Raw genomic sequence first — 207,145 nt, 5'->3', positions numbered from 1 at the left:
TCCCATAGGGGATTCGAACCCCTGTTACCGCCGTGAAAGGGCGGTGTCCTAGGCCTCTAGACGAATGGGACACTGTTGATACGTTATACTCCGTATCGAGTGAATACTCGTCGAAGCCAGTAGGCTATTGCTTCAACGCTATCGAATCGTCAACTTATGCAGTCAACCACTCAAGAAAGTGGTATCCCATAGGGGATTCGAACCCCTGTTACCGCCGTGAAAGGGCGGTGTCCTAGGCCTCTAGACGAATGGGACACTGGTGATACGTTATACTCCGTATCGAGTGAATACTCATTGAAGCCAGTAGGCTATTGCTTCAACGCTTTCAAATTAGATGGTGGAGCCTAGCGGGATCGAACCGCTGACCTCAACACTGCCAGTGTTGCGCTCTCCCAGCTGAGCTAAGGCCCCTTACCTAACTTGTCACCTTTGAGTGCACCGCGAGCATCTGCCGGCTGTGTCTCAACTGCGAGGCGCATTCTATGCAGCACACCCAAAAGTGTCAACTCGTTTTTTAGGAATTTATTCTATTTGCTACAAATTCAATCGCTTTGGAGATTCTTTGCTCACAACGGGCCTTTCCAACGAGGAAAGCGGTTAAATCTACAGCAGGCGACATACCGGCACCAGTTACGGCAACACGCAGTGGCATACCCACCTTACCCATGCCAAGCTCCAATTCGGCGGCAGTGGCTTCGATCGCCTGGTGAATTACTTCAACATTCCACTCTTCTAGCTCGGCAAATTTCTTCTGTATCAGTTGTAGCGGCTCTAACGCCACGCCACGCAGATGTTTCTTCGCTGCAGTTTCATCAAACTCGGCAAAGTCTTCATAGAAGTAGCGGCTAGAGGCGGCCAACTCTTTTAGCGTCTTGGCACGCTCGGCCAGGGCGGTGACCACTTCGGCCAATGCAGGGCCATTTGAGGTGTCTATGTTTTGATCTTGCATGTGCCACTCGAGATGCTTGGCCACATATTCAGGCGCCAGCTCCTTCATATAGTGCTGGTTCAACCAAATAAGCTTCTCGGTATTAAAGGCAGACGCCGCCTTATTGATATCATCCAGGCTAAAGAGCTGCTTCATCTCATCGATAGAGAAGACCTCTTGATCGCCATGAGACCAGCCCAGGCGTACCAGATAGTTAAGTAGCGCCTCTGGCAGGTAACCATCGTCGCGATACTGCATCACACCGACAGCGCCATGACGCTTAGACAGCTTGGCACCATCATCACCTAAGATCATCGCCACATGAGCGTACTCAGGCACAGGCGCATTAAGCGCCTTAAGAATGTTAATTTGACGCGGCGTGTTGTTGATATGATCTTCACCACGTACCACACAGGTGATGCCCATATCCCAATCGTCGACCACCACGCAGAAGTTATAGGTCGGTGTGCCGTCAGTACGGGCAATGATCAAGTCATCGAGTAGGTCGTTTGAGATCTCGATACGACCACGCACGTGATCGTCAAACACCACACTACCCTCGGTTGGGTTTTTAAAACGAACCACAAAAGGCTCATCGGTATCGCGCGGCGCCTTATCACGGCAGCAACCATCATACTTTTGCTGCTCACCCTTGGCGGCCTGCTCTTCACGCATCGTCTCGATACGTTCGCGGCTACAGTAACACTTATAGGCGGTGCCCTGCTCTAGCATCTGGGCGATGATCTCGTTGTAACGATCGAAGCGCTTAGTCTGATAGTACGGACCCTCATCCCAGTTCAGTCCAAGCCACTCCATACCTTCTAAGATTGCTGCGCAGGCTTCAGGTGTTGAACGTTCGAGATCTGTATCTTCGATACGTAATACAAACTCACCTTGGTTAGCGCGGGCATAGAGCCATGAATAAAGTGCAGTACGAGCACCACCTACGTGAAGAAAACCGGTAGGACTTGGAGCAAAACGCGTCTTAATCGTCATAATGGGACAGTAACCTGTTATCGAAATGTCTAAATATAGACTGAGCTATTTAATGTGGTCGCTATTCTAACAGCCAAATGGGATAAGAGAAAATAGCCAGACCAATAGCACCCGGCCCGAGACCAAAAAAGGTGACCGCCCCGTCACAACGCACAAGCTCGTCTCGGTCACTTACCGCATAGAAATGCCGAGCTCTCATTAGTCACGCCAAACTGCCACCTAACTAACCCGCCCCTTGTCACTAAGAGGCGACAGGCTTCATCCATATCAATAGGCACGACGAAAGATAAAAGCGGTAAAGATAGAAAGCTATAAAGATAGAAAGCAGTAGGGATGGAAGATGCGTAGAAAAAGAAGTATAGATAAAAGAGATGACTATGCGCCTATGGGCCCTCCCCAGATTCAAGACACTAGTGAGCCTCCCTTATATTAAGTAAGTTTTTGCAAATCCTATTTACATGGGCTGTTAGCAAGTACTTATTAGCAATCATCCTAATCACCCCCGTATAAAGCTCATGTACCAGCAGTAGAGAATCCGCGAGCGGCAAATGACTCGCTCCCCTTATGGCCTGTATCGACTTATAGATAATGCAGACGTCGAGTTATCTCTACATATAAAGCCAGCTTACTTGTACTAATGCCAAGTTATCTTGCCCAGCCAAACTAAGAAGTAGGCAGTAAAGACGAGCAACTTCTCTTTTGTTCGTCCCTTTACACGACAGTTTTTATCCCTCATGCCTATTTTCCTTACTCACCCCTGCTGATTATTGACTCGAACCAGCGAGCGAAAGCCCCCTTCTGTACAGGCTTTCGCCAAGGCGCCATCAGAAATCATCCTGATTTGTTTAACATTAAGACGATCCGAACAAATTTGAACCGGACTCATTATTTTCTCGAAAAAAGCGTTGACAGTAGATCGTTCCCCCCTATAATACGGCCCCACACAGCGAGGTCGATTAGCTCAGCTGGGAGAGCACCTCCCTTACAAGGAGGGGGTCACTGGTTCGAGCCCAGTATCGACCACCATACACTGTATGGTAATAAAATTTGATGTGTCCCAGGTCGATTAGCTCAGCTGGGAGAGCACCTCCCTTACAAGGAGGGGGTCACTGGTTCGAGCCCAGTATCGACCACCATATTTTATCTTTGATTGAATATGTGGTGCATCGAGTTTAATGTTGTGAGATATTCCCAGGTCGATTAGCTCAGCTGGGAGAGCACCTCCCTTACAAGGAGGGGGTCACTGGTTCGAGCCCAGTATCGACCACCATCTCTTCATGAGAGAATATCGAATATAATAATGTCCCAGGTCGATTAGCTCAGCTGGGAGAGCACCTCCCTTACAAGGAGGGGGTCACTGGTTCGAGCCCAGTATCGACCACCATAGCATAGCTATGAAATGATAAATCACACACAGTCCCAGGTCGATTAGCTCAGCTGGGAGAGCACCTCCCTTACAAGGAGGGGGTCACTGGTTCGAGCCCAGTATCGACCACCATATTTCCGCTTCTTTGCTTCACTCCCCTATTTATAATCAAACAGCCTAGCAGCAAGCCTTTGCCGCCGCTTATCGCTATTGCGAATCCCTTAGCCTCAACTATTCTTCATTAAGACTTTGCTCAAACCAAGTACTACTCAAGGTGGTTGAACATGGCCGATGTCACTCAATCTGCGTCGCTGGCAAGCATTGCCGCGTACCTTAAACTCACCCATGAATGCGATGAGCAGGAAGCGATGATCGAAGCCAAGGAGGTGATGCAAAATCTGGTTACCATGCGACAGAAAGGCTTTATCACGGGTTGGTATTTCGATGCCCAGGGTCACCTGGAACTGCTGCCCAGTGAGGCTATTCTTAAGCGTATCAATCCGCCCAAATAAGATGACTCTAACGTTAATTCAATAAAATAAATAAGTTAACAAAGCTCCAATTCCCTCCACTCAATTAAATAAACAAAATACTTTACTTAAAAGACTGCTGATGTAGAGTAGTGCTATCTATTCATTCTTTTAAAAGCTGTCATGAACGCCACCGACTCAGTACAAACCGCTCCCGAACAGACGGCCCAGCGCATTCTCGGCGTCACCTTAATCGTAACCCTGATCAGTGTGGCAGGCATTGCACTGCCTTATCCAGTACTGGCACCACTTTTTCATGACAACAGCTCTCCCCTCACCCAATTTATGGGGCTGCCCAGCGCATTCTTGATGGGCATAGTCTTAGGCATCTATCCCTTGGGGATCATCATAGGCGGCAGCTTCATCGGTAGCCTGTCTGACACCTATGGGCGCAAGCGTATGCTCAGCCTTACGCTACTCGGCAGCGTCATGGGCTATGGGCTCACTGCCTTCGCCGCCCATTCTGAGCAGTTTGTCCTCTTCTGTCTCGCTCGCTTACTCACGGGGATATGCGAGGGCAATATCGCCATTGCCAGGGCGATAGCGGCCGATCTGCACCCACAAATCGATAAGACGCGCAGTTTCTCGCTAATCAGCGCCATGGGTTACGGCGGTTATCTGCTTGGGCCCTTGGCGGGCGGCTACCTCATTGAGTGGGGAATGGAGATGGTATTCGGCGCCGCGGCCATTGCCTGCATCCTCTGTGCCCTGCTGAGTCACTGGCTGCTGCCACGTCAGCTCGACGAAACCAAGGCCAACGCAGAGAAAGGCTCTAGCCTGGTACTGCTCAGAGAGCCGGCTCTGAGACGTTTCTTTCTGCTCTATCTGCTACTGACCATGGGGGTTAACTTCTACTATGAATTCTATCCGCTGCATCTGGTTCAGCAGGCGGCCTTTACGCCGGCGCAGATCAGCTGGGTCACTGTGCTACTCACCGGCTGCATGATCGCCACCAGCATCTGGTTTACCCCTGTGTTACAGCGCAGATTCACCCACGCCGGCGCGAGTCTGGTAGGCATCTCGCTGTTTGGCGCCTCTCTGGCCTGCTTTCCTTATCTCACCAATGCCAGCTATCTGCTCACCTTCATGACCATAGGTGCGGGCATCGCCATCTATAACAGTTTCCTGCCAAGTTACCTGTCCCATGCCTATCAGGACAGGCCGCAGGGGCAGCTGATGGGCATGCTGGTGACCATCTTCTGTGTCGGTAACCTGCTGGCAGCGCTTCTCGGCGGACTGTTAGCCATGTTCGATGTTAAAATCGTCCTGTTGATCGGCGCCCTGTGCGCGGCGGGTGCCGGAGCCGTCCTATATCACGGTCACTTCAGACGACAATACTGGCCAGCGCACAGTTAACCATAGCGCGTGACACGCATCACAACTCGGCCAGCCTAAATGGGTGAGTTTCCACCCATCCGACTACAACCAATGGGCGACATTCTCCCCAAGTCGTCCTGTTTACCATTTAACCAACACGCAGCAACACATTGATATAAAGCCATTTACATAATTTAAACATTTTTGGCCTAGTCCTTGCCTATAATTTCTTTGAGTTAAGCACATAGTGAACCGTCAGTCGCCCTAAGGCACTGAAGGATTAACAATTATAGGGATAACAAAATGACCAGACTCAACACCTGTACCTTTATCAAACAGATCGTCAAGATGGCCTCAATCGCCGCAATTTTGGGAACCAGCTTGAACAGCTGGGCGGCACCAACGGAAATTAAGTTTTCCCATGTGGTTGCCGAAAACACCCCTAAAGGCCAAATGGCACTGAAGTTCAAGCAACTCGTAGAAGAGCGTCTACCCGGAGAGTATCAGGTAAACGTGTTCCCAAATTCTCAGCTGTTTGGTGACAACAACGAGCTCTCCGCCCTGTTGCTTAACGATGTGCAATTTGTGGCACCATCGCTGTCCAAGTTCGAGCGCTACACCAAGAAGCTGCAGATATTCGATCTGCCCTTCCTGTTCAAAGACATGGACGCCGTTAACCGCTTCCAACAGAGCGATGCCGGCCAACTGCTGCTGAATTCGATGAAACGTAAAGGTGTCGTCGGCCTGGGTTATCTGCACAATGGCATGAAGCAATTTTCGGCCAGTAGCCCGCTGATCTTGCCGGAAGATGCCCAAGGTAAGAAGTTCCGCATAATGGCCTCAGACGTTTTGGCTGCGCAGTTCCAGGCGGTCGATGCCATTCCGGTGAAGAAGCCCTTCTCGGAAGTCTTTACTCTGCTACAGACCCGTGCCATCGATGGGCAGGAAAATACCTGGTCTAACATCTATTCGAAGAAGTTCTACGAAGTACAGAGCAATATCACGGAGAGTAACCACGGCGTACTCGACTACATGGTGGTCACCTCAAACACCTTCTGGAAGTCGCTACCCGCCGACAAGCGCAAGGTGATCAAGGCATCACTGGATGAAGCGATTGCCTACGGTAACGATATCGCCGCCGCCAAGGTTAACAAAGACAAGCAGGCCATCATCGACTCTAAGCGCTCTGAGATCACCTACCTGAGCCCAGATCAACGCGCCGCCTGGGTCAACGCCATGAAACCTGTATGGGCACAGTTCGAAGATAAGATAGGTAAAGATCTTATCGATGCCGCCGTTGCCGCAAACGAATAATCAGCGCTAACCCCCTAATTTAATAGGAATGCATTGAGGCCGTTTCCACGGCATTCGGCCTCTTTCCTATTTGAGGAGTCCTAGAGATGATGTCTCGCTTTTTTTCTCATATCGAAGAGGTGGTACTTAACGCCTTGATCACCGCAATGACCCTGTTGGTCTTTGTCGAGGTGATCGCTCGTTTCTTCTTTAACACAGGTTTCTTGTGGATCCAGGAGCTGACGCTCACCATCTGCGGCTGGTTCGTGCTATTTGGCATGTCCTATGGCGTCAAGGTCGGCGCCCACATAGGGGTCGATGCCTTTGTCAAAAAACTGCCTAGAAGGGGACGTAAGTATACCGCCATCTTGGCCGTCACTATCTGCTTAGTCTACTGCGGCATGTTCTTATTCGGCAGCTGGGAATACCTGGCAAAGATGTATCAGATCGGTGTGCCGATGGAAGATATTGACCTGCCCCACTTTCTCATCGGCGGATTAGACGGTGACTTTGCCTGGGAATACCTGCGCATCGACGTCGAGGAGCCGGCCGTCCCCCTGTGGATCTCCCAAAGCATACTGCTTATCGGCTTTATTCTGCTTACCTGGCGCTTTTTGCAACTTGCTCTGGCCATCATCACCGACAAGACAGATGGCTTCGCCTTCGCCGATGAGGCCAAGGAGAGCATGCACCTTATCGATCAAGAGGCTCAGGCCGACGACAAACAGCCTGGAGATGAAAAATAATGACTATAGCAACCCTCTTTCTCAGCCTGTTTATCTGTATGCTGCTGGGCATGCCCATCGCCATCGCGCTTGGTTTTTCCAGCATGCTGACCATATTGCTCTTCTCCGATGATTCATTAGCCTCGGTGGCATTGAAACTCTATGAATCCACCTCGGAGCATTACACCCTGCTGGCGATCCCCTTCTTCATTCTGTCGTCGGCCTTCCTGTCTACCGGCGGCGTCGCCCGGCGCATCATCGACTTCGCCATGGACAGCGTGGGCCACATCCGCGGTGGCCTAGCCATGGCCTCTGTGATGGCCTGCATGTTGTTTGCCGCGGTATCGGGCTCATCGCCCGCCACGGTCGCCGCCATCGGCTCTATCGTCATCGTCGGCATGGTGCGGGCCGGCTACCCAGAGAAATTTGCCGCTGGGGTGATCACCACCTCGGGCACCCTGGGGATCCTGATCCCGCCCTCTATCGTCATGCTGGTGTATGCGGCAGCAACCGAAGTTTCTGCGGCGCGCATGTTCATGGCGGGGCTTATCCCCGGTCTGATGATGGGCCTCTTGTTGATGCTCGCCATCTATATCGTGGCCCGCATCAAGAAGCTGCCTTCAAGGCCCTTCCCCGGTTTTCGCCCCCTGGCCATATCGAGCGCGAAGGCGATGGGTGGCCTTGCACTGATCCTCATCGTACTGGGCTCCATCTACGGCGGTATCGCCAGCCCGACCGAGGCGGCAGCCGTCGCCTGCGTCTACGCCTATTTCATCGCGGTATTTGGTTATCGCGACATAGGCCCACTGAAAAACGTCAGCTGGCGCGATAGCGGCGAGTCGCTGCCAAGAGCCGTGCTGCGTAACCTGGGCTTTATGGTGCTCGCTGTGTTCAAGACCCCGGCCGACAAGGAGATACGCCACGTGGTGCGCGATGGCGCCAAGGTCAGCATCATGCTGCTGTTCATCATCGCCAACGCAATGCTGTTCGCCCATGTGCTGACCACAGAGCGTATTCCGCATCTGATCGCCGAGACCATAGTGGGCATGGGACTACCCGTTTGGGGTTTCCTCATCATAGTCAACTTGCTGCTACTGGCCGCGGGAAACTTCATGGAGCCATCGGCCATCTTGCTGATCATGGCGCCTATCTTGTTCCCCATAGCCACCCAGCTGGGGATAGATCCTATCCATCTTGGCATCATCATGGTGGTCAACATGGAAATCGGCATGCTAACGCCGCCCGTAGGCCTCAACCTGTTTGTCACCGCGGGGATAACCGGCCGCAGCATGGGATGGGTGATCCAATCTTGTGTCCCTTGGCTGGCACTGCTGCTCTTCTTCCTGGTGCTGATCACATATATTCCGCAGATCTCCCTGTTCCTGCCTGAATACATTGATAAGTTAAACGGTTATTAAAACACTTGATTTTGCTTAACAATTGGGCGAGTCTGAAACGGGTTATTAACAACTCCCTTTCAGGCTCGCTTTTTCAATTGGACATGCCTTTTATGTCGAAAATGATAACAAGAAGAAAATACCTCGGCGTCGGCTTCATCATACTACTTGGCCTCGCCTTTACCCTGCGCGTCGCCTACTGGTTCCATCTGGAACATGGCTATGAGATGACGCGGCAACAATCCAACGCTCAGATGAAAGAGCTGCTCAGCTTCCTCTCTGGCTCCCTCAGTCGTTATGAGAGCATTCCCCATGTACTCTCGACCAACCCACTGCTGGCAAGCGCGCTGTTACAGCAAGACGATCCCGATACCATCACGCAGCTCAATCGCTATCTGGAAGAGATCCAGAGCATCACAGAGGCGCTGGACATCTATCTGGTGAATGTAAACGGCGACGCCATCGCCGCCAGTAACTGGCAGCAGAGCTACTCCTTTATCGGCAAGAACTATGCCTTCAGGCCCTACTTCAAGGACGCCATCGAAGGCAAGATGGGACGCTATTTCGCGGTCGGTACCAGCTCAAACAAACGCGGTTACTACTTCTCCTATCCCATCTATAGCCATGGTTATCCAGTGACACCCAGCCAGGACGAGGCCAAGGTGTTAGGCGCTATCGTGGTGAAGGTCGATGTCACCGAGATAGAGCAGCAGAGTACGGGCATGGCCAGAGGCAGCAACTACGAGTTCGCTATCAGCGACCCGGACCATATCATCTTCCTCTCCAGCCGACCGGAATGGCGCCTCACCGCGCTAACACCAGTGACTCATCAGCTCAAACAGCGTATCGAGACATCGAGACGCTACGCCAATCGTGACATCAGGCCGCTGGCGATCGAGCCGCCCTTTGCCGCCTCACTGGCAGCAGACTACCGGATTTACCAGATTGGCAAGGATAAGCAAGGCGCCGAATTTATGGATAACGCCGCCTTCATGAGCGATGCCGACTGGCAGGTGCATATCCTCTCGCCGATGGCGCCCATCTACCGCTCGCTGCCGCCGCTGCTCCTGCTCTATGGCGCCCTCTACCTGCTGTGCGCGCTGGCGCTCTTGTTCGCCATAGAGAAGCGTAAGAATACCCGCCGCATGCGCCAGGCCCACGAGCAGCTAGAGCAGAGGGTCAAGGAGCGCACCCAGGCGCTAGAAACTAGCCATCAGCAGCTGAAGGAAGCCCAGGATGAGTTGATCCAGGCCGCCAAGCTCACAGTGATCGGCAGCCTGTCGGCCAGCATCAACCATGAGATCAACCAGCCGCTGGCGGCGATTCGTAGCTATGCACAGAACACCCAGACACTGCTCTCCCGCGCCAAGTGGGATGATGTCTCCAGCAACATAATGACCATCATAGAGCTGACCGATCGGCTGGCGGCCATAGTGTCGCAATTTAAGAGCTTTACCCGCAAGAGCAAGGGCAATGACAAGGCGATTAGCGTGGCACAATGCATCAAGGATGCCCTGACAATCATCCAGCCAGAGGTGGACAAACAGGGGATCGATCTCGTGCTGAACAATACAGAGTGTGAGACGCTCATCTGGGGTGACCCGATTAGGCTGCAGCAGGTGTTGATCAACCTGATGAGCAATGCCATGGTCGCCATGCGCGCCTGCAGCCCGAAACAGCTGATCATCAGCGTCGTGGTGAGCAATCGTCTGGAGATCACCATAGAAGATACGGGCACAGGCATAGACGAGAGCCAGATGCAGAAGATTTTCGACCCCTACTACACCAGCTCGCGCCAGGGGCTGGGCCTGGGGCTATCTATCTCCAGGCGCATCGTCGAGGCGATGCAGGGTAAGATAAGCGTTGCCAATCGAGAGCAAGGCGGCGCCATCTTCCAGATCACACTGCCCATACATGCGTCAGGAAACTAACTATGCAGAATCAAGTTTTTAATCAATACGATATCTTAATCGTCGATGACGAGCCTCTGATTGGCTCGGCGCTGGTGCAGCTGTTTGAACTAGAATCCTACCGCGCCCTAGCCCTCACCGACGCCAAACAGATTGGCCTTGGCCTGCCCGACAACTGGCCCGGCATAGTGATCTCCGACGTCAACATGCCGGATATCGACGGCCTCTCCTTGATGCGCACCCTGCTGGCCCAGGACAAGGATATTCCCATCATACTGCTGACTGGACACGGCGATATCGCCATGGCGGTGCAGGCGCTGAAACAGGGTGCCTATGATTTTATCGAGAAACCCTTTAACAACGAGCATATGCTGGATATCGCCAAGCGCGCGCTGGATAAACGTGCGCTGACCCTGGAAAACCGCAGCCTAAAACGCGAGCTGGAATCCCAGAGCACGCCGGGGCCGCGTATCTTGGGCCACAGCCCGGGGATCAAGCAGATGCGCCACATCATCCATCAGGTGATCGATATGCCTGCCGATGTATTGATCGAAGGCGAGACGGGCACGGGCAAGGAGCTGGTCGCCCGCTACCTGCACGACCACAGCCCTAGAGCCGAGGCCAACTTCGTCGCCATCAACTGCGGCGCTATCCCCGAGACCATCATAGAGAGCGAGCTGTTTGGCGCCGAATCTGGCGCCTTCACCGGCGCCGATAAGACACGTATCGGTAAGTTCGAGTATGCCAATGGCGGCACCCTGTTTCTCGATGAGATCGAGAGCACGCCACTCTCCCTGCAGGTGAAACTGCTAAGGGTGCTGGAAGATAGGAAGGTGGAGCGCCTCGGCTCCAACAAGAGCATAAACCTGGATATTCGCATCATTGCCGCCACTAAGGTGGATCTCAAGAGCCTGTGCGACACAGGTGAATTTCGCCAGGATCTCCTCTATCGTCTCAATCTGGTGACTGTGCCTATTCCGGCCCTGAGAGAGCGCCGCGAAGATATTGGCCTGCTGTTCCTGCATTTTGCCCGGGTCGCCTCGGCCCGCTATCACAAGGCGCTAATCCCTCTGACGGCGGAATATACGGCCCAGCTGGTCTCCCACGACTGGCCCGGCAATGTCAGGGAGCTGCGTAATCTGGCCGAGCGCTACGTGCTCCTAGGCCCTGAGGCGGCCTTTGCCACCTCTCTGGGACAGAGCAGTCAACTCAATGCCAACATGTCGCTGCAGCAGCGGGTGGAGTTTTTCGAGCGCCTGCTGATCGAAGAGGCGCTGAGTAACAACAAGGGCAGCATCAAGCTCACCATGGAGCAGTTGGAGCTGCCACGTAAGACCCTCTATGACAAGATGCAGAAGTTCGGCCTCAACCGAAAGACCTTTATCAACTAAGTCCGCAAACACATTAGCCCTTTAGCCCGCCGCATCCAATAGCGGCGTGCGCGGCCTGTGGGTGCGTTGCAGCATCACTACGATAAAAATCACGCCGCTAAGCAGGGTCAGGCTGCCGCCGACCACACCGCTCCAGCCCCAATGCTGCCAGAACGGCAACAAGTAAGGCCCACCGAGCGCCGCCCCCAGATAGTAGCTACACAGGTAGAGCGCCGTGGCCTTGGCCCTGTGCTGCTGGGCGCGCTGCGCCACCCAGGCGTTGCAGACGCTGTGGAAGGTAAAGAAGCCGAAGCTCGATAGCAGGAAACCGATAACGATGGCGCTGCTGGTATCCCCTAAGGTGACCAGGCTGCCGACACACATCATCACCGCCGAGAGGATAAACAGCGGCTGGCGTCCCAGGCGCGTCACCCACTTGGCCGAGCGAAACGAGGCATAGGTGCCGCTCAGATAACAGAGGAAGATCAGCGTCACCTGAAACTTGCCCCAGTGAAACGGTGCCTGCATCAGGTGCAGCTGAATATAGCTAAACTGATTGACCATCACCATGAAGGCCAGCGCGCCGAGAAGATAGAGCTTCACCAGGGTGGCATCGCCAAGGTGCAGGCCAAACCCCTTAAGATCGGCAAGCCCGAAGCCACTCTTGTGTTGACGGCGACGGATCCGCACCCGGTCGAGGCGCGGCAATAACAGTAACACGCCCACCACGCCAGCAAGGGTCAAAACACTCACCAACCCCATGGCCTCTACCCAGCTCAGATACTTAGTCATCAGGCCGCCAATCAGGCGCCCCGCGATGCCGCCTAAGCTATTGGCCCCGATATAGATGGCTCCGGCCTTGAGCAGCACGCTGGTATCGAGCAGATCCTTAAAATAGGCCATGGCGATGGCGGGCACAGCCGCCAGCAGTATCCCCTGAAAAAGCCTTACCGCCACCAGCGCCGAGAAATCCTGCACCCAGATCAACATGATATCCGCCACCACCAACAGGGCCAGGCTCCACAGCAGCGGCTTACGCCTGCCGAACTTGTCCGACAGAGTGGCATAGAAGAGCAGCGCAAAGGCCATGGAGAAGCTGGTCACCGACAGCAACAGGGTGGCATGGGCCGGCGACACGTGAAAACTGGTTGCGATCAGCGGCAACATTCCCTGCACCATATACAGGTTGATGTAGATCACCACAGAGGCCAGCGACAGGCCCCAGATCAGACGAAGTTGTAATGCACGGCTGGCGGTCATGATTTCGCGCTCAAAAGGAGAGATAGACACAGGCTAGCACCGGCGCTAACATAACAAAAATAGATTATATATATGATGTCAATAATATTTTGTTATCGACGATTCAAGGTTCAAACCGATAGCAATGCGCCTTTAAGCGACAAGGCTTCACCCGGGGTGGTAAAACATGGATATCAAACAGCTTAGGCAGTTAGAGGCGCTCGCGACTCGGGGCAGTTTTACCCTGGCGGCCAAGCAGCTCAACATCGCCCAGCCCGCCCTGAGTCAGGGGATAAAACGTCTCGAAGAGTCCCTCGGGGTCACGCTTATCAATCGCAACAAGCACTACCGCGGCCAGGACGGCAGCCGTCTCACTCTCACCGCCGAGGGCGAGGCACTGGCGCAACACGCCAGGCTGATCCTCAAGCAGGTCAAACAGGCCGAGGCCCATATTAAGTCGATGGCCAACCTCACCAAGGGCGAGGTGCGCATCGCAGTGCCGGGCATGCTGGGGTCCTACTACCTGCCCTCGCGCCTGATGGCCTTCAGGCACAGGTATCCGGATCTTAAGCTGTCACTGTTTGAAGGCGGCACCCGCGACAGCCTGCGGATGTTGCAAAACGAAGAGGTGGATATCGCCATCATCACGGGGCAAGACCTGCAGCCTAACTTCGACAGCCATCTGCTGCTCAGGGAGCAGATGGTGGTGGCCGTGGGTGAGGATCACCCGTTGGCGGAGCACTCGGGGATCACCCTGGAGCAGTTCTTCGAGCAGGAACTGGTGATGTTTAAGCCCGGCTATTTCCACCGCGAATGGATGTTGTCTCAAGCCAAGGCGCTGGATCTCGAGGTCAATATCGCCTTCGAGACCAACCTTATCAACCTGATTAAACAGGTGGTCGCCCAGGGCTTTGCCATCACAAGTGTGCTAGAGATGGTGATCGAGGCAAGAGATCCCATCCGCGCCATCCCCTTCTCACCTGCGGTGCATCTGGACCTGCATATTGCCTGGAATAGAGAACGCCCCATCGGGCTGGCCGACAGGGCGTTCGTCGAGTTTTTGATGAATAACCCTTAGCGGCATGCTAAGGGCCTAGTCACCTAGATGGCATCCGCCTGGCGCTCGGGCGCCGCCAACAGGAAGGCCTCTAGCTTATGGCAGTTGTCCCAGATACGGCGAATGTTGGGATAAGCGCCTAAGTCGACCTTGAAACGATTGGCGTTATAGACCTGAGGGATCAAGCAGAGATCCGCCAGGGTCACCTCATCGCCATAGCAGTAGGTGCCGGCATGCTTTTCCAGCTGCTTCTCGAACGCGCTAAAGCCCTGGTGGATCCAGTGATGGTACCAGGCATTCTTAGCGTCCTCGTCCAGCGCCAGGGTATTGGTCAGATACTGCAACACCTTGAGGTTATTCAGAGGGTGGACCTCACAGGCGATAGAGAGCGCCATGGCGCGCACCTCGGCCCTCGCCTTGGGCGTCTTTGGCAACATCAAGGTGCCGCCATACTGCTCGTCGAGATATTCGATGATCGCCAGCGACTGAGACAAGACAAATTCGTTGTCGCCCTCGATCAGGGTTGGCACCAGCTCCTGGGGATTGAGCGCAGCGTACTCAGGCAGGTGCTGCTCGCCGCCATTCTTCACCAGATGCACGGATTCGAGCTCTGCATCCAGTCCCTTCAAATTCAATGCGATACGCACCCGATAAGCGGCGCTGGAGCGCCAGTAGCCCAATAATTTCATCACACAGCTCCTCTGTTTCCTTGGCACTAACCTGCCTTTACTTACGGCGGTTACAAAAACGGGGCAACCTTGGCTGCCCCGATATCGGTAATAAAGCCGATAATTACCCTTTGTACTCGACCACCTGCTGGTCGATGGCACCGAAGATGGAATTATCGTTCTCATCCAGCATCTCGATACGCACGCGATCGCCGAAACGCATAAATGAAGTCGATGGCTTACCGTCGCTAATGGTCTCCAACATACGGGTCTCGGCCAGACAGCTAGAGCCAGCACTGCGATCATAGTTAGAGATGGTGCCCGAGCCTATGATGGCGCCGGCGCCCAGTGGGCGAGTCTTGGTGAAATGGGCGATCAACTGACTGAAGTTAAAGGTCATGTCGACGCCACAGTTTGGCTTGCCGAACAGCTCGTTGTTCAGGTGAGTGATCAGCGGTAGGTGCACCTTAGACTCATGCCACTTGTCACCCAGTTCATCCGGGGTCACGGCCACAGGCGAGAAGCTGCTCGATGGCTTAGACTGGAAGAAACCAAAGCCCTTGGCCAACTCGGCAGGGATCAGGTTGCGCAGCGACACGTCATTCACCAGCATCAGAAGCTTGATATGCTTCTCTGCCGACGCCTCATCTATGCCCATAGGCACGTCATCGGTGATCACCGCTACTTCAGATTCGAAGTCTATGCCCCACTCTTCGCTGGCCAGCTCGATATCCGCCTTAGGGGCGATAAAGCTGTCAGACCCGCCTTGGTAAACCAGAGGATCTGTCCAAAAAGACTCTGGCATCTCGGCGCCGCGGGCCTTACGCACCAACTCAACGTGGTTAACATAAGCACTACCGTCGGCCCACTGGTAGGCACGTGGTAGCGGCGACAGACACTTGCTCTCGTCGAAGTCGACCGCGTTGTCGAGCACGCCTTGGTTTAGCGCCTCATAAAGCTCTTGCAGTTGCGGCTGAAGCAGATCCCAGGCGTCGAGCAGCTGCTGCATGGTGTGCGCTATGGCTGGTACGGCAACAGCCTTGGTTAGATCCTTACTCACAAGCATCAGCTGACCGTCGCGACGGCCGTTGTTATAACTTGCTAACTTCATACCCACTCCTATCGAATTCTTCTCTTGTCAGACCCAAGGGGCAACCCGTTGGGTCTGGGACTATCAATTTGGCATAGAAATACCCTATGCGCCTCAAGATAGGAATAGCGTGATACAAATCACACTCCTTCCCTCAACAATCAATTTTGTAAATAATTCATTACAGACAGAAATTGCCCCAAATCCATGGGGTTTCGGCCTTGTCTCCGCCTAGAAAACCGCCAGCCAACTGGCAATAAGGTTTTACATCCCTTTTTGCTTGCTGATCTTATATTCCCTCAGCTTGTTAGCGATGGCCGTATGGGACACCCCGAGCTTCTTCGCCAGCTGACGGGTGCTCGGATAAGCCGGATAGAGGCGTCTTAGCAGACTCGCCTCAAACTGCTTCATCGCCTGATCCAGACTGCCCTCAAACTGATGATCGAAATAGCCAAAGCCCTCGGCATATGACGGTAGCTTGAGCTGATCCACCGTCAGCTCCGCCGAGCCATCCCACATGGATACCGCACGGAAGATGGCGTTTTTCAGCTGGCGCACGTTACCCGGCCAGGCGTAGCCCAGCAGATGCTCACGGCATGGGGCCGAGATACGGCGAATCGGGATCGACAGCTGCTGGCTATAATGCTCGAGGAACATCTCGGTCAGGGGGATCACATCCACCTTGCGCTCGCGGAGCGAGGGCATATGGAAGCTCAGCACATGGATACGATAGTAGAGATCTTCGCGGAACTCCCCAGTCTGGCACAGCTCGGCCAGGTTCTTCTGGGTCGAACAGATGATGCGCACATCCGAGCGCACCTCCACATCGCCGCCCACACGGCGGAAGGTGCCATCCTGCAGCAGACGCAGTAGCTTGACCTGGGCCGCCTTCGACATCTCGGCGATCTCGTCTAGGAAGACTGTGCCGCCCTTAGCCTCCTCGAAGAAGCCGCGCTTGACCACCTCGCCGCCGCTGACGTAACCAAAGAGCTCCTCTTCGGCGGCGCTATCTGGCATGGCGGCGCAGTTAATGGCAATAAAGGGATGCTCGCGGCGCATGCTGGCATCGTGACAAGCTCTGGCCATCAGCTCCTTGCCCGTGCCGGTTTCGCCGGTGATCAGCAGAGGCGCATCGAGCTGCGCCATGCGTCTGGCCTGCACCAGCACCTCTTTCATCTTGTCGCTGACCGCCAGCACATTCTCAAAGCCTGTGGTCTGATTCTGTAGGGCGTTAAATTGCTTGCCGACCCGCGCAGGCGACTTGAGCGACACCACGGCGCCGGCCAAGATGGTCTTGTCGTTCTCGTCGGGCAGATAGATGGGGAGCATCTCGGCCAGGTATTCGCTCTGACCAATGTTGACCCGGGTGGCCTGGGCCAGCACCAAAGGCTCGCTGAGCCAACGATTGAAGTTAAAGCCTTGTACCCAATGGTTCAGCGGTTCGTCGAGCACCTCGTGCTCGCCCATGTTAACCGTCATCAGCGCCGACTCGTTGACGATGCGAATTCGCCCCTTGACGTCGATGGAGAAGACAGAATCCGGCAGCGTCTTCAACAAGGTCTTGAGCGCGTAATGCTCCTGCTCGGAGGGCATGAATGACACGGTGCGCACGTCGTGCACCCCTTCCACCTTCCTGATTAACGGCAGCAGCTCGCTGAGCACATCGAAGTTAACTTCAGCAAACTGCAGATAGAGAAATCCCTGATTACTGGCGTCGATGGCTATCAGGTTAATGCCATAGCCTTCGAGGATCACCAGAATGTCTTTTGCTAGACCCACGCGGTCGATGCAACTTACTTCTAAGCGCATACCCTTTCGTCCCTTTTTATATTTATTACTTCACGGTTTTTGGGATTATCGCGAGCATGGTTGCGTCTCATGCCAGAAAAAGTGTGACACGCCACGCATAAATGCCGATAAAACGCCTATACGTTAGTGTGTAATGAGATTTGTGGCAAGAGTTGTTTACACCAGATTCGAGAAGCGACCAAAAAAACAGCGCCATAGCTAGGCTATGACGCTGTTTTTAAGCCAATTTTAACTTAATCCAATAACTGGTCTGTCTTGGCCGCCATGATGAAATCGTTGCGGTGCAGCCCCTTGATCGAATGAGACCACCAGGTCACGGTGACCTTGCCCCATTCGGTTAGAATGCCAGGATGATGGAACTCTTTCTCGGCTAAGTCTGCTAATTTATTGGTAAATTCCATCGCCAGCTTAAAGTTTTTAAACTTATAGACACGCTCAAGCTGCATGATGCCGTCACGTACCTCGACGCCCCAGTCTGGGATCATGCGGATCAGCTCGGCCAACTCGGCATCGGTCACCTTAGGTGCGTCGGCCTGACAGGCTTCGCATTTCATTTGGGCTAATTCAGTCATACTTCTTCCTTCTTGTTTTCTTAACTGGCTTTAACTGGCTTTCGATTTTGGCTCAAACATAGGGGCATGAAGGCCGAGCTGGCGTGCCTTAGTCACGGCGCCCATGATGTCCATTTTGACGATTTCGTCTAAATAATCAATTGAATCAATAGCATAATAAATAGGCTGCATGATATCGATGCGATAAGGTGTCCTTAAGATATCAATGAGATCAAAAGGCTTCACCACAGGCGTATCGCTCATGGCGTAAAGGGTCTCACCGGGCGAGCTCAATATGCCACCGCCATAGATCTTCAGCTCATCGTTGGCCTGACGGATCAAACCAAACTCCACGGTGAACCAGTAGAGTCTGGCGAGAAAGACACGCTCCTCTTTCGAGGCGGCCAGACCCAACTTACCATATTCGTGAGAGAAACGGGCAAATGAGGGATTGGTCAGCAGCGGGCAGTGACCAAAGATCTCGTGAAAGATATCGGGCTCCTGCAGGTAGTCGAACTCCTCCTTGCTGCGGATAAAGGTGGCGACCGGAAACTCCTGGTTCGCCAGCAGCTGGAAAAACTTCTCGAACGAGATCAGCGCCGGCACGGCGGCCGTCTTCCAACCTGTGGCCTGTTGCAGCACAGCGTCTATTTCGCCGAGCTGCGGGATGCGATCTGCAGGCAAGGCAAGATCTTCGAGCCCTTTCAGATAGGCATCACAGGCATAGTGGGGCAAATTGCCCTTCTGTCTGTCGTACAGCGCTTGCCAGATCTCATTTTCATTGTCAGGGTATTGGATGAACCCTTGGCTATCAGGCAGTCTGGCCTGATACTTGGTTTGTTTACTCATGATAAATACAACACAAATGACTGCTCCTGCCTCCATATTTGACTAAACGCCAGAGTTTGTTAACAGGATCACACTTTATAATTTGGCTGCCGCGCCGCCCGAGATGTAACCTAAAATTTACACCAGCTTCACACTTGAAAATTAAATCCAGTTAAATAAATAGGTTACCTTAAATTCGCCATGTAACACTCTCGACACAAATGCCGACTTTAACATCAATTTCATCTGTTTAGCCCGCTGGGACAATATTGTGTAAAGGTCTTTTTCATCACCTATTGCATCCCAAACTAGCAAACATCAGCATCACCTTTGCTCATCACCAGATCGCTAACGCCATAATCTTTGGGCAAGAGCCAAGAACACACCGGTCAAAGCGCCTAAATCTCCTGACTTTTCATATCCTTTTTATTAGAATAAAAGAGCATTTGCGCAGCCAAAGTTGAATTCGCGCTACGCCATCACGGGGTTGGCAGGGATTTTGCCGACGACCTCAAAATATTAGTATCAGATTTACAACGGGATAAAGATTAATGACGATTTTAGTCACGGGTGGCGCAGGCTACATAGGTAGCCATACTGTCGTTGAGCTACTTAATGATGATCAACAGGTAGTCATCATAGACAATTTAAGCAACTCCAGCGTCGAAGCCCTAGTAAGGGTCGAGCAGATCACAGGCAAGGCGGTCACCTTCTATCAGGGCGACGTGCTCAACAAGGCCTTCCTGCAGAAGGTGTTTACCGACCATGATATAGACGCAGTGATCCATTTTGCCGGTCTTAAGGCGGTTGGCGAGTCAGTGGCCCAACCGCTACGCTATTATGAAAACAATGTCACCGGTACCTTAGTGCTATGTGAGGTAATGGCCGAGTTTAATGTGAAAAACCTGGTGTTTAGCTCATCGGCTACTGTCTATGGCGACCCGGCCTCGCTGCCCATTACGGAAGACTTCCCCACAGGCGCCACCAATCCCTACGGCCAGTCTAAGTTGATGGTCGAACATATCCTCAAGGATCTGCACCACTCAGACAGCAGCTGGAACATCGCCAGACTGCGTTACTTCAACCCTGTGGGCGCCCACGAGAGCGGACTCATCGGCGAAGATCCCAACGATATTCCCAACAACCTGATGCCATTTATCGCACAGGTCGCCGTGGGTAAGCGTGAGAAGCTCAGCGTCTTCGGCGACGACTACGACACCCATGACGGCACAGGAGTACGCGACTATATCCATGTGGTCGATCTGGCCAAGGGCCACTTAAAAGCGCTTGAAAAACTCAACACAGCACCTGGACTGGTCACCTATAACCTGGGCACAGGCCAGGGCTATAGCGTACTGGATATGGTCAAGGCGTTCGAGAAGGCCTGCGGCCATACCATCGCCTACCAGATATCACCCCGTCGCCCCGGCGATATCGCCGCCTGCTACGCCGACCCGTACAAGGCGCAGACAGAGCTAAACTGGCAAGCCACCCACACCATAGAAGATATGGCCAACAGCAGCTGGCACTGGCAGTCCTCTAACCCGAATGGCTACAAGGCCTAAATCAACCTCAGGGGGCTTAGCCCCCTATTTGATAGCAAGTGAATCTATGAGCAATCGTATCAACCAAAGCCGCCGTAACCTCTTCAGTCGCCGCAAGAGCCAAGTGATCCGCCCCCCTTGGAGCCGCACAGATGTAGAGTTTACCGATATCTGTACCCGCTGCGATAAGTGTATCGATGCCTGTGAGACGAAAATCCTCTCCCGGGGCGATGGTGGTTTTCCCGAGGTCAGCTTCAGTCAGGACGAGTGCACCTTCTGTGGCGACTGCGTCAAGGCCTGTCCCGAGCCGCTATTTACCGATATCGAAGACACCCCGTGGGAGATAAAAGCCAGTATCGATCAGAGCTGCCTGGCCAACAGCGGCATCTGGTGCCAGACCTGCAAAGATGCCTGCGACCCCAGGGCCATCAGCTTTACCGCCAGCATAGGCCAGGCCCCCAAGCCTGTGGTCGACACCGAACTGTGCAACGGCTGCGGCGCCTGTGTCGCGCCCTGCCCCAACCAATCGATCAAACTCAGCTAACCACTAGAGTCAAGATTGCCAAAAAACTGACAGGCTGTGCCAAATATTAGTGGTTTTGTTGCACAAAGTTTAAGGGTAATATTGGGCAAAACAGGCAAAAAAGTTAATCATTATGTTTGGAAAGAAAAATAACAAAGCAGGTCTCACCTTCATTGCGCAAGGGACTAAATTATCAGGGGAAACTCATTTTGCCGGAGAGGCTCTTATCGGCGGCGAGCTTCAGGGAAAGATCAGCGCTACCGGTAAGCTAACTATCGAAGTCGATGGCTATATCGAAGGCGAGCTGCAGTGTAAGGAGATTAAGGTCTCTGGTGCATTTAAGGGCAAGATGAAGTGTGAAAAGCTGAACATCACCAGCACGGGCAGCGTCGAGGGCGAGATCGCCTGTAACTCGATGGAGATCTTCGAAGGCGGTCAGTTTATCGGTATGCGCGTTCGAGAAGAGGTCGCCCTGCTTGCCAGCGAACCAGATACCCAAGTGATTAACACTAGTACCAAACCTGCCACCAAATCTGAAACCGAAACCAATGCCGAGCCTGAGGCCGAGTCTCAGCTCGACAATTATTTTAAAGAGCTAACTAAATCAGCCTAATACGAGCCGGATGAGTAAAGCCCCATCTGATTACAGTAACATCTAATTTCGGTAAAAGTTAAGCTAACAAGGCCACACTATTGTGTGGCCTTGTTTTTATATTCCCGAACCAGCGCAATAAACTCCCGCGGCGATCTGTCTAAACAATCTTCCGGCAGGTAAACATGGTAACCAAGCTGGGCGTTGAGCTGCATGCAGCGCCGGGCGAACATTGCCTGTACCCCACTCAAGTCACAGCCTTCTAGGGTGATCGGCGTGAACTCTGAGTTAAGATAGTGCTCAAGGTCCGCAAGCTCACCATCTAGGTTCAGGGAGGAGATCAGCAGCGGACGCTGCTCGCTCAATAGCCCGGTCGCCAGCCTGGGCGGAATATCGTCGATAAGCGGCAACAGGGATTTCAGCCTGACACCTATGTAGGGCAGGTCATGGCTATCAAACGACTGAATGCTGCGGGGGATATCGACCCGTTGAATGTTATCCCACTCAAGATAGATACTCCCCCTATGATGGTGATACACCAATCCCCTGGGCCTCAACTCTATGCTCACCTCGGGTTGCATCCATTTGGCTATCCCGAGAACGGTAAAGATCATGCCGAAGATGAAGCTGACCATCCCTGGTCCCATCAGGGCTCTGGAGGCGACAAACATCATCAGGGCACACACCAAGGCGATGGCACCAATCAGGGTAAAGGTGCGCGCGTTACGCTTGGTTACCGCGCGAATAACGATAGATTCTTGCTCCATACGCTCCAAGTACTTCTCCAGGCGCCCTTAGCGCCTCTGTGCTGATGCCTCGCTAAGCTAGGCAACTCAATCAGACAGCGAAAATTTAATCTTTAGCCAGGTCTGACCCAAATATTCATGGATAGAACGCTGGGAGGCTAACAGATTACGGGCATCCAGTTGCCACCAGTAGCCGCCCCGAGCGATAAAGTCTGCCGGCGCCCCCTGAGGATTCATGCCTGCCAGATGGAAGATCATCATGGCTCTTGGCAGATGAGTGGCCGAGGTGACCAGCCTAAAAGGCCTCTCACCTATCTCCCACTTGAGAAACTCCGCCTCTTCCAGGGTATCCTTGGCCAGCGGAAACTGGATAATCTGCTCTGGCTTCACCCCGAGTTCCATCGCCGCATTAGCCATCACCTGGGCCTGCGGCACTTCGTCGCTACCGCCCCAGCCGCTGACCACTAGCTGACAGTCCTGGCCTAGGCTGAGTTGTCTCACGCCTTCGGTGAGACGAGCCAGCGCCGTGGCAGAGAGTTGCAAGGTGGCGCGATCGGCAATAGTCGAGTCATGACCACTGCCCAGCACCATCACCACGCAGGCGTTTTCAATCGGGTCGTTATTGACTGGGTATTGCCCTTCGAGCGATGCGGTCAATTGATAACTGCCCCATTGACTGCTCAGCAGCAACAAGAGGGTAAAAGAGAGAGTGATCAGCGCCTTAACAAACTTTCTGCGCCGCAGGATCAGAATCGAGATAAACAGACAAAATACCGACAGAGGGATCGGCATTAAGAGTTGTGAAATCAGTTTTTTTACCCAGAACATGGCTATCCTTGCCCCTATGCTTTGCCCCCAATGAAAAGTGGGGGCAAGTGTAACCTAGGGTTGCAAGGAAGTCATTAGCAGAGAAAGTCATTACCAGAGCCAGGCTGCGCCGCGAACCCCGGATGAGCCCCCATACATGTTTTTCACCACGGGGGTGCGGCATTCACCGCCCAGCACGTACTTTGACAAGACTTCGGGCAATCTCGGGTAGATGGCGTCAATATTTGAGACGCCGCCGCCCAGAACAATAATGTCAGGGTCGAGCATGTTGATCATGTGGGCCAGCGAGCGCGCCAAACGGTCGATAAAGCGCTCAAATGCCGCAGTTGCCAATGCTTCGCCCTCCTCCATACGACGGGCGATTTCGATACCGCTCGGAGCATCGCCACCGGCGGCCTTATAGTCGCGCACAAAGCCGGTGCCGGAGATAAAGGTTTCGATGCAGTCTTTGTTGCCGCAGAAGCATTCGGTCGAGTTAAACTCGTCGGGCGTCATCCAGGGCAGCGGATTATGGCCCCACTCACCACCGATGCCATTGCCACCACCATGTACCTTGCCGTTGATGGCGATACCGCCGCCGCAGCCAGTGCCTATGATCACCCCAAACACCAACCCCTTACCTGCGGCTGCTCCATCTGTCGCCTCGGAAACGGCGAAACAGTTGGCATCATTGGCCACCCGCACCTCGCGCTCAAGGCGTGCACCGAGATCCAGATCCAGGGGGTGACCGTTGATCCAGGTAGAGTTGGCATTCTTAACTAAGCCTGAGAAGGGGGAAATCACGCCGGGAATACCTACGCCCACACTGCCTGTCTGCCCCAGGCTAGTTTCCGCCTCATTGACGAGCGATTCGATGGCATCCAGGGTCGCATTATATTCACGCGGTGTGGGGATCCGCTTCCTAAACAGCTCCTTACCGGCTTCACTCAGGGCCACCAGCTCAATCTTAGTGCCCCCCAGGTCTACACCCATTCTCATCATACTCTGCTCCAATCTTCTTCTCGTTATCTAATACCAATCCGAGTAAATAGCTGACCATCCTAGCTTGTTAAAACGTCCGATAACTGCGTTAGTATTTTTGATTGTAGAATAACTACTTATCGAAAAAACCTGCCTTGTTTTCAAACGTTCTTGTTACGCTATTGTTGCTCACTTACTGTGAATGCTATTGCTTATCGCCCCAATGCTTTGCGGTGGCGATAAAATAGGGATTTAAAATCGCTTCTTTCTGGTTATAGTCCAGCACCTGGCCGTTATCGGCGTTCACCACCTTGCCACCGACACTCTCCAATACCGCCTGCGCGGCCGCCGTGTCCCACTCACTGGTGAGCCCGAGACGCGGATAGATATCCGCCTTACCCTCGGCCAATAGGCAAAACTTTAACGAACTGCCGATGCTGGTCATTTCATGCTCGCCTAAAGTCTCAAGGTAAGCTGCAAGGCCTGGGCTCACATGGGAACGACTGCCGACAACCCTGGGAACGCTCGGCGCCGCGCTAACCAGTTGGTTCAAATCGGTTAACCCATCGGCACTGGCCAGCCAGGCACCGAGATGCAGGGCGCCGTAATAACACTTGTCCAGCACGGGGGCATAGACCACACCAGCCATGGCGCGCCCCTTGTCGATAAAGGCGATGTTAACGGTAAATTCGCCGTTACGCTTGATGAACTCCTTGGTGCCATCCAGCGGATCGATCAGCCAATATTGCTGCCACTGTTTGCGGGTCTCCCAGGGAATATCGGCGGCCTCTTCGGACATCACGGGGATCTCCGGAGTCAAACGAACCAGCGCCTCGACAATCACCTTGTGGCTGGCCAGATCGGCAGCAGTCACTGGGCTATCATCGGCCTTGGCCTGAACATCCATCTGTTCGCTGGCATAAACCTGCATGATGGCCTCGCCCGCGGCCTTGGCAATCTCGACCAACTCACCTAACCATTCTTGCTTAAATATATGACTCACAATATAAATTCTCTTCGCCCTAGATTGCCTTAGTATGCCATCTCTGGGCCTAAGAATTTAATAACAATTTGATCATACTTTTCGTAAAAGATACTAAGCTAGCGGCGCGGCGGTGAAAAGCCTTTCCCCTCGCCTTGCATTCGTATTCAACTTTCCTCCAAGCTTGTTAGCTAGCCGAAAAGCGAGTTACAAACCGATAACCTTTCACCCTCATACTCATGCAAATCCATCACCCTGAACTCACCCTTAGGTTACCTAAAAGTCACCTCAGCAACACAAAGAAACCAATCAACTTGATTTACTTAGCACATATCGATATTTCCCTTGTTAATTAGCCGATTAATCATAATATTCGCGCAAAAGTTCAACCGATAAAGATGACCTGATGAAGCGATACCTAACCGTTCCCCTCCTACTGATTAGCTGCCATTCGGCCTATGCCGCCTGGTGGATAGAACCGACAGACCTGCCCCTGCGCGCCGACATTCAACTGCTCGCCGATACTGGGGTGATTAAGCAGCCGGTAACCACCTATCCCCTGATGTGGGCGGGGCTCAAACAAGATCTCGATAACGCCCAGTTGCCCGACCTCTCCCCTGCTCAAGGGGCGGCCTACGACAGAGTCATGAGCGCCTATGCCAGAGACCATCGAGGTGTCAGTACCCGTATCGGCCTGGGCGCTGCCACAGACAGCGCACGCTTCTTGGGCTTTGGTCATGATTATCGAGATAAGGCTGAAGCCAAGGTGGATCTGGAGGTCACAAAGGAGTGGTTTAGCGGACGCCTCTCGGCCAGCTACCATCAAGACCCCATAGATGGTAACAGCAGCCGACTGGATAACAGCTTCGCCGCCATCAGCCTGGGCAACTGGATCATCAGCGCCGGTGCGCAGCAAAAATATTGGGGGCCGGGCTGGGACACGGGCCTGCTTCAGACCACCAACGCCCGACCTATGCCGGGCATTACCTTGAGCCGTAACAACAGCGCCGCCTTCGAATCACCTTGGCTAAGCTGGGTAGGCCCCTGGACCTTCACCACCAGCTTCAGCCAGATGGAGAGCGACCGCTTCGTACCCGATGCCAAACATTGGGGCGCCCGTGGCACACTTAGACCCATCTCAAAACTGGAGGTCGGCTTCTCTTGGACCATGCAGTGGGGCGGCGAGGGTTATGGCAACAGCCTAAGTGACTGGTGGGATGGTCTGTTTAACGGCGGGAAATCAGAAAACGAGATAGATAACGGCCAGGAAAATATGCTCGCGGGTTATGACTTTCGCTGGTCCGACACCGCCTTCGGCATTCCCTATGGCATCTACTTCGAGCGAACCCATGAAGACTATCACCATGACAAGAACAAGCTGATCAATGCGGCCAATTTGGGGGGCATAGACTTCATGCTTCAAGGACTTAACACACGAGTCTTTATCGAATATGCAGATACCAAGGTGGCCTGTGGCATCGACCCTAATGCCTATAACTGTCTTTACGAGCATGGCTTCTACCAGAGTGGCTATCGCTACTACGGCAGGAGTCTGGGCAGCACCTATGATAACGATTCAGAGACCTTGGTCCTCGGCGGTATCACCCAGCTGGGCGACGGCCACAGCATCACCAATAAGCTGCGCTGGCTAAGGCTCAACACCGATGGTATCGACACTGGCAATGACACCGGCGGCAACCCCGTCTCCCCCGGTGAATATGAGCGTGTCTATCAGTTCGATACCAGCTACCACAGACCCTGGCAACAGGGCACGCTCAAGCTCGGCGGCACTGTGAGTTATCGCCAGTTTGTCCATAACGGCGGTCACGACTGGGACACCAGCCTGTATGCCCTGTGGGAGAGGCGCTTCTAAACCGAAAATTATGTTAATGCAAGGGCTTGGATAGGGGAAAAGAGTCGATGATTATGGCGCCGAGTAGCTTCGGCGCCATATAAGATTGGATGACACAAGCGCCAGGCTTATTGCATCGCCGCCCCAAAGACTTAGGCGATAGACAATATCCCCTGCTGAGCGAGATAGTCCACCACCTGCTGCGCGCACTGCTCCACAGACTGCTCGGCGGTCTTGACGTGCACCTCTGGGCTCATTGGCGCCTCATAGGCCGAATCTATGCCGGTGAAATGTTTTATCTCTCCGGCGCGCGCCTTCTTGTAGAGCCCCTTGGGATCGCGCTGCTCGCACACCGCCAGCGGCGTATCGATAAAAACCTCGACAAACTGATGAGCTGACAAGAGATCTCTCACCAGCTGACGATCGGCGGCAAATGGCGAGATGAAGGCGGTCGACACCAGAGTCCCGGCATCGACAAACAACTTGGCCACCTCGCCGATACGGCGAATGTTCTCTACCCTGTCCTCATCGGAAAACCCGAGATCGCCATTGAGCCCATGGCGCACATTATCGCCATCGAGCACATAGGTCTTACAGCCCTTGTCATGCAGCAGACGATCGACCGCATTAGCCACAGTCGACTTGCCTGAACCACTCAGGCCGGTAAACCAGAGCACGGCCCCCTGATGGCCGTTGGCCTGCTCACGCTCCTCATGAGATACGCTGGCCTGATGCCACTGAACATCGCTAGATTTAACATGAACATCGACAGTATTATAGGGGGACATCGGCTTTCCTTAACAGGTTAACAGCAAAACAATTGGCATAGATGAGGTATCTCATCTATCGCCTAAAACGGGAAGAACACAGGTACGGCCAGCAAGACGATGGCACCATAGGTCAGGCTCACGGGCACGCCCACCTTAACAAAATCCATCAGGCGATAGCGACCTGCGTTATACACCATGAGGTTGGTCTGATAGCCATAGGGGCTGATGAAGCTGCCACTGGCGGCAAAAGCAACCGTCATCACAAATGGCAGGAAATCGACCCCGAAGCCCAGGGCAATGCTGTAGGCGATGGGAAACATCAGCGCCGCGGCGGCGTTATTGGTAATAAGCTCCGTCATCAGCCAAGTCGCCAAATAAACCAGCAGCAGGGCCAACATCAGATGCTGTTTGTCCGCAGTGCCCTCCACCCAATTGGCAACCATCTCTGCCACCCCGCTATTGACCAGGGCATGAGAGAGTAAGATGGCCGAGGCGACCACCAGCCAGATATCCACCGGGAAACGGCGCACCACCTCGTTAACATTGAGGCACTGGCTGAAGATCAACACACCCAGTAATAGCAGCATCCCCTGCAGCATCTCCACCACACCGGTGGCGGCCAGGACGAGTGTGAGCACGAAACCGCCGATGGAGATCCAGGCCTTCTTGCCGTTGATACGTGTCTCGGGCTCAACACCACTGATCACGATAAAGTTCTTGCTGATGTTGTGGCGGGTAAGGAAGTCCTTACCGACCGCCAGCACTAAAAAGTCACCGGCTTTAATCTGCACCTCACCGAGCTTACCGGAGATCTCTTCGCCATCACGGCGAATGGCCACCGCAGCGGCGTCAAACAGGGCGCGAAAGCCTGCCTTCTTCATGGTCTTGCCCACCAGCACACTTTCCTGTTTCACCACCACTTCGGTGAGGTTAGTGTCGAGCAGACCATTTTTTTCGGCAAACATCTCAAGGCCTGAGAACTGGCTGAGCTGCATCACCTTAGTGATATCGCCGCTGAAGATTAGTCTGTCGTCGAGTTGCAGTACCTCGGTGGGCGTGACCGGACTGATAAGGCGCCCGTTTCGCACCACCTCAACTAAGAACAGCGATTCGAGATGTCTCAGGCCATTATCTTCTACCGAGCGGCCGATGAGCTCTGAGCCCTCGACCACCTTGGCATCGATGAAATAACCTTTAGAGCAGGTCTCCTGGTGGGCGATATCGGGCAGCCAGCGTGACACCAAACGCAGTACCAGGCCGCAGCCCACAACCAGCAAGGCTCCTATGGCTGTAAAAGAGAAGAAAGAGAGCGACTGACCTGATGCATCAATCACCATACTGTTGACGATTAAGTTGGTCGAGGTACCGACCAGGGTCAGTGTGCCCCCCAGAATTGCCGCATAAGAAAGCGGTAGTAATAACTTACTTGCTACATGATGGGGGTTATTACGGATCGGCGACAACAAGGTGGCCACCACAGCTGTATTGTTGAGCAAGGCAGAGCTCAGCGCCGTCATGCCAAACAGACGCAGCCAGGTGGTGCGATAACCGCTCACAATCACCTTAGAGGCGATGACCCGCAATAGCCGGGTCTTCTCCAGCGCAAAAGAGCAGAGGATCAAGAGCACCAAGGTGACCAAACCCGGATTCGACATGCTGGAGAGTAGCTGCTCTTTAGTCACCAGGTTAAACGCCACCAACACCAGCAGGGTCACGCCAAATACCAGCGCCGGCCGGTTTTGAAAACGCACCAAGCCCGCGATAGTCGCGACAAAGATGGCAATGGTGAGATAAGCGTTAAATGTCATAGTATCCTATCTTGATCCGGCATCATGCTGCTGCGCTAATGCGAGCAGCATCGGTTTAGATTCGCTTATGCCTTGGAGATATCCTTAACACCCCAGTGCGGGAAATGCTTACGCACTAAGGCGTTCATCTCAAGCTCGAAGGCGGAGATCTCACGTTGCTTGCCCTTGCCTGCATCGATCGCCTTGCGGATCATCCCCGCGCCCACAGTCACATTGGTGAGCCTGTCGATGATGATAAAGGCGCCCGTTGCACGATTGTCGTCGTAGGCATCAAACTGCACAGGCTCGGTGACCGAGAAGTGACAGTTACCCATCTCGTTCAGCGCCAGTTGCTGGGTACTATGCTGGGTCAGGTGATTGATATCCACCTTGTAATTGATGGCATCGGCATAACCGTATACCGCCTTGCTGCCTAACTTGAGCGCATACTCTCGGTCGACACACAAGGGTTCTTCAGTCATCCACACCACATCGGCCTCAAAATGAGTGGTCGAATTGGGTTTATCGTGAGGACGCACCAACATGTCACCGCGGCTGATATCTATCTCATCGGTGAGCGTAAGGGTTACTGCCTGCCCCGCCACCGCTTTTTCAAGCTCACCATCGAAGGTGACGATAGACTTGATGCGGCTCTCTTTACCTGATGGCAAGGCGGCAATCGTATCGCCGACACGGATCTCACCCGACGCAACCGTGCCGCAGAAGCCTCTAAAGTCGAGGTTTGGACGATTGACATATTGCACCTGGAAACGGAATGACTCGCTTCTGTCCTGCTCCACAGAAACTGTATTGAGCAGTTTGATCAGCGTTGAGCCCGGGTACCAGGTCATGTTCTCGCTTTCGTTCACCACGTTGTCGCCCTTAAGCGCCGAGATCGGCACAAAGCGCACGTCGGTAAAGGCGAGATCTTTGGCAAACTCACGATAAGCCTTCTTGATCCCCTGATAGATACCCTGGTCATAGCCGACGGCGTCCATCTTATTGATGGCAATGATCACATGCTTAATGCCAAGCTGTGAGCAGATATAGCTGTGACGACGGGTCTGTACCTGCACCCCGTGACGGGCGTCGATCAGAATAATCGCCAGATCAGAGGTTGAGGCGCCTGTAGCCATGTTGCGGGTATACTGCTCGTGGCCTGGGGTGTCGGCAATGATGAATTTACGCTGCTCGGTGGCAAAATAGCGGTAGGCCACATCGATAGTGATCCCCTGCTCTCGTTCTGACTGCAAACCATCAACCAGCAAGGCCAAGTCAAAAGCCTCATCTGTGGTGTTAAAACGCTTAGAATCTTTCTCAATGGCCGCCATCTGATCTTCGAAGATCATCTTGCTATCGAACAACAAGCGTCCGATCAGGGTCGACTTACCATCGTCCACGCTGCCACAGGTCAAGATACGCAACATATCTTTGTTTTCGTGAAGCTTTAGGTAACCTTCAATGTCAGTCTGCAATAATGTGTTTTCAGTAGTCATGGTGTTTCTCGTATTCGTTATCTGCTGCGTACCTGGCCTATGGGCCGTGGGTGCTTAAAACCTCAAAGCCTTGAGTTAGAAGTAACCTTCCATCTTCTTCTTTTCCATCGAGCCGGCGGAGTCGTTATCGATCACCCGCCCCTGTCGCTCTGAGGTGGTACAAAGCAGCATCTCTTGAATAATTTCCGGCAGGGTTGTCGCCTGAGATTCGACGGCGCCGGTCAGCGGATAACAGCCCAAGGTTCTAAAACGCACCATCTTATGTTCTGCGGTTTCACCGGGTTCAAGCTCCATGCGATCATCGTCGACCATGATTAACGTCCCATCGCGCTTCACCACAGGACGCGGCTCGGCAAGATAAAGCGATGGGATCTCAATATTCTCCAAATAGATATATTGCCAGATGTCCAGCTCGGTCCAGTTAGACAGCGGGAATACACGGATACTCTCGCCCTTGTCGACCTTACCGTTGTAGATATTCCACAGCTCCGGGCGCTGGTTCTTAGGATTCCAGCGGTGCTTGCTGTCACGAAACGAGTAGACCCGCTCCTTAGCACGAGATTTCTCTTCATCGCGGCGCGCGCCACCAAAAGCGGCATCGAAGCCGTGCATATCGAGGGCTTGCTTAAGCCCTTCGGTCTTCATGATATCCGTATGTTTGGCACTGCCGTGGGTAAAGGGCGAGATATTCATCTCCAGGCCACGGGGGTTTTTATGCACTATGAGATCAAAACCGTACTGCTTTGCCATGCGATCGCGAAATTCAATCATCTCCCTGAACTTCCAGTTGGTATCGACATGCAGTAAAGGAAACGGAATTTTGCCAGGATAAAAGGCCTTGCGCGCCAGGTGTAGCAACACAGAAGAGTCTTTACCCACGGAATAGAGCATCACAGGGTTTTCAAACTCTGCGGCAACTTCCCGCATGATCTGAATCGATTCAGCCTCGAGTTGTTTAAGATGGGTTTGCTGTGTAGACATAGGGTTTTCCGTTTTATTCCAATGTTATCAAATTGCTATTAACCAACACGCCAACCTACTCTACATTTCATTCAACATAAAATCTAAGCATGGTTAACCAAAAATCGGCCTAAACAGGATAATACCAGCACGGAGTCGTTTTAGAAGTTATAAATATTAATTTATTTATATCAAAAAGAAATAACAAGTAATCGAAGAGAAGATGGAATAGAAGTCGAGATGCTTGGAGATTGAAAATTAAGGAATGAGGGTCGAGGGTCGAGGGTCGAGGGTCGAGGGTCGGCAGCCTCACTTAAACATGAGCAATCGTTCAACTGCTGTTTTACTCATTCGAGACTTTTCCTCATGATTGAAACATCGCCCCTTAAACAATGCTCGCATACTCATCCAACCCTTTATGGCCCCTTGACGTTAAGAACTCCAGCAGGGCTTTGGGACTATGATTCAGGATCCGCTCAATAGGGAATTCAACCTCTTGAATTAACTCAATCGCTTTATCAAAGCCGCCTAGGCTAAAGGCAACGTGTGAGTCTGATCCCAAGACCAAATAGCCTCCAGCCTCTTTTACTGCACGAGCAATTGCCGTACAGTTTTTCAGGCTGCCTTGCCGCGAGGTCAAAAATGAGGAGTTATTTATCTCAAGGGCAACATTATGGGCTGCGGCCGCTTCTGCGACACGCTTAATGTCGATGGGATAAGCAGGATTGCCAGGATGACTGATGATATCGACATTGCCACTTTCAATGCAATTAACGAGAGCCTCAGTATGCGCAGCTTGAGTCGATGGCGGAAAAACAGGCTCATGAAAACCAGCCAACACGATATCCAGCGTCTGCAGATAATCGCCGAAGAAATCAATATCGCCATTCTCATTCTTGATATTGGCTTCTATGCCTCTAAGTACACCGACACCATTAACGATCCGAGGCAAGACGCACATGTTAACGAAATGCCAAAAATGAGGTGCGTCGGCCATGTCTGGTCCATGATCGGTAATGGCAAACAGCTTAATGCCCTTCTCTCTCGCAATGGCAAGGTAATCATGAACCGTACTATAGGCATGAGTAGAAGCTATGGTATGAGCATGAACATCAACAAAAAACTTCATTGGCGAGTTCCACTAGACTAGACATAACACAGGCCAACCAGTCTACTCCCTTACCCGAGTTTTCTCCATCACTCTATGAAGCTAGTGATTTGTTCTTAATCTCTTAGAATGCTAGTCACGCATACCACTCGCCCAAAACCAAGCGTGTTAATCCTTGTCCCAATCAGCCGTTGCACTTACTTTTTGTAATAATCCTTAAACCAAGCGGCAAAGGCTTTGACCCCTTGGCGTATATTCACTTGTGGCTTGTACCCCACAGCGTTAAAGAGATCCTCGGTATCTGCCCAGGTAGCTTGAACATCACCCTCTTGCATGGGCAACATCATCTTATCCGCTTTTTGCCCAAGCGCGATTTCCAGCTCGCTGATAAAATCGAGCAGACGCACAGGATTACCGTTGCCTATATTATAAATCTGATAGGGGGCACTACTGGTCGCGGGTGAGCCTTGCTCGACACTCCAATCAATCCGCTTCTGTGGCACTTTATCTGCCACTCTTATGATGCCTTCGACAATATCGTCAATAAAGGTAAAATCCCGACTCATGTCCCCTTGGTTAAACACCTTGATAGACTTACCCGAGGTAATAGCGTCGGCAAATAGCATGGGGGCCATATCCGGACGCCCCCAAGGCCCGTACACAGTGAAGAATCTCAGTCCTGTTGTTGGTAGTCCGTAAAGATGAGCATAACTATGCGCCATCATTTCATTAGCTTTTTTAGTCGCTGCATAGAAAGAGACGGGATGATCGACAGAATCCGATGTTGCAAAGGGCATCTTCTTGTTAAGGCCATATACCGAACTGGAAGAGGCAAAAACCAGATGTTCTATACCATGTAACCGACAGCCCTCCAGCACAGCAAGTGTACCGATAAGGTTACTGTCCGCGTACGCATATGGATTTTCAATCGAATAACGAACACCGGCCTGAGCACCTAAATGAATCACCCGGTCAAAATCACCTTTAGCAAAGAGCTCAGCCATGGTATCCCTGTCAGCCAGATCAATACGCTTAAATGCAAAATGTTGATAACCAGCCAACCTATCTAATCTAGCGCGCTTTAACTTCACATCGTAATAATCATTGAGGTTATCTATGCCCTGAACGTCAACTCCAGCCTCACATAAACGTTCACATACTCTAGCGCCGATAAAACCGGCCGCACCAGTAACCAAGTACTTCATATTATTGTTCTCACACAGCTCAAAGACGGTACGCGACATGCTTAATCGTTGCCAAAAAGATCTCGGGTATAAACCTTATCACTCACATCCGCGAGTTCTTCAACCGTACGATTGGACAGAATAATATCGGAAACGGCCTTAAACTCAGTTAAATCACGTATCACCCGTGAGTGGAAAAACGACTCCTCTTCAAGTACAGGTTCATAAACCACCACTTCGATCCCTTTAGCCTTTATCCGCTTCATCACCCCCTGTACGGCAGAGGCTCGGAAATTATCGGAACCAACCTTCATAATCAAGCGATACACACCAACTACCCTTGGTTTCCTGGCGATGATGGCATCGGCAATAAAGTCTTTGCGAGTACGATTGGCATCTACGATGGCAGCGATAAGATTATTGGGAACCTGATCATAATTAGCGAGGAGTTGTTTCGTATCTTTGGGTAAACAATATCCACCGTAACCAAATGAAGGATTGTTGTAGTGGCCTCCGATTCTGGGGTCAAGGCACACGCCATCTATTATCTGCCGAGGATCTAATCCATGACTTTCGGCATAGGTATCTAGCTCATTGAAATAAGCTACTCTCATCGCCAGATAAGTATTAGCAAATAACTTAATCGCTTCGGCTTCTGTACTCCCGGTAAAGAGTAATGGAATGTCAGGCTTTAACGCCGCTTGGGCAAACAGTTCAGCAAATCGCTGCGCTCGTTCGGAGCGCTCGCCAACGACAATTCTGGAAGGATAAAGGTTATCGTATAAGGCTTTTCCCTCCCTTAAAAATTCGGGCGAGAACATGATATTCGCAGAGTTATATTTCTTCCTTAAGGCTCGGGTAAAGCCAACAGGCACGGTTGATTTGATAACAATACAGGCAGATGGATTTAAGGTAATAATGTCTTGTACCACCTCATCAACCGTACTCGTATCAAAGTAATTGGTCTTGGGGTCATAGTCGGTTGGCGTCGCAATAATGACGTAATCCGCACCAACAGAAACAGCTTTATCGGTTGTGGCCGTTAGCTGTAACTTTTTACTCTCTAGGTACTCTTCAATAAGCTCATCGGCGATAGGCGAACGTCTTGCATTAACCATTGCCACCCTTTGTGAAGATATATCAAGCGCCCAAACCTGATTGTGCTGCGCCAGCAAGACAGCATTCGATAAGCCAACATACCCAGTCCCAACAACCACTATCTTCATTCATCTTCCTAAAAGTATTACGGCTAGATACAACACCAGGTTAATCTAGCGCCTAAAACCGCGCAAAAACATTATAACCTAGTGATTAATAGCCAGTATAAATAGTATGCAACTTAAACTTATTCAAACTTCACGTCATAGAGAAAATTAGCTATCGAAAAACATCAGGCGTGAAATTAGTACAGGTCAATACCGATAATCAATAGTCTCTGTGTGGTAAATAGCTGACATACACCTAAAGAGAATAGTTATACGCACTAAGCTCATTTAAACTTTGAATACCACCTAGCCATTTTCAACAACTACTCACCAATTTAATTCAGTATAATTTTTACCTATACTCTTCACTTACTAGCCAACAAAGACATGAGATACTGGCCATAGCTATTGTTAAGCATCTGCCTGGCAAGGCGCTGAATATCTACTTCACTTAACCAGCCATTACGCCAGGCGATTTCTTCAAGACAAGCCACTTTTAGACCTTGTACCGTCTCTATCGTCTGCACAAAGGCAGATGCCTGTTGTAGGCTATCGAATGTGCCGGTATCGAGCCAGGCGAAACCGCGTCCCAGTAATTCCACCTTAAGCTGACCTTGCCTGAGATAGACTTGGTTAATCTCAGTGATCTCAAGCTCACCTCGCTTTGACGGAGTTAACTGCTTAGCAAAGTCGACGACCTGATCATCATAGAAGTAGAGCCCAGTTACCGCCCAATTTGATTTGGGGCTACTCGGTTTCTCTTCTATCGAGACCGCCGTAAAGTCTGCATCAAATGCAACCACACCGAAACGCTCGGCCTGCTCCACTTGATAGGCAAAAATAGTCGCCCCCGCTTGATTCTCTGAGTTAAATGCCGACATAGTCCGCTTTAAGGTTTCGCTAAAGCCCTGGCCATAAAACACATTGTCGCCAAGTATCAGACAAACAGAATCATCACCAATAAAATCTTCAGCGATAATAAATGCCTGCGCTATTCCTTCAGGCTTTGGTTGTTCTGCGTAAGATAAAGCAATGCCCAAATCACTGCGTCACCCAACAAACGCTGGAATAGTAGCCTTTCTTCAGGCGTAGTGATAACAAGAATATCGCGGATCCCCGCCAGCATCAGCACAGACAATGGATAGTAGATCATTGGCTTATCATACACGGGCAGCAACTGCTTAGAGACACCTCGGGTGATTGGATAAAGACGGGTTCCAGTGCCACCAGCCAGTACGATGCCCTTCATAGTTGATTCCTGTTAAATAATGAAAATAGAGAAAACAAAAATGCCCACCTTAGTATACTAAGATGGGCATTTTTATTTTAGCAGAGACTACTGGCTTAGCAGATTTTGCAATTGTGCGCGGAAGGCGCTACCCAGTTTTTCGTTACGCAATCCATACTCCACAAACGCCGTCATATAACCAAGTTTGTCACCACAATCATGAGAGCGACCAGTCATGTTAAATGCTTCTACTTGGTCTGACTCAATCAGCATATCAATTGCATCAGTAAGCTGGATCTCATCTCCCGCACCTGCAGGCGTTTTGGCTAGTAATTCCCATATTTTTTCAGACAAAACGTAACGCCCTACAACCGCTAAATTAGACGGCGCCTCATCGACCGCAGGCTTTTCGACCATAGCTTTTATCGTAGCAGACTCACCAGGAGCTATTACCGATCCATTGCAATCGGCTATACCGTATTTATTCACCTCATTTTCCGGTACTGGTGCTACCATGATCTGGCTAACATGAGTGCCTTTGTAGCGCTTGATCATTGCCGCCAAATTTTCAGTTTTTTGATTAGCCGTATATTCGTCCAAGATCACATCGGGCAACACTACCGCAAAGGGGTTATTACCAATACATGGCTTTGCGCACAATACAGCATGCCCAAGTCCCTTAGCCTCGCCTTGGCGCACGTGCATGATGGTCACATCTTTGGGGCAAATTGATTGCACCTCGTCCAGTAGCTGACGCTTTACACGCTTCTCAAGCGTAGACTCAAGCTCATAGGAAGTATCAAAATGGTTCTCGATAGCATTCTTACTCGCATGAGTTACCAATACAATCTCTTTCACACCAGCTGATACGCACTCATTAACAATATATTGAATGAGTGGCTTATCAACTAGTGGCAACATCTCTTTCGGTATGGCTTTGGTTGCAGGCAACATGCGCGTACCAAGACCTGCAACAGGAATAACAACTTTCATAAAAAATCCAATATGATAAAACAGACAACCCCCCATAAGAGGATTTTTACAATGCCACAATAAACTAAGCTTTACGAAGCCAAGTCAATATTTGCCAAATATGTGCTAAGGCCCAGTTATAAGCAACAAAAATCACGATAAACCCCAAAAACATAACCCATTCTGGTACATGCAACCATTCTCCCGAAATACCTATTGAGGCTAGCACTATGGAAGCCAGTGAAATCCGAACTAGGGTTTGTTTTCGACTATAGCCCGCTCTTTCAAATATGTGATGGAGGTGATCCCGGTCAGGCTTAAAAGGAGACATCCCTTTTTTGACACGGCGGTACATGATAGCAGCCATATCCATCAACGGAATACCAATCAGATACAGCGCGGTAACGGGAGCAAATACCCGAACATCAGCTTCAACACCCAACACGAGTAACCATACGATCGTCAATCCAATCAGCATACTTCCAGCATCGCCCATAAAAATTTTTTGAACGGTTTCAAAAGGCCATCTTAAATTAAATATCAAGTATCCAATTATTGCGCCAATGAAAAGTAGTGGAAGAATAAACCAATGATTACCGGCCGTGTAAAACAGTAATGCCAGAGAGGTAAAAGTGACTAGGCTCAACATACCGGCTAAACCATCGATGCCATCCACCATATTGAAAGCATTAATGGCACCGATAACAGCCAATATAGTGACAAAGACACCTACGTAGCCAAGCTTCAACTCAAAGAAATAAGTAATGTGGCCTAATGAAGTAAGGTAAAATCCTGCACCAAAGACAAGAATTGAAGCGGTGATCACTTGCGCAACAATCCTCACTCGAACAGACAAATCATATTTGTCATCCAACACCCCCAAAAACAATATGAGCGCAGCAGAAATCAAGTAAAGATTGAACACCTGATTTTGTTCAAACACAATACTAGAAACAAGCAAAACACTACAATATATTGCGATGCCACCAATTAACGGTATTGCGCCAACATGTGTTTTCCTTTCATTAGGTAAATCAACTAAGCCCACTTTCTCTGCGATTGGGTGGAACAATTTAATCGCAACACACGTTAAGCAAAACACCGTAACAAACGGTATAAAGTATTCCATAAACTCTCTTCCCTAAGTCAATACAGAATGACGAGGAACCATACTGTTCTCTACCGCCAACAACTACCAGCCATATAGTATAGCCTCCATATGACAAGGTAAAAACGGTTCAACATAAAACGCTATAACTTTGGACCTGAAGTCAAATCTACTTTATGTTGGTCGTGTAAACTTAAACCATCGATGCATAAATGCAGTTATTCGCCAGACATAACTAATCGCGAGATAGTACAAAGCAAATACCAGCAAAAATGTGACAAACATCACAGTTTCACTAATCTCGAGATACTCAGCCCAAACCCCAACTGCCGCCATCAAGGTCGCTATCAAACAGATGACCAATAACGACATTCTCGGCGACATCCCAACGCGTTGGCAGATATGGTGCAAATGCTCTCTATCGGGCTTAAACGGTGATTGACCTTTTTTGATGCGGCGCGACATGATGCACACCATATCCATTAACGGCAACCCGATAAACCACAAAGCCGTCACAGGACGAATGACCGCCTCTTGCTGATCCTGACTCGCTTCAATCAATAACCAAATGACGGTAAAGCCAATAAACATACTACCGGCATCACCCATAAACACTTTAAAACGACGCCCAAAAGGAAAGCCTAAATTAAGCATGATATAAGGCAGCATAGCCACCATGAACAGTAAACAAAATTGGGCTAACTCGATATGTCCTGCTACATAAAACATGTAACCAAGCGCTGCAAAGGTCACCGAGGCTAAACCGCCTAACAAACCGTCAATGCCATCGACCATATTAAAGGCGTTAATGGCCCCAATGACGGCTAAAATGGTCACGACATAGCTTATAAAGGTGGGTAACACTAACGCCTCATCACCAGTGATAAAACCTAAATAATAAAGGCTCTTATAACCGATCAAAATCATCGCGAGCGAGATCACAGTTTGCACCATCAATCGGGTTTTAAAGCTGAGATCAAAACGATCATCCAGCACACCTAATACGATTAGCACGGTAGAGCAAATCATGTAAAGCATCGCACTACTATCGACATCAACCACCAAACAGATGTTGAACATAGTCGCGAGATAGATTGCAATACCACCAATTAACGGCACTTGGCCAACATGTAATTTGCGCTCATTAGGCTTGTCGACCAAGCCTACTTTTTTGGCTAACTTTCGGCATACAAATAAAAAAATAAACGAACTAAAAAAAACACTGACTAATGAAAAGCTGGTCGACATACTAGACTCGATGGTTTACGAAACCAAAATGATAATTAAAATCGGGATTCAACTGGCTCCTTAACGGAGCATGATCTTACCCAGTACAAACGAGTACTGACACGACGTCCATGTATTTAATTCCAATCAGTTAATCGATACTGGGACAGATTGACCACGCCACTAAAAGACGTTCAAACACTATCCCAATAGTTAACAAGGGGCATTATAACGTAAAAAATCAGCCAAAATAATCAATTAACCGCAATAATGACTAAAAATGAGACTGTCGAGAGCGTGTGCCTCAAAACCGTCTCATTAACTCACCTAGGTCATTGATTTATAGTTATACAATAAACGACACCCAATATGTTTGACATTTACAACAGAAAACCCTAACCAATAAAAAAACTATACATAAGTTGTTTCATACATTTGATTAATAACCTTCCATGTATAACGCTTTTCTGCAATCAGTTTCATATTTTGTGAAATAGTCGCCAAATCATCATTAGTTGTACATGTGAGTATTTCACTTAGTTCATTTGGGGAGCTAAAGTACAATGCTTTGTCTTCGGTACTGTATCGATTAAAGTTACAGTCAAAAGCAAAGATAGGCTTACCAAAATGCATAGCCTCTACTAATGATGGATTTGTACCACCAGCTGAATGCCCATGCACGTAACCTCTACACTCACTTCTTAGCTTAAACAATTGATCCAAATCGTAGATGGGATCCACGATATCTATATTCGGCTTACCCGAAAATCGATTCTTCAACTCTCGTCCAAACTCACTGGAATTCCAATTACCGATAAACTTTAATTTGTGTTCACTCTCAACAAAAGCCTGCAAAATCATTTCAACATTATTTTCAGGTTCAATACGGCATAATGATAGATAGTAATCCTTTTCAGGTTCAACTTTGGCGTGTTCAATGATCGCATGATCTCCACCATAGGCAATAACAACATTATCTTTTGCATATTCAGTATCAACATAATCACCAATAGCTTTATTATCCGTTATGATTACATCAGAATACTTCACAGCCATTGACTCTGAAAACTTCAAAAATTTCTTTGCCCATTTACTCCACTTGTCACGTTTCCACTCCAACCCATCTATATTTGTAACGACTTTAGAACTAGACAACAGTCGATATATTGGTAGAAATAAGCAACCAGAGACACCTAGAATTAACGTAACATCGGGCTTTTTAAAAATACATTTAATCAGCGAAATGACGTCATAAAAGATGCTTTGAACACCATTAGCGCTTAATGGTACATAAGTTAATCTTGCTCCGTTATAATGAGAAAGCTTCTTAGGGTAAGACTTACTCGAACAAAAAATATCATATTGAATGTTATTACTTGAATACTTAGTTAGATTTTCAACTAAAGATTCGAATCCACCATAACACGCAGGTATCCCAACCGTTCCTACGACAGCAACTTTTGTCATTATAAACCTACTGTATCTATGAATTTTTCCCCAAGCTTATCTTTTTCAGACAATAGAGGTGCTTCGTTAAGCGGCCAATCGATGCCGATATCACTATCGTTCCAGACAATAGAATGTTCAGCCTTAGGGTTATAATAATCTGTACATTTATATACGAACTCTGCTTCGTCACTCGTAACATGGAAACCATGAGCGAAACCTTCTGGAACCCATAACTGGCGTTTGTTTTCTGCTGAAAGGTACACCCCCACCCATTGACCAAAGGTAGGTGAACCTTTGCGAATGTCCACCGCCACATCAAACACTTCACCAGAAATCACACGCACCAATTTGCCTTGGGTGTTTTCAGTTTGGTAATGCAACCCTCGCAAAATGCCCTTTTTCGATTTTGAATGGTTGTCTTGCACAAATTGAGTTGGCTTACCTGTCACTAACTCTTCAAAACGCTTTTGGTTCCATGTTTCCATAAAGAAACCACGTTCGTCACCAAACACAGTTGGCTCAATAATTTTTACGTCAGGAATTTTAGTATCAATAACTTTCATAATTTTAATTACTTATAAGCATGAATATTGTTTAATGCGGCATTCCAATCACTTGGCTTAATACCAAACTGATTTTCTATTCTTCTGCAATCTAGGCGAGAATTTGCAGGACGTTTGGCCGGGGTTGGGTAGGCTGAAGTTGGAATTGCCGAAAGCTTAGGTTGTCCGGTGAGCAACTCACGCCGCTCTGCGACTTGAAATATTGCGCTGGCAAAATCAAACCAACTGGCGTAAGGCATACCAGAAAAGTGATAAACCCCCCACTTGGCTTGCTTACCTTGCTCTAGATGTTGCACCATTGTAATCAATGCATCGGCAATATCACCCGCATAGGTTGGGCCACCGAACTGGTCGCCTACAATGCTCAGTTCATCACGGCATTGTGCTAAGCGCAGCATGGTTTTTACAAAGTTATTGCCGTGTTCACCAAATACCCAAGCGGTACGTAAAATCAAATGCTCAGGGCAGCTTTCTGCGACGGCTTGCTCACCCGCCAGTTTGCTTTGCCCATAAATACCTTGAGGTTCGGTACTGTCGCTTTCTTGATAAGGCTTATCGCCCATACCATCAAACACATAGTCGGTAGAAATGTGCAGCATCACCGCGCCACACTCTTTTGCCGCTTTTGCTAAATAACTTGGCCCATCGCGGTTAATCGCATACGAAAGCTCAACTTCTTGTTCAGCACGGTCAACTGCTGTGTGTGCAGCAGCATTAATAATATAATTGGGTTGAAACTCCGCCACAGTATTTAACACCGCGTCATGATCAGTAATGTCTAATCCTTCATAATCTAACGCCAGTACTTCTGCTTGCTTGGTTAAACGCTCTGTCAAGCAGTGACCCACTTGGCCGTTACACCCGGTAATTAATACTTTCATCACGTACCCTGCTACTTAATTAACGACTGTAAATAATGACCATAAGCGTTTTTCAGCATCGGCTTGGCAATAGTCATTAGCTCGTCATTTGATAGCCAGCCATTGCGCCATGCAATTTCTTCTAAACAAGCAATTTTTAGGCCTTGCACATTTTCAATGGTCTGCACAAACGAAGATGCCTCATGTAAACTCTCGTGAGTACCGGTATCCAGCCATGCAAAACCACGACCTAATAGCTCCACATTCAGCGAGCCGTCATTGAGATACATTTCATTAAGAGTAGTGATCTCAAGTTCTCCGCGATCAGAAGGTTTAACTTGCTTTGCCATATCCACTACTCGGTTATCGTAAAAATACAAACCGGTGACTGCATAGTTGGATTTTGGCTCAAGTGGTTTCTCTTCTATAGATACCGCCACCATGCTTTCATCAAATTCCACCACACCAAAACGCTCTGGGTCTTTCACTTGATAGCCAAATACTGTTGCCGCCCCTTGGGTACTAAGTTCGCAGGCACGCTTTAATTGTTGGCTAAATGACTGGCCGTAGAAAATATTGTCACCCAGCACTAAGCAAACGCTGTCGTCCCCAATAAAATCTTCACCAATTAAAAAAGCTTGCGCTAAACCATCAGGACTTGGCTGCACAGCATATTGCAAATTAATGCCAAAATCTTGGCCATTACCTAACAAACGTTTGAAGCTATCGTTATCTTCAGCAGTTGTAATAATCAAAATATCACGAATACCTGCCAACATCAGTGTTGACAGCGGGTAATAGATCATCGGTTTGTCGTATACAGGTAGAAGTTGTTTAGAAACACCACGCGTAATTGGATATAAGCGCGTACCAGAACCACCAGCCAGAATAATCCCTTTCATTCCTTACTCTCCAGCCCCTAGACGTTCTTTGCTGTATGATCCATCTAATACGCGGCTCCACCATGAAGTGTTATTCAAGTACCATTCCACGGTTTTACGAATACCACTTTCAAACGTTTCCTGCGGCTTCCAACCTAGCTCACGTTCAATTTTCGCCGCATCAATCGCGTAGCGCACATCGTGTCCTGGGCGGTCTTTTACGTAAGTGATCAAGTCTCGATATTGAGCAACCCCTAGTGGCTTATTCGGCACCAGTTCTTCAAGCAATGAACAAATGGTTTTCACCACCTCAATGTTGGATTTTTCGTTATGGCCACCAATGTTATAGGTTTCGCCGACCACACCTTCGGTTACAACTTTATACAGTGCGCGAGCATGGTCTTCAACAAACAGCCAATCTCGAATCTGCATACCATCACCATACACTGGCAGCGGTTTACCATCTAACGCATTGAGAATCATCAGAGGGATGAGCTTTTCAGGGAAATGATAAGGACCGTAATTGTTTGAGCAATTAGTTACAATGGTTGGTAAACCGTATGTACGATGCCATGCACGGACTAAGTGATCACTTGACGCTTTAGAAGCAGAATACGGACTAGATGGTTCATAAGACGTTTTTTCGGTGAACAAATCATCAGTGCCTTCCAAATCACCGTAGACTTCGTCGGTAGAAATGTGGTGAAAGCGAAATGCCTTCTTGGCAACAGGCTCAAGAGAATTCCAATAAGAACGGCTAGCTTCAAGTAGGGTGTATGTCCCTACGATATTGGTTTCAATAAATGTTGCAGGTCCATCTATTGATCTGTCTACGTGTGACTCTGCAGCCAAATGCATCACTGCGTCAGGCTTGTACTCAGAGAATATTCGTTCTAACTCGCATGAGTCACAGATATTTACCCGCTCAAAAAAATAGCGTTCACAATCATCAACTAAAGACAAAGACTCTAAGTTACCAGCATAAGTCAATGCATCAATATTAATAACACTATGCTCTGTATTCTGTATTATATGTCGAATAACAGCTGACCCAATAAAACCAGCCCCACCCGTAATTAAAAATAACATTAAAACCGTCTCATCTATAATTAGTTATTTAAACAAGCCATAATAATCTACTCTTTCGAAAACTTCTAAATTGCCACCTACAGTAGCATTATAAATTTTCCGTCCTTGAGATTCATATGCAAGTTTAAAGTAAGAGTATGTTCTCTCAACTCTATCTAAATGTGGATCATGCCACTTTTTCCCTTTTCCAAAATATTCAGGATGAAAGTGATTGGGATCATCCGAATTAGAAGTTATTTCTTCTCCTGCAACATCAGCATCACTTGGAATATGATAAGAATGGTCCATTCCAATCAAATAAATCTCACTAAAACCTAAATAATAAGCTATTTGCAGATTAATCATTGTAACACTTTGGCCACAATATAGTTTATCATTCATATCAGCAGAAAACCTAGGTATTGCAAAATAAGGACTTGTTTTATTATAATAGCCCTTATCCATACGGAAAAACCAACAGTTTTTCTTGTTTTTTAACTGACTCTTGTAATCAACAGGAAAAAATTTATATCGAGCTTCAAAGGCATTTATTTTATCTACGTTATCAAGCATAACGTGACGGTCTTCGACAACATAAAAAGTTGGTCTATACCCTTCACTTTCTGTCTTGTAAAAAATACCATTTACAGCAAAGGAATACTCATTTTTTAATAGTGATAAATCATGTTTATTTAATGACGGGCCATTACCTACAATAAACGCCCGTTCCCCTTTGAATTTATCTTTTAATTTACTAAAATCACTACAGCCAAAAGAAAAACCCTTATCATAACGACTATAAAGAGCTTTATTATTGTAGATAATTTTCTTAATACGTTCTTTCATTATATCAGAATTCACTTAAAAAACCTTCTAATTACTGCCATAGGCTTGAAAATTGAAGCAATGACCAAAAATAAATATCGTTTAACACCGGTGCAAAAGAGATATTTACGATAATAATTCCTAACAATATATTCTTTTAAAACTATAAAGCGATTAGTTTTACACCCCCAAATCAAATACCTCAATTTGAAAGTCTTTTCAATTGTTGAGTATGGCATATCATTAGATACACTTCCGGAGTGAATCCTAACTCGAGTAAAAGCCTCCTCTAAATTACTAAATTTAAAACCTCTTTTTAACAATCGCGAGAAAATATCATATTCTTCCGCAGGTACATACTCTTGTCTATACTGTTCGACCTTTAAGCACATACTTCTGAATATGACTGCACCATGACATACTCCATGGCTACCTTCTTGATACCTAGAAGAGATCTCCGAGTGAGTTAACGGAAACTTAGAGTTAGTAATATCTTGCGCTTCTCCGTCTAAAAAATAGCTAACATTACTACCTAAAACATCAACGTCATGATTAGAAATAAAATCATACTGCTTTTCAAGTCTATCAACACCCATAATGTCATCAGGATCAATTCTAACAACATACTCAGAAGCAATATGCTTACAGCCTTCATTTAGGGCATTGGCAAAACCAACATTTTCACTTAGCTCTACGACGAAAATTTGCGGAAGCTTAAGTAACCAACGGCCAACAGTAGCTAAAGAATTATCTGTAGATTTATCATCTACAAATATAATACGGTGAGGTAAAACAGATGATTGATAGATACTATTAAAAAAATCATCTAAATAGTTATTGTTGTTAAAATTAGCAGTGAGTATATCAACTGGCACAGTTCTCTTATCCAATTGCATCAGCAAACCTTTTTTCTATATAAGAAACTCTTCTCACATATGTAGCGAGAACTAAAAAAACGAACAAAACAAAAGCATCGAATTTAATTACATCTTCGATCATGAAATTATGAAAACAAAAATACAACAATAAATACAACGCAAACTTCCGTTTGGCATCAGTAATCCTTTTAATATGAACAAAAGAAACAACAAAAAGAAAAATAAATATGTAAAATGCTGGATAAGCTATACGATTTCCTATAGACAAAAAGGTGTTATGATAATTTAACAATGGCATTTTGGGATCTGTATATAGCAAAGAATTCCCCCAAGGCTCAGATGTCATATGTTCCCAACCCTTTGCAAAAAATATTAGTCTAGAAACATCTGTCATTCCTTCAGCAGAGAACCTTGACGAAGAAAAAACATCCGAAAACAAAAATAATGGTGATAGAATTAAAGCCAAAGACAAAAAAACAAAAACAGTGAATATTAGATATGTAGTCTTTTTATTTGTGACTTGAAACAGATATATTAAATAGCCAAAAAGTATAATTATGAAAAATAATGCAGGAGACCTTGACTGTGTTAACAACCCCAAAGTTAATAGGAGCAACAGCCCCAACACATATATTTTTTTAACCCCAACGTTAATCATTGTCGCAAAAATTATTACTACACAAAAGTTTATATAAAGATTTAAATGAGTAACACCCAAAGAAAAATCAAAAAAGCGCCCAAACAATAGGTACTCTCTTGCCATATAACCTCTTCTTTCTCCAATAAACAAAGCCAAATCTGAAGGAATAGAAACCAAAAAAGTATATATGACAACAAGCAACGATGATAAGAAAAAACAAACTGCTATAGGCCTTATATTACATTCAGCCTTAGCCAACCAATCACCCAATATATAAGAAACAATAACCAAAGGAACAAACAATATATTTCTAGCCCACTCTATATATATCGTTTGATGCTGTAAAGTATAAACGATTAACAGTAACAAAATAACGTAAGATAGGAATATATGATTAATCAGCTTAATCCTAATAGCAGCAAATGCAACCATAGAAAATATAGGTATGCTGAACAGTGCAATAGGAGTCCAAGAATAACTGACTACAACAACAAAAATAAACAATTGAAAAGCAAATAATTCTAAGTTCGAAATTTTCAAAATAAACTCTACTCAATGTGTCAAAACAACCGACCGTAAGTCACAATAGTCATTTCTCGCTTAGATTTAATGACAATTAGAGTAAACACAATAAGGTTGGCGACTAAGGAAGTAATAATCATACCTGCTACACCAAAAACTCCAACAAAAGTAAAATTAATCATGATTTGGACTGTAAAAGCAATCAGTATGATTTTTGCCATATATGCTCCCTTAGAAAAGTAATAAAGAACATTACCAAAAACGAGAATCAATGATTGAACTAAGAAAGGAAACATCAACAATTTTAAATAGAATAAGCTACCAATATAATCATTACCATAGATGTTTTCAATTATTTCACTTGCAACAAAATAAATCAAAAAAGATAAAAACAACAAGAATAAAACAGCAGGAAATAATAAAAATCTAACCCTATTGAAATTGCCACTTTTTAGGCTCAAGTTAATTTCTGGCACTAAAACCAAATTGATCACTGTTGCAGCTATAAGTAACGCTGAAGAAAATTGAAATGCTAACGAGTACTCCCCAAGAATTGCAGTACCGACTTTACCATCAATAATCCACCGGTCCGCCCCAAGTTTTAACCACCATCCCAAGGCTTGTGGCAGAAAAAGAAACGCCACTATAAATGTAGATTTAAATGAACTAAAGCTAATTTTCAATCTACAGAAAGACAAATATAACAAAGTTCTAGACAAACCAAACAAATAACAACTAATCAATAACTGTGTAAAGCTAGCAAATATCAGTCCATATAGCCAACTTAAGTAGCCATAATTCAAATAAACAAACATTAAAGTAAAAAAAGACAAACTTATAGTAAATGACAAATTTGATATTACGTATTTAGATGCTTTTTTTTCACATTGATATATTGCTAATTGAAATACAGAAATACATCTCATTAAAGATGAAAAAATCAATATAGACAATACATAAAGATACTCAAAGGCCACAAAGATTGAGAGTACAAGCAATAATAAAGCTAAGAAAAAACATATAATAAGATGTTCACGCTTAGTCCTTAAAAACTTTACTTTAGACACTTTAAAGAAATCTATTCTTGTTGTTGCTTGTATATTAAATGAAATCAATATAAAAAATAATTCATAAACAACAAAAATTAAGCTATATCGACCAAAATCTTCTACTGAAAGAAATTTTGCAACGTAAAGTGTTGTGAAAAAAGGGGCCAATTTTGCAACCCCTTCGCTAACAGCATATTTTATTAAATTAGCTAGCATATATTTAGAACATTAATCTTTAAAGTACTTCAATCATGAACATATCCTTCATTTTTGCATCTCAAGCCAAAAATACTTATGTCATATTTATTATTTTTCTATTTACCTTACCAATAACCCTTTTCAAAGCAGCCCAAGATCTACCTGATGGTTTCAATGTACTATCCGCGCTTAAGGTACATATCTCTTTGGCAATTTGGGAGTATACCGGTTTAATATAATGCCTAATATTATCTGTTACCTGAGATTCGCTCAATACAAACTTTCTTACATCAATTAATTGTACGTTATTGTAAGTCTCGTTTAACTTCTCCAGCATAAGATTCATCTCTTTATGCCTTATGTGCATATCAATCTCCCAATCTTTAACCTTATGATTCAAATTAACTTCTGCACCCGTTAAAAACATAAAGCACTTGTTAGGAAACATGGATATCAATATTTCTAGATTATCAAAAAACTCTGAAGGTGTTATAGCTCCTTCATAAATGAAGTTTTCTCTAAAATAATCAAAGAAACCAGCGCTAACTCCGATCAAGTGAGCCGGAATACTTTTGGTACTGTCGGGGTTTGTCCAATCTATCGCAAAAGCATCAAACGGCACTAATAAATTTGATGATTTTGACCTATATATTCCCCGACTATAATCGTTTAACGGACTATATATAAGAACATCCCAGTTATTTTCATATATCTTATCGTTACCATTAAACCCTTCATAAATGTCTAGTGAATTCAGTTCATTTAAATTTTCTTCTGTTAACTTGTTTTTCAAAAAAACTGTATGCTCACCGTGAACACTTATGTTTTTGCTATTAACGAAATTGAATTGGGTATCAACCTTCTTACCAGGCAAATAGTGAACTACTTGGTCTAAATCGCATCCTCCAATCATCAAATACTTCAAACCATCTCGATCTATTTTCTTATTTTTCGATTTACCATGTTCTAAGGAAATATAACTTACGTCGCAATTTTCATCAATCTGAGAAGCAACATCGCCTACCACATTCAATTTAGGGCAGCCTAAATATTTATACACCCAATTTTCAATTCCCATATTCATTGTTCTACAGGAAAATAAAAAATGTACTAGCTCATTGCCTTTTAACAAATAGAATCCAGATATTCCATAATCACCGTACTTATCGGTAACATTGATTACTCCAGAAACTACATCGGTACCTTTTAATTGATTCAAAAATTCATACTTTGTGACTCTATTTTTTGTATAATTTAACTGATTTGTTCGCTCTATGAGTTCAAGAACTCTATCTAAATTGCTCTCAACATCATTAATAACATTAACTTTAATTTCTGAATCAACAAGAAATTCATAATTAGACAAGTTTCTATCATTTAAAACTTTTCTTTTACTCTCCAAAATTTTATATTGAGATAATCGACTTAAATTACTATCATCCTTTCCCTTCAAATATTCATGACTTAAAATCTGTTCGATAATATTTGGTTCACAAGCTGAAATATTAGGATTTTCAAATATTACTTCGTTAATATTCCCTATATTATCATCTATAAACAACACATTTTCTGCTCGCAAAGCCATATCATTAATGATCGACTTCACAGCTTTACCTTTTGGATTCCAGCCTATTTCTGAAAAAACAAAGTACTCCCAAAGTCCTTTCTCAGTTAGAAACTGTTCAATTTCAATACGATCATTTTTAGAACATATGCTATTAACAATTCCGCGTTTACTTAACTCAATTATTAGTTCGTGATTAGCTTGTGAGTATGTTATTCCTTCTTCAGAAAAAGTACCTTTCCAAAAAGTTTCATCTAAGTCCCAAATAACAAGCTTTATTTTATCTTTTATAATATTCATTTACATTGGATCACTTAAACAGCCCTGTATTCCACCACTTGCACTGATGCAAGCCCCTTGCACAAAACCAGCATTCTCCGAACTTAAAAATACAGCAAGTTTCGCCACTTCATTAGGTGTCCCCACTCTTCCAAGTGGATGAAACATTTCTAAACGCTGGTAAAGCTCTTCTTTCCCAATGAAACCTGCTTTAAGCATATCAGTGGCAATAGCTGCAGGCTCAATTGCATTAACTCTTACTCTGCTGCCAATATCCAACACCATATTACGAGTCATAGCACTTAAGGCTGCTTTGGTTGTTGCGTAAGCTACGAATTGCTTTTTAGTTTGTGTCGCGTGAATACTACTAATATTCACTATTGAACCAGAATTACTTTCTAAATCATTAATAAACATTTGCGACAAGAAAAAAGGAGCAGATAAATTAACGTTAAAACTAGTACTCCACTGTTTTCTTGTAATAACTCTTGTGTTGGCCAGAATTTGAACTGCTGCGTTATTTACTAAAGTTGAAATACCTGTGCCATGAGTAATTTTATTGACCTTATAATAAAATTCATTTGCATACACTTCATCTATAACAAGTTTCTCTAGATCAAGCTGAACAAAATGAATATTTTCAGGCATATCAAAATCATCATTTATATCTGTTGCAACAATTTTGTAACCAGCATTGGTAAACTCATTAACGAGAGCCCGACCAATTCCTCCAAGAGCACCGGTAATCAACGCCCACCTATTCTTTGAACATAGAGTCTGCATTAGAGTTCTCTCTTAATATCTATAGAAAAAACAACTATTTACTATTTAAAAAATCGGCAATATGCGAGAGCGCTTTGTAAGTAGCACGCCTAACCCCTTCTTTGGTGTTACTTCCGTTATGAGAGCCAAAAATACATTGCGGCATATCACGTAAGGGGGAAGATTCAGGTAGAGGTTCTACTTCAAATACATCTAAACCAGCTGCAGCAACATGACCAGATTTCAATGCGCTAATTAATGCAACTTCATCGATAAGTGGACCTCTTGCAACATTGACGATCATCACACCTGATTTAAGCTTATTGATAACTTCAGCATTAAGCATATGATGATTTTTACTATTTAAAGCACAAGTAAACACAAGAAAATCGAGTTCTTCTACTGCTTTAGGAAACTCTTCTCTAGTTACATATTGATAACCTTTGTCACCTTGAACGCCAGGATCATAGACTGTTACGTCAACATCAAAACCTCCTAAGCGCTTAACTAGGCTTTCACCAATATCACCAAAGCCTACTACACCAACTTTCTTACCACTGATACTCATGCCCGCAGGCTTTGGCCAACCATGATTATTTCTTATTTCACGGTCTATATAATAAGTTTGTCTAGCTAACCCTAATAACAAAGCCATTCCTACATCAGCCACTTCACCACCAAACATATTGGGGGTATTTGTAATAGGAATGCCAAGACGCTCACACGCTTGAAAATCTACATTATCGACTCCAATCCCCCACTTAACAGCAGCAGTAAGGTTACCGTTTACAGCCGCTTCAAATACCTGTTCGGTTGCAGGGTCATCGCCAATGATCCAACCATCATACTCAGGCAATAACGCCATTAACTCGGCTTCTGACAGGACCTGGGTTGTATTTGCTGCAACCAGCTCCAAACCCAAAGTTCGCGCAGGCTCAACAAACTCTTCAAACATGCCTAACATCGGCGGACATGTTACTAGTACTTTCTTCATATTCATGCCTTTATAGTGTTACCAAGCCTTTCTCTAGCATGTAATGAGTCATCACTACAGCTCTATCCCAATCATCTGGTGTATCAATATCTGAGCACTCCATCGCAGGGGAAACCATCATGCTAGGCTTTGCTCCAATACGTGCTTTGGTTTTTGAAAAGCTCTCACGATTAAACAAATACAAATTAGAGTTCTCTTCAAACCATGGCTCTAAATCTTGTGTTGGGATTAAATTATCTGGATCATGGTTAATAGCTTCACACTTCTCCGTATAAAAGCGAGTTTGTATTTTATTAACGGTAAACAAAGAATCCGCTGAAGCAGATGATAGTTCATCGCTATATTGCTTAAGTGCTCTTCTAATCGTGTCTGAAGATAGCAAAGGATTTGTAGTATGAGTCATTAAATAAATATCGGCTTCTACATTATCGACATCATCCGCTAACACTCGATTCATAGACACTTCATCTCCACAAATCTCGCTCTTTCGGTCCCTAATCAATATTCGGTCTGTAGAAATTAATCCGTTCTCAGCCAAAATGTCTTTAGCATCGGTATTTATAACAATCTGATCTATTTCCTCGACAGCCAAAAGACTGTCTAAAATCCAACGAAAAAGAGGCTTCCCACAAAAGTCCCTAAAATTTTTCCCCTTGACTCGAGTGCTATTTGCCTTCATTGGTAAAAGCGCAACTATTTTTTTACTCATTCAATTTATATCCTTCTTACTGATAGTAGACGTAATACTCATATCTGTTACCCGTGGATAAAAGTATTTCATCTTCATTTCTTTTGATAGTTTTCTATGAATATGGTTACCACGATAGGCGCCTGAATATTGACAATATCTAAACATTAAAATCGAATATATCTCTTTAAAGAAAACCTTATCCCTTAATGCCACACGAATGTCTTTCAAAATACCAGCAAATATATATGAAAGAGTATCGAATATACTCAAATGAATTTCAGGCATAATTTTTTGGAGAGCGAGAGCCTCTCTCTCATATCGAACCTTGACTTTATTCCATGTTTCATCATGAATATGAAAAACGCATGCCTCAGCAACATAACCCAATTGATAACCATTCACCACTAACTCTTTTGCTAAAAACATATCTTCGCAGCCAGTAAGAGTTTCATCAAAGTTGTACTTTTCCCAAACATCTTTTCTTAATGCAGAGTTTGCATTATTACAAAATATACCCTTTTGCGGCAACTGGCTTTCTATCGGAAAGTATTTACTAAATAACTGACGCTCGCTAAACTTTGTCCCATCTCGACCAACTTGCCTACCATAAGTATAAGCAATATTCATATCAGCTAAAGGGCTTACCAGTTTTTCAATCCAGTCCACACTAGTAGGAATGCAATGGCCACTTACAAAAACCAAATACTGCCCGTTTGCAAATTCACAACCAAAATTCAAAGAGCGACCGAAAGTGAACTCACTTTTATCTATATAGGTTATTCTACAGTTATATTTTTTAGCTATGAGCAACGTATTATCAGAGGAACCAGAGTCTACAATCACAACCTCAATTCTGAATTTTTCTGAAACTTGTTTACCAATAATAGTTAACAATTCTTCTAAATGCTTCTCTTCATTTAAAGTCCTGATAACGACACTAACTAATTCCCGCATAATGCTCTACAACTCTATATAAAATAATTTACCACTATCTACTGATTGTTCTCTAGCACTTGTTACTATCAAGTTATTAGTATTGTAAGCTTTACAATTAGTAGGTCTTTTTATAGGAAGGTTAATTTCCAAAACAAAGTTACCTTGCAAATCATATTTATGAATAAATCCACCATCCCACATCGCTATATAAATAAAACCATCAACAATACAACCACCGTCGGGTGTATAACTCTTATCAGACAAATCTAACCAAGTTCTTACATCTTTCACTTTTGAAAATGAAACATCAAATTCAAACCTATAAACTAATTTAAGTAGCGAATCCGATATTAAGTAAACACAATCACTGATCTTAATAAATGAGTTTGGAATACCTAAGCTTTCATAGACTTTAACTGATTCATGTTCATTTGTAATCCAAAGAGCACCATCTTGCCCTGGATTTTCCTTTTTCATTGTACCGAACAAATATTTGTTTCTACTTATTTTTACGCCATCATTTGCTCGGTAATCAGACTTCTTAAAAGCTAAAGGGATTTTATATTTTACAGACCAAATTGAATTTTCTATATCAAAGACACAAACACCGCTTTCACTTGCCAAAACCACTTGACTTTCTAAAACTTCTAGTACAGCGCTAGCTTGCTCTGGTAATTCATACTGAGAAATAGAATTTTGAGCTTTAATAAAAAGTTTTTTACTGAGGATATCTAGCCAATAAATTTTATCACCAGAGATGTACAATCCCTCGCCCAATTCACTTCTAATTGATTCAATCACCCTAATCATTTTAACTCTCACATATAAAAAACTAGCAGTATCAACTACGCTTGCGATTAAAATGTAACGCCAGTAAAAATAAAACTGATATTGCTCCCCCAAAAAATGTGCCGAGAATACTTATAACTGCTCTTTTGGGTTTAAACTTTTCTTCAGGAACAAAAGCAGGATCAATAGTTTTGAACACATATTCATCTCTGACCTCTGCAAACATGATAGTCTTAGCTTGTTCTTCTATGAGCTTATATAAAATTGAACGGATATCAGCGACATTTGTCAAAGAAATTTGTTTATTCAAAAACTTACTGCTACGAACGGCCTCCGCAACATCTCGTTCTTTCATTTCTTTATTTATATCTTCAACTAACCATTCAAGCCATGTTTTAGCTAGCTTCGGAGAAAAATGCTCAAATGAAATTGTTACGATACCAGTTTCCTTCGCAACAGAGATATTCATTAGCTCTGAAAATGCTTCATATGCTTCTAATGGAGATGGTTTAGGTTTATAAGGTAGGTCTACATTACGAACCCACTTCTGCGCAATCGGATCATAATCGTCTGTCTTATAAATAACAGAATCTTGTTCCATGTCCCAATATTCTACAGCCATCAAATCAACGAGAATGTCATGTTTTTCAATAAAATTTGTTATGAAGTCTCTAGATTTAATTACTTCTATCGCTAATTGCGCATCCTCTAAGGAACTATTACCAATATTAATTCCGGCCATACTGGCTAGGCCACCAAACTGTGAGGCTAAAGCACTTAGGCCCCCCCCCTGTTCATCGCTAGCCGGAGCTAGTACAACTTCACTTTTATATACATTCGGTTGCATCAAAGCGAAGAGAACCGAACCTAAAGCAAAAACTGCTGTTATAGCAATGATTAACCACTTTCCTTGCCAGATAACGCTAAACAATTCACCTACATCAATTTCATCATTTACTTGGTTTACTTGAGTTTGCATTTCAGGAAATTTCACATCGCCGTAGTTTTTAATCTCTGTAGACATAGAAAGTTTGTCTCGGTATTTCATGATCCAAAAAGTAACAAAGCACCTTAATGAGTTATCCATTAAAGTGCTCACATGAAGTGCTATAAATTGGCAATTGTCGCTAACGCCACGGCGCTGTTATAGATAATGCCCGTCACTTGCGTCCAAAGCGTTAGATTATCTTTATACTCAGTATCCAATGGTACGATAATGGTGTCGCCAGGTGTAAGCTCAGTATTGCTACTAAACCACATAGAACGATTCGGCAGTATCACCGAACCATTTGCCTTGACAATGTAGGTTCTATCTTCGTCAGCTCGCTCTCTAGCTCCACCCGACATTTCAAGATACTGATCTAGCGTTAGACCTTCCTTAAACCTGTGGGTAGCGGCATGTTGAACTTCACCCATTACTGCAATCGTCTGCTTAACTGACGGGACATAAAGAATATCTTGATCTTCTAATTGAAGATCTGCCTGTTCGATACCTATCGATATAGCAGACAAATCAACAACCAAACGACCTACCGCCTTGATGTTTTCAAGATCGGTTAGCATCATCTGAGCGTCACTGTAATTAACTACGTTACCGTCTTTGGAAACGCCACGGGTGGCTATATCACGACGCAGTTGATCGGCAAGCTTTTTGATCTCAAGCTGCTCTTGCTGACGTACCGACTCACGAACAAACACAGAAGACGGTAAGTAGGCGTACTGCGTAAAGCCCCCTGCCCGGTCAATAACATCGGCAAGCGTCTCACCGCGACGAATGTTATACACGCCGGGGAATTTTACTTCTCCACGAATCTCAACCGCTTTATTTTCCTGCCAATCAGGTGTTGTCATCACGGTGAGAATATCTCTTGGATTAAGCAGTGAGTTAGCATCATTGTTACCTGCCAGCGCTTGCGCCAAATTGATGCTTGAGTGATCAACGCTAGACTCCTCGCTGTCAATAATCGTAGATGTTAGTTCAGCTCTAGCCGTATACGCACCTTCGACTAATCCACCCGCTGCAGTCACTAAATCCTTAACCTTGGCTCCTTGAGTCAGCGGGTACACGCCGGGATGACGAACCTTGCCACTGATTGCAACAACTTGTGTGCCGTTATCCGAGTTACCTTGGGCAGCAAGCTCAGCTACAACGGGATAAAGTAGCTCACTGCGATTCATCGAACCACTGAGTTTAATAAGTTCCTTATCATCAAACAGGTTAGCCAGCATCTTGCTAACTTCGCCCTTAATAAGTTGCTCTTTATCATCAAGCGCTTCTTTAGCGATGACTACACCACCAAGTTGGCTGCGCTGTGAAAGTTGCATCTTATCAAGCTGTGAGAAGCCAGCCTTAAACAGATCGTTACCGACAAGGCTATCACCCGTTAGTAAGGTAACTTTCTCTACGCGCTGTTTTACCAGCTTATTTAACTCATAGCGATTCTGAGTATCATCGCTATAGTTGAAAATCATCACCTTATCACGAGGTTGCAATGTCAAATCTTGCGCCAAATCCTTCTCGGCAATAGCAAGGCTGGGTGAGAATTGTAATACCTTAACCTTACCGTAACGATTGACCTCACGAACGATAATGGCGTAGTTGAGATCGGCGGACATCGACAGGTCGCCCCAAAGTGATGGCAGAAGATCACTAATCCTTTGGCCATCAAACCATTGGTACTTTCCTGGACGCACGACAGCCCCCACCACGGTAATGGCATCTTCAAACTGACCGGAAGCGTTTTTAACGCGAATGAAATCACCAGGTTGAGCCTTAGTCGACTTTCCTTTAGAAGAAGTAAGATCCACATTAACAATAGAGCGAAGGCCGTTGCTGTTATAGCGTTCGATACTACTGCTCTTAGGGTAGGCTCCTGGTTTGACACCTGCCGCCATGGCAACGATATCGGCAACCGTTTCGTTTCGCTTAAGCTCGTAAATGGCTGGGCGACGCACTTCACCGGTAATGCTAACTAACCCACCTACAGGCGGAATAAACACTACATCGCCGGAGCGCAGACGAATATCCCCCGATGCGTCACCGCGCATCAGTAAGTCGTACAGATCCATACTACCGACTAACTTACCGTTACGTTTGACTTGGATATTACGTAGCGAACCAATCTCATTTACCCCCCCGGCAACAAACAAAGCCTGGGTAATAGTCGACAAACTAGACACTGTGTATGAACCAGGCTTATAGGCATCGCCTGCAACAAAGATGCGAATCGAGCGCAGTTCACCCATGGTGATATTAGATTCGATACCTATCATCTGCTGAGAGATACGATGACTTAAAGACTCTCTCAGCTCGGCAAAGCTTAACCCTGCTACCGAGATAGGACCAAGTTCAGGAAATTGGATGCTGCCTTCACGGTTAATGACAAGATCATACTCTTTATTTTCTTTACCAAAGAGTTGCACCTTAATTCTGTCACCCGGCCCCACCAAGTACTCACTAGGCACTGGCACGTCTGAGACAGGCGCAAAGGTCGTTGGCTCGCCCTGAAACAACTCGTACCCGAAGCGCACTAACTGATTTTTCTGTTCATCTTGCGAGAAGTTAAGCTCGTTTGCCGCATCACGCGAATGATCGACGACCTCATTAGTGGCACGAGGCTCAACGACTTGCGGATTATCAAGCTTCTGCTGTGATGGGTTTGTACCGCCAAGCATTGCTGGATCGATACCGTATTGACGCGCAAGTCTTTGCTGCTCAGATGCTGGCAGATTCTTAAATTGCTCTATCATTTGCGGCGAAGGCGTGATCGCCTGAGCCTGCGTCCCCACTAAAAACAGTGCGGCAACCGCTGTTAGAATGACTTTTTTGGTTCGTTGTAACACCGATACTCTCCATTGATAAAGGCAAGGTCTAAAAAATGTTCTGTCTTAAACACTATTGATTGGCATTCAGGCACACTACCGCCCCGCGTGGCAGCGACCTGACTCAATACATCCGGTACTTCACTCTTCGAGCCAGCTAAAGCTGTTAATGATTGTTCCTGACAATCATTTTCGGCGTCCACTAAAAGACAGAACAGTTTCTGTCTTTTGCCTTTCAGGCACGCTACCGATCCGCGTGGCGGCCAGAGGCCTTCGGCTATCGCTTAACGAATGAAACTTTTCATTCGATGCCCTACGGGCACGCTACCGCCCATAGGTTACGGCTCCCAACATGCCCTTCGCCACGCGAAAATCAGCTTGTAAATTAACTTTTGCTAAAACACTTTGCTTAAGACGCCTTACAAAATGACACATTAAACAAAGTACTTTTGCGTTATCTTGAAGAAAAACGATTCATTGTACTGGAACAAAAAGACAATTACTGCTCACATAGCCATCAATTGTTCAATACAATCGAATGCGATCGGTGCCATCGGCTTAAAACAGCTTGATCCGGGCACGAAACAACCAAAATCTATGTCCAAATAGCCCAAACACCGACGCAACGACTAGAGAGTAATGACAATGAATGATCCGCTATGGCAGATCTCTTACATACATTAGCGCCAACAACCTACTTCTTATCACCTATCCATGCGTAACTGTGTCTTCGAAGCCCTGCTTAAATAAGCCAGTGGCACCTCACATGTCTTCCTTAAACCCCCTTGACGCTAGCTCGTGAAACAGACACCCTCTTTTGCTGCCCCATGATCTCAAACAAGATGTGGCAACGCTTATCGCCACTCTCCTCTTCAAAGATCCCTTCAAGTTCCTTAAATGGTCCATCGACGAACTTCACCTTGTCACCGACAACCAAAGCCTGCTCACCATTTTCCGCTAGCATAGTGTCGCTTGGTAGTTGCAGGGCATTTAGCATCTTAGCCTCACGCATTTTGATGGAATGCACTATGGCATCGTCTATCGCCGTCATCTCCTCACGACAACCTATGATTCGCGACACGCCTCGCGTCGAATGTATCTTACTAACGCTAATCTCAAGCGGGTCGAAATAGATAAACAGGTAACAGGGAAATAGCGGCAGACGCTTAACACTGGTCTTGCCGGCCTTGGTGATCTGTTGTGGGAGAGTGGGCAGGTAAGTCTCTATCTGTTGCAATGCAAGATTTTGCTGCGCGCGCGTTTCGCCGCGAGGTTTGCAATACACAAGATACCAAGACTTCATAATTTCCTTAAGAACCTATTTTTATCGTTAGCTAACACTTAATCACCGCTATGGCTGACACCAATGCGGCCTTACTATCACAACTACTGTGTTTGCAAGACGCTTAGAATAACGCGCAATGCAAAGATAACGAGATAATTCAGGTGACATCCAATTCACGGCCGAAATCATAGCAAATACTCTAGGGCAAAGAAAAGAGCGTTTTTCCTCTATTTCACCTACCCACTGCGTCATCATCAGTTAAATCTTTGGATCATCGCGAAGAGGCGCAATCAGTCATCCCTAAGCCCCTCCAACCAGTGATGATTTGTTGGTCAGTTAGCCCAGGTAAATTGACTTTTAGGCGATGAAAAGGGTATATAAGGTGGGTTTGATAAAATTTAATACCCTAAATATTAAAATATAATAAATTCTCGCAACAAACTTAGAACGCGGCAAGGACGATTGGTCAACATTTTCATTGAGTTAGACTAATCAAGCGCCTCTATTCAACAAGCGAGCTATATTAGCAACAACCATTTTTCTACATAGTTTTTGTTATGTAGGCAATCACAAGCTGAAGGTGGAAGACTTACATGAGTGCAGCAAAACCCCAAGGTACGATGCTCGGCCATCCTAAGGGACTGTTCCTGTTGTTTACAACTGAGTTATGGGAACGTTTCAGTTACTATGCGATGCGAGCCATCCTGGTACTATATCTCGTCGATGCAGTCCAATCACAAGGTGGTCATGGTCTAGGTTGGACCCAGGCCGACGCCCTAAATCTTTACGGTACATTCACAGGTCTTGTTTACCTAACGCCCCTCATCGGTGGTTGGCTCGCCGATACCTTCTTAGGTCAACGTAAAGCCATCATCATAGGTGGCGCCCTAATGGCCGCAGGTCAATTTATTTTAGGTACCCCTCATGCGTGGGTACAGGGCATGGAAACCGAAGTATTCTATGTCGGCCTAGGTGTCCTCATCTTAGGTAACGGTCTGTTCAAGCCAAACATCTCTACCATGGTAGGTGACCTATACGAAGAAGGCGATCATCGCCGTGACGGTGCCTTCACCATCTTCTATATGGGTATTAACGTTGGTGCCTTCCTTTCAGGCATTATTGTTGGTTCGGTCGTCGCTTACTTCGATGGCAACTTCCAGGCAGGCTTCATCTGTGCCGGTATCGGTATGGTCATCTCACTGATCATCCAATTCCTGTTCGCACAAAAGCTTCTTGGCGATATTGGTCGTACTCCAGCGGCTCAACTTGAAAAGCAAAGAGCAGCAGAAAAAGGTGAAGTTCGTAAAGAGCCACTAACCAAAGTTGAGCGCGATCGCATCAAGGTGATCATGATCATGGGTCTGTTTACCATCATCTTCTGGGCTGGTTTCGAGCAAGCTGGCGGCCTGATGAACCTGTTCACCAACGACTTCACCGACCGTATGATCGGTACCTGGGAAGTCCCTACTACTTGGTTCCAGTCATTGAACGCCATGTTCATCGTGATCTTCGCCCCTGTAGTGGCTTCTATTTGGGTTCGTCTTGGCGACAGAGAGCCTAACTCACCGGTAAAATTCGCATTAGGTCTGGTATTACTCGCAACGGGCTTCCTGTTTATGATCGGTGCGGTACTGGAAATGGGTGGTGACGCTAGCGCCAAGTCAAGCATGTGGTGGTTGGTAGGCGCTTATTTCTTCCACACCATGGGTGAATTGTGTCTCTCTCCAATTGGTCTCTCTATGGTGACCAAGCTGGCTCCGCTGCGTATCGCATCACTAATGATGGGTGCCTGGTTCCTGTTTGTTGCCGCAGCAAACAAGATTGGCGGTATTATCGGTTCATTCATCGGCCATGGTGGCGAGAAAGAAGAGCAGCTAGCCAACGCTATGTCTATCTTCGCTGGTATCGCTATCACCGCCGCGCTGTCAGGCGTTATCCTCTACTTCATGGCGGATAAACTGGTTGACTGGATGCATGGCGCCGAAGATAGCCACCACACTGAAGAAGAAGCCTTAGAGGAAGAGATTGCTATTACTGCAGAGCATGAAGCAATCAAGCGCTAATGGTTTATCACCTGAAAAGAATGCTAATGGCTTATCACTAGCAAGTTAACATCATAAAAAACGCCACATTAAGTGGCGTTTTTTATGTCTAGGGTTAAATAAAAATAAAACGATTCTTGAGAAAAAATTAGAAGCTCATCTGCACATAGCCGCCAGGGGCTACCTTGGGGCTGTAACTCAAACCAACAAACTCATCATTGAGCAGCATCTCCCTATGTTCGGCGCTGCTTGAAACCACACACAAGCTCTCTCCCGGCATTAAATTTCTAAACTGAGTGCTGGGCTGACCCCACTCTAAAATCCCCAATTGTAGCGCGTCAGGCATTGCCAGCGGCATTAACCCCTCTTCGTTGCGGATATAACACCTTAGGCCCTTACCTGCCTGCGCAATAGAAGCCCGGTAATGGGTCAATTCAACGACCGCATAGACGATATCGACATAGATATCCAAACCCGACTTGCTCATCCGCTCATTAAGGTAACTCAGCATATTGAACGGCTCGATAACGGTTTCGGTATTGTCATTACGAAAACGCTTAAGCTTCTGATTGACGAAACTCTTTAGCAGCACGCTGGCAAATGCGCAGCGATTGTCTTGCGGCTGGAAATGCGCCATATACATGATGAGGTAACGCTCACCCACATTCACGCTATCGATAAAGTAGGCGCTAACCTCATCATGTTTAAACAGGCTATAGTCAATTTTTGCCTTGGGGTAGTCGATCACAGAAGGGGGGAATAGCTGTTGCTGCACGCTCTTGGCGGCCTCGGCGTTTTGCTCGAGCAGGCTAAGATGCTCTTCTAGCTCTTGGTATGACAACTCGTCGAGATCCTCCAGCTGCACATCTTGCTGACTCGAGCCACCAACGCACTGACGAATCGCATTCTCGATAAGGCAGAGGTCGTTAACCGGTTTAACCAGATAGTCATTGGCGCCGACTCTGAGCGCCTCGACCACATCGGCCATTACCTGATTGCCGGAGATCACGATTGAGAGGGTATCGGGCTTACGTTTGATCATCTGCTTGAGCATATCCAGCCCACCCAGAATAGGCATGCTGAGGTCGGCCAGCACGATATCGAAATCATGCTGACTAAATCTTTCTAATCCCTGCTGACCGTCATCGGCTTCGATAACGGTCGCACCACGATTAGTCAGGAAGGCGGCCACAATGCTGCGAAATACCGGGTCATCTTCCACTAACAGTATCACTAGATCTTCTAACGCCATTTAGCTTCCCCAGGCTCGCACTCTGGCTAAGCCGAAAAATCTAGTACATCCATATACGCCTAAATAAGCAACATCTTATCGCTGATTCCTTCGCCTATTATGAAACAATGGGTTATGCGGGACACTGATGTTAATCAAGCTCTGTCATGTATTCGTCGAGCAATTCGTCATCATCAGTCGACACGGGTATGTCGCCATCATACACTTTATAGTCAAGATGCTGAAAATACGCTTCCTTAACAAAAGTGTAGGGGTCAAGTGCATTATCGACAAGTCTTTCTTGGTCAATTGCCGATGCACGCCTATGGAGGTTTTTCAGCCCCCACTTTGCCAAGGATTGCCACATGGTGAGCTCAGATAGCGGAAAATAAAGCCCGTCCACCCAATCTGAGGCGATTTCACGGGTGACATAGGGGCCTAAGAAAGGCGCCATGAAATAAGGACCGTTAGGCACGCCGTAGTAACCGAGCACCTCGTTAAACTGATCCTGTTTTCGCGCCAGGCCCATCATGTCGGCAACATCGATCACCCCAAGCAAACCTATGGTGGTATTTATGGTAAATCGCCCACCGGCATTGGCTGCCCAGCCCCACTTTCCCTGCAGAGCGTTGTTCACCATGGAGCTGGGTTCTTCGAAGTTAAGCACGAAATTGTTAACCCCCGTCTTTACCGGACGAGGCAAGATGTCGTTGTAACCGTGGGCCACTGGGCGATAGAAATACTTATCGAGAAACTGATAGTTGAAATCCCACATGGCGCGGTTAAAACCTTCCAGAGGATCACGCTCATCATTATAGATAATGGTCACTTCTGCGGCTGTGCTATCCGTTGCACTCTCATCGCTTGTGTCTGTCTGTGCCATCACCTGGGCACCAACCAATAGCAGACTCAACGCAATCCATTTACACTTCATATAAATTAGTTTCCTAATTAGTATTGAACACGGCTAAAGTCACCAGCTATTGTTGACGATAAAGTGTTAATACTAGACTACACAGTTTGGTTTTCCTTTTCAGATCGCTAAGGATACTCAGCAAAAGCGATAGGTCAAATTGAATTTTGTAATAAGACATTCATGGCGCATCAATTTGAGGTTCACATTTGAGTAATTCCCGTATCGACATGCCCGCCCCAGCTCTTTCTGGCGGTGATGCTCTCGCCCAAACAGACAAGAGCGCTCAGGCTAAAAATATTCCGGTGGAGATTGTATCGACTCCTCAGGGCGATAAGCTCAAGTTCAACCATCGCGAGCTGGCCATCACCTACCTTGACGCTAAAGATCAGCAAAACCTAAAACAAGATGCCATCCGTCTTACAGTATTGACCCAATTTAGCGCCGCCGCTAATTCAACTTCTATGATGAATGCCAGCGTGCAGGCTCAGGGGCAGCCAACTTCCCTCCCCTTACCCAAGGGGCTGGTTGCTTATATCAATGCTAATCAGATAAGTCTGGAACAGCTCACCAACTTCGCCAGTCGTCCCCAGGGCTATCCCCTCGGGGAGGTAAAAATAACGGCAAATCAGCTGTTTTTTAATGAATCGCAACTTGTGAGATTGCCAAGCCCCTCCATTGCCGATGGTCAATACCTTGCAAAAATTGCCATAGAAAATGGACGATTGACCCTAACACTCACCCCCAAATTGGCTGAGGTCAAACTACTACTGACCCCCACAGGTAAAGATGCGCTGATGAGCAATGCCAGCTCACCCGCGCTCTATCTATCACCACCGTCATCCCAAGCGCTTATCAGCAAACCCGAGTTAGCCAGTGCTTACCATCAGTTAATAAATACCTTGGCAAAGATCCCCTTAACACCTGAATCGTTAAAAGGGATCATCATAGAGCTCACCACACCAACTCGCCCGGTTGATTCCTCATCGATTCTCATGCCAGGCAAGGCATCGGCAAACGCTGCTTTGCCTAAAGACCTAATGGTTCAGATACCGCTTCGCAGTGCGCAATCGCCTAACAAGACACCCGATAAGACAGCGGCGATTTTCGGCTCTCAGATCGGTAAAGCACTTATCTCAACGCCAACGTCAGATAATGCCTTACTGGCCAGTGAGTCGAAAAATCCCCAAGGGCCGCTGTTGAAAGAAATAGCACAAATAGCCCAGAGCCGACTCTATCAAAACGTCAGCGCCATGCTGTCAAATATCAGGCTCGCAGATATCAGGCTAACAGATAACAGGCTAACGGGAATTAGGCTCGAGGCGACGCCCCTTGAACAGGGAATGGCGAAAACTACGGCTCAGTTACACCAGCTCAGCCCTGCCGCACTGGCTAAGCTGACAGCCCTGGAGAAACAAACAGGGCAAATTTCGGCTACAGGCACTTCGCCAGCAGCAAGAGATATAGGCCAAACGCAATCATCCCCAATAGGCTTTCCCCCGAATGGACTCCAATCCAGTGATGTAGGGCTTAGAGAGGCAGGACATAGAGGCCTCAACCTCGCACTGGGTCAGCTCGCAGATAAAGCCCTACAGGCACAAAAAGCCACTGCTCAGGGGCGAAACTTGCTGCAGTTAGTGCAACAACTTCTGCCACTAGCCTTTCCCAGGCCCCTTAGCGAGTTAGCGAGTCCTAGCTCATTGAGACAGGAGCTTATCGATAGCCTCGCCGGCATCGCTGCGCCCCCAGCGCCTGTCGCTAGCCTCGGCAGTATCACTAGTCACGCCGGCACCATAGGTGTGCTGTTTCAGCTACTCCTTGGCAGACAGGTAAAAACGCAAACGAGCGGCAAAGCATCTAGCCAGGTCCAAGGACTGCAACAGCTCGCCTCGGGTAGTCAGCTACTGGGATTGCTCGAAAAAAGTGGCGGCCTAGAGTCGCTGGGCAAGTTAATATCGAATCTTTCCCTCTATCAGCAGGCGAGCAGCGACTCGCCACAATCGACGAATTGGTACTTTACCCTGCCCTACATGATTGAGCACAGACACGAAGAGCTTGAGGGGCATTTCAGCCAGGACGAGCAAGAGAAAAACAGCTCCCCTCATTGGCGGCTGCAGCTTAAGTTTAATCTCAGTCAGGCGGGGCTTTTGATCAATGCTGACGTGAAAGATGGTCGACTGAACCTGGGTTTTACCTCAGAAGATCAGAACCTGCTCGACCGTATCGAACAAAGACTCATGGGACTCGAACAGAAGATTCAGGCCATCGGCATAACCCCAAACAAGATCCGCACTCAAGTCTCACAGGTGCCCGCCTCCTTACTTCCGGGTGAGCACTATTTGGTAAAGATAAAGGCCTAATGATGAGCTCAACAGACGATTTAGAAGACAAGTTACACGGTAATTCAGGCCATAACTCAAGTAGTAACTCAAACAGTAAGTCATACAATAACCCACACAGGCCCACTCAGGCGGCCGCCCTGCGCTACGACGGTAAATCGGCGCCGCAGATCACCGCCAAGGGTGAAGACTTAGTTGCCGAGGAGATCATTGCCATCGCCAAGGAGGCTGGCATCTATATCCATCAAGATGCCAACTTGAGTAACTTTCTGCAAAAACTGGAGTTAGGTGAGGAGATCCCCAAAGAGCTATACCTACTCATCGCAGAACTCATCGCCTTCGTCTATATGCTTGACGGTAAGTTTCCAGAACGCTGGGACAATATGCATAAGAGGATCATGCAAGAGGTGTAAGGACCAAATAATTAGCTTAAAAAACAGACCTAACGTTTACCGTGTAGACGTAGCAAAAGCTCGGCCTCGGCCTTAGGTAGCTCACACTCCTTCACTAGTTCGTCGATATCGGCGCCGAGTTCGACCATCTTCATCGCTCGGGTATAGAGCCTGGCCTGAGGTTCATCCGCAACCGTCTCATCGATGCGGGCCTCCTGCTTGGTCACACGCTTTTCGAGCTCAAGCATGCGTCGACCAACCCCTATGGTGCCGGATCTCAGCTCCTGCAGCTCCTGCTTTACCGCCTCACGCTGTCGATCGTTCTCTTTAACCAGCAAGGTCAGGGCATCTATCTTGGCTCTGAGTTTGTTGGTCAATTTCTGCTGATACAGCACCAAACCAAGACAGGCAACCACATACAGTAACGCCGCGATTAAGATCTCATCGCCTATCATAAATGCCGACTCCATTATTTTTTACGCCTACACTCATCTAACTCTTTTCCACCACGAAAAAAGCCATCGAACGAGGCGACGGCTTTTTATCGTCAATGGCTAAGGGTTTAAAGCTGAGCCAGTTCCATCCACTCTTCATCTGAGAGTAACTTATCGAGATCCACCAGAATGAGCAATTCATTATCGCGATTACTCACCCCTTGAATAAACTTGGCACTCTCTTCTGTGCCCACGTTCGGCGCATTGTCGATCTCCGAGCCACGCAGATAGACCACCTCGGCGACGCTGTCGACCAGAATACCGATCACTTGCTTCTCCGCTTCGATGATCACGATACGGGTAGAATCATCCACCTCGGCAGAAGGCAGACCGAAACGCGAACGGGTATCGATCACTGTCACCACATTGCCACGAAGGTTAATGATCCCCAACACATAATGAGGAGCCCCCGGCACAGGCGCGATTTCGGTGTAACGCAACACCTCTTGCACCTGCATGACATTGATACCATAGGTTTCATTGTCTAAACGGAAGGTTACCCACTGCAACACTTCATCATCTTTACCTGCAGCAACTGCCGCGACGTTTTTTGCATCTGCCATATCAACCTCAGCCAATAGAGTCCTGACTACCTAAACCCAAATTTAATAATTCAATCAGTGCCTGCACATGTAAGATGCCGCACATCTGTTCTTTTACAACGCCAGCCAGCCAGGGGCGTTTACCCGCTTTGCTACGCCAATTAACTTCTGACTTTAAAATTTTGACGGAATTCACCAGAGACTCACAGGCCAAGCCCCAATTACTGTTCTCTAGGAGTACAATATATTGGTAATCAACAGATTGCGCCAGCTTCTCGTCGTATTTTTCCGGCATCACCCAGGCGCCGGAATCGACAACATTGAGCTGCGAGTCCCTATGAGTTTGAACGCCCAGATACCAGTCTGGTCGTCCCATAATATGGTTAATTCGCTCCACCTTAACGATACCGCCTAGGCTTACCAGGGGCACGGCCAATGTAAGCCCTGCCACCTTGAAAAACAGCACCTGAAACTCTTCGTCGAGCTGCTCAATCAACTGCTCAGTCACCCCGGGCGGTGTCGCCCCGGTTTGAGTCTGCAGCGTAGTGGCCAGTTCGACCTTTTCGGCAACGGCTTCCTCTTGCTTAATACTAGCCGAAGTTTCTAATTTTTCTTCTATTTTTTCCTTAACTTGCGACAAAGGTTTCGCTTGAGTGGCGATTTCAACCTGTGCAGGCTTGGCCTCAACAATGACCGACTTAACCTGCTCGAGCGTTTTGAGCTCCTGCTTTGTTACAGTCTCGGTTGCTGTCTCAGTTTCTGTCTCAGTTTCTATCTCGGTCACCGGCGCCAGCAGTTGCTCGAGCGCGAGCTTATTCAGCGGCGGGGCGGCTTGGGTTATCACTGGGCGTGACAGCGCTTGCTGAGCCTGAATCTGGGTCTGAGTCTGGCGCTGTACAGCGGGCGCTTGGCGAGTCGTTCGCCCATCTTGGTTAGCCGTCGCTTTGCCGTGCTTTTCTTCATGCTCATCTGACGAAGCACTCTCTTTCTGAAGCTCCTCTTGCTCAGGTTCCTCTCGCTCAGGTTCCGAGAGCAGCAGCGAAAAATAATCGAAAACCGCATCGTCAGCCGAGTTTGACATGAGCAAACTCCTTGGTCAGCAGATGATCCAGCAATCTTTCATAGGCCTTTACACCGCGAGAATGGCTGGCGTAATGCGAGGCCGGCAGGTGCGCCAGGCTGGCATCACGAAACTTGGTGTCGACCGGGATAACATCAGGCCAAAGCACATCACCGTACTCCTCCCCCAGCCGCTGTAAGGCGGCTGGCGACGCCTTGGTGCGTCTGTCATACATGGTCGGAATAATGGTGTAACTGTAGTCGGTATTCTTAGAGCGTCCCATGAGTGTCATGGTTTTGACCATACGATCTAGCCCCTTGATGGCCAAGAACTCTGTCTGTACCGGAATGATAATGTGTTCGCTGGCGGCAAGCGCATTGACCATCAGCACCCCTAATACCGGCGGGCAATCGATGAGGGCGACGTCATAATGCTCATCGACTAAACTAAGCAGGCGCTTAAGGATCAAGCCCATCCCTTCCTGATGGCCGAGTGAGCGATCCAGCGTCGCTAGGGCCATGGTGGCGGGCAGCAAATCGATACCTTCAACCTTGGTAGGCACAATATGGGCAAGCACCTGCTCTTGTGTCAGGCTCTTGTGCTTCAAAAACAGATCATAGAGTGAGGCGGGCACCTCTTCGGAATCTATCCCCAGATAGTAGCCCAGGGATGCATGGGGGTCTGTGTCTATCATCAAGACTCGCTTGCCCCGCTTAGCCATGGCGCCTGCCAGGCTCGCCACTGTGGTCGTCTTGCCTACGCCCCCTTTTTGATTTGCTATGGTCCAGATCTTCAAGTAAAACCCCTTAAATCGCCGCGCGTATCGCCATCAGGCTATTGTTTTAATTATCTTCGCGAGTCGTGACTCGAATGCCGCCATGGGGCAGGCTTATTACTTTAACACCATCTTTATCTTCTGACAGCTTAACCGCTTGAGATGACGCTTGGCCACTCTGTTGCGCCTTATCTGTGGCGCTTGCCACCTTTTGATCGGTCTGGGAAGTCGCCGATTCTTCCACCTCAGGTAACAGGGGTGTTAACTCGTCTTGGCCATCAAGCGGTATGCTTTTTGCCTCATGTCTGGCAATAGACTCGGGCACCTCTGGGCCAATCTCCACCCTCACCTGGCTGCCAGGTTCCGCCTGCTTGATGATAGATTGAGTAAATTCAGGATTATTCTCCATCCAATCGGCCAAGGCCTCGGCCTGCTCGTCGGGCACCATCAAGAGCACCTGGGTCTTCTCGAGCTGAGCTATCTTATCTTCGAGCTGCCCATTCTTATGCCTTAGGTCGAGATAGAGTGAGCCAGTGACTAGACTGCTGACCAACAGGAGAAAAAACAGCAACAGCACAGTGGTGCTGACGCCCTGGCGCTGCCTAGCCACGTCCACTCTCGCGTATGATGGCCTCGGCCATATCATCGAGCGCTATCGATTGACTCGAGATCCCGGCGGCGGTTACCGCCTGAGGCATACCGTAGACCACGCAGCTTGCTTCATCCTGGGCCCAGATGGTTGCACCGACGTTTTTAAGCATCCGCGCCCCTTCGCGACCGTCGGCGCCCATGCCGGTCAATACCACGGCCAGTGTCTCGCCACCGCTCAACTTAGAGGCCGAGGCAAAGGTAATATCGACACAGGGCTTGTAGTTCATATCCGCACTGCCGGCCACGATCTTAATGCGTCCATAGGTGCCGCCGCGTTCAAGCATCATCTGCATCCCGCCGGGCGCCAAATAAGCGCAGCCCGCCCTGAGTTGATCGCCATTCTGCGCCTCTTTCACTTCGATGGCACACAGGCCATTTAAACGTGCGGCGAAGGCTGGCGTAAAGGCCGCTGGCATATGCTGGATCAACAAGATGGGATGAGGATAGTTGGCCGGTAGCTTAGTCAAGATACGCTGCAGCGCAACCGGGCCACCGGTCGAGGTACCGATCAGCAACAATTTATATTTCTTACCACTGGCTCTGGGAAGCGGCGCACTCGGACGTGAAGCCGGACGTTGTGGCTGCACACTCTCTCTAGACGGTGCAGTCCCTGTCGTGGTGGCAGGCTTTGGCGGTACACTTCGAGGCAGTATAGGACGAAACACCCGGCGACGGCCCAATGCCTTGATACGCTGCTGCAATAAAGAGATCGCCTCATCTTTATTGGTGGCGATATCTTCAAATCGTTTAGGAAGAAAATCTAATGCACCGGCCTCCAAGGCATCCAGCGTCGCCTTGGCACCATCATGGGTGAGAGATGAGAACATCAAAATGGGCGTCGGACACTTCGCCATGATCTCACGCACGGCACTGATACCATCCATCACAGGCATCTCGATATCCATGGTGATCACCTGTGGCTTTAACTGCTGCGCCAGCTTAACCGCTTCGGCGCCATTGGAAGCAGTACCTATGACCTCTAAATCCGCATCCTTGGTGACAATCTCACTGACTCGACGACGAAAAAAGCTTGAATCATCGACAACTAATACTTTTATGGCCATTCAATTTCCTATCTACAGCAGGATCCTTGCCGAAACAAGGCGTGACGCCTTAGGCATCACGCCGATCCGCTAGCTCGCTGTACCACTAACTGCTATTTCTTATTCTTGGCGTAATGTTTCAATAAGCCGGGTACATCTAATATCAATGCGATGCCACCATCTGAGGTAATCGTGGCGCCGGCCATGCCTGGGGTGCCATGTAGCAGGGTGCCCAGCGGCTTGATCACCACTTCTTCCTGACCAATCAAGGAGTCAACCACGAAACCTATCTGCATGGTACCAAGCTGTACGATCACCACGTGACCATGCTGCTTATCGCCATGCTTGAAGCTCGCGGCCTTACGGCTCAGCCAATGCTCCAGATAGAAGAGCGGTACGGCCTTTTCCCTCACAATCACAGTTAGCTGGCCATCGACAATATTGGTCTTGGTCAGATCCAGATGGAAGATCTCGCTGACACTGGACAGCGGCAGGGCAAACACCTGCTGTGCAACTTCCACCATCAGGGTCGGCATAATCGCCAGGGTGAGCGGCACCTTGATCTCCAGGCAAGTCCCCTTACCTTTCAATGAATCGATATGCACTGTACCGTTTAGCTGAGTAATGCGCGTCTTCACCACGTCCATGCCAACGCCACGGCCTGAGATATCGGAGATCTCTACCTTGGTAGAGAAGCCCGGGGCGAAGATCAGGTTATAGGCCTCTTCGTCAGACATGCGCGCCGCGGCATCTTCATCGAGCACACCACGCGTGATGGCGATCTGCTTGAGCTTATCTGGATCCATCCCCGCGCCATCATCTTCAATCTTGAGCAGGATATGATCCCCTTCCTGACTGGCAGAAAGGGTGATGGTACCTGTGCGTGACTTGCCGTTGGCTTCACGCTCGTCGGGCATCTCGATACCATGATCGACCGAGTTACGCACCAGGTGAACCAAGGGATCCGCAAGGGCTTCGACCAGGTTCTTATCCAGATCCGTATCTTCACCTATCATGCGAAGATCAATCTCTTTATTCAGGCTGCGCGCCAGATCCCGCACCACGCGAGGGAAGCGGCCAAACACCTTCTTGATTGGCTGCATGCGGGTCTTCATCACTGCGCCCTGGAGATCGGCAGTTACCAGATCTAGGTTGGCCAGGGCCTTAGACATATCCTCGTCATCGCGGGAGATCCCCAGGCTAAGCAGACGATTACGCACCAGTACCAGCTCACCGACCATGTTCATGATCTGATCGAGACGCGCGGTATCGACACGTACTGTGGTTTCCGCCTGCGGCATGTTAGCGGCTGGCGCCTTGGCCGCGGCCTTTTCCTTCACCACAGGTTTAGGCGCAGGCGCCTCGACGGGCTGTGCCTTAACACTCGATTGCGCAGGAGTTGCCACTTTAGGTGTGGAAACCTCTGGCGCCTTAGGGGCCGCCGGAGTCGCAGGCTTGCTGGTCTCGCTGCTAGGACCGGCACCGGCCCCATGCAGCTCATCTAGCAGCTTTTCAAATTCATCGTCGGTGATCTCATCGGCATCCACCGGCGGCGAGCTAGGCTCTGGCACCTTGGCAATTGGTGCTGAGGGCGCCTGGAATTTACCCGAACCGTGAAGTTCATCGAGGAGTGACTCGAACTCATCGTCGGTGATGTCGTCACTGTCGTTGGCCTGAACCGGCGCGCTAGCCGCAGCGCTGGCACCCGAAGGCCCTTTTCCGCTGCCGTGAAGCGCATCGAGCAGGGCTTCGAATTCAGACTCATCTATCTCATCGATATCGCCTTCACCGGCAATGGAGGTCACGGGATCATTGCTTACCGGCTCGTCAAACAACTCGACATTGTCATCGAGCGGTGTATCAAACAGCTCGATACCGTCATCGACCTGTGCATCTGCAGGCGCTTCATCTGGCTGTTCAGAGGCAAGTGTCTCGCCAGCGCCGCCCATTTCCGACGGTAATAAGCCACCAGAGCTCAATAATTTAAGGTTAGCCAACAGGGCATCATCGGCAGGGCTTTGCTCGATACCCGCCTGGGTCTCGGCAAACATAGAATTGATGGTGTCGACGGCCTGTAAAATGATATCCATCAGCTCGGCGGAGACACTGCGTTTCCCTGTGCGTAGCAGGTCGAAGGTATTTTCCGCTTCATGACAGACATCCACCATGGGCGTCAGACTCAAGAAGCCTGCGCCACCTTTAACTGTGTGGAATCCACGGAAGATGGCATTGAGTAGTTCGGTGTCGTCGGGGTTATTCTCTAACGCCACCAGCTGTTCAGAGAGAAGCTCAAGGATCTCACCCGCTTCAATCAAAAAGTCCTGCAGTATCTCTTCATCAACATCAAAGGACATTCATATGACTCCTACTTAGAAACCTAGACTCGACAGCAAGTCATCGACTTCATCTTGCCCTGTCACGACATCATCACGCTGATCAGCGTTCATAATAGGACCTTCAGCTTCGACGCACTTCTCTGATGCTTGGGGTTTATCCGTTGCGGGCTGCTCGCCAAATACGGTCAACATGGAGACCAAGTTACTCTCCACTTCTCGTACCAGCTCGATCACCCGGCGGATCATCTGCCCGGTCAGATCTTGGAAGTCCTGGGCCAGCAATATGTTATTGAGTAACTCTTTCAAACGATTGGAATCGGACTCACTGCGCTCGATAAACTGCTGAACGTCATGGCATAGCGCCTTAAATTCGTGCAGCTGAATATCGCGTCTCATCAGACGATCCCAGGAAGGCTTTACGGCCTGTACGTTTGTGGTTAGCGCATCTGCAAGCGGCAGAGATTCTTCGACGGCGTCCATGGTCTTGTTTGCCGCCTGCTCCGTCATGTCGATGACATAATTGAGGCGCTCTTTGGCATCGGGAATTTCGCTATTGGCCAGCTCCACGAGGCGACCGTCCACCTGAAAATCCACTATCGCACTGTGAAGCTGACGGGTAAGGCGACCCACCTCGTCAAACAGCTCTTTCTGAATCGGGCTGGCGATGTCGCGAATTAGCTCATCGGCCTGCTCTTGTTGGCCAGCCTCGAGTAGATCAACGAGTTGCTTGGCCTGTGCTAAATTGATCAGCCCTGAAGTTTCTGCCTGCATAGCTCAACCTTGATTAACCGAGTCGTTCGAAAATTTTGTCTAACTTCTCTTTCAATGTCGCCGCAGTAAAAGGTTTCACCACATAGCCATTCACGCCGGCCTGGGCCGCTGCGATGATCTGTTCCCTTTTCGCTTCCGCAGTCACCATCAACACAGGAATGTGTTTCAGGTTGTCATCGGCACGGATAGCCTTTAATAGGTCGATACCCTGCATCCCAGGCATATTCCAATCGGTCACGACAAAATCAAAATCGCCTTTTTGCAACATAGGCAAGGCTGTCGAACCGTCATCTGCTTCCTGAGTGTTATTAAAACCCAAGTCTCTCAACAAGTTCTTGATGATGCGTCTCATTGTTGAGAAATCGTCAACAACGAGAATCTTCATATTCTTGTCCAAGGTTTCCTCCGCGGAGCTGTTTTTATATTGCTCATGTAATCGTTATATTTTGGTCCAATGCTTGAGTTTCGCTTTGAGTCTGAGCATCGCCTGGCTGTGTATCTGGCTTACTCGGGATTCGCTGACATCAAGTACGGCACCGATCTCTTTTAAATTTAATGCTTCGTCATAATATAACGACAAAACTAATCCATCTCTTTCTGGCAGTAATTTAATCGCTTCCACGAGGGCCTCATGAAACTGTGTCTCTGCCAGAGATTCAAATGCGTCGTCCTGGTGATCATCTTCCTGTCTTACTACATCGACCGATACACCAAGATCTTCAATTCCAACTACTTTCCCGACTGAAACATCATTAAGAATATGATGGTACTCATCGAGCGGCATATCAAGTCGATCCGCAATTTCATTGTCTTTTGCGTCACGTCCAAGTTCTTGTTCTAGCTCGTCAATCACCTGTGCTATGCGGCGTTGATTGCGGTGAACCGACCTGGGTACCCAGTCGCCACGGCGGATTTCGTCGAGCATAGAACCGCGAATACGTATTCCGGCAAAGGTTTCAAACTTAGCCCCCTTGCTGCCGTCGAACTTGGCCGAGGCTTCGAGCAGGCCCATCATACCTGCTTGCAACAGATCATCCAATTGCACCGAGGCGGGCAGACGAGCAAGTAAATGGTGAGCAATCCTTTTAACCAACGGTGCATACTGTTCGACAATAGAAGCTTTGTTATCTAAACAAGTATACGCAGCGGCTTTACTCACTCGTACGATCCTCTTGATATTCTGGGCGTTGTACCAAACGTTCCACAAAGAACTCTAGGTGGCCGCCTGGCTGTTGTGGCACTGGCCAGCTAATAATCTTATTCGCTAGGCCATGATAAGCAATCGACGCCGGCGACTTAGGAAACGCCTCGACGATCAGCTTTTGTTTACGAACTGACTTGCGAAGGTTTTCATCGAAGGGGATAGTCGCAACCAGCTCCAGGGCCACGTCGAGAAAACGGTCGGTTACCTTGCTAAGTTTAGCAAACAACTCCATCCCTTCTCGCAAACTTCTGACCATGTTGGCCACAATCTTAAATCTGAACACGCCATGCTCGCGGCTCAGAATCTTAATTAAAGCATAGGCATCGGTAATAGAGGTCGGCTCATCACAGACCACGACCAAGACATCTTGCGAGGCGCGAGAGAAGCTGAGTACCATGTCCGAGATACCGGCAGCGGTATCCACGACCAGGATATCAAACTGGGTCTTCATCTCACTAAAGGCCCGGATTAGGCCGGCATGCTGCGCAGGTGTCAGCTCCACCATGGCCTGGGTACCGGAAGTGGCAGGAATAATGCCTATACCCTTTGGACCACGAACGATGATCTCGTCAAGGTCGGCCTCACCGGATAATACGTGGGACAGATTGCGCTCGGCCCTTAGGCCCAACATGACATCGACGTTGGCTAGACCCAAGTCGGCATCGAGCACAAGCACTCGCTTGCCCTTCTCGGCCAGGGAGACGGCGGTGTTGATCGATACGCTGGTTTTACCTACGCCACCTTTACCACCGGTTACGGCAATTACTTTTACTTTTTCGTTATATGGTTGATTCATCATACGTAAACCGCTTGCTTGATCCCGACTCATTATATTACTCAAATGCGTAGGCCTGTTCATATGACCTTTCGTTATTCTGTATTGGTTGCACTTTCTTTTCGAGTACCGACAGGGCCTTGTTGGCTAAGGCTAAGGTGTCGGCTACTTGCATATCTTCTGGCACTCGCTGGCCATCGGTGACATAACTCAAGGGTAATCCACTTTGAATCAACACACTCAATGCCGGCGCCAAGGCCACCGATTCATCTAATTTGGTCAAAATCGCACCGGATAATGGAATCCGAGTAAACTGCGCGACGGCATCTTCAAGCACTCTTCTTTGACTTGTAGATGACAGTACCAGATAACTGCGAATAGGTAATCTGCTATTTGCAGTTAAATTATCAAGTTGCTGGAACAATCTCACATCTCTCTGTCCCATGCCCGCCGTATCTATCAATACTAGCTTGCGATTGCGGAACTGATAAAGAATTTGTTCCAACTCATTGAGATCATGAGCTTGCTTGACCGGACACCCCATTATTTTGCCATAGGTTGCCAGCTGCTCATAGGCTCCAATGCGATAATGATCGGTTGTAATTAATGCAACTTGATCTGAACCATGTTGCGCGGCGAATCGAGCGGCTAATTTTGCGACACTCGTCGTCTTGCCGACACCGGTCGGACCGACAAAGGCAACCACTCCGCCCTGACGGACAATATCATCCCCCTGGTTGTCGAGCATGTTCGCTAGGCTGCGCGGCAGCGCCTTCACCAGATCCGCTGGCACATAGTGTTCGCTCAAGGCCGACAACTTGGCGGCAACCTCAGGGCTAAACTCGGCGTCGAGCAGACGGCTCTCTAACATGGCACCGACAGGATCCAGGCGGCTCTTCTGCTCTGTCAGCAGTGAAGTCACCTGATGGGTCAGCAGGTTACGCAGGGAGGCTAGCTCCTCACGCATGGATTCAATCTCGCTGCTGGCCGCGCCGCTCTTTTCACGCTTGGGACGATTGAGAACAGGGCTCTCCTGCTGACTGATTGCAGGGGCCTCCTCTTTAGGCGCCTTCAATCCTTGGGCCCAGGCGGGCATCTCGAGTGCTTCATTGGACTGACTTAACTGCTGACTGACGCGATTTTGTTGACGCTCAAGCAGGGCCTGTAGCGAATCGGCCACGGGTGATGGTTGTTTTTTTGACTCTGCCTTGATGGGTTGGCGACCGATAGACACCTTCTCTTCGGCAAGGTCTAGAAAGCTGGGTGACAGGGGCGCGGCATCGCTTGATTTGGCCACGCTTGGCTTAGGCTCGTCGTAGTCGACCGCGGCCACAATCTCTATGCCGCCGGTGACTTTTTTATTGGACATGATCACCGCATCCGAGCCTAAAGTCTCTTTTACCTGGGCCAATGCAGAGCGCATATCTTTTGCCAAAAAACGTTTAATTTTCAATTAAATACCCTCTACTGGCCGACCGCCGATACAATGCGAATTTGTTTCTCATCGGGTACCTCTTGGTAAGAGATCACCCTTAGATTTGGAATCGTATGTTTAACAAAACGCGACAGCGTCGAACGTAACATACCCGAAGTCAGTAGGATGGCTGGCTGACCCACCATCTCCTGACGCTGGGATGCGTCGAGTAACGACTTTTGCATCCTCTCGGCAAGGCTAGGTTCGATATTCGGCCCCTCGCCTCCCGTTGCCTGCATAGACTGATGCAACATCTGTTCCAATTCCGGCGCCAAAGTAATGACAGGAATTTCCGGCTCAGGCCCGCTTATTTCTTGTACAATCATGCGTTTAAGCGCAATACGTACGGCGGCGGTGAGCACCTCGGTATCGTTACTCTTAGGCCCGTACTCGAGCAGCGTCTGAACGATTGTCTTAAGATCGCGAATGGAGACGCCTTCATTAAGCAGGTTCTGCATTACCTTGACCACTGTGCCCAGCGGCAATACATCGGGAATGAAGCCGCTAACCAGCTTAGGCGAATGCTTGGCTAGCATATCCATCAGCTGCTGCACCTCTTCGTAACCCAGCAGCTTAGAGGCGTTGTTGGTCAATAGCTGACTCAGGTGAGTGGCCACTACAGTGGCGGCGTCAACGACCGTATAGCCTAAGGTCTGAGCGTGTTCTCTTAGCTCAGGTGCTATCCACACTGCCTCAAGTCCGAAGGCCGGATCTGTGGTCTCGACGCCATCCAGCTTGCCGTAGACCTGGCCGGGATTGATGGCCAGTTCACAATCGTGACGAATATCCGCTTCACCGGAGGCTACTCCCATCAGCGAGATACGATAGGTGTTTGGCGCAAGGTCTAAGTTATCGCGAATATGCACCGCGGGCACCAGGAAGCCCAGCTCCTGAGACAGCTTCTTACGCACGCCCTTGATGCGGCCGAGCAGCTCACCACCCTGGCCCTTGTCCACCAGAGGGATCAGGCGATAGCCCACCTCCAGGCCAATGGTATCGACCTGCTGCACATCATCCCAGCTAAGCTCTTTGGGCTTGGCATCACCCGGGGTTGCCGGCGAGGTCTTGGCGATCTCCAGGGCACGCTGCCTATCGAGATCTTTCTTGCGATGCAGAAAATAGGCGCCCGTCGCGGTAATGATGCCGAAGGTTAAGAAGGCAAAATGAGGCATGCCGGGCACGATTCCCATGATCAGCAGCACGCCGGCCGCGATGGCCAGTGATTTGGGATTGTCGAACATCTGACTCATCACCATCTGACCCATGTCGCCAGATTCGTTTTGGCGAGTCACCATCAAGGCCGCCGCAATGGAGAGCAAGAGGCCAGGGATCTGCGCCACCAAGCCATCACCTATGGTCAGCAGGGTGTAGATCTCGACCGCAGAGGAGAAGTCCAGGCCGTGCTGCGCCATACCTATGACGAAACCACCCAGAATGTTGATCACCAGAATCATGATACCCGCGATGGCATCCCCTTTTACAAACTTAGAGGCACCGTCCATCGCGCCGTAGAAGTCGGCTTCCTTGGTCACTTCGGCGCGGCGAATACGCGCCTGATCTTGATTGAGGACTCCGGCGTTAAGGTCGGCGTCGATAGCCATCTGCTTACCAGGCATGGCATCCAGGGTAAAGCGGGCACTCACCTCAGAGATACGTCCTGCCCCCTTGGTCACCACGGCGAAATTAATGATGATCAGGATAAGAAACACCACCAGACCCACGGCATAGTTACCACCGATCACCACTGAGCCGAAGGCCTCGATCACCTTACCCGCGGCGTCACCGCCGTTATGACCCTCAAGCAATACGATACGGGTCGAGGCGACGTTAAGCGCCAAACGCAGCAGGGTGGCAACAAGCAGAACCGTTGGGAAAGCGGCAAAGTCCAATGGGCGGTCGGTATAGATGGCGACCAGCAGAACGACCAGCGCCAGGGCGATATTAAAGGAGAACAGGATATCCAGCAGAAAGGCAGGCATGGGCAAGACGATCATCGCCAGCGCCGCAAGTACCAAGATAGGTGTGCCTATCCCTTTGAAGTTGGCGGGTTTTACCTGTTTTATTTGACCGAGCGTTGCTTTCAAATCCATCAATCTAGCGCCTGAACTTTGACATCTAGCAAGGATTCAGCAAAAAGTACGCCAACTTAAGGCTGGCTTAGTTCGCAGCGACTCGAGCGGATAACAAACGAACAAATATCAGACAGTACACACGCAAAATAAGAGTTAACCAACTTAAAGCATTAGTATTTTAGCTCATCGGGGATAGGCTGATTGACAGGGATAGGCGTTGGTCGCTTACCGCCTTTTTGCTGATACTGACGCAGCTGGAAGACATAGGCCAGTACTTGGGCAACTGCAGTAAACAGGCCCTCGGGGATCTCCTGATCTATCTTAGTGGTGTGATAGATGGCCCTGGCCAGTGGCGGCGCAGAGACGATGGCCACGTCATGTTCACGGGCGATCTCACGGATCTTAAAGGCCACATCATCCACCCCTTTGGCAAGCACATAGGGCGCGGCGGCCTTGGTCACATCATATTTTACCGCCACCGCATAGTGCTCTGGGTTGACCACTATCACGTCGGCATTGGGCACCTCGGCCATCATGCGCCGCTGCGCCATCTCACGCTGCATCTGACGCACCCTGCCCTTCACCTCGGGCTGGCCCTCGGTATCTTTATACTCGTCCTTGATCTCCTGCTTGGTCATCCGCAGCTGTTTGTTATGGTTCCAAATCTGAAACGGCACGTCGATCACCACAATAATCACGGTAGAGGAGCAGAGCACGATAAACATCCACACCAGCAGATCCAGCGCGTTATAGACATTGCCCGGCAGGTGCCCCTGGGACAGGGTAAGAATATCGGTGAAGTAATAACTCAGTAGCAGATAGGCCATCAGGGCCACCACGGAGAACTTGGCGATCCCCTTAGTCAGCTCCACCAAAGCCTGCACCCCGAACATGCGCTTAAAGCCACTGATGGGGTTCATCTTGTTGCCTTTAGGCATGAAAGCCTTGGCCGAAAAGGTGATGCCGCCGAGCACGATATTCCCCAGGAAGGCGACAAAGGCAAGAAACAGCACGAAGCTGGCCATAGGGATCGCCAGCTCGCTGAAGACCATCATCCAGATGTTGAACATACTATTGGTGTCGTAGATCTCCGGCCTGCTCATGGTAAACAGGTTCGTCATCACACTCATCAATGACTGCCCCAGGCTCGGCCCTATGACGGCAAAGCCCACCGCCGCCGACATCAACACGGCAGAAGTGCCCAGCTCCTTAGATCGGGCGACCTGCCCCTTCTCTCGCGCCTGTTCGCGTCGCCTGGGGGTCGCCTCTTCGGTCTTCTCCTGACTGGTATCGTTATCGGCCATCAGAAACTCCCAGCCGTACTACATTGCAGCTGCACCAGATCGCACAGCAGCAACTGGGCCGAACGCCAGACCTCGTCGAAATGCGCCATGATAGGCGTCAAGGTCAACCAGAGAATAATCAGACCACTCACCATGGTCACGGGAAAACCGATGGCGAAGATGTTAAGTTGCGGCGAGGCGCGGGTCATCACCCCAAAAGAGAGGTTGATCAGCAAGAGCGCAACGATCGCCGAGATGGACATGGTCAGCGCCGCGCCGAACATATAGGCGCCCCACTCTGCCAAACGCCGATAGCTGGCGATGCTTATTCCTTGCATGGACACGGGAATGGTATCGAAGCTCGCCACCAGCATACGGATCATCACCAGGTGACCATCTACCGCCAGAAAGATCATGGTCGTCAGCAGCAGGAAGAAGTTACCGATAACTGGGGTCTGCTGGCCTGAGCCGGGGTCCACCATGGAGGCGAAACCTAAGCTTGTCTGCATGCCGATGATCTGGCCGGTCAACACGAAGGTCTGCATGATGAGCAGCGTCACAAACCCCATGGCGACGCCGATCAAGATCTGCTGCACGGTAACGAATACCGCACCTAATGAGAACAGCTCTACCTCGGTATTCACCGGCAACATGGGGGCGATGGCGAAGGTGATCGCCACCGAGAGCAGCAGGCGCACACGGGTGGGCGTGGTGTTAGCGCCAAATACGGCCATCACCATCAGCATGCTCGACACTCGAAACAGCGGCCACATATAGGCCGACAGCGTCTGCATTATGGTCGACAGCAAGATCTCCATCTTAACGACGCCGAATAAATTGGCAGACGCGGCAATTCATGCCTAACCCACCACCTGAGGGATAAGGTTCACCATCTGCAGGAAAAACTCCATCATGGTCTGCACCAGCAGATGGCCTAAGATCATCAAGGCAAAGAGTGTGGTCAGCAGACGCGGCAGAAAGCTCAGGGTCTGCTCGTTGATGGAGGTCGCCGCCTGAAACACCGCCACCACTAGGCCGACCACTAGGCCGGGCACGATGATCATCGACACTATGGTCACGATAACCGAGAGTGCTTCACGAAAGATGTCGATGAGGGCTTCGGGTGTCATAGCAGCTCCTAGATCCCAAAACTGTTGGCCAGGGTGCCCATCACCAGGCTCCAGCCATCCACCAGCACGAATAACATGATCTTAAAGGGCAAGGAGACGATCATCGGCGACAGCATCATCATACCCATGGCCATCAGGATACTGGCCACCACCAGATCTAACACTAAGAATGGCACAAACAGCATGAAACCTATCTGAAAGGCGGTCTTGAGCTCGCTGGTGATAAAGGCCGGGATCAGCACGCTCATGGGCGCATCTTCGGGCGATTGAATATTCTGATAGCCAGAGATCTCGACGAAGGTTTCCAAATCGGTAAGACGGGTCTGGGCCAACATGAAGGCCCGCAGCGGCTCCTTACCCTTATCATAGGCCTGCTCTATGGTCATTGCCTCATCCATATAGGGTTTGACCGCCTGATCGTAGATCTTGTCGAACACGGGCGCCATGATGAAGAAACTCATGAACAGGCTCATGCCGATCAGCACCTGATTCGACGGCGTCTGCTGTAGGCCGATGGCCTGGCGCAGAATCGACAGCACCACTATGATGCGAGTGAAAGAGGTGAGCATGATGACCATGGCGGGCAGAAAGCTCAGCGCCGTCATCAGCAGCAATATCTGCATGGTCACCGAGTATTGGGTAGAGCCGTCGGCGCCCGTCGTTACCGTCACCGCCGGGAGTATGCCGTCCTGGGCCAGCGCCAATTGCGGCGCCATCACCGCCAGGAGTAGCAAGAATGAGGTCAAGATCCGTTTCATGATTTTTATTACATTCATGACTGTGAAGACTTTGCCTGACGCAAGCGGCTGGCAAAGGAGTCCTGTTCTATGGTGATTGGGGTATCGAGTTTATCGATAAGCGAAACCTGCTGCGGCGTCACTCCCAGCAAATATTGTTGGCCATCGACCTCGACCAACACCATCTTCTCTCTCTGTCCAAGCGGGGTGACCGCCAGGGTCTTCAGCACGCCGTGGGAGGTGGGCACAAGCTTGAGGCGTTTAACCAGGTAGGCAAGCAGGAAGATCAAGGCGATCACCACCAGCAGACCACCCAACATATTCGTCATGGTAGTCAATGCCGATTCCCGCTCGATAGGCGCCTGAGTGCTCGTCGCGGCGGCCGCAACGGCCATCAAGGATGAGATCCCCATAGGCCTTCCTTATTTGAGTTTCTTAATACGCTCGGTTTGGCTGATGACGTCGGTGAGACGAATACCAAACTTGTCGTTGACCACCACCACTTCGCCGTGGGCGATGAGGGTACCGTTTACCATCACATCCAGCGGCTCACCGGCGACCCGGTCAAGTTCCACCACAGATCCCTGGTTCAGCTGCAGCAAATTACGAATATTGATAAAGCTGCGGCCCACCTCCATCGAGATGGTGACCGGAATATCCATGATGGTATCGAGTTTGGCCGCTTCCTCTTCGGTCAGCGGCTTCGAGCTATCGGCCAGCTCGTCGAGTTCGACCGCCTGAGCCTCCTCCAGCGCCTGTTCGGCCATGGCTGCGGCCCAATCGTCACCTGTATCTTCTGTGCTCATTGATTTCTACCTTAAACGCATTCCATTAAATATTGTTGAGATCCCGAGACTTACTCTTCTTAGTCACAAGTTGTAGCTCGGTCTTTACCGTCTCGGGCCTTGGGATCTTCTCCCGGATATTCAGTGCCAGATTCTCTCGCGAACGCCCCAGCTTACAGCGATAGGTGGGCAGGTCCTCGACCCGCAGCACGATATACTCTGGCATCTCCACCGGAATAATGTCGCCAGCCTTAAAGCCCATCACGTCCTTCAGCGAGATCTCTTTCTCGACTATGGTGGCATCTAGGCCCACCTCCACGTCCATGATCTCATCTTTAAGCGCCTGAGACCAACGCATGTCGGTATCTTGGGTGTCGCTCTGCACCCCGGCGTCGAGCAGTTCACGAATCGGTTCGATCATGGAATATGGCATGGTGATGTGGAAGTCACCACCGCCGCCATCCACCTCTATGTGGAAGGAACTCACCACCACCACCTCGGTCGGACTGACAATGTTGGCCATGGCAGGGTTCACCTCGGAGTCGAGATAATCAAACTCGACATCCATCACGGGCGCCCAGGCCTCCTTATAATCTTCGAAGATTATCTTCAGCAGCAGCTGCACGATACGCCGCTCAGTTGGGGTAAATTCCCGCCCCTCGATCTTGGCGTGAAAACGGCCGTCGCCGCCGAAGAAGTTATCCACCAAGATAAAGACCAGGCGGGCCTCCATGGTGATCAGCGCCGTCCCCTTCAGGGGGCTGAAGCGAACCATGTTCAGGCTGGTCGGTACAAACAGGGTATGAACATATTCGCCAAACTTGAGCATCTGTACGCCGTTGATCGACACCTCGGCCGCGCGGCGCATCATGTTAAACATGCTGATCCTAAGATGGCGAGCAAAACGTTCGTTGACGATCTCCAGGGTCGGCATGCGACCACGGACGATACGATCTTGTGATGAAAAGTCATAGGCGCGCGCATCGAGCGCATCACTTACCTCTTCCTCTTCGACGTCGTCGACACCATGCAGTAGCGCATCAATTTCGTCTTGGCTTAATAGATCACTCACAATATCGTCCTATCATACTAGTTAGCTTAGAGATCACCGGCATTACTGCATCACGAAGCCGGTAAACAGCACCTTTTCAACCACTTTACGTCCGGTCACAGGTTGCAGGGTATTCTGCACATTCAGCAAGGCCAATTGGCGCAGCTCATCCTTACCGGCAAGGGAGCTGAGCTTCTGCACGTCGGCACTACTAAAGGTAGTCAGCAACGCATCCTCGATAAGCGGAATATGCTTCTTGATCAAGACGTCATCGTCAGAGCCACGCACCATGAGCTGCACCTTGATCTCCACCAGGCGGGAGCGATTCTGCCCCGGCAGGTTAAATAGGAAAGGCCTTGGCATCCCCACATAGAAGGCTTCACGGCTACTTGCCGGCTCACTCTGCTCAGTTTGCTCACCTTCGGCCATAGTGTCATCACTTGGCTCGTCACCCGACAGGAACAACCAGGCTCCCACCCCCAGCAGGACCACCAAGAGTGCACCAATGGCCGCAAAGATAATGAGCTTCTTCTTGCTCTTAGGCTCTACATTCTCTTCAAGTTCTAACGATTCTTCTTCAGCCATCTCTTATCCCTATCACGCTCGGCTTACACTCAGCATAGTCATGATTTTTTAGCGCATATCAAACGATTGGGCAATCATACCAACCTATAGGTTACCTGCTTACGCGTAATAATCTATACCCGAACGATAACTTGTTGCGTTATTCGACACTAACAGGCTCTCTTCTGCCGAAATTTCATCCATCTCAGACAAGCCATGGCCGTGTCCCTCGGCTTGCTCGCCATCACCACCCTGCTCTTTACCGCCTTGAGAGACATTACTGTCGGTCAGCTGCATCCCCTGCTCGGCCAGTAGCTCCCGCAGACGTGGAATGGCCTGCTCAACCAGATCCCGCGTCTGGGTCTGAGTCACATGAAATTGCACCTGAGTCTGATCCCCCTGCACCTGAACTCGAACCATCATGTGGCCAAGCTCGGGCGGATCCAGGCGAATCTCAGCCTGCTGCACGCCTTGGCTCACCATGGCGACCAGCTGCTGACGCATCACGGGGGAGAACTTTTGGATCATCTCCTGCATCTGAACCACAGGTTCACCCTGAGGCTTGATAGACATCTGATATTGCGGGATGGCCTCGCTTCTTGCCCCCTGTAATCCCTGTAGCGACAAGCCATTAATCTTAGTATCAGGTGCAACATCGACCACCTCGCCAACCTTTGATGACATGGCAACGGAGAGGTTAGCCTCCCTCAAGAGCTCTTGCGCCCCCTTGGCATCGCCACGGGCTTCGGCAAGTTTGCCAACATTGTTTTGTGTCTGCTCGACGGCTAGCTTGGCTTCACCCAACTTAGATTCACCGAATTTGGCCTCGCCCAATATGACTTTAGCCCCTTTGTCATCGACCGCAGCATCTAAGCCGTTCGCCTTCATGACAGAGCCTAAGCCCCCTTGGCTGGACTCAACTTGAGCAATACCTGCCTGACCAATACCAGCTTGGCTGATTTGAGAATCACTGGCACCGCCAGCCATCTGTGATGATCCAACTTGAGAAGAAGCCGCCTGGGTTTGCGATTGACCGGCCAGGGCGGCGAGATACTGCTTGGCGTCACTGATCAGCGCCGCGAGATTTGCCTCATCGGTCTCTGTTGCCTTGCCTTGGCCCTGACCCAGCTTTACTTTATCAGTCACACCATGAATAAGCCCCTCTAGCATCTGGGGCGGCAAGGCCATCAATTCATCCTCGGACAAACCAGTCTGGGCCATCACCTCATTCAGGGCGTCATCGGGAAGATGTGCCAGGATAGCCTCGCTACCTACTCCATTAGGATTGATAACCGGCTGAATATGATCGTCCCCGGCGCCAGGCTTAAGTGACTCGCCTATGCCTTCTAGCACTTCCTTTTCACCGGCGACTTTATCCTTAGCCCCTTTTACAAAGGTAGGAAACAGCTCATTGTCGGCTGGAGACTCACCATCACCTTCACCCAGCGGCAAAATAACGCCGTCGGCGGCAAACTCCGCCTCATCCCCTAACTTGTTGGCAAGCTGGATCTGCGCCAGCACATTGGAGACATCGTCGCTCTCTTTGTCCTGATCAGAGTCCTTAGCTTGCTTAGCATCGGCCTTGTTGACGCTATCGCCAGCTGCCAGGTTATCGGCCTGGCTTTGCGGGCGAGCTTTCGCCTGTGAACTCTTCTCATCCTGACTGCTTACCTTAGCCAAAGCCTCTGAAAAACCTTTGTTTTCTGACTTTGACTCGGCAGTCGCATCGGACGAACTGGGCAACACCCCGCCTTTCTCTTTGCCGGACTCTACATTGGATAGGAGTATCTGGGTCATCTGTGGCATGCTTCCTCCAACACTCATTTGGGGCTCGCTAAGTTCACGTGCCGCCCGAGCGTCAATTATTCGCTGTCGCTATGGACTCAATAGCCCTTACTAACCAAAATCTAGCAATAAAAATGCCAAGTTATTAACAACTAGGATTAAAAAAGACGCGGTTTGATAAGAGAAGCCTAAGGGGAAAAAAGCGGCGAATGTCTCCGCAGCTCTCATCGATGGGCTAGGTTTAACGAGTGGACTGGCGGAAGAACTGCTGAGAGGCAAACTCGTCGATCATCTTTTGTTCCTGTTTAACCTCAAATTTTTGTTTGGCCTCGGCCTTATGGCTCAACAACAACTCGACCGCCTTGCGCTTTTGTTGCTTGCCCTGCCAATATTCCTGCGCCTTCACACGCTGCTTGTCGGTTTCGGCGACGGCGAATACCTGCTTGTCGATCGCCTCATCGATTTGACGAATGAACTGATGAAATTGATGATAACTACTGGCGGCAATCACTTGCCCCTGTTTACCTTCCATCTGTTTCATGTAGTCCAGACGGTACTGCCGAAGGGCATCGAGCTGCTGCCGGCACTTATTGAGGGTCAGCTGCACACCTCGAAGCTGTGTAGCCGCAGCTTCCTCTGCATCGAGGGCTAACTTGAGTACTGTCTCTAAGGGATCATGTTTTGCCATGGCAGTTTCGCTCTCGGATTAATGCCAGACTAGACCTGACACTGGGCACTTAACTGCCCCAGCATCAAGGCGCTGGAATCGAAGCTGATGGCCTCCTTCATGGTCTGTCTCAAGAAGGCATTCATGGCAGGCTGCAGCCGTATGGCGTTATCGATACGTGGGTCGCTCCCCTGAGTATAGGCACCGATAGAGATGAGGTCGCGATTCTGTTGGTACAGAGAATACATCTGCTTCACCCGGCGCGTCGCCTCCAGATGAGCATCACTGATCACCATAGGGGCCACACGGCTGATAGAGGCCTCGACGTCGATTGCCGGGTAATGACCCGAATCGGCTAACGCCCGCGATAACACGATATGACCATCGAGGATCGCCCGCGCCGCATCGGCGATCGGATCCTGCAGGTCATCGCCCTCGGTCAGCACGGTATAGAAGGCGGTAATTGAGCCCTGGCCGGCGCCGCCATTACCGGCGCGCTCCACCAGCTTAGGCAGCTTGGCAAACACAGAAGGCGGATAACCTTTAGTCGCAGGAGGCTCACCGACCGCTAGGGCGATCTCACGCTGCGCCTGGGCGTAACGGGTCAGGCTGTCCATCAAGAGCAGCACGTTATAACCCAGATCGCGAAAGTACTCGGCGATGCGGGTCGAGGTCTCACAGGCCCTTAAGCGCATCAGCGGCGAGGTATCGGCGGGCGCCGCCACCACCACGCTGCGGGCGCGTCCCTCGGCCCCCAAGATCTCTTCGATAAACTCTTTGACCTCTCGGCCACGCTCCCCGACCAGGCCTACCACGATCACATCGGCCGTGGTGCCACGGGTCATCATGCCCAGCAGCACACTCTTACCCACACCCGAACCGGCAAACAGGCCCATACGCTGGCCCTTACCCACGGTCAACATGGCATTGATGGCGCGCACCCCCACATCCAAAGGTTCGCTGATGGCGCGGCGCGCTAGGGGGTTTAACATGGTGGCGTGGCGAGTGGCTCTCTGATCGGTATGCAGCTGGCCCAGGCCATCTATCGGCGCGCCATTACCATCGAGCACGCGTCCAAGCAGGCCCATGCCGACGTTCAGCCCGGTCTGCTCACCCAGTGGCGTCACCTTGGCGCCAGGCATCACCCCACTGAGCTCCTCGATGGGCATCAGATAGAGTAGCTTGTCGTCGAAGCCGATCACCTCGGCGATCAGATCCCCAGCCATGGTGGCTATGCTACACAGGCTCCCCACGGGCGCCTTGCAGCCGGTGGCCTCCAGGGTGAGGCCCACCACCCGCACCAGCTGGCCCGAGGCCTCGGGCATAAATGGCGCGACCGCCTGGGTATGATGTCTTAGCTTATCAAGTAGTCGGCTTTGACGTGTCTTCATCTGGGCTCGTCTCTTGCGGTGCATCACTAGGTATTGGCTGTTCGCCCAGCTCTAACTGTGTCGAGGTGTCGACAGCGGCCTGGCTTCTAGTTTCCTGAGTATCAGTTTCCTGGCTGTCAGTTGCCTGGCTACCTGTCACCTTATGGCCGCCCTGTGCTGCCTCACCATCTTGGGGTTGAGGCTCGGAGACCTTCTCCATGGCGGCAAGCTGTTGCAACCTCTGCTGCTCCAGGCGCTCTTCACTGGCAACCAGCTTATCGAATACGGCTTTTATTCTATGCTCAAGGCCCATATCGACCCGGCTGCGGCTATTACTCACTATGCACTCGCCGCGGCTCAAGGTCGGGTCGGCCTCTAATTCCCATCGGTTTCTCGTCAGCTGGGCGCTCTCATAGAGTCGCTCGACAATCGCAAGGTCTTCAGGGTGTAGACGCAGATGGGCCCCCTCCTCTTTGAGCGGCAGCGCGTCGACGCCTTGACGCAGGGCCGCCAGAATATGTTCGGGGTGTGTCTTTAACTCATGGCCGATCACCGCCTTGGCCAGCGTCATGCTCAGTTGTACCAAGGCTTGTTCGATTTCGGTATCGAGCAATGAGAGTGGCATTGATAGCTGCTGCATCAAGGCTTCAAATTGAGCAATCGTCTGTTTCGCCTCGGTAAGGCCGGCCTCCATTCCCTGAGCTTCGCCTTGACGATAACCTTCCTCATGCCCCTGCTCTAATCCTTGGAGTCGACCCTCTTCCAGCCCTTTAGCCATACCGGCTGCTTGGCCCTGGGCAAAGCCTTCGGCCTCGGCCTCGGCCCGGATCGATTCTATCTCTTCCAAGGTGGGCGGCATCACAGGCTCATCGACCGCCTTGGCCGCCTTTTGCGGGGCGATGCGCCCAAACATATTCTCCTTGGGCTCATCCACGGTAGGGGTTACATCGGGCAGCTGCCAATGGCTAAAATCGGCTTGGGTCCCTTGTGTGTCTTGGCCCTCTTGGGCTTTCTTGTCGCCAGACATGGTCATTAGAGGAACTCTTCTCCGCCACTACCACCAAGTATGATCTCTCCTGCGTCACTCAGACGACGAGCGATAGAGAGGATCTCCTTCTGAGCCACTTCCACTTCGCTGATCCGTATTGGGCCCATGGCCTCGAGATCGTCTTTAAGCAGCTCGGCGGCGCGCTTGGACATGTTGCCGAGGATCTTCTCTTTGAGTTGATCGTCCGCCCCCTTGAGGGCCTTCATCAACACATCCTGCTGCACTTCACGCAGCAAGGTCTGAATACCCATGTCGTCGACATCGGCCAGGTTTTCGAAGACAAACATAAGATCTTGGATCTGCTGCGCCATCTCTTCGTCTGTCTCGCGCATGGTCTCCATTAGCTGGCTCTCGACGCCCGTATCCAGGTAGTTCATGATATTGGCTGCCGCCTTCAGGCCGCCCATCTTCGCCGCCTGGGCACCGCCCTGACCGGCAAACTGTTTCTCCATGATGTCGTTAAGCTCTTGCAGCGCCGCCGGTTGTACCTCTTCGAGGTTGGCGATGCGCATCATCAAGTCGAGGCGGGTATTTTCGGGCGCCTGGGCAAAAATTTCGGCCGCCTGATCCGGCTCCAAATATGACAATACGATGGTCTGGATCTGCGGGTGTTCGTTTTGAATGATGGTAGCGACCTGACGGGCGTCCATCCACTTGAGCGACTCAAGCCCCTTGGCGCCGCCCCCCATGATGATCTGCTCGATAAGGTTACCGGCCTTATCTTCACCCAAGGCTGCCGTCAGGGCATTACGCACAAACTCTTCGCTGTTGAAACCGATAGAGGAGTATTTCTGTACCTCCTCCAGAAACAGCTTGTGTACGCCAATCACCTTGTTTTGACCAAAGTCTTTCATGGCGGCCATCGCCATACCCACCTTCTGGACCTGCTTAGGCTCGAGGTGTTTTAAAATCGAGGCGGCATCGGCTTCGCTGAGGCTGAGTAGCAGGATGGCGGTCTTCTCGATACCGGTCAGATCTTTGGTGTTAAACTCACCACTGGCTGTGTCGATCTCTTTCTCTTTACTCATTTTCTTGTAACCATCCCTTGACGACTTGCGTAGACAACTCAGGTTCGTTGGCCACCAGTGCACGTATGGCCTTTATCATATCATCGTCTTTGTGCAGATCCGGTATCAAAATTGACCCGTCGTCGGCGTAGCTGTATTCCGCATCGGGACGATTGAGCATGCCAAGGGTATCGGCGGCATACTGATCCTCAATTTCTGCTAACTCGTCACCCAAAGAGGGGGCATCCGGCATCTTCTGTCCATCGGGATAGATCAGACGCTTGAGCATAGGACGTACCACGAACAGTATGAGTACCAGGATGATAAGCCCCCCCATGACCAGCTTGATGGCGCGCCAGAACCAAGGCTCTTCGTAGATGGCCAGTGCCGGTGCTTCTTCAACCAGTTGGTCCATGAAAGGCACAGTCACGACTTCTATCATGTCGCCGCGCTGGGTGTTGAAGCCTACCGCGCCCTCGAGCAGACGACGTATGTTGCTCAGCTCCTGCTCGGTACGGGCGACGCGCGTCACCTGCCCGTCTTCACCTGCCGGCCCGGTCTTAAAGTCGACGGCGACAGACACGCTAACTCGTCTGACGACTCCTACCTGCTGACGAGTATGACTGATGGTGGTATCGAGCTCATAGTTACGGGTCGCCTCTTTGTGGCTAGAACCCGGCATGCTTTGCTCCTGCGAATTCGCCCCCGTGGCTTGCTGAGGAATATTAGCTTCCATCGGCGGTTGGTTACTCAGCGCGCCGGCAATGCCACCTGTGCTAGAACCGATGGAATTATTCTCGACCGTCATCTCGCTGCGCACCGCCGGTAGATCCGGGTTGTAACGCTTGGCGGTCTGCTCGACAGAGGTAAAATCCATGTTCACGTCGACCTGGGCGGTGAAGTTCTCCGGCCCCAGAATCGGCATCAGAATCGATTCAATCTTGGTGCGGTATTCGGCTTCCTTCTGCTGAACGAGCTCAAGCTCGCGTCTCGCCCGCGCCGAACCTGCGGTTTGGCTGCCAGAGTTTAACAGGCGGCCGTTAGAGTCTGTCACCGTGACGCGAGTCGGCTCGAGGCCGTGTACCGCCGAGGCGACGATATCCACGATAGAATCGACCTCTTCCTGACCCAGTCCACCACGACGGGTGTTGACCACCACGGTCGCGCTCGGCTTAGAGCGATTGCGGGCAAATACGTTCTCTTTAGGAATGGCCAGGATCACCTTGGCGCGGCTAACGCTCTTTAACTCTTCGATGGTACGTGCCAGATTTTGCTCCTGGCTGTTCTTGAGTCTGGCGGCTTCCATGCGCTGGCTGACGCCAAAGCCGCTGTCTTTTGACAGGTAATCGTCACGACTCGGCGAGTTATCGATACCGGCACGGCTCAGCATCATCTTGACGTCTTGGTACTGATCTTCCGGCACCTTTAACACATCGACATCGATCTGATAGTTGACCTTGTTCTTGTCCAGCACATCGAGAACCTGCACCATCTCCTGGGTATCCATCTTACCCAGCGGACGGTATTCGGGCTCCTGGGCCCACAACATGACGAAGACGGCCAATGCCAGACAGATCGCCAGCGCCAGGATCATAGTGATCTGCCTGAGCATGTCGACACCGCCAAACATTCCGCCGCTGGGCTTATGTTCTTCTTGTACGCCGCCTGCCACCATATCCTGTGTTGTGCCAGCGCCAGTTCCGACTACCATATCTGTGCTCACGATAAATACCTGCCGTTATCTTTCTTAATCTTTAGGGGATCCATGCCTAGACAGGCATACTCATGATCTCTTTGTAGGCTTCCACCAGCTTGTTACGTACCTGAACAGTGGCCTCAAATGCCACGCTGGCCTTTTCTCTGGCAATCACAGTGTCGGACAGGGTCACTCGGGTATCGCCCATGTCCAGGCGTGCCTGTAAGGAGGAGGATGTGGCCTGCAGCGCGCCGACATTGCCTACGGCCTCGGACAAGAGGCTGCCAAAGTCGCTGCCGCTGGTGTTCGCCACCTGCTGAGTGATATTAGGTGTGATCCCATTGGGCTTGATCTCGCCCGTGAGTGTCTGCATCTCTTGCAGTAATGAATTGGCACCTATCTGCATCTTGGCCTCCGCTATCGTCGTGAAATTGACGAAATCTATTCTTATTCAGACCAATGCAATATGTTTGCCAAAAATAGAAAAAGCCGACAAACCCACTTTTACTGGGTGTCGGCTTATGATGAAAGGTATGCCCCAGCAACAGGGCTAGGCTATATGGTTCACAACCTATCAGGCCGGGATCTGAATCCCCATGTCACGCATGCGCGCCATCTTGTATCTCAGGGTGCGGGCACTGATCCCCAGTTTTTCGGCCACCTGTTTACGGCTGCCGTTACACTGATTGAGTGTCTCTAAGATGATCACATGCTCCTGGGCCTTAAGTTCATCCCCCAGGCCTTCTGGCTCGTTGGCTTTCTCACTCTCACCTATGGGCTCAAGTATCACATCCTGGGTATCGGTAACGATATCCTTGGCCGTGATAAATTCGCCTGTCTGCAAAATCAGGGCACGCTGTACCACGTTATCCAGCTCTCGCACGTTACCCGGCCACCTGTGGCCCAATAGGCGCCTGCTCGCCTGTTCATCTAGGCTTGGCGCCACGGCTAAACCGGCAGCCTTGGTATGGCGCAACACTAAGTGTCTCGCCAGCGGCAAGATATCTGCCGGGCGTTGATGCAGCGCCGGCCAAGTCAGCGGGAACACATTGATGCGATAGTAGAGGTCTTCCCTGAAATCGCCCTTGGTTGCCATGGCTTTAAGGTCACGGTTCGAGGTCGCCAGCACGCGCACATCGAGTTTGATGGTCTTACGGCCACCGAGACGTTCGACTTCCCGCTCCTGCAAGACCCTGAGTAGCTTGGCCTGCAGCCCAAGATCCATCTCGGAGATCTCATCGAGCAAGAGTGTGCCTCCCTGGGCCTGTTCAAACTTGCCGGGACAGGCCTGATAGGCGCCGGTAAAGGCGCCCTTCTCATAACCAAACAGGGTGGCTTCGAGCATATTTTCCGGGATCGCGGCGCAGTTTATCGCCACAAAGGGCTCACCAGCCCGCTGACTGTGTTGGTGAATATAGCGGGCAAGCACCTCTTTACCCGAGCCGCTCGGCCCCATGATCATCACGGAGGCATCGGACTGGGCCACCTTCTGCGCCAGCGCCAGGAGCGCCAGACTGCGTTCGTCGGCGACCACAGGTTGATCTTCAATTAGCTTAGGTTTGAGATAACGCGACACCTGATTAAGTAACACCTCAGGCGCGAAGGGCTTCGCCAGATAGTCCACCGCGCCAAGTTTAATGGCGCTGACCGCATTGTCTATGGTGGCAAAAGCCGTCATCAATAGGATGGGGGTCTGGGCATTATGCTGCTGAAGATAGTTTACCAGGCCAAGGCCACCTATCCCCTCCATCTGCACGTCGCTGATCACCATATCGAAATCCTGCCCCTTGAGCGCGAGGATAGCCGCCTCGGCAGATTCGACATCGACGCATTCATACTGTGCCAGCAACAAGGTATCCACCAGGGCTTCGCGCAGCGCCGCGTCATCTTCAACGAGTAATATCTTGGCTTCAGCCATGGCTTACCTCCAGCCTAGATTCGGCCTCAACAGCCGGCAGGTTAAACGAGGCGCGACATCCCTTTCCCGCAATACAATTGAGTTGCAGGCGGCCCTGATGATTGGCAACAACCGTCTGCACAACGGCTAAGCCCAGGCCAGTCCCTTGCGACTTGGTGGTAAAGAAAGGTTCCAACACCTTCTCCTGCATGCCGGCGTCTAGCCCCTTACCGTTATCTATCACCTCGAAGGCAATAGAATCTGCCTCATCTTGGGCACTAAGCCAGATTTGACTGGCACCGGCCTCGAGGCTGTTCATCACCAGATTGTTGATCGCCGAGCTAAGCGCCGCCGCGTTAGCCTTAAACTGCTGCTGAGTATCGAGTTTAAGGTGCAGTTGACAGCCTTTACGCTCGGCAATCGGTTCGCAGTTGGCCATCACGCTAGTCATCACCTGCTGCATGTCGCAGACTTCGGTCAATTCCTGCTGACGCCCCTTGGCCATCAGCAACATATCGTCGACCTGTTGCGACAGCTCGTTGAGCCTGTCGATAAGCTTGCCCTGAAAACGCTCCCTCGAGGCCTGCGTCAACTTAGGACTCCCTAAGTTAGCCGCGTAGAGCAAGGCGGCCGACAACGGCGTGCGCACCTGATGGGCCAGACTCGCCACCATCTTGCCTAAGGCAGAGAGGCGTTGCAGATGAGACAGGTTCTTCTGCAGTAGTCGGGTTTCGGTCAGATCCGTCAGTACGATCAACTGACCTGGCTCAGGGGTTAAGGGGGTGATAGCCAGCTTTACCCTGCGGCCGTTTTTCAATGATACCTCATGACCATCGTCATCTTGGGGCGAGAAGGCGCGATTGATGACTTGCAGCCAGCGCATGCCAGCCAGGGGCTGCCCCAGCAACTGCACGGCAACGGGATTGGCGTCGGTCACTATGCCATCGCCATTGAGAATCACCACGCCCGATGGCATGGCCTGGAGTATATGTTCCATGCGGCTGGAGATGGCATCGTTTGCCACCTCGCCGCCCGCGACTTGGGAAGGAGCCAGAGCTACCTGTGCCTGCGCTGTATATGCCACCTTTGGATTCGCGGCCATAACCACTCCGTCAATAATTTGCTACTAAGCAAGTTAATGCAGGGAGCATGCCAACTAAAAGTTCATAATTAACAGTGGATTATGTGTCAGGAATGACAAAGGCCCAGAAATGGGCCTTTATTAGATGAGATGAGCAAATGAGAGCTCGAAGCCGGAGTTAATCCTTACTCATGCCATACTTGCGCATCTTCTCCACCAGTGTGGTGCGACGGATCCCCAGCATCTCGGCGGCGCGAGCCACCACGTTGTCCTGCTGATCCAGCGCCTGGCGAATCATGTCGATCTCAAGCTCGGCCAACAGGTCCTTGAGGTTCACCCCTTCGGGTGGTAGTTCACTAGGGAAACGGCTCTCGGGAATATCGACCGCCACCTCATCGCTAAAGATAGAGGCCAGTGCATCACGCTCCAGCTCCTCTTCACTGACCTGCACCTGATATTCAGGCACGTCGATATGACGGTATTTAAGGGGGAGGTCATTAACATCGACCAAGCCACCTGGATAGAGGATAGTGAGACGCTCGACCAGGTTAGACAGTTCACGCACGTTACCCGACCAGCTATGTTCCTTGAGCGACTCAATCGCCCGTTGGGTAAAGCGCACCTTGCCACGCCCCTCGTTGTAGACTCGGCTGACCAACTCCTGCAGCAAAAGCGGGATATCGTCTTTGCGCTCACACAGGGCGGGCATCTCGACAGGAAACACATTGAGGCGATAGAAGAGATCTTCGCGAAACTCGCCATTGGCGATCATGGTCTCTAGCTCTCTATGGGTCGCCGCGATGACGCGCACATTGGTATGGATAGGTTTGCTGCCACCGACACGCTCGAAGACGCGCTCCTGTAGCACACGCAGCAGTTTTACCTGCATCTGCAGGGGCATGTCGCCTATCTCATCGAGAAACAGGGTGCCCCCTTCGGCGAGCTCGAAGCGTCCCTTACGGGCACTGATTGCGCCGGTAAATGAGCCCTTCTCATGACCGAACAGCTCACTCTCGAGCAATTCTGGCGGAATGGCGCCACAGTTTACCGGGATGAAGGGGCCATCACGGCGATCGGAAATATAGTGGATATTGCGTGCAACCACCTCTTTGCCGGTACCAGACTGACCTAGAACCAATACGGTGGCATCGGAACCGGCCACCTGGTTGATCAGGTGACGCACCTGGGCGATGCCTTCACTGCGACCAACCAGGCTGCGAAATAACTTGGTCTGGTTACCACTGGTAGGTATATCCGGACGCTTAGCCTGCACAAACACCTGGCAAAAGTGCAGCAGCTCGGTCAACTGAGGATAATTTAACGGCTCTTCAATACAACCTAATACATTGCCTGCCGTCACGTCGCCATTAGAGCCTAACAACAAGATGGGTTGCCAAGGCATTGAGGTGGCAATAGATTGCAACAAGGTCTTAGATTGAGCCTCTTGTGCAATGACAAGTGCTCTATAGCGGGTATTCGACATTCGAGATTCGAGTCTGTCGACGGCAAGCAACTCTACCTGCTCACCAAGAAACTCAAAAACACAAGATAAGCGATTAATTCGCTCTGACTGATTACCGACAAGTAGAATTCGTTGATCTGTTTGCATCATTTAAGAAGGCCGTAAAGCACTCAGTGTTATTCGCATTAATTATTAGTGTTAGTTGCTTCGAAAGCGAGATAATCATTTTAATCCAGTTTTCCAAAAAATGACTATCACACGGAATAGTGTATTATCAGCAGCACATTAGCAAGTATCAGATTCATTTTCTGACTAACTCATCTGATTTTAGAGCAAATTCTCAACGTATCAAGCATCAGGCGCCAATCGTTTGACGCCTGACAAAAAGTTGTTGTTCAGAAAGATAGTCGAGACGATTAAATTGCCTCTGTGTGTGACGCTAGATGGTGCTCATTTTGGGGAATGGCGTCCCACCCTTCCTTGATGGTACGGATGATTTCACTCACATCATCGATCGCCTGCACATCGTTATTCATGTTGGCCTCAGAGAGCTTACGCAGCATGAAATCATAGAGGTCGCTAAGGTTACTGGCGATCTCGCCCCCTGCTTCCATATTCAGGCTGTTGTTGAGTCCGGTAATGATGCCAATGGCCTTGCCGATATAGATACCCTTGTTCTCTATATCATTGTTTTCTATTGCATAACGACTCTGTGCCAATCGTTGAAGCGCACCTTCAAACATCATCTGAATGATACGGTGTGGTGAAGCGACAGAGATTTCGCTCTCTAAAGACACCTTGCGATATGACTGCAGTGACTTTCTCATAAAAACCTACCTTTCTGCATCTATAGACTTGTAAACATTAAGTTGGCGCTGACTCTTACGTCCGACATGCAGTAATTCCTGACGATGCTTTAACAGGTTTACGGCCTGCGTGGTAAAGCTGCTGGTCAATTCCAGCTGGGACTGTAATAGGGCCCTGTCTTCCTCTTTAGGTGAGGCGAGCACCTTATCGAGTAAAAGTTGACGCTGACCAACCAAGTCAAGCAAATTTGATACCAACTCATCAGCATCTTCCTGTTCGGCAGGTATTTGTTCCAGATGCTGCATGACCTGAGTAATGTCTTCATTTAACTTATCTAAAGACTCCAATGCACTTCCTTCTTGCAACACTATTGATTAGCCCTTCTGAGAAATCACGCCAGGCAGAGAATTCAGCCCATTAACGATACCAGCAGACTGTTGATTTAATTTACCGACAACCAGGTCCATCGCATTAAATTGCTTAAACAGACGGGCTTGTAACTGTTCCATTTTCAGAGAAAAGGCTTCACGCTGCTCATCTAAGCGCTTCTTATCGGCGGTATAGGCATTGTTGCGAGAATCGATCAGGCCGCCACTCTTTACGTAACCATTGACCAAGGAATCTAACCTATTAGCCAAACCTGTCGTATCGGTTGCAAATAGGCCTTCGATACTGCTCATATCTTCGCTGATGGCTTTGTCCAGCTTAGTGCTATCGACCGACAGCTTACCGTAGCGATCCGCCTCGATACCGATATCATAGAGGGCTACCGACTGTCCGCCTCCCAGATCGATGCGATTAGAGATCATGTTGCGCATCTGAGATTCGATCGAACGTATCATCGAATCCCCCTGGAGCGCCGAAGCTTTCTCTTTGTCGGCATCATAGGACGAAACCTTGTCTATGGTGCTCATCAGGCTGTTATAGGCGTCGACAAAGCCCTGAACATTTTCTTTTACGGCGTCTTCGTCTAACTCAATCTTAAGTACCGAGGTCTTATTAAGATCGGCATCGGTGAGATTCAGTGTCACACCGGCAATGGCATTCTTGATTTCATTGGTTTGCGACTGTAGCTTCTGGCCATCGATGTAGACAATCGACTCTTTAGCGGCCTGTACTTCGCTTAAGTTGCCCGCGCCAAACATGTCGCTAAGGCCTGTACCAGTTGTATCTGTGGCGGTAACACTGATGTTGTTATCCGTCCCTTCGGTATCTGAGCTGATCACCAGACGGCTACCGCCATCTGTGGTCACTATGGTAGCAGTCACCCCGACATTGTCATCGGCGCTGTTTATCTTATCGGCTATGGCCGATAGTGAGTCTCCAGCGGCCACATCGACCGAGAAACTTTGGCCGTTGACCGTGAAGCCCAAGCTCCCCTCACCGACCGCGGCGCTGGCATCGGCCGTGAAGGCACCAGCCACCTTGTGACGCTGGGCGAGTTGCTCAACCACTATGTTATAGCTACCCGTCTGCGCATTCTTATCGGCAGTGGCCGTAAAGTAGCTACTGTCACCGGTTGAAACCTGACGTTGGTTTAAGCTGCTACCATCTTTGAGTTTTTCAAGCGCATCCTGAAAACTAGACAGTGCACTCTTTAGCGAGCCCATGGCAGAGACTTTCGCATCTATGGTGTCTTCTGTCTTATTGAAGATCGCTTCTTTGGGCACCTTCTCAGCATCAACCAGCACCCCCACAATCGTGTTGATATCAAGCCCTGAACCTATGCCTGTTGCTGTTAATGCCATAACTACCTCTACTCAACGCCGGCTGAAGCTTAAGCTTCAGTTTTCATTAATAATCCAGTGACTTCAGAAAGTTTCTGCGCCAACTTCAATGCTTCTTCGTTTGGAATTTGACGGATAACATCACCCGAATCAATATCCATAACGCTAACAATATTTGTGCCAGAATCTTCGTCAATCTTAAAGGCTAATCCCTTGCGCATCACAGACATCATATTTGACATCTCTTCGACCAGCTTCTGCATAGCTTCTGGCGATTGCTCTTCGGCCTCTGCCGCTTCGGCTTGATTGCTCTGCTCGACTGCCTTTATCGAACCTTTAGCTAATTCCACATCCTCTGCCGCATTTGCTTTAACGGGCGTCATGCCTATATCAATTTTAGCAGCTGTAGCATTCGATGAATTAACGGTATTAATATCCATGACCTGTACCTCTACTTCGTTAATTTATCCTTAAAATCACGAAAGGGAGATCCGTCGCCGAACCTCCCTTATCTTCATCAAACTCGGTCTAACCCATTACTCTATTAGAGTAGTGATAGGGCAACCTGTGGCAGCTGGTTAGCTTGAGCTAGCATAGCTGAACCGGTTTGCTGAAGCACTTGGTTCTTAGTCATAGCAGAGGTTTCTTTCGCGAAATCCACGTCTACGATACGGCTCTTAGCGTCGGCTACGTTAGCCTGAGTGTTAGCGCTGTTGCTGATGTTGTGCGCTAGACGGTTCTGAATCGCACCAAGTTCTGCACGCTGTGTATCAATAGTGGTGATTGCCGCATCGATAGCTGCTAGAGCCGAACCACGGTTTGCAGAAGTCGCGTTAGTCAGAGCATTAACACCTAGAGAGGTCGCATCTGAAGTGCCCACCTTAACAGTGATATCTTCGCCGTCTTGGTGACCAACCTGGAAGCTCTTACCTGCTGAGAAAGAACCATCAAGCAGCTTGGTGTTACCAAATGCAGTGTTGTTACCAATTTCGGTGATTTCTAAGGCCAGCTGATCCATTTCAGCTTTCAGAGCGGCTAAGTCATCTGCGCTGTTCGCACCGTTTTCAGACTGGATAGTCAGGTCACGCATACGTTGCAGCATGTTAGTCTGCTCTTGCATTGCACCTTCAGAGATCTGCGCGATAGAGATAGCGTCGTTAGCGTTACGCATACCAACTTCAAGACCACGAACCTGAGAGTTCAGACGGTTCGAAATCGCAAGACCGGCAGCATCGTCTTTCGCACTGTTGATGCGAAGACCACTTGATAGACGCTCCATAGAGGTCGCTAGGTTGCCGCTAGAAGCATTTAGGTTTTTCTGTGCTTTTAGAGATGTTACGTTAGTGTTTACTGTAATAGCCATAATCGATTCCTCTTTATACCTGGCTTAAAACTAAGCCTGTCTACTTAAGCCAGGCCGGTCTTACTGGGTTACAGTATATTTAGCGGCAGAGGGTTTTCGATCTTTAGAAAATTTTTTATAAAAAATAGGCTATTTTTTATAGCTGTTATATATCAATAGCTTAACGCGCGAAAAAGTAACAAAAACGGTGCAAAAACTAGTCTGCACCGTTTCTTGTCGACTAACCCAGAGGCATTAACCCAGTAGTGACAGGGCAACCTGAGGCAACTGGTTAGCCTGGGCGAGCATGGCAGAACCTGTCTGCTGCAGCACCTGATTCTTGGTCATGGTCGAAGTTTCTTTAGCGAAATCTACATCCACGATACGACTCTTAGCATCGGCAACGTTGGCCTGGGTGTTAGCGCTGTTACTGATGTTATGGGCCAGACGATTTTGCACCGCACCTAATTTGGCGCGCTGAGTGTCAATCACCTTAATAGCCGCATCAATCTTACCGATGGCAGCATCTCGGCCAGCTGAGGTTAACACAGTAAGGCTGTTCACCGACAATACACCGGCGTTCAACGTACCCACAGAGATAGTGACATCTTCACCATCCTGGTGACCTACCTGGAACAGCTTACCGGCAGAAAACTCACCCGTCAGCAACTTGGTATTACCAAAGGCAGTACTGTTACCGATCGCCGTGATCTCTTCTGCAAGCTGGTCCATCTCATCTTTCAACGCTTGTAAGTCGGCAGTGCTGTTGGCGCCGTTTTCAGATTGAATCGACAGATCACGCATACGCTGCAGCATGTTGGTCTGCTCTTGCATCGCACCTTCAGAGATCTGCGCGATAGAGATAGCGTCGTTAGCATTACGCATACCGACCTCAAGACCGCGAACCTGAGAGTTCAGACGGTTCGAGATCGCAAGACCCGCAGCATCATCTTTCGCACTGTTGATGCGAAGACCGCTCGACAAACGCTCCATTGAGGTTGCCAGGTTTTGAGAAGAAGTATTTAGGTTCTTCTGCGCCTTCATCGATGTGACATTGGTATTAACATTAATAGCCATTGTGTTTTCCTCTTCTTGGTTGCACTGCCAAGACGTTGAGCTTGGCTAATAAATTAGAAGTTAAGTTTGTCAAAGGCCTGAGCCCGTTTAGATATAATCAAAAAGTGTCGTCGACCCGACTTTGCTAAACACACTCGATACGGCATTTAAGGCCAACTGTTGTTTCTCGAGCTCAGTTATCGCCGAGGCATAATCCAAATCTTCCAGCATTGAGAGCGCCGAACTGTTCACCAGTTTCTCTTCCACATGGGTCGAACTGTAACGCTCAATCTGCTTCAAGCTATTACCGGCTTCTCCCCGGGCAATGCTCAACTGATTGACACCACTATCGATATTATTCAACATCTGTGCCAACTCAGCTTTACCTTGGGGAGTATTCACCTTATTAGGATCTTCGAGCAGAGTGATTGCCTGACTGATGGTATCGAAGACGCTCACCTGGGATTGCGGCGTGATACTAAAGGTATCCCCAGGGGCAGGCTGGCCATCGAGTTTCACCTCGATACCGCTGAAGCTAATAGGATCGGCGGCATCGAAACCAGGAACCGTCGTGACCAGAGTCGCGGACGAATCTCGAACCTCAAGGGTTGTACCATTCATGGTAAAGCTATATGTATCGAGTGCGGCCGGGTTACTGTTAGTAGCGCTCAGCACCCGAAAATCTCCTACCTGACCCGTCGAATAATTGGCGCTAAAGTCGCCAAGGCCGGAAGGTCCATTCATAAAGGCTTGATCGCCTGGGATATTCGTCCCTAGGGTGACGCCAGATGCCACTATGGCTTCGCGCACCCCACTGTCACCGCTGTAGACCACGTTACCGGCCGCATCAAATGCAAAGGGCTGCTTACCGGTTTCATAACCTGAAAACATATAGTTGCCCGATTCATCTTTGGTATTGGCCACCGAAACGAGCTCCTCCAATGTACCCTTAAGCTCATCGGCAATCATTTGCCGCTCAGAATCCGACAGGCTGCCATTCACTGCACGCAGGATCTGCTCTCTAACCGAGCCGGTTAGGGTTTCTGCCGTGCCGAGCTTGCTCTCGGTCAAGGCCAGACGGTTGGTGGCATAGTCGATATTCTTCATAAACTGATCGACCAGGGCGTTCTGCTGATTCAGGTTATCGATACCGATAGCAGCCACAGGGTCGTCCCCAGCAGTATTCACCCTCTTGCCGCTGGCAATCTGATCGATGATCTTGCTGGTCGCCGATTGCTTGTTAAGCACACTGTTGATGTTCTGTTGAAACATCTGCGCCGTTGAGATCCGCATAGTTAAGGCTCCTATCTCACCGAACTAAAGAGGGTGTCAAAAATTTCTGTGGCCGTGGTCATGATCCGGGCCGATGCCTGATAAGACTGTTGAAAACGCATCAAATTGGCGGCCTCTTCGTCTAGGTTTACGCCCGACTCACTCTGCACCCGGGTATAGGCCTGGGAATAAACGGCTTCGGCCGAACCAAAGGCCACCTCGGCCGCCTTTGCCTTACCGCCCACCTGCAACTTGGTATTTTCATACACATCCGCAAGGGTCGAGCCGCCACTGTTCATCAGCTTGGTTTCCGCGAGCTTAGCCATGGCTACTGCGTTGGTGTTATCTCCTTCGGCGAAGCTGAGATCGAAGGTAAATCTGTCTGTGGCCGGTGCGCTGCTATCCAACTCGAAGGTGAAGCCATAGGCACTGATAGATGGCGGCGTAAAGGCTGCCGGGGCGCCGAGAGAGTTGCCCGCCGCATCGAACACCTCGAAGGTATTTGCCGCGGTATCAATCTCAAAAGTCAGCTCGCTGCCGGTTAGGGGAAAACCTGCTGCGCTGCGATTATCTATGCTCACCAGCTTCACCTGGGTATTGCCAGAATTAGCAGCATCTTGGGTTATCTTAGGCGCGGCGGCGGCTATCTCCTTGGGATCTGTCATCACCACCTTGATGCCAGCTGCGGCGCCCGATGTCGGACGGATCTCGAATCTGTCCCCGGAGGCCATGGCGCCAGAATCGATATTGATGCTAAAGCCGTCACCACCGGTCAACTGACTGCCATTTAAGGTAAGTGGCGTCACGGTGCCTGTGTCTAGATCCTTAAGCTCATAGGTGGCCGGCGCGGTAAAGGTCAGCTCATAGCTGCCACCTGACAGGGCATTTACATCATCTATGTTTACCCTTAAGGCCGCATTGCCCGTGTTGTTCTCATAAGCACCGGCGCGGCCAACTGACATGGCAGGATCGTTAATATCGAGAAATAGGTCGCTACCCACCTGGCCGTTAAGATCAAAACCTGCCGCCTGAGCCTGATTAAAACTGTCGGCAATCCCCAACGCCAGCTGACCCATCTCCAGCTGCGCCGGGATCAGTGTCTCGTCGCGAAATTGGAACAAGGCGCCTAGACTGCCACCCATTTTGCTAGGGTCGACCACTAAGGTCTGATCGCCTGCCGTGGTGGTAATGCGCAGCTCGCCGGCATAAGGGTCACCAGTGGTCGATCCCATCTGCATCGAGACTTCACCAGAGACCAACATCACGGCGCCGCCGAGCATGATACTCTTGGCACCCGATTCTAGCGGGATCACATTTACCTGAGCATATTCGCTGAGTTCTTGGATCAGGGCGTCCTGCTTATCGAGCAGCTGCATGTCGGCGCCCTGAGACTTCATCAGCTCCTGGTTGATGTGGCCAAGTTCAGAGCTGATCTCGTTGATGCGATCCGTCACGGCCGAGATCTGATCGTTGGTCTGTTTCATCTGACCATCGAGTTGCGACTGCATCTGATTAAGCGCCTTGGCTATCTGATCGGCATTGCCCAGCAGGCTACCGCGAATGCCCATATCATCAGGCAGATCCGCCAAACTATTGAGTCCGGCAAAGAGATCGTTAAGGCTCTGAGGCACAGCCTTACCTATCTGAGAAAACAGCTGGTCGAGCTCGCTCGTCTTGGTCTGTGTGGTCTGCGCCTGACTCAGCGCCGTCTGACCAATGCGCAGCTCGCGCGCGGCATACTCGTTATAGATCCGCTTCACGTCGGTAATATAGGTACCAGCGCCATAGAAGCTGTTGCCAAGGCGCTGGGATTCCAGGCTAGACTGCTCGGCGACCTGACGGTGATAACCCTGGGTATTGGCATTGGTGATATTGTTACTGGTTACCGCCAGCTGCGACTGTGAGGCAAGCACGCCGGTACGGGCGATATTAAGCAGATCCATCGACATTATGCTTCACCTCTTGTTGCATTTGCTTCAAATTGCGCACTCATCACTTATCACTCCCCACTCATCACTTGCCAAGCATGCCGGCGCCGAGCTCTTTATTTACGGCTTGAGTTACCGTCTGCATCACCTTGATCACCTTGTCTGCGTAATCAGGGTCTGTGGCATAACCGGCATCCTGCAGGCCACGGATAAAGGCGGCAGGGTTGGCGGCCTTCTCCATCGCATCCTGATAACGAGCGCCTTCGGAAATGAAAGAGACGAAATCGTCAAAACTTTGTTTAATATCTTGATACACCCTGAAATCGGCGCGTTGCTTCACCGCAACCCCATGTTCAAATTCCAGGGTACTCACGCCAGCACGCTCGCCTTCCCAGCGGCGATCGGCCTTGATGTTAAATAGGTTATTGCTGGGCTGACCGTCTGCGCGGCGCACCATCTTCTGTCCCCACCCCGTCTCGAGTGCCGACTGGGCAATCAATACCTCGGGGCGAGTGCCCAGGGCCTTAGCCGCCTGCTCGGCGTGAGGGTAGACAGCCTTGACGAACGCCTCACGGCTCTCAAAACCTTGATTTGCCACCCCGGTTGGCGCCTGGGACGGCAAGACCTTGCCGCTCATCACCTCATCGAGTATCTGTAGCATTGGTTTTTCAGAACCGTCGGCACCGTTAGCAGCAAATGGCTTAGGCGCCGACTTTGTAACCTGACTCTCCATGCCGCCCCGCAGCACGGAAGCCGGCGTTAGCTGACTCGTCTGCGGCGAGAGCTGCTGCACCATGAGATCAGCAAGACCCAACATCCCCTTGTCCGACAGATTGACCGACATCTGTTGATCATGCATCTGCTCGTAAAACTTGGTGTATTGGCTGTTCATGGGGCTATCGGACTCAAACACCGCATTGGCATCACGCATGCTTTTCATCAACATCTGCACGAAGATGCCTTCAAACTGCTGCGCCACCTCTTTAAGCGCCGCCTTGTCATCTTTCTGCGCCTTGGCACGTAGGGAGTCCAGACCCCCTATGTCCAAGAAATGCGATGCGTTTGACAGCTTATCCATGTTGAGTCCCGATGCCTTGGCGACGACTAACTCGCCTGCGACAAAATTTAGATGATGATAAGCTCACCATGCAAAGCACCTGCCACCTTTAACGCTTCTAAGATTGCTAATACATCCGAAGGTGCGGCGCCGACCAGATTCACCGCCCTGACCAACTCATCTAAGGTAGTGCCAGGGTTGAACAGGAACATGCGGTTGTCTTCTTCGGACACATCTATGGTGCTGTCGCTGGTAACCACGGTATTGCCACCTGCCAGCGGATTAGGCTGCGACACCTGGGTCGCCTCGGCGATGGTTACCGTCAGGCCGCCATGGGTCACCGCCGCAGGAAGTAGCCGCACGTCTTTGCCCACCACTATGGTGCCGGTACGAGAATTGACGATCACCTTGGCCGATTCAGATGCCGGTTCCACCTCGATATTTTCCAGCGTCGCCAGGAAAGAGACTCGCTGGGAGACATCTCGCGGCGCGCTCACCTGCACCGAGGCGGCATCCAGTGGACGAGCCATCCCTGGGCCCAGGAGATCATTGATAGCATCGGCGAGACGCTTTGCCGTCGAAAAATCGGCGCGGCGCAGATTAAAGGTCAGATGATCGCCGGTGGAAAATGGCGTCGCCACGGTACGCTCGACGATGGCACCATTGGGGATACGACCCACGGTCGGCGTATTTTGAATCACCTTAGAGCCATCGAGCCCTTCGGCGCTGAAGCCGCTGACCACCATGCTGCCTTGGGCAATCGCGTAAACATTGCCGTCGACCCCCTTGAGGAAGGTCTGCAATAGTGTGCCGCCGCGCAGGCTCTTAGCCTCACCCAGGCTTGATACGGTCACGTCCAGTGTCTGCCCCGGCTTAATGAAGGCGGGCATGTCGGCACTCACCGCCACCACGGCGACGTTCTTGATCTTAGGACGGAAGTTATCGGGCAGATTGATACCGAAGTTTTTCAGCATGGTCTTAAAGGTCTGCTCGGTATAACGTGTCTTCTCGCCTGTGCCCGGCAGGCCAACCACCAGACCATAGCCAATCAGCTGGTTGCTACGCACCCCTTGCACGTTGGCGATATCTTTGATGCGCTGGGCCGAGCTGACGCTTGAAAACACCATCAGGGCACAGGCCAATATTATTTTCATCTTCATGGCATCGCTCCTTAGAAGGGCCACCAGTCGCTCATAAAGAACTGACTCAACCAACCCACCTTCTGCGCGTCGGCAAAGGTACCTGTACCGCTGTACTGAATACGGGCATTGGCCACACGCTGAGAGTCTATGGTGTTGTCGGGACGGATATCTTGCGAGCGTACTATGCCGGTGAGCCTGACAAACTCATCGCCATTATTGATGGTGATCCACTTCTCGCCGCGGATCACCAGGTTACCGTTATTCAGCACCTGCATCACGTTGGCCGATATGCTGCCCGACAGGCTGTTACTCTGGTCGGCGTCTGATTCACGCTTGGTGTTCATGCTGTCTTTGTAGCGCAGATCGATAGGCGAGCCGCTGATGGTGACGTTGCCGCCACCGGCATAGATGGGATCCAGCGTCAGATCTGAGCCCTTCTTTAGCTCGTTGTTGGCGCTCTTCTTAGCCTTGGTTGACTCTTGCAGGATCACGGTAATGATGTCGCCAACCTTAAGCGCCTTGATGTCCGAATAGAGGCTTGAGGCCTGACTGTCCTGATACATGGAGCCCGTGGCGGCGATCTTGGTCGGTGGCGCCTCGGGATACACGGGAGCATAATAGGGATCATCGGCGATCGGCTTCTGGTTGGTTGAGGCACAGCCCACCAACGCCAGCGCAACCCCCAAGACAAGTGACTTAGTCATATCAAACCTCTACAAATTCTGATTGACGTAAGAGAGCATCTGGTCGACGGCCGAGATCACCTTAGAGTTCATCTCGTAGATACGCTGACTCTCGATCAGGTTCACCAGCTCTTCGGTCACGTTAACGTTGGAGGTTTCGAGCGCCCCTTGACGAATGGCACCCATGCCATCCAGTGAAGCCGTGCCCTGAATAGGCGTGCCGCTGGCACCGGTTTCCAGATAGAGGTTCTGCCCCATAGGGTCCAGGCCGCTCGGATTGATAAAGTCTGACATGCTCAGCTGGCCAACCACCTGGTTTTCCGCAGCACCAGGGGTCTTTACCGACACTTCACCTTCTGCAGAGACGGTAATGCTAGTGGCATCATCAGGGATGGTGATGGCTGGCTGCAGCACATAACCCGAACCCGGGGTCACTATCTGCCCGGTATCGTCCAAGGTAAATTGACCGTTGCGGGTATAGGCTGTGGTGCCGTCGGGCAGCTGCACCTCGAAGAAACCCGGACCTTCGATCATCAGATCCAGTGAGTTATCTGTGGTCAGCATATTGCCCTGGGTGAACATCTTCTGAGTCGCCACCACCTTGGTACCCGCACCTATGTTCAGGCCGTTGGGTAGCTTAGTGTTAGAGGCGCTGATCCCCCCCGCCTGGTTGACGGTTTGATAGAGCAGGTCTTCGAAGACGGCTCGGCTCTTCTTGTATCCAACTGTGCTCGCGTTCGCCACATTGTTGGAGATCACCGAGATATCTGTTTGCTGGGCATCTAAGCCAGTCTTACTAATCCATAACGCCGGATGCATAATCTATCTCCTAACTAATGCGCATTAATGACGAAGAGGCTTGATCCATCTCTTCGGCGGTTTTCATCATCTTGACCTGCATCTCAAACTGACGCTGCAGATCGATTAAAGAGACCATCTCGTCGACGGCATTGACATTGCTGCCCTCAATAGCCCCACTCTCCACCGCAACATTGGGGTCGGCCGCGGCATTCACGCCAGACATTTGACGGAACAGGCCATCCTCGCCGCGCATCAGGTTTTGATTGCCAGGGTTGACTAACTTGATGCGGCCAACTTCCTCGATCACCTCGGCGGTGGAGCCAAGCGGTCTGACCGAGATGGTGCCATCTTGGGCAATCTCGACCTTCTCGATAGGAAGCGGTAGTACGATGGGGCCGGCATCTCCCATAATGGGGTTGCCTCTATCGTTTCGCAGCAGACCCGAGGTATCGAAACTCAGGCTGCCAGAGCGGGTGTAGGCTTCGCTACCATCGACGGCCTGCACGGCTATCCAACCATCGCCCTTCACCGCGATATCGAGATCCCGGCCCGTGGTCTTGATGGGGCCGGCGGCAAAGTTGGCCGACGGGTTCTCTGTCATGGAAAACACACGCGTCGGCAAGCCTTCGCCAAAGGCCTGCATGGATCTGGCCTGCTCAAGATCCGACTTGAAGCCGTCGGTATTGGCGTTGGCAAGGTTGTTGGCACGCACTGCCAGCGAATGCATATTCTGCTTGGCGCCACTCATGGCGACATAGAGTAATTTATCCACTTGCTGCTCCGTCAATGTTTCAACTAAAACTGTCTAATAACAGAACAAAGCAAACATCATGCCAAGCAATGGATTTGGTTAGACTGCTTAAATCAAGCAGATAGAAATGAAGCGAAGGGAGGAAAGGCTAAGCGGCAAGTGAAGCGGAAATGTGTTGCCGCCAGGGCAACACATTTCACGAATTCCACTAAGCGTCGGCTTAACGGATCTGCAGTACCGTCTGCTGCAGGGTATTGTTAACCTCCAGCGTACGCGAGTTAGCCTGGAAGTTACGCTGAGCCGAGATAAGGTCCACCAGCTCTGTGGTCAGATCCACGTTTGACTGCTCAAGCGCCGAGGAACGAATGCTACCGAAGGTACCGCTGTTGGCCTCACCCGCCAGTGCCGGACCAGAATCCAGGCTCTCCTTCCAAGCGGTATTACCCACCTGAGTCAGTCCCTGCTCGTTTGAGAAGCGCGCCAGGGCGACACGGGCCAGCGGCACGGTTGAGCCATTGCTGTAGCTGGCGTTGATCAAACCATCGGCGCCCACTTCCACGTTAGTCAGACGACCAACGGTAGTACCGTCCTGACTCAGCTCGGTCACCTCGAACGGTGAAGCGTACTGGGTCGGGCTGTTGAAGTTGAGGGTTAGCGTTTGGCTGCCGTCTGTACCAGGGCCTAACACGTTGGCGCCACTGACCCCGAGCGTCTCTGTGGTGATCACCGCAGGATCACTACCTATATAGGCACCTGTGTCGTTGAACGACAGCACTGAGCCCTTCCAGCCGCTGGAATTAACCGCCGTACCACTAGAGTCGGCCACACCGTCACCCGTAGTATCACGACCATAGGTGCCCGCGGCGCCTGCAAGATCGACCTGCTTACCGTCTACCGCGTAGAAGGCCACCCAGTTGCTGGTACCTGTATAGGCCGCCTGGGGTGGACGCACGAAATAGGTTGTCAGAATATGGGGCTCACCCAGTGAGTCATACATGGTGACCGACGTCGAATTGTTGTAAGTGTCTGGATCGTTAGGATTAAAGTTAGCCGGATCTAGAGTAGACTCACCCGCATTGAGGTTCATCTGAATGCCGATGTTGTCGGTTTTCTGCGGGCTACCCGCGGTATCAGGGATCTTCACCGGCTGGGTGGTGGTGAGACTCACCGAGGTCGAGTTACCATCCTTATCGACCGGGAAGGTCTGCAGATAGGCACCGGCCGAGTTAACCAGGTAGCTGTCGGCGTCCACCTTAAAGGCACCGGCGCGAGTGTAGGAGAGATCCTGCGAGCCCACTTCTGATGAGGTGACAAAGAAGCCACCGCCATTGATCGCCATATCCAGCGCGTTGCTGGTAAATTGCAGGCTGCCCTGCTGGAACTGCTGAGCCACCTGAGCCGTGGTAACACCGCCACCGACAGTAGTCTTACTGTTAGCAAATATAGAGCTGGCATACACGTCGGCGAACTCGGCGCGCGACTCTTTAAAGCCAGTGGTATTGACGTTGGCAATGTTATTCGCCGTGGTATTGAGATCTTTTTGCGCCGCCGCGATACCACTCAATGCAATGTTAAATGACATAAATCACCTCACTAAAAATTTGTTATCTGTTCTGGACCTAACTGCCCTAACGCTCTGCTTTGTCTAGGTTTCAGACACGGCCAGAACATCACCGAGTTTGATACCGCCTATGCCTCTCAAGTTGAGAATTGCGCCGGTACTTGCCGTTCCCAGCGAAACACTCGTCACGTGAGCGTAGGTCGATACGGCTAAATCTTCACTCTTACCATCTACCTTGCCCGATGCCTTAATCGAATAATTACCGCTGGCAACGGGTTCCCCATCCTTATCCAGTCCATCCCAGGACACATCTATGTTGCCGCCATCACTGCCGTCCACGGTGAAGGTCTTCACCAGCTGCCCCTTCTCATCTTCGATACGCACGGTTATCGACTCGATAGGCTCTGGCGTACTGATCACCCCCTTCAGCACAGGCTCTTCCGCCGAAATATGCCCGGTATCCGATGGGATCAACACCTTCTGCCCCACTAATCCCGAGGCCTGCAACGCCTGACTCGAGGTCATCACAGTATTAAGATTGACAATCTCCTCGTTGAGCTTAGTGATGCCATCCACGGTAGAGAAGGATGCCATCTGAGCGATCATCTGGTCGTTATCCACCGGCTTAAACGGATCTTGCATCGACAACTGCTGACTGAGTAAGGAGAAGAAATCCTCCTGGGTCAGCTCCTGGCTCTTGGCCTCAGGAATCGAAGACTCCTCTTGCAGACGCATGCTGTCGAGAAAAGGATTTCCCGTGGTCTGTGTGGTTGTCTGACTGCTCGATGCCTGAGGCGTCACCGACTTGGCGCTCTGGGTCGAACTGTTTGGCGCAACCTGATTATTTAATGGATTAACTAGGCTCACGACTTACCCCCTAGGAATTGCCAATGCGTAAGGTTTGCTGAAGCATAGACTTTGCCGCATCGGCAACCTGCACGTTCATCTGATAGGAGCGAGACGCCGAGATCATGTTGGCCATCTCCTCCATCACATTGACATTTGGCTTATAAATAAACCCATCGGCATCCGCTAACGGATGGTCCGGCGAATACTCTTTCTGCAACGGCTTGTCACTCTCGACGATACCGGCCACCTTTACCGCCTGACTGGTCTGCTGCTGATGACTGGCCTTGGCCAGCTCGGCCTCGAAAACCGGATGGCGGGCGCGATAAGTCTTATCCACACTGCTAGAAACCGAATCGGCATTGGCGATATTACTGGCAGTGGTATTCAGCCTCACCGATTGGGCCGACATGCCGGAGCCTGCCACATTGAAGATATTAAAAAGGCTCATGATTACGTTCCTTTAAGGGCTTTTTTCAGGCCGGAAAACTTACCGTCAAGAAAACCTAACGACATCTGATATTCGAGCGCATTCTGCATAAATTCAGACTGTTCCTGCTGAATATCCACCGTATTGCCATCACCGGTATCGGGCTGATTTGGCACCCGATAACTAATGTGTTGCTGAGAAAGCGCCGCCAAGTCGAAGTGTTTCTCGTTGCTACGGCTCATCGCCAGCCCGCCTTGGGCCGTGCGCGCCGCCTGTAGCGCCTTATCAAAATCAAGGTCTTTCGCCTTGTAATGAGGGGTATCGGCATTGGCGATATTCGACGAGATCACCTCGGCCCGCGCCGATCGTATTCCCAAGGTATACTGATGTATCCCCAATGCCTTATCGAAACTAATCGCCATAAAATTGCCTCCACACACGAATGTCATAAACAAAGCAATACTTGTGCCAATAAAATCGACTCTGGGTAACTTGCACAGATAGGTGCGCGATAGAAATGCAAGGCATAAAAAATGCCAGCGATTGCTGGCATTTGAAACTTGATAGCGAACTCAGAGAGTTAGCACTTTAATTGGCTAAACTTGCGCCCTAGCAAGTACATCAGGTCCGCTTCTGGTAATAGATACCCGGATTACACCTGACCATGTCAAACTCATCGGTCAAACCGGCAATCGACTCGGATGCCCCCAGAAACAGTATGCCCTTGGGATTTAGGGCGGCAGCAAATTGCCGCAGTATCTTGGCCTTTGCCTCAGGAGCAAAATAGATAAGCACGTTACGACAAAAGATGATGTCGAACTTACCCAGCAAGGTATAGCTCTCGAGCAGGTTGTGCGCCCTGAAATTCACCAGACGCTTGACGTTGGGCTTCACCACCATGGAGCCAGTGCCCGTGGGTTCAAAAAACTGACGTTTGCGCTCATCGGACAAGCCACGACCCAGGGCAAGGTTGTCATATTCGGCAACCTTACAGCGCTCTAACATAGAGGGGGAGAGATCAGTAGCCAGAATAGTCGCACTGCCGGGCAAGGCGCCAGGCTTACGCTGCTGGTATTCCAAGATAGTCATGGCCAACGAATAGGGTTCCTGCCCCGACGAACAGGCGGCCGACCAGATCTTCAGCGGACGCCCCAAGCGGGCATATTCGGGCAAGAGGTTATTGGCTAACAGCTCGAAGGGATAGCGATCGCGAAACCACAGGGTCTCGTTGGTGGTCATGGCGTCGATCACCTCGGCACGAAGTTGCCGCTCGGTGGGCTTCATCGAATGTTTAACCACTTCAGATAATGAGGGAAGATTATATTTCCCCATCAGAGGCGCGAGTCGACTACGAACCAAATATTGCTTATTGTCGCCCAACACAATACCGCTGTGTTGTTCCAGAAATAATTTAAATTGGTTGTACTCGGCTTCGGCAAGTGATTTATTCGGCACCTTGATATCCCAATATCAAAAAAGAAAACAGGCTACAACATACACTATAGCAAGCGTTGCAGAGGTCAGCGTTATACATTAGCTAACTCACTGATACAAGCCTAAACTTACCAAATTTAGGCTCAGGCCCAACTTAGTACAAATTACAAACTAAGATGTTTATTCACCGCTGCCGCTAATTCATCAGGATTAAATTTCGCGATAAAGTCATTGGCCCCCACCTTCTCGACCATGGCCTGGTTAAATACGCCGCTAAGCGAGGTATGTAACACCACCTTAATGTCTTTCAATTTCGGGTTGTCGCGGATCTCTGCCGTCAGGGTATAGCCATCCATCTCTGGCATCTCGATATCAGAAATGATCAGAGGGATCTCATGGGCCACGTTATCCATCTCGGCGGCGACTGTCACCAGCTTATCTAACGCCTCACGACCATCTTTAGCGGTATCTATCTGCAGGCTCAGTGATTCGAGGGCACGGATGATCTGCTTGCGCGCCACGGCCGAGTCGTCGATCACCATGATGTGATAATGACGCTCCCTGTCGATGGTCAGCTGCTCGTCGACCTCTTGACTGATCTGGGTCTTGACCGGCGAGATCTCATCGAGGATCTTCTCAACATCGAGGATCTCCACCAGCTCGCCTTCAATCTCGGTCACCGCGGTCAGGTAAGAGTAACGGCCCGCCCCCTGCGGCGGCGGCATGATGGCTTCCCAATTCATGTTGATGATGCGCTCGACCGACTTAACCAGGAAGCCCTGCACACTGCGGTTGTACTCTGAGATGATGATGAAACAACCTTCGGTATCTTCAATCGGTCTACCGCCGGTAGCCGCGCTGAGGTCGATCACCGAAATCGTCTGGCCGCGAATATGGGCCACGCCTCTCACAAAAGGATTGAGCTTAGGCAGACCGGTCAGCGGCGGGCACTGCAGTACCTCTTTCACCTTAAATACGTTAATACCAAACCTTTGCCGCCCGTTTAATTTAAACAGCAATAGTTCTAAGCGGTTTTGTCCTACGAGTTGGGTGCGTTTGTTAACTGATTCAAGAATACTCGACATAATGCCTTTGCCCTGTTGTCGGGTGAATGCGAAGCCGTTCCCATGGTAAATATGAGTATAGGCATACTAATTGCTTTATCTAGTTATATGACAACCAGACCTTTACTTTGTCAAATTTATGACACTCATTTCTCACAAAAAAATGGCAAAGCCTTGGCGCTTCAAACGAAGTATAGGTGTAATCTGGCTAATCAAGCTAGTCAATTCATTATGAAAGTAAATTTTGCATATTTTCTGTTTTTGTTACTCATCTCTCTGCCCTTAAAGGCGGCGGAGACGACCAGTGTCCCCTCTGTATCGACCATAGCGCGATTAGCTACAGAGGCAGTACAGGAAAAAATTGTCTTACCCCAGGACGCCAAGGTCATTATTACCCCCCAAAGCCTGGATACCCGGTTAAAGCCCCCCGCCTGTTTGGGTGAGCCTAAGGCGGAAATCGCCAGCGACCGAGCCATCAGTAAAAACAACACGGTTAAGATCAGCTGTGATAGCCCAGCTCTCGACTACCCCTGGCAGATTTATATTTCGGTTCGTGTCGAGGTGCTCTTCCCTGTGGTGGTCGCTAATCAGACCTTGGGGCCCGACGATCTCATCGAACTGGATCAAATTCGCCTCGACTATATCGAGCAGAATCAACTCAGGGGCCAGCAATTTGATGACCCAGCGGCGGTGACTGGCACCCGGGTGAAGCGAAGAATCCCAGCCAATCAGCCTTTGTTTGCCGGTAACCTCTGCTTTGTCTGCAAGGGAGATATCGTTGCCATCTATGCGCGATCCGAGAATTTCGAGATAAAAACCAACGGTGAAGCGTTAAAAGATGGTAACCTTGGCGATAAGATACGGGTGCGCAATAGCCGCTCCAACAAGACAGTTGATGCACATGTGACAGGCATTGGCGAGGTGGAAGTCAGGATGTGATCCTGATGACCTTTGACGCGCAAAAATTTATACTGTTTTTTGAAACTTTATCCTAAAGCTTTGACCATGAGTGCCGATAGACAAGTATGTTGATCTCATTTATGTAAGTTGGACCCCACAATGCCTATAGATATTAAGCACGTAAATACAAACACTAACAACCGGGTTGGCAATGCCAGCGCGAAAGCCTCGCAGCACAAAGGTGCGACTGCTGCCACTAACGCTCCATCACAGACGGTGAAGAGCGACTCAGTCTCTATCACCTCTCAGGCACAGCAACTACAAAGTGCCCAGGCCAAGTTAAATGACATTCCTGAAATCGATATCAAGAAGGTCGAACAGATTAAGGCCGCGATTGCCGAGGGACGCTATAAGATAGATGCCGACAAACTCGCCACTAATATCGCGCAGTTTGAGAAGGAACTTCAGGATCTTAACTAATTCGTTATGACGCAGATAATCGATATCATCGCCAATCAACACAAGTTACTGGACAGCTTAAAGCAGACCATCACGGCAGAGAAGGATGCACTGATCGCACAAGATGCGGATCAGTTGTTGCATCTCGCCAATGAAAAGGCCCAGTTGTTAAATGAGATCAAACTAGGTGATACCGAATTAGCTGCACATCCTGAACTATCCAGGCTCACTCAGGAGCCCCAGCTTATTGCCCAGGTCGACAACGCCAAGCAGGCATTAGCGGAGTGTAAACAGCTTAACGAGCAAAATGCCGCGCTTATCGAGCACAGCATGGCCAGCGTCAATCGTTTCTCTCAGGCCCTTCAGGCCAGTCGTAATGCCAATAGCCTCACCTATGACGGCAAGGGCAAGACCTCGACTATCTCGACGCTCGGTAATAATCTGAAAGCCTAATCACTAAAATAGAGTTACAGGCTCAAGCTGAAGACATTAAAAAAGCCTCTTAATAGAGGCTTTTTTATTTGCGGGCAGCTAGAAATAGGTCACTTCCTTCACCGTCTGCGGTCGATGCTGCTGTTGGTATAAGGCCCATACCTGCTGGAAGTCGAGCTCAAGCTCGGTCACATAATGCTCTCCAACCGGATAGCTCTTCACCACTTTCGCACCGCGGATCACCCCGCTCACCGACGCCTGAATGCTGTCATCGGACAGCATCCAATCCTTCACACTGCTGGATGCCGATAGCTGCTGGCCATAAACCTGCTCTGCCAGCTCACGATAGGCGGCGATTTTCGAAGCCTGCATCGCCATCAACACTCGCTGCGACGCCTCTTTCGCCGGCTGAGTCGCCAGCGGCGCGTAACCGATAGCCGTCAATTTAGGAAAACTTTCTGGCGCCAGGGTTTCCCATTGAATGTACCTGTCTTGAGACGCACAGCCACTCAGGACGAGCAGCAACACCACAATTAAATATCTCATTGCTTGACTCCCTTAATCTGTACATCTGCCTGACCCTGACTGTTATAACGGATCAGCTTGCCGTCATGGGCGACCACCTTCTCAGACAGGCTAAGGTAGTCAGACAACTCGGCTTGGCTGACGCTCGCCCCAGCCACAGACACCACACGATTATTAGTAACATTCACGATACGACTGTTTACCACCACCCCATCGGGCTTCAGACTCATGGTCGATACCAGCACATGTTCAACCGGCAGATCCGCGGGCAGTTGGCGCCAGTCCCGCGTCAGCAGCAACTCGCCTTGGTCCGTCACCCTAACATTCTCGCCCACATTAAGATCCACCAGATTAAACTGATGATCATGCATGGCCGCGATCAGTCCTTGCTGTATCTGCAGCCCCAAGGCGTTAGTCGACTTAAGATTGTCCAGCAAGACAGGCGTCGCCACCAGCAAGGGCTGCTTAGGCGTCAACTGATCGTTTTGGCGCACCAACTCATTTGCCAGCTGCTGAGTCAGGTGTATCACCGACGAGCTAGCAGGCAAACTATTGCCGCTCTGCAAGCTTGGCATGGCCGGCTCATTTGCCGCGCAGGCCCCCAACAGCAACAGGGAAGATATTATCAAAGCGTTTCGCATCATGATGTCCCATGGTTTTCGATATTGACCCAGGCCAATATAGCAACTCGGCTGCGCCATATTTGTGGCCAACCAAACCTATTGGCAATATTGCAGCAATATATATGCCATAAACATAGCCCTACTCATTTTACACTTGCTCTCACACTTGACGCGCTAACTTGGCAAAGTCTTCAGGAAAATAGGCTCTCATCTCATACCCTTCAGGCATTTTACCTGGGATGAATCAACTCGGGCATAGATATTGCTTTGAGCCTATTTAGTTAATGGAAACCTTAAAATGAGCGCAAAACTGTCAGCATTTTGGCACCGCCTACGCGCCAGGTAAACCAGCTCAATCGAGACAGATACGATGAAACGAATTCAATTACTATTGCTGTTACTCGCCGCCTTTAACACTCAGGTAATGGCTCAGTGGCTCGAGGCCCAAGGCGAAGCCAAGATCATCAACGGCAATATCACTCAGGCGAGAGAAGATGCCATCGCGCAGGCCTTAAGCTATGTCACCCTACAATCGGGCGGCCAGTTTACCAGCGTGCAGCATACCCAAAACGGCAAGCTGACGCAGACTCAGTTTTCTATGACACAACAGGCCGAGGCGGGCCGCGTCGAGCTGATCAGCGAGCGCATTCAGGACGATACGCTCACCGTCAATCTAAGGGTCGATGTACTGCAAAACGCTAAGGTGCAGACCTGTGGGGCCAGTCAACTCAAGGCGGCGATTCTGATTCCCCAGGCGCAAATTGCCGATCGCAGCCAACTTAGATATGGCAATCTCGGTAACTTCGAGAAAGCCCTGTCAGAAAAACTCGGCACCATCATAGGCCGGGAAGGCAAGGCGAGCTTTGCCCATGTCCACGCCAATGAGCGACTCGATATCGAGCAGTCCCTCATCGACATCCGCGGCTATCGTCTCCCCAGCTGGCTCAGTGAGATCACCGACAGTCAATATATACTACTGCCAGAAATCATCGACATCTCCACGGCACCAGTCGAAGGCAGCCTGTTTGGCCTATGGGATAGCTATCCCCAACGCCAGTTTCAGCTACGCCTCTCCCTCTACCATGGCATCAGCGGCGAGCAGATCTGGAGTGAATACTATAACGCCCCTGCCCCTTGGGAATTTGAACGCCAGGCCACGGTGCCGGCCCATAGCAACCGTTTCTGGGCTTCTAGCTATGGTAAAAACATTGAGATGCTGCTGACCCAGGCCAGCGAAGATATCGACAAGGTGCTCGATTGCCGTCCGCTACTCGGGCAGGTGGTATCCCGCGTCGACAATCGGGTGATCATCAATCTGGGGCGTAACCATGGCGTGAGAGTGGGCGACCAGTTCCAACTGGTGCTGCAGCAAAACCTGCCGGATCGCCTGGATAACATGCGGGCGGTTGCCAGCGAATCTCGAGCCCAAATCACCATAGATCAGGTGACCCAGGAAAGCGCCACCGCCATACTGCAAGGCGCCAATGGTGCAATCAACATACAAATTAACGACATCGCGATGAAAATCTAACTTAATTAGTGCACTAATTAAGCAACTAAATCTAAAGCCTTTTCATCGCGATGAAAAACAGTATAATCACTTGCGTCTCCCTATAGCTCAACAGGATAGAGCAGTCGCCTCCTAAGCGATCGATCGGGGTTCGAGTCCCTGTGGGGAGACCAGTTAGTGAACTAGCCTAATAGATGAAGCATGACTTCGAGGGACAGTGTCAATGACTGAGCTTTTTAATGCCAATCTCAACATCATCAGCCAGCGTTGGCCTATCATTGCCTCTGCACTTCAACAAGTATCATTCGACCATCTCGACGCCGCACTCGTTACCGGCCAGACTCAAACAATAAGTGTTAACGGTATTCAGCTGAGTAGTCGCCATGACAGGCTAGCAGAAGCACAACTCTTGATTAATACCTTACCGAAAGAGCCCCAAGAAGTTAACGTATATGGTATAGGTATGGGCGATGTACCGAGTCTGTTAATCGATAACCCTCAGTATACTCAGATCAACATTTTCATCTTGAACTTGGCAGTATTTGCCTTGGTTCTCTCCTATACAGATCAGAGTGAATGGTTAAGTCACTCAAACGTCAGGCTACGGATAAAACCTAATTCTTTACTGAACTATCCCTATGTTGCCATAACGCCAGAGCTCTCTATTTGCGATGAAGAAAACGCTAGAGTAAGGGATCTCTTAACCATTGAGTTAAATCAAGATTTTGCCAATAAAAAACATCAACTCGATGATCCTTTGACACAAGAAAGATTCAAATGCAATGAAGAACGAATAGTCAATGATCCAGATGCCGCCTCACTAATTAATACCTTGAGGGTAAACGAGGTGATAGTGATCGGCTCAGGCCCCTCTCTTACAGAGCACTACGAGTATTTAAAAACAGTAAGCCAGCGATCCAATAAGCCTCTGATGATTGCAGCCGATACGGCACTCAAGGGGCTGCTCCATCATGGCATCAAACCCGATATTGTCATAACCGTTGACAGCCTTATCGATAGCTACCATCTGCCACTTGAGGATACAAATGGCATTAACCTGGTATATTTCCCCAAGACAAACCCAAGGGTGCTAGAGAACTGGCAGGGCCCCAGATTTGTCGCCTATGGCCAGGATGCCCGATATAACGAATTGGCTCAGCGATACCCTAAGTTGAGGCTCTATATCAGTGGTAGCGTCATCCATCCCGTCATAGACTTAGCAGTCAAATTGAATGCCAAACAGATCACGCTATTTGGCTGTGACTTCGGTTATTGCCATAACATGAGCCATGCATTTTGGAGTACAGATCGAATTAAACCTGAAGATGACGAAGCTCTGGCCTGGGTTGAAGCCATTGATAAAAAAAGGAAAAATGCTCGCCACTGGGTATTGGATGGCCATGGCAATAGAATCACAACCGATCTGAATTTAAGAGCCTATCTAAGATATTTAGAGCTTTATATCGCCAGGCACCCGGAAGTGGCCTTCTATCGCGCAAGTCTTTCAGGTGCAAATATACAAGGAACTCGTTACATGGAGCCAAACGCATGAGCCTAGCTGCGTCTCTTATCAATACTGCGCATCAGTTTCGATTAGGTCACGAAGCAGAAGCCTCTTTGCTACTGCGCCAGTGCATCGATGAGATAGAGAAAGATCACCCTGAAATCATTCAACAGTCAGAATTTGGCCAAATACTCTCTCCTATGTTGCAAGCGCAAGAGAGGCAAGACTGGCTGACACTGGCTGATTATTTAGAATATGAGTTACCTCAACTATTTTAGTTGTAACACGCTAATTAAAAAAAGTTATTATCAAGAGTTACCTTACTAACCCTAACCAAAATATTTGTGGGCAATTATGACAACACAAGCACCTTTATTCATTGCTGAGGTTTCCAGCAATCATCATAGAGATCTGGACAGGTGTTTCGAGTTTATCAAGGCGTCGGCAGAGATAGGCTGCGATGCGGTAAAGTTTCAACTATTCAAAATCGAGCAACTATTTGCCCCCGAAATACTCGCTCGAAGTGAGATGCATAGAGCGCGCAAGCAGTGGGAGTTGCCCGTTAGTTTTTTACCCGACCTTAAACGATGCTGTGACAGTTATGGTATCCAATTTTCCTGCACGCCTTTCTATTTGGATGCAGTCAAAGAACTGGCTGCCTATGTCGACTTTTATAAAGTCGCCTCCTATGAATTGTTGTGGGACGACTTACTTATCGCCTGCGCAAAGACCGGGAAACCTGTGGTCATCTCTGCCGGCATGGCCAATTTCGATGAAATAGATCATGCCATCTCAGTGTTAAAAAGCTCTGGTTGCCAAGACATCACCCTGCTGCACTGCGTGTCGGCCTACCCTACTCCGAAATCTGATTGTAATCTCGCTGTCATTGGCGCGTTCCGCGACCGCTATGGCGTCAAGGTAGGTTGGTCAGATCACAGTGTGTCGCCGACCGTCATTCGCCGCGCGGTTAATCGTTGGCAAGCAGATTGCGTCGAATTTCATATCGACCTGGATGAACAGGGTGCCGAGTACGCAGCAGGCCACTGCTGGTTACCCCAGCAAATGCAGCCAGTAATCGCCGAATGTCGCGAAGCCGAGCTTATCGACGGTAAGAGCGACAAACTGCTGGCCCCCAGCGAAGCACCTGATCGCGACTGGCGTGCCGATCCAAGTGATGGTTTAAGACCCCTAAAATTCATTAGAAGTACCTTTGGAGCCCGTAAATGACAAGTGCCCGAATTCATGTGGCCGCAGATGCCGTCATCCACTTTCTGTCCCACATGGGAATAAAATCACTGCACAATTATCCAGGTGGCACTATTGCCCCCTTGCTAGATGCCTGCGGCCGTTTTGGTATTAAGGTTTTTACTTCCAAACACGAACAGGGGGCTGGCTATGCAGCATTGGCACAAGCCAAATTGACCGGCCTTCCAGGAGTTGTAGCCGTCACCTCTGGACCAGGTGTCACCAATGTGCTTACGCCGGTTGCCGATGCCTTCTTCGACAGCATTCCGCTTTTAGTCTTCACCGGTCAAGTGGGTACCGGCGACTTGACGGCTGACAAACCTGTGCGTCAATCTGGGTTTCAGGAAGTGGATACCCCAGCATTGATGAAGCCCATAACCAAAGCACAGTTTCAGCCTAAATCTATTGCAGATTTAGTCGCTATCCTCCCCAAAGCCTGGCAAATAGCCTGCGAAGGCCGCAGGGGACCCGTTTCGTTAGATCTACCTATGGATGTTCAACGCGCGGCATTTGACGATACAATAGAACCTATTGCGAAATCGGCCAGAACAGACTCGGCCAGAACAGATACTTCGAATGAGAAATTTATTAGCGACTTACTCGAAGCCATTCAGACAGCTAAACAGCCAGTTATTATCTGTGGCAACGGCATGGCCACTGGCGAACACGCCAGGTTGCTCAGTTCCATTCGCAGTTATTGGCCCGCCCCAGTGAGTCACAGCCTACTTGGAGTGGGCACGCTCGACTCAGAAGATCCCGGCAGTCTGGGGTTTCATGGGCACACAGGCAGTCAACTGGCAGGTAAAGCCATTGCCGATGCCGATCTCTTATTGGTGTTGGGCTCTCGCCTCGATGTACGCCAAACGGGTACCTTAACATCTGAATTCGCCAAACAAGCACGCATCTTCCGGGTCGATTTTGATGCCAATGAGCTCGAATATAGCCGCATTGCCTATCATCATGGTTTGTGTTCGGAACTGACTCCTGTATTGCAGGCATTGCAACAAGCCTTGCCAGGTAAACAGATTGCCGATCTCGCTCCTTGGCAAAAAAAGATCGCCAATTGGCGTCAGACTCTGGGCTGGCCTTATCCAACATATCCGGGGGCCGCACCTAAAGCAGTACTGGAATACCTGAGCGAAGCACTACCGCAAGAGACCATTGTCACCACTGGCGTCGGCGCGCATCAGCACTGGGTTGCCAGACATTTTCGCTTTGCCTTGCCGCAACGTAGACTGATGACTTCTGCCGGCCACGGCACCATGGGATACGACTTGCCAACTGCCATAGGCGCAGCCATACATTCTCCGCAAAGTACAGTACTGTGTGTCGCGGGCGATGGCTCACTGCAGATGAACATTCAAGAACTCGGCATGATTTCCGAGCTAGGGCTCAAGGTCAAAATATTGGTGTTAGACAACCACAGACTAGGATTAGTGTCCCAATTCCAGTTAATGAACTGGGAAACCGACACCGCCTGTGGTAACAAGCACTCCCCTGACTTTGCTACCATTGCCAAAGGCTACGGCATAAAGGCCATTCACTGTGGCGTAGAAGACGAAGTACAGGCTGCCCTCAAAGCCTTTATCGCATTCGATGGCCCTGTGCTACTGCACTTGGAAATAGACCCCAGACATGATGTCGTCCCAATGCTACTTGGCGGCCAGCCTACTCACAAAATGTGGCCCTATTTCGACGTGCAAGGCAATCCCAAGGAGATGGGAGATGACTAAACTGGTGTTTATCAGTGGTGGCACTGGTGGGATAGGTACAGGCCTTGTTAAGACATTTGCTAATGAGGGTTATCGAGTTGCATTCAGCTATTGCAATCAAAAGCAAGCAGCCGAAGCACTGGCAAAAGCTCTCGGCGAGCATGTCGCCGCCTTTGAACTAGACCAATCAAACCCTCTCAGCATTGAGGGTTGTATCAGTGCTATCAAAACACACTTCGGCACAGGTATAGATATTCTCATCAATAATGGCGCCATCGCTCAGGAAAAGCCCTTTGAGGAGATCACTCCAGAGGATTTCAGCCATATGCTGGATACCAACCTCCGAGGGCCATTTCTATTGGCTCAGGCCTGTATTCCATTCATGAAAAACACGGGTTTTGGCCGCATAATCAACATAGGTTCCGTAGGCGGTCAATGGGGCGGCTTCAATCAGGTGCATTACGCCGCGGCCAAAGCTGGGTTGATCAATTTAACCCAGTCGATCGCCAAGATTTACTCAAATGTAGGCATACGAGCGAACACTATTGCCGTAGGCTTAGTGGCCACAGAGATGACAGCGAATGAGCTTAATACCCCAGCTGGCCAACAAAAAGTTGCTGATATTCCCGTTGGACGCCTTGGCACAGCTGAAGATATCAGTGGCATAGCACTATTTCTCGCATCTCCCCAGGGCGACTATTTGAGTGGCCAAACACTCAATGCCAATGGTGGTATGTATTTCGGTTAAGGTATCAAGATGATTCGAAAATGTTTTCTCTGTAACTCAGCCACCGAGGTGGTATTTTCCACCACCTGGGCACTGCCGGGACTAACACCAAGAGAGATAGGTTTCTCGGTCTGTCCCCATTGTGGCTCTGTGTCCCAAAGTCCTACGGTCAGCTTTGACGAGATGATGACCTTCTACAGCTCCATGGCGGTATACACAAATCCTGGTCGAGCAGAAAAACCATCCGAGGCCAAGATCAGAGATCTCGATGAACAGATTCAGTTTATCAAACGTGGCATAGGTCAACTGCCAGATTCGGCATTGCAAATTGGTTGCTCCGATGGCTACACACTGTCGCGTTTTCGCGACGCTGGGGTCAAACGAGTACTAGGGGTAGAACCGGGTACAGCCTCGGTAGAACTGGCCAAACGCCTCTATCAGGTAGACTGTATCCTCGGCTCAGCCGAAGCGTTTCACACCGAGGAAAATTTCGAGTTAATTCTCTTGACCCATGTGCTCGAACACCTTTATGCACCACAATCCATCCTAGCCAAGTGCCGTTCGCTTCAACAGGAGGTAGATGAGGGCTTCATCTATGTAGAGGTGCCACTGATGGCACACCCAGACAGCTTATGTCCGGGATTTTTCTCCTTCGAGCACATCAACTATTACACCAAAGAGAACCTGCTCCAGAGCCTGCAACAAGCAGGCTATTCGCCTGTGTCAGTGGTGGAACACTTCAATAGTAACCTTTCCCCCATCGTAGGCATTCTAGCCAGCACCAAACACCAGGGACACTACCATCCCCCCAAGGTCGACCCTGAACTCAACCGCCAATGGCTAAACAGTTACCGTGCGAAGGAAGTCAGCTACTGGCAAGGCTGCCTGGACGCAGTGCTTGCCCAGTTACAACAAAGCCAGCGCATCTTCTTATGGGGCGCCGGCATCCATACCTGCCAGTTGGTCGCCAACACCAATCTGCTAACCTCTTGCCATATCGATGGGCTAACCGACACATCCTCACTCAAATGGGGACTCAGACAGGGTGACTGGATCTGTCAAGATCCGGCGAGCATCGACTGGCAACCCGGCGATACTGTGCTTATTTCCTCTTATGCCTCTGAAAAAGAGATATTTGATGCCCTATCCTGGCTGAGAAACAACGGCATAAATACCCTAAGACTACATAACGTAGATGATACCCGGGCCCACTGATGTCAAACATAAACAAACATTTGCTCATTGTAGGTGCAGGCATTGAAGCCTGTGAAGGCATACGCATTGCTAAGTCCATGGGTCTAAAGCTTATTATCGCCGACGGCAATCCAACGGCACCGGGACTGGCCATGGCAGACTGGTCGATCATAGAAAGTACATACAACGGTGAGGGGATCCTCGCCAAGGTTCAACAGCTAATGAAACAGGGTGTCGGTGTGGATGGGGTGATAGCCATGTGTGCCGATGTGCCCCTCAGCGTAGCCGTTGTCAGTAATGCCCTAGGACTGCCTGGTCTATCATTGGAGTCAGCCTTCTGGGTCTCGGATAAGCTCGCCATGAAGACCAGACTCGCGGCACAGGGAGTCCCCATTCCCCATTTTGCCGATGTTTCCGATATTTCCACACTACATGAACGGGCGCAGGCCATAGGTTTCCCGCTGATAATAAAACCCGTAGACAGTCGCGGAGCACGCGGGGTACAACTCATAGAGAGTATTGATAAACTAAAGCAGGCCTGGTCATTGGCGGCCAAAGAGTCACCCACTGACAGAGTAATGCTGGAAGAATACTTAGCCGGGCCGCAGTTTAGCACCGAAACCCTAATCGATAACGGACGTTGCCACACCTTAGGATTTGCCGATCGTAACTATGAGTGGTTGGAGCGTACTAAACCTTTCATCATCGAAAATGGTGGCGAGGCCCCAACTGGCGTCAGCCCAGAGATCAAAGCCGAAGTGATCGCAACGGTAGAGAAAGCGGCAGCGGCGCTTAACATCAATCAGGGGGTAGCCAAGGGCGATATGGTGTATACGTCCCAGGGCGCTAAAGTGATCGAGATAGCCGGCAGGCTTTCTGGCGGTTTCTTTTCCACCACCCAAATCCCCCTAGCCACCGGGGTCAACTTTGTCGAAAAAGCGATAAAACTGGCTCTAGGCGAACCTTTAACCGACGCTGAAGTCACCCCAAACAATCAGCAGGCCGTCGCCATTCGCTACCTGGACCTACCACAAGGCAAGGTTAAGATGATAAGCGGAGAAGCCGATGCCAAAACCGTCAAGGGCGTCGAGATGCTCAAGCTCTTCATCGCCCCCGGAGATATTATTCAGCCAATAGCTAACCACACCCAGAGGGCCGGATTCGCCATCGCCTGCGCCGATGACAAGCAATCCGCCATCGACCGTGCTTATGATGCGCTGTCTAAAATTCAAGTGGTATATGAGGCTGCCGGCTCATGAATACCGCTTTGTACACTGTATTTCACCTCAACCTAGCCTTTTCTTCCATTGAAAAGGAACAGCATGTCGAGGTGGTTGAACGCTGTTATTGGCCACTACTAAAAATCGCAGAGCTTGGTATTCCTGTTGGCTTGGAGCTGACGGCCTACACTCTTGAGTGTATCAATACCGTAGCCCCCGCCTGGATCGAACAATTCAAGGCACTGCTACAGGCCGGTCACTGCGAGCTGATCGCCAGTGGTGACAGCCAGATCATAGGGCCACTGATCCCAGCCGAGGTCAATAGTGCCAACCTAAAACTAGGGCAAGACAGCTATCAACGCCTATTGGGCATCCTTCCCAAAGTGGCTTATCTCAATGAGCAAGCGGTTTCTGCCGGGTTACTCGATGTCTACATAGATGCAGGCTTCGAAGCAGTGGTAGTGGAATGGGACAACCCCTTTTCTCATAACCCAGATTGGCAAAAAGAACTCTTGATGCAGCCTCAGTCACTAAAGAGCGCCAGTGGCCGTCATATCAAGGTTATCTGGAATCATGCCATCGCCTTTCAGAAGTTTCAGCGATATGTTCACGGCGAACTGACTCAGGAAGATTATCTGCAGTATTTACTTAAGGTGTTAAAACCCGGCACTGTGGCATTTCCTGTATATGGCAGCGACGCAGAAGTTTTTGATTTCCGCCCTGGGCGATACCATACCGAAGCAGAACAAATAAGCGGTGAATGGCAACGAGTTGAACAGTTATTCGTTACCCTCGATGCTATGGATAACTACTGTTGGCGTCTTCCCTCCAAGCTGCAGGTGAAAAAGGCAGACACCCCTTCCTTGTCACTCACCAATGCCCACTACCCTGTCTCGGTCAAGAAACAGGCCAAATACAATATAACCCGCTGGGCTCTAAGCGGCCGCAATGACCTCCTGCTCAATAGTATTTGTTATCGCAAGTTGGCCGAACTTAAGTCCCAACAAAATACAGACGACGAGTGTTGGCGAGGCTTGTGCCGACTCTGGGCCAGCGATCTCAGAACCCACTTAACCCAAACTCGTTATGATGCACTGACGTTAACCAAGATGGCTTCTGTAGCACCAACATTTGCCGCCTGGCATGATGATAAAGATCTGCGTGTTCATTATGATGAAGCCAGGCGCCGTCTGGAAGTGCAAACCCCCAAGATAAGACTGATACTTAACGGCAACCGCGGTCTGGCAATTGAAACGCTCGCCTTTGCCAGCCACAACTTTGAAGCGGTTGTCGGTACCCTATCCCATGGGCACTTCGACCACATCAGCTATGGTGCAGATTTTTACAGCAATCACCTCCTGCTGGAACGTTTTCGAGACCGCGACAGAGTGGCCGATCTCAACAGGGTGGAGTACCAGTTGGGAGAGCAAGATGGCTGTCTGGTCATCTATTGCCGCCAAGCACTCAATAGCGGTGCGGTCGTGAAATGGTATCGGCTAGAAGACGAACGCCTCTATACGGGCTTCCACTTTGAAGAAACCTGCCGCCCAGAAGCCTCGGTACGTTTAGGCTTCATGACCCTGCTCGATTGTCAGCAGCGAGCCTGGTATCAAACCCGTCTCGGCGGCTATGAGGATGAATTTTTTCAAATAACCCATGACATGGACCAAGGCGCACCAATTTCTTCCATCGTCTCATCATCCAGCGCTCTGGGAGCGACGGCCGGCGCCATCTGCTTTGGGAACCAGTTCAAGGGCATACGTATTGACTGGGATCCGGCTCGTTGCGCTGCCTTGCCTATGATTTCCAGTAAAAAAATCGATGAACAATACCTAAATCGACTGTGGTTTTCTTTGACCGAAGCCGACGAAACCCTCAAACCCAATGGGCAACTGTTGGATTTCGAAATATGCATCAGTCCAGTGGTTCTGGACACTGACTCGCCTAAGTCAGACACATATCTCAAAGAGGAAACTTGCGCATGACCAAGACACTCGCCATTGTAGGAGCCAGGCTCAATTCCAATCGTCTGGCGGGCAAACACTTATTGCCACTGGCCGGCGAACCTATGATTAGCCATATTTGGCGCCGACTGATGCGATGCAATGAGGTCAATAGTCTCGAACTGGCTACCACAGCAGATCATTTTAATCGTCCACTGCTGTATTGGGCAAACGAACATCGGGTGGAATGTCATCCCTATGAAGGCGATGTCAACGACCTGATGGCGAGGCTGGATAAGATCATCCAGAGGCAAGACCCAGATTATATTCTCTACGTCTGTGGTGATTGCCCGCTGATCGATCCAGAATTTATCGATCATGGACTGAAAGCGCTAAAGCGTTCAGCTAAAGATGCCGTCATGCTAGAGGAAGGCATAAGAACCCTACACGAAGGGCTCTCTTTTTATAGCCGCAATGGTTGGAACAAGTTGATGGCGGCAAGCCAGTGTACTATGTCACGTGAACACGTAGGTTATGCCGATAAACTAACACCAGTACTCGACAGAGTCGTCATCTGTGATAGCGGTGACTATGGCCAAATATCACACAGGATCTCGGTAGATACTCAGGCTGATTATCGTTTCATGGCCGAGACGTACCGGCGTTGGTACACGAATCATGAGTCCGATTCCATCGTCAGCCTAGCCTGGGTACAGCAACAACTCTTGCAAGACTCTCAGCTGACCAGCATCAATGCCCATGTCACCCAAAAGGCCGCAGATAAACAATATGCTAAAGCTAGTCTTTATTGCCATCTGGGCGCAGATATTGGATTAGGTCATTTTCGGCGTATAGAGCTCATTGCCGATGCGTTGCAAGAGTATTTAGGCATAGGCTCCACCATACACGTCTTATACGATGGAGAACCATTATCTAGCAGTTCGACCAAGCTCCATTGGTATCGAACCGAGCAATCTCTGTTAGATGCCATGAGTGAGGACAAGAATCCGCTACTGGTCCTCGATTTTCACCCTGAGTTCATAGCACCTACTTCGCTCACTCAAGCCTTAAAAGGCCCTAAACAGCACGGTGCTAAGCTTGTCGGCATAGATAAGCTATCTCCCTTGATTGAGACTCTGAACAGGTTATTCATTCCGAGTTTTTATACGGCTTTAACAGATAACAAAGTCTCCTATGGCTGGCAAAACTACCTGTTTAGAGCCAGGCCAAACAAAACGAAGCAACGGCAGGTTTTAGTGTTAACCGGAGGAAGCGACGCACTGGGCTACGGTGCCCGGTTACCCACCATGTTAACGGAGCTAGGCTTGGACTGGCCGATAACCTGGATACAGGGCCCTTTGGCCCCCACTCCCAATATCCCGCAACATAGCAATATTAAGCTGTTACAGGATCCCCAAAACCTAGATGAGTTGATTGCCGGCGCCGAAGTGATCTTAACCTGCTATGGTCTGTCGCTATTTGAAGCTATCTACTCTGGCGCCGCGACCCTACTACTGCCACCAAAACACTTAGTTGACTTAGATGAGCTACAGCGACTCAGAGCGGAAAACTGCTGTATCATCAGCGAGTCACTTGAGCATGCCTGCGCAATGCTCACAGAATCGGTCGCACGCGAGTCGTTGAGAGAGGCGCTACAAACCCAGAGCAAACAGGTTTTTGCGGATCATCGGGGAATAAAACAGCTGATGGCAGAGATCAAGATGCTGATGGCTAATGACTAATGACTAATGACTAATGACTAATGACTAATTATTAACGACGAGGAACGGCACGATTCAGCGTGAGAGCGAGACTAATTCAGGGAAAATCGTTATTCGAATAACCTTTTCACATAACCTAAGCGATGGCCTGGCAAGTTACGCCAGGCAAGTCGCTAGCTCATCGATCACTCTCTGTTGATCGCTCGCCGTTAATGTAGGGTAGAGTGGCAAGGTTAAAATTTGCTGGTAGAAAGCCTCGGCATGAACAAAATCTCCTTCCTTGAAACCGCGTTCCAGATAATAGGGCTGCAGGTGCACAGGGAAGTAATGCACGTGCACCTGAATCCCCTTAGCTCGCAGGGTATCGAAGATCTCACGTCGTCTTTCAATCTGATGTAGACGTATCATGTAGAGATGTCGGGCACTCTCTGAGCCAGGTATGGGATCCACAGGCGTTAAGGGTAGATCGCTTAACTTACTATCGTAGATGACCGCTAGACGATTACGCTCGGCAACAAAGTGATCGAGTCGGCTCAGCTGTGACAAGCCAAGCGCCGCATGTAGATCCGTCATGCGATAATTGAATCCCAACTCGTGCTGCTCGTAGTACCAACCACCTTCATCGGGACGCACCATCTCATTAGGGCCCTTAACGATACCATGGCTGCGATACGCCACCAGCTTTGCCTCAATGTCTGCGCAGTTGGTCATTGCCATCCCCCCTTCTGCGCTGGTGATCACCTTGACGGGGTGAAAACTAAACACGGTAATATCCGAGTAGTGACAGCTACCTAGTATATGCCCATCGTGGCGACTTCCTATAGCATGGGCAGCATCTTCGATGATCTTAAAGCCATATTCATCACCCAGCGCGGCAATGGCAGCCATATCGCAGCTATGACCACACAGATGAACAGGGATCACCACCTTAGGCAAGGTCCCCTGACGCTTCGCCTCAATGAGCTTAGCCCTCAACGCCTCGGGAGACATGTTACCTGTTTCGGGATTAACGTCGACAAAATCGACTTGGGCGCCGCAATATAGGGCACAGTTAGCCGACGCAACAAAGGTAATGGGCGAAGTCCATACTCTGTCGCCTGGGCCCACTCCCAGAGCGAGGCAAGCGATATGCAAAGCCGAAGTCGCACTGTTTACCGCTACAGCAAACTTAGCGCCGCTATAGTCACATAAAGCCTGCTCAAAAGCGGGGACCTTGGGGCCCTGAGTCAACCAATCGGATTGCAGCACCTCAACAACAGCATCGATATCATCCTGGCTGATATCCTGTCTGCCGTATGGGATCATGCGTCAGCATCCAATTTGACGATATCTTCCCCCGTCAGGAAATGTGAATTGGTTCCTGAGTTGTATTCAAACCCCATGGCCACAGGCTTCCCTTTCTCGCCAAGGCCATTGGTGCAAAAGTCAGTTTCGCGGCCAAAGAAGCGAATACTCGGCGTAATGACGAAGTGATCGTCAAACTCCAGGGTATGATGTGAATCATCGGCAGGACACATGATTTCATGCATCTTCTCACCGGGGCGGATACCGATAATGTCATGATCTAAATGGGGCGCGTAGGCCTTGGCTAAATCTGTAATGCGAACCGAGGGGATTTTTGGCACAAAGATCTCCCCTCCTTGCATTCGATCGAAATTCTTCAACACAAAATCGACACCATCTTGCAAGGTAATCCAAAACCGCGTCATATCTGGATGAGTAATGGGGAGTGATTGAGAGCCTTCAGCGATCAACTGCTTGAAAAAAGGCACCACTGAACCGCGGGAACCGACGACATTCCCATACCGCACCGCCGCAAAACGTGTCTTACCACTGCCAACCATATTATTGGCAGCAATAAACAATTTATCTGAGGCTAACTTGGTTGCGCCATAGAGGTTAATCGGATTGGCAGCCTTATCCGTCGATAACGCTATCACCTTATCGACATTATTAGCGATTGCCGCCCGGATCACGTTTTCTGCACCATGGATATTTGTCTTGATACATTCGGTGGGGTTGTACTCGGCAGCAGGTACCTGTTTTATCGCAGCGGCATGGATAACATAGTCGACCTCTTTAAACGCCTGCATCAACCTGTCGCCATCTCTCACATCACCAAGAAAATAACGCATACATGGGGCGTTAAATCTCTGCTGCATCTCATATTGTTTCAATTCATCACGAGACAAAATGATTAACCGCTTCGGCTTGTATCGCTCTAATATGGTCTTAGTGTACTTCTGACCAAAAGAGCCTGTGCCACCTGTGATCAGGATAGATTTATTATCGAACATTAACGCTCCATATTCGCATTAAACTCAGCATCACTAAAATAAGAAATTATTAAAGCAAAGCCTTTGGTTACGAGCCCATGGCTTAATTTTAATCGTCAAAAAGGTAAGGCAAATTTCGTACCATAACAGCTAACTCAGATATTCAACCGAAAATCGTCTCAAATTGCCACACCGATCAATATATAATAAACATCTTTAATCTTAGTAACTTAATATCTAATGTCTAACCTTATTTTTCAACAAGTCCCTAAGTGGTCTCATTTTGGCTAAATTTTAATCCTCTTCTACCTCAAATACTTACTACAGGCTGGCTGGCATAAAACTCGCATTCATGTCGGATTAATCCCAGATTAACATCGCACTTGTGTCGTATTTGAGTCAGACTCTAAGCCATGCAGGGATTTAAATCGGCAAAAGTCGGCCAGAGTGTCAATAAATTGTCTAAAAACATCGAATTGAGGGTGCAATGCAGAACAATCAATCTGAAATAACCAATACCTTTGCCGTCAGCCAGTTTGGTGAATATTACTTACCAAGCGTCAACCGCAACACCTTCGAAAAAATCGATTCGACGACCCTCTTCGACAACAAACTCAAAAAAGCGTTATCAACCCCGGATACACTGCATATCATTGCTGGGCTAGACTCTGGCCTACTGGCAAACTATGTGATGGAGCAAACCACCCCCACGGGTAGCAAGTACATCTTTGTCGAACTCGATGAGATCTTATCTCTACTCTCTATCGAGATCCCCTCGCCTCTTTCTGATGCTATTCAGGTCGTTTCCCTAGAACAGTTTTCGACTTTAATTCAATCCTATGAGAACAATTTATTCATCGTAAAGCAGCAATTTAAATTACATAGATCCGTTGCGGCTGACGGTAACTATCTCGATAGCTATAGTTGGCTACACGCCCAAATAGACAACGCCGTCAGACAAGCTTATTTCGAGAATAGCATAGGCTTCACCCAAAAAATCTTCGTCAAGACTCAACTGAAAAATGTCGCGGAAACCCTGAGACCGGCATCGATTTTAACGGATCAATTCAGAGGCAAGAGCTGTATCATCCTAGGGGGTGGCCCGTCGCTGGATAACCATGCTCAATGGATAAAGGCAAATAGCGATAACTTGGTCATCATCGCCGCATCACGTGTCATAGGTAAACTCAATCGACTGGCCATCAAGCCCGATATCGTCGTCTCGGTCGACCCTCAGTCCGTCAGTTTCGATGTCAACAAGGATATGATGTCGCTGCCCCATGACACCCTACTCATCTGCTCATACCATGTGACGCCGCAGATCTTAGGGCAATGGCGTGGCGCTAGCCTATACACGGGGCCACGCTATCCCTGGAGTGATTTCGCCAAAGACACGAACATTCAATCCGTAGGCCCTACCGTGATCAATAGTGCGATGGAAATTGCACGGGAGATGGGATTTAGCCAGATATTGCTCAGCGGCGTCGACTTCTGCCACTCCCAAAGTGGGGCCAGTCACACTTCTGGCACCTATGCCGCAAGCTTAGGCCCGAACCTGGGGGCAATCATGGAATGGGTTGAAACCTATTCAGGACAGATGGCAGAGACTCCGATGCAGTTATTGCAGGCCATCGGCGCGACCGAGGATCTTATCGCTTCCCACACCCAGCATGCTCACTACATCAACCTTTCTGCCGATGCCGCCAAGGTGAAAGGTATCGAACATCACCCGGCAGATACTATCGCCCTCACACAGATAGATGCCGTCCAGCGACATCTACTCGCACCAGAGGCACACCTTGCGAGCGACGCCGAGTGGGTGGCGCATTTCACTCGTACTCTCAAAGAGTTGACCACAGCTCGACAGGCTTTAATACAGCTCAATAGCAAGAATAATGACGCGCTAGCCATCATTGGTAAACTGGAGAAAGAAAGGACAAATGAACGCATCGCGCAGCTCGCTAACAAGCTGGAAAGTATCGAACAGAGCATCAATAAAGAACACAAGGTGCTAGCAAGCCTCATTAAATTCTACGGTTACTACGAATTCAGTCATTTCTTATCTACCCAACAATCCGATGACTGGTCCCAAGAAGAGATCAACAAGCGCACGCGCATCTACTACAGCGCCTTCAAAGAGATGAGCGAGCAGCTACTGGAGCAGGTCCAATCGGCTATCGAGAGAACTGAGTCTCGCCTAGCCGAATATCAACAGAAAGTCGACGTAGAGGCGCTGTGCCAAAGATGGGCTCAGGATAAGCAGTGGGGCCGCGCGTTACTTTGGCAGGAACGACATCCCCAGCAGTATCAAAAGCTGTCAGCCGCAGAGCAAGAAATGCTTACCGAGTGCCAGAAGACCTTTGATGCCTTGTTTGTCATCAAGGAATATATCGATCATTCGGCTGAGCGTACCGCCCCAATCATGGATAACGCCTTTAAAAAACTACAGTTACTCAGGCAACAAAAGCACCTGTTGGGTATCACTAAGATGGTGCAATATACGGCGCCTCATATCGATGAAGATCCCGAGATTGCCCGTTTATACAACCTGGCACTCAGTTATCGTTACCTACTGGAGAATCAATTACAGGCCTCACTCGATGCCGTGCTACAGACCCCCTTGGCCGACCGCCAAGAGGAGGAGCTAAAACAGATCATCCAGCTTTCTCTGCAGCTCAATAACCTCCCGCTGGCGCTCGAGCATTACGCCAAGATAGTTAAGTACAGCGACGAATATCTGCCGCAATATGCCCATGCATTGAACTTGAATGGCGATCCTCAAGCGGCGCTGGGTATCTACCTGGATTACCTGGACAAGTACCCGCAGGACATTCCTGTCATGTTGAAATTAGGGATATTTCTGGCCCAGGCGGGTCAAATCGACGGCGCCGCCTCCTGTTTCGAAAACGTCCTCATGCTGGATGAGCATAATCAGGCGGCGCTTAACTATCTCAAGCAAATAAAGCCCTAAGGAATATTTTGGCGCCAAGGGCTCATTTATCCTGCGGCGCCGTTTCCCTTGTCCGGTGGCAGGCCGTATAATGTCGGGCGTTAACAACTTACTGCCGATAGCGAGGCCCTGTGGCGCACACCTATATCCCACTCGAACAATACAAACGCAAATGGATCTTTAACCATAAAGATCTTCCTGTCACAGATGAAGACAAGGCCTGCATCAAGCCCCTGGATCAAAAATCATCCATGACGGTGTGGAATCAGTGGGTGAGCAACAAGAGCAGCCGCAGCGAGCAATTTACCAAGGGCGACTGGGCCGCCAAGGGCGATGCCTGGCAGGAAACCGACCACTGGCAAAGCGCCTGGGACAGCGACTCCCCCGCCCTACCCGAGCTGTTTCAGGGCCACTTCGATTGGAGTGATGATACTCAGGTCTATTTCTGCTACGACAAGTATCAGATAATTGAGACCCGCTGGGACATCTTCGTGCGTAACTGGAAATGTTTTCTCTTCTTCGATGACGGCCCACTGCTGATCGCCCCCAAGAAGAAACAGGCGGCGCTTTTCCACCAGAGCGGTCAATATCAGCTGGGTAAACGCGGCTAGTCCAACGATTACAATCTATACCAATCACGGTAAGTAAGTGAACAGAAATAGCGCAGGAAAAACGTTCGAGAACAAGGCAGAATTTTTCGATAAGTAGTTATTCTACAATCAAAAATAGTAACACAGTTATCGGACGATTTAACAAGCTAGAGTGATCAATTATTTACTACGATTGGTATTATAAGAGGTTATATGAAGTCCCTCCTACGCCAACTACTCCTGATGACAGCCGTGGTCAGTGCTCCACTGGCCGCCAACACACTTACCGCTAACACACTGGCCACCAACATCCTGGCCGACGTGCCACTCGCCGACGAGATCACCCTAAGCGGACAGCCTTTAGCCCTTAACGGCGCCGGCATTCGCAGCAAGTTCTTTATGGATCTCTATGTGGGCAGCCTATACACCCCGAGCCCGAGCCAAACGCTGGAGAGTGTGCTCAACGCCCCTAGGATCGCGATTCGCTTGAATATCGTCTCAGGCATGATCACCTCAGAGAAGATGCAAGATGCGATCATCGAAGGCTTCGACGATGCCACAGACGGCGAACCTCAGGCAATTCAGCCCCAGATCGATGCCTTCATGGCCCTCTTCTCGGCGCCGATTGCCCAGGGGGATCAATTTACCTTAGAGGCGATAAAAGATCTTGGCGTCACCGCCTATAAGAATGGCGAAAAACAGGCGACGGTCGAGGGAGAGGCCTTTCGCAAGGCGCTGCTGAAGATCTGGCTTGGCGATAAGCCGGCGCAGAAGAGCCTCAAGCGGGCAATGCTAGGCGAATAAACAATAGCTGAAGCTAACCGATAGCTAACTGAAAGCTAAATGACAGCTTAATGAAGAATAAAAAAAATGGCCTGACGGAATGTTCAGGCCATTTTTGTATGCATAACATTTTCTTATTTATGGCATTTTCTGATTCATCACTTTTTTTATTCATCAGCGACAGCCTAGAATCGATACTGGGCGGAAAACGCCAACGCCAGCTGATCCTCTAGCGACACCTGAGTTTTCGGCGAGGAGAGCTCTAGCTCACCGCTTAAGAAATACCCCAGGTAAGCGTCAAACTTCAGTGGCTCGCTTGCCTGCCAGCCCGCCCTAACAAAGCCGACCCACTCGTCGATCTCCAGGGTCACATCCTCATCTTCCACCAAGAATCTCTGGGTGCGCTTCGAACTGCCAACGCCCACATCGAGCGTGTCATACCACTGATAGCTCAGCTCTAGGCCCGCCGGGCCGCTAAAGCCCGCCGAGAAGGGGTTAGCCAGCTTCAGCTTGTCGGTTATCTGCCAGTTCACCGCCAGATAAGGCAAGGTGCGCACCTCGGAGATGTCATTGAGATAGGCCACCCCTAGCCCCAACATGTTGCCGCCATTGAAGCGATACATGCCTGAGGCGACCACCCCATAACTTTGGGCATTGGAAGATGAGGTGCCCTCGCTATAGGCGTACTGCAGCTTAGGCGCCAGCAGAAACAGCCAACGATCGTTAGGGCGATAGCTGAGCCCCACACCCACACCATATCTGTCTACGTTAGACCAGGGGGCAAGATTACCATTCAGTAGCGAGCCGCGGCCGCTCCAATCATAATCCAGCCTGTCGTAGCTTATGCTGGCACTCAGCGACCATTGACGATTCAAGGCATAGCTGGTCTTGGCGCCAAACAGCCAGGTGTCGCGCTGCAACGCCAAGCCGCCGTCACCCACATCGGCTTCGCCGACGCCGATACGCGATACCGACAGGGTCAGGGGCGACGCCTGTCGCGCTCCCCCTTGTGCCGCCTGGGCGGAAACGGCCGTCAGACAGGTTAACCCTAAAACCAGGGCGTTGATCTTATTGCGAGATAATAGGCTAGGCTTCATACCCTCTCCCTGGGGATACTCAGTTGATCTTAAGGTTTGGCCGGCTGCGCGATTTCAATGTGGGCACCCGACCAAATTCCAATCATAAAATTAGTACACTCAAGCTTAGTACGACCAGACTAGCGAAAAGATCACTTTCCCTTTAAAAACGGCAAGCTCTGCTACTAAAAGCGTGGCTAAAACTCTTATTAAAGCCGCGCTTTGAACTAAAATTGCCAGCGCCTAGACTCGATGGGCGCGCAGGAACATGCTCACCGTCTCTTTGATGTAGGCAGGGCGCTTAGCAGTCAGATCCTCGACCGGTAAGCCTAGCTCTAACTTGAGGCGCATCTCGCCAAAAAGCATCATACACAGACGCACCGAGGCATGGCGCAGATCGCCAAAATGATACTCGCCGAGTTTCTCCACCTGCCCGAAATAATTCTCCAGCAGATTCAACAGGAACTCAGGGCCGGCATTAAAAAACAGCGCCGAAATTTCCGGGTGGGTATCGGCCTGGGCCACACAGGTCTTAAACACCTCTATCGCCTCGGGCGATACTATCATCTCGCCAAAATAGTTACCGAAATGTAGCAGTGCCTGCTCGGGTTCCTCCGGGCTGGTAAACAGCTCGGCCGTCACCTGATGCACGACGCACTTAGATTCGATTGATGCAACGAACAAATCATCCTTGCTGCCAAAATGCGAATAGACGGTCTGTTTAGAGACGCCCGCCAACTTCGCGACCTCATCCATGCTGGTATTGGGAAATCCTTGCCCACAGAAGAGCTCTATCGCCGCATTTAAAATCTGCGCCTTCTTCTGTTCACTGCGGCTAAGGGGTGTTTGTACCATTGAAACTTCCTATAAGGTCTTCATTTATATCACGACATATTTATACACAAACTAGACTAGACAGTCCAGTTTTTGCAAATTAGACTAACAAGTCTAGTTTAACGATTTTTTCACCAACTGTTAACCACGGAAGCGTATCAGTATGACGATGTTTACCGCCAAATCCCTCGCCAGGGTGTTGTTATGGAGCAGCCTCAGCCTAGTGGCCAGCGGCTGCCAGCAGGCCCAGTCCCCGGAAAGTGCTCAAGGCAGCAGCGAACACTTTCCCAAGGTCTCGAGTCAGCGCCTGATACACTCGACCAGTTATGACACGGCCCAGGTCTTTACCGGCAGCATACGGGCGGGTAACACCACGGCTATCGGCTTCGAACTGGCGGGTAAGATCAAACACCTGGCGGTGGATAGCGGTAATCATGTTAAACAGGGCGACCTCTTGGCCGAGCTGGATACCTCCCTGCTTGAGGCCGAGAGGCGCGAGCTGCTCGCCAGCTTGGCGCAAAACCGCGCCGACAAAGAATTAGCCCAGAGCACACTCAAGCGTAGCCTGGCGTTAAAGAAGCAGGGCTACGCCTCGGCTCAGCAACTCGATGAACTCAAGGGACAACTCAGCAGCCTGCAAGCCGCCGAGCAGCGTCTGCGCGCCGCCATAGAGGCCAACGCCCTGCGGATCGCTAAGTCCACTCTGGTCGCCCCCTTCGATGGCGTTATCGCCAAACGCAACAACAACTTAGGCGAGGTGGTGGCCCTGGGCGCGCCTCTGTTTACCCTGATCCAACATAACAACCCGCAGGCAATTGTCGGTGTACCCGTGAGCCTGGCGCAGACCCTGGAAGACAGCCAGCAGTTGACCCTGACGGTGAAAGAGACCCCTTATCAGGCCACCGTGGCCGGCATAGGCGCCGAGGTCAACCCTGTGACACGTACCGTCCCCGTGCGCCTGACTCTGCCTACAGATGCCAAGGTGATCAACGGCGAGCTGGCCTACCTGCATTACAACAAGACAGTCGACACCGCCGGTTTCTGGGTGCCCATCTCCTCACTCACCGACGGCCTGCGCGGCCTGTGGAACCTCTATGTGCTGGTCGAACAGCAACCGGATCAATACCTTATCGAGCGGCGCGACATAGAGATCCTCTACACCCGTGGCGATCAGGCCTTCATCCAGGGGGCGATAAGCGAAGATGAACGCTTTGTCACCCAAGGGCTGCACAAGGTCGTGGTGGGCGAGCGCGTCATGCTCAACACCCAAGTGGCGACGAGGTAAGTCATGATTAGAGCCCTAGTCGAAAATGGTCGTCTCGCCAGCCTAGTGATCGCCCTGCTGATCGTCGCGGGTCTAGGCGCCATCACCAGCCTACCCCGCATGGAAGATCCCAGCATCACCAACCGCTTCGCCTCTGTGGTCACCCACTATCCGGGCGCCTCGGCGGAGCGGGTCGAAGCCCTGGTCACCGAGGTACTGGAAAACCAACTCAGGCGCCTGGAAGAGCTAAAACTGGTGCAATCCACCTCGCGTCCGGGGATCTCCGTCATCCAGCTCGAGCTTAAAGACAGGATCACAGAGACAGACCCGGTCTGGTCCAGGGCCAGGGATCTCATCAACGATGCCCAGCATCTCCTGCCCCCAGGGGCACAGAATGCCCTCCTAGATGATCAGCTGGGCTATGCCAACACCGCCATCCTGGGCCTGGTGTGGCAAGGCGCGGGCGAGCCGCGCCAGGATATCCTCAACCGCTATGCCAAGGAGCTACAGAGCCAGCTCAGGCTGATCCCGGGCACAGACTTCGTGAAACTCTATGGCGCCCCCACCGAAGAGATCCTGGTGCAGATCGATGCCCAGAATGTCAATCGCATCGGCCTGAGCGCCGCCGCCATCGCCCAGATCCTTGCCAACGCAGATACTAAGGTGTCCGCCGGAGAGATCACCAACGACGCCTTTCGCGCCCTGGTAGAGGTCTCAGGCGAGCTGGATTCTGTCACCCGCATCAGACAGGTGCCGCTCAAGGTCGATGAAAGCGGTCAGATCATACGCCTGGGCGAGGTCGCCAGCGTGCAGCGCCAGCCCAAGACCCCCGCCGCCAGCATCGCCCTCATAGAGCAGGCCCAGGGGATCATGGTGTCGGCGCGCATGCTCAACAACACCCGGGTCGACCTCTGGCTACAGCAGGTGCATCGCGTGGTGGAGAAGGTACAGGGGGATCTCTCCTCCAACGTGGAGATCCAGTGGCTGTTCGACCAAGAGGGCTACACCACCACCCGCCTGAGCGACCTCATCGCCAGCCTGCTGCTGGGCTTCATCATCATTCTGGTGGTGCTCATGTTGACCCTGGGGCTGCGTAACGCGGTGATCGTCTCACTGTCGTTGCCGCTGACCGCCCTGTTTACCCTGGCCTGCATGAAATATGTCGGCCTACCTATTCATCAGATGTCGGTGACCGGCCTGGTGGTGGCGCTAGGGATCATGGTGGATAACGCCATCGTCATCGTCGATGCCATCGCCCAGCGTCGCCGCCAGGGGCTGGATCGCCTCGGCGCCGTGGGCGAGACCCTCAAACATCTCTGGCTGCCGCTGGCGGGCTCCACCATCACCACCATGCTGGCCTTCACCCCCATCATTCTCATGCCGGGGGCCGCAGGAGAATTCGTCGGCGGTATCGCAATCTCGGTGATCTTCGCCCTGCTGGGTTCCTACCTCATCTCCCATACGCTGATCGCCGGTTTCGCTGGCCGCTTCGGCGCCGAGGGAGATGCCACTCACTGGTATCAGCGCGGGGTCAACTTCCCCATCATCGCCCGCGCCTTTACCGCCACGCTGCATATCGCCCTCAAGCGTCCCCTGCTGGCGGGCCTGGTGATCGGCATATTACCCATAAGCGGCTTCATCGCCTCGGGGCAGATGACGGAGCAGTTCTTCCCGCCGTCAGACAGAGACATGTTCCAGATAGAGGTGCACCTGGCGCCTCAGTCCAGCATAGAAAACACCCGCGCTTTGGTAGAGCGTATCGACGCCAACCTCAGGGCCACGGGCGAGATGCACAGGCTCGACTGGGTGATTGGCGGCAATGCCCCCTCCTTCTACTACAACCTGCTGCAGCGTCAGCAGGGGGCGGCCAACTATGCCCAGGCGATGATCAAGGTCGCCGACTTCGAGCGCGCCAACCAATTGATCCCTAGGCTGCAAACCCAGCTCGATAGCGAGTTCCCCGAGGCGCAGATCCTGGTGCGCAAGCTGGAGCAGGGCCCGCCCTTTAATGCCCCCGTGGAGCTTCGCATCTACGGCCACAATCTCGATACCCTAAGAGAGATAGGCGATGAGGTGCGGCGCATTCTTATCACCACAGATCACGTGCTGCACACCCGCGCGACCCTGAGCGCCGGCGCGCCCAAGGTGTGGTTTCAGGTAAACGAAGACGCCAGCAAGATGAGCGGGTTGAGCCTGACGGATATCGCCAAGCAGATCCAGATGGCCACCACAGGCATCAATGGCGGCAGCATACTGGAGCAAACGGAGTCGTTGCCGATCCGGGTACGCACCCAAGATCTAATGCGCGAGCAGCAGACCGAGCTGTCGCAGATCAACCTGCTGTCAGGGAGCGGCGTGGGGATCCCGCTCTCGGCGCTGGCCAGCAGCCGTATCGACGTCAGCCTGGGCGCCATCCCCAGAAGGGATGGCCAGCGCGTCAACACCATAGAGGCCTACCTGGAGAGCGATGTGCTGCCCCAACAGGTGCTCGATCAGGCCAAGACGCGCATCGACGCCCTCACACTGCCCGCCGGATACCGTATCGAGGTGGGCGGCGAGAGCGCCAAGCGTAACGAGGCCGTGGGTAACCTGCTGTCCAACATAGTCCTGGTGATCACTTTGCTGCTGGCCACCGTGGTGCTGTCGTTCAACTCCTTCCGCCTCACCGGCATCATACTGCTGAGCGCGGTGCAGTCGGCGGGCCTTGGCCTACTCGCCGTCTACCTGTTTAACTATCCCTTCGGCTTTACCGTGATCATCGGCCTGCTGGGCCTGATGGGCCTAGCGATCAACGCCGCCATCGTCATCCTGGCGGAGCTTGAGGATATGCCGGACAAGCGTGAGGCGGGCATTCCAGCCATAGTGGCCGTGGTCAGCAGCTGTGGCCGCCATATCGGCTCGACCACCATCACCACCATAGGGGGCTTCCTGCCACTGATCATCGCAGGTGGCGGCTTCTGGCCACCGTTTGCCATCGCCATCGCCGGCGGCACGGCGCTCACCACCTTGCTATCACTGGTATGGGTGCCGACTATGTACCAGCTGCTGATGACCAAGCGGCAGACGGCGCCCGCTCCAGCACTGCAGCCCAGCTAACGGCTTAACTAACGTTCTAATCACAAGATGCACTGGCTCATCTGCCCAGGGTGATCCAGTGCATACTTAGACTAATTGCCGACGTCACTCCCATTTTTTCCTTTAGTTAAATAGACCTACGTCAAAACAATCTCGCACTGCCTTGGTTACATTGTCGACAGTATAACCATAAGGTGGATGACCAAAATGAACTATAAGAACTGGCCTATCGCCAAACAGATAGGCGCCCTTGCCCTGATCCTCACCGTCGTCGTATTTGCCATCCTCAGCAGCATCTCCTACATCACAGCCGCCAACGTGCTGGAAGATAAAGGAAAGACAGCCGTTAAGGCGCAGATGCACAGCACCGCCGACCTGATTGAACTCGAGTACAACAGCCTGTTGAGCTTGGCCAGACGCAACGCCGATGTGCTCAGAGCCATGTACCCGGGGCAATTCTTCAAGCCGGATAAGACGGTCAAGGTGATGGGTAAACCCACACCGGCTCTGGTACACGAGCGCGAACAGATCAATGCCTCCAAGAGCAAGGTGGATCGCTACTCTAACCTCACCGGCGGTAACGCCACCGTCTTCGTTCGCGACGGCGACGACTTTATCCGCATCTCCACCTCGCTGAAAAAAGCCGACGGCAAACGCGCCCTGGGCACCTACCTGGGAAAGAAGCACCCCGGCTACGGCGCGCTCATCGCGGGCCAGGAATATGAAGGCTATGCCAGGCTGTTTGGCAGAGACTATATGACCGTCTACCGCCCCATCACGGGCCCCCAAGGCGATATCATAGGCATACTCTATATCGGCTTCGATATCTCAGAGGCGCTGACCGAGCTGCAACGCTCGATGAACCAGCTCAAGCTGGAAGAATCTGGCTACTTCACCCTGATCCGCAACGTGGACAACGCCATCATCGCCCAGCCTAATCAGGAATCGGGCACCATACTGACAGAGGCGATACTCGATGGTCTCTCTATCGAACAAGCCAAGCGCGGCGGCCAGGAGAGCGAATACCTCAATGGCAACAAGGAGCCCATGTACGCCTACGCCGTCACCATCCCCGGCTGGCAATGGACCCTGCTGGGTCAGGCCAAGAAGCGCGAGTTGAACGAAGAGAGCCTTAAGCTGCTGAGCATCAATGCCGGCGTCGCCGCCGTGGGCGTGCTGCTTATCACCCTGCTGCTCTCTATGGTGCTAGTCAAGACACTACGCCCGCTGCGTCATCTGCAGCACCAGCTTACCGAACTCGGCAAGGGTGACCTGACCCAGGAATTTGAGCAGGTGAGCCCTGATACAGACAACGAGGTCGACAAGATCACACTCGCCGCGCGCCAGATGGCCCTGAGCCTTAGAGAGCTGGTCGGCGCCCTACGCGCCTCGGTCAACACCCTTGAGGAGCAGGCCAGCAGCGCCCAGGAAGTGGCCAGACTCAACGGCGAAGAGGCCCAGCAGCTGATGGCCCAGACCGACCAGATCGCCACCGCCATCGAAGAGATGTCCACCTCGGTGCGGGATGTCGCCAACCACGCCAGTGACGGCGCCAGTCAGAGCCAGCAAGTGGATAACGCCTCCCGCGACGGCCACCAGCAGCTCGACCAACTGGTGCAGGGCCTAGGCAAACTCAGCGAGCAGCTCGATGCCAGCCATATGAGCGTCGAGAACGTCAGCAAGGAGAGCGAGGCGATAAGCCAGGTCACCGAGGTGATCAACAGCATCGCCGAGCAGACCAACCTGCTGGCGCTCAACGCCGCCATCGAGGCCGCCCGCGCCGGCGAACAGGGCCGCGGCTTCGCCGTGGTGGCCGACGAGGTGAGAACCCTGGCCCAGCGCACCCAGACCTCGATCTCAGAGATCAGCCAGACCATCACTCAGCTACAGCAGCAGATCAAACTCACCGCCGAGCAGATGGGCCAGAGCCACCAGCTGGGCACCGCCTCCGCCGCCCAGGGACAGGAGGCAGCGACTAACCTCAACCAGATCACCATCAGCATAGGGGAGCTAGCTATAGCGTCGAGCAGCATCGCCAGCGCCACAGAGCAGCAGAGCGCGGTCGCCGACGAGATCACCCGCAACCTACATGAGATCACCGAGCTCGCCCGCGACGGCGAACAGCGCGCCGGCGACACAGTCGACGCCGCCCAAAACCTCTCCCACATCGCCGCCGAGATCAAACAGAAGATCAGCGTGTTTAAGTCGTAAATTCAGCGTAACCGCTCATCTCAATGAAAAAAGCCGCTATTAAGCGGCTTTTTTATGTCTGGCTGACATGCCAGTAGCTGAGTGTACTTAGCGAGGTGTCGACTATTGGAAATTTAATGCCTAGGTAGTTTAACGATTAAAGCACTGTGGCTTGGAATGGATGTTTAACGTTTGCCAGCATAGCCATCGGCAAGGAAGCCTTAACCATGGCTTCATGGTGTATCAATTGCCTGCCGCAGGCCTTATGTGCAAACACATTTGTGACACGCTACGAGCACCTCCCTGTGAGCTCTACCTCGGCATCCATGCCTCGGAAGGTCACAAATGTGTTTACACCAGTATCTATCGTCTCTTCGATTTGGCGCCTTTTGGTATCCTAAGACTGCCCAAGCATACAATCTACTGCGTATGTTAGCTGTATTGCAGCTTACTCGAATTATCAGAGTAAGACAGTTTGTTAGAAGATTCGGTCAAACTCTTGATTTCACTTAAAGGGGCGTCGGTAACATAGTGCGCGCGAGTGCTCATGATTTGAGCTTGCCAAATTTGTTTGGCGCTTCGTAGCTCCCATTCCAGCTTAAAATGGTCATTTTCAAAGACAACATCAAGGTATTTAAGGCGTTCAACGCCGTGACTAACACCATCAATCTCAATGCTATTCACATCAAGCTTCAAAACGACAAGGCTTGGATCGCTATACATCCTGTAAATTCTGTAACATAGCCAAATAAACAAAATCGGAATATAGAGAGAGATAACAATAGCTTTACCTATGAGATTCGGTGGAATGTTTTCATGAAAAAAATAAAAAGGTAAGCAACACAATAAACACAGCAAAAATACAATATATTGACCCACTGAATTTACTTTTTTGAACGAGACATCAGTCAAAATTCGACCTCATGAAAGAGCATAGGTATACAACACCTTTGTTTAGGGTTATCGAAAAAGAACGGAGCAGCGTGTAAGTTGCCACAGCTGCGCGCATTTTGCGCGGCGAACGGCTCAACCTAAAAATGTGAAATGCAAGCTATTGGCACTTAAACTCAATCTCTGCTTGCGCATCCGACCTGAACGGAACCATATCTTTAGGAACAGCTTTAATGAGTTGAAGTTCTTTCCCTTGAGCTTGGCAATAGGAATTTGCTTCTTTTAAAGCATCAGCTTTAACCGCAGAACCAGTGACATCGAATCCCTTTTCAGATCTGGAGATCATATAGCTATCACCGCCTAATGGGACGACTCCAGATGATTGCGCGCAGGCGGTTAATATTAAAATAAAGCCAATTACTATAACTCGATTAATTTTCATTTTTCTCTCGATACATATAACCCCACATTTGCAGCTAGTTTGGATCGCAGCTGAAAACCAGTCTCGCAGCATACGCTTGTTAGGTGTTTTCTTCACTAGGAATATGCGCTTTCCACTGATCTTTTACGTAGTCATAAAAACCATCAACTCCAGGAACTCGCACGACCTGTGCTAGCTCTCGCCCTGCTTGCGAAAGCAGTACTTGGCCTATGGACAGCTGATTTTGCCCATTTTTCATTTCTAAAGTTAACAAACGGCCACAATAAGTTAACGTGAATTTTTCTGGCAATCCTTGTCTGGTAAACTCTGAAAGTGAATTAAATTGAATTAGCCCTAAGCTATCTAAATGAGACAAGGTGCTGAAATTAATCCCCAGGTCATTGTAAATCGGTGCTTGGCTATTAAAGACTAATGGAGTGAAGTTTCCTATATTCCACCCAAACTTGCATAAAGTCTGGAATAGCTCCGCATCTCTTTTATCAAGATCGCTCAGCAAGTTCACTGTACGCCTGGAAAATGAGCCAGGTGTATTTGCCTCGCCAGCAAGAACGTTAGCCCATATAGTTTGCATTTCTTCATCTGAAACAATCCGCGACTTATCGAAGAAATTTGTAAGCCAATCATCTTCCATATCTTCAGGATTAGATGTGTCGTCAAGATGGGGAATAGACTTTTTGGTAATCTCCTCCATGTTTTCTTGACGATTAGCTTCTTCTTCGACAAAACGGTGCATTGCTCTGCGATGTAAGTCAGTAATTTTTATCTCTGACTCTGCTTTAATCAAACTTGCTTCAGCTTCCGCTTTTGCAACACGCTTTATTTGCCATGGTTCAAATACCCCACCGATTGCAGATGAAACCTTTTCGATTAGCGTATTAGCGGGCTTAGAAAGCTCACCGAGATTAACTAGTGATGTTGAATTATCGTCTGACATTATTTATACCTAACGCTTTTAGCGAGAATGCCGCCTAAAATAAATGGGATCAGAGTTAACTTTTTGAGGGAGTTGATTGGTGCGTTTTGAATGGCTTTTCATTCCCTGAATGGCGTCGTCGATGTTTGATTCGAGTTGGCCTAACGCTGTCCTTGATTGGTGATACTTTAATCTATCTTGTAGTTGGCATTCAACATGTCACTTCACATTTTAATGCGCTTTTTTCTCTAAAAATAATAACTTGTATTAGTGAGAAACAAATACCGCCAAATCGAAGAGACGTTAGATACCGAGTGTAGATACGGCTGTGACCTTCGGTTTCAGGGATGAAACCGTAGAGCGGCCAAGGATGGCGCACAGCGTGTCACAGACGTATCTGCACATCCCCCCGCCGGGCAGGCGTTAGGTTGCCATGAAGGAACGACCTTCAAATGACCTAAACAAACGCCAATGAAGTCTACGGCAAGCACTAAACATCAACAAAGGTTCGACCTTCAAATCCTCAGCCATCACAAATACCGCCAAACGCTAAACCACTCTCAATCCAAAGCGCTAGCCCGTGCGCCCCAAACACGGGCAAGAAAAAACCCCGCATTCTGATACGGGGTTTCTCATCAATCGCGATTCATGACTTAATCGTTAAGCTCTGAATCCCTATCCATGTTCTCAGTATTCTCTAACCACAAGGCGTTGATGATACCGAAAGAACACGCCAGCAAAATGCCTAATATCCAAGCAAAATACCACATAGTGTCGGCTCCTGTTAGTAAAGTGACGTCTTGTTGTCTTCGATGTAGCTACGGCTCAAGCGACCAAACATCTTGAAGTAAGTCCAGATGGTGTAGCTTAGCACGATAGGCACGAAAATCGCCGCCGCCCAGGTCATCACAGTCAGTGTCATGTGACTCGCAGTGGCATCCCACATGGTCAGGCTCACGTTTGGCTCAAGTGATGATGGCATCACGAACGGGAACATGGCCGCGCCGCAAGTCAGAATCACCATAGCCACCGCCAGCGAGCTGAACAGGAAGGCGAAACCAGAGCGGTTGAAACGACTCGCCAGCAGCGCCAGTACAGGCATGGCAATCCCCAGAATTGGGAACAGCATGGTCACTGGGTACTTGTCGTAGTTGGCCAGCCAGGCCCCCGCCTCTACCGCAACCGTCTTAAGGGCTGGGTTAGATGCGCCGTGGGTGTCGATAGTCGAGGTCACTACATAACCGTCGATACCATTGGCCAGCCATACACCAGCCAGGGTGAAGAGCACTGCAACCAGGGCCGCAGCCACCTGGGTCGCCGTCGCCGCACGTACGCGCAGCTCGCCTTCTGTCTTCATCTGTAGCCAAGAGGCTCCCTGCATGATGATCATAGACACGCTCACCAGACCGGCCAGCAGGCCAAATGGATTCAGCAGGCCAAACAGACCACCGTGGTAGGTTGCGCGCAGGTACTCGTCGAAGTTAAACGGCACGCCTTGCAGCAGGTTACCGAAGGCCACGCCTATGATGAGCGGCGGTACGAAGCCACCGACAAACAGTGCCCAGTCCCAAGCCTTACGCCATCTTGGATCTTCAATCTTAGAGCGGTAATCGAAGCCCACGGGACGCAGGAACAGGGCAAACAGCACCAACATCATGGCCACATAGAAGCCAGAGAAGGATACCGCGTATACCATAGGCCAGGCGGCAAACAGGGCGCCACCGGCTGTGATTAACCATACCTGGTTGCCGTCCCAGTGGGGGGCAATCGAGTTGATCATAATACGGCGCTCGGTATCGTCCTTACCTATGATAGGCAGTAAGGCACCCACGCCCATGTCGAAACCGTCGGTGACGGCGAATCCGATGAACAGCACACCAATCAGCGCCCACCAGACAAATCTTAATATTTCATAATCAAACATAATGAGATCTCCGGTTTAAGCTTCTAGGTTTTCAAAGTGATAACGGCCCGTCTTGAGACTGCTAGGTCCCTTACGTGCAAACTTGATCATCAAGAACAGCTCAATCACCAGCAGCACTGTGTAGAACAGAGTGATAGAGATGATACTGAACCAGAGATCCGCCGCGCTCAGGCTAGAAGCCGACATGAAGGTTGGCAGCACCTCGGAGATGGTCCAAGGCTGACGGCCGTACTCGGCGACGAACCAACCACACTCGATGGCGATCCAAGGCAGTGGCAGGCTGTATAGCGCCGCCTTAAGTACCCAAGGCTTCTCTTCGATCTGATGACGTGTGCTCTGCCAGAAGGCCGCCGCAAACACGAACAGCATGATGACACCCAGGCCAACCATCACACGGAAGCTCCAGAACATAGGCGCAACAGATGGGATTGAGTCCTTGGCGGCCGCCTTGATCTGCTCCTCGGTGGCATCGACCACATTGTCTGTGTAACGCTTCAGCAGCAGGCCATATCCTAAGTCGACTTTAGCTTCTTCGAAGGCCGCGCGAAGCTCTGGAGTTTCGTTGCCGGCGCGCAGCTCGGTCAACATGGCATATGCCTTCACGCCGTTGCGAATACGCTCCTCGTGCTCGACGATAAGGTCGCGAATACCGGTAACCTCTTCATCGATAGAGCGGGTCGCGATGATACCCATGGCGTATGGGATCTTGATGGCATAATCTGTGTGCATGGTTTCCTGATTAGGGAAACCCACAGCGGTAAAGGCCGCAGGTGCAGGTTCTGTGTGCCACTCGGCTTCGATAGCCGCCAGCTTAACGCGCTGGGCCTCACCCACCTTATAGCCTGACTCGTCACCCAGTACGATAACCGACAGGATAGATGCCATACCGAAGCTGGCCGCGATGGCAAAAGAGCGACGGGCAAACGGCAGGTCACGCTTCTTTAGGATGTAGTATGAGCTAATCGCCAGTACAAACATGGCGCCAGCCACATAGCCAGAAGCCACGGTATGAACAAACTTCACCTGCGCAACCGGGTTAAACAGCACCTCGGCGAAGCTGGTCATCTCCATACGCATGGTTTCGTAGTTGAACACACTACCGACTGGGTTCTGCATCCAGCCGTTGGCAACCAAGATCCACAGCGCCGACATATTCGAGCCCAGGGCCACCAACCAGGTCACCGCCAGGTGTTGACGCTTGCTGAATCTGTCCCAACCGAAGAAGAACATACCCACCAGGGTAGATTCGAGGAAGAAGGCCATCAAGCCTTCGATAGCCAGTGGCGCACCGAAGATGTCACCCACATAGTGAGAATAGTACGACCAGTTAGTCCCGAACTGGAACTCCATCGCCAGACCTGTGGTTACGCCCAGGGCGAAGTTAATACCAAAAAGCTTACCCCAGAACTTGGTCATATCTTTATAGATCTGCTTATTGGTCATCACATAGAGTGATTCCATAATGGCCAGCAAGAACGCCAGCCCCAAGGTCAAAGGTACAAACAGGAAGTGATACATAGCTGTCAGCGCAAACTGTAAGCGCGAGAGCTCTACAACCTCTTCAACAATCATCAGTGACTCCTTAGGTGGTGCGATCATTCTTCAAGGTTAGATCCCCATCAACCCGGAAAAATGCCTATTTAGGAATTTTATTATTCAAGTAATTTGTCAGACCCGAGTCTCACAAACCGCCAAATTTTAACTTTTTGCCTCGCTCAAGCGTCGCTGACGCTCAAAAAGGCCCTCTCACCCCAGTTTTTGAGAGGCGGCTCACAAAACCTTTTGGTTTTTAAACCCCCGTCGCAGAAACGGCCGAGAAAATCAATTTAAATTATTTTTTTCAAAAACTTACAACAAGGCATATCAAACGTACCCTAAGCATTTTATACCATTCAAAATTGATTCAAATCAATCAAACACGGCGCGGATAGTGGGTTTTGCGGACGGCGCCACACTTCACCCGGCAACACGCTTGCCAAAACATTGCAAACGTGATAGGAAGCCATTAAATTTTGATAAAAAGGCTATTTTTAGCAAATTTCAGCTCACATCGCACAAAACGCAATATTTAACAAGATTTAACAATTTAAGAGTCAATATATATAACTCTAAATCAGCACACAACAAACAAAACAAACCAACAAAATCAATGGAATATGAAATTAAAAACATCTATATCACACCAAGAATACTTATTACTTATTAAAAATTCTAATGAGAACTTGCAATTTTAATCGTTTGTTCCCTAGGCGGCATTTGCTTACTATATGCCTGTGTTAAGGAGACGGCTCAATCAACCCGGTGAAGTTGCCCGGCAAGCCAAACTCCGCTCACATCATTAATCACTGTGTGGAGAATCCGTTATGAAAAACCTATTTGATCGTCTAGTTAACAGCTACAAGCGCACTTTTGTTGAACTCTATACTGCAAGAGAGCTGTAAATAGCACCTTAACCCGCCATTGCTTGAAGTTTTGTTAGCGCAAAACGGCCACCGCTTTCTCCTCGAAGGCGGTGGCTTTTTACTTTCTAACGACTTGGTTTAGATGATTTTAGATTAGTTTAGCAGTCGCTAAATAATTAATATCGCCTTTTAGCGATTTTCGGGGCAGATCCCATTAGGCGTGATTTGCGCGAATTAAAGGAAAAATCCGTCGATACCCCTACTTTATAGCTGTTTAGCAGTTCAGGATGTAATAAAGTAAGGCTAAGTACATGTATCTGTGTGGGTTTAAACTAACTCTTTGTGGGTATAAAAAAAGGGCCTCGAATTTTCGAGGCCCTTTTTGCATCAATTAAACCGCTAAGCTTAGGTTAACCTAATTTAGCGCGAACGTTTCTGAACATTCTCATCCATGGGCTATCTTCGCCCCACTCGTCAGGATGCCAAGAGTTCGCCACGGTTCTAAACACACGCTCAGGGTGCGGCATCATGATGGTGACGCGACCGTCTGTGCTACAGATACCGGTTAAGGCGTTTGGCGAGCCATTAGGGTTCTCTGGGTATTGCGTCGCTAGCTGGCCATGGCCATCGACGAAGCGCAGCGCGATAGTGCCAGACGCCTCTGCGGCGGCCAGCGCCTCAGGCGATGCAAACTCGGCGCGACCCTCACCGTGCGATACGGCGATCGGCATACGTGAGCCTTCCATGCCTTCGAAGAAGAAGGATGGACTCTTCTGCACTTCCACTAGGCTGAAACGCGCCTCGAAACGCTCGGAGCGGTTACGCACGAAGTGTGGCCAATGCTCGGTACCCGGAATGATATCTTTCAGGTTAGAGAGCATCTGACAACCGTTACATACCCCGAGGGCGAAGCTGTCGTTACGCTCGAAGAAGCGACTGAACTCTTCGCGGGCACGGCCGTTGAACAGAATCGACTTGGCCCAACCTTCACCGGCGCCCAGTACGTCACCGTAGGAGAAGCCACCACAGGCCGCCAGGCCCTGGAACTCTTCGAGGCTGATACGGCCCGAGAGAATGTCAGACATGTGAACATCTCGGCTCTCGAAGCCGGCGCGGTCGAAGGCGGCGGCCATCTCGAGATGAGAGTTAACCCCCTGCTCACGCAGGATAGCCATCTTAGGCGCTGTGCCCTTGAGGATATAAGGCGCGGCGATATCTTCGCTCGGGTCGAACTTGAGATCCACGGTCAAGCCTGGGGCATCGGCCACCTGCTTGAGCTTGAACTCTTCCTCTGCACACTCAGGGTTGTCACGCATCGCCTGCATGCGATAGGTGGTCTCGGCCCAGATGGTACGCAGCTCGGTGCGTGACTCGGCCAATACCTCGGCCCCTGCATCACGGATGATGATGCTGTCGCCAGCCACTGGCTTAGCAACCACATGGCAAGCCACACCGGCCGCCTGGTACTGCGCCTTGATAGCCTGGCTATCGGCTGCGCGCACCTGGATCACGGCGCCCAGCTCTTCGTTGAACAGACGCTCTAAATGAGTCCCCGTCAGCGCGCTGAGATCCACATCCAGACCCGTGTTGCCGGCAAACGCCATCTCAACCAGCGTCGTGAATAGACCACCGTCGCTACGGTCGTGATAGGCCAGCAGTGCCTTATCGGCCACCAGCGCCTGAGTCACCTCGAAGAAGCCACGCAGCAATGCCGCATCGGCCAAATCTGGTGCCTTATCGCCCAGCTCACCGTATACCTGCGCCAGACATGAACCGCCCAGACGACGCTCGCCCTGGCTAAGGTCGACCAGCAGCAGCTCTGTGTCGCCCTTGTCGCTTCTCAGCTCTGGGGTTACTGTCTTACGAATATCTTGCACCGCACCGAAGGCAGTGATCACCAGCGACATAGGCGAGGTAACCGTCTTATCTTCGCCGCCATCTTGCCAGGCCGTCTTCATCGACATCGAGTCTTTACCCACTGGGATGGTGAGATCTAGCTCAGGACACAACTCTTCGCCCACGGCCTTAACCGCCTCGTACAGACCTGCGTCTTCACCCGGGTGACCCGCGGCAGACATCCAGTTGGCCGACAGCTTGATACGCTTGAGTGAGCCGATATCGCTACCGGCGATGTTCATGATAGATTCGGCTACCGCCATGCGCGCCGAGGCGCCAAAGTCCAGCAGTGCCAGCGGGGTGCGCTCGCCCATAGACATGGCTTCACCGCTGTAAGAATCGAAGCTTGATGCGGTCACGGCACAGTCGGCCACAGGCACCTGCCAAGGACCGACCATCTGGTCACGATTCACCAGACCGGTAACCGTGCGGTCACCGATAGTGATCAGGAAGGTCTTCTCGGCAACGGTTGGCAGACGCAGTACGCGGCGCACCGCATCTTTCAGCTCAATTGTCTCTTGTGCCAGCGCAGGCGAGTCCGCCTTTTGCGACACCACGTCACGGCTCATCTTAGGCGCCTTGCCTAGAAGAACCTCTAGCGGCAGATCGATAGGCTTGTTGTCGAAGTGCTCATCCGACAGGGTCAGGTGACGCTCCTCAGTCGCCTCACCCACCACGGCAAATGGCGCGCGCTCACGCTCACAGATGGCGGTAAATAGCTCGAGGTTTTCCGGCGCTACCGAGAGTACATAACGCTCCTGCGACTCGTTACACCAGATCTCCAGCGGGCTCATGCCCGGCTCGTCCGATGGCACGTTGCGCAGCTCGAAACGACCGCCGCGTCCGCCGTCGTCCACCAGCTCAGGGAAGGCGTTCGACAGACCGCCCGCACCCACGTCGTGGATAAATTGAATCGGGTTGGCTTCGCCCATCTGCCAGCAGCGATCGATCACTTCTTGACAGCGACGCTCCATCTCTGGGTTGTCACGCTGCACAGAAGCGAAATCGAGGTCTTCGCTCGACTGGCCAGAGGCCATAGAGGAAGCCGCGCCGCCGCCCAGGCCGATGTTCATCGCAGGGCCACCCAGAACGATTAGCTTGGCGCCGACGGTGATCTCACCCTTCTGCACATGCTCTTCGCGGATGTTACCCAGACCACCGGCAAGCATGATTGGCTTGTGATAACCACGTACCTCGACGCCGTTGTGGCTCGAGACTTCCTGCTCATAGGTACGGAAATAGCCCAGCAGCGCCGGACGACCAAATTCGTTGTTAAAGGCCGCGCCGCCCAGTGGGCCTTCGGTCATGATATCTAGCGCGGTCACGATGCGATCAGGCTTACCATAATCGCCTTCCCATGGCTGTACGAAGCCTGGGATCTTAAGGTTTGATACGCTAAAGCCGGTGAGGCCAGCCTTAGGCTTAGAGCCACGACCGGTTGCGCCTTCGTCGCGGATTTCACCGCCAGAACCTGTGGCCGCACCTGGGTATGGGCTGATGGCCGTCGGGTGGTTGTGGGTCTCCACCTTCATCAGGATATGCATAGGCTCAGTGTGATAGGCGTACACCCCGTTTGGCTCGGGGAAGAAACGACCGGCGACAGAACCTTCCATCACGGCGGCGTTATCTTTGTAGGCAGATAACACGTGATCTGGGGTCTTCTCGAAAGTGTTCTTGATCATCTTGAACAGCGACTTTGACTGTACCTCGCCGTCGATGGTCCAATCGGCGTTGAAGATCTTGTGACGGCAGTGCTCTGAGTTCGCCTGGGCAAACATCATCAGCTCGACATCGTTAGGGTTACGATTCAGACGCTGGAAGTTCTCTACCAGGTAGTCGATCTCATCCGGCGCCAGCGCCAGACCCAATTTAACGTTGGCCGCTTCCAGTGCCGCCTTGCCTTCACCCAGCACGTCGACGCTGGTAAAGACTGCTGGCTCGGTGCGGGCAAACAGGCTGCTCGCCTGCTCGAAATCTGGCAACACCACTTCAACCATGCGGTCGTGCAGCAGGCCAAGCAGCTGCTTCTGCTGGGCGTCATCCAGATTGTCGGCTTGAACATAGTAGGCGATACCGCGCTCTAAGCGCTTGACCTTGTTCAGACCACAGTTATGAGCGATGTCAGTCGCTTTAGACGACCATGGAGAGATGGTGCCCGGACGCGGCGTTACGAAGTACAAGTTGCCTTGGGGCGCATGTGCTTCGATCGCAGGTCCATAGGTTAACAGTTTGGCCAGCTGCTGGGTTTCGCCAGCATCCAATGCCTCTGTTAAATCGGCTAAATGAATGAACTCAGCATAGATATCTTGTACTGGAAGCGCCGTACTCTGACAGGCCTCCATTAGCTTTTGGACTCTAAACGCTGATAATGCAGGGGCTCCGCGGATGATCTCCATCACGTCTTTTCACCTTATTATTTATAATTGCAGGGTCAGATCTGGCGCTATTATAGGGAAATGTGGGCCACAAATCATCCGTAGCATGGCTTCAAAACGGCGTTTCCTTCGATTTATTATCACCATAGCGCGAAAACAGCTTTACGTTTTAAAGAAACTGGCGCGGCGCTAAATTCATGCCCCATACTTAAGTGGGCTAAACGCCAAAATCATCCATAGACCAACAAATAATTTCAGCCGAAATAATCGCCATTATTGCCTTTGACCAGCTTGTGATATAATCGTCGGCCGATTTTTATAAAATGGATTAAAAAATAGTAACTTAATGAGAACTCTCCTGCTGATTCTATACTGTGTATCGCTACTGACGGCTTGTCAGGGCGAGCGCGTGGAACCAGCAAAAGTGGTTGAGGCCCAGCCCAAAACCCAGCTCAATGTCGGCACCCTCTACGGCGCGCAGATCTATGTGACCACAGGTCAGGGACTCGCCGGCTTCGACTATGAGATGGCGGCGCGTTTTGCCGAGCATCAGGGTCTTGAACTCAAGATGCAGCCCTACCCCACCATAGGCGATCTCTACCAGGCGATGCGAAATGGTGAGATCGATCTGATCGCCGCCGGACTGGCAGATACCCAGAGCCGCCGAGAACAATTCAGGCTGGGGCCGCCGCTCTACTATGTTAATCAGGTGCTGGTCTACAAGCAGGGGGCCAAATACCCGACAGACGTGAGTCAGCTGGACGATAACATCACCGTGGTTTCAGACTCCTCCTTTATCGAGACCCTGGCCGAGCTGCAAAAACTCTACCCCGAGCTGGTGTGGGATCAGCAAGGCGACAAGGACAGCGAAGAGCTGCTGGCAATGATCGCTCGCGACGAGATCAGCTACACCATCGCCGATTCGACCACCTTCGAGATCAACCGCCGCTACATGCCTGAGCTCAGGGCCGGCCCGGTTCTGCGAGAAGGCCAGGCCGTGGTCTGGCTGCTGCCCCCCAACGGCAGCGATCAGCTGATGAGCGACTTGTTGAGTTTCTGGCACCAGGAGAAGCGAGCCGGCACCCTGGCCCATCTCAACGAGAAGTATTTCGCCCATGTGAAGCGTTTCGACTATGTGGACACCCGTGCCTTCCTAAGGGCCATCGACAGCAGGCTGCCCAAGTATCGCGACAACTTTGTCGAATACGCAGGTGACCTTGACTGGCGTAAACTGGCGGCCACCGCCTATCAGGAGTCCCATTGGAATCCCAACGCCCGCTCACCCACCGGGGTGCGCGGCATGATGATGCTTACCCTGCCCACGGCCAAGCAAATGGGGATCGACAACCGTCTGGATCCAGAGCAGAGCATACGAGGCGGCGCCAAATACCTGAGTGACATTCTCAATCGCCTGCCGGAGTCGATCCCCGACAATCAACGCATGTGGTTTGCGCTGGCTTCCTACAACATAGGCTATGGCCATGTGGAAGATGCGCGTAAGCTGGCGCAGTCTATGGGACTAAACCCAAGTGCCTGGCGGGATTTGAAAAAAGTATTGCCCCTGCTGCAGAAGCGCAAATACTACAAGCAGACGCGCTATGGCTATGCCCGCGGCGGCGAAGCGGTCCACTATGTGGATAACATCAGACGCTACTACGACACCCTGGTTTGGATTGACAATCAGAATCAAGAGTTACAAGATGAAATGGTGGAAACGCAACAAACGGCCGAAAAACAATCACAAAGCGAGGTTTCAGCGAGTCAGCCCGATTAATGAGCTAAAGCTTGTGATATAGATAGCGCAGCGGCCTAATGGAGGTTCATTATGAGAAAAAAAGCCTTAAATAATCTGTCTTCACGTAGAAGAACCCTGCTTAAAATACGCCACCAGCATACGATTAACAGGCAGAAACAGTACTTCACTTTTATTAAGCATCCCGATAACGACAATCCACCGGGCTAAAAAGTTGAGTGACCGACAAATAAAAACAAGGGCTATTGCCCTTGTTTTTTTTCGGCCATCTTCAACGCCTTCTTCTCCTGACGCCGCCGACGAAAGAAGGCGCTGAGCTGCTCGCCACACTCCTCGGCCAACACGCCTGAGGTCACGGTTAACTGATGATTGAAGGCCCTGCTGCGCACCAGATCCACCACACTCCCCGCCGCGCCCGTCTTGAGATCGGCCGCGCCATACACCAAACGCGCGATCCTGGCATGCACCATGGCACCGGCGCACATGGCGCAGGGCTCTAAGGTCACGTACAGCGTGGTATCGAGCAGACGATAGTTCTCCACCGCCTGACCCGCAGCGCGAATACACTCCATCTCGGCGTGGGCACTGGCATCATGACGACAGATGCTAAGGTTAAAGCCTGTGGCAATCACTTTATCGTCTTTCACCAATAGCGCACCTACGGGAACCTCCCCCCGCGACTCGGCCTCGGCGGCCAGTGCCATGGCTTGGCGCATATAGGCTTCATCTTTTACCGCCTGCTGCTCCAGGCTGGCTTGCTCTTCAACTGCCTTACTCATCTGCTCTCTATTACTTAGGTTCACTCGGCCATTTTTCAAAGGCAATGTTTTTAAGGGTAATGTTTATGCATGGCTCTATCGGCCAGGTGAATTATGTCACTCAAATAAAAAAGGGCATATCGCTATGCCCCTTTCATCAATCATCTCAACCTATCGCGGAGTTATTCCCACTCGATGGTTGCAGGTGGCTTACCTGAGATATCGTAAACCACACGAGAGATACCGTCGATCTCATTGATGATACGGTTTGAGACTCTGCCGAGGAAATCGTATGGCAGATGTGCCCAGTGCGCCGTCATAAAGTCGATGGTTTCTACCGCACGCAGCGATACTACCCAGTCATACTTACGACCATCACCCATCACGCCTACACTGCGAACCGGCAGGAAGACGGTAAAGGCCTGGCTCACCTTGTTGTACAGGTCGGCCTTGTGCAGCTCTTCGATGAAGATAGCATCGGCGCGGCGTAGCAGGTCACAGTACTCTTTCTTCACTTCACCCAGCACACGTACTCCTAGGCCTGGGCCAGGGAATGGGTGACGGTAGAGCATGTTGTAAGGCAGGCCCAGCTCTAAACCAATCTTACGCACCTCATCCTTAAACAGCTCACGCAGCGGCTCGACCAGACCCAGCTCCATATCATCCGGCAGACCGCCGACGTTATGGTGTGACTTGATCACGTGCGCCTTACCGGTAGCACTGCCCGCCGATTCGATAACATCAGGATAGATGGTACCCTGCGCCAGCCACTTGGCGTTAACGCACTTGCGCGACTCTTCGTCGAAGATATCGACAAACACCTTGCCGATGATCTTACGCTTGGCTTCTGGGTCGGCCTCGCCTGCCAGCGCATCGAGGAAACGTGACTCGGCATCGACGTGAACGATATTCAGCCCGAAGTGATCGCCAAACATCTCGAGGACCTGGTCGGCCTCATTCAGACGCAGTAGACCGTTGTCGACAAACACACAGGTCAGCTTGCTGCCGATGGCGCGGTGTAGCAGCATGGCCACCACCGAAGAGTCGACACCACCTGACAGACCCAAGATAACCTCGTCATCACCCACCTGCTCCTTGATGCGAGCGACAGCGTCTTCGATGATAGAAGCCGGCTTCCAGTTGGCCTCACACTGACAGATATCCAGGGCGAAATGCTCCAGCATACGCTTGCCCTGACGGGTGTGGGTCACTTCTGGGTGGAACTGAACGCCGTAGAAACGCTTCTCTTCGTTAGCCATGGCCGCATAAGGACAGGTATCTGTCTTAGCGACTGTCACGAAACCTTCTGGGATCTCAGAGACCTTGTCACCATGGCTCATCCAGACATCCAGCAGCGCCTTACCGCTGTCGCTGACCGCATCTTCGATGCTCTTGAACAGCTCTGAAGCCGCCTGAACTTCAACCTGGGCATAGCCGAACTCACCTTCGCCAATGCCTTGAATCACCTTGCCGCCCAGCTGCTCTGACATGGTCTGCATGCCATAGCAGATGCCGAGTACTGGCACGCCGGCGTTAAACACATATTCAGGGGCACGAGGCGAGTTGTCGGCGGTGACGCTCTCTGGGCCACCGGCCAAGATGATACCGTTAGGCGCAAAGGCTTTGATCTGCTCTTCAGACACATCCCAGGCCCAAAGCTCACAGTAAACACCGATCTCACGGATACGGCGGGCAATTAATTGCGTGTACTGAGATCCAAAATCGAGGATAAGGATCTTATGATCATGAATGTTGCTCATGCTTTACCTTTTATCTTTCAGATTTTTCGCCAATGTCATTTAGTAAGACCTGGCTTAAGAAAAGGCAGTGTATTTTTCAATGACACTGCCTGATTTCAATAATTAAGAACCGCTGCGATAGTTAGGGGCTTCTTTGCTGATGGTCACGTCGTGAACGTGGGACTCACCCATACCCGCCGAGGTTACCTTCACAAATTCCGCCTTCTCATTAAGATCTTTAATGGTAGGACAACCTGTGAGGCCCATGCATGAACGTAGGCCGCCCATGTACTGGTGGATGATCTCCTTAAGCTTACCCTTGTAAGGTACGCGACCTTCGATACCCTCTGGTACCAGCTTGTCGGCAGCGTTATCGCTTTGGAAGTAACGGTCAGAAGAACCTTGTGTCATGGCGCCCAGAGAGCCCATGCCACGGTATGACTTGTAAGCACGGCCGTTGTATAGCTCTGTCTCACCTGGCGCCTCGTCGGTACCGGCAAACATAGAGCCCGCCATGATGCATGACGCACCGGCGGCCAGCGCCTTAGCCAGGTCACCCGAGAAGCGGATGCCGCCGTCGGCGATAACAGGAATATCTAAGTGCTTAACTGCGGCTGCAGCATCAGATACTGCAGTGATCTGCGGCACACCCACACCGGTGACGATACGAGTGGTACAGATAGAGCCAGGGCCAATACCTACCTTAACGGCGTTCACACCCGCCTCGACCAGTGCCAAGGCACCTTCGGCCGTGGCCACGTTACCGCCCACGATCTGAAGATCTGGGTATTTGGCGCGGGTGTCTCGAATACGCTGCAACACGCCTTCAGAATGGCCGTGAGATGAATCGATAAGCAGCACGTCGATACCGGCTTTTACCAGCGCATCGACACGCTCTTCGTTACCGGCACCGGCACCTACAGCCGCGCCCACACGTAAGCGACCTAACTCATCCTTACAGGCGTTAGGCTTACGCTCGGCTTTTTGGAAATCTTTAACTGTGATAAGGCCCTTGAGACGGAAGTCACCATCGACAACCAGTACCTTCTCGACGCGGTGAGCGTGCATCAACTTCTGCACTTCATCCAGCGGCGTACCTTCAGGCACTGTCACCAGACGCTCTTTAGGTGTCATCACCTTGTCGACGGTACGAGACCAGTCGGTGATGAAACGTACGTCACGACCCGTGATGATACCCACCAACTCATTGGCTTCGTCAATCACTGGGTAACCGGCAAAGCCGTTCTTCTCCGTAAGCGCTTTAAGCTGCTCAAGTGTCGTATTAGGCGTGACCGTTACAGGTTGCTGAACGATACCCGCTTCATAGATCTTTACCTGGCGAACTTGCTCGGCCTGCTGCTCTATGCTCATATTTTTATGGATGAAACCAATACCACCTTCCTGTGCCATGGCGATGGCAAGGCGCGCTTCAGTCACGGTATCCATGGCTGCAGACACGATAGGCATGTTGAGTTCGATCTTTTGGGTTAAACGAGTCTTAAGAACGGCAGTGTTAGGGAGTACGGTCGAGTGTGCAGGAACAAGCAACACATCATCAAAGGTTAGTGCTTCTTTTTTTAAACGTAGCATGGCAACATCTCCCCATGTAGGTGATATAAGAGGTAAAATATTGCGGCGGGATTATACCTTGCATATTGGGTGTGGTAAATGGAAAATAGTAAAAAAGTCGCTTTAGCAGCAAAATATCTATGAAAATGCCGAAAAATAATGTTTACACCGTATCGCGCCTCAATGGAGAAGTGCGGCAATTACTCGAAGGTGAACTGGGTAAAGTCTGGCTCGAAGCAGAAATATCCAATTTTTCGGCCCCCAGCTCAGGCCACTGGTATCTCACCCTAAAGGACAATTACGCCCAGATCCGCGCCGCCATGTTTAAGGGTCGCAATCGTGCGGTCACCTTCCGCCCGGCCAATGGCCAGCAGGTGTTGGTCAAGGGCGCCATCAGCGTCTACGAGCCCAGGGGCGACTATCAGCTGATCATAGAATCCATGCTCCCCGCCGGCGATGGTTTACTGGCGCAGCAGTATGAAGCCCTCAAGATGACGCTGGCCGCCGAGGGCCTGTTTGCCGCCGACACCAAACGCCCGCTACCAGAAAACATTCAACGCATAGGGGTGATCACCTCTGCCACCGGCGCCGCCATCAGAGACGTGCTCCATGTCTTACAAAGACGCGATCCTTCTATCGAGGTGATCATCTACCCCAGCCAGGTGCAGGGCGAACACGCCGATAAGTCGCTAATCCATGCCATCATGCAGGCCAACGACCGGATGGAGGTGGATGTGCTGCTGCTCACCCGTGGCGGCGGTTCCCTAGAAGATCTCTGGTGTTTCAACAGCGAGGCCCTGGCCCACACCATCTATAACAGCGCCCTGCCCGTGGTCTCGGCGGTGGGCCATGAGGTGGACACCACCATCAGCGACTATGTCGCCGATCTACGTGCCCCTACCCCTTCTGCCGCGGCCGAGCTACTGTCTCAGGATGCGCTCAGCAAGGCCGATAAACTCAAGATGGCCATGACACGCCTCAAGCAGGGGTGGCAGCACTATGGGCTAAAACAGGCCCAGCGTTTCAGCCAGCTACACCATAGACTAGAGCGACAAGACCCCAAGCGCCGCCTAGAGCAGTATGAGCAGAGATTCGACGAGCTGCAGCTCAGGCTCAACGCCGCATTAACCGCCAAGCTGCACAAGTTAGAGCGTCGCCAACAATCCCTGCATGCCAGATTAAATCAGGTCTCTCCCAGTCATCAGCTGGCCCTGGCATCGAGCCGCCTGAGCCACCAGAGTCAAAGGCTGCACGGCGCCATGCAGGCCAAGCTCAAGACGGCGGAAAAGTCGCTGCAATATGCCGCCCACCAGCTGGAAACCGTCAGCCCATTGGCGACCCTGAGCCGCGGCTATAGCATCACCCTAGACGCACAGGGCAAGGTGCTGCACAGCACTCAAGATGTCAGCACAGGCGATCGCCTCACCACTAAGCTGGTCGATGGCGAGGTGCAATCGACGGTAGTTTAACCCTCACATAAAAAACGCCCTTACGGGCGTTAAAATGAGTACTTAGCAAAAAATCCAAGGCCTATTTTCTCGGGCCGACCGGCACCATGATGTGCGCGTAAGGTGTGCCCTTCCACATCACGTAGGGGCCACCGGCGTAAGGGTCGGTAGGCAGACTGTCGAGCAAGGCGGGATCCGGCATGAGAATCATCAGGTGCGGCCCCTCGACAATCCACTGATTATCGGCGGTTTCGCCCTCGGCGTAGGGATCGGTATTGCTCGCGCCACCATCACCGGCCAGCATATAGGAGATCCCCACTGCCTTGGCCTGAAACGGCTTCTTATTCATCCAGGCATCGGCCCACTCCATCCAAGGCCCATCCATACACATGGGCGCCGTGCCTTGCAGACTAGGTGGGGTCGGGAAACAGGTATAGTCGACACTACCCTTTTGCAGGACATTATTGTCCCAGTCCATCACTGTAACCTTATCCCTCAGGGTCGGCGGCGCGGCATTGAGTGCATCTTCGAGTAAGGCCTGTTTATCTGCAGCCTGGGCGGCACCAGCCAAGAGAGCCAGCGTGGCGGCAAGCAGCAGGGGTTGTTGGTGTTTCATAACACTATCCTCAGGTGAGTTAAACTACCTTAATTACTGCACTCTTGAGTATAGTCGGCATCCCTATAAAGGCTCGACTTGCTTGCAATAAGTAGTCTATAAGACCAAAGGCAAGAGAGCGGGCAGGATAAAACACCGAGATAACAAAAAGGCCAGCACTAGGCTGACCTTTTTTAGTGAGACAGAGAAAGTTACTTCTTCTTGTCCTTGATATGGCTCATCATGCGCTTACGACGGCGCTCCTGGCTCACGGTGAGCTTCTTGGTGTTGAGCCCTTCGAACGGGTTGCCCCCTTCCTGGAAGCGTACCTGAATCGGCGTACCCATCACCTTGAGAGAGCGACGGTAGTAGTTCATCATGAAGCGCTTGTAGGAATCGGGCAGCTTCTTAACCTGGTTACCATGGATAACCACGATAGGCGGGTTATATCCACCGGCGTGGGCGTATTTGAGCTTAACGCGGCGACCGTTAACCAGAGGCGGCTGGTGATCATCCTGGGCCATCTGCATGATACGGGTCAGCATTGAGGTGCTCACACGGCGCGTGGCGCTCTCGTAGGCTTCCTCTACCGACTCGAAAAGGTGACCAACACCCGTGCCGTGCAGCGCCGAAATAAAGTGAATGCGGGCGAAGTCGATAAAGCCAAGACGACGGTCAAGTTCACTCTTCACGCGCTCCTTCACGTCCTGATCGATACCGTCCCACTTGTTGACCGCGATCACCAAGGCGCGACCTGCGTTCAGGGCAAAGCCCAGCAGGCCAAGATCTTGCTCGGCTATCCCCTCGCGGGCATCGACTACCAAGAGCACCACGTTGGCGTCTTCGACCGCCTTAAGGGTCTTGATCACCGAGAATTTCTCGACGGTTTCATGTACCTTGCTGCGACGACGCACGCCGGCGGTGTCGATGATCACATACTCCTGACCATCGCGCTCCAGCGGAATATAGATGCTGTCACGGGTCGTGCCTGGCTCGTCATAGACCACGACGCGCTCTTCACCCAGGATACGGTTAGTCAGGGTCGACTTACCCACGTTAGGCTTACCGATAATTGCCAGCTTGATCGGCAGATCCTGCAGACGCTGCTGCTCGGCCTCGGCCTCTTCCTCTGTGTACTGACGCTCGTCGGCTTCCTCTTCGCCTTCACCTTCACGGTTCAGCCCCATGGCCTCGGCGTAGGGGGTCAGCGCGTATTCGATCATATTGGTCACGCCGCGCCCTTGGGCGGCGGCCATCTGGTATACCTCACCCAGGCCCAGGGCCCAGAACTCGCCACAGGCAGAGTCGGCGTCGATACCATCAACCTTGTTGGCCACCACGAAGGTGGTCTTCTCGCGGCGACGCAGATGCTCGGCAATCGCCTCGTCGGCGGCCGTCAGGCCCGCGCGGGCGTCAGTGAGAAACAGTACCACATCGGCTTCTTCGATCGCCGCCAGCGACTGCTCGGCCATGCGGGTCTCGATCCCCTCTTCGGTACCGTCGATACCACCGGTATCTACCACGATAAATTCGTAACCAGACAGATGTGCACGACCATACTTACGATCCCGAGTCAGACCTGGGTAGTCAGCTACCAAGGCGTCTCTGGTGCGCGTAAGACGATTGAACAGGGTCGACTTACCTACGTTTGGTCGGCCTACCAGGGCCACAACTGGAATCATTTTTTTGCCTCTAATCTACAAATCTATCTGAATATCTTAAATAAAAAGCCCCCAGCACAAGGTCCAGGGGCTTTAAAAACTGTTAAAGCTCGCCTTAGGGAAGCGTAATTCTTGCTACCTTGCCGCCACGACTCTGGACGTAGATCTTATCATCTATTACCAGTGGCTGGCTAAATAAACCTGAACTATCCACGTCGACGCGGCCAACCAGCTTGCCAGAGGTACGATCGATGAAATGCAGATAGCCTTCGAAGTCACCCACCACCAGGTAGTCTTTGAAGACGACAGGTGAGGTCAACTCGCGGTTGGTCAGCTCGTTGTTGCTCCAGCTTTCCAGGCCATTGCGCTTATCGACCGCATAGATGCGACCATGGTCATCCACCAGGTAGAGGTTCAGACCGGCAGAAGCCAACTCGTTGAAGCTAGAATATTTACGGCTCCAGACGACACGTCCGCTGCGCAGCTCCATCGACACCAGATTACCGTTATAGCTCACCGCATAGATGTTCTCGCCCACGATAAGCGGCTTCATGTCCACGTCGGCCATACGGGTAAACTCGTTGCCGCCCTTAGGTGTATAGATAGGCTGCTCCCAGGCGGCCTGACCATTGCTTTTCACCACGACCGCAACCTTGCCATCGGCTGTGCCGACGAAGAAGCCACCGGCCTCATAGGCGGCCGAACCTGTCCCCCTCAGGGTCAGGGTAGGCAGCTTGCTCTCGTAAACCCAGAGCTTCTCGCCGTCATCGACGTTATAGGCTTCCAGGCCACCGGTACTTGTGTGAACCACGACCACATCTTCGCCCACAGTTGGCGCCGACAGCAGCTCACCACCGGCGGTCACATGCCAGACCATCTCGCCGGTTTCGGCATCGACGGCGCCCAGTAGGCCACTCTCACCACCGAAAAACACCTTATTACGGGCAGCGGTAATGCCTGAGGAGAGACGCGCGCCCTTGTTCTTAGACAAGGCGCCTTCCTTAAACCAGGAGCTGATATCCAATGACCAGACCTGCTCGCCGCTGGCTTCGTCGTAGGCGGTCACTTCGCCGTAACGATCCATGACGAACAACTTGCCGTAACGCACGGCCGGACGGATCTTAGAGTAATAATCACCGACACCACTGCCGACGGAAGCACTCCAGCTCACCTCGGGAAAGACACTCGCTTCGATCTGCGGCAGCGGACTTACCGGCTCTTCTTCAACGTCGTTGGAAGAACAGGCCGACAACAACCCCAGGCTCAAGCTGCAAGCCAGTAATGTTTTGCACCAAGACTTCATGGGCAGCTTCCTTATGCCTTGTTCAGGTTATCTAGCTTCATCTGCAAGGCTGGGCTTGAAGTCGCTCCGCCGTTGTCCAGGGCCGACTGATAGGCGCTCTTAGCCTTATCGGCTTCGCCTTGACGCACCAGGAAATCACCTTTTAATTCATCACGCTGTACGGCAAACGATGGCGTGTTAAGCTGCTCCAGGGTCGCCAACGCCGTCGCCAGCTGGCCTTGCTCGGCCTGCACGCGGGCAAGACGCAATGTTGCAACCGCCACCAAGCCTTCTTCTGGCTTGCTGATGAGGATCTGCTTCAGAGCCTGCTCGGCCTTGTCCAGCTCACCGGCTTCTACCGCGGCCTTAGCCACGATAAGTTGTAGTAGTGCCTGATAGCCCTGCTGACCGTCATGGTCTTTCGCAAAGCTCTCGGCGGCCGCCAGCATGCTAGAATCGGCTTTGACCGAGTTGCTGATGGTTTGGAAGGCTTCAGAGGCTTCTTCTGCCTGAGCCACCTTGTAATCTGAATAGTAGTTCCAGCTGTATAGACCACCCAGGCCTACCACGGCACCGATGACAATCGAGTTGCCATAGTCTTTCCAGAACTGTTTGATAGCATCGACTTGTTGTTCTTCTGTGCTATAAATTTCCACGTTTCTCTTCCTCTTTAAATCAGTTCTGCAACGTAAGCTGCTAACGAATCCTGTGCAACCAATTCTTGTTCTTTATCTTCGCGCAGATATTTAAGCGCCACCTGACCATTGGCCAGTTCGGTCTCGCCGATCACTATGGCAAGCTTGGCGCCGCTCTTATCGGCACGTTTCATCTGCTTCTTGAAGTTACCGCCGCCGCAGTGACTCATCACCTTAAGGCCGTCTACTTCACGTAACTGCTGCGCCACCTTGATGGCCGCCACACGGCAATCATCGCCCATGGCGGTGACATACACATCGACCGGACCCGATACATCGTCGGTTAGCGCCAGCGTCTCCAGCATCAATACGATGCGCTCAAGCCCCATGGCGAAACCTACCGCTGGGGTGTCTTTGCCGCCTAGCTGACCGACTAGGCCGTCGTAACGACCACCGGCCAACACTGTTCCCTGGGCACCCAGGCTGTCGGTGACCCACTCGAATACGGTGCGGTTATAGTAATCTAAACCACGCACCAGACGAGGGTTAATTTCGTATTGGATGCCAACGGCTTCAAGTAGTTCACACAAATGTGCAAAATGGCCGCGACTTTCTTCGCCGAGGTAGTCCATTAGCGCCGGGGCATCGCCCAAAAGCGCTTGAACTTCAGGGTTCTTGCTGTCGAGCACACGTAGCGGATTTGAATACATGCGGCGCTGGCTGTCTTCGTCCAGCTTTTCTTTGTGCTGCTCCAGGAAGGCAACCAGGGCGTCACGGTAGGCCGCGCGCTCCTGTGCATCCCCCAGGGTGTTCAGCTCCAGCTTCACATGCTCGCTGATACCTAGCTTTTGCCACAGGCGGTGGGACATCATCAAGACTTCGGCGTCAATATCGGCCGAGGCGATACCATAGACCTCGACACCAAACTGGTTAAATTGACGGTAGCGCCCCTTCTGTGGACGCTCGTGGCGGAACATGGGACCCATGTACCACAGACGCTGCTCCTGATTATATAGCAGGCCATGCTCGTTACCCGCACGCACGGTAGAGGCAGTGCCTTCAGGGCGCAGCGTCAGCAGATCGCCATTGCGATCGGCAAAGGTATACATCTCTTTCTCGACGATATCTGTCACTTCGCCGATGGAACGTTTGAACAGGTCGGTACTCTCTACGATAGGAGTGCGGATCTCGCTGTAACCATAGGCCGCAACGGTATCACGCAACACTGCTTCTAGTTTTTGCCATAGCGGGCTCTGGGTCGGCAGAATATCGTTCATTCCGCGAATCGCTTGAATCTGTTTTGCCACTGTATCAACTCGTCCGAAATTTAGCTGTAAAAAATAAAAAAGCGCCTCGCATTATAGGCGCATCAACAATAAACGCAAAACCGGCGCAGCGCGCCAGTGAGCTGCGCCACAAACGGGGCTAAAAGCCCCATCTTCTGCGCAGCAAGTAAAGGGTTATTCCGTGATATCGGTGGTCGGAATACGCGCGTCGACGCTGGCGACCTTGGCGCGGATCTTCGCCTCGAGCTGATCGACGATATGCTCGTTGTCGAAACGCTCCTTCTGGCGCACACCGTCGTCGTAGTAGCCGCTCTTACGGTTACCACCCGTTAGGCCAATATCCGATACCAGGGCTTCGCCCGGACCATTGACCACACAACCTATGATGGAGACATCCATAGGGGTCACCACATCTTCCAAACGACGCTCCAGCTCGTTCACTGTGGCGATCACATCGAACTCCTGACGCGAGCAAGAAGGGCAGGCGATGAAGTTGATGCCACGTGAGCGAATACGCAGAGATTTGAGGATGTCGAAACCGACCTTGATCTCCTCGACGGGATCGGCAGCCAGCGAGACACGCAGGGTGTCGCCTATGCCTTCGGCCAACAACATGCCCAGGCCAACCGCCGACTTCACGGCGCCGGCACGGGCGCCACCGGCCTCGGTGATCCCAAGGTGGAGCGGCTGTTTGATCTGCTTGGCCAGCAGGCGGTAAGACTCCACCGCAAGGAAGACGTCAGACGCCTTAACGCTTACCTTAAACTGATCGAAATTGAGTCTGTCGAGAATATCCACATGACGCATGGCCGACTCGAGCAAGGCCTGCGGCGTCGGCTCCTTGTACTTGTCCATCAGATCTTTCTCTAACGAACCGCCGTTAACACCGATACGGATCGGGATATTCTTGTCGCGGGCGCACTCCACCACGTTACGGATACGCTCTTCGTTGCCTATATTGCCCGGGTTAATACGCAGACAATCTACGCCATATTCCGCCACCTTGAGCGCGATACGGTAATCGAAATGAATGTCGGCGATCAGCGGGATCTTAGTCTGCTGCTTGATCACCTTGAACGCCTCGGCGGCATCCATGGTCGGCACAGAGACACGTACGATATCGGCGCCAACATTTTCCAGCGCGCGGATCTGAGCCACCGTGGCCTCCACATCTGTGGTGCGGGTGTTGGTCATGGATTGCACGGCTATGGGCGCGCCATCACCGATAGGCACATCGCCCACATAGATACGTGTCGAAGGGCGGCGAATGATTGGGGACTCGTTGTACATCTTAATTCACTCTTTTACTTCAAAGATTGACGGCGTTACCGACCGTCAGTCTGGCAACTCGGCCACTGGGATACTTAGCCAGATCGATTGGTTCACCATTGAGGTGCATGGTCAATGACTGCGGCGCCCCCAATATAACCTTAAACGGCGCCTGACCAAAGACATTCATCTCTTTGCCCGCCAGCTTAAGGCCATTAACGAGTACCTTGCCGTTGGCATCGGTCACCTTGATCCAGCAATCGCCGCTCAGACTCAGGGCCAACTCGGCATCGTCCACGGCCTGAGCCGTGTCATCTGTCCTGGATGACTCGAGGGCTTGAGGCGCTTGAGACTGAGAGATTTGGGGTGCTTGAGTGGCTCGCGTTAGGGGCTCGGTGGTTGCAGGCTCTGCTGCTGTTGATTCTGTAACAGTCGGTTCAGTAGCTGTCTGTTCAGAAGCTGTCTGTTCAGAAGTAACCTGGCTCAAGGACGCGCGTGGCATCTCGATACCCGTATCGGCCTGTGGATCCTGGGCGGGCATCAGGCTGGGCTCTCCAGGCAAGGTCGAAAGCTCGGCGGCTTCTTCCACCGATGGCTTGGAGAGATCCAGATCTGCCACCATGGCCGACTTTTGCACCCACCAAAGTACCAGTAAGGCCAATAAGACGAAGATGATCAAATAAGTCACCAACATCAGGCGACCATCTCTGGCCTGGCGCGTGGTCTTGCGGGAGAAGCTCTGCATGGTAGGGGCATCGACCACAGGAAAGCTTTCGGCGAGGTAGGCATCTACCCTGGCCATCTCCAGGCCTAGGATGCGGGCGTAATTCTTCACATAGCCTTTGACATAGGTTGCCGACGCTATGTTGTCATAGTTGTCCGCCTCGAGATCTTTAACAATCGATGGGCGCAGATTGAGTCGCTCGGCCACGCTGGTTAAAGTCATCTGGCGCGACTCACGCGCCGCCTTTAACCACTGGCCCAGGGTTTCACCGGTTTCCTTTGGTTTCTCAGCATCATCCTTGAGCATATCGATTTGATTATCAGTCATTAGTGCATGCTAGCTCTATACTGCTTGGCCTCATTGGAAGCGGGAAACTTGGCCAGGAGAAGAATGCCAAATTTTCTCACCGCTTCAGGGTCATTTAGGCCTTGCTCAATTTTAATTCCCAACGCCAGACTCTGAGCCGATTCGGGCACCACTCTATGGTAACGCGCCAAACCTTTCTTGGCGGCGGAGTAGTTCCCCAGATCCAATTCGATCTCAGACAGTTCTAATAGGGAGTTGGCACGACGCGGGTCATAGTTAAGTGCCATCTCGAAGTAGCGTTGTGCTTTTTGTAGATCACCCGACTTGCGGCTACAGATCCCCAGGTTTTCATAACTGGAGGCCGAACGAGTGTATTTGGGCATCTTTACCGCCCGAAGAAACATCTCTTCGGCCTGATCGTATTGTGCCTGCTGGCAGAGAAACACGCCGAAGTTATTCATGGAATCGCCGCTGGCATCGCTGGCGTTGATGGCGTTGCGATACGCCTTCTCGGTCAAAGCTAACTCGCCAACCGATTGATAGTAATAGGCTAAGGCCACGTGTACATCTTCGATGTTAGGGGCAAATTCGAGCGCCTTATCCAGATTGTACTTGGCTTGTTCGCTGTTGCCTTTTTGCAGGTAGGTCAAGCCCAGCTGCACCCGTTGACGGGCGGCGGCGACGTTGTCGAAGGTTCGCTCTTGAACGGGCACATCTGTGCCACTGTATGTTCTCTCAGTTACACATCCTGACATCAGCGTCGAAGTCAGGATGACTAACAGGGTCAATGTTGGCTTTTTGCTTAACATTCGCAAGCCTATCTAGTAGCAGATACAATAAGTTAGTTTATTGTGACTGAAATCTGACTATCTTGCATGCGTTTTTTCGCTAAACGTTTGGTTCGGTCGCGAATATCCCCGGCTAACTGGCCACAGGCCGCGTCAATATCGTCTCCGCGGGTCTTACGGACGATGACCGTCAGACCATATTCCATCAGCACCTTAGAGAATCTGTCGATACGCGAGTTCGATGAACGCCCATATGGCGACCCCGGATAAGGGTTAAAGGGGATCAGGTTGATCTTACAAGGAGTATCCTTCATCAACTTGGCCAGCTCATGGGCCTGATCTGTGCTGTCGTTGATATGATCAAGCATCACATATTCCAGGGTCACGCGGCCGCGGTTGGCATTGGACTTAGCCAGGTAACGACGGATCGCCGCCAGGAACTCCTGCAACGGATACTTCTTGTTGACCGGTACCAGCACGTCACGCAGCTCATCGTTTGGTGCGTGAATACTTACCGCCAGGGCCACATCCAGATTATCGCCTAGAATATCCAGCGCTGGCACCACGCCCGAGGTCGATACGGTCACGCGGCGCTTAGACAGGCTAAAACCGAAATCGTCCAGCATGATGTCGATAGCCGGCATGACATTTTTCAGATTCAACAGCGGCTCACCCATGCCCATCATCACCACATTAGAGATGGGACGCTCGCCGGTTTCTTTCTGGAAACCAAGAAAGTGAGACACGCGCCAGATCTGGCCGACAATCTCAGACACGGTAAGGTTTCGGTTAAAGCCCTGCTGGGCGGTAGAGCAGAAGGTACACTCAAGAGCACAACCCACCTGAGACGATACACACAGGGTGGCACGGTCATCTTCCGGGATGTAAACGGTCTCTACCTCCTGACCATTACCCACATTGATGGCAAACTTAATGGTGCCATCGGCAGACTTCTGATAGCTGGAGATCTCTGGGGCTACCACCTCACAACGCGCGGCCAATTTGGCACGTAACGCCTTGTTGATGTTAGTCATCTGTTCGAAATCACTGACGCCAAAATGGTATAGCCACTTCATCAATTGATCGGCACGAAAAGGCTTTTCACCCATCTCGGTAAATAGCGCTCTCAATCCCTTACGATCGAGATCCAATAAATTGATCTTTTTTTCACTCATTTTGACTAACCTCAACACCAAAACCTGCCACAGGGCGGCGAATTATACAGATATCAATAAATTTTAGCCAGTAAGGAAATAGACTATGCTAGAATCCCCCCAAGCTAATATTGGCTTGCTACTCGGAGTTGTTTTACCTCCCCCATGATAACCCTTATTGTTATTGTCTTTGTCGCTATCGGGATCTCTTTTCTCTGTAGTGTATTCGAAGCCGTGCTTCTGTCTGTTACACCTAGCTTTATTGCGAACCTAAAAGAAACCCATCCCGCGGCGGCCGAGCGTTTGAGCCACCAGAAGGAGAATGTGGAATCGCCACTGGTTTCTATCTTGACCCTGAACACTATTGCCCACACCGTGGGTGCCGCCGTTGCCGGTGCGCAGGCAGCAAAGGTGTTTGGCGACGAGATGCTGGGTGTCTTCTCTGGTGTGCTGACCTTTCTTATCTTGTTCTTCTCAGAGATCATTCCAAAGACACTGGGCGCAAACTACTGGCGCAGCCTGGCTCCTAGCGTGTCTCTGGTGCTGCTGTGGATGGAGCGCATCACTAAGCCGCTTATCTGGATGTCTCAGCAGGTCACTCAGAAGCTGGGTAAGGGCGACGATGGTCAATACATTCGTCAAGAGATGAGCGCTATGGCCAAGATAGGTCACGAGTCGGGCGAGCTGGACGAACAGGAATCTATGATTCTGACCCAGATGCTGTCGGTCAAGGAGATGCCGGTGACCGCCATCATGACGCCGAGAACCGTGATGTTCAGCGTGCCAGCTTCCATGACTCAGACCGAGTTTGCCAAGCTGCATAAGAAGAGCCCCTTTACCCGTATTCCGGTTTTCGATGGCGATCGCGACAATATCGTGGGTTATGTTAACCGCAATACCATCTTGTTGTCGGAACGGGACACGCCTCAGGCGCCTATTTCGGCGGTGCGTCGTAACTTGGTTATCGTGCCGGAAACGGCGAAGATCTTGCCGCTGTTCCAGCTGATGATTAAGCGCAACACCAAGATCGCCATGGTGGTGGACGAATACGGCAGTGGCCACGGTATCGTCACCCTGGAAGATATCATCGAGTCCCTGCTGGGCCTTGAAATTGTCGACAGCAACGACCCAGTCACCGACATGCAGCAACTGGCGAGACGCCTGTGGAAGCGCCGCATGACTCACAAAGGGATACGCATCTCGGATGAGGGCTCGTCAGAAGATGAGGATCTCCCCAGAGGCGAACAGCAGGCCACCAGTATCACAGAGGCCGAGCCGCTGGATAAGGTGAGCAAATAACTTAAGAAAAGTTAACTAAGGGAAGCAAATGCTTCCCTTTTTCATTTAGCCCTGCTGAGGTATACTTGCCCGCTTCACAAATGAGGCCTACATGACCAACAGATACTCCCTAAAGCTTGCACACATCAACGACACCCACTCTCACTTCGATCCTTCACGCGTCCAGTTTCTGCTCAGCCATGAGCAACAAAGTTATGAGGTCTATAGCCACAGCGGCGGCTATGGGAGAATCGGATATCAGGTGCAGCAGGCGCGCAGTCAGGCGGCCGATGCCGGGCAAGATTTTCTGTTTCTTCATGGGGGCGACAGCTTTCAGGGCACCCTCTACTTCAACCAGTTTAAGGGCGTGGCCAATGCCGACCTGCTCAATCGCCTGGCACCCGATGCCATGGTCCTCGGCAACCACGAGATAGACGCAGGCAATCAACCGGTTAAACAGTTTCTCGATACCATTAATTTTCCTCTGCTAGCAGGCAACATGGATCTCAGCCAGGAAGATCCCCTAAAGCAGGACAGGCTAGCGGGGCATCCCAAGCTGTTTAACTATGTTCCCGAGCACGGCTCGGCCAAGGTACTCTTAAAACCATTAGGCGATAGACAGCTTGCCATCATAGGCATCACCCTAGATCAGATGAAAGAGATCGCCAGGCCAGATGAAGATACTCACTTTGCCAACGCCATCGCGACCACCGCCAATACGGTAGCTAAGCTAAAGGCGCAGGGCATAGATCATATCCTGGTGCTGAGCCACTTAGGCTGGGATAAGGATAAAGAATTAGCCAAAGAAGTCCACGGCATCAGCCTGATCGTCGGTGGCCACTCTCACACGCTTCAGGGCGACTTCAGCGCCATCGGCCATAATGCGTTGCCCTATGGCTATCGCGTCGACAACACACCGATACTACATGCGGGCAAGTATGCCGAAACCCTGGGGCTGTGTGACCTCGAGTTTGACGACCAAGGCCTGGTGACCACGCTGGCCGGACACAACTACTTCATGCTCGACAAGCACCTGCTTATCGAAGGGGAGCAAGAGGTCACCGCCGCGACCTATGACGCACTCAAGCAGCAGCTCGTGACGCATCCCGGGATCTTATGGGATGACGAACTCACAGAGATCAATCAGGTGATTGCCCAGCGCTATCGCCCAGCCATCGACGCGCTAGAACATCAGGTGCTGGGATTTGTACCCAAAAACCTGATCCACACCCGTCTGCCCAGCAAGGCACTGCCCCACGGCAGCGAGATCGCCCCCTGGGTCTGTAAGAGCATCTATCATGAGACTCGCAACCTGGACATTCAGGTGGATTTTGCCCTGCACAATGCCGGCGGTGTCAGACAATCGCTCAACAAGGGCACTGTGACCATGGCGGACATTCTCGGGCGACTGCTCCCTTTCGCCCTACCCTTGGTGAAATATCGCATCCAGGGCCGTTACCTGTATCAAACCTTGGAGTCGGCCATCAACTCGGCCACCAACAACAGCATTACCGGCACGGGTGCGGGAAGCTTCCCCTATACCTACGGCCTTAAATATTGCTACGACGGCAGGCAGCCGCTGGGCGCCCGCATCCTGCAACTGGAGATCTTGACCGAAATAGCCGGTGAGATGCAGTGGCATAGCGTGATGCCAGATCGCTTGTATAGCGGCGTATCATCGGCCTACACGGCGTCGGGCAAGGAAGGATATCAGGCGCTACTTAGCGCAGAACAGCAGGAATCGATTGAGGCGCTTACCCTGCCCCAAGCCTTCATCCGCTTCATGCAGCGAGAAGAGGGGCTACACGGCGTCATGCCGCCTCATGTGTTATACACGAGTCACCTGGATGGCCATTAGCGCGAGCTATAAAAAACAGGAAACTTAAGCGCCTTGCTGGCCGGCTAAGCACGCCTAGGTTATCGCGAGGGTATGGCGAGGGTTTTGCAAGTGGCTAAATCAGGGACTTTGCCAGAGACTAAGCCAGGGACTTTGCCAGGTAGTAGGCCATAAACACCTGGCCGGCCTTTTCCTGATACCGCTTGTGTCGCAGAGCAAATCCCTCTGCCACAAACAGTGGCCGCGACAGGCTGGAGGCATCGACCCTCAGCTCATCCATCCCCTGCGAAGCCGCCCAGGATTCGAGTTGTTGCAACAACTGTCGCGCAATCCCCTGCCCCTGATATTCAGGGTGCACATAGAGGCTGTCGATATAACCCCGCGATGCATACTGGGTCTCGACATTGATGAAACCGACACAGCGGGGATCCTCCCCCGCCATGCAAGCGGTATCGACGGCCAGCCAGGCCTGTGAGCGGGTCAGGCGTTTATGCCAGTGATAACCGGAGCGCGGCGCCTGGGACCAGGCAAGTTTCTGCTCCGCACTGTAATGGGTCTCATCGATGGCGCGCACCGCCAGATGATAGACCTCACCGACCGCTTTGCTATACCCCTTACGATAGGGAATTATCTTAATCATCGCCTTGTTCTATCGATACGTGTTCTATCGGTATGAGTTTTGTCTATACGTGCTCTGTCTATTTCAGGCAGAGAAGCTCAGGCGCTCATCGCCCCTTTGCCAATCCATACAGCCACCTGTTTGCGTAAATTGCAGCTCATATTAGTCCCTATTAGGCAAAAAAATAGTGCCGATAACAAGTTATCGGCACTATTTCTTATATTCATCCGGCTGCTTAGCCACGCAAATTACTTCTTATCGATGCGACCCACAAACAAGAGTTCATCGAAAGTGCGGTTAAGTGTCTTGCTGGTAAAGTCATTCATCCACATCTGCTCTTGAACGACAACGACGTCACCTTTCTTCACCTCGGCCTGAGGTCCTGCCGCCCAGAAAGTCTTGTCGGCTTCTTTGATCTGTACATAGGTATAACCGCCACCATTCATGGTATCGACCACAGTACCTTGATGCACTACACCAGCCGCCCAGGCACTCGAGATCCCCAGGGCTAATGTGGTCGCAGCGGCTAAACGAACTAATTTAGTTATCATTGTCATTCCTTAAGTGTTTGCCTTTAACCCCTGCATTAAAACATGGCCTTAGCCATAAATCTCTACCCGGACGTCTTAAAACAGCATTCAATGAATCAGTTTTAGATCAAGCTCTCATTCCCGAATTTTATCCCTGCTTACGTGGAACTAATAAAGGCTTGAGCATCCCCTCCAGGCCATTGAGCTTCACCTCATAGATCAGCGCCAACTGCTGACCTAACTTACCTTCTGGAAAGCCTTTACTATGAAACCAGACTAAATAAGGCTCTGGCAGCTCGAGTAAGCGTAATCCGGCATATTTACCAAAGGGCATTTTTTGATTTATCGCCTCGATTAAGGCCTGTTGATCCATCTTGACTATCCTAAACGGCTATCGGGAAAAGTACGCGGCCCAGCTTACGTGACTACAGGCGTCAAACCAAGAAGCTTTGACGAAATCGTGATTACACATGCTCATTCTCCGCGCGTCGCATTGAAACATAAGGTAAATTTTCGCAGCGACAAGCCAACCGACTTCAAAGTTTTAGCCATTACAAATATAACATTTGGAAATATAAAACAAAGCAACAAGACCAAACAGAAATAAGAGTAAGATGAAAGTCTTACGCTTTTAAGGCATAGGTACGAAAAATAAGCCCCTAAAACCAACACAAAAACAGTAACGCACTGTTTTATAAAAGCTTTGAGATAACTTTTTACTCCAGAAACCCTTAGCGTCAAATATCCGCCAAACAAGTCAAAACGTCAACTTAATGACAAGCGCCATAATCAAAAAAAACGTCAATTTTCATGTAGTTGACCAACAATTAATTAACACCTAAATTGGAGTCATGCCCAAACAGGTGAGATCGCAAGATAGCAGTACATCACTTGGGAACCTAACAACAAACATCGGCAATCATTGGCAGTCGAGAGGAAATAGAATGATCATTTTAGTTGGCGGTGAAAAAGGCGGTAGCGGAAAGAGCTGTTTAGCCCAAAACATAGCGGTATTTCTCACAGTAGAATGCGGCGCGTCGGTCATCATGGTCGATTGTGATCCCCAGCGGACCACCTCGGACTGGATTCAAGCTCGTAACAACAACGGCACCCTGGCCGGCATCAACTGTGTACAGCTCTACGGCAAGATACGTAACGATCTGCTCAGCCTAGAGCAACACTATGACTATGTGCTGGTCGACTGTGGTGGCCAGGACAACCTGGCACTACGCGCCACCATGTCGGTCGCCTCTCATGTGTTGATGCCACTGCGTCCGAAGCGCAGAGACTTGAAAACGGTTAGCCACATGGATGATATCGTCGCGACCTGTATGATGATTAATCCTAAGATGCGCGCATCTTTCGTGATCACCCAATGCCCTAGCCTGCCAAACCAGGCTAACCGCATCATGGAAGCCAAAGAGGTATGTAAGACGTACGACATCAATGTACTCGACGCCATCACCTACAGCCGAAACATTTATGATGACAGTGAAGAATCGGGTCTGTCTGTCATGGAAACACAACCAAAAGGCAAGGCCGCCGAAGAGATCCGCAGCATCGCCTGTGAAATGCTACAGGCTTCCAGTGCCACAGAAATTCGCAATCGTCTCGCCGAAAAACAGATGGATAAGTTAAGGGGTAACTATGGGTCTGGCCGATCTCAAGAAAAGCTCTACGCAGTCTAGTGTCGCGAGACAAAACCGTAAGCTACTGAATATTTCGCTCGATGCCTTGATCGATGACTTCATCGACGACGCGACTCACTATGCCGCCGGGCAGCCAAGCAATGTACAGCAGATGGCCGAGGTTATCGCCTTAGAAACGGGTTTCGATGGTGATTTTTTAAATCGCCACGCATCTCAGGCGACACCTAAGGTGGTGCCCAAGGGGGCAGGGCCTTATCGCAAGGCGACCTTCACCCTGAGCGAGTCCGCTATCGCGCACCTCGCGGAATTGGCCAGCGGCTGCGATGTGGCTAAATCGAAACTGATCCGTTTTCTCATCGAGCATCATTACTCGTTATCTGAGAGCGAGCGGCAACAGAAGGAACAATCAATCATAGTCGATTAAATTAGTCGATTCACATATATCCCCAGACGCGCTGGGCACATCATCACCCAGCGTGTCGCTCCTTTCAGCCCGTCTCCCTAACCTTTCTGGCAGCGACAGATTTCATTTTCCGAACTTAGGGCTGCCAGCTTTTTTCTCCACGCCTTTTTTCTCCACGCTTTTTCTGGCCCTAAGATTGAATTTGCGGCAAGCAACACCATATCTTGCTATATCATAGGGAGATTTTTATGCTAGCCATCTTTATTCTCGCGCTGGTCAGTAGCGCCGCCATAGGTTACATACTGTTTAAGCCAAAGTATGTCAGGTATCGTCGCGCGCAGATCGCCAAGCGCCCCTTTCCCGAGAGCTGGCGCGCCATACTCAAACGCCGCATGCCCTATTTTAGCGCCCTCCCCAGCGACCTGCAGTTACAGCTCAAGCGCCACATCCAGATCTTCATTGCCGAGAAGCGCTTCGTTGGGTGTCAGGGCATAGCAATTGATGATGAGATCCGTGTCACCATCGCCGCCCAGGCTTGTCTGTTACTACTTAATCGCGACACAGACTACTACCCTAAGCTGAAACAGATACTGGTTTACCCTAGCCTGTTTATCGTCAATCAGATGCAGCAAAATGGCGACGGAACCTTCTGGGAGCGAAAAAATATTCTCTCGGGTGAATCCTGGGAGTTTGGCAAGGTCGTGCTCTCCTGGCATACCGCCAAGGAAGACGCGGCCCAGCCTTACGATGGCCATAACGTGGTGATCCACGAGTTTGCCCACCAGCTGGATCAAGAAGATGGCCACTCCAACGGTGCGCCCATCCTGGCTAATGCTAACGACTACCAGTCATGGTCGACCGTCATGACTCAGGAGTTTGAACAGCTGCGCGAAGACGCCAAGTACCATCAGCCCAGCCTGTTTAACTATTACGGCGCCACCAACGAAGCCGAGTTCTTCGCGGTGATCACCGAGACCTTCTTCGAACGCCCCCACGAGTTTTATCAGCAGCACCCGGCCCTTTATCAACAGATGAGTCAATTTTTCAAACTAGATCCGGTAAACTGGCATTAAACGGATTTAAAAGGAGAACACCATGGCCGTCAGACATCACTCGCTGACCTGGATACTTGCAGGCTGCGCCCTGCTGCTCAGCAGCATTAGCCGCGCCGAGACCCCACTAGAGGCGACTCAGACCTTAGACAAGTTACACAGTTACGCCGCCAGCGCCGATTGGGACAAGTATTTTGCCCTCTATACCGATGACGCCCATTTTATCGGTACCGATGCAACGGAAAATTGGACCATGAAGGAGTTTGCCGCCTATGCCCGTCCCACCAAGGGCTGGCACTACACCCTGGTATCCAGGCAGCTAGAACAGCACGGTGAGGTGATCGTCTTCGATGAGCATTTAAGCAGTAAGTCCTATGGCAACTGCCGCGGCACAGGCACCCTGGTCCTCACCCCTGAGGGCTGGAAGATATTGCAATACCACCTGAGTTTTCCCATCCCCAACGCCATGGCCAAGCGGATCACGGCGCAGATCAGCGCCGCGAGTCAGAAAGAGTAGTGTTAATGCACCGAGACAGAGAGGCAGAGATTGGTCAGCTGAGCGAAATGGGTAAAACGGTCGAAATCCGCATCAACCAGCTTGCGCTCTGAGCTGTGCCTGTCGGCATATAACAGGCCAATTACCTTGTTATCCACCAATATCGGCGCCAACATGAAGCCCATTGGTGAGGTATGGCGCCTGAGCGCTTCGTCGGTATAGAGGCGCCACTTTTCCGAGCCTGGGTTATCGATAAACAACGGCTTCTTGAGATCGACGCTCTCGCCAAACACATTCTTATCATGATTGAGCTCGACGACAAATTCATTCTTCATCTTGTCGCTGTTCTCACCAACCACCACCCTAGGTTGCAGGCGCTTACGGTTTGGCGAGAGTAGCATGACGGCGCAGCGATCCATGCCTATGCCATCGAGCAGGCCGCTGAGGGTAATGGTTATCACCTCATTAAAGTTCGCCTTATTGATGGCGCAATCTGTGAGCTCCCTAAGCTTCTTCAACTGCAGCTCGACATTAAACTCGCGAACCTTAACTGGCTCATCCTCTGGCTCCGCCGCCAGCGTCAGCTGATGGGTATCGGGCAGGAAGGCCACGAGTACCTTGGCACCATAAGTATCGGCCAGCTTTCGGGTAGCATGGCTACACTGGATCATCCGCCCCTTAAACTCATCCACCTCGAGGTCCAGCATGTCTGCGGCCTGCTTGATACGGTGGTTCAGCTCGGTAATATCTTTGCTGTCGCTCGCCATCAACTCGCTGATCTTATTGGCAAGATAGATGGAGCGGATCTCGGGAGTGCGCTCATTGGGATTCGACAAGGACTTCACCAATACCTCACCTAGGCCCCAGTTTTTGGCGATACCCATGGAGAGCTGGGTAAAGGAGGTTCCCAGCACCTCTCTGACCACGGCGCTGGCTTCCTTTTCGTCCACCTTATTGAGACGTGCATTGAGCTGCTCTGTCGTTTCACCGCCCATGCTCCAAAAGGCACTCTCTCCCAGGTGATAGAGCAGCGCGGCGATAAACACCTCTTCCTGCAGCTCTTCGTCGTGATCTTTAAGCATCATCTTGGCCAGCATGGCTGCCTGGAAGGCTCTGGCCATCAGGGTAAGTAGCCTCTGGTAGACATCCTCTGATAACCCTTTGTTTTCTAAAAGGCTGCTGAGGAGCTTAGCGGTAATACAGATATTACGTATGGTATCGAAGCCCAGAACGACGGCCGCGCGGCTCACGGTCGTAACGTGGGAGATCCCCTTGTTATAGATGGCGCTGTTGGCCACCTTAAGAATTCGCGAGGTCAGCGCGTTATCATGCATCACGCTGCGGCCGAGTATCGCCAGGGAGGAAACATCGTCTTTGGCAAGCTTCTCTAGGGTCTTCACCGTCGAGCTAAGTGCCGGCATCTCCTGTTCGCTGATGCGTTTGGTCCAGTACTCTGCACCTTTTCCTGACATAGCAGTGTTCAATGCTTATCTACTCTTTATATGAAGAAATAAGGATAGCGCTAAGTTATCTGGCGCCGTCTTTGATGAATTATAGGCAGAAAAACTTATAACATAACAATTACATCTGTCGCCAGAGGCAAATCACGTTTATCACCTATACCCGATCCACATGGCGAGGATTTCACCTTTATATCGACGAGCGGGCTCAAAAGATAAGAAGAAAATAAAAAAGGCGGCTCAAGAGGGACCGCCAAGGCAAGCAAAAATAACAATTTGGAAAGGAAAGAAAAACCTCGCACCGCACGTAGGAACACAGTGCGAGGAACAACCGCTGCTAAAGGACAGCAAGTCGAAACTTTAGAACTGCTCCTCTTCGGTTGAGCCTGTCAGCGCCGTAACCGAAGACTCACCGCCCTGGATCACATTGGTCACCTTATCGAAGTAGCCTGTACCCACCTCTTGCTGGTGTGCCACGAAGGTGTAACCCTTCTTCGCTGCGGCAAATTCAACTTCCTGTACCTTCTCAACATAGTGCTTCATGCCTTCACCGCGCGCATAGTCATAGGCGAGGTCGAACATGTTGTACCACATGTTGTGAATACCGGCTAAGGTGATGAACTGGTATTTATAACCCATGTCCGACAGCTCCTGCTGGAAGCGGGCGATGGTGGCATCGTCCAGGTTCTTCTTCCAGTTGAAAGACGGTGAACAGTTATAGGCCAGCAGCTGATCTGGGTATTGTGCGTGAATCGCCTCGGCAAAGCGGCGCGCCTCTTCCAGATCAGGCTTGGCGGTCTCACACCAGATTAGGTCGGCGTAAGGAGCATAGGCCAGACCGCGAGAGATAGCCTGGTCGATGCCAGCATTTACACGGTAGAAACCTTCAGAAGTACGCTCGCCGGTGATGAAGTCGCGATCGTATGGGTCGCAGTCAGAGGTCAGCAGATCCGCAGCGTTTGCATCGGTACGGGCGATAACCAGAGTCGGTACGCCGCTCACGTCGGCCGCCAGACGCGCAGATACCAGCTTCTGTACCGCTTCTTGAGTCGGTACCAGTACCTTACCACCCATGTGACCACACTTCTTCACCGAAGCCAGCTGATCTTCAAAGTGCACACCTGCGGCGCCAGCGTCGATCATGTTCTTCATTAGCTCGTAGGCATTAAGCACACCGCCGAAACCCGCTTCTGCATCGGCTACGATAGGCAGGAAGTAGTCTGTATAGCGCTCATCTTGTGGATCAATCTGATTGCTCCACTGGATCTGGTCGGCGCGGCGGAACGAGTTGTTGATGCGCTGAACCACTGCAGGCACAGAGTTTGCTGGATAGAGAGACTGGTCCGGGTACATTGTGCCCGCCAGGTTAGCATCGGCGGCCACCTGCCAGCCCGACAGATAGATGGCCTCGATTCCTGCCTTAGCCTGTTGTACCGCCTGACCACCTGTGAGGGCACCCAGTGAATTGACATAGCCTTTCTTAGCGCCGCCGTTAACCAGCTGCCATAGTTTTTCCGCACCGCGAGTTGCCAGGGTATTTTCCGGGACAATCGAACCGCGTAAGGCCACTACGTCCTCTGCTGAATAGGGGCGACGAACGCCGGCCCAACGTGGATTTTCAGCCCAATCTTGTTTAATCGCATCAATCTGTTCTTGACGTGAAATCTGTGTAGTTGCCTTAGTCATAATCTTCTCCATCTCAGGTGTTAGCATCCAGCTCCCTCAATACCACTCACATTCAAAGGCGCTAAATAGGTTTTGGGTATTACCCTTTCATTTATAAAATCATCGCGTTAAGCGTGGTCGCCCTGGGTCAATATCTCGTAGCCTGGCAGGGTGAGGAAATCCACCAGCTCATCAGACGTGGTGATCTCTTCCAGCAGGACTGCCGCTTGAGTAAAGCTGCCGTGGGTAAAGCGATCTGGTCCCACCTCGAGTTTCACGTTGGCCAACTCTTCGACCAGCATCTCTTTAAACAGCTCCTTGGTAACCAGCTTGCCGTTTGAGAGCTTCTGCTCATGTTGGATCCACTGCCAGATAGAGGTGCGCGATATCTCTGCCGTCGCCGCATCTTCCATCAGGCCATAGATGGGTACACAGCCGTTGCCGCGGATCCAGGCCTCGATATATTGCAGCGCAATTCGAATGTTGAGGCGCATACCCGACTCGGTGCGTTCGCCTTCGCAAGGCATGAGGAGATCCCTTGCCTGGATTGGCGCATCGACATCGCGGGTGATATGCAGCTGGTTGACGTGATCCTCACCTATATACTCGTTGAAGATCCCCATGGCAGTATCCGCCAGACCTGGATGCGCTACCCAGGTTCCGTCGTGGCCATTACGCGCCTCGAGCTCTTTATCGCCGCGAACCTTGACCAGCACCGCCTCGTTTTGTGCAGCGTCTTTGGCAGGAATGAAGGCCGCCATGCCTCCCATCGCCAGGGCGCCACGCTTGTGACAGGTCTTAATCAGTAGGCGCGAGTAGGCGCTCAGGAACGGCTTATCCATGGTGACCGCCTGACGGTCGGGCAAGATGCGATCGCTATGCTTCTTAAGCGTCTTGATATAGCTGAAGATGTAGTCCCAGCGGCCACAGTTGAGCGCCACTATGTTTGAGCGCAGTTCATAGAGGATCTCCTCCATCTCGAACACCGCGGGTAGTGTCTCGATGAGACAGGTACACTTAATAGTGCCCGGCGTCAGACAGAAACGTTCTTCCACAAAGGCAAACACCTTGGCCCACCAGCGCGCCTCGACATGACTCTCGAGTTTAGGGATGTAGAAATAAGGTCCACTGCCCTTCTCCAGCAATTGACGATAGTTGTGGTAGAAGTAGAGGCAGAAATCGAACAGCGCGCCAGGGATCGCCTCGCCATTGAAGGCCACATGCTTCTCCTTAAGATGCAGGCCGCGAACGCGAGCGATAAGCACCGCGGGGTCATCATTAAGGGTATAATGCTTGCCTGTTTCGGGGGCGGTATATTCAATCTCGCCACGCACCGCATCACGCAGGTTAATCTGTCCCTGGATCACCTTAGTCCAGCTTGGGGCCAATGAATCTTCAAAGTCGGCCATAAAGACTTTAACGTTGGCATTGAGGGCGTTAATGATCATCTTGCGGTCCACAGGCCCGGTGATCTCGACGCGTCTGTCCTGTAGATCTTGCGGGATACCGCGGATCTGCCAGTCGCCGTCTCTTATGGCACGGGTCTCGGGTAAGAAGTCCGGCAAGGCGCCGTTATCGATCGATGCCTGCTTCTGCTTACGCATGTCGAGCAGATTTGGCACCTCTGCCGCAAACTGATCACATAAGACTTCAAGCAAGCTAAGCGCGCCTTCATTAAGCACTATCTCTTGCCCTGGTACTGTCGCCCCCAGGATAGACAATCCCGTATCTAGCTGATGTTTATTCATTACCTGTTCAGTCATCCCGATATCTCCCAAGCGCTCACTTACCGTTAATTTCAATTCATCCAGTCCACAAAATAGGGCTTGCCACGCCTCTAGTGCAGGCCATACAGCTTGAAACACCAGCAAGGGGTTACAAATGTACGTTTTGAACAAAACCTACTAACAAACTGTTGGGATTGCAACAATACAACTGACGAGAAAAACAGCTAAAACACCGAAATTACATCACAAAAAATTGGTAAGACCAAAACCAAAACGCACACATTAGACATTGATTTTTATTGATTTAACGTTATTCTACCAACGTTAAAAACAACAAAACCTTAAACTTGTCAGACAAATTAACCAACAACCATCCAAAGAAAGTTATTACGTAATTTAGTTACACCAAGTAAGATTAACGGTACACACAATCAAGCTTAGAGCCTGATCGAATTTAGAGCCGTTCGTTTTGCTTTCCTTGCGAGTAAACCATAAAAAACCACTAATATTCAGTAAATTACCTGACTCACAGAACAAGCAGAAATCAAACGCACGTTTTAATTTGACGTTTACGTAAACGAGATGCAGGGCGAGCACAATGACTTGTCACAAATCGGTAACGTTTGTCGATCAACATCACGATTTTTTTTGGTTTGATGCAAAAAAAATCCAAAAAAACCGAATAAATTGCATACTTACCCCAAAATAGTCACTCATCATTCGTACCAAGCTCTACTCCCTTAACAGGCCGACTTCCCCTCCTAAGGCTCATTGCCTAAGTGATTCGATACACAAACCACATCAGACGCTGTCAGGAAGGAAACTAAAGTCTGGAAAATAATGCTGGAAATCTAATGCCTAAAACCCAAAAGCTAATATCCAAAAGCTAATATCCAAAAGCTAATACCCAAAAGCTATGGCCTAAAGCCAGGAAGCCACCACCTAAGCTAATTAAAAATAAGCAGAAAAAAACAATTCCCTAGTTATATCGACTGGATTCTCAAACCAGGATACGAGTGCTTTCCTATATGGATTGATTCATGAGATAAGAGTTAAAGAGGGGCGATACGATGAAAGGCAAGCAGGCGGGCAATTAGTGGACACCAGGGCGTACGCACAGACACAGACACAGGCACAGGCACAGGCACAGGCAAATGATTAAGCCACGGCTCTAAGATGGCTCCAATGCCAAAGAAAGCCACTTAAAAGAGTCAATTAAAAGAGCTACTTAAAGCACTATTAAGTAGGAGATACATCACGGGAGAAGCAAGTAAGTAAGTAAGTAAGTAAGTAAGTAAGTAAGTAAGTAAGTAAGTAAGTAAGTAAGTAAGTAAGTAAGTAAGTAAGCAAGTAAGATGGCCTAAAACCAGATTTAATGCGCAGGACGAGAGGCCAATCAAGAGTTCGGCTGCATCGCATTCAAATACATAACTTTAAGGGTTTAAAGGGTAAAGGCGATAAGCCAGCGCTATGCATTAATACTGGGAACTAAACACTAGCCACTAAATAGCCATTATGCATTTACTGCATTAGTGGCGTTAGCCCCATTAGTCGGGTTTGCCGCCTTGTCAGACATGGTCGCCATACCAGGACGGTACATCACCACACAGTTGCGGCCATTGCGCTTGGCCTGATACATGGCGATATCGACGCGCTTCATGAGCGGGTCCAGGCTAAGGTCATCCTCTACACTGGTACAGACGCCGAAACTTGCGGTGATACTTAAGTCGCTATAATGAGGACGGGTCTGAATAGACTCTATGGCAAGGCGGCAGTGCTTGGCGACCTTTAAGGCTGCCTGTTCATCTGTATAAGGTAAGAAGATCGCAAACTCTTCACCGCCCATACGCACAAATAGATCGCGCCCCTTGAGACTCGCTGAAACGGCTTCCACCACGCGACGCAGCGCCCAGTCTCCGGCACTATGACCATAGGTATCGTTAATCGATTTAAAGTGGTCTAAATCGAACATCACCACACTAAACACGTTGCGATGGGCCAGCACATCGACAAACAGGTTTTCGGCAAAATCTTGTCCCGTACCACGATTTAATACGCCGGTTAACGGATCACGTTGCGAGATACGCTTGTATTTGCGCTTCTGCACAAACATAGAGGCGCCAAAGATGATGAGGCAGATAGAGCAGCCAATGGCAATCATCAGCGCCATGCTCTCGTTATACCTCTCCAGCTCAACCACTTTTTGCTGCGCCGTATAGAGCGCCCTGTCCTGGTTGAGCATCTTAATTTCGCGGGCCTTCTCGGCATTCTCAAACTTAGCCATCTGATAGGCATAGGCCTTCGCCTTAGTCTCATCGATAGCGGCTTCACTCAGCTGCAAATACTTGTCCAGATAACGATAGGCCTGCTGATACTCACCCTCTACGGATAAGGCATCCGCCATCACCTTATAGGCACGCTTCTTCGCGCTAAGGACGCTAGGATCGTCTGGTACGTCTATGACTTGTTGTGCATATTGCTTGGCACTGCCCACCTCTTTCTTCATCAAGTAGGTTTCGGCCAGCAAGGCGTTTACATCGTTGATCTCTAACTGGAACTTAAATGTCTTGTATTCGGTGAGGGCTGACTGGAATAGCCTCTCGGCCTGCTGCAACTCACCCAATTTAAGGAGCGACGTCCCCTTACCTTTGTCGGCCATGGCGACAATAAGCGGAATGTTATGTTCATGACAGAAGGCTCTGGTATCGGCAAATAATTGCTTGGCCTCATTGTATTGAGAGAGCTTTAACTCCCCTGCCGCCAAAAACAGCTGGGCGTAACACTGCTCCTTGGGTGAACTATCACGGCTTAGGCTATAGGCCAGTGAGGCGTAGCGCTTCACCTCATCATAGACCTCAAGATCCAAATAGAGATTGGCGAGCCTCAGGTAGGAGGTCATCTTGATGGTGACATCATCAATCTGTTCGATACGGTCAAGATTCTTCGCCATCGCATCCAGTGCCCCCTGATAGTTCTTCATGGCGATCAGTGCGGTGGCTTGATACAGATAGATGGAATTTTGAATTTCGGGAGAGTGGCTCAGTTGCTCGGCCTGAATGAGTAGATTAAAGGCGCGTTCATAGGCGCCGTTAAACATCTCCTTGTTACTCTCGAGGGTTAACACCCGAGCCCTCTGTTCGCGGCTCAAGTGCTGAGTATTCTCTTTAAGGTAGGCAATTACCTCAGACGATTTGGCTGGCTCTGCAATCAGCGCGGCCTTTAACTCATCGATAACGGCGTCATAGTCGACGTCACTCGCGGTGGCAAGCGGGCAAAATGCTATCGAAAAGGCACAAGCCAAGAATAGTCTGAGGTAATGCATATAAATTACTAAGGGTTACTTGCTGTCATCTGGGTTAGTGATAATCAGATATGACTGTACTTCACTGGTATCGCCCGAAAGCGAATCGAGCTGCGCCTTATCGCCAGACAATACCGCCTGAATCTCCTCATCCGTCAGACCATTGGCCTTCATCACTCCTTTAGGGTCAGCCTTGTAAGCCTCTAACAGCGCGGCATCCGAACCTAATTTCTGAAAAAAATCGCTTAGCTTAGACATATCATTCTCCATTGTTATGTAATAACACTAGTTGCTAGACAATAGTTTGACCACTCTAGGATTAATCAAACATAGTCTCATTTTTTAACCCAATAAGTCTTCTGAAATTCCGAGTTTTGCCAAAACCTTATGATTTACACTGAGTGGCGCTGCAGGTGGTATTAACAGGGTAGTAATAGGACTTAACCTGGCTTCCGGCAGAGCCTTGAGTGATAGACGTTCGATTCGAGGCGCCTGAGTCGGTAAGTTGGGCGCTTCATACAGGATGACCTTATGGTCTAAGGGATACCACTCGCTAAGCTGCTCGACCAAGACCCGTAAGCAGTCCGAATTGGTGTGAAACTTGGTAAGGGTGTGCTCACCGGCGATGGCTATCTGCCACAGCAGCAGATGGGTAGCAGGGTCCGGCGTATGGCAATAAAACATGAATTGGCTTGCCTCGAAGCTCTGATGCCCAGACTGCCCCGGGTCGATCCCCACATCGGCCCATAAACAGGCCTCAGCCGAGATCCCTGGCTCCATCTTGGCCTCGAAACCTTCTTCCCGCGCCCGGCGAATGGCCATATGAGACACGCAGGCAAAGACACCAGGATGGCCATATAAGGCGCAAACCACCCGCTTACCCGCCCTGACTTGGGTTAATATCGCCTCAACCATCTGCTGATAGGTATCACGACGGCTCTTAACTTCATCACCTTGGGCGTAATAGCGATGCAGCGATCTAACATCGCTATTCATCTTCTGCAGCCACTGGAGGGAGAAGGCATCGGGTACTAAAGAAAAAACGACATCGGCCAGCTCGATATAACTCTTACTCAGCACAGTTATCTGACCGCCCAGGTTTAAACCTGTGCCTACGCAAACCAAACTGCCTTTTGTATAGGCTTCACCCATATCGATGCTTCCGTCCATTGCCCGGGTAATCAACCACCGTTTGCTCCTTGGCTTGTTGCAGCTTTTTCAATTAAACAAATTAAGCCAATGCTACAAAGGTGTAAACCAAAATAACTTACCACAAATCGGGATAAAACAAATACTAACAATTAATTAGTCTGCCATTTTTATCACGGCTCCAGGCTTAGGCCGCACTATTTGGACAAAATTCATGCAAGCCGATGAAACTAATCGTTAACACGTCGGTCTGAACTACTCGCCCTCCCCTTGGGCGCCCCAAACACAAAGGCCTTAGCTGATCCGCAGGCAAGATCCAGAAAACGGCGATTGCGCTTGTCAGCATGGGGAATGCTTGGGTATCATGGCCGACAGATTTTTAGGGAAGTAGCGCATTCAATGACCATCAAAAAACATAGTATTACTCTATTAGGCGCAGCGGCGCTGTCTCTTTCATTAAGCGCATGTAGCGTATTTGACTGGCTGATCTATAAGCCAGATGTGCCGCAAGGCAACTACATGGAGACGCAACAGGTCGAAAAACTCAGAATCGAGATGACCAAAGAGCAGGTCGAATACATCCTGGGCCGTCCCGTGCTGCGCGACAGCTTCTCTGACGATACCTGGTACTATGTTTATCACTACAAGAGTGGTCGCGATGCCAGCATCACCCACAAAGAGTTGGTGCTGCACTTCACCAACGACAAGCTTTCTAGCGTCGATGGCGACTATGAGCTGGCCGCCGACTTTAACACGCCGCTGGATCAAAGCACGCTGCCAGAACTCGGCGCACCTAAAGGCGATCTGGTTCCGCTGAACCCAGAGCAGCGCCCGGATACCAAGCCACTCGTTGAAGAGAAAAAAGCGCAAGAACTCAACGAAGTTAAAGAGTTTGAATAAAGGCGATTACTAGCACCAGGCCAGTTTAAGCGCCTGGTCTTTAAGACGAAAAAAAGGGTCCTAAGCATTGCTTAAGACCCTTTTTACTATCTAAATGCTGTTCTCGCTTGCGACCAGATAAAACCTGGTTAACTCACCTTGGCCCCAGTGGTCTTATTGGCCCGGCCTTCACTCTTGGCCTTCTCGGCCCGTTGACGACGCACATCTTTGGGGTCGGCAATCAAGGGGCGATAGATCTCCACTCGCTGCCCGGGTTCTAACACCTCATCATGCTTCACCGCTCGGCTGAAAATACCTAATTTAACCTTCTCCAGATCGATCTCAGGAAAGAAACGGCAGATATCACTTTGTTTCACCGCCTCGATACAACTGGTGCCCGGCGACACCATGACACTGATACGCTTCTGCTGGGTCGGCAAGGCATAAATTACTTCAACGGCAAACTTATCTTGATCGCTCATCTTACATCCTAGGGAGATTAAATAGCTGTTAGCTGTAAATCACTTTGGCGCGGCTGGTAAAAGCGGTCACCATAGAAGACATGAGTTCCTTAAACACCTTGCCAAAGGCCATATCCGCTAGCGAACTGGAAAACTCGAAGTTGAGCTCAAAGTCCACCTTGCAGGCATCTTCCGTCAGCTCGGTAAACTCCCACTGACCATGTAGATGCTTGAAGGGACCATTCTCCAGCGCCAGCTCAATCCGCTTACCCGGGATCACCTGATTACGTGTGGTAAAGGTCTTGCTTATCCCCGCCTTAGAGACATCGACCGAGGCCACCATGGTTTTACCATCGAACTCAAGCACCTTACCGCCAACACAACCCGGCAGAAACTCCTTATAGGACTCCACATCGTTGACTAACTCGTACATCTGCATGGCACTAAAGCGCACTAATACGCTACGGGAAATCTTGGGCATATGACTGTTTAACCTAAAACCTTGGCCTTGACACCATAAAGCAAAAAACTGATTTTAACATGCTCGAATGAACGGGTCACCTCACCCGGTACTGACACCAAGCTCAAAAAAACACCACCTCGACCCATTTACGCAGGCAAATTAAACAAATAATCGCGCGAGCCAATTCCAAATTGGTTTACCGCGCGTATAATAGCCCTCCTATGGCTAAGAAAAACGCAAAAAAATCAAAGAACCCACCGGCGACGATTGCACGCAATAAACGCGCAAACTTCGACTATAAATTTGAAGAAAAATTTGAAGCCGGCTTATCCCTGATGGGATGGGAAGTGAAATCGATCCGAGTCGGAAAGGTAAACCTGTCTGAGAGCTATGTATTCCTCAGAGATGGGGAGGCCTATCTGTTTGGATGCACCATCACACCGCTCAATACCGCATCGACTCACGTGGTATGCGACCCTATGCGCGATCGTAAGCTGCTGCTCAACCGCAGAGAGCTGGATAAGCTGCAAGGCTTAGTCGAGCGTCAAGGCTACTCTATCGTACCTATCTCCATGTATTGGCGCAAAAATGCCTGGGTTAAGCTAGAGATAGGCCTAGGTAAGGGTAAGAAAGAGCACGATAAGCGCGACGATACCAAAGAGCGCGAGTGGAAAATTGAAAAATCTCGTACCATGAAACATGCCGCACGATAATAATCGCTGTGATTCAGCGACTTGTCTGGCGTAAAACGTACGGATAACGAACAAACGATAGTAACCCCGGTGATTAATCCTTGGTAATCGAGGACGACGCGGGTTACAATCGAAATTGTACTGGGGGCGATTCTGGATTCGACAAGATTCACGAAACCCTAGGAGCATGCCGAGGGGCGGTTGGCCTCGTAAAAAGCCGCACAGTTATAGTTGCAAACGACGATAACTACGCTCTAGCAGCTTAGGCTAGCTAGCCATCTTGCTCACGTTTCTCAAATGGGCAGAGTATTAAGATGGTCACCTTTACATTTGATAGCGAGGGAACCATGTTCAGGGGTGAACCGCGAAACAGTACTGAACTCGCCAATAACAATCCTGTCTTTCGGAGTGTTGTTGGTTAACCAATAGAAAGACTAAGCATGTAGCGCCGAGGATGTAGGCTTTTTGGACGCGGGTTCAAGTCCCGCCGCCTCCACCACACACCTAAAGGACTGATTCCATAACGGTTTCAGTCCTTTTTTCTTATCTGGAATTGACTCTTTTGTGCTACAAGTTGTGCTACAGGAGTCCATTCCATGCCCCCCCTTCCAACGTATCTTTATCAGAGAAATCATACCTGGTGGTATAGACAACGCCTTCCCACTAGGAGTATAAATACGTCATTGAGGATATCTCTTAGAACTTCTGACTATCCAAAAGCCAGAACATTAGCGTTACTTCTCAATAGTTTCATTCGCAGACGAAATGCCGAATTATTCGGTAACTGTTTGAGTACAAATCATGTAGCCGCCGCATTAGGTGGAGTTGCTGGGTCCACTGAGCCCAATAATCGCAACTACTGGCTGGGTCTTGAGACAACCCTAAAGTCAACACATGAGGATTCTCAAATGACGTCTACCTATGAAACACTAAAAAATCAGGTTCAAACTATCATCCATCATTACCACCAAATGGAGCTTGGCGATTGGCAATCCGCACCAAGAGAAGAAGGTGAATATGTCGAATGGATTGAGAAGTTATGCCTATTCAAAAGCCTATCGACCGAAGCCTCAAGGCTAAATCGACTAGAGCAATCCCAGCGACTTGTAAAAGAGTACTTTTCCGAGTCAGGGCAGTTATTGCCTGATGAATCTGAATTACAGCCTTTAGTACGCCAAGTCTGCGATAAACTTCCGTCCATCTATCAATCCCTTTTACACCATAAACCACTCTTTACAACTAAAACTCACTGTGCGGAAATCACTTCCGATTCCGCTTTGGGAACTGAACCCGCGTCCAATAAAACGTTATCCGAAGTGATGCAGGAATACCTATCAGAAAACCAGCAAAAAGGCTGGAAAGCCAAGACTATCAGGCAGTATCAACACACCTTGTTTATTTCGTTAGAGCGACTTGGAGATCTCTCAGTTGCAGCACTTACACGTAGCCAAGGTCGGGAGTTACGAGCCACCCTACCGCGACTCATCAAGGGGAAGTACCAAGCTGATATTACGCGAGATGGGCTTCAAGCTTGCCTGACTGACGATGACGCACTCAAAATATCAGTCACCACCGCAAATAACCACATGAACCGCTTAAGGGAGTTTTTTCGCTGGGTTGAATCGATGGGCTACATCAAGTTAAATCCAATGCCCGACGATAATCTCCCTACGCCTAAGGTATCGAAACAGGCCAAACGAGACCCCATCACTGACAACGAAGCCAAACAGATCTTTGCTCACTCTCTTTTTAGCGAACTTAAGGGCACTCACACTAAGAAAATTCAGCATCCAAGCCACTTCTGGATGCCTCTGATAGCAGCCTATAGCGGTATGCGTTTAGGGGAGATTTCCCAGTTACTCGTTGATGACATTAAGCAAATCAAAGAGGTGTGGTGTTTCGTTGTCCAACAGACACGGGATGACCAGTACCTGAAAACACCTAACGCAGCTCGTGTTATTCCGATCCACTCAGAATTGCTCAGAATCGGCTTGATTGAATATGTCGACTATGTAAGAAGTCACTCTGGTCAAAGGCTATTTACCAATATCCGCTTGATCCAAGGTAACTACAGCAATAAGCCAAGTGAATGGTTCATCGAGCACTTCAGGGATCGTCTAGGGTTACCCAAGCACGTTACCCCTCATGCTTTCCGTCATTCATACCGAGACAAACTTAGCCGAATGACTGCTAATCCAGAGCATATCGCTCGTTTAATTGGTCATGCGGGGAATCAGTACGGTGGACTTCTAGCGGATGATGTATCTCATCTCCTACCGCTCGTTAACGGCGTTAACTATGACGGTGCTACAGCTCATATCAAACCAATTGCACCAGATATCTTTCACAATGCTCCTGCCGCAGTTGTCTCTGAAGAGGAGTCAGCATAATGAATACTCCTAGAATCCCCGCATATCGCTATTCAGTTCGCTTTGAACAAGCAGTAATGGCCAATGGTTGGAAACCGCTGTTACGGCAAGACTATCGCTTCGAAGATATCTATCAAGAAGCATTACAACACCATTATGCTACCTGTCCCCCTCTAGTAAAGATGCGAACGCTTTACAGTAAGCTGCATAATGCCAACGGGCGCTACGCCCAGTGGATGAAAAGAGCAATTGCCGCAGCAATTAAAGCAGGCGTACTTAAGGACGACGACTTTCCAAACACCAAGAACCCCAGATACATTCGAACACTACATGTCACCTTTGCCATGTTACTGCTCGCCTATGGTCCAAACGCAGCTTACAACCGCACACACCTAGAAAAACTTGCTAAGTACACAGGGTTTCCAGCCCCTATAACCAAGCGAGCAAGAGCCGAGGAAAAGTTTGCTATCAAACTGAAATCATTAACCGAGGAGTTAGATGCACTGCATAGAAACATTGACTTTCGCTTTGATCAGCAGGTACCTATCGCTTCCCACATCGTGGACTTTGTGATCACCGTTACCAAGGAGTATCAGACATCAGTAGTCGTCAACAAATTTGTCATTGAATTTGATGAAGAATATCACGGTTCCATTAGACAAAAACGCAAGGATAGGGAGCGTGATACTGAACTGGAGGCATTGGGCTACAAGGTCATTCGCTTGGGTAAGCAGAACGCACAAGAATGGCTAGGTACTTGCTATGAAATCTGTTATCCACTGCATCTTCCATCGGCTATTCAAGAGCAGATCAACTTGCTCATCAAAACGCATCCTCGCACGGGCAAACGGTTTATTCCACCGACTAACTTGGATGTATGCTTAGAATACCTACAAACCATCGGGGCGATTAAATCAAGGTCGAAACAACCACTGGTCGATATCGCCAATTTCTTACACCAAAACGGTGTTTCATCGAAACGAGCAAGGCTCCAATACCAAGGCAAGGAAATGAGGGTATTGGTTATTGAGCATGAGGAAGACAACTAATGTGCAATTGTTCCAAAAAAAGTGGCAAAACGAGTGACAATTACCGGTACCGATGACAATTTATAGTCATTAATTATCAATAGGTTATCGATTTTGTTCCACTAAACCAATAAATTTTCGTAGAAATACACTGTATATAGCCCTAGGGACTACACCCTTTTCTTTATATGCACATGTATAACGCTCAGTCCCCTTATCCCAAAGGGATTTAAGCAAAACGTCCAAAATCAAAGTGTCGGACCATGGTAAGTAACAGTCCGACACTTTCATACCTTGTACCTGATTAAATATCTGAATTGGACTAAGGCATAAGAATCTTGAGGAAAAACAATTACTCAGGAGTCTAACCATGTTATCCAAACACACTAATCCACTATCTGAAACACCCGATGATAACGTAGTCAGAGAAGCTATTGCTATTCTGGAAGCCCGTTACGGCCAACAAACTGAACCACACCAACCATTCAACTCTCCGGTCATCACAAAAGACTATCTTAAATTGCGTATGAGTGACTACCAACGGGAAGTCTTTGCCGTCATGTTACTGGATAGTCAGCATCGGCTTATTCGCTACGAGGAGCTGTTCTACGGCACCATAGACGCAGCCGCTGTATACCCCAGAGAAGTCGTTAAGCTAATACTCGCTAGGAACGCCGCAGCGGTAATATTCGCCCACAACCACCCATCGGGTTGCCCTGAACCATCAGATGCAGATAGACGGATCACAGTGCGTCTAAAGGCGGCATTAGCAACCATAGACATCCCTGTACTTGACCATCTGGTGATTGGTCATCTGGACGTTGTATCATTCGCCGAGCGGGGGTGGATATGAGAGACAAATCGATTTTCATCAACGCTCAACCAGCAAGACGCTGGCTTCCCGTTACCAGAATGCTGGTGGCACAACTTATGGCCTTACTTGCAGAGAAACCACCAGCCACCTTGCAGACTGGCGTAACGCTCAACTTTCGTGCCCCTGATTATTCACCTGAATCAGGTGGTATTCATCCTGTCGAGATCCGCATAGAGCCCTGCCCTACGAACAGCGATTGGCACATCTGCTACATCACTGACTTTGGCTACTTTGGCCGCCCCTACCCTGAGCTGGAAAAGGATATCGACTTCAACTTCACCACCGGACAGGGGTATCAGGCATTTGTTGGTATTCATCCCCTTAGAAACTTCAGCGGTATCTATCGGATATGGGAAGCCAACTTCCGCAGCTATCTGAACAACGATACGTTTCAGATAACCATCACTTGGGATTAACCCACCAATGCAGCAAGAAGGACTGTAAGACCTTTATGCTGCCGATTAGATAACAAGGAGAATCATCATTAACGAACTAATGAAGCAGGTCGCTAAAGCCGCACTACTGACCATAGTGCCAATCTTAATCCAAGCATTCGCTGACGAATATCTGTCAGGTGAAGACCCTTGGGTTAACCACCAAAGTAACCATGGCCTAGATGACGAGGATAACGAGAAGGAGATTTCCTGAGTCCTCGCCGTACAGGTCAATAGACCAAGCCCATGTGACACAGTAAGAACGGTTGCTTAAACCGTGTCACATGGGTTCCTTTCCGACTTTTGACACGTTTGGTCAGTGTACCTAGACCCTATTGACCAACTAAGGAGTCCACTATGGCCGCCATTGGATATGCCCGAGTATCAACCACAGGACAAAGCCTAGATGCCCAACTCGCCGCCCTGAGTCCATGCGATAAGGTATTTCAGGAGAAAGTTAGTGGTGCTAAAGATGACCGTCCACAACTCACCCTGTTGCTGGAGTTTGTACGTGAGGGGGATTCAGTTGTAGTGACCAAGTTAGACAGGCTGGCAAGGAACACCCGCCACCTGCTGGAAATAGCAGAGTTTCTAGCCGCTAAGAAAGTCACCCTTAAAATCCAGAACCTAGGGATTGATACAGGGACACCCACAGGCAAACTCATGTTAACAATGGTGGGAGCAATAGCCACCTTTGAGCGAGAATTAATGCTAGAACGACAAGCTGAGGGGATTGCAATTGCAAAACAAAAAGGACTCTACAAAGGAAGAGCTGCAACAGCTATGGCCAAGTCTGATGAAGTCCTACACCTAGCGGAACAGAAACTACCTAAAACAGAGATAGCTAAGGCGCTACAAATCAGTATCTCAAGTGTACAAAGGATATTGAAACAGAAAGAAAAGCAGCAGGATTAAGAGCACGGATGGCGGCAGCTTTACCCTAATGCTCGCCTTGTCTACGCTTTATACGCCTTAACTCTGCGAAAGTAACATCAGGCTTATAACCAGCTCTAACCAACGAGGGGCTATGGACGATCAGTTCTGACCCCTTACGCTTAGTTTGCGCTGTGTAAGTCAATCCAAACGATTCAGGTTCGAACTCAGAATAAATCCCCAATATTTCAGGAGTATCGTCATAAGTAACTATCCAAGGATGCCTTATCCTACGTACACTTTCATATAGACGATAATGATCATCATGTTCAAAAAAATTCTGATATAACCCTTTACCTTTCACGTAGTAAGGTGGATCAATATTTACTAAACACTTTCCTTCAATGCTGGGTAAATATTCATCAATGAACTGAGTAGCATCTAGATTTGTTAGATGTATATCTGCCGCCCGCTCAGCTATTGCCCTAATTTTTCCGATTAATGTCTCTTTGGAGTAACGACAATCCAGCGGGTAATCGCCTTTTTGTTCAATACCTCCAATAACACCAGCCTTGAGAATTCCAGAGCGGTTTGTTCGATTCAAAAAAAACGTTGCAAAACCTAACCTTAATACATCCGAATCATTAGCATAGATTTCTTTCTGTCTAAACCATTCTTCAATAGTTACATCGGTATCTCTGATTAATTCACAAAGTTCATCTGTGCGATACAAGACACTGTACCAAAAGGAATGAATAGCGTTATCAAGATCGTTAATCCATACTTGACGGACATGTCCCTCTAGCAATAAATACCAAGCTATCGCACACCCGCCAGCAAAAGGCTCAACATACACACCACCTTCTAGCTCATTGATTTTCAATGTCTCAAGCACATACGCAGTTAACTTGGACTTACCACCAGGGTATCTAAGCGGTGAATAAAACATCACTTTTCCTTCAAATCAATAAGTACGGCAAAAAGTGGCGTAAGCATATCCCAAAATCCATTAATAAATCTACGAGTAGTTTTGTGCGTTTTAGTGCCATGAACGTAATCGTTCAATGTGTTTAAGCTATGGTCATTACTATGATTCATAAGCCCATTAATGACCTTTCTTGCTTCTTTGTCCTCTATATGATCTGCCTGAATAAATCTAAGCCTCTTTATAAGAGTTACTTCTGAGTAATCAGACTTTTCCTTAGCTGCAATCTCTTTTTCTAACCCTTTAGCTTTTATAAACTCATCAACTGATAAATCAAGGAACACCCTTAAGCTTGCTGCTGATACGTTCTTGTACCGATCAACGGGCAATTTTTGCAGTTCGTTATAAAGAGCCTTAAGTTTGTAACTCGTAACATTTATTGAGTAAAAACCAGAGGCCATCTGGTTACGATCAGGATTTGCCTTCAATGGCTTTATAGAGGCAAGGTTTCCCCCTTTGACATCAGGCCCATTAGAAGTAGATGGATTAGGCTCGCCCAGGTTATTGGCCTCAGAAGAGTTCTTTCCTTCCCTTTCTTTATCAGCATCATATTTCTCTGGCGTAACGATATAGCTACTGTCATCGCTAGGAAAAGTAACCTCAGGCAATGCCTTATATATTTCATCAAAGCGTTGATCGATAGTACGAGTATTGATCGGAAATCCTAGGATGTTGTCTGATGGGTTAAGCATAATCTTTAGGAATTGGGCATAGGCATTGTAAAAACTACTCAATTCAGATTTGATAACAACCGTCATATCCTGAAATTCAAGCCCCCATTTCTCACGAATCAATTTTCGACCAAACCAACGTTCCAAGATTGTCATACTAATTTTATGACTATAGACCTGTTCTTTCTCTTCTGGGGTAAGCTTCGACGTGATTTCACTACGGGTAGCAATATTTCTCAAGCACACAAATCTAAGAGCTTCATTAATCTCTCCGGGCTTCAAGCCTGTAACACTTGCAGTTGCATCGATATCTTCCTCTTGCTCTTCATAAGCATTAAGAATAAATCGTTGTTGCTGCAAACGCTGCCATCTCTTGAGTAAAGAGCCTGTTGAATGACGTTGGAGTATGTACCAACGAGTTTCCTCGTAGGAAGGGGCGACACAAACCCTGATTTTCTCAATACTATCTCTATCAATTAATCGGGCCTGCTCTCTAATGAACCGTCTGATACTCTGTGGGGCACTTTCGGGACGCCGTAATAACTTTAAGGCAAGAACTCTTCGATTCCCTTCAGCAACAACGAATCGACCTTTATCATCTTTCCATACAACCACAGGGTCAAACCCTTGAAAGCCTCGCTCAGCGATAGACTTAACTAAAGCTATAAAATCATCACGCTCAGCGTTATCAGACAATAGGTCTTCGGTAAAATCATTAAGTGTCTCATGACTTTCTATCGGATCTAAACGAGGATTATCAATCCACAAACGCAGATTATCTACAGAACGAGGTGTACGTGTTTCCCACCATTTGACTACTTCCGTCATCACAATATCCATATTCTCTTAGCCTTTATGCAATGTATTGAATAACAAAACAAATAGCAATCCGAAAGGCTGATAAATCATAAAATTGAGACCCTGTAGTAACTTCTGTAGATAACATGTTGTCATACGTCTTTGAAATTGTGCTACTCTCTGTGCTACATAACCCACTGTCGGTTCCAGATGGAAATCAGGTAGTTAGGTAATGGGGGTTTGACATAAGCCGCCTCCACCAATTGAAGAAGGTGAACTGATCTCAGTTCACCTTTTTTTATGCCTGCGTCCCGCGCTACAGGCCTTATATGGCAAGGGTTTACGGACTTCGCACCATTCTTAATCTCAGACTATCCAAGGCGAATATTCTCTGAATTGCCGAATACTCTCTGCACCTCTCCCCATCTCGAACAGCCCAAGTCCATGACCAGAGAACAGAGGATCCTTTAAAATCAGTAGCTTATTATCGGACTAATCAAAAGGATTGTTGGGTGAATTGGTTGGGCGACGGGATCGCAGTTATCATCTCAAAAAACATTTATCAAGTGATCATCATCTATTTAAAGATTATAATCTTCTGAAAACTCAACCAATTATTACAAGAGAAGGATGGCATGCCTGCATTACCGAACCCCGAATACTTAAAAATTGAAGACAACGAAAAACAAATTTTAAAGCTTCTAGATCAACTTGTTTTAGCTCCTAGAGTCAAAGCCTTAGAGTGGTCACATGTAACTAAACAAACTCCTAATATGAAAATTGGGTACCCAGGGCAGCATCTGGCATCACTAATAACCGGGGTACACGGCTCAAGAACCGGTGCCAGAGGAGACGACCTCGAAGACGGTTCAGAAGTAAAGAGCTGCAGTAGGGTTGATCAACTGGATTCTTGCAAAGACTGTTCTAACAAAGTTTTACGGATAGAGGCAGTTTGCCCCCACTGTGGCTCTGAGAACCTAAAAAGGATGGATGACAGCAAATGGCTATTCACAGTAAAAACAGAAGACGAGCTAAAGCTATTAACTGAGGATATTGAACGAGTTTTTTTAACTATTGCAGACTATCCCAACTTTTCAGCAAACGACTTTGAAACCATAAGGTTTCAAGCTTTTGAGATATGGAACACAGATGTTAGGCACGAACATTTCAAAACAATAATGTCTAACTACTATTACAAAATCTTTTTAGAGCACATAAAGAAAAACCCAAACAAAACACCAGCCCCAAAAAACTTTTGGCCCTATAGTTATCAGTTTTATCTATGCAATCCAATAAAGGTATTCCAGGCAACCGTAAGCGATGCTAATACAGAGCCTAAGGTTGAGATCGATTTGTTTGTAGATCCATCGAAAGACAGATCTGAACTAACAGCAGAATCAATGCCAACTTCATTAATCAATATGGATGAGCTTAAAATCTTAAGCATGGAAGAAAATAGGAACATAATTGAGCCACAATTAAATAGCGGCACTTTTGATGACCTAAGAGATTTGACAGAGAAGAAAACAATTAACAAAAAGAAACTTGTTCAACTGCTACCATTTATAAATCAAGATGCGAGAGCACTTCTTGACCTAAGAGACACTGACAAGATTGCTATAGCCAAAACCGCATATAAGAGAAGATGAGCTAGACGACTAAAATAATCGCACCTCATTACAACCAAGGAGCAGTGAAGTGCGATTTAGCTAGTATTGCTTTAAGTGTAGTCAGTTGTTACATGCCAGACCTAAATTTATCTTTTGTTATTTCATCAAAATCAGCCAAGAAGCTTGCTTTGCTCAGAGGCAAGACGATTCATCTCCTCACTAAGTGAGGATTGTTTTTTGATTATCTCAGCGGCTTCAGAAAAACGGCTTTTTGGCTTAAACACCTCATCAGGGACGACGAGCTTACCTAAGTCATTCGCATGTAAATGGGCGGTCTGACCTCTAACCATATTTTGAATACTCTCAATTGCTTGAGAAGATCTAAGAAATGCCAACAGTAAATATGGTGATATTTTTTCTTTATTAGGACGAACCAGCATAACCTCTCCGACGAACGAGACGGCAGATTCACTTATGAAATCAGGTGTTCCAGTATAAATATCACTTTTTTTCGCAATATAAATTGGGCTATGTGCAGACGAAGTCAGTAAAATATCATCCTTTTTTAGAATCAATGGTTTTTTGGCTGACGAACGTTTTTTGATTTCATCGGAAGAAATATAGTTCCTATCTCTAGCTTCCCAATTGATACCCGAGCCGGTTAAATTACCAACTTTTACTAAGAACGCCCCTACATCAGAATATGCACTTCTAGCCGGTGTTTTCCCCGTACCAATAAACTCACATAATTCGGCCAAAGCAACACCGCTCTCAGAATTTGCTTGCTTAATAAAAACATCTTCCAGCAAAGAAAAACTATCAACTTTCTGATCCGCTTCTATTACTGAAACAAATTCCTTATCATCTCCAGACTCCAGTGCTGATTTCATTAAATTCGGAAATTCATTTAGTTGAGAGCCATCACGATATCTGCCTGTAGAGTCAAACCCAACATTCTTAATATTTGCAAAAGCGATTCGATTACCTTCCTTTGGCTCTGTTTTATTCTTGTATTTTTTGGCAAATAAAACGATTGTGGTTGTTTGTGTCCCCGTAGATGCAAATGTCTCCGGAGGCAAACTCATTATTCCATAAATGTAGCCATAGTCACTCAGGGCACGCCTAGCTAGCGCAAGCGAATTATTTGTGGCAATGCTCTTAGGAATAACAACCGCTAAGGTTCCACCAGGTTTTAGCATCTGGAAGCATTTTTCAATGAATACTATTTCACTCGACTGTTTTTTGAGCGGGTAGCCGCTCGCATCAATACAGGTTTTGTAATTCGAGAAATCGTAATCTCGTGAATCTAAAGAGACTCCAAAAGGAGGGTTGGTAAGGACAGTGTCAAAACTATTTTCAAACGGCGATGATTTTAAAGAATCCGAGAGTTTCTTGGAAAACTTAACTTTATCAAAATGGCCCAAATTGAGATCAGCAAGGAGCAGCATACGAGCACTTTTATCATTCCCAAAAATCTCAACTTTTTTGCTTTCAGAGAAGTAACTTAAACACTCAATTAAAAACGTACCTGAACCGCATGCCGGATCAAGGATTTTATCTTTTTCACGAGGATCGACAAAATTTACAATCGCCTTAACCACGTCATCTGGTGTTAGGAAAATTCCGTGACCCTTTCTCAAATCAGAAGATAAGAATTCTCGTAATGCATGGCTTCTAACATCATAATTTATCTTCTTAAATTCAATGGGGAATAAAAGTTCATGTACGTCTGCCAAACACTCATCAGACAAATAAAACTTTTTTTCTCTCCAGATTTCTGAAGACCATGAATTGGTTTTTCCAAGAAACCCTGAAAACAACTTTTTAACCTCAACAATCGTTGGGTTGGTCGTTGCTGCTAGCGGTGTTGAAACTTCATAATTTTGCTTGAAAAATAGATACTTAAGCAGCTCATCAAAAGCCTCTTGAGGCTGCAAGCCATCCACATTTCTCATCTTGTTGTGAGCTTCTCTATAAATAGAAGCCAACTCTCTCACTGTCGCCATGAAAACCTCCGAAATATTTCCTCGTAATATATAGGAAATATTTCATAAATCAAGACATTCCAGTGTATAGGCTTCCTTCCATATTTCTTCTAAGACTCAACCCCCCCAACTTCCGCCCACCAGCCCAAACCCAGCGCATTAGCTGCTCTGGCACATCAGCATGAGCCTGATGATTGACCTTTCTCCGAAGGGTTGATCGCTGAAAAGCCCCTGATCCCAGGTTAAAGGTAAATGAAACCAACGCATCAAACTGGCCATCAGTTAGTGGGACGTTAACCAAACGCAGGACCGATCGTTCTGCCGACTCGACATCTCTACGCAATAGTTCCTCAGCTTCAGTCTCACTGATCTCATTAAAAGACTCGCCAGAACGAACCAAATGCCCATAGCCGATGGTTGGGTATCCGGCTGGGCAGATATAAACTGTCGAGCTAAATCCTTCGAATCGCTTGATCAGGTCGATGCCATCTTGGGTAATGTGGCGCATATTACTGCCCCCTGGCTTTTGCCAAAGCTCGCTGACCAAACCAAAAGCTCATCACAGCTGCAAACAGTGCTTGCGTTTCTGGGTCCCAGATTTGTGGTAAAGCCAAAACAAACTCCATACCCTGATCAACCACCAGCACATAAAGCGCACTGACTTTTACAGTGGTAAACAGCAGGAAGAAAGCGTAAGTGATAACTGGGCGCACAGAAGCTCGAAGCCCATCCACCCACCTTACGCCAGAAGGCTGGCTGTCGTGCTTTAGTAATGCGAGGCTTTCGTTGATATCCGCATTGACGGTAATTTCTTCAAGCCTCTGATTATGGCCGAGGCGCATCTGCTCCATCTGGCGATCGAGAATCTGTAGCTCGTGTTTTCTGTCTTGTTTGTCCTGCCAGATTTTCAGCAAGTCTGGAAAGGCACTGGAAATAAAGCCAAGCAGGCTACCTAACAATGTGAGCATATTATTGTCCTCCGAACAGTTTTAGTTTGATGGCGGCACCTAGCAGCAGTGTGGCTAGAATGCCTGTGGTAGCGACTTTGATTACCGTTTGCCATGCGGTTCGCCTGGCATCTCGCCAAGCTTCCAGTAGGTCCCTAAGCTCTCGAATATCACGTGCGGCATGACCATTTTCTAAACCCAGGTGTGCCAATACTCGTTCAGCTCCTCGCTCGGCAGCGTTATTCAAAAGGCTCTCAAATTCGTCTTTTGGCATGACAACCATGCCGTTTTCTTTTTCTTTGGCAGGCGCCATTTATGCTCTCCTAAAACACGGTCGCTCTATGCCATCCATGGCATCGCGACATACCGTATGTCCTATACATAAAAACCGCCTCAGGGGCGGTTTCAAAAATCAAAGTACTTGGTTAACTATTAGGGACTTCAGCATCACATCGGGTTGTAGTGGCATAGTGAATTTGGCCACCTGAATAGACGAAGTGATAGACTCACTTCTGGAAAAAAGGTGGTAGAAATGAAGAACACAAGACCGACATTCAGTGCAGAGTTC

The 207,145-nt window shown here is 50.2% G+C and carries 184 protein-coding genes, 8 tRNA genes, 1 other RNA gene and 1 pseudogene; 58 read left to right on the top strand and 136 right to left on the bottom strand.

What is annotated here, in order from left to right:
• Window positions 1-179: 179 nt before the first annotated feature.
• The 3 genes from L2731_RS12960 to gltX all read right to left on the bottom strand — a co-directional run bounded on the left by L2731_RS12960 (window position 180) and on the right by gltX (window position 1,924).
• Window positions 180-255 (bottom strand) — tRNA-Glu (locus L2731_RS12960).
• 80 nt (window positions 256-335) lie between these two features.
• A tRNA-Ala gene (locus tag L2731_RS12955) sits at window positions 336-411 on the bottom strand.
• Window positions 412-514: 103 nt separating this feature from the next.
• Window positions 515-1,924: a glutamate--tRNA ligase gene (gene gltX / locus L2731_RS12950; protein ID WP_249253493.1), complete on the bottom strand. Its 1,410-nt coding sequence runs from the start codon at window positions 1,922-1,924 to the stop codon at window positions 515-517.
• A 950-nt stretch (window positions 1,925-2,874) separates the two neighbouring features.
• Here gltX and L2731_RS12945 point away from each other — a divergent pair.
• From L2731_RS12945 to L2731_RS12890, 12 genes are all read left to right on the top strand, one after another.
• Window positions 2,875-2,950: transfer RNA gene (locus L2731_RS12945), tRNA-Val, on the top strand.
• 34 nt (window positions 2,951-2,984) lie between these two features.
• Window positions 2,985-3,060, top strand: a tRNA-Val gene (locus L2731_RS12940).
• Between the two features lie 58 nt (window positions 3,061-3,118).
• Window positions 3,119-3,194 (top strand) — tRNA-Val (locus tag L2731_RS12935).
• A gap of 38 nt (window positions 3,195-3,232) precedes the next feature.
• A tRNA-Val gene (locus tag L2731_RS12930) sits at window positions 3,233-3,308 on the top strand.
• 38 nt (window positions 3,309-3,346) lie between these two features.
• Window positions 3,347-3,422: transfer RNA gene (locus tag L2731_RS12925), tRNA-Val, on the top strand.
• Between the two features lie 152 nt (window positions 3,423-3,574).
• Complete coding sequence (locus L2731_RS12920) at window positions 3,575-3,802, top strand: hypothetical protein (protein WP_041510714.1); 228 nt, start codon at window positions 3,575-3,577, stop codon at window positions 3,800-3,802.
• A gap of 141 nt (window positions 3,803-3,943) precedes the next feature.
• Window positions 3,944-5,176, top strand: coding sequence for an MFS transporter (locus L2731_RS12915; protein WP_249253491.1), 1,233 nt, complete (start codon window positions 3,944-3,946; stop codon window positions 5,174-5,176).
• 309 nt (window positions 5,177-5,485) lie between these two features.
• Window positions 5,486-6,451, top strand: coding sequence for a TRAP transporter substrate-binding protein (locus L2731_RS12910; RefSeq protein ID WP_162484108.1), 966 nt, complete (start codon window positions 5,486-5,488; stop codon window positions 6,449-6,451).
• An 86-nt stretch (window positions 6,452-6,537) separates the two neighbouring features.
• Entirely contained in the window at window positions 6,538-7,176 is a 639-nt protein-coding gene (locus tag L2731_RS12905; RefSeq protein WP_239850112.1) for a TRAP transporter small permease, read from the top strand.
• Window positions 7,176-8,573: a TRAP transporter large permease gene (locus tag L2731_RS12900; RefSeq protein ID WP_249253489.1), complete on the top strand. Its 1,398-nt coding sequence runs from the start codon at window positions 7,176-7,178 to the stop codon at window positions 8,571-8,573. The genes L2731_RS12905 and L2731_RS12900 overlap by 1 nt, the downstream gene beginning before the upstream one ends.
• 83 nt (window positions 8,574-8,656) lie before the next feature.
• A complete protein-coding gene (locus L2731_RS12895) occupies window positions 8,657-10,483 on the top strand; it encodes a sensor histidine kinase (protein ID WP_415837024.1) in 1,827 nt (608 codons plus the stop codon).
• Window positions 10,484-10,485: 2 nt separating this feature from the next.
• Window positions 10,486-11,853: a sigma-54-dependent transcriptional regulator gene (locus L2731_RS12890; protein ID WP_249253486.1), complete on the top strand. Its 1,368-nt coding sequence runs from the start codon at window positions 10,486-10,488 to the stop codon at window positions 11,851-11,853.
• 21 nt (window positions 11,854-11,874) lie between these two features.
• Here the strand turns inward: L2731_RS12890 and L2731_RS12885 are convergent, their stop codons facing one another.
• Window positions 11,875-13,092, bottom strand: coding sequence for an MFS transporter (locus L2731_RS12885; RefSeq protein ID WP_249253504.1), 1,218 nt, complete (start codon window positions 13,090-13,092; stop codon window positions 11,875-11,877).
• A 166-nt stretch (window positions 13,093-13,258) separates the two neighbouring features.
• Between L2731_RS12885 and L2731_RS12880 the strand changes: the two genes are divergently transcribed.
• Window positions 13,259-14,149, top strand: a complete 891-nt coding sequence (locus L2731_RS12880; RefSeq protein WP_249253485.1) for a LysR family transcriptional regulator — start codon at window positions 13,259-13,261, stop codon at window positions 14,147-14,149.
• Window positions 14,150-14,172: 23 nt separating this feature from the next.
• Here the strand turns inward: L2731_RS12880 and maiA are convergent, their stop codons facing one another.
• From maiA to phhA, 5 genes are all read right to left on the bottom strand, one after another.
• The gene (gene maiA / locus L2731_RS12875) at window positions 14,173-14,817 is read right to left on the bottom strand and encodes a maleylacetoacetate isomerase (protein WP_249253484.1); all 645 of its coding nucleotides are present in this window, start codon (window positions 14,815-14,817) and stop codon (window positions 14,173-14,175) included.
• Between the two features lie 103 nt (window positions 14,818-14,920).
• Window positions 14,921-15,907, bottom strand: a complete 987-nt coding sequence (locus tag L2731_RS12870; protein ID WP_249253483.1) for a fumarylacetoacetate hydrolase family protein — start codon at window positions 15,905-15,907, stop codon at window positions 14,921-14,923.
• Between the two features lie 243 nt (window positions 15,908-16,150).
• Window positions 16,151-17,695, bottom strand: coding sequence for a transcriptional regulator TyrR (tyrR, locus tag L2731_RS12865; protein WP_011865236.1), 1,545 nt, complete (start codon window positions 17,693-17,695; stop codon window positions 16,151-16,153).
• A gap of 233 nt (window positions 17,696-17,928) precedes the next feature.
• A complete protein-coding gene (locus tag L2731_RS12860; protein WP_249253482.1) occupies window positions 17,929-18,267 on the bottom strand; it encodes a 4a-hydroxytetrahydrobiopterin dehydratase in 339 nt (112 codons plus the stop codon).
• A 30-nt stretch (window positions 18,268-18,297) separates the two neighbouring features.
• Window positions 18,298-19,095, bottom strand: coding sequence for a phenylalanine 4-monooxygenase (gene phhA / locus L2731_RS12855; RefSeq protein WP_249253481.1), 798 nt, complete (start codon window positions 19,093-19,095; stop codon window positions 18,298-18,300).
• 530 nt (window positions 19,096-19,625) lie between these two features.
• Between phhA and galE the strand changes: the two genes are divergently transcribed.
• The 3 genes from galE (at window position 19,626) to L2731_RS12840 (ending at window position 21,754) form a co-directional block, all read left to right on the top strand.
• Window positions 19,626-20,639 (top strand): UDP-glucose 4-epimerase GalE, encoded by a 1,014-nt coding sequence (gene galE / locus L2731_RS12850; protein ID WP_249253480.1) that lies wholly within the window; start codon window positions 19,626-19,628, stop codon window positions 20,637-20,639.
• Between the two features lie 46 nt (window positions 20,640-20,685).
• Window positions 20,686-21,162, top strand: a complete 477-nt coding sequence (gene napF / locus L2731_RS12845; protein ID WP_249253478.1) for a ferredoxin-type protein NapF — start codon at window positions 20,686-20,688, stop codon at window positions 21,160-21,162.
• A 112-nt stretch (window positions 21,163-21,274) separates the two neighbouring features.
• Complete coding sequence (locus tag L2731_RS12840; protein ID WP_249253476.1) at window positions 21,275-21,754, top strand: bactofilin family protein; 480 nt, start codon at window positions 21,275-21,277, stop codon at window positions 21,752-21,754.
• A 77-nt stretch (window positions 21,755-21,831) separates the two neighbouring features.
• Here the strand turns inward: L2731_RS12840 and L2731_RS12835 are convergent, their stop codons facing one another.
• The 4 genes from L2731_RS12835 to cysQ all read right to left on the bottom strand — a co-directional run bounded on the left by L2731_RS12835 (window position 21,832) and on the right by cysQ (window position 25,270).
• Window positions 21,832-22,500, bottom strand: coding sequence for a DUF2982 domain-containing protein (locus L2731_RS12835; RefSeq protein ID WP_249253473.1), 669 nt, complete (start codon window positions 22,498-22,500; stop codon window positions 21,832-21,834).
• A 66-nt stretch (window positions 22,501-22,566) separates the two neighbouring features.
• Window positions 22,567-23,307: a YdcF family protein gene (locus L2731_RS12830; protein ID WP_249253471.1), complete on the bottom strand. Its 741-nt coding sequence runs from the start codon at window positions 23,305-23,307 to the stop codon at window positions 22,567-22,569.
• 90 nt (window positions 23,308-23,397) lie between these two features.
• A complete protein-coding gene (gene mak, locus L2731_RS12825) occupies window positions 23,398-24,288 on the bottom strand; it encodes a fructokinase (RefSeq protein ID WP_249253469.1) in 891 nt (296 codons plus the stop codon).
• Between the two features lie 184 nt (window positions 24,289-24,472).
• Window positions 24,473-25,270, bottom strand: a complete 798-nt coding sequence (gene cysQ, locus L2731_RS12820) for a 3'(2'),5'-bisphosphate nucleotidase CysQ (protein WP_249253467.1) — start codon at window positions 25,268-25,270, stop codon at window positions 24,473-24,475.
• A gap of 385 nt (window positions 25,271-25,655) precedes the next feature.
• Between cysQ and L2731_RS12815 the strand changes: the two genes are divergently transcribed.
• Window positions 25,656-27,122 carry a capsule assembly Wzi family protein gene (locus L2731_RS12815; RefSeq protein ID WP_249253465.1) on the top strand — a complete coding sequence of 489 codons (1,467 nt, stop codon included), beginning with the start codon at window positions 25,656-25,658 and terminating at the stop codon, window positions 27,120-27,122.
• 131 nt (window positions 27,123-27,253) lie between these two features.
• Here L2731_RS12815 and cysC read toward each other — a convergent pair whose 3' ends face one another.
• The 29 genes and pseudogenes from cysC to rfaH form a co-directional block, all read right to left on the bottom strand.
• Entirely contained in the window at window positions 27,254-27,889 is a 636-nt protein-coding gene (gene cysC, locus L2731_RS12810) for an adenylyl-sulfate kinase (RefSeq protein ID WP_249253463.1), read from the bottom strand.
• 62 nt (window positions 27,890-27,951) lie between these two features.
• A complete protein-coding gene (locus tag L2731_RS12805; RefSeq protein WP_249253461.1) occupies window positions 27,952-29,679 on the bottom strand; it encodes an SLC13 family permease in 1,728 nt (575 codons plus the stop codon).
• Between the two features lie 65 nt (window positions 29,680-29,744).
• Complete coding sequence (cysN, locus tag L2731_RS12800; protein WP_239884948.1) at window positions 29,745-31,154, bottom strand: sulfate adenylyltransferase subunit CysN; 1,410 nt, start codon at window positions 31,152-31,154, stop codon at window positions 29,745-29,747.
• A 75-nt stretch (window positions 31,155-31,229) separates the two neighbouring features.
• Window positions 31,230-32,135 carry a sulfate adenylyltransferase subunit CysD gene (gene cysD, locus L2731_RS12795; RefSeq protein WP_249253459.1) on the bottom strand — a complete coding sequence of 302 codons (906 nt, stop codon included), beginning with the start codon at window positions 32,133-32,135 and terminating at the stop codon, window positions 31,230-31,232.
• 364 nt (window positions 32,136-32,499) lie between these two features.
• Entirely contained in the window at window positions 32,500-33,243 is a 744-nt protein-coding gene (locus L2731_RS12790) for a phosphatase (protein ID WP_249253457.1), read from the bottom strand.
• A 176-nt stretch (window positions 33,244-33,419) separates the two neighbouring features.
• Window positions 33,420-34,427 carry an NAD-dependent epimerase gene (locus L2731_RS12785; RefSeq protein ID WP_249253502.1) on the bottom strand — a complete coding sequence of 336 codons (1,008 nt, stop codon included), beginning with the start codon at window positions 34,425-34,427 and terminating at the stop codon, window positions 33,420-33,422.
• Between the two features lie 41 nt (window positions 34,428-34,468).
• Entirely contained in the window at window positions 34,469-35,632 is a 1,164-nt protein-coding gene (locus L2731_RS12780) for a nucleotide sugar dehydrogenase (RefSeq protein ID WP_249253456.1), read from the bottom strand.
• A 344-nt stretch (window positions 35,633-35,976) separates the two neighbouring features.
• Window positions 35,977-36,860: pseudogene (gene rfbA, locus L2731_RS12775) on the bottom strand (glucose-1-phosphate thymidylyltransferase RfbA).
• An 87-nt stretch (window positions 36,861-36,947) separates the two neighbouring features.
• Window positions 36,948-37,832, bottom strand: coding sequence for a UTP--glucose-1-phosphate uridylyltransferase GalU (galU, locus tag L2731_RS12770; RefSeq protein WP_249253455.1), 885 nt, complete (start codon window positions 37,830-37,832; stop codon window positions 36,948-36,950).
• Between the two features lie 64 nt (window positions 37,833-37,896).
• A complete protein-coding gene (gene wecA / locus L2731_RS12765) occupies window positions 37,897-38,940 on the bottom strand; it encodes a UDP-N-acetylglucosamine--undecaprenyl-phosphate N-acetylglucosaminephosphotransferase (RefSeq protein WP_249253454.1) in 1,044 nt (347 codons plus the stop codon).
• Between the two features lie 153 nt (window positions 38,941-39,093).
• A complete protein-coding gene (gene wecA, locus L2731_RS12760) occupies window positions 39,094-40,167 on the bottom strand; it encodes a UDP-N-acetylglucosamine--undecaprenyl-phosphate N-acetylglucosaminephosphotransferase (protein ID WP_041510676.1) in 1,074 nt (357 codons plus the stop codon).
• Window positions 40,168-40,557: 390 nt separating this feature from the next.
• Window positions 40,558-41,613, bottom strand: a complete 1,056-nt coding sequence (locus L2731_RS12755) for a DUF1972 domain-containing protein (protein WP_249253453.1) — start codon at window positions 41,611-41,613, stop codon at window positions 40,558-40,560.
• Window positions 41,613-42,158 carry a dTDP-4-dehydrorhamnose 3,5-epimerase gene (gene rfbC, locus L2731_RS12750; RefSeq protein WP_041510674.1) on the bottom strand — a complete coding sequence of 182 codons (546 nt, stop codon included), beginning with the start codon at window positions 42,156-42,158 and terminating at the stop codon, window positions 41,613-41,615. The genes L2731_RS12755 and rfbC overlap by 1 nt, the downstream gene beginning before the upstream one ends.
• 8 nt (window positions 42,159-42,166) lie before the next feature.
• Window positions 42,167-43,039 carry a dTDP-4-dehydrorhamnose reductase gene (gene rfbD, locus L2731_RS12745; protein WP_041510673.1) on the bottom strand — a complete coding sequence of 291 codons (873 nt, stop codon included), beginning with the start codon at window positions 43,037-43,039 and terminating at the stop codon, window positions 42,167-42,169.
• Window positions 43,040-43,050: 11 nt separating this feature from the next.
• Entirely contained in the window at window positions 43,051-43,920 is an 870-nt protein-coding gene (gene rfbA, locus L2731_RS12740; RefSeq protein WP_041510672.1) for a glucose-1-phosphate thymidylyltransferase RfbA, read from the bottom strand.
• A 3-nt stretch (window positions 43,921-43,923) separates the two neighbouring features.
• Complete coding sequence (rfbB, locus tag L2731_RS12735; protein ID WP_041510671.1) at window positions 43,924-44,988, bottom strand: dTDP-glucose 4,6-dehydratase; 1,065 nt, start codon at window positions 44,986-44,988, stop codon at window positions 43,924-43,926.
• A gap of 24 nt (window positions 44,989-45,012) precedes the next feature.
• Complete coding sequence (locus L2731_RS12730) at window positions 45,013-45,813, bottom strand: motility associated factor glycosyltransferase family protein (protein WP_249253452.1); 801 nt, start codon at window positions 45,811-45,813, stop codon at window positions 45,013-45,015.
• Window positions 45,814-45,824: 11 nt separating this feature from the next.
• A complete protein-coding gene (locus tag L2731_RS12725; protein WP_249253451.1) occupies window positions 45,825-46,688 on the bottom strand; it encodes a glycosyltransferase in 864 nt (287 codons plus the stop codon).
• The gene (locus tag L2731_RS12720; protein ID WP_249253448.1) at window positions 46,675-47,850 is read right to left on the bottom strand and encodes a hypothetical protein; all 1,176 of its coding nucleotides are present in this window, start codon (window positions 47,848-47,850) and stop codon (window positions 46,675-46,677) included. Before L2731_RS12720 ends, L2731_RS12725 begins: the two co-directional genes overlap by 14 nt.
• Window positions 47,851-47,870: 20 nt before the next feature.
• A complete protein-coding gene (locus tag L2731_RS12715; RefSeq protein ID WP_249253446.1) occupies window positions 47,871-49,097 on the bottom strand; it encodes an oligosaccharide flippase family protein in 1,227 nt (408 codons plus the stop codon).
• Window positions 49,098-49,173: 76 nt separating this feature from the next.
• Window positions 49,174-50,943, bottom strand: coding sequence for an HAD-IIIC family phosphatase (locus tag L2731_RS12710; protein ID WP_249253444.1), 1,770 nt, complete (start codon window positions 50,941-50,943; stop codon window positions 49,174-49,176).
• Window positions 50,944-51,705, bottom strand: coding sequence for an SDR family NAD(P)-dependent oxidoreductase (locus L2731_RS12705; protein WP_249253442.1), 762 nt, complete (start codon window positions 51,703-51,705; stop codon window positions 50,944-50,946).
• 34 nt (window positions 51,706-51,739) lie between these two features.
• Window positions 51,740-52,678 carry a phosphoglycerate dehydrogenase gene (locus L2731_RS12700; RefSeq protein WP_249253440.1) on the bottom strand — a complete coding sequence of 313 codons (939 nt, stop codon included), beginning with the start codon at window positions 52,676-52,678 and terminating at the stop codon, window positions 51,740-51,742.
• A 10-nt stretch (window positions 52,679-52,688) separates the two neighbouring features.
• On the bottom strand, window positions 52,689-53,387 hold the full coding sequence (locus L2731_RS12695) for an acylneuraminate cytidylyltransferase family protein (RefSeq protein ID WP_249253438.1): 699 nt from the start codon (window positions 53,385-53,387) through the stop codon (window positions 52,689-52,691).
• Window positions 53,388-54,323 (bottom strand): glycosyltransferase family 2 protein, encoded by a 936-nt coding sequence (locus tag L2731_RS12690; RefSeq protein WP_249253437.1) that lies wholly within the window; start codon window positions 54,321-54,323, stop codon window positions 53,388-53,390.
• A gap of 6 nt (window positions 54,324-54,329) precedes the next feature.
• Window positions 54,330-55,115 carry an SMP-30/gluconolactonase/LRE family protein gene (locus L2731_RS12685; RefSeq protein WP_249253436.1) on the bottom strand — a complete coding sequence of 262 codons (786 nt, stop codon included), beginning with the start codon at window positions 55,113-55,115 and terminating at the stop codon, window positions 54,330-54,332.
• A 31-nt stretch (window positions 55,116-55,146) separates the two neighbouring features.
• Window positions 55,147-56,118 (bottom strand): Wzz/FepE/Etk N-terminal domain-containing protein, encoded by a 972-nt coding sequence (locus L2731_RS12680; protein ID WP_249253500.1) that lies wholly within the window; start codon window positions 56,116-56,118, stop codon window positions 55,147-55,149.
• Between the two features lie 83 nt (window positions 56,119-56,201).
• Window positions 56,202-58,937, bottom strand: coding sequence for an SLBB domain-containing protein (locus L2731_RS12675; RefSeq protein ID WP_249253435.1), 2,736 nt, complete (start codon window positions 58,935-58,937; stop codon window positions 56,202-56,204).
• A gap of 754 nt (window positions 58,938-59,691) precedes the next feature.
• Window positions 59,692-60,219, bottom strand: coding sequence for a transcription/translation regulatory transformer protein RfaH (rfaH, locus tag L2731_RS12670; RefSeq protein WP_249253434.1), 528 nt, complete (start codon window positions 60,217-60,219; stop codon window positions 59,692-59,694).
• Between the two features lie 575 nt (window positions 60,220-60,794).
• Here rfaH and L2731_RS12665 point away from each other — a divergent pair.
• Window positions 60,795-62,264: a peptide MFS transporter gene (locus L2731_RS12665; protein WP_041510658.1), complete on the top strand. Its 1,470-nt coding sequence runs from the start codon at window positions 60,795-60,797 to the stop codon at window positions 62,262-62,264.
• A 127-nt stretch (window positions 62,265-62,391) separates the two neighbouring features.
• Here L2731_RS12665 and L2731_RS12660 read toward each other — a convergent pair whose 3' ends face one another.
• Together L2731_RS12660 and L2731_RS12655 are read right to left on the bottom strand one after the other, a co-directional pair.
• Window positions 62,392-63,495, bottom strand: coding sequence for a response regulator (locus tag L2731_RS12660; RefSeq protein ID WP_041510657.1), 1,104 nt, complete (start codon window positions 63,493-63,495; stop codon window positions 62,392-62,394).
• 130 nt (window positions 63,496-63,625) lie between these two features.
• Window positions 63,626-64,357 carry an MlaA family lipoprotein gene (locus L2731_RS12655; RefSeq protein WP_415837025.1) on the bottom strand — a complete coding sequence of 244 codons (732 nt, stop codon included), beginning with the start codon at window positions 64,355-64,357 and terminating at the stop codon, window positions 63,626-63,628.
• A gap of 239 nt (window positions 64,358-64,596) precedes the next feature.
• On the opposite strand from L2731_RS12655, the gene L2731_RS12650 reads away from it, so the two are divergent.
• Window positions 64,597-66,747, top strand: coding sequence for a hypothetical protein (locus L2731_RS12650; RefSeq protein WP_249253432.1), 2,151 nt, complete (start codon window positions 64,597-64,599; stop codon window positions 66,745-66,747).
• 119 nt (window positions 66,748-66,866) lie between these two features.
• Window positions 66,867-67,139 carry an EscU/YscU/HrcU family type III secretion system export apparatus switch protein gene (locus tag L2731_RS12645; RefSeq protein ID WP_249253497.1) on the top strand — a complete coding sequence of 91 codons (273 nt, stop codon included), beginning with the start codon at window positions 66,867-66,869 and terminating at the stop codon, window positions 67,137-67,139.
• A gap of 29 nt (window positions 67,140-67,168) precedes the next feature.
• Here L2731_RS12645 and L2731_RS12640 read toward each other — a convergent pair whose 3' ends face one another.
• The 50 genes from L2731_RS12640 to L2731_RS12395 form a co-directional block, all read right to left on the bottom strand.
• On the bottom strand, window positions 67,169-67,570 hold the full coding sequence (locus tag L2731_RS12640; protein ID WP_152619159.1) for a DUF2802 domain-containing protein: 402 nt from the start codon (window positions 67,568-67,570) through the stop codon (window positions 67,169-67,171).
• Between the two features lie 110 nt (window positions 67,571-67,680).
• Entirely contained in the window at window positions 67,681-68,175 is a 495-nt protein-coding gene (locus L2731_RS12635) for a chemotaxis protein CheW (protein WP_011865192.1), read from the bottom strand.
• Window positions 68,176-68,182: 7 nt separating this feature from the next.
• Window positions 68,183-69,235 (bottom strand): chemotaxis protein CheW, encoded by a 1,053-nt coding sequence (locus tag L2731_RS12630; RefSeq protein ID WP_249253431.1) that lies wholly within the window; start codon window positions 69,233-69,235, stop codon window positions 68,183-68,185.
• Window positions 69,219-70,010, bottom strand: a complete 792-nt coding sequence (locus L2731_RS12625) for a ParA family protein (RefSeq protein ID WP_249253428.1) — start codon at window positions 70,008-70,010, stop codon at window positions 69,219-69,221. Before L2731_RS12625 ends, L2731_RS12630 begins: the two co-directional genes overlap by 17 nt.
• 46 nt (window positions 70,011-70,056) lie before the next feature.
• The gene (locus L2731_RS12620; protein WP_249253426.1) at window positions 70,057-70,599 is read right to left on the bottom strand and encodes a membrane anchored protein in chemotaxis locus; all 543 of its coding nucleotides are present in this window, start codon (window positions 70,597-70,599) and stop codon (window positions 70,057-70,059) included.
• A complete protein-coding gene (locus tag L2731_RS12615; RefSeq protein ID WP_249253424.1) occupies window positions 70,592-71,704 on the bottom strand; it encodes a protein-glutamate methylesterase/protein-glutamine glutaminase in 1,113 nt (370 codons plus the stop codon). Before L2731_RS12615 ends, L2731_RS12620 begins: the two co-directional genes overlap by 8 nt.
• Window positions 71,705-71,796: 92 nt before the next feature.
• Window positions 71,797-74,037 carry a chemotaxis protein CheA gene (locus tag L2731_RS12610; protein ID WP_249253423.1) on the bottom strand — a complete coding sequence of 747 codons (2,241 nt, stop codon included), beginning with the start codon at window positions 74,035-74,037 and terminating at the stop codon, window positions 71,797-71,799.
• 15 nt (window positions 74,038-74,052) lie between these two features.
• On the bottom strand, window positions 74,053-74,790 hold the full coding sequence (locus L2731_RS12605) for a protein phosphatase CheZ (RefSeq protein WP_249253422.1): 738 nt from the start codon (window positions 74,788-74,790) through the stop codon (window positions 74,053-74,055).
• Between the two features lie 13 nt (window positions 74,791-74,803).
• Entirely contained in the window at window positions 74,804-75,187 is a 384-nt protein-coding gene (cheY, locus tag L2731_RS12600) for a chemotaxis response regulator CheY (RefSeq protein ID WP_011865185.1), read from the bottom strand.
• A 42-nt stretch (window positions 75,188-75,229) separates the two neighbouring features.
• Complete coding sequence (locus L2731_RS12595; RefSeq protein ID WP_041510649.1) at window positions 75,230-75,949, bottom strand: RNA polymerase sigma factor FliA; 720 nt, start codon at window positions 75,947-75,949, stop codon at window positions 75,230-75,232.
• Window positions 75,942-76,823, bottom strand: coding sequence for a MinD/ParA family protein (locus L2731_RS12590; RefSeq protein WP_041510648.1), 882 nt, complete (start codon window positions 76,821-76,823; stop codon window positions 75,942-75,944). Before L2731_RS12590 ends, L2731_RS12595 begins: the two co-directional genes overlap by 8 nt.
• A 4-nt stretch (window positions 76,824-76,827) precedes the next feature.
• On the bottom strand, window positions 76,828-78,222 hold the full coding sequence (flhF, locus tag L2731_RS12585; RefSeq protein ID WP_249253421.1) for a flagellar biosynthesis GTPase FlhF: 1,395 nt from the start codon (window positions 78,220-78,222) through the stop codon (window positions 76,828-76,830).
• Window positions 78,223-78,233: 11 nt separating this feature from the next.
• Window positions 78,234-80,333, bottom strand: coding sequence for a flagellar biosynthesis protein FlhA (flhA, locus tag L2731_RS12580; RefSeq protein WP_249253420.1), 2,100 nt, complete (start codon window positions 80,331-80,333; stop codon window positions 78,234-78,236).
• A gap of 152 nt (window positions 80,334-80,485) precedes the next feature.
• Window positions 80,486-81,619, bottom strand: coding sequence for a flagellar biosynthesis protein FlhB (gene flhB, locus L2731_RS12575; protein WP_249253419.1), 1,134 nt, complete (start codon window positions 81,617-81,619; stop codon window positions 80,486-80,488).
• The gene (gene fliR / locus L2731_RS12570; protein ID WP_011865179.1) at window positions 81,619-82,416 is read right to left on the bottom strand and encodes a flagellar biosynthetic protein FliR; all 798 of its coding nucleotides are present in this window, start codon (window positions 82,414-82,416) and stop codon (window positions 81,619-81,621) included. The genes flhB and fliR overlap by 1 nt, the downstream gene beginning before the upstream one ends.
• A gap of 42 nt (window positions 82,417-82,458) precedes the next feature.
• Window positions 82,459-82,728, bottom strand: a complete 270-nt coding sequence (fliQ, locus tag L2731_RS12565; RefSeq protein ID WP_011865178.1) for a flagellar biosynthesis protein FliQ — start codon at window positions 82,726-82,728, stop codon at window positions 82,459-82,461.
• Between the two features lie 8 nt (window positions 82,729-82,736).
• Window positions 82,737-83,489 carry a flagellar type III secretion system pore protein FliP gene (gene fliP, locus L2731_RS12560; protein WP_082035638.1) on the bottom strand — a complete coding sequence of 251 codons (753 nt, stop codon included), beginning with the start codon at window positions 83,487-83,489 and terminating at the stop codon, window positions 82,737-82,739.
• A gap of 11 nt (window positions 83,490-83,500) precedes the next feature.
• On the bottom strand, window positions 83,501-83,878 hold the full coding sequence (fliO, locus tag L2731_RS12555) for a flagellar biosynthetic protein FliO (protein WP_239850063.1): 378 nt from the start codon (window positions 83,876-83,878) through the stop codon (window positions 83,501-83,503).
• 9 nt (window positions 83,879-83,887) lie between these two features.
• Window positions 83,888-84,271 carry a flagellar motor switch protein FliN gene (fliN, locus tag L2731_RS12550; RefSeq protein WP_011865175.1) on the bottom strand — a complete coding sequence of 128 codons (384 nt, stop codon included), beginning with the start codon at window positions 84,269-84,271 and terminating at the stop codon, window positions 83,888-83,890.
• A 25-nt stretch (window positions 84,272-84,296) separates the two neighbouring features.
• Complete coding sequence (gene fliM / locus L2731_RS12545; protein ID WP_011865174.1) at window positions 84,297-85,322, bottom strand: flagellar motor switch protein FliM; 1,026 nt, start codon at window positions 85,320-85,322, stop codon at window positions 84,297-84,299.
• Between the two features lie 42 nt (window positions 85,323-85,364).
• The gene (fliL, locus tag L2731_RS12540) at window positions 85,365-85,886 is read right to left on the bottom strand and encodes a flagellar basal body-associated protein FliL (protein ID WP_249253417.1); all 522 of its coding nucleotides are present in this window, start codon (window positions 85,884-85,886) and stop codon (window positions 85,365-85,367) included.
• A gap of 99 nt (window positions 85,887-85,985) precedes the next feature.
• Window positions 85,986-87,671, bottom strand: coding sequence for a flagellar hook-length control protein FliK (locus L2731_RS12535; protein ID WP_249253416.1), 1,686 nt, complete (start codon window positions 87,669-87,671; stop codon window positions 85,986-85,988).
• 220 nt (window positions 87,672-87,891) lie between these two features.
• Window positions 87,892-88,338, bottom strand: coding sequence for a flagellar export protein FliJ (gene fliJ / locus L2731_RS12530; protein WP_249253415.1), 447 nt, complete (start codon window positions 88,336-88,338; stop codon window positions 87,892-87,894).
• Between the two features lie 29 nt (window positions 88,339-88,367).
• Window positions 88,368-89,708: a flagellar protein export ATPase FliI gene (gene fliI / locus L2731_RS12525; RefSeq protein ID WP_041510639.1), complete on the bottom strand. Its 1,341-nt coding sequence runs from the start codon at window positions 89,706-89,708 to the stop codon at window positions 88,368-88,370.
• Window positions 89,680-90,720 carry a flagellar assembly protein FliH gene (gene fliH, locus L2731_RS12520; protein ID WP_249253414.1) on the bottom strand — a complete coding sequence of 347 codons (1,041 nt, stop codon included), beginning with the start codon at window positions 90,718-90,720 and terminating at the stop codon, window positions 89,680-89,682. The genes fliI and fliH overlap by 29 nt, the downstream gene beginning before the upstream one ends.
• On the bottom strand, window positions 90,720-91,763 hold the full coding sequence (gene fliG, locus L2731_RS12515) for a flagellar motor switch protein FliG (RefSeq protein WP_041510637.1): 1,044 nt from the start codon (window positions 91,761-91,763) through the stop codon (window positions 90,720-90,722). Before fliG ends, fliH begins: the two co-directional genes overlap by 1 nt.
• Window positions 91,756-93,453, bottom strand: a complete 1,698-nt coding sequence (gene fliF / locus L2731_RS12510; RefSeq protein WP_239850056.1) for a flagellar basal-body MS-ring/collar protein FliF — start codon at window positions 93,451-93,453, stop codon at window positions 91,756-91,758. The genes fliG and fliF overlap by 8 nt, the downstream gene beginning before the upstream one ends.
• Before the next feature lie 58 nt (window positions 93,454-93,511).
• Window positions 93,512-93,844, bottom strand: a complete 333-nt coding sequence (gene fliE, locus L2731_RS12505; protein ID WP_041510635.1) for a flagellar hook-basal body complex protein FliE — start codon at window positions 93,842-93,844, stop codon at window positions 93,512-93,514.
• A 168-nt stretch (window positions 93,845-94,012) separates the two neighbouring features.
• Window positions 94,013-95,356 carry a sigma-54-dependent transcriptional regulator gene (locus tag L2731_RS12500; protein ID WP_249253413.1) on the bottom strand — a complete coding sequence of 448 codons (1,344 nt, stop codon included), beginning with the start codon at window positions 95,354-95,356 and terminating at the stop codon, window positions 94,013-94,015.
• Entirely contained in the window at window positions 95,349-96,437 is a 1,089-nt protein-coding gene (locus tag L2731_RS12495) for a sensor histidine kinase (protein WP_249253412.1), read from the bottom strand. The genes L2731_RS12500 and L2731_RS12495 overlap by 8 nt, the downstream gene beginning before the upstream one ends.
• Before the next feature lie 157 nt (window positions 96,438-96,594).
• Window positions 96,595-98,028 (bottom strand): sigma-54 dependent transcriptional regulator, encoded by a 1,434-nt coding sequence (locus L2731_RS12490; RefSeq protein ID WP_011865163.1) that lies wholly within the window; start codon window positions 98,026-98,028, stop codon window positions 96,595-96,597.
• 266 nt (window positions 98,029-98,294) lie between these two features.
• On the bottom strand, window positions 98,295-98,705 hold the full coding sequence (gene fliS / locus L2731_RS12485; protein ID WP_011865162.1) for a flagellar export chaperone FliS: 411 nt from the start codon (window positions 98,703-98,705) through the stop codon (window positions 98,295-98,297).
• A gap of 6 nt (window positions 98,706-98,711) precedes the next feature.
• On the bottom strand, window positions 98,712-99,032 hold the full coding sequence (locus tag L2731_RS12480) for a hypothetical protein (protein ID WP_239850053.1): 321 nt from the start codon (window positions 99,030-99,032) through the stop codon (window positions 98,712-98,714).
• Between the two features lie 27 nt (window positions 99,033-99,059).
• Window positions 99,060-100,433, bottom strand: coding sequence for a flagellar filament capping protein FliD (fliD, locus tag L2731_RS12475; protein ID WP_239850052.1), 1,374 nt, complete (start codon window positions 100,431-100,433; stop codon window positions 99,060-99,062).
• Window positions 100,434-100,462: 29 nt separating this feature from the next.
• Window positions 100,463-100,852 (bottom strand): flagellar protein FlaG, encoded by a 390-nt coding sequence (locus tag L2731_RS12470; protein ID WP_041510628.1) that lies wholly within the window; start codon window positions 100,850-100,852, stop codon window positions 100,463-100,465.
• A 104-nt stretch (window positions 100,853-100,956) separates the two neighbouring features.
• Window positions 100,957-101,775 (bottom strand): flagellin N-terminal helical domain-containing protein, encoded by an 819-nt coding sequence (locus L2731_RS12465; protein WP_041510627.1) that lies wholly within the window; start codon window positions 101,773-101,775, stop codon window positions 100,957-100,959.
• A 234-nt stretch (window positions 101,776-102,009) separates the two neighbouring features.
• Window positions 102,010-102,831, bottom strand: a complete 822-nt coding sequence (locus L2731_RS12460; RefSeq protein WP_041510626.1) for a flagellin N-terminal helical domain-containing protein — start codon at window positions 102,829-102,831, stop codon at window positions 102,010-102,012.
• Window positions 102,832-102,918: 87 nt separating this feature from the next.
• Window positions 102,919-104,103, bottom strand: coding sequence for a flagellar hook-associated protein FlgL (flgL, locus tag L2731_RS12455; RefSeq protein WP_249253411.1), 1,185 nt, complete (start codon window positions 104,101-104,103; stop codon window positions 102,919-102,921).
• Window positions 104,104-104,114: 11 nt separating this feature from the next.
• Window positions 104,115-106,031 carry a flagellar hook-associated protein FlgK gene (gene flgK, locus L2731_RS12450; protein WP_249253409.1) on the bottom strand — a complete coding sequence of 639 codons (1,917 nt, stop codon included), beginning with the start codon at window positions 106,029-106,031 and terminating at the stop codon, window positions 104,115-104,117.
• A gap of 64 nt (window positions 106,032-106,095) precedes the next feature.
• On the bottom strand, window positions 106,096-107,088 hold the full coding sequence (gene flgJ, locus L2731_RS12445) for a flagellar assembly peptidoglycan hydrolase FlgJ (RefSeq protein WP_249253408.1): 993 nt from the start codon (window positions 107,086-107,088) through the stop codon (window positions 106,096-106,098).
• 47 nt (window positions 107,089-107,135) lie between these two features.
• Window positions 107,136-108,227 carry a flagellar basal body P-ring protein FlgI gene (locus L2731_RS12440; protein WP_041510623.1) on the bottom strand — a complete coding sequence of 364 codons (1,092 nt, stop codon included), beginning with the start codon at window positions 108,225-108,227 and terminating at the stop codon, window positions 107,136-107,138.
• A gap of 11 nt (window positions 108,228-108,238) precedes the next feature.
• Complete coding sequence (gene flgH, locus L2731_RS12435) at window positions 108,239-108,913, bottom strand: flagellar basal body L-ring protein FlgH (protein WP_249253407.1); 675 nt, start codon at window positions 108,911-108,913, stop codon at window positions 108,239-108,241.
• A gap of 9 nt (window positions 108,914-108,922) precedes the next feature.
• Entirely contained in the window at window positions 108,923-109,711 is a 789-nt protein-coding gene (gene flgG / locus L2731_RS12430) for a flagellar basal-body rod protein FlgG (protein WP_011865151.1), read from the bottom strand.
• A 10-nt stretch (window positions 109,712-109,721) separates the two neighbouring features.
• Complete coding sequence (gene flgF, locus L2731_RS12425) at window positions 109,722-110,465, bottom strand: flagellar basal-body rod protein FlgF (protein WP_041510622.1); 744 nt, start codon at window positions 110,463-110,465, stop codon at window positions 109,722-109,724.
• 199 nt (window positions 110,466-110,664) lie between these two features.
• The gene (gene flgE / locus L2731_RS12420) at window positions 110,665-112,026 is read right to left on the bottom strand and encodes a flagellar hook protein FlgE (RefSeq protein WP_041510621.1); all 1,362 of its coding nucleotides are present in this window, start codon (window positions 112,024-112,026) and stop codon (window positions 110,665-110,667) included.
• 63 nt (window positions 112,027-112,089) lie between these two features.
• Window positions 112,090-112,872: a flagellar hook assembly protein FlgD gene (gene flgD / locus L2731_RS12415; RefSeq protein ID WP_249253406.1), complete on the bottom strand. Its 783-nt coding sequence runs from the start codon at window positions 112,870-112,872 to the stop codon at window positions 112,090-112,092.
• Window positions 112,873-112,882: 10 nt separating this feature from the next.
• Window positions 112,883-113,302, bottom strand: coding sequence for a flagellar basal body rod protein FlgC (gene flgC, locus L2731_RS12410; RefSeq protein ID WP_041510619.1), 420 nt, complete (start codon window positions 113,300-113,302; stop codon window positions 112,883-112,885).
• Between the two features lie 2 nt (window positions 113,303-113,304).
• Window positions 113,305-113,703 (bottom strand): flagellar basal body rod protein FlgB, encoded by a 399-nt coding sequence (gene flgB / locus L2731_RS12405; protein ID WP_041510618.1) that lies wholly within the window; start codon window positions 113,701-113,703, stop codon window positions 113,305-113,307.
• A gap of 199 nt (window positions 113,704-113,902) precedes the next feature.
• Window positions 113,903-114,742 carry a CheR family methyltransferase gene (locus L2731_RS12400; protein ID WP_052813781.1) on the bottom strand — a complete coding sequence of 280 codons (840 nt, stop codon included), beginning with the start codon at window positions 114,740-114,742 and terminating at the stop codon, window positions 113,903-113,905.
• Window positions 114,743-114,879: 137 nt separating this feature from the next.
• Window positions 114,880-115,800 (bottom strand): chemotaxis protein CheV, encoded by a 921-nt coding sequence (locus L2731_RS12395; RefSeq protein WP_249253405.1) that lies wholly within the window; start codon window positions 115,798-115,800, stop codon window positions 114,880-114,882.
• A 210-nt stretch (window positions 115,801-116,010) separates the two neighbouring features.
• Here L2731_RS12395 and flgA point away from each other — a divergent pair, with 210 nt between their 5' ends.
• The 3 genes from flgA (at window position 116,011) to L2731_RS12380 (ending at window position 117,591) form a co-directional block, all read left to right on the top strand.
• Window positions 116,011-116,718 carry a flagellar basal body P-ring formation chaperone FlgA gene (gene flgA, locus L2731_RS12390; RefSeq protein WP_249253404.1) on the top strand — a complete coding sequence of 236 codons (708 nt, stop codon included), beginning with the start codon at window positions 116,011-116,013 and terminating at the stop codon, window positions 116,716-116,718.
• Between the two features lie 120 nt (window positions 116,719-116,838).
• Window positions 116,839-117,159: a flagellar biosynthesis anti-sigma factor FlgM gene (flgM, locus tag L2731_RS12385; RefSeq protein ID WP_041510614.1), complete on the top strand. Its 321-nt coding sequence runs from the start codon at window positions 116,839-116,841 to the stop codon at window positions 117,157-117,159.
• A gap of 6 nt (window positions 117,160-117,165) precedes the next feature.
• A complete protein-coding gene (locus L2731_RS12380) occupies window positions 117,166-117,591 on the top strand; it encodes a flagella synthesis protein FlgN (protein ID WP_249253403.1) in 426 nt (141 codons plus the stop codon).
• A 78-nt stretch (window positions 117,592-117,669) separates the two neighbouring features.
• Here the strand turns inward: L2731_RS12380 and L2731_RS12375 are convergent, their stop codons facing one another.
• Window positions 117,670-118,116: an LPP20 family lipoprotein gene (locus L2731_RS12375; RefSeq protein ID WP_249253402.1), complete on the bottom strand. Its 447-nt coding sequence runs from the start codon at window positions 118,114-118,116 to the stop codon at window positions 117,670-117,672.
• Window positions 118,113-118,670 carry a FlgO family outer membrane protein gene (locus tag L2731_RS12370; RefSeq protein WP_345773692.1) on the bottom strand — a complete coding sequence of 186 codons (558 nt, stop codon included), beginning with the start codon at window positions 118,668-118,670 and terminating at the stop codon, window positions 118,113-118,115. Before L2731_RS12370 ends, L2731_RS12375 begins: the two co-directional genes overlap by 4 nt.
• Window positions 118,671-119,088: 418 nt before the next feature.
• Between L2731_RS12370 and L2731_RS12365 the strand changes: the two genes are divergently transcribed.
• The 11 genes from L2731_RS12365 to L2731_RS12315 all read left to right on the top strand — a co-directional run bounded on the left by L2731_RS12365 (window position 119,089) and on the right by L2731_RS12315 (window position 131,515).
• Window positions 119,089-120,249 (top strand): flagellar assembly protein FlgT, encoded by a 1,161-nt coding sequence (locus tag L2731_RS12365; protein ID WP_249253401.1) that lies wholly within the window; start codon window positions 119,089-119,091, stop codon window positions 120,247-120,249.
• A gap of 76 nt (window positions 120,250-120,325) precedes the next feature.
• Window positions 120,326-120,401 (top strand) — tRNA-Arg (locus tag L2731_RS12360).
• A gap of 50 nt (window positions 120,402-120,451) precedes the next feature.
• A complete protein-coding gene (locus L2731_RS12355; RefSeq protein ID WP_249253400.1) occupies window positions 120,452-121,780 on the top strand; it encodes a motility associated factor glycosyltransferase family protein in 1,329 nt (442 codons plus the stop codon).
• Window positions 121,777-122,010, top strand: coding sequence for a hypothetical protein (locus L2731_RS12350; RefSeq protein WP_249253399.1), 234 nt, complete (start codon window positions 121,777-121,779; stop codon window positions 122,008-122,010). The genes L2731_RS12355 and L2731_RS12350 overlap by 4 nt, the downstream gene beginning before the upstream one ends.
• 76 nt (window positions 122,011-122,086) lie before the next feature.
• The gene (locus tag L2731_RS12345) at window positions 122,087-122,959 is read left to right on the top strand and encodes an N-acetylneuraminate synthase family protein (protein WP_249253397.1); all 873 of its coding nucleotides are present in this window, start codon (window positions 122,087-122,089) and stop codon (window positions 122,957-122,959) included.
• The gene (locus tag L2731_RS12340) at window positions 122,956-124,710 is read left to right on the top strand and encodes a thiamine pyrophosphate-binding protein (RefSeq protein WP_249253396.1); all 1,755 of its coding nucleotides are present in this window, start codon (window positions 122,956-122,958) and stop codon (window positions 124,708-124,710) included. The genes L2731_RS12345 and L2731_RS12340 overlap by 4 nt, the downstream gene beginning before the upstream one ends.
• Complete coding sequence (locus L2731_RS12335; RefSeq protein ID WP_249253395.1) at window positions 124,703-125,437, top strand: SDR family NAD(P)-dependent oxidoreductase; 735 nt, start codon at window positions 124,703-124,705, stop codon at window positions 125,435-125,437. Before L2731_RS12340 ends, L2731_RS12335 begins: the two co-directional genes overlap by 8 nt.
• Window positions 125,438-125,446: 9 nt before the next feature.
• Window positions 125,447-126,631, top strand: coding sequence for a class I SAM-dependent methyltransferase (locus L2731_RS12330; protein ID WP_249253394.1), 1,185 nt, complete (start codon window positions 125,447-125,449; stop codon window positions 126,629-126,631).
• On the top strand, window positions 126,631-127,869 hold the full coding sequence (locus L2731_RS12325; protein WP_249253393.1) for an ATP-grasp domain-containing protein: 1,239 nt from the start codon (window positions 126,631-126,633) through the stop codon (window positions 127,867-127,869). Before L2731_RS12330 ends, L2731_RS12325 begins: the two co-directional genes overlap by 1 nt.
• Complete coding sequence (locus tag L2731_RS12320) at window positions 127,866-129,815, top strand: glycoside hydrolase (RefSeq protein ID WP_249253392.1); 1,950 nt, start codon at window positions 127,866-127,868, stop codon at window positions 129,813-129,815. Before L2731_RS12325 ends, L2731_RS12320 begins: the two co-directional genes overlap by 4 nt.
• Window positions 129,812-131,515, top strand: a complete 1,704-nt coding sequence (locus L2731_RS12315) for a cytidylyltransferase domain-containing protein (RefSeq protein WP_249253391.1) — start codon at window positions 129,812-129,814, stop codon at window positions 131,513-131,515. Before L2731_RS12320 ends, L2731_RS12315 begins: the two co-directional genes overlap by 4 nt.
• Before the next feature lie 135 nt (window positions 131,516-131,650).
• On the opposite strand, the gene pseC is transcribed toward L2731_RS12315, so the two are convergent.
• The gene (gene pseC, locus L2731_RS12310) at window positions 131,651-132,799 is read right to left on the bottom strand and encodes a UDP-4-amino-4,6-dideoxy-N-acetyl-beta-L-altrosamine transaminase (RefSeq protein ID WP_249253390.1); all 1,149 of its coding nucleotides are present in this window, start codon (window positions 132,797-132,799) and stop codon (window positions 131,651-131,653) included.
• A complete protein-coding gene (gene pseB / locus L2731_RS12305) occupies window positions 132,796-133,791 on the bottom strand; it encodes a UDP-N-acetylglucosamine 4,6-dehydratase (inverting) (RefSeq protein ID WP_249253388.1) in 996 nt (331 codons plus the stop codon). Before pseB ends, pseC begins: the two co-directional genes overlap by 4 nt.
• Window positions 133,792-134,257: 466 nt before the next feature.
• Here pseB and L2731_RS12300 point away from each other — a divergent pair, with 466 nt between their 5' ends.
• The 3 genes from L2731_RS12300 (at window position 134,258) to L2731_RS12290 (ending at window position 138,114) form a co-directional block, all read left to right on the top strand.
• Window positions 134,258-136,741 carry a 6-hydroxymethylpterin diphosphokinase MptE-like protein gene (locus tag L2731_RS12300; RefSeq protein WP_249253387.1) on the top strand — a complete coding sequence of 828 codons (2,484 nt, stop codon included), beginning with the start codon at window positions 134,258-134,260 and terminating at the stop codon, window positions 136,739-136,741.
• Window positions 136,742-136,851: 110 nt separating this feature from the next.
• Entirely contained in the window at window positions 136,852-137,331 is a 480-nt protein-coding gene (locus tag L2731_RS12295) for a DUF2947 domain-containing protein (RefSeq protein ID WP_041510598.1), read from the top strand.
• 222 nt (window positions 137,332-137,553) lie between these two features.
• Complete coding sequence (locus L2731_RS12290; RefSeq protein WP_415837026.1) at window positions 137,554-138,114, top strand: chalcone isomerase family protein; 561 nt, start codon at window positions 137,554-137,556, stop codon at window positions 138,112-138,114.
• Between the two features lie 164 nt (window positions 138,115-138,278).
• On the opposite strand, the gene L2731_RS12285 is transcribed toward L2731_RS12290, so the two are convergent.
• Window positions 138,279-139,190, bottom strand: coding sequence for an outer membrane beta-barrel protein (locus tag L2731_RS12285; RefSeq protein ID WP_249253385.1), 912 nt, complete (start codon window positions 139,188-139,190; stop codon window positions 138,279-138,281).
• 222 nt (window positions 139,191-139,412) lie between these two features.
• Window positions 139,413-140,024 carry a TetR/AcrR family transcriptional regulator gene (locus L2731_RS12280; RefSeq protein ID WP_249253384.1) on the bottom strand — a complete coding sequence of 204 codons (612 nt, stop codon included), beginning with the start codon at window positions 140,022-140,024 and terminating at the stop codon, window positions 139,413-139,415.
• Window positions 140,025-140,166: 142 nt separating this feature from the next.
• Between L2731_RS12280 and L2731_RS12275 the strand changes: the two genes are divergently transcribed.
• The 3 genes from L2731_RS12275 (at window position 140,167) to L2731_RS12265 (ending at window position 146,553) form a co-directional block, all read left to right on the top strand.
• On the top strand, window positions 140,167-141,288 hold the full coding sequence (locus L2731_RS12275; RefSeq protein WP_249253383.1) for an efflux RND transporter periplasmic adaptor subunit: 1,122 nt from the start codon (window positions 140,167-140,169) through the stop codon (window positions 141,286-141,288).
• Between the two features lie 3 nt (window positions 141,289-141,291).
• Complete coding sequence (locus L2731_RS12270) at window positions 141,292-144,363, top strand: efflux RND transporter permease subunit (RefSeq protein WP_249253382.1); 3,072 nt, start codon at window positions 141,292-141,294, stop codon at window positions 144,361-144,363.
• A 186-nt stretch (window positions 144,364-144,549) separates the two neighbouring features.
• Window positions 144,550-146,553: a methyl-accepting chemotaxis protein gene (locus L2731_RS12265; protein ID WP_249253381.1), complete on the top strand. Its 2,004-nt coding sequence runs from the start codon at window positions 144,550-144,552 to the stop codon at window positions 146,551-146,553.
• Between the two features lie 411 nt (window positions 146,554-146,964).
• On the opposite strand, the gene L2731_RS12260 is transcribed toward L2731_RS12265, so the two are convergent.
• The 7 genes from L2731_RS12260 to purL all read right to left on the bottom strand — a co-directional run bounded on the left by L2731_RS12260 (window position 146,965) and on the right by purL (window position 157,396).
• On the bottom strand, window positions 146,965-147,255 hold the full coding sequence (locus L2731_RS12260) for a hypothetical protein (protein WP_249253378.1): 291 nt from the start codon (window positions 147,253-147,255) through the stop codon (window positions 146,965-146,967).
• 328 nt (window positions 147,256-147,583) lie between these two features.
• Window positions 147,584-147,865 (bottom strand): hypothetical protein, encoded by a 282-nt coding sequence (locus L2731_RS12255; RefSeq protein WP_249253376.1) that lies wholly within the window; start codon window positions 147,863-147,865, stop codon window positions 147,584-147,586.
• 79 nt (window positions 147,866-147,944) lie between these two features.
• The gene (locus tag L2731_RS12250; RefSeq protein ID WP_249253374.1) at window positions 147,945-148,799 is read right to left on the bottom strand and encodes a DUF2806 domain-containing protein; all 855 of its coding nucleotides are present in this window, start codon (window positions 148,797-148,799) and stop codon (window positions 147,945-147,947) included.
• Between the two features lie 632 nt (window positions 148,800-149,431).
• On the bottom strand, window positions 149,432-149,548 hold the full coding sequence (cydX, locus tag L2731_RS12245) for a cytochrome bd-I oxidase subunit CydX (protein ID WP_041510590.1): 117 nt from the start codon (window positions 149,546-149,548) through the stop codon (window positions 149,432-149,434).
• 14 nt (window positions 149,549-149,562) lie between these two features.
• The gene (gene cydB / locus L2731_RS12240) at window positions 149,563-150,702 is read right to left on the bottom strand and encodes a cytochrome d ubiquinol oxidase subunit II (protein WP_011865105.1); all 1,140 of its coding nucleotides are present in this window, start codon (window positions 150,700-150,702) and stop codon (window positions 149,563-149,565) included.
• Between the two features lie 15 nt (window positions 150,703-150,717).
• Window positions 150,718-152,274, bottom strand: a complete 1,557-nt coding sequence (locus tag L2731_RS12235) for a cytochrome ubiquinol oxidase subunit I (RefSeq protein ID WP_249253372.1) — start codon at window positions 152,272-152,274, stop codon at window positions 150,718-150,720.
• A gap of 1,240 nt (window positions 152,275-153,514) precedes the next feature.
• The gene (gene purL, locus L2731_RS12230) at window positions 153,515-157,396 is read right to left on the bottom strand and encodes a phosphoribosylformylglycinamidine synthase (protein WP_249253495.1); all 3,882 of its coding nucleotides are present in this window, start codon (window positions 157,394-157,396) and stop codon (window positions 153,515-153,517) included.
• Between the two features lie 325 nt (window positions 157,397-157,721).
• On the opposite strand from purL, the gene mltF reads away from it, so the two are divergent.
• The gene (gene mltF, locus L2731_RS12225) at window positions 157,722-159,149 is read left to right on the top strand and encodes a membrane-bound lytic murein transglycosylase MltF (RefSeq protein ID WP_249253370.1); all 1,428 of its coding nucleotides are present in this window, start codon (window positions 157,722-157,724) and stop codon (window positions 159,147-159,149) included.
• A 221-nt stretch (window positions 159,150-159,370) separates the two neighbouring features.
• Here mltF and tadA read toward each other — a convergent pair whose 3' ends face one another.
• The 3 genes from tadA to guaB form a co-directional block, all read right to left on the bottom strand.
• Window positions 159,371-159,907 (bottom strand): tRNA adenosine(34) deaminase TadA, encoded by a 537-nt coding sequence (gene tadA, locus L2731_RS12220; RefSeq protein ID WP_249253367.1) that lies wholly within the window; start codon window positions 159,905-159,907, stop codon window positions 159,371-159,373.
• 161 nt (window positions 159,908-160,068) lie between these two features.
• Window positions 160,069-161,646 carry a glutamine-hydrolyzing GMP synthase gene (gene guaA / locus L2731_RS12215; protein ID WP_041510585.1) on the bottom strand — a complete coding sequence of 526 codons (1,578 nt, stop codon included), beginning with the start codon at window positions 161,644-161,646 and terminating at the stop codon, window positions 160,069-160,071.
• A gap of 102 nt (window positions 161,647-161,748) precedes the next feature.
• Window positions 161,749-163,215 carry an IMP dehydrogenase gene (guaB, locus tag L2731_RS12210; protein ID WP_239850020.1) on the bottom strand — a complete coding sequence of 489 codons (1,467 nt, stop codon included), beginning with the start codon at window positions 163,213-163,215 and terminating at the stop codon, window positions 161,749-161,751.
• Between the two features lie 119 nt (window positions 163,216-163,334).
• Between guaB and xseA the strand changes: the two genes are divergently transcribed.
• Window positions 163,335-164,663: an exodeoxyribonuclease VII large subunit gene (gene xseA / locus L2731_RS12205; protein ID WP_249253364.1), complete on the top strand. Its 1,329-nt coding sequence runs from the start codon at window positions 163,335-163,337 to the stop codon at window positions 164,661-164,663.
• 61 nt (window positions 164,664-164,724) lie between these two features.
• On the opposite strand, the gene L2731_RS12200 is transcribed toward xseA, so the two are convergent.
• The 9 genes from L2731_RS12200 to rlmN form a co-directional block, all read right to left on the bottom strand.
• Entirely contained in the window at window positions 164,725-165,258 is a 534-nt protein-coding gene (locus L2731_RS12200; RefSeq protein ID WP_249253362.1) for a hypothetical protein, read from the bottom strand.
• Window positions 165,259-165,449: 191 nt separating this feature from the next.
• A complete protein-coding gene (gene der, locus L2731_RS12195) occupies window positions 165,450-166,919 on the bottom strand; it encodes a ribosome biogenesis GTPase Der (RefSeq protein ID WP_239850017.1) in 1,470 nt (489 codons plus the stop codon).
• A 94-nt stretch (window positions 166,920-167,013) separates the two neighbouring features.
• On the bottom strand, window positions 167,014-168,201 hold the full coding sequence (gene bamB, locus L2731_RS12190; protein WP_249253360.1) for an outer membrane protein assembly factor BamB: 1,188 nt from the start codon (window positions 168,199-168,201) through the stop codon (window positions 167,014-167,016).
• Window positions 168,202-168,212: 11 nt separating this feature from the next.
• Window positions 168,213-168,836, bottom strand: a complete 624-nt coding sequence (locus tag L2731_RS12185) for a tetratricopeptide repeat protein (protein WP_041510545.1) — start codon at window positions 168,834-168,836, stop codon at window positions 168,213-168,215.
• Window positions 168,837-168,850: 14 nt separating this feature from the next.
• Window positions 168,851-170,122 (bottom strand): histidine--tRNA ligase, encoded by a 1,272-nt coding sequence (hisS, locus tag L2731_RS12180; protein ID WP_249253359.1) that lies wholly within the window; start codon window positions 170,120-170,122, stop codon window positions 168,851-168,853.
• Window positions 170,123-170,275: 153 nt separating this feature from the next.
• Entirely contained in the window at window positions 170,276-171,391 is a 1,116-nt protein-coding gene (gene ispG, locus L2731_RS12175; protein ID WP_239850014.1) for a flavodoxin-dependent (E)-4-hydroxy-3-methylbut-2-enyl-diphosphate synthase, read from the bottom strand.
• 19 nt (window positions 171,392-171,410) lie between these two features.
• A complete protein-coding gene (locus L2731_RS12170; protein WP_249253358.1) occupies window positions 171,411-172,421 on the bottom strand; it encodes a RodZ domain-containing protein in 1,011 nt (336 codons plus the stop codon).
• Window positions 172,421-173,209: a type IV pilus biogenesis/stability protein PilW gene (gene pilW / locus L2731_RS12165; RefSeq protein ID WP_249253357.1), complete on the bottom strand. Its 789-nt coding sequence runs from the start codon at window positions 173,207-173,209 to the stop codon at window positions 172,421-172,423. The genes L2731_RS12170 and pilW overlap by 1 nt, the downstream gene beginning before the upstream one ends.
• A 32-nt stretch (window positions 173,210-173,241) precedes the next feature.
• On the bottom strand, window positions 173,242-174,363 hold the full coding sequence (rlmN, locus tag L2731_RS12160) for a dual-specificity RNA methyltransferase RlmN (protein ID WP_239850011.1): 1,122 nt from the start codon (window positions 174,361-174,363) through the stop codon (window positions 173,242-173,244).
• A 144-nt stretch (window positions 174,364-174,507) separates the two neighbouring features.
• On the opposite strand from rlmN, the gene L2731_RS12155 reads away from it, so the two are divergent.
• Together L2731_RS12155 and L2731_RS12150 are read left to right on the top strand one after the other, a co-directional pair.
• On the top strand, window positions 174,508-175,641 hold the full coding sequence (locus L2731_RS12155; protein WP_249253356.1) for a CNNM domain-containing protein: 1,134 nt from the start codon (window positions 174,508-174,510) through the stop codon (window positions 175,639-175,641).
• Window positions 175,642-175,732: 91 nt separating this feature from the next.
• Window positions 175,733-177,478 carry a bifunctional metallophosphatase/5'-nucleotidase gene (locus tag L2731_RS12150; RefSeq protein ID WP_249253355.1) on the top strand — a complete coding sequence of 582 codons (1,746 nt, stop codon included), beginning with the start codon at window positions 175,733-175,735 and terminating at the stop codon, window positions 177,476-177,478.
• A 118-nt stretch (window positions 177,479-177,596) separates the two neighbouring features.
• On the opposite strand, the gene L2731_RS12145 is transcribed toward L2731_RS12150, so the two are convergent.
• From L2731_RS12145 to L2731_RS12135, 3 genes are all read right to left on the bottom strand, one after another.
• Window positions 177,597-178,097, bottom strand: coding sequence for a GNAT family N-acetyltransferase (locus L2731_RS12145; RefSeq protein WP_249253354.1), 501 nt, complete (start codon window positions 178,095-178,097; stop codon window positions 177,597-177,599).
• A gap of 227 nt (window positions 178,098-178,324) precedes the next feature.
• Window positions 178,325-178,627, bottom strand: coding sequence for an NrfJ (locus L2731_RS12140; RefSeq protein WP_249253353.1), 303 nt, complete (start codon window positions 178,625-178,627; stop codon window positions 178,325-178,327).
• Window positions 178,628-178,754: 127 nt separating this feature from the next.
• Complete coding sequence (locus L2731_RS12135) at window positions 178,755-178,979, bottom strand: DUF3820 family protein (protein ID WP_041510537.1); 225 nt, start codon at window positions 178,977-178,979, stop codon at window positions 178,755-178,757.
• Between the two features lie 571 nt (window positions 178,980-179,550).
• Between L2731_RS12135 and L2731_RS12130 the strand changes: the two genes are divergently transcribed.
• From L2731_RS12130 to L2731_RS12115, 4 genes are all read left to right on the top strand, one after another.
• A complete protein-coding gene (locus L2731_RS12130) occupies window positions 179,551-180,294 on the top strand; it encodes an AAA family ATPase (RefSeq protein ID WP_041510536.1) in 744 nt (247 codons plus the stop codon).
• Window positions 180,254-180,679, top strand: coding sequence for a CopG family transcriptional regulator (locus tag L2731_RS12125; RefSeq protein ID WP_249253351.1), 426 nt, complete (start codon window positions 180,254-180,256; stop codon window positions 180,677-180,679). Before L2731_RS12130 ends, L2731_RS12125 begins: the two co-directional genes overlap by 41 nt.
• 227 nt (window positions 180,680-180,906) lie before the next feature.
• Window positions 180,907-181,731 (top strand): M90 family metallopeptidase, encoded by an 825-nt coding sequence (locus L2731_RS12120; RefSeq protein ID WP_249253349.1) that lies wholly within the window; start codon window positions 180,907-180,909, stop codon window positions 181,729-181,731.
• A gap of 22 nt (window positions 181,732-181,753) precedes the next feature.
• Window positions 181,754-182,227: a nuclear transport factor 2 family protein gene (locus L2731_RS12115; RefSeq protein WP_249253347.1), complete on the top strand. Its 474-nt coding sequence runs from the start codon at window positions 181,754-181,756 to the stop codon at window positions 182,225-182,227.
• Window positions 182,228-182,229: 2 nt separating this feature from the next.
• Here the strand turns inward: L2731_RS12115 and L2731_RS12110 are convergent, their stop codons facing one another.
• The 6 genes from L2731_RS12110 to L2731_RS12085 all read right to left on the bottom strand — a co-directional run bounded on the left by L2731_RS12110 (window position 182,230) and on the right by L2731_RS12085 (window position 191,529).
• Window positions 182,230-183,678, bottom strand: a complete 1,449-nt coding sequence (locus L2731_RS12110; RefSeq protein WP_239850004.1) for an HDOD domain-containing protein — start codon at window positions 183,676-183,678, stop codon at window positions 182,230-182,232.
• A 348-nt stretch (window positions 183,679-184,026) separates the two neighbouring features.
• The gene (gene aceA / locus L2731_RS12105; RefSeq protein WP_249253345.1) at window positions 184,027-185,352 is read right to left on the bottom strand and encodes an isocitrate lyase; all 1,326 of its coding nucleotides are present in this window, start codon (window positions 185,350-185,352) and stop codon (window positions 184,027-184,029) included.
• A 107-nt stretch (window positions 185,353-185,459) separates the two neighbouring features.
• Complete coding sequence (aceB, locus tag L2731_RS12100; RefSeq protein ID WP_249253344.1) at window positions 185,460-187,094, bottom strand: malate synthase A; 1,635 nt, start codon at window positions 187,092-187,094, stop codon at window positions 185,460-185,462.
• Between the two features lie 1,477 nt (window positions 187,095-188,571).
• The gene (locus tag L2731_RS12095; RefSeq protein WP_249253343.1) at window positions 188,572-190,380 is read right to left on the bottom strand and encodes a tetratricopeptide repeat-containing diguanylate cyclase; all 1,809 of its coding nucleotides are present in this window, start codon (window positions 190,378-190,380) and stop codon (window positions 188,572-188,574) included.
• A gap of 15 nt (window positions 190,381-190,395) precedes the next feature.
• Entirely contained in the window at window positions 190,396-190,617 is a 222-nt protein-coding gene (locus L2731_RS12090; RefSeq protein ID WP_041510529.1) for a hypothetical protein, read from the bottom strand.
• An 84-nt stretch (window positions 190,618-190,701) separates the two neighbouring features.
• Complete coding sequence (locus tag L2731_RS12085; RefSeq protein WP_249253342.1) at window positions 190,702-191,529, bottom strand: SAM-dependent methyltransferase; 828 nt, start codon at window positions 191,527-191,529, stop codon at window positions 190,702-190,704.
• Window positions 191,530-191,907: 378 nt separating this feature from the next.
• Between L2731_RS12085 and L2731_RS12080 the strand changes: the two genes are divergently transcribed.
• Window positions 191,908-192,408, top strand: coding sequence for an outer membrane protein assembly factor BamE (locus L2731_RS12080; protein WP_239849999.1), 501 nt, complete (start codon window positions 191,908-191,910; stop codon window positions 192,406-192,408).
• Between the two features lie 128 nt (window positions 192,409-192,536).
• On the opposite strand, the gene L2731_RS12075 is transcribed toward L2731_RS12080, so the two are convergent.
• Together L2731_RS12075 and L2731_RS12070 are read right to left on the bottom strand one after the other, a co-directional pair.
• The gene (locus tag L2731_RS12075; protein ID WP_220058678.1) at window positions 192,537-192,869 is read right to left on the bottom strand and encodes an RnfH family protein; all 333 of its coding nucleotides are present in this window, start codon (window positions 192,867-192,869) and stop codon (window positions 192,537-192,539) included.
• A 28-nt stretch (window positions 192,870-192,897) separates the two neighbouring features.
• On the bottom strand, window positions 192,898-193,329 hold the full coding sequence (locus tag L2731_RS12070) for an SRPBCC family protein (protein WP_041510526.1): 432 nt from the start codon (window positions 193,327-193,329) through the stop codon (window positions 192,898-192,900).
• Between the two features lie 203 nt (window positions 193,330-193,532).
• Here L2731_RS12070 and smpB point away from each other — a divergent pair, with 203 nt between their 5' ends.
• The 8 genes from smpB (at window position 193,533) to L2731_RS12030 (ending at window position 199,623) form a co-directional block, all read left to right on the top strand.
• Entirely contained in the window at window positions 193,533-194,024 is a 492-nt protein-coding gene (smpB, locus tag L2731_RS12065; RefSeq protein WP_011865070.1) for an SsrA-binding protein SmpB, read from the top strand.
• Window positions 194,025-194,146: 122 nt separating this feature from the next.
• Window positions 194,147-194,502: a transfer-messenger RNA gene (gene ssrA, locus L2731_RS12060) on the top strand.
• A gap of 409 nt (window positions 194,503-194,911) precedes the next feature.
• Window positions 194,912-196,393, top strand: a complete 1,482-nt coding sequence (locus L2731_RS12055) for a site-specific integrase (protein ID WP_160798812.1) — start codon at window positions 194,912-194,914, stop codon at window positions 196,391-196,393.
• The gene (locus L2731_RS12050; RefSeq protein ID WP_249253341.1) at window positions 196,393-197,421 is read left to right on the top strand and encodes an endonuclease domain-containing protein; all 1,029 of its coding nucleotides are present in this window, start codon (window positions 196,393-196,395) and stop codon (window positions 197,419-197,421) included. Before L2731_RS12055 ends, L2731_RS12050 begins: the two co-directional genes overlap by 1 nt.
• Before the next feature lie 349 nt (window positions 197,422-197,770).
• On the top strand, window positions 197,771-198,253 hold the full coding sequence (gene radC, locus L2731_RS12045) for a RadC family protein (protein WP_160798814.1): 483 nt from the start codon (window positions 197,771-197,773) through the stop codon (window positions 198,251-198,253).
• Window positions 198,250-198,690 (top strand): DUF2787 family protein, encoded by a 441-nt coding sequence (locus tag L2731_RS12040; RefSeq protein WP_219822478.1) that lies wholly within the window; start codon window positions 198,250-198,252, stop codon window positions 198,688-198,690. Before radC ends, L2731_RS12040 begins: the two co-directional genes overlap by 4 nt.
• 79 nt (window positions 198,691-198,769) lie before the next feature.
• Window positions 198,770-198,922, top strand: a complete 153-nt coding sequence (locus L2731_RS12035) for a hypothetical protein (protein ID WP_249253340.1) — start codon at window positions 198,770-198,772, stop codon at window positions 198,920-198,922.
• A gap of 143 nt (window positions 198,923-199,065) precedes the next feature.
• Window positions 199,066-199,623, top strand: coding sequence for a recombinase family protein (locus L2731_RS12030; RefSeq protein ID WP_249253339.1), 558 nt, complete (start codon window positions 199,066-199,068; stop codon window positions 199,621-199,623).
• Window positions 199,624-199,648: 25 nt separating this feature from the next.
• On the opposite strand, the gene L2731_RS12025 is transcribed toward L2731_RS12030, so the two are convergent.
• Window positions 199,649-200,530, bottom strand: coding sequence for a DNA adenine methylase (locus tag L2731_RS12025; RefSeq protein WP_249253338.1), 882 nt, complete (start codon window positions 200,528-200,530; stop codon window positions 199,649-199,651).
• Window positions 200,530-202,065 carry a ParB N-terminal domain-containing protein gene (locus tag L2731_RS12020; RefSeq protein WP_249253337.1) on the bottom strand — a complete coding sequence of 512 codons (1,536 nt, stop codon included), beginning with the start codon at window positions 202,063-202,065 and terminating at the stop codon, window positions 200,530-200,532. The genes L2731_RS12025 and L2731_RS12020 overlap by 1 nt, the downstream gene beginning before the upstream one ends.
• 605 nt (window positions 202,066-202,670) lie before the next feature.
• Here L2731_RS12020 and L2731_RS12015 point away from each other — a divergent pair.
• A complete protein-coding gene (locus L2731_RS12015; RefSeq protein WP_249253335.1) occupies window positions 202,671-203,684 on the top strand; it encodes a MamI family restriction endonuclease in 1,014 nt (337 codons plus the stop codon).
• A 131-nt stretch (window positions 203,685-203,815) separates the two neighbouring features.
• On the opposite strand, the gene L2731_RS12010 is transcribed toward L2731_RS12015, so the two are convergent.
• The 4 genes from L2731_RS12010 to L2731_RS11995 are packed head-to-tail and all read right to left on the bottom strand — an operon-like array spanning window position 203,816 to window position 206,890.
• On the bottom strand, window positions 203,816-205,651 hold the full coding sequence (locus tag L2731_RS12010) for an N-6 DNA methylase (protein WP_249253333.1): 1,836 nt from the start codon (window positions 205,649-205,651) through the stop codon (window positions 203,816-203,818).
• 49 nt (window positions 205,652-205,700) lie between these two features.
• The gene (locus L2731_RS12005; protein ID WP_249253331.1) at window positions 205,701-206,138 is read right to left on the bottom strand and encodes a lysozyme; all 438 of its coding nucleotides are present in this window, start codon (window positions 206,136-206,138) and stop codon (window positions 205,701-205,703) included.
• A gap of 1 nt (window position 206,139) precedes the next feature.
• On the bottom strand, window positions 206,140-206,598 hold the full coding sequence (locus L2731_RS12000) for a holin family protein (RefSeq protein WP_249253329.1): 459 nt from the start codon (window positions 206,596-206,598) through the stop codon (window positions 206,140-206,142).
• A gap of 1 nt (window position 206,599) precedes the next feature.
• Complete coding sequence (locus L2731_RS11995; RefSeq protein ID WP_078462491.1) at window positions 206,600-206,890, bottom strand: DUF6127 family protein; 291 nt, start codon at window positions 206,888-206,890, stop codon at window positions 206,600-206,602.
• Between the last annotated feature and the right edge of the window lie 255 nt (window positions 206,891-207,145).

Source organism: Shewanella aquimarina (assembly GCF_023349185.1).
In the GTDB taxonomy this organism is placed as follows: domain Bacteria; phylum Pseudomonadota; class Gammaproteobacteria; order Enterobacterales; family Shewanellaceae; genus Shewanella; species Shewanella aquimarina.
This window is presented reverse-complemented; position numbering and strand designations above follow the sequence as displayed.

Bases quoted from the DNA above. Each gene is read 5' to 3' on its own strand.
- L2731_RS12015 (WP_249253335.1), top strand. From the start codon at position 202,671: ATGCCTGCATTACCGAACCCCGAATACTTAAAAATTGAAGACAACGAA.
- L2731_RS12005 (WP_249253331.1), bottom strand. From the start codon at position 206,138: ATGCGCCACATTACCCAAGATGGCATCGACCTGATCAAGCGATTCGAA.
- fliI (WP_041510639.1), bottom strand. From the start codon at position 89,708: ATGAAGACACGTCAAAGCCGACTACTTGATAAGCTAAGACATCATACC.
- L2731_RS12725 (WP_249253451.1), bottom strand. From the start codon at position 46,688: ATGCAATTGGATAAGAGAACTGTGCCAGTTGATATACTCACTGCTAAT.
- L2731_RS12150 (WP_249253355.1), top strand. From the start codon at position 175,733: ATGACCAACAGATACTCCCTAAAGCTTGCACACATCAACGACACCCAC.
- fliE (WP_041510635.1), bottom strand. From the start codon at position 93,844: ATGCAGATAGGTGCCAATTCATTACTGCAAGAGATGCAGACACTCACG.
- ispG (WP_239850014.1), bottom strand. From the start codon at position 171,391: ATGTACAACGAGTCCCCAATCATTCGCCGCCCTTCGACACGTATCTAT.
- rfaH (WP_249253434.1), bottom strand. From the start codon at position 60,219: ATGAAGTCTTGGTATCTTGTGTATTGCAAACCTCGCGGCGAAACGCGC.
- rfbA (WP_041510672.1), bottom strand. From the start codon at position 43,920: ATGAAAGGGATTATTCTGGCTGGTGGTTCTGGTACGCGCTTATATCCA.
- L2731_RS12590 (WP_041510648.1), bottom strand. From the start codon at position 76,823: ATGAGTCGGGATCAAGCAAGCGGTTTACGTATGATGAATCAACCATAT.
- fliO (WP_239850063.1), bottom strand. From the start codon at position 83,878: ATGGGGATCTCATCCTTGATGGCCGTTGCGGCCGCCGCGACGAGCACT.
- L2731_RS12700 (WP_249253440.1), bottom strand. From the start codon at position 52,678: ATGAAGAAAGTACTAGTAACATGTCCGCCGATGTTAGGCATGTTTGAA.
- L2731_RS12090 (WP_041510529.1), bottom strand. From the start codon at position 190,617: ATGTCTAAGCTAAGCGATTTTTTTCAGAAATTAGGTTCGGATGCCGCG.
- L2731_RS12660 (WP_041510657.1), bottom strand. From the start codon at position 63,495: ATGGCGTTAGAAGATCTAGTGATACTGTTAGTGGAAGATGACCCGGTA.
- flgL (WP_249253411.1), bottom strand. From the start codon at position 104,103: ATGCGGATCTCAACGGCGCAGATGTTTCAACAGAACATCAACAGTGTG.
- flgA (WP_249253404.1), top strand. From the start codon at position 116,011: ATGAAAGTAAATTTTGCATATTTTCTGTTTTTGTTACTCATCTCTCTG.
- rfbC (WP_041510674.1), bottom strand. From the start codon at position 42,158: ATGAAAGTTATTGATACTAAAATTCCTGACGTAAAAATTATTGAGCCA.
- L2731_RS12110 (WP_239850004.1), bottom strand. From the start codon at position 183,678: ATGTCAGGAAAAGGTGCAGAGTACTGGACCAAACGCATCAGCGAACAG.
- L2731_RS12885 (WP_249253504.1), bottom strand. From the start codon at position 13,092: ATGACCGCCAGCCGTGCATTACAACTTCGTCTGATCTGGGGCCTGTCG.
- L2731_RS12895 (WP_415837024.1), top strand. From the start codon at position 8,657: ATGCCTTTTATGTCGAAAATGATAACAAGAAGAAAATACCTCGGCGTC.
- gltX (WP_249253493.1), bottom strand. From the start codon at position 1,924: ATGACGATTAAGACGCGTTTTGCTCCAAGTCCTACCGGTTTTCTTCAC.
- pseC (WP_249253390.1), bottom strand. From the start codon at position 132,799: ATGATCCCATACGGCAGACAGGATATCAGCCAGGATGATATCGATGCT.
- flgC (WP_041510619.1), bottom strand. From the start codon at position 113,302: ATGAGCCTTTTTAATATCTTCAATGTGGCAGGCTCCGGCATGTCGGCC.
- L2731_RS12000 (WP_249253329.1), bottom strand. From the start codon at position 206,598: ATGCTCACATTGTTAGGTAGCCTGCTTGGCTTTATTTCCAGTGCCTTT.
- flgG (WP_011865151.1), bottom strand. From the start codon at position 109,711: ATGCATCCGGCGTTATGGATTAGTAAGACTGGCTTAGATGCCCAGCAA.
- L2731_RS12440 (WP_041510623.1), bottom strand. From the start codon at position 108,227: ATGAAGATGAAAATAATATTGGCCTGTGCCCTGATGGTGTTTTCAAGC.
- wecA (WP_249253454.1), bottom strand. From the start codon at position 38,940: ATGGAATACTTTATACCGTTTGTTACGGTGTTTTGCTTAACGTGTGTT.
- rlmN (WP_239850011.1), bottom strand. From the start codon at position 174,363: ATGAGTGAAAAAAAGATCAATTTATTGGATCTCGATCGTAAGGGATTG.
- L2731_RS12900 (WP_249253489.1), top strand. From the start codon at position 7,176: ATGACTATAGCAACCCTCTTTCTCAGCCTGTTTATCTGTATGCTGCTG.
- mak (WP_249253469.1), bottom strand. From the start codon at position 24,288: ATGATGAGAATGGGTGTAGACCTGGGGGGCACTAAGATTGAGCTGGTG.
- fliL (WP_249253417.1), bottom strand. From the start codon at position 85,886: ATGGCTGAAGAAGAATCGTTAGAACTTGAAGAGAATGTAGAGCCTAAG.
- fliF (WP_239850056.1), bottom strand. From the start codon at position 93,453: ATGGTAGTCGGAACTGGCGCTGGCACAACACAGGATATGGTGGCAGGC.
- der (WP_239850017.1), bottom strand. From the start codon at position 166,919: ATGATTCCAGTTGTGGCCCTGGTAGGCCGACCAAACGTAGGTAAGTCG.
- L2731_RS12320 (WP_249253392.1), top strand. From the start codon at position 127,866: ATGAATACCGCTTTGTACACTGTATTTCACCTCAACCTAGCCTTTTCT.
- L2731_RS12920 (WP_041510714.1), top strand. From the start codon at position 3,575: ATGGCCGATGTCACTCAATCTGCGTCGCTGGCAAGCATTGCCGCGTAC.
- L2731_RS12465 (WP_041510627.1), bottom strand. From the start codon at position 101,775: ATGGCTATTACAGTAAACACTAACGTAACATCTCTAAAAGCACAGAAA.
- L2731_RS12315 (WP_249253391.1), top strand. From the start codon at position 129,812: ATGACCAAGACACTCGCCATTGTAGGAGCCAGGCTCAATTCCAATCGT.
- fliR (WP_011865179.1), bottom strand. From the start codon at position 82,416: ATGGAGATCTTGCTGTCGACCATAATGCAGACGCTGTCGGCCTATATG.
- flhB (WP_249253419.1), bottom strand. From the start codon at position 81,619: ATGGCCGATAACGATACCAGTCAGGAGAAGACCGAAGAGGCGACCCCC.
- fliS (WP_011865162.1), bottom strand. From the start codon at position 98,705: ATGAGAAAGTCACTGCAGTCATATCGCAAGGTGTCTTTAGAGAGCGAA.
- L2731_RS12615 (WP_249253424.1), bottom strand. From the start codon at position 71,704: ATGGCCATAAAAGTATTAGTTGTCGATGATTCAAGCTTTTTTCGTCGT.
- L2731_RS12120 (WP_249253349.1), top strand. From the start codon at position 180,907: ATGCTAGCCATCTTTATTCTCGCGCTGGTCAGTAGCGCCGCCATAGGT.
- L2731_RS12025 (WP_249253338.1), bottom strand. From the start codon at position 200,530: ATGTTTTATTCACCGCTTAGATACCCTGGTGGTAAGTCCAAGTTAACT.
- L2731_RS12050 (WP_249253341.1), top strand. From the start codon at position 196,393: ATGAATACTCCTAGAATCCCCGCATATCGCTATTCAGTTCGCTTTGAA.
- flgJ (WP_249253408.1), bottom strand. From the start codon at position 107,088: ATGGATAAGCTGTCAAACGCATCGCATTTCTTGGACATAGGGGGTCTG.
- L2731_RS12080 (WP_239849999.1), top strand. From the start codon at position 191,908: ATGACCATCAAAAAACATAGTATTACTCTATTAGGCGCAGCGGCGCTG.
- L2731_RS12910 (WP_162484108.1), top strand. From the start codon at position 5,486: ATGGCCTCAATCGCCGCAATTTTGGGAACCAGCTTGAACAGCTGGGCG.
- mltF (WP_249253370.1), top strand. From the start codon at position 157,722: ATGAGAACTCTCCTGCTGATTCTATACTGTGTATCGCTACTGACGGCT.
- guaA (WP_041510585.1), bottom strand. From the start codon at position 161,646: ATGAGCAACATTCATGATCATAAGATCCTTATCCTCGATTTTGGATCT.
- napF (WP_249253478.1), top strand. From the start codon at position 20,686: ATGAGCAATCGTATCAACCAAAGCCGCCGTAACCTCTTCAGTCGCCGC.
- tadA (WP_249253367.1), bottom strand. From the start codon at position 159,907: ATGAGTAAGGCAGTTGAAGAGCAAGCCAGCCTGGAGCAGCAGGCGGTA.
- L2731_RS12055 (WP_160798812.1), top strand. From the start codon at position 194,912: ATGACGTCTACCTATGAAACACTAAAAAATCAGGTTCAAACTATCATC.
- L2731_RS12830 (WP_249253471.1), bottom strand. From the start codon at position 23,307: ATGTTCTGGGTAAAAAAACTGATTTCACAACTCTTAATGCCGATCCCT.
- L2731_RS12815 (WP_249253465.1), top strand. From the start codon at position 25,656: ATGAAGCGATACCTAACCGTTCCCCTCCTACTGATTAGCTGCCATTCG.
- L2731_RS12870 (WP_249253483.1), bottom strand. From the start codon at position 15,907: ATGAAGTTAGCAAGTTATAACAACGGCCGTCGCGACGGTCAGCTGATG.
- fliD (WP_239850052.1), bottom strand. From the start codon at position 100,433: ATGGCATTAACAGCAACAGGCATAGGTTCAGGGCTTGATATCAACACG.
- L2731_RS12345 (WP_249253397.1), top strand. From the start codon at position 122,087: ATGACAACACAAGCACCTTTATTCATTGCTGAGGTTTCCAGCAATCAT.
- L2731_RS12265 (WP_249253381.1), top strand. From the start codon at position 144,550: ATGAACTATAAGAACTGGCCTATCGCCAAACAGATAGGCGCCCTTGCC.
- L2731_RS12250 (WP_249253374.1), bottom strand. From the start codon at position 148,799: ATGTCAGACGATAATTCAACATCACTAGTTAATCTCGGTGAGCTTTCT.
- L2731_RS12780 (WP_249253456.1), bottom strand. From the start codon at position 35,632: ATGAAGATAGTGGTTGTTGGGACTGGGTATGTTGGCTTATCGAATGCT.
- L2731_RS12790 (WP_249253457.1), bottom strand. From the start codon at position 33,243: ATGAAGTTTTTTGTTGATGTTCATGCTCATACCATAGCTTCTACTCAT.
- fliN (WP_011865175.1), bottom strand. From the start codon at position 84,271: ATGAGCACAGAAGATACAGGTGACGATTGGGCCGCAGCCATGGCCGAA.
- L2731_RS12460 (WP_041510626.1), bottom strand. From the start codon at position 102,831: ATGGCTATTAATGTTAATACCAATGTCACATCGATGAAGGCGCAGAAG.
- L2731_RS12020 (WP_249253337.1), bottom strand. From the start codon at position 202,065: ATGACGGAAGTAGTCAAATGGTGGGAAACACGTACACCTCGTTCTGTA.
- L2731_RS12170 (WP_249253358.1), bottom strand. From the start codon at position 172,421: ATGACTGATAATCAAATCGATATGCTCAAGGATGATGCTGAGAAACCA.
- L2731_RS12695 (WP_249253438.1), bottom strand. From the start codon at position 53,387: ATGAGTAAAAAAATAGTTGCGCTTTTACCAATGAAGGCAAATAGCACT.
- L2731_RS12035 (WP_249253340.1), top strand. From the start codon at position 198,770: ATGAAGCAGGTCGCTAAAGCCGCACTACTGACCATAGTGCCAATCTTA.
- aceB (WP_249253344.1), bottom strand. From the start codon at position 187,094: ATGACTGAACAGGTAATGAATAAACATCAGCTAGATACGGGATTGTCT.
- wecA (WP_041510676.1), bottom strand. From the start codon at position 40,167: ATGTCGACCAGCTTTTCATTAGTCAGTGTTTTTTTTAGTTCGTTTATT.
- L2731_RS12915 (WP_249253491.1), top strand. From the start codon at position 3,944: ATGAACGCCACCGACTCAGTACAAACCGCTCCCGAACAGACGGCCCAG.
- L2731_RS12030 (WP_249253339.1), top strand. From the start codon at position 199,066: ATGGCCGCCATTGGATATGCCCGAGTATCAACCACAGGACAAAGCCTA.
- L2731_RS12200 (WP_249253362.1), bottom strand. From the start codon at position 165,258: ATGAAACACCAACAACCCCTGCTGCTTGCCGCCACGCTGGCTCTCTTG.
- L2731_RS12140 (WP_249253353.1), bottom strand. From the start codon at position 178,627: ATGATAACTAAATTAGTTCGTTTAGCCGCTGCGACCACATTAGCCCTG.
- cydB (WP_011865105.1), bottom strand. From the start codon at position 150,702: ATGTTTGATTATGAAATATTAAGATTTGTCTGGTGGGCGCTGATTGGT.
- L2731_RS12470 (WP_041510628.1), bottom strand. From the start codon at position 100,852: ATGGATATTAATACCGTTAATTCATCGAATGCTACAGCTGCTAAAATT.
- L2731_RS11995 (WP_078462491.1), bottom strand. From the start codon at position 206,890: ATGGCGCCTGCCAAAGAAAAAGAAAACGGCATGGTTGTCATGCCAAAA.
- L2731_RS12395 (WP_249253405.1), bottom strand. From the start codon at position 115,800: ATGTCGAGTATTCTTGAATCAGTTAACAAACGCACCCAACTCGTAGGA.
- L2731_RS12380 (WP_249253403.1), top strand. From the start codon at position 117,166: ATGACGCAGATAATCGATATCATCGCCAATCAACACAAGTTACTGGAC.
- L2731_RS12375 (WP_249253402.1), bottom strand. From the start codon at position 118,116: ATGAGATATTTAATTGTGGTGTTGCTGCTCGTCCTGAGTGGCTGTGCG.
- L2731_RS12085 (WP_249253342.1), bottom strand. From the start codon at position 191,529: ATGGACGGAAGCATCGATATGGGTGAAGCCTATACAAAAGGCAGTTTG.
- L2731_RS12630 (WP_249253431.1), bottom strand. From the start codon at position 69,235: ATGTCAAACTCGGCTGACGATGCGGTTTTCGATTATTTTTCGCTGCTG.
- L2731_RS12095 (WP_249253343.1), bottom strand. From the start codon at position 190,380: ATGCATTACCTCAGACTATTCTTGGCTTGTGCCTTTTCGATAGCATTT.
- cydX (WP_041510590.1), bottom strand. From the start codon at position 149,548: ATGTGGTATTTTGCTTGGATATTAGGCATTTTGCTGGCGTGTTCTTTC.
- aceA (WP_249253345.1), bottom strand. From the start codon at position 185,352: ATGACTAAGGCAACTACACAGATTTCACGTCAAGAACAGATTGATGCG.
- L2731_RS12040 (WP_219822478.1), top strand. From the start codon at position 198,250: ATGAGAGACAAATCGATTTTCATCAACGCTCAACCAGCAAGACGCTGG.
- L2731_RS12130 (WP_041510536.1), top strand. From the start codon at position 179,551: ATGATCATTTTAGTTGGCGGTGAAAAAGGCGGTAGCGGAAAGAGCTGT.
- L2731_RS12335 (WP_249253395.1), top strand. From the start codon at position 124,703: ATGACTAAACTGGTGTTTATCAGTGGTGGCACTGGTGGGATAGGTACA.
- L2731_RS12665 (WP_041510658.1), top strand. From the start codon at position 60,795: ATGAGTGCAGCAAAACCCCAAGGTACGATGCTCGGCCATCCTAAGGGA.
- L2731_RS12270 (WP_249253382.1), top strand. From the start codon at position 141,292: ATGATTAGAGCCCTAGTCGAAAATGGTCGTCTCGCCAGCCTAGTGATC.
- L2731_RS12330 (WP_249253394.1), top strand. From the start codon at position 125,447: ATGATTCGAAAATGTTTTCTCTGTAACTCAGCCACCGAGGTGGTATTT.
- L2731_RS12785 (WP_249253502.1), bottom strand. From the start codon at position 34,427: ATGAAGTACTTGGTTACTGGTGCGGCCGGTTTTATCGGCGCTAGAGTA.
- fliH (WP_249253414.1), bottom strand. From the start codon at position 90,720: ATGACCATGTCTGGCGACAAGAAAGCCCAAGAGGGCCAAGACACACAA.
- L2731_RS12235 (WP_249253372.1), bottom strand. From the start codon at position 152,274: ATGATTGTTGAAGAGGTTGTAGAGCTCTCGCGCTTACAGTTTGCGCTG.
- L2731_RS12715 (WP_249253446.1), bottom strand. From the start codon at position 49,097: ATGCTAGCTAATTTAATAAAATATGCTGTTAGCGAAGGGGTTGCAAAA.
- phhA (WP_249253481.1), bottom strand. From the start codon at position 19,095: ATGAGTAAACAAACCAAGTATCAGGCCAGACTGCCTGATAGCCAAGGG.
- L2731_RS12860 (WP_249253482.1), bottom strand. From the start codon at position 18,267: ATGACTGAATTAGCCCAAATGAAATGCGAAGCCTGTCAGGCCGACGCA.
- L2731_RS12755 (WP_249253453.1), bottom strand. From the start codon at position 41,613: ATGACAAAAGTTGCTGTCGTAGGAACGGTTGGGATACCTGCGTGTTAT.
- flgM (WP_041510614.1), top strand. From the start codon at position 116,839: ATGCCTATAGATATTAAGCACGTAAATACAAACACTAACAACCGGGTT.
- L2731_RS12255 (WP_249253376.1), bottom strand. From the start codon at position 147,865: ATGAAAATTAATCGAGTTATAGTAATTGGCTTTATTTTAATATTAACC.
- cysD (WP_249253459.1), bottom strand. From the start codon at position 32,135: ATGTCTACACAGCAAACCCATCTTAAACAACTCGAGGCTGAATCGATT.
- L2731_RS12685 (WP_249253436.1), bottom strand. From the start codon at position 55,115: ATGATTAGGGTGATTGAATCAATTAGAAGTGAATTGGGCGAGGGATTG.
- L2731_RS12500 (WP_249253413.1), bottom strand. From the start codon at position 95,356: ATGGCTGAAGCCAAGATATTACTCGTTGAAGATGACGCGGCGCTGCGC.
- L2731_RS12350 (WP_249253399.1), top strand. From the start codon at position 121,777: ATGAGCCTAGCTGCGTCTCTTATCAATACTGCGCATCAGTTTCGATTA.
- L2731_RS12275 (WP_249253383.1), top strand. From the start codon at position 140,167: ATGACGATGTTTACCGCCAAATCCCTCGCCAGGGTGTTGTTATGGAGC.
- L2731_RS12635 (WP_011865192.1), bottom strand. From the start codon at position 68,175: ATGGCAGATGCAAAAAACGTCGCGGCAGTTGCTGCAGGTAAAGATGAT.
- L2731_RS12690 (WP_249253437.1), bottom strand. From the start codon at position 54,323: ATGCGGGAATTAGTTAGTGTCGTTATCAGGACTTTAAATGAAGAGAAG.
- fliG (WP_041510637.1), bottom strand. From the start codon at position 91,763: ATGAGTAAAGAGAAAGAGATCGACACAGCCAGTGGTGAGTTTAACACC.
- L2731_RS12355 (WP_249253400.1), top strand. From the start codon at position 120,452: ATGACTGAGCTTTTTAATGCCAATCTCAACATCATCAGCCAGCGTTGG.
- pseB (WP_249253388.1), bottom strand. From the start codon at position 133,791: ATGTTCGATAATAAATCTATCCTGATCACAGGTGGCACAGGCTCTTTT.
- L2731_RS12680 (WP_249253500.1), bottom strand. From the start codon at position 56,118: ATGTCTACAGAGATTAAAAACTACGGCGATGTGAAATTTCCTGAAATG.
- L2731_RS12495 (WP_249253412.1), bottom strand. From the start codon at position 96,437: ATGGCCGCGAATCCAAAGGTGGCATATACAGCGCAGGCACAGGTAGCT.
- L2731_RS12490 (WP_011865163.1), bottom strand. From the start codon at position 98,028: ATGATGCAAACAGATCAACGAATTCTACTTGTCGGTAATCAGTCAGAG.
- flgE (WP_041510621.1), bottom strand. From the start codon at position 112,026: ATGTCATTTAACATTGCATTGAGTGGTATCGCGGCGGCGCAAAAAGAT.
- L2731_RS12135 (WP_041510537.1), bottom strand. From the start codon at position 178,979: ATGGATCAACAGGCCTTAATCGAGGCGATAAATCAAAAAATGCCCTTT.
- flhA (WP_249253420.1), bottom strand. From the start codon at position 80,333: ATGGATTTGAAAGCAACGCTCGGTCAAATAAAACAGGTAAAACCCGCC.
- tyrR (WP_011865236.1), bottom strand. From the start codon at position 17,695: ATGCGCTTAGAAGTAAGTTGCATCGACCGCGTGGGTCTAGCAAAAGAC.
- fliQ (WP_011865178.1), bottom strand. From the start codon at position 82,728: ATGACACCCGAAGCCCTCATCGACATCTTTCGTGAAGCACTCTCGGTT.
- L2731_RS12610 (WP_249253423.1), bottom strand. From the start codon at position 74,037: ATGTCCTTTGATGTTGATGAAGAGATACTGCAGGACTTTTTGATTGAA.
- cysC (WP_249253463.1), bottom strand. From the start codon at position 27,889: ATGTCCCCCTATAATACTGTCGATGTTCATGTTAAATCTAGCGATGTT.
- L2731_RS12655 (WP_415837025.1), bottom strand. From the start codon at position 64,357: ATGGCACAGACAGACACAAGCGATGAGAGTGCAACGGATAGCACAGCC.
- galE (WP_249253480.1), top strand. From the start codon at position 19,626: ATGACGATTTTAGTCACGGGTGGCGCAGGCTACATAGGTAGCCATACT.
- cysN (WP_239884948.1), bottom strand. From the start codon at position 31,154: ATGACTACTGAAAACACATTATTGCAGACTGACATTGAAGGTTACCTA.
- L2731_RS12605 (WP_249253422.1), bottom strand. From the start codon at position 74,790: ATGCAGGCAGAAACTTCAGGGCTGATCAATTTAGCACAGGCCAAGCAA.
- L2731_RS12075 (WP_220058678.1), bottom strand. From the start codon at position 192,869: ATGAGCGATCAAGATAAGTTTGCCGTTGAAGTAATTTATGCCTTGCCG.
- fliJ (WP_249253415.1), bottom strand. From the start codon at position 88,338: ATGGCAAAACATGATCCCTTAGAGACAGTACTCAAGTTAGCCCTCGAT.
- pilW (WP_249253357.1), bottom strand. From the start codon at position 173,209: ATGTTAAGCAAAAAGCCAACATTGACCCTGTTAGTCATCCTGACTTCG.
- L2731_RS12365 (WP_249253401.1), top strand. From the start codon at position 119,089: ATGAAACGAATTCAATTACTATTGCTGTTACTCGCCGCCTTTAACACT.
- L2731_RS12905 (WP_239850112.1), top strand. From the start codon at position 6,538: ATGATGTCTCGCTTTTTTTCTCATATCGAAGAGGTGGTACTTAACGCC.
- L2731_RS12155 (WP_249253356.1), top strand. From the start codon at position 174,508: ATGATAACCCTTATTGTTATTGTCTTTGTCGCTATCGGGATCTCTTTT.
- L2731_RS12730 (WP_249253452.1), bottom strand. From the start codon at position 45,813: ATGAAAGAACGTATTAAGAAAATTATCTACAATAATAAAGCTCTTTAT.
- L2731_RS12890 (WP_249253486.1), top strand. From the start codon at position 10,486: ATGCAGAATCAAGTTTTTAATCAATACGATATCTTAATCGTCGATGAC.
- L2731_RS12070 (WP_041510526.1), bottom strand. From the start codon at position 193,329: ATGCCCAAGATTTCCCGTAGCGTATTAGTGCGCTTTAGTGCCATGCAG.
- purL (WP_249253495.1), bottom strand. From the start codon at position 157,396: ATGGAGATCATCCGCGGAGCCCCTGCATTATCAGCGTTTAGAGTCCAA.
- L2731_RS12280 (WP_249253384.1), bottom strand. From the start codon at position 140,024: ATGGTACAAACACCCCTTAGCCGCAGTGAACAGAAGAAGGCGCAGATT.
- maiA (WP_249253484.1), bottom strand. From the start codon at position 14,817: ATGAAATTATTGGGCTACTGGCGCTCCAGCGCCGCTTATCGGGTGCGT.
- rfbB (WP_041510671.1), bottom strand. From the start codon at position 44,988: ATGTTATTTTTAATTACGGGTGGGGCTGGTTTTATTGGGTCAGCTGTT.
- L2731_RS12535 (WP_249253416.1), bottom strand. From the start codon at position 87,671: ATGCCACAGATGACCCAGATACTCCTATCCAATGTAGAGTCCGGCAAA.
- L2731_RS12290 (WP_415837026.1), top strand. From the start codon at position 137,554: ATGACAGCCGTGGTCAGTGCTCCACTGGCCGCCAACACACTTACCGCT.
- L2731_RS12300 (WP_249253387.1), top strand. From the start codon at position 134,258: ATGCAGAACAATCAATCTGAAATAACCAATACCTTTGCCGTCAGCCAG.
- L2731_RS12805 (WP_249253461.1), bottom strand. From the start codon at position 29,679: ATGACATTTAACGCTTATCTCACCATTGCCATCTTTGTCGCGACTATC.
- L2731_RS12325 (WP_249253393.1), top strand. From the start codon at position 126,631: ATGTCAAACATAAACAAACATTTGCTCATTGTAGGTGCAGGCATTGAA.
- rfbD (WP_041510673.1), bottom strand. From the start codon at position 43,039: ATGAAAGTATTAATTACCGGGTGTAACGGCCAAGTGGGTCACTGCTTG.
- L2731_RS12125 (WP_249253351.1), top strand. From the start codon at position 180,254: ATGGGTCTGGCCGATCTCAAGAAAAGCTCTACGCAGTCTAGTGTCGCG.
- L2731_RS12260 (WP_249253378.1), bottom strand. From the start codon at position 147,255: ATGTATAGCGATCCAAGCCTTGTCGTTTTGAAGCTTGATGTGAATAGC.
- flgK (WP_249253409.1), bottom strand. From the start codon at position 106,031: ATGTCGATGGATCTGCTTAATATCGCCCGTACCGGCGTGCTTGCCTCA.
- L2731_RS12340 (WP_249253396.1), top strand. From the start codon at position 122,956: ATGACAAGTGCCCGAATTCATGTGGCCGCAGATGCCGTCATCCACTTT.
- flgB (WP_041510618.1), bottom strand. From the start codon at position 113,703: ATGGCGATTAGTTTCGATAAGGCATTGGGGATACATCAGTATACCTTG.
- L2731_RS12115 (WP_249253347.1), top strand. From the start codon at position 181,754: ATGGCCGTCAGACATCACTCGCTGACCTGGATACTTGCAGGCTGCGCC.
- L2731_RS12880 (WP_249253485.1), top strand. From the start codon at position 13,259: ATGGATATCAAACAGCTTAGGCAGTTAGAGGCGCTCGCGACTCGGGGC.
- L2731_RS12010 (WP_249253333.1), bottom strand. From the start codon at position 205,651: ATGGCGACAGTGAGAGAGTTGGCTTCTATTTATAGAGAAGCTCACAAC.
- L2731_RS12370 (WP_345773692.1), bottom strand. From the start codon at position 118,670: ATGCCAAGCTTGCAGAGCGGCAATAGTTTGCCTGCTAGCTCGTCGGTG.
- L2731_RS12705 (WP_249253442.1), bottom strand. From the start codon at position 51,705: ATGCAGACTCTATGTTCAAAGAATAGGTGGGCGTTGATTACCGGTGCT.
- bamB (WP_249253360.1), bottom strand. From the start codon at position 168,201: ATGAAGTCTTGGTGCAAAACATTACTGGCTTGCAGCTTGAGCCTGGGG.
- guaB (WP_239850020.1), bottom strand. From the start codon at position 163,215: ATGCTACGTTTAAAAAAAGAAGCACTAACCTTTGATGATGTGTTGCTT.
- L2731_RS12710 (WP_249253444.1), bottom strand. From the start codon at position 50,943: ATGAATATTATAAAAGATAAAATAAAGCTTGTTATTTGGGACTTAGAT.
- flgH (WP_249253407.1), bottom strand. From the start codon at position 108,913: ATGACTAAGTCACTTGTCTTGGGGGTTGCGCTGGCGTTGGTGGGCTGT.
- L2731_RS12835 (WP_249253473.1), bottom strand. From the start codon at position 22,500: ATGGAGCAAGAATCTATCGTTATTCGCGCGGTAACCAAGCGTAACGCG.
- L2731_RS12145 (WP_249253354.1), bottom strand. From the start codon at position 178,097: ATGATTAAGATAATTCCCTATCGTAAGGGGTATAGCAAAGCGGTCGGT.
- L2731_RS12285 (WP_249253385.1), bottom strand. From the start codon at position 139,190: ATGAAGCCTAGCCTATTATCTCGCAATAAGATCAACGCCCTGGTTTTA.
- radC (WP_160798814.1), top strand. From the start codon at position 197,771: ATGTTATCCAAACACACTAATCCACTATCTGAAACACCCGATGATAAC.
- L2731_RS12840 (WP_249253476.1), top strand. From the start codon at position 21,275: ATGTTTGGAAAGAAAAATAACAAAGCAGGTCTCACCTTCATTGCGCAA.
- smpB (WP_011865070.1), top strand. From the start codon at position 193,533: ATGGCTAAGAAAAACGCAAAAAAATCAAAGAACCCACCGGCGACGATT.
- xseA (WP_249253364.1), top strand. From the start codon at position 163,335: ATGAAAATGCCGAAAAATAATGTTTACACCGTATCGCGCCTCAATGGA.
- galU (WP_249253455.1), bottom strand. From the start codon at position 37,832: ATGAAAGTTGTTATTCCTGTTGCAGGTCTTGGTACGCGCATGTTGCCT.